General features: G+C 67.9%; 133 protein-coding genes and 3 pseudogenes. 65 read left to right on the top strand and 71 right to left on the bottom strand.

What is annotated here, in order from left to right:
- A partial coding sequence (locus BM252_RS21505; RefSeq protein WP_174900617.1) for an ATP-binding protein occupies positions 1-151 on the top strand: 151 nt, incomplete at its 5' end.
- Between the two features lie 534 nt (positions 152-685).
- On the opposite strand, the gene BM252_RS21500 is transcribed toward BM252_RS21505, so the two are convergent.
- From BM252_RS21500 to BM252_RS31795, 3 genes are read right to left on the bottom strand one after another with little or no spacing between them, the layout of a single operon-like run.
- A complete protein-coding gene (locus tag BM252_RS21500; protein WP_139236655.1) occupies positions 686-1051 on the bottom strand; it encodes a hypothetical protein in 366 nt (121 codons plus the stop codon).
- A gap of 12 nt (positions 1052-1063) precedes the next feature.
- Positions 1064-1711 carry a hypothetical protein gene (locus BM252_RS21495; RefSeq protein WP_093389710.1) on the bottom strand — a complete coding sequence of 216 codons (648 nt, stop codon included), beginning with the start codon at positions 1709-1711 and terminating at the stop codon, positions 1064-1066.
- Positions 1711-3366, bottom strand: a complete 1656-nt coding sequence (locus BM252_RS31795) for a hypothetical protein (RefSeq protein WP_093389709.1) — start codon at positions 3364-3366, stop codon at positions 1711-1713. Before BM252_RS31795 ends, BM252_RS21495 begins: the two co-directional genes overlap by 1 nt.
- On the opposite strand from BM252_RS31795, the pseudogene BM252_RS32250 reads away from it, so the two are divergent.
- A pseudogene (locus BM252_RS32250) lies at positions 3334-3399 on the top strand (hypothetical protein); the annotation flags it as partial. The gene BM252_RS31795 and the pseudogene BM252_RS32250 overlap by 33 nt on opposite strands.
- Positions 3400-3779: 380 nt before the next feature.
- On the opposite strand, the pseudogene BM252_RS21485 reads toward BM252_RS32250, so the two are convergent.
- Positions 3780-4170: pseudogene (locus BM252_RS21485) on the bottom strand (transposase); the annotation flags it as partial.
- Positions 4171-4685: 515 nt separating this feature from the next.
- Between BM252_RS21485 and BM252_RS21480 the strand changes: the two are divergent.
- The 3 genes from BM252_RS21480 (at position 4686) to BM252_RS30360 (ending at position 8413) form a co-directional block, all read left to right on the top strand.
- The gene (locus BM252_RS21480; RefSeq protein WP_245774372.1) at positions 4686-5501 is read left to right on the top strand and encodes a hypothetical protein; all 816 of its coding nucleotides are present in this window, start codon (positions 4686-4688) and stop codon (positions 5499-5501) included.
- Between the two features lie 71 nt (positions 5502-5572).
- Positions 5573-5779: a hypothetical protein gene (locus BM252_RS21475; RefSeq protein WP_093389707.1), complete on the top strand. Its 207-nt coding sequence runs from the start codon at positions 5573-5575 to the stop codon at positions 5777-5779.
- A 30-nt stretch (positions 5780-5809) separates the two neighbouring features.
- Complete coding sequence (locus BM252_RS30360) at positions 5810-8413, top strand: hypothetical protein (RefSeq protein ID WP_139236653.1); 2604 nt, start codon at positions 5810-5812, stop codon at positions 8411-8413.
- 79 nt (positions 8414-8492) lie between these two features.
- Here the strand turns inward: BM252_RS30360 and BM252_RS21465 are convergent, their stop codons facing one another.
- The gene (locus BM252_RS21465; RefSeq protein WP_093389705.1) at positions 8493-8801 is read right to left on the bottom strand and encodes a helix-turn-helix domain-containing protein; all 309 of its coding nucleotides are present in this window, start codon (positions 8799-8801) and stop codon (positions 8493-8495) included.
- Between the two features lie 229 nt (positions 8802-9030).
- Between BM252_RS21465 and BM252_RS31155 the strand changes: the two genes are divergently transcribed.
- Together BM252_RS31155 and BM252_RS21455 are read left to right on the top strand one after the other, a co-directional pair.
- The gene (locus tag BM252_RS31155) at positions 9031-9204 is read left to right on the top strand and encodes a hypothetical protein (RefSeq protein ID WP_174900616.1); all 174 of its coding nucleotides are present in this window, start codon (positions 9031-9033) and stop codon (positions 9202-9204) included.
- On the top strand, positions 9201-9404 hold the full coding sequence (locus BM252_RS21455; protein ID WP_093389703.1) for a hypothetical protein: 204 nt from the start codon (positions 9201-9203) through the stop codon (positions 9402-9404). The genes BM252_RS31155 and BM252_RS21455 overlap by 4 nt, the downstream gene beginning before the upstream one ends.
- On the opposite strand, the gene BM252_RS31150 is transcribed toward BM252_RS21455, so the two are convergent.
- The gene (locus tag BM252_RS31150) at positions 9401-9565 is read right to left on the bottom strand and encodes a hypothetical protein (RefSeq protein ID WP_174900615.1); all 165 of its coding nucleotides are present in this window, start codon (positions 9563-9565) and stop codon (positions 9401-9403) included. The two genes, BM252_RS21455 and BM252_RS31150, sit on opposite strands and share 4 nt — an antisense overlap.
- Positions 9566-9772: 207 nt before the next feature.
- Between BM252_RS31150 and BM252_RS21450 the strand changes: the two genes are divergently transcribed.
- The 8 genes from BM252_RS21450 to BM252_RS21415 all read left to right on the top strand — a co-directional run bounded on the left by BM252_RS21450 (position 9773) and on the right by BM252_RS21415 (position 16767).
- The gene (locus tag BM252_RS21450) at positions 9773-10087 is read left to right on the top strand and encodes a hypothetical protein (RefSeq protein ID WP_093389702.1); all 315 of its coding nucleotides are present in this window, start codon (positions 9773-9775) and stop codon (positions 10085-10087) included.
- Between the two features lie 539 nt (positions 10088-10626).
- Positions 10627-10839: a major coat protein gene (locus tag BM252_RS30355; protein ID WP_139236651.1), complete on the top strand. Its 213-nt coding sequence runs from the start codon at positions 10627-10629 to the stop codon at positions 10837-10839.
- Positions 10840-10961: 122 nt separating this feature from the next.
- Entirely contained in the window at positions 10962-12122 is a 1161-nt protein-coding gene (locus tag BM252_RS31145) for a hypothetical protein (RefSeq protein WP_174900614.1), read from the top strand.
- Positions 12123-12140: 18 nt separating this feature from the next.
- A complete protein-coding gene (locus BM252_RS21435) occupies positions 12141-12470 on the top strand; it encodes a DUF5455 family protein (RefSeq protein ID WP_093389700.1) in 330 nt (109 codons plus the stop codon).
- 141 nt (positions 12471-12611) lie between these two features.
- Positions 12612-13763 carry a zonular occludens toxin domain-containing protein gene (locus BM252_RS21430; RefSeq protein WP_093389699.1) on the top strand — a complete coding sequence of 384 codons (1152 nt, stop codon included), beginning with the start codon at positions 12612-12614 and terminating at the stop codon, positions 13761-13763.
- Entirely contained in the window at positions 13760-15019 is a 1260-nt protein-coding gene (locus BM252_RS21425; protein WP_093389698.1) for a type II secretion system protein GspD, read from the top strand. The genes BM252_RS21430 and BM252_RS21425 overlap by 4 nt, the downstream gene beginning before the upstream one ends.
- A 33-nt stretch (positions 15020-15052) precedes the next feature.
- Positions 15053-15322 carry a hypothetical protein gene (locus BM252_RS21420; protein WP_093389697.1) on the top strand — a complete coding sequence of 90 codons (270 nt, stop codon included), beginning with the start codon at positions 15053-15055 and terminating at the stop codon, positions 15320-15322.
- Between the two features lie 548 nt (positions 15323-15870).
- Positions 15871-16767, top strand: a complete 897-nt coding sequence (locus BM252_RS21415; RefSeq protein WP_245774371.1) for a rolling circle replication-associated protein — start codon at positions 15871-15873, stop codon at positions 16765-16767.
- Between the two features lie 451 nt (positions 16768-17218).
- Here the strand turns inward: BM252_RS21415 and BM252_RS21410 are convergent, their stop codons facing one another.
- Positions 17219-18385, bottom strand: coding sequence for a tyrosine-type recombinase/integrase (locus BM252_RS21410; RefSeq protein ID WP_093389696.1), 1167 nt, complete (start codon positions 18383-18385; stop codon positions 17219-17221).
- A 171-nt stretch (positions 18386-18556) separates the two neighbouring features.
- The gene (locus BM252_RS21405) at positions 18557-20128 is read right to left on the bottom strand and encodes a sensor domain-containing diguanylate cyclase (protein WP_093389695.1); all 1572 of its coding nucleotides are present in this window, start codon (positions 20126-20128) and stop codon (positions 18557-18559) included.
- Positions 20129-20401: 273 nt separating this feature from the next.
- Between BM252_RS21405 and BM252_RS21400 the strand changes: the two genes are divergently transcribed.
- The gene (locus BM252_RS21400; protein ID WP_093389694.1) at positions 20402-20830 is read left to right on the top strand and encodes a hemerythrin domain-containing protein; all 429 of its coding nucleotides are present in this window, start codon (positions 20402-20404) and stop codon (positions 20828-20830) included.
- A gap of 123 nt (positions 20831-20953) precedes the next feature.
- On the opposite strand, the gene arsH is transcribed toward BM252_RS21400, so the two are convergent.
- The 4 genes from arsH to BM252_RS21380 all read right to left on the bottom strand — a co-directional run bounded on the left by arsH (position 20954) and on the right by BM252_RS21380 (position 23977).
- Positions 20954-21691 carry an arsenical resistance protein ArsH gene (gene arsH, locus BM252_RS21395; RefSeq protein WP_093389693.1) on the bottom strand — a complete coding sequence of 246 codons (738 nt, stop codon included), beginning with the start codon at positions 21689-21691 and terminating at the stop codon, positions 20954-20956.
- 14 nt (positions 21692-21705) lie between these two features.
- Positions 21706-22992, bottom strand: coding sequence for an arsenic transporter (locus BM252_RS21390; RefSeq protein WP_093389692.1), 1287 nt, complete (start codon positions 22990-22992; stop codon positions 21706-21708).
- A 119-nt stretch (positions 22993-23111) separates the two neighbouring features.
- Positions 23112-23612 (bottom strand): arsenate reductase ArsC, encoded by a 501-nt coding sequence (locus tag BM252_RS21385; protein ID WP_093389691.1) that lies wholly within the window; start codon positions 23610-23612, stop codon positions 23112-23114.
- 38 nt (positions 23613-23650) lie between these two features.
- Entirely contained in the window at positions 23651-23977 is a 327-nt protein-coding gene (locus tag BM252_RS21380; RefSeq protein ID WP_093389730.1) for an ArsR/SmtB family transcription factor, read from the bottom strand.
- 171 nt (positions 23978-24148) lie between these two features.
- On the opposite strand from BM252_RS21380, the gene BM252_RS21375 reads away from it, so the two are divergent.
- Positions 24149-24580 (top strand): DUF1801 domain-containing protein, encoded by a 432-nt coding sequence (locus BM252_RS21375; protein WP_093389690.1) that lies wholly within the window; start codon positions 24149-24151, stop codon positions 24578-24580.
- 15 nt (positions 24581-24595) lie between these two features.
- On the opposite strand, the gene BM252_RS21370 is transcribed toward BM252_RS21375, so the two are convergent.
- The 4 genes from BM252_RS21370 to BM252_RS21355 form a co-directional block, all read right to left on the bottom strand.
- A complete protein-coding gene (locus tag BM252_RS21370) occupies positions 24596-24871 on the bottom strand; it encodes a type II toxin-antitoxin system RelE/ParE family toxin (RefSeq protein WP_093389689.1) in 276 nt (91 codons plus the stop codon).
- The gene (locus BM252_RS21365) at positions 24871-25146 is read right to left on the bottom strand and encodes a CopG family ribbon-helix-helix protein (protein ID WP_093389688.1); all 276 of its coding nucleotides are present in this window, start codon (positions 25144-25146) and stop codon (positions 24871-24873) included. The genes BM252_RS21370 and BM252_RS21365 overlap by 1 nt, the downstream gene beginning before the upstream one ends.
- A 75-nt stretch (positions 25147-25221) precedes the next feature.
- Complete coding sequence (locus BM252_RS21360) at positions 25222-26826, bottom strand: methyl-accepting chemotaxis protein (RefSeq protein WP_093389687.1); 1605 nt, start codon at positions 26824-26826, stop codon at positions 25222-25224.
- A gap of 259 nt (positions 26827-27085) precedes the next feature.
- Positions 27086-28501 (bottom strand): amidase, encoded by a 1416-nt coding sequence (locus BM252_RS21355; protein ID WP_093389686.1) that lies wholly within the window; start codon positions 28499-28501, stop codon positions 27086-27088.
- Between the two features lie 135 nt (positions 28502-28636).
- On the opposite strand from BM252_RS21355, the gene BM252_RS21350 reads away from it, so the two are divergent.
- Positions 28637-32074 (top strand): response regulator, encoded by a 3438-nt coding sequence (locus BM252_RS21350; RefSeq protein WP_093389685.1) that lies wholly within the window; start codon positions 28637-28639, stop codon positions 32072-32074.
- A 165-nt stretch (positions 32075-32239) separates the two neighbouring features.
- Here the strand turns inward: BM252_RS21350 and BM252_RS21345 are convergent, their stop codons facing one another.
- Complete coding sequence (locus tag BM252_RS21345; RefSeq protein WP_093389684.1) at positions 32240-33004, bottom strand: carbonic anhydrase; 765 nt, start codon at positions 33002-33004, stop codon at positions 32240-32242.
- Between the two features lie 366 nt (positions 33005-33370).
- Between BM252_RS21345 and BM252_RS21340 the strand changes: the two genes are divergently transcribed.
- The 5 genes from BM252_RS21340 (at position 33371) to BM252_RS21320 (ending at position 40758) form a co-directional block, all read left to right on the top strand.
- Complete coding sequence (locus tag BM252_RS21340; protein WP_093389683.1) at positions 33371-34441, top strand: ABC transporter substrate-binding protein; 1071 nt, start codon at positions 33371-33373, stop codon at positions 34439-34441.
- A gap of 92 nt (positions 34442-34533) precedes the next feature.
- Positions 34534-34893, top strand: a complete 360-nt coding sequence (locus BM252_RS21335) for a hypothetical protein (RefSeq protein WP_093389682.1) — start codon at positions 34534-34536, stop codon at positions 34891-34893.
- 112 nt (positions 34894-35005) lie between these two features.
- Positions 35006-36328 (top strand): TolC family protein, encoded by a 1323-nt coding sequence (locus tag BM252_RS21330; RefSeq protein ID WP_093389681.1) that lies wholly within the window; start codon positions 35006-35008, stop codon positions 36326-36328.
- On the top strand, positions 36325-37578 hold the full coding sequence (locus BM252_RS21325) for an efflux RND transporter periplasmic adaptor subunit (protein ID WP_093389680.1): 1254 nt from the start codon (positions 36325-36327) through the stop codon (positions 37576-37578). The genes BM252_RS21330 and BM252_RS21325 overlap by 4 nt, the downstream gene beginning before the upstream one ends.
- Before the next feature lie 12 nt (positions 37579-37590).
- Positions 37591-40758 (top strand): CusA/CzcA family heavy metal efflux RND transporter, encoded by a 3168-nt coding sequence (locus BM252_RS21320; protein WP_093389679.1) that lies wholly within the window; start codon positions 37591-37593, stop codon positions 40756-40758.
- Positions 40759-40773: 15 nt separating this feature from the next.
- Here the strand turns inward: BM252_RS21320 and BM252_RS21315 are convergent, their stop codons facing one another.
- From BM252_RS21315 to BM252_RS21235, 17 genes are all read right to left on the bottom strand, one after another.
- Positions 40774-41925: a nitroreductase family protein gene (locus BM252_RS21315; protein WP_093389678.1), complete on the bottom strand. Its 1152-nt coding sequence runs from the start codon at positions 41923-41925 to the stop codon at positions 40774-40776.
- 9 nt (positions 41926-41934) lie between these two features.
- Positions 41935-42681, bottom strand: a complete 747-nt coding sequence (locus tag BM252_RS21310; RefSeq protein ID WP_174900613.1) for a 4'-phosphopantetheinyl transferase family protein — start codon at positions 42679-42681, stop codon at positions 41935-41937.
- Positions 42678-42998, bottom strand: a complete 321-nt coding sequence (locus tag BM252_RS21305) for a RedY protein (protein WP_093389676.1) — start codon at positions 42996-42998, stop codon at positions 42678-42680. Before BM252_RS21305 ends, BM252_RS21310 begins: the two co-directional genes overlap by 4 nt.
- A 15-nt stretch (positions 42999-43013) precedes the next feature.
- A complete protein-coding gene (locus BM252_RS21300) occupies positions 43014-45743 on the bottom strand; it encodes a beta-ketoacyl [acyl carrier protein] synthase domain-containing protein (RefSeq protein WP_174900612.1) in 2730 nt (909 codons plus the stop codon).
- Positions 45736-47364 carry a D-alanine--poly(phosphoribitol) ligase gene (locus tag BM252_RS21295; protein WP_093389674.1) on the bottom strand — a complete coding sequence of 543 codons (1629 nt, stop codon included), beginning with the start codon at positions 47362-47364 and terminating at the stop codon, positions 45736-45738. Before BM252_RS21295 ends, BM252_RS21300 begins: the two co-directional genes overlap by 8 nt.
- Positions 47365-47519: 155 nt before the next feature.
- Complete coding sequence (locus tag BM252_RS21290) at positions 47520-49463, bottom strand: aminotransferase class I/II-fold pyridoxal phosphate-dependent enzyme (protein ID WP_217429943.1); 1944 nt, start codon at positions 49461-49463, stop codon at positions 47520-47522.
- Positions 49460-49738, bottom strand: a complete 279-nt coding sequence (locus BM252_RS21285; RefSeq protein ID WP_093389673.1) for an acyl carrier protein — start codon at positions 49736-49738, stop codon at positions 49460-49462. The genes BM252_RS21290 and BM252_RS21285 overlap by 4 nt, the downstream gene beginning before the upstream one ends.
- A 46-nt stretch (positions 49739-49784) precedes the next feature.
- On the bottom strand, positions 49785-50807 hold the full coding sequence (locus tag BM252_RS21280) for a methyltransferase (RefSeq protein ID WP_093389672.1): 1023 nt from the start codon (positions 50805-50807) through the stop codon (positions 49785-49787).
- 15 nt (positions 50808-50822) lie between these two features.
- Entirely contained in the window at positions 50823-53360 is a 2538-nt protein-coding gene (pigE, locus tag BM252_RS21275; RefSeq protein ID WP_217429942.1) for a prodigiosin MAP biosynthesis aminotransferase PigE, read from the bottom strand.
- Positions 53361-53449: 89 nt separating this feature from the next.
- Positions 53450-55891: a prodigiosin MAP biosynthesis protein PigD gene (gene pigD / locus BM252_RS21270; protein ID WP_139236649.1), complete on the bottom strand. Its 2442-nt coding sequence runs from the start codon at positions 55889-55891 to the stop codon at positions 53450-53452.
- Positions 55892-55943: 52 nt separating this feature from the next.
- Positions 55944-60320, bottom strand: a complete 4377-nt coding sequence (gene pigC, locus BM252_RS21265) for a prodigiosin ligase PigC (protein ID WP_093389669.1) — start codon at positions 60318-60320, stop codon at positions 55944-55946.
- Between the two features lie 128 nt (positions 60321-60448).
- Complete coding sequence (gene pigA, locus BM252_RS21260) at positions 60449-61597, bottom strand: prodigiosin MBC biosynthesis dehydrogenase PigA (protein ID WP_093389668.1); 1149 nt, start codon at positions 61595-61597, stop codon at positions 60449-60451.
- Between the two features lie 459 nt (positions 61598-62056).
- A complete protein-coding gene (locus BM252_RS21255; RefSeq protein ID WP_093389667.1) occupies positions 62057-65824 on the bottom strand; it encodes an EAL domain-containing protein in 3768 nt (1255 codons plus the stop codon).
- Positions 65825-66160: 336 nt separating this feature from the next.
- Positions 66161-68374 (bottom strand): nitric oxide reductase activation protein NorD, encoded by a 2214-nt coding sequence (locus tag BM252_RS21250; protein ID WP_093389666.1) that lies wholly within the window; start codon positions 68372-68374, stop codon positions 66161-66163.
- Between the two features lie 8 nt (positions 68375-68382).
- The gene (locus BM252_RS21245; RefSeq protein ID WP_093389665.1) at positions 68383-69285 is read right to left on the bottom strand and encodes a CbbQ/NirQ/NorQ/GpvN family protein; all 903 of its coding nucleotides are present in this window, start codon (positions 69283-69285) and stop codon (positions 68383-68385) included.
- On the bottom strand, positions 69285-70637 hold the full coding sequence (locus BM252_RS21240; protein ID WP_093389664.1) for a cbb3-type cytochrome c oxidase subunit I: 1353 nt from the start codon (positions 70635-70637) through the stop codon (positions 69285-69287). The genes BM252_RS21245 and BM252_RS21240 overlap by 1 nt, the downstream gene beginning before the upstream one ends.
- 110 nt (positions 70638-70747) lie before the next feature.
- Positions 70748-71584 (bottom strand): c-type cytochrome, encoded by an 837-nt coding sequence (locus BM252_RS21235; RefSeq protein ID WP_093389663.1) that lies wholly within the window; start codon positions 71582-71584, stop codon positions 70748-70750.
- Between the two features lie 455 nt (positions 71585-72039).
- On the opposite strand from BM252_RS21235, the gene BM252_RS21230 reads away from it, so the two are divergent.
- The 4 genes from BM252_RS21230 to BM252_RS21215 all read left to right on the top strand — a co-directional run bounded on the left by BM252_RS21230 (position 72040) and on the right by BM252_RS21215 (position 76237).
- On the top strand, positions 72040-73488 hold the full coding sequence (locus BM252_RS21230; RefSeq protein ID WP_093389662.1) for a circularly permuted type 2 ATP-grasp protein: 1449 nt from the start codon (positions 72040-72042) through the stop codon (positions 73486-73488).
- Positions 73482-74432 carry an alpha-E domain-containing protein gene (locus BM252_RS21225; protein WP_093389661.1) on the top strand — a complete coding sequence of 317 codons (951 nt, stop codon included), beginning with the start codon at positions 73482-73484 and terminating at the stop codon, positions 74430-74432. Before BM252_RS21230 ends, BM252_RS21225 begins: the two co-directional genes overlap by 7 nt.
- 16 nt (positions 74433-74448) lie before the next feature.
- A complete protein-coding gene (locus tag BM252_RS21220) occupies positions 74449-75252 on the top strand; it encodes a transglutaminase family protein (protein WP_093389660.1) in 804 nt (267 codons plus the stop codon).
- 109 nt (positions 75253-75361) lie between these two features.
- A complete protein-coding gene (locus BM252_RS21215; RefSeq protein WP_093389659.1) occupies positions 75362-76237 on the top strand; it encodes a proteasome-type protease in 876 nt (291 codons plus the stop codon).
- A gap of 29 nt (positions 76238-76266) precedes the next feature.
- Here the strand turns inward: BM252_RS21215 and BM252_RS21210 are convergent, their stop codons facing one another.
- On the bottom strand, positions 76267-77643 hold the full coding sequence (locus tag BM252_RS21210; RefSeq protein ID WP_245774370.1) for a GAF domain-containing sensor histidine kinase: 1377 nt from the start codon (positions 77641-77643) through the stop codon (positions 76267-76269).
- A 177-nt stretch (positions 77644-77820) separates the two neighbouring features.
- On the opposite strand from BM252_RS21210, the gene BM252_RS21205 reads away from it, so the two are divergent.
- The 6 genes from BM252_RS21205 (at position 77821) to BM252_RS21180 (ending at position 84642) form a co-directional block, all read left to right on the top strand.
- Positions 77821-78201 (top strand): Hpt domain-containing protein, encoded by a 381-nt coding sequence (locus tag BM252_RS21205; RefSeq protein ID WP_093389728.1) that lies wholly within the window; start codon positions 77821-77823, stop codon positions 78199-78201.
- A 376-nt stretch (positions 78202-78577) separates the two neighbouring features.
- Positions 78578-79009: an SEL1-like repeat protein gene (locus tag BM252_RS21200; RefSeq protein ID WP_093389657.1), complete on the top strand. Its 432-nt coding sequence runs from the start codon at positions 78578-78580 to the stop codon at positions 79007-79009.
- 29 nt (positions 79010-79038) lie between these two features.
- Complete coding sequence (locus BM252_RS21195) at positions 79039-79950, top strand: LysR family transcriptional regulator (RefSeq protein WP_093389656.1); 912 nt, start codon at positions 79039-79041, stop codon at positions 79948-79950.
- Positions 79951-80118: 168 nt separating this feature from the next.
- Positions 80119-82077 carry a serine protein kinase gene (locus tag BM252_RS21190; RefSeq protein WP_093389655.1) on the top strand — a complete coding sequence of 653 codons (1959 nt, stop codon included), beginning with the start codon at positions 80119-80121 and terminating at the stop codon, positions 82075-82077.
- Positions 82078-82090: 13 nt separating this feature from the next.
- Positions 82091-83254 (top strand): DUF444 family protein, encoded by a 1164-nt coding sequence (locus BM252_RS21185; protein ID WP_093389654.1) that lies wholly within the window; start codon positions 82091-82093, stop codon positions 83252-83254.
- Positions 83251-84642, top strand: coding sequence for a SpoVR family protein (locus BM252_RS21180; RefSeq protein ID WP_217429941.1), 1392 nt, complete (start codon positions 83251-83253; stop codon positions 84640-84642). The genes BM252_RS21185 and BM252_RS21180 overlap by 4 nt, the downstream gene beginning before the upstream one ends.
- 15 nt (positions 84643-84657) lie before the next feature.
- Here the strand turns inward: BM252_RS21180 and BM252_RS21175 are convergent, their stop codons facing one another.
- Positions 84658-85728: an SDR family oxidoreductase gene (locus BM252_RS21175; protein ID WP_093389653.1), complete on the bottom strand. Its 1071-nt coding sequence runs from the start codon at positions 85726-85728 to the stop codon at positions 84658-84660.
- Positions 85728-87008, bottom strand: a complete 1281-nt coding sequence (locus BM252_RS21170) for a nucleotide sugar dehydrogenase (RefSeq protein WP_093389652.1) — start codon at positions 87006-87008, stop codon at positions 85728-85730. The genes BM252_RS21175 and BM252_RS21170 overlap by 1 nt, the downstream gene beginning before the upstream one ends.
- Positions 87009-87222: 214 nt before the next feature.
- Between BM252_RS21170 and prsT the strand changes: the two genes are divergently transcribed.
- Both prsT and BM252_RS21160 read left to right on the top strand, forming a co-directional pair.
- Positions 87223-90078: an XrtA/PEP-CTERM system TPR-repeat protein PrsT gene (prsT, locus tag BM252_RS21165; protein ID WP_093389651.1), complete on the top strand. Its 2856-nt coding sequence runs from the start codon at positions 87223-87225 to the stop codon at positions 90076-90078.
- An 88-nt stretch (positions 90079-90166) separates the two neighbouring features.
- On the top strand, positions 90167-90919 hold the full coding sequence (locus BM252_RS21160; protein WP_093389650.1) for a S1 family peptidase: 753 nt from the start codon (positions 90167-90169) through the stop codon (positions 90917-90919).
- An 18-nt stretch (positions 90920-90937) separates the two neighbouring features.
- On the opposite strand, the gene BM252_RS21155 is transcribed toward BM252_RS21160, so the two are convergent.
- Together BM252_RS21155 and BM252_RS21150 are read right to left on the bottom strand one after the other, a co-directional pair.
- On the bottom strand, positions 90938-92608 hold the full coding sequence (locus tag BM252_RS21155; protein ID WP_093389649.1) for an FAD-binding oxidoreductase: 1671 nt from the start codon (positions 92606-92608) through the stop codon (positions 90938-90940).
- Positions 92609-92612: 4 nt separating this feature from the next.
- The gene (locus tag BM252_RS21150) at positions 92613-93356 is read right to left on the bottom strand and encodes an N-acyl amino acid synthase FeeM domain-containing protein (RefSeq protein ID WP_245774369.1); all 744 of its coding nucleotides are present in this window, start codon (positions 93354-93356) and stop codon (positions 92613-92615) included.
- A gap of 299 nt (positions 93357-93655) precedes the next feature.
- Between BM252_RS21150 and BM252_RS21145 the strand changes: the two genes are divergently transcribed.
- The gene (locus BM252_RS21145; RefSeq protein ID WP_174900611.1) at positions 93656-94594 is read left to right on the top strand and encodes an EDSAP-1 family PEP-CTERM protein; all 939 of its coding nucleotides are present in this window, start codon (positions 93656-93658) and stop codon (positions 94592-94594) included.
- A 52-nt stretch (positions 94595-94646) separates the two neighbouring features.
- Here the strand turns inward: BM252_RS21145 and BM252_RS21140 are convergent, their stop codons facing one another.
- Positions 94647-95276, bottom strand: a complete 630-nt coding sequence (locus BM252_RS21140; RefSeq protein WP_093389646.1) for an XrtA/PEP-CTERM system exopolysaccharide export protein — start codon at positions 95274-95276, stop codon at positions 94647-94649.
- A gap of 218 nt (positions 95277-95494) precedes the next feature.
- Here BM252_RS21140 and BM252_RS21135 point away from each other — a divergent pair, with 218 nt between their 5' ends.
- From BM252_RS21135 to BM252_RS21100, 8 genes are all read left to right on the top strand, one after another.
- Positions 95495-97021 (top strand): XrtA system polysaccharide chain length determinant, encoded by a 1527-nt coding sequence (locus BM252_RS21135; protein ID WP_093389726.1) that lies wholly within the window; start codon positions 95495-95497, stop codon positions 97019-97021.
- Between the two features lie 10 nt (positions 97022-97031).
- Positions 97032-97817 carry an XrtA-associated tyrosine autokinase gene (locus BM252_RS21130; protein WP_093389645.1) on the top strand — a complete coding sequence of 262 codons (786 nt, stop codon included), beginning with the start codon at positions 97032-97034 and terminating at the stop codon, positions 97815-97817.
- Positions 97801-99327 carry a TIGR03016 family PEP-CTERM system-associated outer membrane protein gene (locus BM252_RS21125; RefSeq protein ID WP_093389644.1) on the top strand — a complete coding sequence of 509 codons (1527 nt, stop codon included), beginning with the start codon at positions 97801-97803 and terminating at the stop codon, positions 99325-99327. Before BM252_RS21130 ends, BM252_RS21125 begins: the two co-directional genes overlap by 17 nt.
- A gap of 56 nt (positions 99328-99383) precedes the next feature.
- A complete protein-coding gene (wecB, locus tag BM252_RS21120; RefSeq protein WP_093389643.1) occupies positions 99384-100544 on the top strand; it encodes a non-hydrolyzing UDP-N-acetylglucosamine 2-epimerase in 1161 nt (386 codons plus the stop codon).
- A gap of 440 nt (positions 100545-100984) precedes the next feature.
- Positions 100985-102556, top strand: a complete 1572-nt coding sequence (gene xrtA, locus BM252_RS21115; RefSeq protein ID WP_093389642.1) for an exosortase A — start codon at positions 100985-100987, stop codon at positions 102554-102556.
- Positions 102543-103736 carry a TIGR03088 family PEP-CTERM/XrtA system glycosyltransferase gene (locus BM252_RS21110; protein WP_093389641.1) on the top strand — a complete coding sequence of 398 codons (1194 nt, stop codon included), beginning with the start codon at positions 102543-102545 and terminating at the stop codon, positions 103734-103736. Before xrtA ends, BM252_RS21110 begins: the two co-directional genes overlap by 14 nt.
- Before the next feature lie 52 nt (positions 103737-103788).
- Positions 103789-104787 carry a polysaccharide deacetylase family protein gene (locus tag BM252_RS21105; RefSeq protein ID WP_093389640.1) on the top strand — a complete coding sequence of 333 codons (999 nt, stop codon included), beginning with the start codon at positions 103789-103791 and terminating at the stop codon, positions 104785-104787.
- Between the two features lie 18 nt (positions 104788-104805).
- Positions 104806-105555, top strand: a complete 750-nt coding sequence (locus BM252_RS21100; protein WP_093389639.1) for a class I SAM-dependent methyltransferase — start codon at positions 104806-104808, stop codon at positions 105553-105555.
- Positions 105556-105582: 27 nt separating this feature from the next.
- Here BM252_RS21100 and BM252_RS21095 read toward each other — a convergent pair whose 3' ends face one another.
- The 5 genes from BM252_RS21095 to BM252_RS21075 are packed head-to-tail and all read right to left on the bottom strand — an operon-like array spanning position 105583 to position 112902.
- Complete coding sequence (locus BM252_RS21095; protein ID WP_174900610.1) at positions 105583-106788, bottom strand: hypothetical protein; 1206 nt, start codon at positions 106786-106788, stop codon at positions 105583-105585.
- A 2-nt stretch (positions 106789-106790) separates the two neighbouring features.
- Complete coding sequence (locus BM252_RS21090; protein ID WP_093389638.1) at positions 106791-108296, bottom strand: MBOAT family O-acyltransferase; 1506 nt, start codon at positions 108294-108296, stop codon at positions 106791-106793.
- Positions 108286-109359, bottom strand: coding sequence for a glycosyltransferase family 4 protein (locus BM252_RS21085; protein ID WP_093389725.1), 1074 nt, complete (start codon positions 109357-109359; stop codon positions 108286-108288). Before BM252_RS21085 ends, BM252_RS21090 begins: the two co-directional genes overlap by 11 nt.
- Before the next feature lie 12 nt (positions 109360-109371).
- Positions 109372-110814 (bottom strand): oligosaccharide flippase family protein, encoded by a 1443-nt coding sequence (locus tag BM252_RS21080; RefSeq protein WP_093389637.1) that lies wholly within the window; start codon positions 110812-110814, stop codon positions 109372-109374.
- 9 nt (positions 110815-110823) lie between these two features.
- Positions 110824-112902: a glycosyltransferase gene (locus BM252_RS21075; protein WP_245774368.1), complete on the bottom strand. Its 2079-nt coding sequence runs from the start codon at positions 112900-112902 to the stop codon at positions 110824-110826.
- Positions 112903-113000: 98 nt separating this feature from the next.
- On the opposite strand from BM252_RS21075, the gene BM252_RS21070 reads away from it, so the two are divergent.
- Positions 113001-114311 carry a putative O-glycosylation ligase, exosortase A system-associated gene (locus tag BM252_RS21070; protein ID WP_093389635.1) on the top strand — a complete coding sequence of 437 codons (1311 nt, stop codon included), beginning with the start codon at positions 113001-113003 and terminating at the stop codon, positions 114309-114311.
- A gap of 135 nt (positions 114312-114446) precedes the next feature.
- Here the strand turns inward: BM252_RS21070 and BM252_RS21065 are convergent, their stop codons facing one another.
- A complete protein-coding gene (locus tag BM252_RS21065; RefSeq protein WP_093389634.1) occupies positions 114447-115262 on the bottom strand; it encodes a class I SAM-dependent methyltransferase in 816 nt (271 codons plus the stop codon).
- Positions 115234-117129 carry an asparagine synthetase B family protein gene (locus tag BM252_RS21060; RefSeq protein WP_093389633.1) on the bottom strand — a complete coding sequence of 632 codons (1896 nt, stop codon included), beginning with the start codon at positions 117127-117129 and terminating at the stop codon, positions 115234-115236. Before BM252_RS21060 ends, BM252_RS21065 begins: the two co-directional genes overlap by 29 nt.
- Before the next feature lie 328 nt (positions 117130-117457).
- Here BM252_RS21060 and BM252_RS21055 point away from each other — a divergent pair, with 328 nt between their 5' ends.
- The 5 genes from BM252_RS21055 (at position 117458) to BM252_RS21035 (ending at position 121256) form a co-directional block, all read left to right on the top strand.
- The gene (locus tag BM252_RS21055; protein WP_174900609.1) at positions 117458-118195 is read left to right on the top strand and encodes a GNAT family N-acetyltransferase; all 738 of its coding nucleotides are present in this window, start codon (positions 117458-117460) and stop codon (positions 118193-118195) included.
- A complete protein-coding gene (locus tag BM252_RS21050; protein WP_093389632.1) occupies positions 118171-118413 on the top strand; it encodes an acyl carrier protein in 243 nt (80 codons plus the stop codon). Before BM252_RS21055 ends, BM252_RS21050 begins: the two co-directional genes overlap by 25 nt.
- On the top strand, positions 118410-119237 hold the full coding sequence (locus tag BM252_RS21045) for a hydrolase 1, exosortase A system-associated (RefSeq protein WP_093389631.1): 828 nt from the start codon (positions 118410-118412) through the stop codon (positions 119235-119237). Before BM252_RS21050 ends, BM252_RS21045 begins: the two co-directional genes overlap by 4 nt.
- A complete protein-coding gene (locus BM252_RS21040) occupies positions 119231-120517 on the top strand; it encodes a glycosyltransferase family protein (protein WP_217429940.1) in 1287 nt (428 codons plus the stop codon). Before BM252_RS21045 ends, BM252_RS21040 begins: the two co-directional genes overlap by 7 nt.
- Before the next feature lie 88 nt (positions 120518-120605).
- Complete coding sequence (locus tag BM252_RS21035) at positions 120606-121256, top strand: tetratricopeptide repeat protein (RefSeq protein ID WP_093389630.1); 651 nt, start codon at positions 120606-120608, stop codon at positions 121254-121256.
- Positions 121257-121365: 109 nt separating this feature from the next.
- On the opposite strand, the gene prsR is transcribed toward BM252_RS21035, so the two are convergent.
- From prsR to BM252_RS21020, 3 genes are read right to left on the bottom strand one after another with little or no spacing between them, the layout of a single operon-like run.
- Positions 121366-122712: a PEP-CTERM-box response regulator transcription factor gene (gene prsR, locus BM252_RS21030; protein ID WP_093389629.1), complete on the bottom strand. Its 1347-nt coding sequence runs from the start codon at positions 122710-122712 to the stop codon at positions 121366-121368.
- A 25-nt stretch (positions 122713-122737) separates the two neighbouring features.
- A complete protein-coding gene (gene prsK / locus BM252_RS21025; RefSeq protein WP_245774367.1) occupies positions 122738-124807 on the bottom strand; it encodes an XrtA/PEP-CTERM system histidine kinase PrsK in 2070 nt (689 codons plus the stop codon).
- Positions 124804-126189, bottom strand: coding sequence for a TIGR03013 family XrtA/PEP-CTERM system glycosyltransferase (locus tag BM252_RS21020; RefSeq protein WP_093389628.1), 1386 nt, complete (start codon positions 126187-126189; stop codon positions 124804-124806). Before BM252_RS21020 ends, prsK begins: the two co-directional genes overlap by 4 nt.
- A 184-nt stretch (positions 126190-126373) precedes the next feature.
- Here BM252_RS21020 and nadB point away from each other — a divergent pair, with 184 nt between their 5' ends.
- Positions 126374-128005, top strand: a complete 1632-nt coding sequence (gene nadB, locus BM252_RS21015) for an L-aspartate oxidase (RefSeq protein ID WP_093389627.1) — start codon at positions 126374-126376, stop codon at positions 128003-128005.
- Between the two features lie 8 nt (positions 128006-128013).
- Positions 128014-128937 (top strand): GNAT family N-acetyltransferase, encoded by a 924-nt coding sequence (locus tag BM252_RS21010; RefSeq protein ID WP_093389626.1) that lies wholly within the window; start codon positions 128014-128016, stop codon positions 128935-128937.
- 90 nt (positions 128938-129027) lie between these two features.
- On the opposite strand, the gene BM252_RS21005 is transcribed toward BM252_RS21010, so the two are convergent.
- The 5 genes from BM252_RS21005 to BM252_RS20985 all read right to left on the bottom strand — a co-directional run bounded on the left by BM252_RS21005 (position 129028) and on the right by BM252_RS20985 (position 134290).
- Positions 129028-129771 carry a substrate-binding periplasmic protein gene (locus tag BM252_RS21005; RefSeq protein WP_245774366.1) on the bottom strand — a complete coding sequence of 248 codons (744 nt, stop codon included), beginning with the start codon at positions 129769-129771 and terminating at the stop codon, positions 129028-129030.
- Between the two features lie 151 nt (positions 129772-129922).
- Positions 129923-130789 (bottom strand): carboxylating nicotinate-nucleotide diphosphorylase, encoded by an 867-nt coding sequence (gene nadC, locus BM252_RS21000; protein ID WP_093389625.1) that lies wholly within the window; start codon positions 130787-130789, stop codon positions 129923-129925.
- Positions 130786-131919 carry a quinolinate synthase NadA gene (gene nadA, locus BM252_RS20995; protein ID WP_093389624.1) on the bottom strand — a complete coding sequence of 378 codons (1134 nt, stop codon included), beginning with the start codon at positions 131917-131919 and terminating at the stop codon, positions 130786-130788. Before nadA ends, nadC begins: the two co-directional genes overlap by 4 nt.
- Before the next feature lie 127 nt (positions 131920-132046).
- Positions 132047-133645 (bottom strand): ABC-F family ATPase, encoded by a 1599-nt coding sequence (locus BM252_RS20990; RefSeq protein WP_093389623.1) that lies wholly within the window; start codon positions 133643-133645, stop codon positions 132047-132049.
- Positions 133646-133726: 81 nt separating this feature from the next.
- Positions 133727-134290 carry a TetR/AcrR family transcriptional regulator gene (locus BM252_RS20985; RefSeq protein ID WP_174900608.1) on the bottom strand — a complete coding sequence of 188 codons (564 nt, stop codon included), beginning with the start codon at positions 134288-134290 and terminating at the stop codon, positions 133727-133729.
- Between the two features lie 175 nt (positions 134291-134465).
- On the opposite strand from BM252_RS20985, the gene BM252_RS31140 reads away from it, so the two are divergent.
- A complete protein-coding gene (locus BM252_RS31140; protein ID WP_174900607.1) occupies positions 134466-134759 on the top strand; it encodes an antibiotic biosynthesis monooxygenase family protein in 294 nt (97 codons plus the stop codon).
- A 55-nt stretch (positions 134760-134814) separates the two neighbouring features.
- Here BM252_RS31140 and BM252_RS20975 read toward each other — a convergent pair whose 3' ends face one another.
- The 8 genes from BM252_RS20975 to queE form a co-directional block, all read right to left on the bottom strand.
- On the bottom strand, positions 134815-135414 hold the full coding sequence (locus tag BM252_RS20975; protein WP_093389621.1) for a hypothetical protein: 600 nt from the start codon (positions 135412-135414) through the stop codon (positions 134815-134817).
- Positions 135415-135701: 287 nt separating this feature from the next.
- The gene (locus BM252_RS20970; protein ID WP_093389620.1) at positions 135702-136979 is read right to left on the bottom strand and encodes an NAD(P)/FAD-dependent oxidoreductase; all 1278 of its coding nucleotides are present in this window, start codon (positions 136977-136979) and stop codon (positions 135702-135704) included.
- Positions 136972-137889 carry a muramoyltetrapeptide carboxypeptidase gene (gene ldcA, locus BM252_RS20965; RefSeq protein ID WP_093389720.1) on the bottom strand — a complete coding sequence of 306 codons (918 nt, stop codon included), beginning with the start codon at positions 137887-137889 and terminating at the stop codon, positions 136972-136974. The genes BM252_RS20970 and ldcA overlap by 8 nt, the downstream gene beginning before the upstream one ends.
- Positions 137890-137900: 11 nt before the next feature.
- Complete coding sequence (locus BM252_RS20960; RefSeq protein ID WP_093389619.1) at positions 137901-138851, bottom strand: alpha/beta fold hydrolase; 951 nt, start codon at positions 138849-138851, stop codon at positions 137901-137903.
- Positions 138852-138862: 11 nt separating this feature from the next.
- Complete coding sequence (locus BM252_RS20955) at positions 138863-139675, bottom strand: esterase/lipase family protein (RefSeq protein WP_093389618.1); 813 nt, start codon at positions 139673-139675, stop codon at positions 138863-138865.
- A gap of 74 nt (positions 139676-139749) precedes the next feature.
- Positions 139750-140388: a tRNA adenosine(34) deaminase TadA gene (gene tadA / locus BM252_RS20950; protein ID WP_093389719.1), complete on the bottom strand. Its 639-nt coding sequence runs from the start codon at positions 140386-140388 to the stop codon at positions 139750-139752.
- A gap of 7 nt (positions 140389-140395) precedes the next feature.
- A complete protein-coding gene (queD, locus tag BM252_RS20945) occupies positions 140396-140842 on the bottom strand; it encodes a 6-carboxytetrahydropterin synthase QueD (RefSeq protein ID WP_093389617.1) in 447 nt (148 codons plus the stop codon).
- Positions 140843-140844: 2 nt separating this feature from the next.
- On the bottom strand, positions 140845-141480 hold the full coding sequence (gene queE / locus BM252_RS20940) for a 7-carboxy-7-deazaguanine synthase (protein WP_093389616.1): 636 nt from the start codon (positions 141478-141480) through the stop codon (positions 140845-140847).
- 237 nt (positions 141481-141717) lie between these two features.
- On the opposite strand from queE, the gene BM252_RS20935 reads away from it, so the two are divergent.
- Both BM252_RS20935 and BM252_RS20930 read left to right on the top strand, forming a co-directional pair.
- Entirely contained in the window at positions 141718-142653 is a 936-nt protein-coding gene (locus BM252_RS20935) for a sensor histidine kinase (protein WP_093389615.1), read from the top strand.
- A gap of 36 nt (positions 142654-142689) precedes the next feature.
- Complete coding sequence (locus tag BM252_RS20930; protein ID WP_093389614.1) at positions 142690-143685, top strand: sensor domain-containing diguanylate cyclase; 996 nt, start codon at positions 142690-142692, stop codon at positions 143683-143685.
- A 5-nt stretch (positions 143686-143690) separates the two neighbouring features.
- On the opposite strand, the gene BM252_RS20925 is transcribed toward BM252_RS20930, so the two are convergent.
- Positions 143691-145412, bottom strand: a complete 1722-nt coding sequence (locus tag BM252_RS20925; RefSeq protein ID WP_093389718.1) for a DUF4214 domain-containing protein — start codon at positions 145410-145412, stop codon at positions 143691-143693.
- A 164-nt stretch (positions 145413-145576) separates the two neighbouring features.
- On the opposite strand from BM252_RS20925, the gene BM252_RS20920 reads away from it, so the two are divergent.
- The gene (locus BM252_RS20920; RefSeq protein ID WP_281249375.1) at positions 145577-146377 is read left to right on the top strand and encodes a M16 family metallopeptidase; all 801 of its coding nucleotides are present in this window, start codon (positions 145577-145579) and stop codon (positions 146375-146377) included.
- Between the two features lie 186 nt (positions 146378-146563).
- Here the strand turns inward: BM252_RS20920 and BM252_RS20915 are convergent, their stop codons facing one another.
- The gene (locus BM252_RS20915; RefSeq protein WP_093389613.1) at positions 146564-146812 is read right to left on the bottom strand and encodes a hypothetical protein; all 249 of its coding nucleotides are present in this window, start codon (positions 146810-146812) and stop codon (positions 146564-146566) included.
- A 12-nt stretch (positions 146813-146824) separates the two neighbouring features.
- Positions 146825-147601: a DNA/RNA non-specific endonuclease gene (locus tag BM252_RS20910; protein WP_093389612.1), complete on the bottom strand. Its 777-nt coding sequence runs from the start codon at positions 147599-147601 to the stop codon at positions 146825-146827.
- A 216-nt stretch (positions 147602-147817) separates the two neighbouring features.
- Between BM252_RS20910 and BM252_RS20905 the strand changes: the two genes are divergently transcribed.
- Together BM252_RS20905 and BM252_RS20900 are read left to right on the top strand one after the other, a co-directional pair.
- Complete coding sequence (locus tag BM252_RS20905) at positions 147818-149578, top strand: cation:proton antiporter domain-containing protein (RefSeq protein WP_093389611.1); 1761 nt, start codon at positions 147818-147820, stop codon at positions 149576-149578.
- Between the two features lie 197 nt (positions 149579-149775).
- The gene (locus BM252_RS20900) at positions 149776-152673 is read left to right on the top strand and encodes a two-component regulator propeller domain-containing protein (protein ID WP_139236647.1); all 2898 of its coding nucleotides are present in this window, start codon (positions 149776-149778) and stop codon (positions 152671-152673) included.
- Between the two features lie 52 nt (positions 152674-152725).
- On the opposite strand, the gene BM252_RS20895 is transcribed toward BM252_RS20900, so the two are convergent.
- Complete coding sequence (locus tag BM252_RS20895) at positions 152726-153487, bottom strand: hypothetical protein (protein ID WP_093389609.1); 762 nt, start codon at positions 153485-153487, stop codon at positions 152726-152728.
- Positions 153488-153879: 392 nt separating this feature from the next.
- Between BM252_RS20895 and BM252_RS20890 the strand changes: the two genes are divergently transcribed.
- Positions 153880-154275, top strand: coding sequence for a GNAT family N-acetyltransferase (locus BM252_RS20890; protein WP_245774364.1), 396 nt, complete (start codon positions 153880-153882; stop codon positions 154273-154275).
- On the opposite strand, the gene BM252_RS20885 is transcribed toward BM252_RS20890, so the two are convergent.
- Entirely contained in the window at positions 154272-155630 is a 1359-nt protein-coding gene (locus BM252_RS20885) for an MBL fold metallo-hydrolase (RefSeq protein WP_093389607.1), read from the bottom strand. The genes BM252_RS20890 and BM252_RS20885 overlap by 4 nt on opposite strands.
- Before the next feature lie 310 nt (positions 155631-155940).
- Between BM252_RS20885 and BM252_RS20880 the strand changes: the two genes are divergently transcribed.
- Together BM252_RS20880 and BM252_RS20875 are read left to right on the top strand one after the other, a co-directional pair.
- Positions 155941-158124, top strand: coding sequence for a TonB-dependent siderophore receptor (locus tag BM252_RS20880; RefSeq protein ID WP_245774363.1), 2184 nt, complete (start codon positions 155941-155943; stop codon positions 158122-158124).
- A gap of 19 nt (positions 158125-158143) precedes the next feature.
- Positions 158144-159328 carry a PepSY-associated TM helix domain-containing protein gene (locus BM252_RS20875; RefSeq protein ID WP_093389716.1) on the top strand — a complete coding sequence of 395 codons (1185 nt, stop codon included), beginning with the start codon at positions 158144-158146 and terminating at the stop codon, positions 159326-159328.
- A gap of 102 nt (positions 159329-159430) precedes the next feature.
- Here the strand turns inward: BM252_RS20875 and BM252_RS20870 are convergent, their stop codons facing one another.
- On the bottom strand, positions 159431-160357 hold the full coding sequence (locus BM252_RS20870) for an alpha/beta fold hydrolase (protein ID WP_174900606.1): 927 nt from the start codon (positions 160355-160357) through the stop codon (positions 159431-159433).
- A 181-nt stretch (positions 160358-160538) separates the two neighbouring features.
- On the opposite strand from BM252_RS20870, the gene BM252_RS20865 reads away from it, so the two are divergent.
- The gene (locus BM252_RS20865) at positions 160539-161969 is read left to right on the top strand and encodes an aldehyde dehydrogenase family protein (protein WP_093389605.1); all 1431 of its coding nucleotides are present in this window, start codon (positions 160539-160541) and stop codon (positions 161967-161969) included.
- Positions 161970-162146: 177 nt separating this feature from the next.
- Here BM252_RS20865 and BM252_RS20860 read toward each other — a convergent pair whose 3' ends face one another.
- Together BM252_RS20860 and BM252_RS20855 are read right to left on the bottom strand one after the other, a co-directional pair.
- Positions 162147-163505: an aminotransferase class V-fold PLP-dependent enzyme gene (locus BM252_RS20860; RefSeq protein ID WP_217429939.1), complete on the bottom strand. Its 1359-nt coding sequence runs from the start codon at positions 163503-163505 to the stop codon at positions 162147-162149.
- Positions 163502-165913 carry a TonB-dependent receptor plug domain-containing protein gene (locus tag BM252_RS20855; RefSeq protein ID WP_093389604.1) on the bottom strand — a complete coding sequence of 804 codons (2412 nt, stop codon included), beginning with the start codon at positions 165911-165913 and terminating at the stop codon, positions 163502-163504. Before BM252_RS20855 ends, BM252_RS20860 begins: the two co-directional genes overlap by 4 nt.
- Positions 165914-166340: 427 nt before the next feature.
- Here BM252_RS20855 and BM252_RS20850 point away from each other — a divergent pair, with 427 nt between their 5' ends.
- The 3 genes and pseudogenes from BM252_RS20850 to BM252_RS20840 form a co-directional block, all read left to right on the top strand.
- Complete coding sequence (locus tag BM252_RS20850) at positions 166341-168059, top strand: methyl-accepting chemotaxis protein (protein ID WP_093389714.1); 1719 nt, start codon at positions 166341-166343, stop codon at positions 168057-168059.
- A 1274-nt stretch (positions 168060-169333) separates the two neighbouring features.
- Positions 169334-169438, top strand: a pseudogene (locus BM252_RS32245) (PEP-CTERM sorting domain-containing protein); the annotation flags it as partial.
- A 115-nt stretch (positions 169439-169553) separates the two neighbouring features.
- Positions 169554-169787: transposase domain-containing protein (locus BM252_RS20840; protein ID WP_245774373.1), on the top strand; the 234-nt coding region annotated here is incomplete at its 3' end.

The following is a 169787-nucleotide window of genomic DNA, read 5'->3' as shown; positions in this document are numbered from 1 at the left end:
GATTGAGCATTGGCATGCCGCCATCGGCGACGCCACTCTGGCCGACGCCATCCTGGACCGCTTGGTCCACAACGCCCACCAGCTCAACTTGAAAGGCGATTCACTACGGAAAAAGCGGGCTAATTTGACAAGTTTGCCCCGTCCGGAGTAAAACCACATCTCAACCCCGCGCCGTTGCGCCCAAGGTGTCCAGTTTGGCTTGGAACAGGTGTCCAGTTTGGTTTGGAACGGGTGTCCAGTTTGCGCTGGAACGACTGTCCAGTTTGCGGCGGAACAGGTGTCCAGTTTGCGTGGAATACGCAGGGTAGATATAGCGTCGTAGCGAATTTGGCACCGGCGAGCCAATAGAAAGGCCAGGGGATCGCGAATCCATTGGCGCCGATTGGCTGGGTTTTCCGCCTGAAAAACCGATTAGCTTTGTTGGGATGAAGCCTTGTTCTGTGCTGCCTTCCGATCTACCTTCGCTTTCTCAGCCTCATCGTTGAGGTACTCGAACCCCCAGTCCCACAGGTTCTTCTGAATCAGGGCAAATGCCTCTGTGCGGATGGAACGCCTGATCCGCAGACGCTGCATGGTGGTGATCCGGTGCGTCGCGGCGACAAGCTGATCGCCACCAAAATGACCGCGCGAAGGCGTTTACATGTAGATGCGTCAGGCGTTAGCTGGGCGTACGTTTGCTCCAGCGTCAGTCCGCGCCGAGCTTTGTCCATTCGGACAGGAATTTGGTGGTCAGCGTAACCGCAGTTTGCGTTTTGGCGGTCACCGCTATCTTCGCGGCGAACGCGGTCGCAAGTGTTTTGGCGGTCGCCAGCGTGTCATCGCTGGGACCCTTCAGCGAGGTTTTGTTGAAACGGTCGATGGCCGCGGCATTGGCTGATTCCATCTGGGAGACCAGGCCCTTCAGCTGGAGCGCTGCCTGGAAAAACCTGATCTTGTCTTCTTCCAGGATCGACGATTTCGCCAGCCCTTCGAAGTAGTCGCGTTCTTGATCGGCCGCGAAGTAGGCCTGCGAAAATGCCAGCCAGTAACCATCCATGTTCGGATTTGCCATTTTGAACTCCTGTTATCTGGTCGTTGTCGTTGCGGTCGTTGTGACGGCGCTACTGCTGGCGTCGCTGTCGACGTCTGGCGGCGTCGCGGCGCGTGCTTCCTTCAGCTTCTGGCGGTTGACCTTGACCGTCTCTCTTACCGCCGAAATATAGCTCCGCACGTCGGTGTACTGGTCCTTCGCCGGGACTGCGGCACCAAGCGCAGCCAAGGTTTCCTGCGCTTCGGCGGTGGCTGCCTTGGTGCTTGGCAAGGGTGAAACCAGCGCGGTGTTCAGTTCGCTGTTGAGTCGGTCGAATTCCTCCAGCGCCGCGAGATCATCCTTCATCGTGTCCGCCAATAGCAGCAGTTTCTGCGTGGTAGCCTGGGCCTGCGAATCGCCCGCCAGTTCACGCGAGCGGCTGCTTTGTGCCAGCATGTTCATTGCCGATTTCGCCAGCGCATGCTGGGATTTTAGCGATACCTGCCTGGCCTTGGCGGACTCGGCTTCGGCTTGGCGAAACTCAGTAAGCGAGACTTCCATCTCGCCGATCACACCCACTCCGAAGTTTGCCGACTTGCGCGCGATCTGGTCGTTGGCGCAGCCGGTTAGAGTGGCGAACAGGAGACTGAGAGCAATGGCGGCCAGTGCGGTCACGGTACTGGTTGAGAGAGCGTGTTTCATCAGTTGACTCCTTTTCCGATCCAGAGGAGGATGGCGCTGTTCGCGAAATCCTTGATATCACTCGGCTTGATGCCGAGCGCGGCGGCGGAGGCGGACTGACCGACCACGGAATTGATCGTGGTGGTCCAGAGGGTCAGGCTGGATTCGGCCAGCGACAGCGACCTGTCGTGCGCCAGCGCATCAATCTGGTACTGTGGTTTCAAGGCTGCAGGCTGCAGGCGGCCAAGGTCATCCAGATAGTAGGCTGCGGCTTCCCATGTTCGCTGTTTGTTCAGGACAAGGGTATTCCAGGCGTCGGCTTCCCCTGGCTTGGCAGGTCTTGCACCCACCGGGGTGAAGGCCGCGCTAACGCTTTCTCCCAGCGCGACCGTCGCTGTCGCTTTCCTAATTACGGTGCCGTTATGTATTTCAGCAGGCTGCCCGGCCAGTAGTTCGTACGCCTTGCGTAGCCGCTGATAGCGTTCGGTTTGCACATCGACGCGGCTTTGGCAGAGTGCAAGTTCCAAGTTGCGCAGAGCGATTTCCCGGACTGCGGCGTCGGACCTGGCCTTGGCGAGATTCTTGGCCAGCAGCAGCGGAACCAGGTTGGGCGCGTCGGCGTCGGCCCATTTGGACTTCGCCTGCGCCGCAAATTCGGACAGCACTGCGAGCTGCTCGCCGCGCAGGCTGGCCTGGCTGGCCGATGTAGTGCCTTTCGCCGCAGGAGCCTCTGTACCGCTGCCAACAGCAGGTTCGCTGGCAGCAAAGGTCGCCAGGAACTGCATGATGGCGCTTTGTTCCGACTCCGCCAGCAGCGTGGTACCCAGAGCGCTGTCCAACGCCTTGCCAGCCTTATTGGCTTGGTCGATGCTGTTCTCAAGTTTCTGCCGCGCCGCCTGAAGTTTCTCGCCCAGGCCTTTGGCATTGGCTTCCTGCAACGAAGTGGCGTCCTGATAAGCCTTCAATGCCGCAGCAAATTCGTCCCGCTCAGGCCTGGTGTCCTGGTCGGCCTTGTAAATCAGTGTCTTAGCCTGGTCGCGTGCGCGATAAGCATCCGCAAGTAGGCCATCGCTATAGGCTGGTGGCGCGCCGAGCTTCTTCAGCGCCATGCACTTTATGCGATAGCTGAACTGAATCGGCGTCAGGCGCGCACCTTTGTCGGGATTGGCCCTCTTGATGTCGGCGATCAGGACATCGTTGTCCTCCAGGTCCGCGCAGGACTTCGGCGTCATGCCGTTGAGCTTGAAGTTCTGCACCACGAGGGCAAGTTCCCGGTCGGCATTTGCCTTGCTGTCCTGGTAGGCTAGCCACGCTGTCGCTTCTGCGGGCTTCAACACCAGGTCCCTGAGGCTGTCTTGCACCGGCGCCAGTAACAATTCCTGCACCGAGCCAGCACTGATAGCTAGCCTACGCGCCGCCAGCGCACGGTTTGCGAGCGCTAGTTCATCGGTGGCCTTGAGCTGATCTGCGAGCAGGGCGGCGTGATTTTTCCTTGCAAGCTTGATCTGCGTGCCGACATCGACCTTTTCCCAGGCGCCTTTGGCTGCCTGTCCCTGCTTGTCGCGCGTCTCGCTATAGAAGGCGGCGCAGCCCGTTAGCATCGTAAATAGCGCAATGACCGCACAGGCGCCGGCCAGCTTTCTGGTGGAGCGGCACAGCTCAACATAGGTATTCATTGCGCCATCCTTGGTTTTCTTTTGCCAGCGTAAAAAGATATCATCTTATTTACACTTATTGACAACATTCGTGAATGTATTTGTATATTTACAACAGGGGAGGTGCTTAACACCTATCTCGGCCGCATCCTCAGTACGCTCCAGGTATTGCGCGCCTGCGGCCAGCGTCACCAGTGCCACGGCGCTCAAGGCCAGCCAGGGCATAGACCCACTGCCCATGATCGACGAAGCCAGCTTGGTAGCTGCCCACGCCGAGAAGCTCTGCCTGCAATCCAAGCAAGGCCGCCCCCGCCGATCAGTGCACCAGCTCCTTTGCCAGCACGAGTGCGATCTGCCCGCAGCCAAAGCCGTGCAGCTTGCGCAGGACGATGTCGCGCGCCCTCCGCTGCACGATGTAATTGTCGCCACCAGATCAGGCCGGTGCTGTCGACCACGAGATGCAACGGTTCGCCGCTGCGCAGGGTCGGCAGCACGACGTCGCGATCCCGGGCGCGGCGACACAGCGTCGTGTAGTTGGGCACCGGCAGATCGGCGAAGGCAAGCTTGTTCATGCTCCCTGCGAAACCCTGCAGCGCGCAGCGGCAGGCGAAACACCTGTTTGAGCCCAAGCAGCATCTGGATGACCGCGTCAGCGTAGACCCGTGGTCGGCCACGCTTGACGGCCTCAGCGCCCCGTTGCCACAAGTCCCGCTCTATCCAGATCGTCACGTCACCTCTGGCGATCAGGCCGGCGTTGTAGGCCGGCCAGTTTTTTACCCGGTACTGCCCCTTGGGTTCCTGCCGCTGTTGTTCGTCCTTGCGCATCGTTTCAGGCAAAAGACCAGAATCTACCGGAGTTCGTCCAAAGTTAACAGCCCTGCGGCACCAGTTGTTGCGCGTAAACGTCAGCCCTGGTTGCTGCAGGATTTATGCAACAACGCCGCAGAGCCGGCATCGCATCTCATTTTCTTTTATCCGAATCACTACAAATTCAACCCGACAACTGAGTGGGCGGCGCCGGCAGAGCGGTTCGGCCTAGAGTTTTGGCCACATTGACGTCTATGCGAGTGTCGACCAGCAATGCCTGATCCCCTTGACCGTTACACGACCGTCTATAATGCTTGTGAGCAGGGTTGTGTTGGGCTATTCAGAAGGCTTCCGGCTAAACACCTGCACGCAGTACACGATGTAGTTCGCTCACTTGAGACGGACCAGCCACTTCGAATTGGGGGAATGAATTGTCGCGCTTAGGCATCGATATCGACACCGGACTTATCTATGAAGGCCGCGAAGGACCGACCCATCCAGTATGGCCGACACCGCCCGTGTGCAATGCGACCTTGATCGAAGAACCAGGTGATTTACAAAGAATTCCGCAAAGCTTCTTTCACCACCCATTCGGCTGGATCTTTCTCGAGACTTCCTTTGATTTCAGTGCGCGCATCCGCCGCGGCAAGCTCTACCAGAATTTTGGCAACGTCAACCGGGAGACCGTCCAGGTTGAAGCACACCCCGCTATGCATTCCGATCAGATCAAAGCGGCCAATAACGGGTGGCGGGTTCCCAAAAACCTTACCGTGTATTGTGAATGCACGGACCTACTCAGCCGACGTAATAGCGGGGAAGGGCTGAGGATGGTACTAGGGCAGGTCGACGCCGCTTCAACCTGGAAAATCGTTCAGGTCGAACGTTCGATCGGCTCGGACATCATTCTTACGCTACGCTCCGAGTCGGCACTTGGGGTGCTTCCTGAGCTCGACACTAGTCGGATTGATCTTGCCAATTTTGGAGGCGTGAAGTCGGCCTACGACCGGGCCTTAGATGCCGCCTACAGGGAATTGCCGACGTCAGTCGTCGACCAATGCAGAAATGCAGCTGTGATGTTTGTGTCTCGCTGGATGCAAGGCATCGTCAACGCCGAGTCGCCAACGGAGCAAGATCTCGGAGCGTGGATCAAAGCCATCAGAACTCATTTTGGTGAGCACGAAAAACTAGCATTCCGGTCTGCCCTGGAGATCATCAACAAACTGCATCCACGGGGTAAAGACAATGAGCGGCATAAAATGTCGTTGCGGACGGTGGATGAAGATGATGCCGCATTGGCGGTGCATGCACTTGGATTCATACTACGTGAAATTGGCTGGGCCAGACACTAGACGCATAAATGCTTTGCGTGAACGCCATGAAACAGGACCTTGAGGGATTTGTAGCCTAGCTGGTCAACTATATGCTGTCGGACGAGCCGTTGCATGCTGACTTGAAGTCTGGAGTATTTCTGTTGGCCGCCACAGCTGAGATTGCCGCAGACACCCTGCAAAAGTACTTGGACGAAGCCTTGCAATTCCGTGGCGCTGAGGTGGTGCGCATCATTGACATCAAGCTTTCGAGGTTGCTTGACAAGAATGCAGGTATCTCAAGTGAGCGATCAAGATAGAAAGCCAAGAACGCTAGAAAGGTAGACGCAATGCAGGTCATGGAAAACGGGCAAAATTCGGGGCGTGAATTAATTGGATGGGAAAAGGTGCGACCAGCGCGCGTCGCTTTTTTCGTCGACAAGTCCGAAAATGCGGATCTTATTCTTGACGCTATTTTTGCCGACTCCTATGGCCGCTGGGGTGGTCGATTCAGCCTGATCGTCCCCTGCAAAGAAGGTCGCATCATGGACGACTACTGGCCGTGGCTCGACGCATTTGATCCGGACATTGTCTATTCTTACGTTAAACAAGAGCCGGGAGCGGTGCTCGAGATTCACGAGCGCCTATCCCCTGGGGATTACATTCGACATGCGCCCGTAGCACGTGCGCAGCCTGACGCCGCAGACTTCCGTCCACACTACGACCAAGCGCTCCTGTCATCAATGTCGACCGTCTTCCGCCTAGCTCGACACAGTCCGTTAGGCCAAGGCCCGAAGGTGAAGGTTATTGACAGTTGGCATACGGAGAAAGCCAGTCGCCTGCTAATGGATAATCTGGGCAGCTGCCGCGCGAGCGGGGCTTCCGGGATTTATCCCAACGATGCGCAAGGCGCAGCCGGCCTGCTCACCATTGTTTCCGACGAATCTTTCCACGAGCGGAGGAACGCTGTGCCACAAACGCTGGATCGCATCCCGCATGAGTACCAGGCGTTCAAGCAATTCGCAAACGGCACGGCGACCGGCATGAGCTTGCTATCGGCCATGTACGCGCCCCGCATGGAGGTACAGGACCAACGGTGGAGCACGTCATTCAACCTCGTTGTAGGCGATTCGTTTGAAGATCGTCTCCTATTCTGGAATGCGAGACTATCGATTCCGTCATGGCTTGACGGGGACATATGCTGCTTCCGGGTAACCATGGAGGATCTCAACGACCTAGACTTCCCCAAGCTGCTTGCGCACCTGATCAATACGAGAAATCACGTCAATGGCGGGACGGGCGGGCAACCGCAGCTGCGCATAAGGTCAGCCACTCATGATGAAGACACCTTAAAAGCGGTACTCAATCAATTGCATGCAGAAAAATTGTGGAATGCATGTGCAACCGAAGTCGTTCCTGGTGGACACGCGATCCCTGCGCGAGATGCTTTGCGCCGTGCACGAGAGACCACGCACGGCCTGTCTAGTTTTCATAGGAGCGTGGAAGGCAAGGAGTTCCACTGGACGCCGCCGCTTGCGCGCCTGCCAGCCGCTGCCCCTGAGCATTTAAGAGACGCACCGCCAGGGCAAGCATTTACCCTCGGTTGTTGGGCGGTTGACCTACGACTTGAACACGGTGGCGAGAACCTTGAGCTACCTCGAGGCACTGGTATACAGAACGAATGGATACTGCCGAGGCGCTGGCGCATGGCAGGTGCATTCAAACCAAAATTTGAAATCCGGGGCATGAGCCAGCATTTGCATGTTCTGAACCGAAACAACCGAGACGGAAATTTGACTATATTCGCGGGCGTGAACCAAGTCTTGAAATCCGTCGAAGTGCCAACCGTACGCGAAGCCGTGCAGTTCGCGTTTTGCAGAGATGCAGCATTTCGCCGTGAGTTGCAAGGGGACCCTCCTTGGCCAAAGGCCAAAGCCCAGTGGATCGATCCCTCGAACGAAGCCAACTACCTGATCGGTGTACTTGGGTTGACCGGTGGCTTGGCGCGGGCGCGCGATCTACTGCTCCATCCGTTCTTGCAAGCGATGCTTGCGGATCTAGGAGGCACACCGAATGTCCAGGATAGCGATGTGCTGCGTACCGCAAACACACTGGCAAAACGTATTTCAAATCCGATGTTTAATCTTGGCGAGGAGAATGACAGAACAGCGCTGGCGGCCTTCATCGCCAAGGCCGCCCAAAGCATCAAAGCGCCTCGGATGTGGGTTGGGCTTGAGCAGTTGCGAAAACAATGGGACGCATACCGGGCAGCGTACTACGAGGCTCATCCGCAGGAAATTTCTGGCGACGAGGAATCGAATGAGCGGGAGAGAAGGGCGCTGGAGGAGACGCTTGGGGAAATGCGTACCAGTCGCATGCTCTTCCAAGGCTATTCCTGGAAGTGTGGAGCTTGCCAACATCGAAACTGGACGGATTTTCAATCACTCAAACCAACGTTGGCTTGCGATGTTTGCTCAACAGGGGAAGCATTGCCGATAGCCGTTTCGTGGCATTTTCGCGCCAACGAATTCCTCATCGAGAGTCTGCGATCGCATAGCGTTCTGTCGTTGGTATGGTTACTGGCGGTGCTTGGAGAGCGTGCCCGGAACTCGTTCCTGTACCTCGAGCCAACACGCTTCTATTATGGAAACGAGTACGAAAAGGCTGATGCCGAGGCTGACTTGGTGGCTGTTGTCGATGGCCAGACGGTCTTATGCGAGATCAAGTCCGCCTGGCGCAGTCTTCGAAAAAGCGATCTGGCCAGCTTTGTCACGCTCGCTGTAAGACTGCGGCCCGATCGCGCTATTCTGGCAGTAATGGAACCGCTACAGGAGAAGAAACTTGGGAGTGAAATCGAAGCGGCCGCGAACCAGCTACGCGATCAGGGAATCCAGTTTGAATTACTGACCCTAGACGCGTACAAGCCGCGAGGACAACCGTTTCTTCTCACTTAGTACAGCAGGGCGCGCCGAACGAAGCTCATGGATCAGTACATACCGTTCGTTGTCCCGGGCCTCCATCCAGTATCTAATTTTACATAATATAAACTGTAGCCATAAGCGATCCGCCTGCCATCAGGGCGAGTAGGGTAATTTGTACAAAACCCATTTGTAGCTTGAATGAGCGGGCCTTGTGGCTACGTTCCTCCGTAACGAGTACTTCGAATGCTTCGCCGGGTTCGACGCCTGCCTCCTTGGCAATCTTTAGGGCTGTCTCATAGTCGGGCATGGATTGCCCTTTGACGTAGCGGTCTAACGTTCTCTGTTGAAGACCCCATGCTTTTGCGAGAGAGTTGACTGAACGTCCCTTCATTGCCCTATCTATCATTTCCGCATAGTTCATAGCAATTTCCAATCACTGAGTTAGACAATTTCGGCTAATATGTTGTTTAAGACAAAGTTGTCTAGCGCTTTGCCAGCTTTGTCTAAGTAAACGATACCACAAGCGTGACATGTCACGCTAATTCTTGCTCTCTCGGTCTCCGGTATACGTGCCGCCCGTTAGCCCATTACTACGGTTTGGGAGGCAAATGTTAGCTGGGGAGTTCGCTTAGTTCTTGAGGAGTTTTGCCATGTGTAGATTGATGATTGCCCTAGAAAGTGAAGAAGTCTTTGCCTTGAAGGCTGCGTTGACCGATCAGATTGCGCGCTTCGAAAAGTGCATGGCTGCCGACCCTCAGCCCGAAGTGTGGGAATCGGCCCTGTCGGCTTCTCGCAACGTGCTGGCCCGGTTGTCGGTCGTATGAAAGTCCGCCAGCTCATGGCAATTTTGAGTAAGTGCGATCCGGAAGGCGTCGTTACGCTCTCCCTGCCGCTGTTTGACGATTCCAGTATGGGCTTGAAGCAAGTTGTCTCCCCAATCGTTACCCCTTTGTTCAGCGCTACCGCTCAGCAGCGCAAGGGGTTGCCCGACTGGGTAAGTATCGAAATTTTTAACTTGGCCTAGCTTTGGTCGTCTTTTTTATCCTTGTTCTTTTCCGCTGCACGGTTGCCGATCTTCGTGGCGATGTAGGCCAGGACTGCGAAGAGGGCTAGGCCGGGAAGTGCGTAGTGTGTGACTAGGTTTGTGAAAATTTCAACAATTGCTTTTGGATCGGTTGGGCTCATGGAATATGACTTTGTTTTGTTCGCTAAGGTTTGTGCCGCACTGGCGGTTCATTGCGCACTTCAATACTTCATCTTTCGGCAGCTGGACAAGATTTTTGGAGTGAGGCGCTAATGTTGCCTCATATTAACTTTATTTTGCGTGACATGTAACGCTAATTCGGCGTTTTTTTAATCGCTCTAGCGGGCGAAAACTTGAGAGGAAATACCATGAAAAGCATCATCCAAATTCTGAACGTCGTCAAAGTGGCCGGCCGTTCCAAAAAGACCGGTAACGATTACGACATGCGCATGGCTCAGTGCATCGTTCAGAAGGTCAACCCGGACACGGGCGTGATTGAGCCTTTGATTGGCGAACTCGTTTTGCCTGAGCGTTTCAAGGACACGCCGCCCGGTACTTACGATGTTGAGTTCGAAGTGTCCATTTCGCAGGACAAGCGCATTGGTGCCCAGGTCTATTCCATCGTGCCCGCTGGTGCGAACCGTCCGGCCCAGCCCGGTAAGGACATGAAGGCCGCCGCCTAATCGTGGCTTACTGCGCCTTCACCCAGCCCGCTACGCCGTCAACGAACACCGTTGTGCGTGTTGATACGAGCGTGCAGGTAACGACCGTGGTAAGCCCCTCTTGCGCGTTCCTGCTGCTGTCGCCGGCGGACTACCAGCGCCTTATCACCTACACCACTCCTACACCGGGGCCAGATGTGAACGTTACCTCAGACATGTTTTTCGGTGCCGTGCTTGTTGTGCTGTTCGCTGTGGGCTGGATCGCGGGGGCGCAACGATGATGGGCCTTCTCTCCAGCTTGTCGCCAATCCTGTTTTTACTGGCCTTGTTTGTTGGCTGCGTCTACCTCGCCAAGTACATCATCCATCGCCTCGTGAGCCACAAATGACGACCGCGCAAATCATCGCCTACTGTTTCACGGCCTTTGGCCTCGGCTTCGCCGCCGGGTCGATCCAGCGCATAACGCGCAGGGCCATTGAGACATTGGAATAGCTTTTGTTTCGCTGGGCATGTCGCCGCCTTGCCCTTCTACTTTTCGGCAAATTTTTCTGGAGTGTTTTATGAACAAAAATATCAAACGTGGTCTGGCCGCTGCTGCCTCCGCTCTGTCGGGTTCCGCAATGGCTGCTGGCGATCCGGGCGTCGATGCCATCACTGCACTGAGCGGCACCGCGCAAACCTACATCACTGCCGCCTTCGGCGTGGCGGTGCTGGTGGCCGGTGGCTTCTGGGGCATCCGCATGATGAAGAAAGCCTTCTCCAAGGCTGGCTAATCGGCTCTGCGCCGGTGTTGGGGGCGGCGTGGTCTGCCCCCATTTTTTTTGTTCCGCTGTACGGATTGAGTTTTTCCGTAAACGGTATAAATCGTTTAGTTAATATTGCAGTCTGGCCCATCATGACTCGCTTCTTCGCCTTCCTCTTCGCTTCTCTCTTTTTGTTGCCATTGCCGGCTTCTGCTTCTCGTGTCATTACTGCGTCTTGGTTGCAGGGCACTTCCGTTATTTCTTCCCCTTCTTGTAGTGCGTTTGCAGAGGCTTTTCATATGGTGGCATCCGATGTCACTTGTAGCGGGTCGTTTGAGCCATTGATCGTTGGTAGTAGTACTGGCGTTAGCATGTATTTTTCTAATCCTGCTAAGTTCAATCGGGATATGTCAGTTGGTTTTAGTGTTGGTGGTAGTGGTTGTAAGAGCGGCACTTCCGTTGGTATGTATACATTCCCAATGTGGTATGAGGATGCGAACGAAGTGGTTTTGTACCATATCAATTTAATCGCCAAGATTAAATTTTCGGTCAAGGGCTGTTTGGTTGTTTATGAATCGCTGATTACTTGCGGGGCGACGAGTCGTGGGCAACCCGCCAATTTAGTTAAATGCCAATTTACATTCAAGGAAACCGGCGAGCTTGGTGATTGGGCTGAACCAGATACTAATCCTCCTCCATATGTACCGCCCGGTACTGGTACGGGTGGTGGTGGCACTACTCCGGGTACTGGTGGCGGAACTGATCCGGGAACGGGTGGCGGTACTACTCCGGGCACTGGCGGGGGCGGCACTACTCCGGGCACTGGTGGCGGCACTACTCCGGGCACTGGTGGCGGCACTACTCCGGGCACTGGTGGTGGCACTACTCCGGGCACTGGTGGTGGTACTACTCCAGGCACAGGCGGTGGCAATGGCGATGGTGGCGCGAGGTGCGGCGCTCCGGGGCAACCGGCCTGCAGCATTGACGAGGGCAGGACGCCGACCGGAATTGGCGGGATGCTCGATGCGTTGAATAAGCTTGTTGACGGGATCGGATCGGGGCGAGATGAAGGGCTTCATTTGGCTACCGATGATGCCAACAAGGACACATCGCTTTCGTTTGGTCTGAGTCTGCCGGCTGGTGCCTGTACTGATCCTTCGGTGAGCCTTCCGGGCGGTGGTGGTAGCTGGCGTGTGGACATTTGCAGTTACGTGGCGATGATCGCGCCCATGTTTGAGTACCTGTGGACTTTCCTGTTTGTGTATGCGGTGATGGCTATGGTCTCCCGCGCGACAGCTAAGCCAATTGCATAATTTCTTCTAGGGGGCCGTATGCCGATTCTTGCAAATTTCCTGCTTAGTGTCTTCTCTGGTTTTGCCGCGTGGCTTGCCAAATACTTGACCCAAAAAGTTGCTGTCACCGTGGCTATCGTCGCTATCGCTACCGCGCTGTTTGTCGGCATGTACGTGACGGTGCGCACCGTCGTTGCGGCTGCGATAGGCGGGGCTTACTCGTTCTCGCCGATGTTCGGCGCCGGTATCGCCATGGTCATTTCGCCGCGCACTGCGGGCCTCCTTTCCAGCTACGTGCTGTTCTGGTCGGCGTGCGAGCTGTACAAGTGGAAGGTCAATCTTGTTCAACTGTGGACGAAAACGATATGAACATGCATCAGCGCGAAGTCATATTTCTGGCCCTCGTTTTCGTCTGCTTCATCTGGTTCGTGTGGGTGCATATTGCATCCAATTTGCCCGATGACTTCCTGTCTTCTGCTCGTTCAAAATCCACGTTGAAAGATCAAGCCGATGGCCGTCTACGCGATAACGGGTAAGCTCGGCAGCGGCAAGGGTAAGGCCGCAATTGACCAAATCCGGCGCTACCTTCGCCAGGGCAAAAGGGTCGCAACAAATTGTGACGTGTTCCTAGAGCATTTGATGCCTGAGCGTGACAGGTCGTCCGTGATCCGTATACCGGATAAGCCGTCTTCCGCCGATCTCTACATGGTCGGCAGCGGAAATCGCTTCATCGATTTTGAGCCCATTTTGCGCTCGGGGAAAAATGGATTTGAAGCGTCGGCGCCATCGCCTCGGCTGCTTCCCGGGTTCGATGAATCCCACAATGGCGCGCTGATTTTGGATGAGTGCGGCTCGTGGCTCAACACTCGAAATTTTCAAGACAAGGGCCGTGCCGAAATGCTGGAATGGGCGATTCATGCGCGCAAGTACGGCTGGGACGTGTTCTTCATCATGCAGAACATTGCTCAGGTAGATAAGCAGTTGCGGGATAGTCTGCTTGAATACGTTGTGCGGCTAAATCGTCTTGATCGTATGAAGGTTCCTGTCATTAGCGGCGCGCTCAAGCTGTTGACGGCCGGCGCTACCGAGGGGAATTTGCCGCGTGTCCATATCGGCGTTGTCCGCCTCGGTGCGATGCCCGATGCGTTGGTTGCGGATCGCTGGGTATTTCGTGGCGACGACCTAAACAACGCCTACAACACCACACAGGTGTTTTCTGAAAGCTACCCCCATGGCGTCCACTGTCTTTTGCCGGCATGGCACCTGTCCGCCAAGGTTGGCGTCCCTGCCGATTTTGTCGGCCCCGTTCTTCCCGGCCCGCTTGGTTTGTCGTTGCTGCGCGCCCGTGTTCTTCCACCAAAACCTGTGTCTAAGCACATGACTAAATTTCTCATTGGTTCGATGTTCGTCGGTGTCGTGTTGGGTCTCTTCGGCTCCCGCATTGTTGGGCAGAGATTGCCGGCTATCGGCGCTGCGGCGCAGCCTTCCGCTCGGGTCTTTTCTGACTCGCTTAAGGGGGTGGGCTATTTTCAAAATTCTGCGGGTAAGGCTTTCGTTACACTCTCGGACGGCAGCACTGTTGAGTCTCCGATGTTGGTCGTTCGCGCTAGTGGCTGGGAGGCTGAGACGGCCGAGCATATTTGGGTACGGGGCATCAAATGAAGAAGATACTTTTGATGCTTCTTTGCGGCCCGCTGGTGGCGTTCGCTGCGCCTGTGTCGTTCAATTTTTCTGACGTCCCGCTGGTCGCGTTCAGTCAGTCCATTTTCAAAAATCTTCTTCACGTCAACTACGTCATTTCGCCGGACGTGCTTGCCAATGATCGCAAGATGACGTTGAGCGTTTCGGGCATTGAGCCTGACAAGGTGCTTCCATTCGTCGAAGGGATTTTGCAGCAGCAGGGCGTTGCCTTGACCGTTCGTGACGGCGTGTATTACCTTGTGCCGGCTGGCCGCTCGCTTCCGTCGCCGCTCGCCACCGATGGCACTGCTGTTCCGGCTGCTCCCGTTGCCGTCGTCCAGTCGGCACCAAAGGCGATTGCGTTTTCCCAGGATGAATTGACGCCGGCGCCGCGCAAGGTTGATGATGAAAGCCGTGTCTACGTTCCGCAAAATAGGCCCGCTGAGTTTCTTGCCGGCGTTGTCGCTTCGTCGTTCGGTAAGGCGGCCGTCAATGCTGCCGGCGGCAATGTGGTGCTGACTGGATCGCCGGCCGCGCTGGATAAGATGCAAACCCTGATTGCCGCCGTCGATGCCTTGCCAAAGTTGGTGGACGTGTCCGCGTCTTGGGTCGAGGTGACAAACAATGTCGGCTCCGGTCGCGGCATATCGCTACTGGCCACCGTGCTTGGTGCGAAGCTCGGTGTGTCGCTTGGCTCCGTCAATTCCGGGTCGGCGATCAGTTTGAAGAGTGCGAGCTTCCAGTTGGTCGTGGACGCGCTCAACACTGACAGCCGGTTTAAGCAGGTGTCGAACAGCCGCATTGTCGGCGACGATTACGAGAACCTTGTGCTTACCGTTGGCGACGAGACGCCGACCATTTCCAGCACTGGCAAGGACAACGCCGGTAACACGGTGCAGAACGTCGTCTACCGGCCCTCTGGCGTGATTGTGGACGTGCTGCCAAAGGTTCTAGGCTCGGGCCGCATACAGCTGCTGGTGGACGGTCAGATCAGCAGCTTCAAGACTACCGCCACCGGGGTTGCCGGTTCGCCGACGCTTATCAAGCGCCAAGTCAAGACAAGGGTCACTGTTGCGAATGGCGAGGTGTTGTTGATCGGTGGCTTGAACGACACTCAGAAAACTGTTTCCACGTCGTCGCTGCCGTTCCTTCCCGCGTCGTGGTCTTCGAAGTCGGATAGCGCGGTTCAGACCGATCTAGTTTTGATCCTTAGCGCGAAGGTGGCGGGGTCGGAATAAACGCTACATGTCACGATAAATGGATGGCGCCAAATGAAGCAAGTTGAGGACGTTCATACGCTCGATATGCTCGGCCCGATTAAGCGCGGCCGCGGGCGTCCTGCTACCGGTTCGGCGATGACCGATGCGCAGCGGCAGAAGGCTCGGCGGCAACGGCTGAAGGAGGAAGGGAAGGGCGTTCTTACGGTCGAGGTGTCGCTTGATGTGATTGCCGCCCTCGATGCGTTCGTGCAGTTCAAGGACGAGGCCAAGGGGAGTGCGGTCGACCGGATTTTGCGTGATCGATTACTGCGCAAGCGCTGACCGAATTTAGTTTAGATGGCTGCGGTTCAGATGTCGTTGAATTTCATGCCGGCGTGAAATTTCAGGGAATGTTTGAATCCGGCACCGAACATTGTTTAGGCGGTCGGCGATCGGCAGAATTTTTCTCTTACCGGTTCGATGGGGGTTTCATCGAATCGGAAGCCCGGAAGGGCCTGTTGGCGGCGACTGGAAGCGGGGCGCGGCACCTCATGCACGGTAGGCCGGTTGGCGGGCGTGTGTGGGGTTATGGGGGTGTGTGAACCGCGCCCTCAAGTCAATTTTCCTCTGCTGAGGTTGTAGCAGTTTGCGGTGGCTCATGCCCAGGTTGCGGGGATGGCGACGCTGCAAGGGCGCAGCACTGGCAGCGGCGCGCAGCGCCGCTAAACTTGTATTAGGGACACTTAACGTACAGCACAGTAAATCGTAGTAGTTGGCGTCCTCAGGCAACAAATGATTTTCAGATTTTCAGTTCTTGATCGACCAAAGAAAAAGCCACCTAGAGCGCTAACTCTGGTGGCCCCGATTCACCTGCTACAACAGGAAAACCGATGTCCGAATTAGATAACACTTTCGATGCTCAGTCAATTGCACTTTCGCCACTATCTCTTGATAACGATGAACAGAAGCCGGAATACTGGACCGATGACGGCAACGGCTGGCAGGACGGCTATACGCTTCGCCAGCGCGTTTATCCGGATGGGCAGTGCGAGGTGTCGGTTTGCAAGGATAGACACTTTGTAGGGGCTGCAATGCCGCTCAAACCGCGTGCAAAGCGTGGCGAGTCGGATAAGCGCGAATCGAACGATGATGATGCCGGCCGCCGGGCAAAAAAGAAGGTGCGGGAGTGCTGCAAGACGATTGGAGCGGATCGGCTTGTTACGTTGACCTACAGGGAAAACATGGTTGATCGTGCTACGGCTTTGAAACACTTTGACGCCTTCCGCCGTCGTCTGGGCAAGGTCGCCGATTTCCATTATGTGGCGGTCATTGAGGAGCAGGAACGGGGCGCGCTTCACTTTCACATTGCCGTTCGTGGACGCCAAAACTATGTTTTGCTTCGCTCGATCTGGCAGCGCGTGCTTGGCCTTGGCCCGACTGGGGAACAAATGGGCCAAGTGAACGTGCGCGATCCTCATCGCTTCGGGTTCGGCCAGACCGGCGCCCACAAGCTCGCAAGCTACATCGCCAAGTATTGCTCGAAGCAGATGGACGCTAGGCAGCTGGATCAGAAGCGCTACTTTAGATCGCGGGGGATCGTCGTTCCTGACGTCTACACGATCAGGCTTCATTGCACTTCCATGCTTGGCGCTGTCCAGGCGGCTTTTACCGTGATTGCTCAGTATGGCCTTGAAGGTATTCAAACGTGGTGTAACAACGGCCTAGGGGTCGTTTGGTTGGCTTCTGCGCCTCGATCTAAAGGGCTTGATATGTCTTGTCCATTTTGATGCTGTAGGCGGTAGCTATTCATACTGTAGTAACAATTGTTGTATAGTGGAAATATGCCAATGTTCACTGACACATTACTTCAGGCTGTTGAGACCGAGTTTCGGCAGCAGTACTACATAATTCGCAATGCGAGAGAGACCAACTGGAGGGCTGTAAATCGTACAAGGGTGCTCGCACAAGTGATGTACCTTTACGGTATTCCACGGTGGGCGGTGCGGGAGGCGCGCTACTGTTTGAGGACGCGGGTGTGTAAGCGGTGTTTTGAACAAGAGCTAGCGTGTCACGCTATTTGCGGCAGGTTGAAGCGGGGGGATTTTAGGACGGAATGATGGGGTTGGGGGTTAGGCAAAATTACGGCGTCGGTTCGACAGGCTATTTAACATAATATAAATTATGCGAAGTCTTGTGTGCGGTAAATTGGCGCCTTCGCCCCAACCACAAGACGCCTGATCAAACGATATTGTTGCCATTCACCGAAGCCAAAATCTCGTCGTGCCGCTCGTTGTCGGTCTTGTGCAGGTACGCCGCCGTGGTGGCGATGCTGGCGTGGCCGGCGGTCTCCTGCAGCGTCTTGAGCTGCACGCCGTTGTTGGCGTGGTTGGTCAGCATGCTGTGGCGCAGCCAGTGCGTCGACGCCTGGCGCAGCGTGGCCGCCGTGTCGGCGTCGCCCAGCGCGGACGCGGCGCGCGCGGCGTCGTTGAACAGCGCCTTCAGCGCGTCGGACGCGGCCTCGTCGGAAACGCGCGCCGGCGCGCGGCTGCGGCTCGACAACACCAACGGCATGTCGTCGGCGCGCACGGTCTGCGGCAACAGTCCGTAGGCCTGGCGGTATTGTCGATAGGCGTCGAGCAGATCGTCCGGCACCGGCAGGCGCCGTGGCTTGCCGCCTTTGCCCATCACGTCGAGCCACCAGCGGCCGTTGCCTTCGGTGTACAGCGCGCCCATGTTGGCGCTGACGATCTCGTTGAGCCGGGCGCCGGTGTGCGTGTAGGCCAACAACAGGAAGCGGTCGCGGGCGCGCCGCCGCAAGGCTGCCGGCGTGCTGGCGGCGCGCGCGCCGACGGTGGCCAGCGCCAGGGCGATGGCCTGTTGCGTCAGGTAGCGCGTGACGCGGTTGGTGTGCGGCATTTTGACGTTTTTGACCAGGGCGCCGGGGTCGCGCCGCAAGTAGCCGGTTTGCTCGGCGAACGCCAGCAGGCCCTTGACGGCGATCATCGCCTGGCGCCGGCTGGCGTCCGACAGCGGTCCGCTGAACGGCCGGTAGCGCGGATCGGCACGCGGCCATTTGGTGGTGGAAATCCACTCGGCCGGCGGCTCCCTGAGGAAATCCTTGTAGGCGTTCAGGTCGGCCACGTTGAGCATGCGCAGCGTTTTGCCGGCCTCTTCGCGGCACCAGGTCAGGAAGCGGAACAGCTCTTTTTGCGTGTTGGTGACGGACTTGGGGCCGAGTTCGCCGTGGCCGATGAACTCGCGGGCGATTTCGCTGTCGGTCTGGGCGTCGGTGATGGCGTCGTCGGCGATGTCGCGCAGGCCGGCTAGGTAGCCCTTGCGCCGCTCGCCTTCCCCAAGGGTGGCGGCGGTGGCCGGCGCCAGGTCGATCAGTTCAAATTTTTTCATCGAGTTTTTGGAGGTGCCGCTGGCAAAACACTGTTCATTCAACCAGTGAATTATACAGTATTCCGTACAGTATTTTAACTCGACAATATGAGGAGTAATCTCGACTTGAATTGCTGGGGGAGAGGGCGCTTGCGTGCGCGAAACGGGCACAAAACATGGCCGGCCTCGTCGTCAGGCGCACTGCTCCAGCACCTCGCTGCGTGCACAGACCCGGTTCCTGCCCCCTGCCTTGGCTTGGTACAGCGCCTTGTCGGCGGCCTCGACCAGATCAAGCGGCCGCCTGTCCCTGGTCGCCGGAACGAAGGCCTCCACCCCCACGCTCACCGTGACCCGGCCGCCGGGACAGCCGGCGTGGGTCAACTCCAACAGTTCGATGGCGAGCCGGATGTTCTCGCCGACGGCCACCGCGCCCGCCACGTCGGTTCCCGGCAACAGCACCGCCAGCTCTTCCCCGCCGTAGCGGGCGGTCAGGTCGCCGGGCCGGTGCTTGCCCTGCGCCACCACCTTGCCGATTGCGCGCAGGCAGGCGTCGCCCGCCGCGTGGCCGTAGATGTCGTTGTACTGCTTGAAGCAATCGACGTCGATCATGATCAGGGCCAGCGGGCTGGCGTTGCGCACGGCGCGGCTGAACTCCTCCTGCAGCGCGGCGTCGAAATGGCGCCGGTTGGCCAGGCCGGTCAAGCCGTCCTGCATGGCCAGCGCGGCCAGCGTGCGGTTCAGGCTTTCCAGCGCGTGGCGCGCCGTCAACAACTCCCCTTCCGCCTCGGCGCGCAGGCGGATCTGCTTGAGCAGGCGCATGCCCAGCAAGGCCAGGCCCAGCGTCAGCGTGGCGACGGCGACGGCGTGCAGCCAGGCGTCGGCGCGCCAGCCGCTCAGCATTTCGCTTTGCGACAGCGCCGCCGACACCACCAGCGGGTACTGCTGCACCCGGCGGTAGCTGTTGATGCGGGTCACGCCGTCCTGGCCGGAGGTGAAGGTGCTGGTGCCGGCCGGCGCGCGCGGCAGGTAGTCGCGGAACAGCGGCAGGCGCGAGATGTCGCGCCCCAGCGACTTTTCCTCGAACGGCCGGCGCACCAGCATGACGCCGTTGTCGAGCGCGACGAAGATGGCGCCGGAGCGGCCGATGGCGAAACGTTGGTAATAGCGGCTGAAGTAGTGCATGTCGATACTGGCCATGACCACGCCGGCAAAACTGCCGTCGGGCCGGTCGAGCCGGCGCGACACCGTCACCACCCAGGCGCCGCTGACCCTGCCGAGGATGGGCGGGCCGATGTGCGCGCCACGGTCGCGGTGGTCGCGGTGGTACAGGTAGTATTCGCGGTCGGCGCTGTCCTGGCCGGCGGTCGAGTTGCTGCGCGAGTTCAGCAGCCAGCCGCCGTCCGGCCCGATGACGAACAGCGCGTGCATTTGCGGCAGCTCGTTGACATGGGAGATCAGCAACTGGCGCAGCCGCGTCGGGTCGTCGGTCGGCAAACCGTCCTTCTCCAGCCGCTCGACCAGGCCGACCAGGATGGTGTCGGCTTGCTTCAGGGTGTCGTAGGCGTGCTGGGCGACGGCGTGGGCCAGGTTGGTGGCCGAGGCTTCGGCCTCGGCCAGTTGGATGTCGCGCGTGCGCATCGCCTGCCACAGTTGCATGACGAGCATGGAGAGGCAGACCAAGACGATGAAGGTGGCGGCCAGCAAGGCGACACTGCGCCGTTGAGGTACGGACTGGGCCGGACTGGCGTCGGGCGACGGTGCCATTGGCGATCCTTTGCGGTGTGGTACTGCCCTTCCCCTTCGGGCGACGGAAGCCGTGCGGCGACCAAGCTTGCTACTTGCCCTCCAGTATGACCAAATCCCTGCGGCCTAATCTCTCGAATACTAACCTCGACGGCAGTGTTGAGCTGTCTCATGCCGCGCCGTGGCTATTTGGCCCATCAAGTTAAAGATGTATTTAGTTTGCTTGTTTGATTCGAGGGGTATAGAATTACCCTTAGCCAATTAAACATGCCAATCAGAAATAAGGACACCGCCATGAACATCGACAAATTCAAACACCAACACATCGACATCCTCAGCGCCATCGGCGCGTTGCGCAACCTGGTCCAGGGCGGCATCGGCAAGAACGCCGTCGACATCGCCGCCCGCGTCGTTGCCATGAGCGGCGTCATCAAGCTACACCTGGCGGTCGAGGACCGCGTGCTTTACCCGACGCTGGAGGCCAGCGGCAACGCCGAACTGGCCCGCCTGAGCCAGCACTACCGCAACGACATGACCGGCATCGCCGGCAGTTATTTGGCCTTCGCCGGCAAATGGAACACGCCGCGCCTGCTGCTCGACGAGCCGGAGACCTTCCGCGCCGAGGCCAACCAGGTGCTCAAGACCCTGTACGAGCGGATGAAGAGAGAGGACCGCGAGTTTTATCCCGCCATTGAGGCGGCGCTGATCGCGGTCGCCGCTTGAACGCGGCTCTGGGTATCACCCGGCGCAGGGCCAGGCTAGGGCAGCGGTGGTCCAGAGCTTGGCCATAACTCGGCCATAACTAGCTGATAACTTGGCAACATCGCGGCAGGAATACTGCCACTGTCAACGGTTCTCGTGGCCCATGGCGGCCGCAGCCAACTGCCGCACCTCGGCCGGCGCGGCCTCCTTGCGTTCGCTGTAGCGGCTGGTCAGATAGTCGCTGCGGTCGCGGATCAACAGGGTGAACTTGAACAACTCCTCCATCACGTCGGCCAGGCGGTCGTAGTAGGCCGACGGCTTCATCCGCCCCGCCTCGTCGAACTCCTGGTAGGCCTTGGCCACCGACGACTGGTTGGGAATGGTCACCATGCGCATCCAGCGGCCCAGCACGCGCAGACCGTTGACGGCGTTGAACGACTGCGAACCGCCGCACACCTGCATCACCGCCAAGGTCTTGCCCTGGGTCGGGCGCAGGCTGCCTATCTCCAGCGGCAGCCAGTCGATCTGCGACTTGAACACGCCGGTGACGGCGCCGTGGCGCTCCGGGCTGCACCACACCTGCCCTTCCGACCAGGCCGACAGTTCGCGCAACTCCTGCACCTTGGGGTGCTCGGGGCCGACGCTGTCGACCATCGGCAGGCCGTGCGGGTCGAACACCCGCGTTTCGGCGCCGAAATGGCGCAGCAGGCGCTCGGCCTCCAAGGTCAACAGTTTGCTGAACGAACGCTCGCGCAGCGAGCCGTACAGCAACAGGATGCGCGGCGCGTGGGTCGACACGGCAGGCGGTTGCAGCTTGTCCAGTGTCGGCAGGTCCAGGTGCGGGCCGCTGATGTTGGGCAGGTCGGAAGTTGTGTGGTCCATGCTTGGCGCTCCGTTCAAAGTGTGGTCAACCGCAATACCAGCGCGGCCAGCGTCAGCAGCAGCACCGGCAAGGTCAGCACGATGCCGACGCGGAAATAGTATCCCCAGGATATGTCGATCTTTTTGCTCGACAACACGTGCAGCCAGAGCAAGGTGGCCAGGCTGCCGATCGGGGTGATCTTCGGCCCCAGGTCGCTGCCGATGACGTTGGCGTAGATCATCGCCTCGCGCACCACACCCTGGGCGCTGCTGGCGTCGATCGACAAGGCGCCGATCAGCACGGTCGGCATATTGTTCATGATCGAGGACAGCAAGGCCGTCAGCAGGCCGGTGCCGAGCGCCGCGCCCCATACGCCGTGGGCGGCGAACTGGTTCAGCAGGCCGCTCAGGTGGCCGGTCAGGCCGGCGTTGCGCAGGCCGTAGACCACCAGATACATGCCGAGCGAGAAGACGACGATCTGCCAAGGCGCGCTGCGCAGCACCGCGCCGGTGGCGATGACGTGGCCGCGCGCCGCCACCAGTAGCAGCAGCGCCGCGCCGGCCGCCGCCACGGCGCTGATCGGCACGCCGAGCCGCTCCAGGCCGAAAAAGCCGACCAGCAGCATGGCCAGCACCAGCCAGCCGGCGAGGAAGGTGGCGCGGTCGCGGATGGCCTCGGCCGGCCGCTTCAGCTGCGCCAGGTCGTAGTCCTTGGGAATGTCCTTGCGGAAGAACAGGTAGAGCGCGGCCAAGGTGGCCAGCACGGACACCAGGTTGACCGGCGCCATCACCTGGGCGTAGCGGGCGAAGCCGATGTGGAAGAAGTCGGCCGAGACGATGTTGACCAGGTTGGAGACCACCAGCGGCAGGCTGGCCGTGTCGGCGATGAAGCCGGCCGCCATGACAAAGGCCAGGGTGGCGCGGGCGTCGAAGCGCAGGGCCAGCAGCATGGCGATGACGATGGGGGTGAGGATCAGCGCGGCGCCGTCGTTGGCGAACAGCGCGGCGACGGCGGCGCCGAGCAGGACCAGCAGGGCGAACAGCCGCCCTCCCCGGCCGCCGCCCCAGCGTGCCACGTGCAGCGCGGCCCACTCGAAGAAGCCGGCCTGGTCGAGCAGAAGGCTGATGATGATGACGGCGACGAAGGCGCCGGTGGCGTTCCAGACGATGTTCCAGACGACGGGAATGTCGGCCGGTTGGATGACGCCGGCCAGCATGGCCACGGCCGCGCCCATGGCGGCGCTCCAGCCGATGCCGAGGCCGCGAGGTTGCCAGATCACCAGGACCAGGGTGGCGAGAAAGATGAGAAACGCGGTCAGCACGGCGGAATTCCTTGTTGTGGATGAATGATATGGATGCGCGGCCGCATGCCGCCCGGCCGCTGGGCGGGACGGCAACGGCGCGCGGCGCCGGCTTGCGCCGGCCGGGCCTTTGCCCGGGTTTAGATCGCGCTTGCGCCGATCGCCTTGAGCTCGTGGTGGATGGCGTTCTTTTCGAGCATGTGCAGCGGCAGGCTGGCGAACACGTTGACGCGCGTCATGATCTGGCGGAACACCTTGTGGAAGGCGGCGCGCTTGTCCTCGTCGCTGCCGACCACCGCCGCCGGGTCCTCGAAGCCCCAGTGGGCCGACATCGGGTGGCCCGGCCAGTAGGGGCAGACCTCGCCGGCGGCGTTGTCGCAGACGGTGATGATGAAGTCCATCTGCGGCGCGTCGGCGGCGCCGAACTCGTCCCAGCTCTTGCTGCGCAGGTTCTCCAGCGGATAGCCGGTGCCCTGGATCTGCTCGACGGCGAAGGGATTGACCGCGCCGGCCGGCTGGCTGCCGGCGGAATAGCCCTTGAAACGGCCCTTGCCGATGGTCGTCACCAGGGCCTCGGCCATGATGCTGCGGGCGGAATTGCCGGTACACAGGAACAGCACGTTGTAGACTTTATCGCTCATCGGAAACTCCTTCGTTCGTTGGATGGAAAAATGGGTGTTCAGCAGCCTGGGCAGGCGTCGGACGGCGCCGGCGTACAGGGCACGCCGGCGCAGCAGTTTTCGGTCAGGAAGCCGAGCAGCGCGTTCATACTGCCGATGTTGGCGGCATAGATGACGAAGCGGCCGTCCTGGCGCGAGCCGATCAACTCGGCATGCGACAGCTCCTTCAAATGGAAGGACAGCGACGACGGCGGAATACCCAGATGCTCGCCGATCTTGCTGGCGGCCATGCCCTGCGGTCCGGCCTGCACCAGCAGGCGGAACACCGCCAGGCGCGACTCCTGCGCCAGCGCCGCCAGGGCGGACAGTACGTTCTTGGTTTCCACGGTCATTCCTCTCGATCTCACTTCCATAGTTCAATGATAGTGGAAATATCGAATAAATGCACAGGAAATTTTGCTTGTGAACTTTTTGACAGCGAATCGCCATCTGGCTATGATTTACCCGTGCCCGCCAGCGGTGGGCCTGTCACAAACCCCGCAATCTAGGACGAGAACATGAAAACATCGGGCGCGGACACGGACGCGGGCGCTGGCCCGTCGGCAACGGAGCTGATCTCGAAGAAGATCGCCGATCTGGGCGACTGGCGCGGCGCGACCCTGAGCAGAATGCGCCAGTGGGTCAAGGAGGCGGTGCCGGACGCGGTCGAGGAATGGAAGTGGATGGGCACGCCGGTGTGGTCGCACGACGGCATCATTTGCACCGGCGAGTCCTACAAGAGCGTGGTCAAGCTGACCTTCGCCAAGGGCGCGTCGTTGGCGGACCCGGCCGGCCTGTTCAATTCCAGCCTGGACGGCAACACGCGGCGCGCGATCGACATCCACGAGGGCGGGGAAGTCGACGAGGCCGCCTTCAAGGAGCTGGTTCGGCAGGCGGCCGGCCTCAACAGCGCCGCCAAGTCGAAACCGGCGCGCAAGGCCAAGCCCTAAGGGGTTCCTTCCAACTTACCGTTCCTCACGGGTGTGCCACAGCCGCAAAACGAAAATTGTTGATGCGTCGACCTCATACCGCAGCTCGTAATGGCCGACAAGAATACGCCGAATTTCGCGTGGATCGAACTCTTCTAGGCGTTCGCCGATACGTGGGTTTGCCACCAAGCTCGCGGCGCCCGCCGTCAACGATTGCACGACGCGGGCGGCGGCCGGCTTATTTGCCACTGCAAGAAATTCGTACAACCTTGCCAAATCGGACAGCGCTTTGCTGGTCCATTGCAAAACCATCAGCGCGCCACCGGCATGGGTAGCGGATGATCGCTGTCCAAGCTGTCGGCCCAGGCCTGCACCGCATGGTGATCGACGACGTGCCCAGTATCCACGTCATTCATCGCCTCGCGCGTGAGGCGGCTTCGTTCTTCTTCGAGGTCAACCCAGGCGCTGAGCGCCTGTTTGACGATCCAGCCGCGCGAGCGTTCGAGACGGGCAGCGATCTGGTCGACCCTGTCTGCGAGTAGCAGCGGCACATGTGCCGTAATCACTTTGGTTTCTGGATTTGCCATCAGTTTTCCTTGGGAATAGCCGTGCATTCAATGCATCGATTTTACCAAGTTCAAAACCATCGCTCTGGATGATAGCTAGCGACCGTTGCCTAAGCGCCGCGCGCCGCTTGGCGGCGCCGCCCTGTGCTCCTTGAGTTTGAACACGGCCAGCGCCTGCATCAGCTTGTTGGCCTGCAAGGCCAGGCCGGCCGTCGCGGCGGCGGCCTGTTCGACCAGCGCGGCGTTCTGCTGGGTCACGTCGTCGAGCTGGGTCACCGCTTGGTTGACTTGGGCGATGCCGGCGCCCTGCTCGGCCGAGGCGGTGGCGATCTCGCTCATGACCTGCTTGACGTCCTTGATCGAGGCAATGATGTCCTGCATGGTGCCGCCGGCGTTGTTGGCCATCTGCGTGCCGGCCTTGACCTTCTCGGCCGAAATGTCGATCAACTGCTTGATCTCGCGCGCCGCCGCCGCCGAGCGCTGCGCCAGGCTGCGCACCTCGGTGGCGACGACGGCGAAGCCACGGCCCTGCTCGCCGGCCCGAGCCGCCTCGACCGCCGCGTTCAGCGCCAAAATATTGGTCTGGAAGGCGATGCCGTCGATGATGCCGATGATGTCGGAAATCCTGCCCGACGAGGCGCTCATGTCGGCGATGGTTTCGATCACCTTGACGACGATCTGGCCGCCGTTCTCGGCGATCGAGGTGGCGTCGTTGGCCATGATGTTGGCCTGGGTGGCGTGGCTGGTGTTCTGTGTCACGGTCGAGGCGAGCTGTTCCATGCTCGAGGCGGTCTGCTCCAGCGCCGCGGCCTGCGCCTCGGTACGCGCCGACAGGTCCAGGTTGCCGGTGGCGATCTCGCGGGTGGCACTCTGCATCTGAACGAAGTTGCCGCGCACGTCGCCGATGATGCTGTGCAGGTTGACGCCGAGCTGGCGCAGCGAGCGCAGCAGTTGGCCGATCTCGTCGCTGCGCTCGGTGTGGATATCGGCGCGCAGGTCGCCGCCGGCCATCGCCTGGATGCTGTTCAGCGCCCCTTGCAAGGGTGCGACGATGCTCTGCACCAGGAAATACCAGAGCGCCAGCACGCCGAGCATGGCGGCGGCGGCCAGGCCGCCCAGCCAGCCGGCCGACGACGACGTGGCGGCAGCGCCGAGGATGGCCAGCGTGGCCAGCAACAGGGACATAGCCAGGCCGATGCGGCGACGCAGCGACAGTCCGGCCAGCGCGGCGAGGCCGGCGCGCCAACCGGTGGCGACGGCACGGCCCTGGCGGATCGCCAGGCGCTTGGGGTTGCCTGCGCGGATTTCGCGGTACAGCTGGTCGGCGGCGGCCACCTGCTCGCGGCTCGGCTTGGTGCGCACCGACATGTAGCCGACCGGGCGGCCGTGCTCCATGGTCGGGGTGACGTTCGCCATGACCCAGTAGAAGTCGCCGTTCTTGCAGCGGTTCTTCACCAGGCCGGTCCACGGCAGGCCGGACTTGATGGTGGCCCACAGGTCGGCGAAGGCCTCCTGCGGCATGTCCGGGTGGCGCAGGATGTTCTGCGGCGCGCCGAGCAACTCCTCCTCCGTGTAGCCGCTGACTTCGATGAAGTAGGGGTTGGCGTAGGTGATGTTGCCCTGCAGGTCGGTGGTCGAGACGATGGTCTGGCCATCGTCCAGCACGTACTCGTGGTTGCTAACCGGGTTGTTCAAACGCACTGGGTTCTTCCTCTCTGAGGCGCCAAATCAATACTCAAAGAAGATTAGGCGCCACGCATGCATTCCGGTGGAGAAAACGACATCTCAGTGTATTGTGGCAGGTATTATCGGGGCCGTCTTCTGCAGAGCGGCTATAGGGGGGAAATAGTATTTCCATTCGGCACTATTATACTTCATTTGCGAAATAGTTCCGTTTGGTTTTCGCTTTTGACGATACCAATAAACAATATAATTGCTCAGGGGAAATTCTCCCCATTCCCTAGTTCAGCGCGGCCTCGACGGCGGCGGCGGCGTCGAACAGATGGCCCTCGGCGCCGGGCGCGCAGGCCAGCATCACGCTGGGTGCCAGCCCGCTGGCCGGGTCGGCGTGGCGCCAGGCGGGCACGGCAATGGCCGGCAGGTCGCAGTAGTTGCAGAAGGTGATGGGCGTCATCAAGCCGTTCGGGCCGGGCCGCAGGGTCTTGCGGTTCATGCCGCCATGTTTGGGCGCCAGCAGGCCCAGCGTGGGCAGCAGCAGGATGCCGTCGGCACCGAGCAGGCCGCGATAGTGCGCCCGCGCCGCCTCGAAGGTGGCGACCAGGCGGGCCAGCTGGGCGGCGCCGCGCGGCTTGATGAACTGGCCCAAGGTGGCGCCCTGCAACATCCACATGAACAGGCCGGGGTCGATGCTGGCGCGGCCGGTGAGCTGGCGCAGCGCCTCGCCCCAGACGTTGAAGCGGCCCGCCTGCGATGTGCTGAGCAGCGCCTGCCAGGATGGCGCGGCGTCGTGCAAGATCATCGACGGCATGCGGAAGAACAGTTTGCCGACGTCGCCGAAGGACGCCGCCTCGGGCCGCATGCCGGCCAGGCCCAGCGCGCTCTGCGCCGCCGCCAGGGCGGCATCGATGCAGGGGCTGTCGTTTTTGTACGGAAAGCTCGCCGGGCCGATCAGGCGCAGGCCGGCCAGCGGCGCGGGCGGCGCCGGCGCGCGCTCGGCGATCACCTGGTAGACCATTCTGGCGTCGCGCACGCTGCGGGTGATCGGACCGATGCCCAGCCAGCTGGCGCTGTGGCCGTCGATTTGCGGCCAGGTGCCGGCGCCGTCGACGGCGCCCGAGGCCGGTTTGAAGCCGACCAGGCCGCAGAAGGCCGCCGGGATGCGGATCGAACCGAGGATGTCCGAACCGAGGCCGAAGGCGCTGGCGCCGGAGCCGACCAGCACGCCCTCGCCGCCGCTCGAGCCGCCGGCCACGCGGCTGGGGTCGAGCGGGTTGTTGCTGCGGCCGTAGCGCGGGTTGCTGGTCTCGCCGGTCATGGCGAACTCGGGCACGTTGCTGCGCGCCATGACGATGGCGCCGGCGCCGCGCAGCTTGGCGACCACGGCGGCGTCGACCGCCTGCGGCTGCGGCGTCATGCGGCGCGAGCCGGCGGTGATGCTGTGGCCGGCGATGCCGAAGGTTTCCTTGACCGAGCACGGCAGACCGGCCAGCGGCCCCGGCCGGGCTTGCCGCAGCGCCTCGGCGGCCTCCTCGCGCAACACCTGGGTGGCGCCGTTGAGCGCGCCCTGGGTGGCGTCGAGCCGGGCCAGATGCTGGCGCAACAACTCGGCGGCGCTGCGCTCGCCCCGCTCCAACAGCTGTTTCAGGGCGGTGGCGTCGGGTATGGCGGGGCGCTGCGGGATGGGGGGCGGCGTCATCGATTCTTGTCCAGATGAAAGATTAAAGGTGCAACAAGTATATGCCAAGCGTGTGGCGGCGCCGCCAAAACAAGGGATTACAAATCCTTCCAGCAATGTTAATGTGTACCTCACCCCCCCCCACTGCCCTCGAACATGACCGTCGACACCTTGCGCAAGTTAAGCAAACTGTTCGCCCTGCTGGTGGCCGCCGTCCTCGCCGTGCTGGTGTTGGTGAGCGCCTTCGTGCTGCACAATCTGTACCAGAGCCAGCAGCGCTACCAGGGCAACGCCGAGGATACCTCGCGCAACCTGGCCATTTCGCTGGAAAACTTCCTACATTCGCACTTCCAGGAGGTGGACCTGGCGATGCGCCGCGCCGCCAGCGAGTTCCGCACCCTGCACAGCGAGCGGCGCTTCGACGACGCCACCTTCAGCGCCTTCCTGCGCGGCCTGAAGGAGCGCCTGCCGCAGGCCGACGCGGTGCGCGGCTCGGACCGCGACGGCCGCGTCATCTACGGCGAGAAGATCGACCTGGCCAATCCGCAAAACCTGTCGATCCGCGAGTTCTACCAACGCAGCAAGACCGAGCGCGAGCTGGTGTTCGGCGTGCCGGTCAAGTCGCGCATCTCGGGCGAGTGGGTGTTCCCGCTGATGTACGCGTTGACACTGCCGGACGGCGGCTTCGGCGGCACCGCCTATGTCAACCTGAACAATTCGCGCATCACCGAGCTGTTCTCCTCGCTCAACGTGGGCGAGCACGGCGTCATCATCCTGATCGACCAACAGCGCCGCGTGCTGCACCGCTATCCCGAGTCCAGCGCGATGCAGACCGGCAGCCAGGTGGCGCTGTCGGCCGAGACCGGCGGCATCCTGGCGAGCGGCCAGCGGCGCGCCACCTACAGCGCGGTCAGCGTGCGCGACGGCCGCGAGCGCGTGGTCAGCGTCGAGCGCATCGGCGGCTACCCGATCTTCGTGGTGGTGGGCCTGGCCAACCAGGACTTCCTGACGCCCTGGCGCAAGGAGGCGCGCGACGACGCCATCTTCCTGGCCGCCCTGTACGTGCTGGCCGGCGGCCTGCTGCTGGGGGTGCGCGCCGCACTGCGCCGGCAGGGCCAGGCCTTGCAGCAGTTGCTGCAGAAGGACCAGGCGCTGCAGGGTTCGCTGGCGGCGCTGACCCAGTCGGAGCAGCGCTGGCGCTCGCTCACCGAGGGCCTGCCGCAGATGGTCTGGACGCTGACGCCGCAACGCCGCTTCGAGTTCCTCAGCCACCACTGGCAGGACTTCACCGGCATCGACACGGTCACGCTGCTGGCCGGCGCCGCCTGGTTCGACATCCTGCACGCCGACGACCGCGGCCGCATCGACGCCGCCTGGGCCGCCGCCCTGGCGGCCGGCGGCGAGTTCCGCTGCGACTGCCGGCTGCGCCGCGCCGACGGCGCCTGGCGCGTGTTCGACCACCACGCGCTGCCGCAGCGCGACCCGGCCGGACGGCTGCTGTGCTGGGTCGGCAGCAGCACCGACATCACGGCGGCGCGCGAGGCGCACGTCCAGCTGTCGCAGGCCAAGGACGCGGCGCTGGCGGCCGGCCGCGCCAAGAGCGAGTTCGTGGCCAACATGAGCCACGAGATCCGCACGCCGATGAACGCCGTGCTGGGCATGCTGCAACTGCTGCAACAGACCGCGCTGGCGCCGCGCCAGCAGGACTACGCGGTGAAGGCCGAGGCGGCGGCGCGTTCGCTGCTCAGCCTGCTCAACGACATCCTCGACTTCTCCAAGGTCGAGGCCGGCAAGCTGACGCTCGACTGCCACCCGTTCAGCGTCGACAAGCTGCTGCGCGACCTGTCGGTGATCCTCTCGGCCAACATCGGCGACAAGGACGTCGAGGTGCTGTTCCAGATCGACCCGGCGCTGCCCAAGTGGGTCAGCGGCGACGCGCTGCGGCTGCAACAGATCCTGCTCAACCTGAGCGGCAACGCCATCAAGTTCACCGCCCACGGCGAGGTGCTGCTGTCGGTGCGCCTGCTGGCGCGCGACGAGGCCGGCCTGCGGCTGGCCTTCAGCATCCGCGACACCGGCATCGGCATCTCGGCCGAGCAGTGCGAGCGCATCTTCGAGGGCTTCTCGCAGGCCGAGGCCTCGACCGCGCGGCGCTACGGCGGCAGCGGCCTGGGCCTGGCCATCAGCCAGCGCCTGGTGCGCCTGATGGGCGGCGAGCTCAGCGTGGACAGCACGCCCGGCCTGGGCAGCGTGTTCGAGTTCGTCGTGGTGCTGCAGCCGGCCGCCACGCCGGCCGCGCTGCTGGCCGATCCGACCCTGCTGCAGCAGCTAGACTGCCTGGTGGTCGACGACAACCCGAGCGCGCGCCAGGTGCTGGCCGAGATGGCGCAGTCCTTCGGCTGGCTGGTCGAGACCGCCGCCGACGGCGCCGCCGCGCTGGCCGCGCTGGCGCGGCGCGGCCCGGCGCGGCCCTACGACGTGATCTTCGTCGACTGGCGCATGCCGCAGCTCGACGGCTGGGACACCGCCGTGCGGCTGCGCCAAATGCTGCCGGCCGGCGCCGGCCCGCTGATCATCATGGTGACCGCCTACGACCGCGAGATGCTGGCGCAAAAACAACACGATCAACCCGTCCAGCATGAAGCGGCCGGCGCCACGCTGGACGGCGTGCTGGTCAAGCCGGTGACCGCCTCGATGCTGTTCGACGCCGTGGCCGACGCCAAACTGGGCCAACGCCGCAGCGCGCCGGCCGCCACCGCGGCGGCCCAGCCGGCGCCTTCCCGGCGCCGCCTGGACGGCCTGCGCCTGCTGCTGGTCGAGGACAACCCGGCCAACCAGCAGGTGGCGCGCGAACTGCTCGGCTACGAGGGCGCCGAGGTGGCGCTGGCCAACTGCGGCCAGGCCGCCATCGACGCGGTGCGCGACGGCGCGCCGCCCGACCTGATCCTGATGGACATCCAGATGCCGGACATGGACGGCTACCACGCCACCCGCGCCATCCGCGCCCTGCTGGGCTGGCGCACCCCGCCCATCGTCGCCATGACGGCCAACGCCCTGGCCAGCGACCGCGCCGCCGCGCTGGCCGCCGGCATGGTCGACCATGTCGGCAAGCCCTTCGACCTGGACCAACTGGTCGCCGTCATCCTGGCCCACGGACCGGACGGCGCCGGTGGCGGCGACGCTAGCGGCGCAGGCGGCAGCGACGCCGCCGGCGGACCGGCCGCGCCGAGGGAGGTCGCCGTGCTGAACGGCGGCGCCGCGTTGAAGCGCATGGGCGGCCTGAGCCAGCTGTATCTGTTGGCCCTGCGCGACTTCGCCGGCGAGGCCGGCCGCATCGGCGCGCTGCTGCTCGGCGCCATCGAGCGGCAGGACCTGGCGGCGGCGCGGCCGCTGCTGCACGTGCTCAAGGGTCTGGCCGGCACGGTCGGCGCCGAACAGTTGGCCGGCTTGGCGGCGGCGGCCGAAACGGCCGCCGTGCCGGACGGCTGGGTCGCGCTGGGCTCGGTGTTGGCGGCGATACCGCCCGCGCTGGGGGCGATCGAGCAGTTGGCCGCCGAGCTCGAGGGCGCCGCCGCGTCCGGCGCGGCGGGCTAGCAGCGCCCTGGCCAAGCACCTGCGCTCCGCCCTGGAGCTGGAACGGGACGACTGGACCTCGTTCAAGCTGGAATTCCACAACGAGGTGCAGCTGTCATGAATGCAGTCGGGCGGGGCGCCCCGCACGCGCCTGGGCGGCGCGGGCGCGGGCGTCGATCGGCTGGCCTACTGGCTCTGCTGCAGGCTGCGCCCGTTGAGCGCCTGCACCGGCCGCGCGTTCATCGGATACAGCTTGCGGAAGGCGGCCAGCTGGCCCTTGGACATCTGCACCGGCTGCTTCATCACCTGCCAGCGCACGCCCTCGCTGCACGGCGGCGTGGTCAGCGAGCCCATGAAGGCGTAGTAGCCCTGCGCCGGCGGCAGCAGGTCGGCCGGGTTGAGCGGCTCGGCCAGCTCGGCCTTGGCGTCGGCCTGCTTGGGCATGCTGGCGAAGACCTTCTTCAGCACCGGGTTCTCCCTGCCCTCGCTAAACAGCACGGCCACCACGGCCAGCTGGCCCTCGGCGTTCTTGTGCACCATGTGGGCCACCAGCGGATAGGCCTTGCCGTTGACCTTTTCCTCGCTCGGCGTGTGGAAGTGGAATTGCAGCAGCTTGTAGTCGGAACCGCCCAGCTTGGCGCTGTTGCCGTCGCCGACGTTGACCTGGATGGTGTGGCCGTTGTTGACCACCTCGGCGCGGCCGGCGGCGTAGCTGAAGCCCAGCGCCGGCAGCTCGGCCTTGGCGGCGTCGCGGATGTCGATCGGCGACTGCTCCCTGCCCAGCTTGCAGGAGGCGAAGTCCGGCTGCAGCTCGCTCCAGTGGGCCGGGTCGGCGTGGCCGCTGTAGCTCCAGTGGGCTGGCTTGCCCTCGTGCTTGTCGGCGCTCAGGGCAGGAGTGGCGTAGGCGCATGCGAACAGGGCGAGCGCGGCGGGAATGACGAGTTTTTTCATGGCTATCTCCTGGCGTTTCTGTAGGATTTTTCTGCGGGGTGCGCGGCCGTTTCCGAGGCGGCCAGCCATGGTAGCAAAGCGGCGACTGGCGATTCTCACCAAATCCCACATCGGCCGGCAATGCCGCCCGTTTTGTGGCGGAAATGACGCACCGCCGCCAAGCAGCACCGCAGCCGCGCCGCCGCGCCCGGCGGGACGGCGCCGGCTTGGCCCGCCAGACGTGCCGATTGGCTCGCCAGGGCTAGTCGCACCTTGCCTTAGTTGCATGTTTGTCTGGTCTAATCAACACAACGGCCGCCGGCGCGCTCCACCAAGGCGACGCCGCGTCCGGCCTCCCGCCCACCGCTTAGAACAACTCGGACAACCATGCAAAAAATCGCCGCAATCTGCACATTGGCGTTCGCCGCCCTCCCCGCCCTGGCCTTCGAACCGCTGGCCGCCGACACGATGGAGGACACCCGTACCTTCAAGATCGAGGTGCTGCAGGTGACCGACATCGAGCCCTTTCAGGAATCGCTGGACGGCTTCCTGGCCGCGCTGCGCAGCAACGAACTGATCGAGGGCAAGAACCTGAGCGTGCACCGCGTCAAGATCGATTTCGACATGGAAAAAGGCGGCTTTTGGAGCCGGCTCGGCGTGCTGCTGCGCATACGCAACGAGGCGGCCCGCATCGTCGAGGCCAAGCCCGACCTGGTGCTGACCATCGGCACGCCGGCCACCAAATACGCCCGTGGCATCGTCGAGGACGCGCACATTCCGCTGGTGTTTACCGCCGTGGCCAATCCGCAGGACGCCGGCTGCGTCTCGCTGAGCGACGCCGGCCCGGGCGTGACCGGCTCCACGCTGTACAGCAACATGGCCGAGTCGGTGAAGGTGGTGCAGCAGTTGTTCCCCGAGGTGAGGCGGATCGGCATGGTGCACACCGACGACGAGAACGGTGTCGCCCACGTCGCCGCCGCCGTCAGCAGCGCCGGCCAGGCCGGCATGGCGGTGAGTTCGCGCCTGGTCAGCAAGAACGACAGCATCGTGCCGACGCTCAAGTCGCTGTACAACCAGGGCCAGGGCGTGCAGATGTTCGCCGTGCCGCTGGACACCTATTACGGCCTGCACCGCTACGAGGCGGCCACCGACCTGGGCGACTTCGGCGCCGCCCACCAGTTGCCGGTGGTCACCTTGGCCATGGTGCGGGTGCCGGGCGCGGTGCTGTATGTCGGCTCCGACTTCACGCAGGTGGGCAATCTTGCCGGCATCCAGGCCAGCAAGATCCTCAAGCGCCGCACCAAGCCGGACGTGCTGCCTATCCTGCGGCAGGAGACGCCGACCGTGCTGATCGACCCGGAGCGCGCCGCCGCGCTGCACATCGCCCTGCCCTCGGCCTTCCTGGCGCACAAGAGCGTGGGCAAGAACGGCTTTTGGCAAATCGATTTGGCCAAGTAAGGCGGCCAGCGCCGACTTAGGATGGCCTTAAGCGCGGCGCCGACCGGTCGGCAACGTGGCGCGGCGGCGACAATGCGGCTACAATCTCGCCCATGCGCCGTTTCCTGATCATTTTGCTGTTGCTGATCCTACCGTGCCAGGTCACCCTGGCGGCGGTGGACCTGTGCTGCGGCTTCGATCGGACCACGCGCCACCAGCCCTGCTCCGTCGAGGCGCAGGAACAATTGGACCTGAGCCTGGACCTGTCCAAACAGCACAGCAGCGTCAATTCGCCGATCGACGCCCATTGCGCCTTGTGCTTCCTGGGCAGCATTTGCATCATGTCCGCCCCGGCCGTGCGCAAGCTGGCGCAGCAGCCGGAAGACAGCGCCGCCGTCGCCTCGGCGCGCGTCCATTTCGCCTCCCACGCCTCGCCGCGCCCCGAACGGCCGCAATGGCAGCCTGCCGTCTGACCCGGCAAGCGGCCCCACCTCCCTGATGTTGTTACTGTCGCCACAGCTGTAGAGCCGTGCGCGCACGGTCCGCTGTGCCGGATTCCCTCGTCTGTCATACACGGAGAATTCGATGCAAACAGTATTCTGGCCCCTGGGCTTGGCGACCATGCTCGCCTTGCCGGCGGCCGCACAGGGCGCCAACGCGCCCACCCCAACTTCGCCGCCGACGCTGCTGTCGGCGCCCCCAAACACCGCCCCGGCCGCGCCGCCGGCCACGGCCGGCAGCGTGCTCGGCCTGGCCGACGCCTTGGCGCTGGCCTTGCGCGCCAGCCCCGAGCTGGCCGCAGCCGCGCATGAGCTCGGCGCCGCCGACGGCGCGCTGCGCCAGGCCGGCGCGGCGCGCAACCCCGAGCTGTCGCTGTTGGTCGAGGACCAGCAGGCGGCCACCCGCAGCACCACGCTGCAATGGAGCCAGCCGCTGGAACTGGGCGGCAAGCGCGCCGCCCGTGTCGCCGTCGCCGCGCTGGGCCGCGACGGCGCCGACGCCGCCCTGGCCGCCCGTCGTGCCAACGTGGCCGGCGCCGTCATGGCCGACTTCGCCCAGGTACAACTGGCGCAGGAGCGCTCGCGCCTGGCTCTGGCGACGCTGGAACTGGCGCGCCAGGCCAGCGCGGCCGCCGCCAAGCGTGTCGCCGCCGGCAAAATTTCGCCGGTGGAGGAAAGCAAGGCCCGCGTGGCCGAGGCCGGCGTCCGCCTGGAGCTGAGCCAAGCCAAGGCCGAGCTGCTGCGGGCGCGCGGCAAGCTGGCCGCCAACTGGGGCGCGACGACAGCGCCGTTCGCCAGCGTCGAGACGGCCATGGCGGAACCGGCGCCGCTGCCCACGCTGGCGCAGTTGACGGCGCGGCTGGAACGGGCGCCGCAAATGGCGCGGGCGCGCAGCGAGTTGGCGCGCAGCCAGGCCGAGCTGCGCCTGGAAAAGGCGCGCCGCACGCCGGACGTGACGCTGCTGCTGGGCGCCAAGCGCAATGCCGAGCTGGGCCGCAACCAGGCGATATTCGGCCTGTCCGTGCCGCTGCCGCTGTTCGACAGCAACCAAGGCAATGTGCAGGCCGCCGCCAGCCGCAGCGAACAGGCGCGCAGCGAACTGGACGCCACCGCCGTGCGCCTGCACGGCCAGTTGCAGGCGGCGCACGGCAGTTGGAGCGGCGCCACCGAACAGGCGCAGCTATACCGCGACGAGATCCTGCCCGGCGCCAGCAGCGCCTATGCCGCCGCCGTCAAGGGCTTCGAGTTCGGCAAGTTCAGCTTCCTCGAAGTGCTGGACGCCCAGCGCACCCTGTTCGACGCCCAGAGCGGCTACCTGCGCGCCCTGACCGACATCCGCCTGGCCTACGCCGACCTGCATGGTCTGCTGGGCGGCGCCCCCGATACCCCGACTGCGGAGCAGCCATGAAATTCTCACCATCAATCAACAAGAAACAAACCACGGCCATCGCCGCCATTGCCGCCGCCACCGTCGTACTGGGCAGTTTGATTTTGTGGGGCGGCAAGTCCGCGCCCGCCGCCGGGCTGGAGCACGACGACCACCAGGCCGAGGCCGCCGCGCCGCAACTGGTGGGCGGCAAGGTCGCGCTGAGCGAGGCGCAGATCAAGGCGGCCGGCATCACGCTGGCCAGCGCCGCACCGGCCAGCATCGTCGCCAGCGTGCAGCTGCAGGGCGAGGTGCGCATGAACGAGGAGCGCAGCGCGCACATCGTGCCGCGCGTGGCCGGCATGGTCGAGAGCGTGGCCGTCAGCCTGGGCCAGCAGGTCAAGCGCGGCCAGGTGCTGGCCGTCATCAACAGCGGCACGGTGGCCGATTTGCGCGGCGACAGCCTGACGGCGCAGCGCCGTTTGGAGTTGGCGCGCAGCACCCTGGCCCGCGAGCAGCAGTTGTGGGAGCAAAAGATTTCGGCCGAGCAGGACTACTTGCAGGCGCGCCAAGCGCTACGCGAGGCCGAGATCAACGCCCTGAGCAGCCGGCAAAAGCTGGCCGCGCTGGGCGTCGACGAGGCGGCCGGCGCCGCTGGCGGGCTGAACCGCTACAGCGTGCGCGCGCCCTTCGACGCCACCGTGGTCGAGCGCCGGCTCAGCGCCGGCGTGCCGGTCAAGGAGGACGCCGACGTGCTGACCCTGTCCGACCTGGGCACGCTGTGGTTGGACGTCGCCGTGCCGGCGCGCGACTTGGCGACGGTGAAGCCGGGCGCGACGGTCGAGGTGGCCCTGCCGGCCGCCACCACCGCCAGCTCCACCGCGCCGGGCCGCGCCGCCGAAGGCGCCGACGCCGCCACCGTGGCGCACGGCAAGGTGGCCTACGTCAGCGCCCTGCTCGGCGAGCAGACGCGCACGGCGACCGCGCGTATCCTGCTGGCCAATCCGCAGGGCCGTTGGCGCCCTGGACAGTTCGCCACGGTGACGGTGAACGCCGCGCCGGTGGCGGCGCCGGTGGCGGTGGCGCTGAGCGCGCTGCAAACCGTCGAGAACCGCCAGGTGGTGTTCGTGCGCACGGCCGAGGGCTTCGTCGCCCAGCCGGTGGTGACGGGCGCCAGCGACGGCAAGCTGATCCACATTGTTTCCGGCCTGTCGGCGGGCGCCAAGTACGCGGCGGTCGGCAGCTTCCTCATCAAGTCGGAGCAAGGCAAATCCGACGAAGCCGGCCATTGAGAGGAATGATCCATGTTTGAACGCATAATTGACTTTTCCATCGCCCGGCGCTGGCTGGTGCTGCTGCTGGTGCTGGTCATGGCCGCCGCCGGCGTCTACAACTACCAGCGCCTGCCGATCGACGCCGTGCCCGACATCACCAACGTGCAGGTGCAGATCAACAGCGCCGCGCCCGGCTACTCGCCGCTCGAGGCCGAGCAGCGCATCACGCTGCCGATCGAGACGGCGATGGCCGGCCTGCCCCATTTGGAACAGACCCGCTCGCTGTCGCGCTACGGCCTGTCGCAGGTGACGGTGATCTTCAAGGACGGCACCGACCTGTACTTCGCCCGCCAGCTGGTCAACGAGCGGCTGCAACAGGCGCGCAACGCGCTGCCGGCCGGCGTGTCGCCGACGCTGGCGCCGGTCTCGACCGGCCTGGGCGAGATCTACTTCTGGACCGTGGAGGCGCGCGACGGCGCCCGCAAGGCCGACGGCACGCCGTACAGCCCGACCGACCTGCGCGAGATCCAGGACTGGATCATCAAGCCGCAGCTGCGCAACGTGCCCGGCGTGACCGAGATCAACACCATCGGCGGCTACGCCAAGGAGTACCAGATCGCCCCGCTGCCGGAACGGCTGGCGGCGCACGGCCTGGCGCTGGCCGACCTGCTGGCGGCGGTCGAGCGCAACAACGGCACGGTCGGCGCCGGCTACATCGAGAAGCGCGGCGAGCAATTGCTGGTGCGCGCGCCGGGACAGCTGAGCTCGCTTGAGGAGCTGCGCAACGTGGTGGTCGGCAACAACGACGGCGCGGTGCTGCGCCTGCGCGACGTGGCCGAAGTGACGCTGGGGCGCGAGCTGCGTAGCGGCGCCGCCACCGAGAACGGCCGCGAGGTGGTGCTGGGCACCGTCTTCATGCTGCTTGGCGAGAACAGCCGCACCGTCTCGTCCGCCGTGGACAAGAAGATGGTGGAAATCAACCGCAGCCTGCCGCCGGGCGTCTACGCGCCCACCGTGTACAACCGCACGGTGCTGGTCGACAAGGCCATCGCCACCGTGCGCAACAACCTGCTGGAGGGCGCGGTGCTGGTGGTGGCCGTGCTGTTCCTGTTCCTCGGCAACATGCGCGCGGCGCTGATCACCGCGCTGGTGATCCCGCTGGCGATGCTGTTCACCTTCAGCGGCATGGTCGGCAACCACGTCAGCGCCAACCTGATGAGCCTGGGCGCGCTGGACTTCGGCATCATCATCGACGGCGCCGTCGTCATCGTCGAGAACTGCGTGCGCCGCCTGGCCCACGCGCAGGAAAAGCTGGGGCGGCCGCTGACCTTGGCCGAGCGCCTCGACGAGGTGCGCGGCGCCGCCCGCGAGGCCCGCCGGCCGCTGCTGTTCGGCCAGTTCATCATCATGATCGTCTATCTGCCGATGTTCGCGCTGAGCGGGGTCGAGGGGCGCATGTTCCAGCCGATGGCCTACACCGTGGTGATCGCCCTGGTCGGCGCGATGATTTTGTCGCTGACCTTCGTGCCGGCCGCCGTCGCCCTGTTCATCGGCGAACGCGTGGCGGAGAAGGAGAACGGCCTGATGCGCCGCGCCCGCCGCCTGTACGCGCCGGTGCTCGAGGCCATGCTGGCCAATCCGGCGGTGGTGCTGAGCGGCGCCGCCGCCACGGTGCTGCTGTCGGCGCTGCTGGTGACGCGGCTGGGCAGCGAGTTCGTGCCCAGCCTGAACGAGGGCGACTTGGCGGTGATGACGCTGCGCGTGCCCGGCACCAGCCTGAGCCAGTCGGTCGCCATGCAGCAGCAGTTGGAGCAGACGCTGGTGCGCCAGTTCCCCGAGATCGACCGCATGTTCGCCCGCATCGGCACGGCCGAGGTGGCCACCGACCCGATGCCGCCCAACGCCGCCGACAGCTACATCATGCTCAAACCACAGTCGCAATGGCCCGAGCCACGGCGCACGCGCGACGAGCTGATCGCAGCCATCGAGGAGGCCGCCAACAAGCTGCCGGGCAACAGCTACGAGTTCTCGCAGCCGATCCAGCTGCGCTTCAACGAGCTGATCTCCGGCGTGCGCAGCGATGTCGCGCTCAAGCTGTACGGCGACGACCTGGAGCAGCTGCAGCAGACCGCCGGCAAGATGGCCGCCGTGTTGCAGGACATTCCCGGCGCCGCCGAGGTGAAGGTCGAGCAGACCAGCGGCCTGCCGATGCTGACCATGCGGGTCGACCGCGAACGCGCCGCCCGCTACGGCCTGGCCATGGCCGAGGTGCAACAACTGCTGGCGGTGGCGGTGGGCGGGCGCGAGGCCGGCGTGGTGTTCGAGGGCGACCGTCGCTTCAACATCGTGGTGCGCCTTCCGGAAAACCTGCGCAACGACATCGACGCCTTGAAGCGCCTGCCGTTGCCGCTGCCGCCGGGCGCCGACGGCGTGCGCCGCAGCATCCCGCTGGCCGAGGTGGCCGAGTTCGACCTGGCGCCGCAGCCGAACCAGGTGAGCCGTGAGAACGGCAAGCGCCGCGTGGTCGTTTCGGCCAACGTGCGCGGCCGCGACATGGGCTCCTTCGTCGCCGAGGCGCAGCGCCTGGTGGCGCAGAAGGTGCCGGCGCCGCCCGGCTACTGGACCGAATGGGGCGGCCAGTTCGACAACCTGCAGTCAGCCGCCAGCCGCCTGCAGCTGGTGGTGCCGGCCGCGCTGTTGCTGGTGCTGCTGCTGTTGTTCGCCATGTTCAACAATGTGCGCGACGGCCTGCTGGTGTTCACCGGCATCCCCTTCGCGCTGACCGGCGGCCTGGCGGCGCTGTGGCTGCGCGGCCTGCCGCTGTCGATCTCGGCGGCGGTCGGCTTCATCGCCCTGTCCGGCGTGGCGGTGCTCAACGGCCTGGTGCTGATCGCCATCATCCGCGGCCTGCGCGAGCAGGGCCGCACGCTCGACCAAGCGATCCGCGAGGGCGCCCTGACCCGCCTGCGGCCGGTGCTGATGACGGCGCTGGTGGCGGCGCTGGGCTTCGTGCCGATGGCCGTGGCGCTGGGCACCGGCGCCGAGGTGCAGCGGCCGCTGGCGACGGTGGTGATCGGCGGCATCCTGTCGTCGACGCTGCTGACGCTGCTGGTGTTGCCGGTGCTGTACCGCTTGGCGCACGCAAGGATGGCGGCGGCCCAGCCGGCAGCGGCGCCGCTGCGGGCCGGTCCGGCCTAACTTGTGGCTGGAGGATCAGACTGTCTCGCCGTGGGTTTCAATGATGGCGGCGAGCGGCCTACGCAGGCATTCGCCGTGCCGCTGCCTGATCGCGCCGAGGCGCGCGAAGAAAACGATGCGCCGGTCGCCGCCGGCCAGGCGCTGCAATTCGCCGCGCGCCCGGTCGTGCTGCAGCATCACGCTGAGCGGGTGCAGCGCAAGTCCGAGCCGCTGCGCGTTCAGCCACACTTCCATCAGGCGCGCGCCGGCCTGGACCATCACCGTCGATGCAACGTCGTCCGACGGCAGGCTACACAACAGCAGTTGCGCTGAGTCCTCAACCAGCGCCGCCAGTTGCGCCGCCATGTTGTGCGGCACGCGCACGATGCGCAGCACTTGCATGACCTCCGGCGCCAGCACACATTGCATGATGCGCGTACGCAACGGCGACATCGGTCCCATCAGGCTATGCAGATAAAAACCGTCCTCGGCCGGCTTGCGCGGATCGAAATGCAGGTAGCGGTAGGTTTCCTTCCATGCGCGGTAGCTGGAGAAGTCCAGCGCCGCGAACTGCCGTACCAAACCGGCGGCACGGGCAATGAAGGCCGGGCTGCGTTCCACCCGGATATGCAGTTGGTCCCCGGTCAGCTGTTCCGGCCAGTTCCGTTCCAGCAATTGCGCGAGCACCATGTCACTGCAACTGCCCTCGGCAAACGGCGCGCGATGAGTACGGCGCTGCCGGACGCTGTCTTGCAACCCGGCGAATGCCGTGGCATCTGGAACGTGCTGCGGCCGCAGAGCAAGCAACACCAGGCCCCGGCAGCCATACCGTTGTTCCAGCGATTGCAAGAACGGCATGGCTGCCGGGGCCTGCGTATCCAGCATATCCAGCCAGTGCCAGTTGCAGTGAAAGCCCAGCGCATCGAAGGCCGCGCTCAACAAGCCGAGGAACATGCCGCAACTGAGCTGCATTTCCAGCGTAAGACTGGGTAGTGCTCTCAACGTACGCTGGCGATCGATGCCCAGCAGCAGCAACTGCTCGTGCTCCGGCCAAGCATGTGCCGGCAACAGTTGCGCCCGCATCCGCCTGTCTTCGATGTGCACCAGCTTCCATGGCTGGCAGTTGTGCGAAGACGGCGCCTGGCGCGCAATGTCGACTGCTTGTAGCAGGTTTTCTTCAAATTCCATAGACGTCCCTTAGCCGTGCCCGTGTGACACGCACTGTCCTACCAGCGCCAGTGCGTAATCATCGATCAGCCCGCCGTAGCCGCTAAGCTGCGATCCTTGCCTGCTCGGCAACTGTGCCACTAGGCGCGGCGACAGGCGCCATGACAAGTGGCCGTCGCAGCCGATTGCTTCCAGCTCGATGTCGGCAAACCAGCCGAATATGCTTTTCCCGTGTGCCTTCATGAAGGCTTCCTTGAAGGCCCAGACCGCAGTACAGACGCCATCGCCGCCGGCGGCGCTGAAGCGCAGTTCATGCGCCGTAAATGCCATCTCGCGTGCTGCATCCGGAAACGGCCTCACACGCTCTATATCAATGCCGACCGGATAAGCACTGGCCGCAGCCACCGCATATCCTTGCGAATGGCTGATGCTGACATGGAAACCGGCAGCCTCCGGCTGGCCGCGATTGTGTTCGGCACTGCTGTTGCCGATGACCAGCCCATGCAACGGCGATTCGGCACCGGCCTGCGCATGCAGATGCTGCAATGCGGCCTTAGCGGCGACGCGCCCGGCCATCCATTCGCGGCGCCGCTTGGCCAGCCGCAATCCGTGCAGCCGCTCGCGCTCGGTATTGCCAAACATGCGTGCGAGGTAAACATGATCATTTTCGCGCCGCGCTACCGCTTCGACCGACACTGCGCTGACAACGCAGTCACCGATGCCCACTGTGCAAGGCGTTTCCGTCTGAGGCAACATGATTGCGGCAATGCCGCTCATGCAGGCGCCCGGTAACCGGCGCCGAGCTGCGTGCCGGCGACTTCCTCCACCACTTCCGCCATCGTGGAAAAGCATTCCACCAGCCGCGCGAAGCTCGCGCTGCCCATGTCGCGCTTGAATGCCTCGTTGCTGCTCACCTTGATTACCTCGATATAGTGGAACGGCGCATCATGCGCGCTACTGACGCGGCACACGTCGAAACTGCGCACACTCGGCAACTCCGGACAGGTCGCATAGTCGGTGTCCAGTACCCAGTTTTCGAAAGCCTGCGCATGGCCGATGTCAAGCAGGCGGATTTTATGGACGATCGATTGCATGTGAGACTCCCGTGGTTAGTGAACGCCGCCATCTGCTTGCAGCAGCAGGTGGTAATTGATGCCGCCGGTGCCGAAGGAACTGACCGCCGCGCGCCGGCGGCCGTCGAGCGCATCCCAGCGCGTGTTGGCGGTCACCAGTTCGGCCGGGATGCCCGCCAGCGGCAACTGCGGATCGATACGGCGGCGCAGCAAGGTGGCCGGCAGCGCATGCCGCTGCAAGGCGAGCACCGTTTTCAGCAAGCCGGCGGCGCCAGCGGCGGCGAAGGTATGACCGATGTTGGATTTGACCGAACCGATGCGCAGCGGCACTGCGCGCGCGCCGCCGTACACGCTGCCGATCGACGTCAGTTCCGCCAGATCGCCCAGGCGCGTGCCGGTGCCGTGCGCTTCGACGTACTGCACGCTGGCTGGCGCATAGCCGGCCTGCGCGAAGGCGCGGCGCATCGCCAGCGCCTGCCCGTCTGGATCGGGCGCGGTCATCGACACTGCATCGGCGGAGCCGCCAACGCCGGTGATCGTCGCATGAATACGGTCGCCGTCGCGCAGCGCATCGCTGAGCCGCTTGAGCACGAACAGCGCCGCGCCATCGCCCGGCGAGAAGCCGTCGGCATGCTCGGAAAACGGCGCTATCCTTTGTTGCGACAGCATCATTTGCGACGAACAGAGCACCAGATCGCGCAGGTTGGCCGGCAATTCGACGCCGCCGGCCAGCACCAGGTCGTAGCGATGCCGACGCAAGGCCAGCACCGCGTTGTTGAACACTGCCAGTGACGACGCGCAGGCCGCTTCCACCGCGACCGGCATCGCGGCAAGGCCGAAGCAGGCCGACACCAGTGCCGCACTGCCGCTGGCAAGGTAGCCGTCCAGCGTGAAATGATCGATGCCGTGGTCCGCCGTAGCGGCATCGGGCACGCTTCCCAAGGTGCGCAACAGTTCAGGCGCGTGCAGCCGGCACGCCAGTTCGCGCTCGCGGCCCAGGCTGAGATTGGAGGCGACGATCACCGCGGTGCGGCCGAGCTTGCCGCGCTTCTGCGCCAAGCCGAAATCGACCAGTGCTTCGGCGGCGACATGCAGGGTCAGCTTTTGCGCGATATCCAGCCCGGCAGCGCGCTTGGGGAATATTTTATATGCGGCAAGACCGGCATCGTAATGCTCGCGCTGCTTGAGGTCAGCGCCGTATTGCGCATAGCTGGACAGCACAGCGGCCTCGCCTTCGCCAAAATAGGCGGAGCGCGGCAGCACGTTCTCCGGCAGCGGCTGCACTGCATCAAGGCCGTCGAACAGGCCCTGCGCGAAGTCGGCGCTGTTGCTGCAGGGACCGAAGGCACCGCCGATGCCGACGATCGCAATCGGTTCCTGCTGTTCTTGCGCAGGCGACATATCGGACGACAATGCATGACTGGCACTTTCGGGTGCCGACAGCAGCAGATGCCATTGCACGCCGGTCAGGCTACTGCCAAAGACGCCGGCAAGTTGCGGCGCGTCGCCAGGCCAAGGAATAGCGGCATCGGGATACGCGATACCGGCACGCGCATGCAGCGCTGCCGAACTCCGCATCTGCGGCAAGGTCTTTTCGTGCAACGCCAGGCTGCTGCCTGCTACCGCGGCGAGTGCCGCATTGGCAAAGGTATGACCGAATGTGGCGACACTGGCGCCAACTTGCAGCGGCCGATGCTTGCCTTCCGCACAGGCATCGCTCAAGACGCTGAACAACTGCGGCGCCTGGCTGCCGACGCCGGGCAGCACGCAGTCGATATACTGTTGCGCCGCCGCCGTCACTTCCGCCTGTGCACAAGCGTCATTGATCACATGGAACGCCGCCGTGCCATCAACTGCATAAGCCAATGCCCCCGGCACGTCCTGCCTTGCCGCACCCATGCCGCGCAGCACGCTGTAGATGCGGTCGTTGTCGCGTCGCGCATCGGACAAGCGTTTGAGCAGCAGCGCGGTGGCGCCTTCGCCCATGGGCGTGCCTGCCCCGTCCAGCGCAAAAGGGTGGCCGCCGCAGGCGCCAGTAAAACCCTTTCTTGCCAGTGCCAACGGCGTCAGAAGGCTCTCGATGCGTTGTCCGCTGGCGACGATTACTGCCCTGCTCTGGCCGCTGTGAAGCGACAGGCTGGCCGCCTCCAGCAGCGCGTAGCCGGTCGCATCCGCGCATTCCATTGCCTGCACCGGACCACGGAGCGACAGGATGGATGCAATGCGCGCCGGAATGCTGCTGGCCATTTCGCCGACCCGGTCATGCGAGGAGGAACCGAAGCGCTCGCGCAATGTCTCCTTCAGGAGCGCAAATTCCTCGGCGCTGCCAGCAAGTTCATGCGCCAGCCGCACGCCATCCACCTTCAATGCGTTGGCGATGGTGCTGTCGAAGCCGAAGCAGGTGCCGCACATAACGGCCACTTCATCGCGCGGCAGATCGCGCTTGTCATACCCGGCATCGCGCACGCACTCGTCCGCCACCTGCAACAGCATCAACATCATTTGCGATACCGATTTGCGGTAGATCGGCGGAATGCGGAAGCGCTTGAAATCGAATTCCATCTCGTCGAAAAAGGCGCCGTGCCATCCCCGCAACTGTTCGCGCACCTTGCCGTCAGTGTCCCAGTAACGTGCCAGCGGCAGCGGCGCAAAGTGAGACTCCCCCGCCTGCAGCTGCCGCCAGAACGCATCCTTGCCGCGCGCCTGTGGATACAGGCAACCGATGCCGATGATCGCGATCGGCTCGAAAACCGGCGGCTTATGCATCGGCGGTGACGATTTCGTTGCGGTCGTCCGCATGCGGCATGGCTGCGGTGTCGCTGGTGCTGCGAGTCAGTTGCTCCAGCGCGCGGTAGTCGATCTTGCCATTCGCATTCTTCGGCAATTCTTCCAGTTGCCGGGCAAGCCTGGGGATCATATAGCGCGGAAGCCGGGCGCTGCAGTAGCTCTTGATATCGAGCACACCAAGTCTTTCGCCGGCATGACGCAGCGTGTAATAGGCAACGATGTGTTGCGTATCCCCCGCGCACTCCGCCACGACCGCGACTTCTGCGATACCCGGCATCGCGCCCAGCACCGCTTCGATTTCGCCCAGCTCGATACGGTTGCCGTTGAGCTTGAGCATGCGGTCCTTGCGGCCGTGGTAGTACAGGAAGCCGTTCTCGATGCCGACCAAGTCGCCTGTGGCATGCCGCCCGTGCAGGTGGTTGACGTAATTGGCCGGTTCCTGCCGGCGCCAGTAGCCAGGCGTCACGCACGCGCCAGAAACGACCAGTTCGCCGATCGCACGTTCGCCGCTGACCGGCTGCCCGTCCGCGTCGAGAATTTCCGCAATCACGCCGGGCAGCGTGTTGCCGATATAGACTGGCTTATCGCGGGCCATGTCGTCTTCGCGCACGTGGTAGTACAAGCAGACGTTGGTCTCGGTCGGGCCGTACAGGTTATACAGCGCGCATGCCGCAGGCAGGCAGGATTTCAATGCCTGCAGTTGCCGTATCGGGAATACCTCGCCAGCGAACAGCACATGGCGCAACGATGCAGTAACCTCGGATGTCAGCTCGCCGCTTCCAGCCAGCAGCGCGAGTGCCGACGGCACGCTGTACCAGACGCTGACCTTGTGTCGCCGGATGCCGGCGATCAGCGCCGCAAGATCGCGCTGCTCGTCCTCGCGCACGATCCATACCGCAGCGCCGACTGCAGCAGCGGCGAAGTAATCGAAGGTGCTGAGGTCGAAATGAAAACCGGCATGGTTGGCGAACACGTCCTGCGGCGTCATCTTGAATTCCGCCAGTGCCCAAGCGATGAAACTGTGCAGGTTGCCGTAGCTGATCTGCACGCCTTTCGGCACGCCTGTGGAGCCGGACGTAAACAGGATGGCGGCGAGATCGTCCACACCGGCGGCGAATGGTGGCGGCAGTTCGACCGACGGCTGGAGTGCGGCAAGCTTCATGATCGCAGTGTTACCAACCGGCGCATAATCGCAAGGCACATCATCCACGATCAGCACCAGTTTCAGCGTATCGCGCTGCCATCCGTCCAGCGCACGGAAATGTGCGGCATCCGTGACCAGCACCGTCGGTTCGGCGCTGTCCAGGATTTTCCTTGCGCGTTCCGCCGGCTGGGTGCCGTCCAGTGGCACATAGACGGCGCCGATTTCCATCGCCGCATATAGCGACAACGCATAGTCCTGGCATTTCGGCAGCCAGATGGCGACGCGGTCGCCATGCTGTGTTCCATGGCGGGCAAAATGTGCAGCGCGCTGGCGCACGGCCTGGTAGAACTGGCTATAACTGATGTCGTCGGGAGCAACGAACGCAAGGCGATCGGGATGTTCCTGCGCGGAGGTGCGCAGGTACTCAATGACTGGGGTGAAGGTTGGAGTGCTCATGTTCTTCTGTCAATTAGATTGAGGTGCTTCACTTCTTTGAAAAAAAGAGGGTAACCGGTCCATTGCCGTTCCCTTGCGCGCACATTGCTATCCGGGATGGGGCAGCTTCCCCCTTACAGAGGGGGAGGAACCGTAAGTCCTTCACCTGCGGAAACCTATCCCCGCACCGCCACCCCCACCTCCTTGGCCGCATCCACCAGTATCTGCGCCGCCGCATCCAGATCATCCACCGTGTGCTCGCTGCTCACGCTGATGCGCAAACGCGCATCGCCGACAGCGACGCCGGGGAACACCACGGTCTGGCAGTACATGCCGCGCGCACGCGCCGCGCGTCCAAATTCCAGCGTCTTGCGATCATCGCCGACCAGCACCGGGATGATCGCGCTGGCGGAATGCTCAAGGTCGAACCCGGCTTCCAGCAAATGGCCGCGCAAGTGATGGACGTTGCGCCACAGCTTGCTGATGCGCTGCGGCTCGCGCTCCATCACGTCGATCGCGGCGATCAGGCCGGCCGCGACCGCCGCCGGGATAGTGGCTGCAAACACATAGGAATGCGAATAGAAACGCAGGTAGTCGACCACCTCCTCGTCGCCGCAAACGAAGCCGCCGACGCCAGCCAAGGTCTTGCTCATGGTGCCGACTTCCAGGTCCACCGCGCCCTTCATGCCGAAATGCTCGGTGGTGCCCGAACCGGTGCGGCCGAGCACGCCGGTGGAATGCGCATCGTCAACCAAGACCCGCGCACCGTGTTGCTTCGCCAGCGCGACCAGGCGCGGCAAGTCGACCACATCGCCGTGCATGCTGAACACGCCGTCGGTGACGATCAGCTTGCCGCCGTCGTGGCCGGCATGTTTCTGTAGAATTTTTTCCAGTCCGTCCAGGTCGTGCGGATAAATCTTGCGCGCTGCGCCGGCCAGCTTGCAGCCGTCCTGGATGCTCATGTGGTTCAGCGCATCGGTAAAGATCAGATCGTTCTGCCCGGCCAGCGCGGAAATGCAACCCAGGTTGGCGGAATAGCCGGACGGGTAGACGATACATGCCTGCCTGCCCTTCAGCTTCGCCAGCCGCCGCTCCAGTTCCATGTGCAGCACATTGGTGCCGCCGATCAGGCGGCAGCCGGTATTAGTGGCACCGTATTCGCGCACGCCCTTGACGATCGCCTCGATCACTTCCGGATGATTCGCCAGGCCCAGGTAATTGTTCGACGCAAACATCAGGAATTCCCGGCGCTTGCCGCTGACCTCGTCGTAGATCACCGCACGGTTGCTGCAGCGCGATTCCAGCGGCATGCCGTACCAGTACAACTGTTCTTGCTGCTTGCGCTGATAGAACGTATTGAACTCGCGGGCCTTATGGAACAGGTCGCGATGCGGGATGTTGACGAAATCCCTCATCGTACGAGCGTCGTCCGCCGTCGACTCTGCCGCCACGGAAAGAGCGCTGGCGTCAGCATGGCCGAGCTTGTCGATGAACTCTGAGTACTGCTTTTCTTCCGTCGCCGGCGGCATTGCAATTGCCGGAGCTGCCGGTTGCAGCATTTCCAGGTGCACGAGAGGCCGCAGATGCGCGATGACCTGTGCAATGCTGGTCAACCCTGTGGGAAAGGTGACGGCGGCAATCCCAAGCAACTTGGGAAGCTCGGACAACACGGCTGCCTGAGTAACGGAGTCGATGCCGAGATCACTCTCGAGCTCGGCATCGAGCACCAGGTCGCTCGGCTGGTAACCGGTGTGCCGGCTGTAGGCGGCGATTAGCGCCGTCGTCAGCGCATCGGCTGCGTGCTCCGGCACGCAGGGTCGCTGCGGCAGGGCAGGCGTCTTTCCGTCCTGTTCCAGGCATTGCCCGATATGCGCCAGCACGAGCGCAATCGTGCTTGTGTGTTGCGGATTTTGCCGGCTGGACAGGCCGAGCGCCTTGTAAAGCTCCGCAAGGGTTGTGGCCAGCGTCACCGAGTCGATGCCGAGATCGCTCTCGAAATCGGCATCCGGCACGAGGTCGGCGCGTGCGTAGCCGGTGTGGGTTTGGAACATGTCCAGCACATACGCCTGCAGTCCTGCGTCCGGCGTTGCGATGTGGTCGATTACCTGTACGTTCATCATGCTACCCCCGCTGCCTGTGCCAGTGCCGGCCGGCTTTCGCTTTGCAGGCGCTCGACCAGATCGAGCATGTGCTGCACCGATTTGAAATTGGTCGGGACGACCGCCTTCAGCGGCACCGTCACGCCGGCTTCCCGCCGCAGCAGGTCGACCAGATCGAACAACGCACTGGAATCGATGATGTTCAGTTCCAGCAAGGGCGTGTCCAACGCAAACTGCTGGCACTCGCCGCCGAGGTAGTTCTCCGCGATGTACGCGAGAAGTTTGTTTCCTAACATAGTGTCCTCTGCTTAGATGATGTTTTCAGGTTTCTGACAGCCGCGCTCATTTCCGCTTTTCGCCGATGAACAAGGTGCGCGGCCCCGGTATCGCCAACACCCTTGCATTGACGAAGCCCGCTTCTGTGAAGCGTTGCAGGTATTGCGCGCAGGTCGATTCGATGCCGCCGTCGGTGGACACCAGCATGTTGATCGACAGCAGCGACGTGAACAGTGGGCCGCTTTCGTCATCGGCCAACGGTGTCTCGCTGGCGATGAAGGTGCCGCCCGGCGGCAGCGCCTCGTGGATGTGACGCAGGATCTGCATCTGGATGTCCGGCGCATAGTCGTGCAGCATCCAGCCGAGATGAATCAGGTCGTGTTCCCCCTTGGGGATGGTGCCGCTGATGACGTCGCCCGCCACGATCTTGATGCGGTCGGCATAGCCGTTCTCGGCGATCTTGTCGCGCACGAAACTAGTCGCCTGCGGCAGTTCGCAGACGCTAAGGCCAAGCTGTGGATAGCGCGCAGCGACAGCCATCGGCAAGGTGCCGATGCCGCTGCCGATATCCATGAATTTCCTGTAGCCGGAAAAATCGAATCCCTGCAGCATGCCCTCGATAAAGGGTTGCGCGAAAATGCCGAGGAATTCCTGGAAATCAACTACATCCTGCGGGTTCTGGTACAGGATGCTGAACCAGCTGCGGTCATCACCGAAAGCGGCCTGGCGCTGATCCTTGTCGTCACGCACCCCTTGCGCCGTATGTGACCACAGCGGATACAGGAAGGTATCGATATGGCGACCGAGCCAGCCCAGCCATTGCGCTGAACCACTCACCATGTATTCGCGCGCAGCCTTAGTGAGGGAGAAATGATCCTCCTGCTTCGCCAGCAGGCCGATGGCGGTCAACGCGATCAGCAGGCGCTTGCCGGATTGCAGCGGAATGTTGCGCTGCTCGCAAATGGCTTCCGCCGTTGCCGGGCCTTGCTCCAGCGCGTCGAAGAGTTTAAGTTCCAGGGCGGAAGTAATCGCCTTGGTCTTGAAAAATCCCATCATCAAGTCAACGATCTGCTCTTTGTTCATTTCCATGTGTTGCGGTTCCCATTAATTTAAGAAGGTGGACATTTCTTCGCAGACGGTCGCGAACGAACGCACGAAGTGATCGATTTCTTCCCGGCTGATCACCAGCGGCGGCTGGATGCGGATCACGGTCGAACTATTGGCCGTGACGAAGGTGAGGATGCCGTGGTCATTGCTGAGCTTGGTGACGAAGCGCATGCAGAACATCTCGGCCAGCGACTCTTCCATCTTGCTCATCGCATCGGCCAGGTGCTGCTTCACTTCATCGGGGAAGAAACGGTAGGTCAGGTGCCAGTCGCCCGGCAGGCGCGTGCCGAATTCGCGTGCGCAGGCTTCCACCGCGCCCGCGAAATCGTTGTCGAGCTGGATGCCGAGCATCAGGCCGCGCCCGCGCACTTCGGCGATGAACGGATAGTGTTCGGTGGCTTTTTCCAGCTCCGCCTTGAAGTAGGTGCCGAGTTCGTCCGCGCGTTCGGCCAGACCCTGCTGCTGCAGGCCGTCGAGCGCGGCCAGGCCGGCGACCGCGGCGATGTTGCAGCCACCGAAGGTGGATGTGTGCAGCAGGAAACGGCCCATGGTGCCGTAGGCGGCATCCCATACCTGCGCGGTGCTGAGCGTGGCGCCGATCGGGATCAAGCCGCCCGACAGCGATTTCGCCAGCACCATGATGTCCGGCTCAAGTCCTTCCCACTCGCTGGCGAACATGCGGCCGGTGCGTCCCAGCCCGGTCTGGATCTCGTCGACGATCAACAGCGTGCCGGTCTGGCGGCAGATCTCCTGCGCCGCCGCCAGGTAACCGGCCGGCGGCATCTTGACGCCACCCTCGCCCTGGATCGGTTCGACAATGTAGGCCGCCACCTCTTCGGAGATCAATTCGCTGCGCAATGCCTCGAGATCGCCGAAAGCCACTCCGACACAGCCCGGCACCAGCGGCCGGAAATGCTTCTTGTGCTTTTCGCGGCCGGTCACCGACAACGCGCCCAGCGTCTTGCCGTGGTAACTGTTTTCCGCGTACACGAAGCGTGTGCGGCCGGTGGCGGCACGCGCCAGTTTCAGCGCCGCCTCCACCGCTTCGGTGCCGGAGTTGCTGAAGAACACACGCTCGAATTCGCCGGGCGCGATCGCGCACAAGCGCTCGGCCAGCTTTGCGGTCTCCTGCGGCAACGACACGTATTGCACGAAGTTGGGCGTCGAATCGGTCAGGAACTTCCGGATCGCATCGGTCACGATGCGCGGATTGTGGCCGAGGTTCAGGCAACCGTAACCGGACACCATGTCGAGGAATTGTCGGCCTTCGGTATCGGTAAGCGTGCATTGCTCGGCGCGATCGAACACATGATCGCAGCGCTGCATGCCGAGGAAGTCGGCCAGCATTGGATTGATGTGGCTGCGGTAGCGCTGCAGCGTCTGTGTACGACGCTGTTCGCCGCTATCCGCTTGTGCCGGAGCGGACTCCTGCCGCCGGTGGTAACGACGCAGGCCGCTGATGATTTTCTCATTGATGCGCTCACCCCAGGACGCCAGCGGGAATGCGTAAAAGCCGTGGCGCTCGGCCAGCGCACCGATCTCCAGCACCTTTTCCGGCTCCAGCGTGCGCCCGATGGAAAAGCACTCGGCGCGCCCTTCCAAGGCCAGCACCATGGTCTCGGTCAGGCAGCCGTTGATCTGCTGCTTGATCGCCATGTTCAATGATTCCCCGCCCAGCTTCACCTGCGGCGACGCGGTCATGCAGCCGCCGTCGATCACCAGCGTGTCGGTACGTGGCGGCGTGCTGCGGAGCGCATCGCGCGGCAACGCAATATCGACCACGATCGAACCCGGCAGCAGGCGCGCCTCGTCGATCACGTCGCCGGACGAGGTAGCCGATGCGAAGATGCGGTTGTTCACATAGCAGTCGTCGATGCTGTCGCGCAGCGTCACCTGCCCATGCCATTTCGCCGGCAGGTGTTCCAGCAATTCTTCCGGACTGGCGCTGCCGCTGCGGTACAACAGGTCGAGGCGACAGCCTTGCGCCAGCAGCAGTTTCGCCAGCGACAGGCAGATCGAGCCGGGGTAACCGACAATCGCCACCCGTGCCTCCTGCGGGCGCAGTTGCAGCCATTCGAACACCTGCAGCAGGGCCTTGTAAGCGGCATAGGTAGTGAGCGAATTGCCGCTGGTGACCGGCAGGCTGGCGCGCTCGGCGGTGACCAAGCCGCGCTTGCCGATGATGGACGTGAAGCCGCCGAGGCCGACTAGCTGTGCGCCCTGTTTGCCCAGCGTATCGATGCCTTCGAAGATGCGTTCCTGCACCTCGCGCGCCGACGCCAGCATTTCATCAGCGGTCAGCGGCAGGTAGTGCACGATGCCTTCGCAGGTGGCGCCGGCGGCGGAACGGATCTGGCCGAAGTCGACGAAGGGAACCATGTTTTCGCGGCGCCACAAGTCACGTTGGTAGCCGCTTTGCAGGTCTTTCGATTGACGCTGCAGCAGGTCGAGCATCTTCACGTAACGCTTGAGTCCGACCGACGTCGGATGTGCGATGAATCCAAATTTCATTGTTTTTCCTGATGCTTGTTTCATATGGGGATCATTAAAGTTAGCCGCCGTCACTACTTATCCGCTCCTCCTGGCAGGGGAAAGGAGCCCGTCCGCGCACGAGTTATCTGTCGTCACACGATCAACGGCACAGCGTCCGCCACGGCAGCCGGCTCGATCTGCATCTCATCCCGCTGCCATCCCGTCGCCGTCGCCAAGCTGATCCCGTCGCCTTCGTTGTTGTGCCCAACCACCACCGAGAACAGATTGACGCGCCCCGGCTTTTGCAGCGCCTCGGCCAGCATGTCGGCGTCGAAGCTGTCGAGCGTGCGTGCGCAGACCTGCAGACCGCAGATGTCTTCTTCCCAGTCGGCGGACATCAGGTTCACCAGACGCATCTGGCGCGAGGTGCGGTTGAACAGGATGCGCTCCTGGTAGGTGTTGATCACCGAGTGGCCGCCGTTCATAAAGTAGAAGACGGTGAAGTTCTTGCGCATGCGGTCCGGATAATTCAGCGCGTTCTCGATAAAGCTCGGCAGAATTTCGGGCACGAGGCCCTTGGCGCCGTCGCCGATGAAGGCGACAACGTTGGTGCCGCTGGTGTACGCGACGCTCAGCGTGGCCTGCAGCGCATCACCCATCAGCGCCCGTCCGTACCAACCGGAAAAGCCGCGCCGGGTGCGCGCGACATTGCGGATCGCCGACATGCCGCAGCGGCCGACGTCGTACAGGCCGGTGTAGTCGTAGGCGCGCTCGACGATCAGCTTTTCCACCAGTTGATTCAGGCGCGCGAAAAAATAGTTCGGGCTCATCGGTGTCGCCGGCAGTTTGCTTTTCACATCCGACGGCGTGTCCGGCACCGACGCCATCAGTCGGCAGCGGCGTTCGCGCAAGGCCGGCGACACGTCGAGGTGGCGCTCCACATGGCGCAGGAAGCTAAGGTAGTCCATCACCAGCCCATGGTCGGTAAAGGGTGAAATGTGTGCGGCGTTGCGGGTCAGTTGCACGATTCTCAGCATGCGCTTCAGCCGGCCTTCCGAAAACGGCGTACTGACCTGCCCAAGCTTGCTTTTCATGAGGAACAGGCATTGCTGCGACTGCGGATTGAGCTTGTCCCTGGTATGCAAGTAGTTGTACACGCGCGGACTGTAGCCGTACACTGCCAGCGTGCCGAGGTAATTTGGAATGCGCTTGCCGTCGCGGTACTTCGGCACCGAACCGGGATGGGTGAGGGAGTCGGTCAGCGCGATGCCGGCACGCTCCGCGATCGACAAGGTCAAGGCCAGTTCTTCCTCATCCATCGGCCCGCATTGCCACAGCAGCCGTTCCGGCCCTTGGTTGATGATCCGCATCACGTCCTGCAAAACTTCCTGCGCCGCCTCGTCGGGCGCTGCCGTGCACTCGTTGACCGCGGGTGCGAACAGAGCCGGATCCGGTTCGTCGCCGGCGTCGAGCACTGCCTGCGTCGCCAACAGCACCACCGGCCCCTGCCCTGCGTCGTACAGCGCCACCGCGCGTCGAAGGTCTTCAGCGATTTTGTCGGTGTCTTCCATGTACACATAAGGAATGCCGCGCGCCTGCAGCACCGCACGCGTATCCTCGTCGCGAGAAATCGTGCCCTGGAACGCGAACCACTGGCTGGCACGGTTTTCCGCGCATACGATGAAGCCCTTGGCGCGCGCCTCGCGCAGGTTGGCGAGCGTACCCCGGAATTCGTCGATCATGCCGCTGGTAACGATCACTGCGAACGGCTTCTTGTAAAGCTGCCAGTTGGCCATCGCGCCGCAAGCCAGGCTGTGTTCGCTCGGTCCACGTAGCACCAGCGCGCCAAGCCGGTTCGCTTCCAGTTCAAAACAACTGATCAGATTGGACACCAGCGAACCGGTGAAGTAAAAACCGAGCCAGTCACTGCTGGCGCGCCCGGACAGGAAACCGGTCAGGAAGCCGGCCAGCGTGTTCCTGCGCGGGCCGCGTGTGTCGGTCTTGGCGCGGCGATTGACATAACTGAGTTCGAGGAAATCCATCCACAGGCAGAGCAACTCCGTCTGCAGCACCGCCCTTTCGGGCGGCAGGATGCATTCGATGTATTCCATCGGCTGGTAGCGGATGCGGTTCGCGTGCGGCGAGGTGAACACCGCCGTCGAAAACGAAGAGCAGAACGCCGGCACCGCCGCCTCCTGCAGGCGCGCGTGGAAGCTAGCAAGCTGCTCGTCGATTTCTTGCGGGCTGATGCCATCGTACAGCGGATCGGCGTAATCGATGAACAGCATGCCAACCTGGAAGCCGCCCTGCGTGGGCGCGGCGGTAATTTTGTCGAACGCCGCCTCCAGACTGTCGGCTTGGATCACCTTGATCGCCAAGCGTTCCTGGCGCGCGGCGAGGAAGCGCACCGCCTTGTCGCACGCCTCGCGATATACCGGGTTCGACACCGACGGTGCTGGTGCATAGTCGATGTCGGCATCAATTTCCACGTGCTGGAATACTTCGCCGCGCACATCGTTCAACACACTGAAACCGGTTTCAAAGAACTCGCGGCGGCGCGTGACAACAACCACGCCTATAGCCGTCATATCCATATTTTCGTCCTTTAGTGGAAAAATGAAATCTGCGGAGACAACTACCGAATGTTTATGCGATCGCTCTCTGCTCGACCAGCGCTTCGTCGGTATCGGCAACGCGTTCCTCGATGCGCACCACGCCGCCGTCACCGTCGAGGTAGATCAGGTCGCCGGTGCGTATGGTCTGCGTCGCCTGCTTCGCATTGACGACCGCCGGAATACCGAACTCCCGCGACACGATGGAGCTGTGCGACAAGGCCGAGCCGATGTCTGCGACCACCCCGGCCGCCAGCACGAACAGCGGCGTCCACGATGCATCGGTAAAGCGTGCCACCAGAATTTCGCCCTGGCGGAATTCGCCCGCCTGGCGGTTGAGGTCGGTGATCACGCGGGCGCGCCCCACCGCCACGCCGGGGCTGGCGCCGAGGCCATGCAGCAGGTCGCCCTGCGCCGCGTCCAGCAACACCCGATCGTCGCGCTGCGGCACATGGCCGCCGATCAGCGCCATTGGCGGTTCCTTCAGGCGCTCGTTGAGCAGATGCTGCCGACGGTTGCGCGCAATCAGTTGCGGAGCAAATGCCTGCTGCGCCGTTTTGCGCCCGGCCACGTAATCGCGCAATTCGTTGAAATCGATGTACGGCAGGTCCTGTATGCCAGACACACCCTCCGCCGCGACGCGGCGCAGCACCTCGACGATGATTTTGCGGTAGAACCAGGTCTCGGCGATGAAGGTCGGACGCGTCGCTTCGCGCCGTTCCGCCATCTTCGCGTAGGCGGCGATCACGAAGCGGAATGTCATCCTTGCCTTGAGCGGCAGTTTTTCCAGCAACTGCCGCGTGTCTTCTTTGCGCGCCTTGTCTATCGTCGCCAGACGCGATTCAAGCTGCACATCGCTGGTCAGGTACAGACGGATGATTTGCAGCAGATAGGTCGGATCGTCGTTCCAGCGCGGAATGCTGAGTTCGAATTCCTGGCGACCACGCGAACCGAAGTCGGCGAGGAAGGCGCCAAAATTCTCGTTCCAGAAACGGCGGCCCTCCGCATGCTGCTGCAGGTTATCCGCCAACTGCTCCAGCGGCGTCTCCAGGAACAGTGTGCGCAGCACCGGCGAGCGGTCGACGCGCGCCGCTAGTTCGCACACGCCACGCGTCACCTCGATGGTACGCAGGTTGTTCATCGACGCCTTGATGCGGTTCTGCAGCCCTTTTCCTTCGTTCCCCAGCCACTTCTCGCACAGCTCCGCCAGCGCATCGTACAGCGCGAAGGATTGCAGGAAGAACGGCATGTAGGCAGCACAGGATTCGAGGAAGTAGCGGTCGATGCGCTGCAGTTCGGCATCGAGCTGCGGCAGGCTCATCTTCTCGAGGTCCAGCTTGCGGAAGCGCTCGGCTTCGCGCTGGCGCAAGGCGATCATCTTGTTCACCGTGGCGCCAGCGGTCGCCATATTCTGCACCTGGCATACCAGCCAGTAGAGGCTGCTCTTGAAGAACTGGAACCCAGACACCGGTTCGCCGTAGGGATTTTTGTAATGCGTGAAGTCGACGTCGGGGGTCGCGTAGCGCCGCGTGAACTTCATCGGCTCGTGCGTGGGAGGGCATTGCGTCAGCAGCCGCGCCGATGCGGAGATGTTCAGGTACACATGACCCTGCAGGTAGCCGACGTAATACTGCGAACTGCCGATGTCGAGCAAGCCCATGGTCTTCACTGCCGGGCCGTGCACGTGGTGCTGGTAGAAGCGGGTGAAGGACAGTCCGAGCGGCGTCATCAGCCCGGTCAGGATTTCGCCGGTGTCCATGCGCGAAAACATGGTGTTGTCGCGCACCTGCTGATTGGTTTCCTGCTCGTCGCCGTACAGCTTACCGGCGATGGAAGCAGTCACCGTGATCGGCCGTGCCTGCAGTATCCAGATACTGTCATCCTTCAGTGCCCATTCAATATCCAGTTCGCAGCCGTAATGGCGGCGAATGCGTGCGGCACAGGCCGCCAGTTCGGATGCCTGCATATCGCTCAGGCTCGGCTGATCAACGAATTGCGGCTGTACCTCCTGCATCGCGACGCCATCTGCAGTGCGCGTACACATCACCGGCTTCGCCCGGACAATACGTTCCATCAGCGCATGACTGTCGCTGTCCACCACATAGGTATCGGTGCTCGCCTGGCCCGACACCACGCCCTCGCCCAATCCCCAGCAAGATTCGATCACCGTGCGTCCGGCATCGCCGCTGATCGGGTCGGCGGTGAACAACACGCCGGCAGCATCGGCAACGATCATCTGCTGGATCACCACCGCGATGCCGCCGTCGGCCCGGTTGCGCCCCTGGTAGGCATGCGCGCGTTCGTTCCACAGCGACGCCCAGCAACGCTTCACGCAATCGAGCAGCGCGCTCTCGCCCTCCACGTGCAGGAAGGTGTCGTACTGCCCTGCAAATGATTGTGCATCGCCGTCTTCATTGACGGCGGAGGATCGCACCGCGACCGGGCCGCTACCGAGTTCGCGATAGGCAGCGACGATCGCATCCTGCAGCGCGGGCGGCAACGGCGCTTGCGCAATGCGTGCGCGGATGTCGGCGCAGGTGTCGCGGTCGACCTTGTCCATGCCGTCGATCCAGGCCGCCAATCCGGATGCCTGCAAAAATGCATGACAGGCATCGACCGTCACGCAATATGCGCGTGGCACCGGGAAGCCGGCGCCGATCAATGTGTTGAGCGAGTTAGCCTTGCCGCCGAAACGCTGCACGCCGGTCGCAGGGTTGCCGGCAATTTCCATCACATGCAGGCCGGAACGCAGTGCCTGCACCACCATCGTATCGGCCGCCGTGCGCTGCAGGTATGCCTGCGCCTGTTGTGCCGCATCGAACCCTGCGCTCACTGCGCTCTCCAGGTTGCCGATGCCGACGCTGTCCTGGTTCGCAAAGAAAACCCCACCCACCGGCTGCGACGCCCGCACAAACAAGTCGGCTTTCATTTGCCCGCGCGTAGCGACCACCAACGCACGCGGCCAACGCCAGATCCGGATGTCTTCCACCTCGTCAATGGATAGTCCCTTCGCCTGCAGCATTTCCGACACTTCTTGCAAGGTCACCTGCTGCAGCTGCGCAAAATCTGTCTTGCCGAGTTTGCCCTGGTTGAGCCGTTCCGCCACCGGCTTCAGCAAGGTCAGCACACCGGCTTTCTTACCGTTGTCGCGGTCCAGCCAGTTGGCGACCACGCACACGCTGCTGCGGCACCAAGCCAGCGGCGCAGCGGCGGCGGTATCTCCTTCGATCACATAGCCGCCGAAGTATTCAGTCCATGCAGCGTTGCGCAGGTAGACGTTGGCGATGCAGTAGTCGCGGTGCTGGATCTGATGTATCGCATGCTGCTGCTGCGCCGGCAAACCGGAGACCGCATCCAGTGCTGCATGCTTGGGCGCGGCCCACACCACCGCGCCGGCGCTGACCTCGCTCTGCACGCCGTGACGTTCAAAGGTGATGCGGTAACGTTCGCCATCACGCGCAACCGTCTGCACGCGCGCACCGATTGCAATACGGCAGTTGCCACGCTCGCGCAACGCCGCCTGCAGACGTTCGCTGAGATAGCCGTTCCCGCCGGGGAAGGTCACCAGCGTGCCATACAAGTAGCCGACCAGGAAGTGCAGCCCGACATAGGCGGACACATCCGCCAGCGACAGACATTCCACTTTCAGGGTCGTCTCGACCGCATCGCGCACCAGCGGGCCGAACTTCGCATCCGGCACCAGCGCCGTTGGCAGCCGCGAACGCACTTTCTCATCGAACAATAGTTCGGCCAGCGAAATCGAGTCGAACTGTTCCATCTCCTCGCGCGTCCAGCCGCAGCCGGCTTGCCACGGTACCGCCGGATACTTGTCGCCATCCTTGCGGAAGCGCTGCAGGTAGGCATATAGTTCCGCAAACACCGGATCGCCCAGCTTCTTCGGCGCCGCGATGAATTTCTTGCCGCGCAATGCGGCGCCGAGCAGATTGCATGTCAGTCCATACATCGCCGGGTTCAGCAACTCCTTCGGCTGCTTCAGCAGCCCCAGCGTGACCTCCCCCAGACCGCGCAGCAGATGGCGTGTGTTGAACAGCACGAATTGACTGTTGCCGGTGGAGCGCCATGCGTTGGACAAGCCGAGCGCGCTCAGCAATTGCGCCGTGTCCGAACCGGGCACCGGCTCCTGGAAGCAGCTGCCTGCTGTGGCGAAGCGTAGTTCACCGCGCAGCCCGCTGCGCGCCGCGCCGCCCACCGTGGTCTCCCGCTCCAACACCAGCACGCTATGGCCGGCAAGCTTCCAGGCTGCCACCAGGCCGGACAGCCCGCCGCCGACCACCACCACGTCGCAAGCGCCGAGCGCTTCGCCTTCCGGTCCACCGCTCTCGTCCGCAACGGGGATTGCCGCTGCACCTTTTTCATAATCCTTGCTGGGGAACTTTTTCTGCGTTGCCATTTTCTGTCTCTACCTTTTCCTGGGTTGAACAACTACCTTCAAAAAGCCAGCTTTGCAGGACCGTTGGATTACAACTAGCCACGGACAAGCTATGTGTCCGGCGCGTATGCGAAACCGAATGATTCGGGCTAACGCAGCCCCATGTGCCGTGCGATGAACTCGCGCTGTATTTCATTGGTGCCGGAGAAGATGCGCGCCGGCAGTGCATCCAGCAGCAAGCGATCGATGCCGGTCTCGCTGCAGACACCGGCGCCACCAAAGATCTGTACCGCGTCCAGCCCACATTGCACCGCGCACTCGGACACCCACAGCTTACTTTGTGCGATCGCCTCTTCATGCGGCAGGCCCTGATCATAGAGCCAGCCGGCGCGGTACAGCAGCAGGCGCGATGTTTCCAGGCGCAGCTTGAAGTCGACCAGCCGGTCCGACACCGCCTGGTTGTGTCCTATCGGACGGCCGAACTGCTTGCGTTCGCGCGCATGCGTGACGCATTGCTGAAGCACGCGCTCCATCGCGCCGACATAGGCGGCAAACAGGCAGCCGCGCTCCCAGATCATGGAGTCATGGAAGATGGTCGCGCCCGCGCCTTCGTCGCCCACGCGCGCCCATACGGGTACTCTGCAGTCGTCCAAATGGACGCTGCCCCAGGGCGAGGTGCACAGGCCCGACTTGCGCTCACCGGTAGTCACTGTGAGGCCATGGGTTCCGCGCGGGATCAAAAAGGCGCTGATGCCGAAATAGGATTGGTGCGCATCGGTCTTCGCATACAGCAGGAAGACATCGGCCACCGGCGCATTGGTGACGAAACATTTTTCGCCGTTGAGGATGTAGTGCTCGCCGTCGCGCCGCGCGCTGCTGCGCATTGCGAATGCGTCGGAACCGGAGCCGGGCTCGGTGATCGCATTGGCGGCAATCAGGCTGCCTTTCGCCATACCAGACAGGTAGCGCTCGTGCAGCTCGGGCGAACCATGGCGCCACAGCGGCACAGCGCAAGCGAACATGTGTGCACACAAGGAGAACACCAGGCCCATGTCGACGCAACCCTGGCCGAGCGCCTCCACCGCGAGCATGGTATCGAGCGCACCAGAGCCGGAACCGCCCCACTCTTCAGGCAACGGCAAACCGGCCAGGCCGAACTCTGACGCCTGCGTCCACATGTTGCGGTCGAAATGGGCAGACGCGATGCGTTCACTGGCCGAGGCGGACAACACTTCGCGGGCAAAACGCTGGATGTGTGATATAGCTTCTTGCTGCTCGCTACTGAGACGAAAATCCATGCACCTACCCTATGTTTGGTGCAGCGGCAATAGCGGCTGCACATGTATTTATTGGAAGCTCCGTTTGTGGTAGCAGACCGGGCCACACAAACGAGGCGCAACGCCGTAGCGCGCCCATCAGGTGCGTCAAAATCGGGAAGTGAATGCCGACCCTATCCTAAGCACTTTAGTGCCATAACAACATTGACTAGAATGACAACATTGCGCAGCGCTATGTTGATAAATATCAAACTAAATGAAAATACAACGAAATTGGGCGTGCTTCAAAAAAGCTCATTTTTAGGTAGCAGATGCCGAGCGTGTTCCTTCCACTTAAGCAATGGAATTTCAGCATTCCGGAAGTGAGTCTAGGAGGCGAGAGGCCTCCGGTTGTCGAAGGCGGCATGGGGCGTGGTTCAAAAAAACGCGCCACTCATCGCCATCGTGGCCTGAGCGCGCCACCCGGGCGCGGCGCCGCGCCTACTGCAGGTGGCGCTGGCGCGCGAAGGCGTCGCGGATGTGCTGGCGCAGGGCGTCGTCGTCCCAGGGCTTGGAGAGGAACTTGTAGACGGCGCCCTGGTTGATGGCGTCGGTCACCGCCGCCAGGTCGGCGTGGCCGGACAGGATCATGCGCACCGTCTGCGGATACAGGCCTTTGACCAGGCCGAGGAAGGCGGCGCCGCTCATGCCGGGCATGCACTGGTCGGACACGATCACCTGCGCCGGCTCGAGCGCCAGCAGCTCGAGCGCCTCGGCGCCGCCGGCCGCCGTCAACACCCGGTAGCCCTCCTTGCGCAGCAGGCGGCGCAGCGCCGCCAGGTTGTCCGGCTCGTCGTCGACCAGCAGCAGGGTGTCGCGCCCGTCGGCGGACTCGGCCGGCGGCGCCAGGCACTTGCCGTCGCGCAGCATGGCGCCGAACTCGTCGGCCGGCACCGGCGGACTGAAGTAGTAGCCCTGCATCTCGTCGCAGCGCTGGCGGCGCAGGAACTGCAACTGGCCCTCGGTCTCGACGCCCTCGGCCACCACGCGCAGGCCCAGGCTGTGCGACATGGCGATGACGGCGGTGGCGATGGCGGCATCCTCGGCGCTGTTGGTCAGGTCGCTGACGAAGGAGCGGTCGATCTTGACGAAGTCGAAGGGGAAGCGCTTCAGGTAGGCCAGCGAGGAGTAGCCGGTGCCGAAGTCGTCGAGCGAGAGCTTGACGCCGAGCGCCTTGAGCTCGCGCAGGTGGCCTGCGGCGGCCTGCGGGTCGTCCATCACCATCGACTCGGTCAACTCGAACTCGATGTCGCGCGGCGCCAGGCCGTGGCCGGCGATGGCGGCGGCGATGGTGTGCTGCACCTGGCCGCCGGTGAACTGCACCGCCGACAGGTTGATCGCCACCGGCACGATGTCGACGCCGGCGCCGCGCCAGGCGGCCTGCTGGGCGCAGACGGCGTCGATGATCCAGTCGCCCAGGGCGACGATCAGGCCGGTCTGCTCGGCCAGCGGGATGAACTCGACCGGGCCGACCAGGCCGCGCTCGGGGTGGCGCCAGCGCACCAGCGCCTCGGCGCTGACGATGTGGCCGCCCTGCAGGTCGACGCGCGGCTGGTAGAACATGCAGAACTGGCCCTGCTCGAGGGCCTGGCGCAGCGCCGCCTCGAGGGCGATGCGGGCGCCGATCGCCTGGTTCATGCGCGGCGCGTAGAACACCCAGCGCTGCGGCGAGGACTTGGCCTGCTTGAGCGCCAGCTCGGCGCGCTTGAGCAGGGTCTCGGCGTCGGCGCCGTCGTCCGGGTAGAGGGCGACGCCGGCGCGCGCCGCCACCGCCAACTGCAGCGCGCCCACCGTCAGCGGCCGCGCCAGGCACTGCATCACCTGCTGCTCGAGCGCGGCAACGGCGTCGGCGCCGCCCTGCAGGGCGCCGAGGGCGACGGCGAAGGTGTCGCCGCCGATGCGCGCCACCGTGAACGGCTCGCGCAGCTCGCCACCGAGGCGGGCGGCGACGCGCTGCAGCACCTGGTCGCCGACGTGGCGGCCAAACTCGTCGTTGAGCTGGGCGAAGCCCTTCAGGTTGAGGGCGACGACGGCGGCGCCCTCGCCGCCGGCGCAGCCGTGCAGCAGCTGCACGGTGCGGTCGTGGAACAGCATGCTGTTGGGCAGGCCGGTGAGCGCGTCGTAGTAGGCGAGGTAACGCAGGCGCTCCTCGCGGTCGATGTACTGCAGGCCGAAGGACAGGTCGCCGGCCAGCTCGTCGAGCAGCAACAGGCGGCCCTCCTTGGCGAAGAAGCCGGTCTCGTTGGCGAACAGAACGAACACGGCGCAGCAGCGCTGGTCGAGCAGGATCGGCAGCGCCGCCAGGGCGCGCACCCCGCGCGCGGCCAGCTCGGCGCGCAGCGGCGCCAGCGAGGCGTCGAGGTCGATGTCGTCGCACACCACGCGGCGCAGCTGGCGCGCCGCCACGCTGGCCGGACGCGCCGCGCCGGGGCCGGCCGGGTCGGCGCCGAACTTGATCAGCTCGGCATAGCCGTCCGGCGCGCCGGCCGAGGCGACCACCCGGCCGGCCAGGGTGTGCGGGTCGATCACGCCGGCCCAGGCCATGCTGAAGGCGCCGTGGCCGACGGCGACGCGGCAGGCCTCCTGCAGCAACTCGTCGCGGTCGCGCAGGCGGACGATGGCCGAGTTGATGCCGCTGAGCACGGCGTACAACTGGCCGAGGCGGCCGACCCGCTCCTGCTGGGCGGCGGCCTCGCTGACGTCGGCGGCCAGGCCGGCGACGCGGTAGACCAGGCCGTGCGCGTCGCGGATGGGAAAGCCGCGGTCGTGGATGTGGCGCAGCGCGCCGTCCGGGCGGACGATGCGGTAGCGGTAGTCGTAACCGTCGCGGTGGCCGGGCACTTGCTGCCAGGCGCGCTCTCGGCGCTCGACCTCGGCCAGGTCGTCCGGGTGGATCGCCGCCTTCCACGACGCCGGCGCGGCGTACCGGCTGGCGCAGCTGCGCCCCCAGATGGCCTGGTAGGCCGGGCTGATGTAGAGCACCCGGCCGGTGCCGATGTCGACCAGGTAGAAGATATCGCCGATGTTCTCGGCCAGTTGGCGGAAGCGCGCCTCGCTGTCGCGCAGGCGCTCGGTGAGCTCGCGGCGGGCGCGCAGCTCGGCCTCGAGCTGGGCGACGTTGGCGTTGATCTCGTCGACCAGCAGCAGGTTTTCGTAGGCCACCGCCAGCTGGGTGGCGACGGTGGCGACGGCGCGCTCGTCGATTTCGCTGAACTCGTCGGCGCCGAGCTTGTCGGCCAGGTAGATCCAGCCGTAGTCGCGCCCGCCGGCGCGGATCGGCACGGCCAGGAAGGAGCGCCGCGGCCGGCCGGCGCCGTCCAGGCCGGCGCGGGCCGGTGCCCGGTCGAGGTCGCGCAGGCGCTGCGGCTCGCGCTGGCCGAGCAGGAAGCCGAGCAGGCCGGCGTCCGGCGCCAAGGCGGCCAGCGCCGCCTGCTCGGCGGGGTCCAGGCCATGGCAGGCGAAGTGGCGCGCCGCCGCGCCGCCGGGCTCGACGATGCCGACCGCGCAGTAGCGCGCCACGCCGATCTGCCGCGCCACCTTGGCGGCGTAGTCGCACAGGTCCTGGGGCTGGCGCAGGGCGGCGATCTCGATGCCCATGTCGATCAGCGCGGACAGGCGCAGGCCCACCGTCTGCAGCTCGGCCAGCGAACTCGACAGACGCTGCGTGGTGTCCTGCATGTCGCGCTGCAGCGGCGCGTCGGCCGGCGCGCGGGCGGCCATGTCGGACATCTGCTGGTTGCTGTCCTCGGCGCGCCGCAGGCAGACCGCCAGTTGCTGGTCGAGCGCGGCCAGGCGTGCCGGCGGCGGCGCCGGCACTGCCGGCTCGGCCGGCGCCGCCAGGCCCAGCGCCTCGTCGACGGCGCGCAGGATGGCGTCCGGCGTGGCCGGCTTTTGCAGCACCCAGTCGACGCCGCAGCGCTTGGCCATCTGGCGCGCCTCGCGCAGGTTGAAGGTGGAGGTGTAGAAGATCACCGGCACGGCGGCGAGCGCGGCGTCGGCGTCGGCGCGCACGGCCAGCACGAACTCGTAGCCGTTCATCACCGGCATCATCAGGTCGGTGATGATCAGGTCGGGCCTGGCGTTGCGCGCCAACAGCAGGCCCTCCTGGCCGTCGGCCGCCGCCAGCAGCTGGTGTTGGCCGAAGCTGAGCAAGGCGCTGAGGAACTGCCGGTTCAGCACATGGTCGTCGACGATCAGGATGGTGGCCAAGTCGCCTCCTGGCGGCTGGCGCTGACCATGCCGCCGCCGGCTTCATCAAGGACTAAACGGTCAGAATCTATCGCCATGTGCCGCCACCGGTTCGGTGGAACCATTTCCACCGTTGTGCTGTGAATCGCCCCGCCACCGCGCGCGCCGGCCGCCGCCGGGACGCGGGCGCGCCGCCGTTCGGCGGACGTCGATCGATGTTTGAGTATAGAGCGGAGTTTTGCGATTCCACAAGCAATGGATAAATTGTGCCCGCCGGATATGTCGCATTGTTGCGTGACCTGCCATTTTAGTGTCTCAATGACAAGCCAGGCGGATGCCCGCCGCGCGCCGCCCCGGCTAGCGCGCCACCAGCTTGCGCAGCCAGTCGAGCAGCACCGCCGGCAGCAGCTCGGGGCGCGGCAACAAGGCGTAGTGGTGGGCGCCGAACACCCGGGCCAGGTAGCCGGCGCCGTGGCGGTCGACGGTGAGGCAGAACGGCGCGATGCCGCCGCGCCTGGCCTCGGCGACGGCCTGGCGCAGGTCTTCGAGGCCGTAGCGGCCGTCGTACTGGTCAACGTCGTTGGGCTTGCCGTCGGACAGCAGCAACAGCAGGCGGTGCGCCGCCGTCTCGGCCATCAGTCCGGCGCTGGCGTCGCGCACGGCGGCGCCGGCGCGGGTGTAGTGCTCCGGCTCCAGGCCGGCGATGCGCAGCGCCACCTCGGGGCCGTAGCGTTCGTCGAAGCGTTTGACGTCGCGCACCACCACGCCCTGCGCGCCCTCGCCCGAGAAGGCTTGCACGCTGAAACGTTCGGCCAGGCCGTCAAGGGCGACGCAGACCAGCAGCAGCGCCTCGCGCTCGACGTCGATGACGCGCCGGCCCGGCGCGATCCAGCCGTCGGTCGAGCCGCTGACGTCGACCAGCAGGGTGATGGCCAGGTCGCGCCGGGCACGCCGTTGTTGGCTGTACAGGCGCGGTTCGAGCGGCAGGCCGGCGCGGCGCTCGGCCTGGCAGTCGAGCCAGGCCTGCAGGTCGATGCTGTCGCCGTCGAGCTGCTGGCGCAGGCGCAGCGGCTCGGCGCGCAGCAGCTCGAAACGGCGGCGGATGGCCTGCAGCATGCCGGCGTGGCGGGCCAGGGTCTGCTCCAGCCACTGCGCCGAGCCGGCCGGCGCCGGCAGCGCCAGCACGGTGGCGCCGGCCTGGTTGTAGTCGTCCAGGCGGTAGTCCCATTCCGGGTGGCGGCGGCGCGGCGGCGCGGCGCCGTGGCCGGCGGTGGCCGATGGCGGCGGCGCGGCGCCGCGCGGCGTGGGCGTATCGTCCGACAGCAGCACCTCGCGCGGCCGGCCGGGGCGGCTGACCAGGCGCGCCGCCGCCAGCTCGGACAGGGCGTCGGCGTAGTCGTCGGCGGCGTCGGTGTCGGCGCGGTCGGTCGGGCGTTGAAGGCCAAACGGGTCCTCGGCCTGCTCCTGCGGCTGGGCGGTCTGCACCATCAACATGCCCGGGCGCCGCGCCTCGTCCTCGCCTTCGGCGGCTTGGCGCACCTCTGGCCGGCGCGCCAGGCGGGCGCTGCGTGTCGGGCCGCGCGCGGCGCCCTCCTCTTCTTCCCCGGCGGCGGCGGCACGGGTGGCGGCGCCGGCGGCCGGCGGCAGCAGCGCCCCGCTCCACCAATCGTCCCACAGCAGGCGGCCGCGCGGCGCCACACCGGCGTGCTCCAGCTGCGCCGTCCAGGCCTCGGCGCGGACGCGGACCTCGGCCGGGCCGGCCGGCGGTGTACGGTGATCGGGCGCGGCTGCGGTGGCGGTGGCGGATAGCACGGATGGCGGCGAATCGGCGCGGCGCGCCGGGACGCCAGCCTGCCGGTCGCTGGCGCGCGGCTGCGCGCCTGCCTGCGGCATGCCGGCGGGCGCGACGGTGTCGTAGGAGGCGGGGTCCGGGCTTTCGACTTCCTGGGCCGGGAAAGCAGCGTCCTCGGCGAGCAGTTGGCGCGCCAGCAGCTCCAGCGGGCGCAGCGCCGGCGCGAAGGACGTCAACGGCGGACGCCGCGCCAGCGCCTCGGCACGCAGCGCGCGCAGCGGCGCCGCCATGCCGGGCAGCAGGCGGGCCAGCGCGTCGTCGGCGGCGCGCGCCTCGAGCACGAGATAGACTGCGGCGGCCAGTGTTTGCTGCGGCGGAGGAGCGCAGGCGGCGCTGCCGCGCACCGCGCGCATGGCCTGTTGCAGCGTCAGCACCCGGTAGCGCGCGGTGGCCGCCGCCGCGCTGTCGCCGGGGCCGAAGCTGGCCGGCAGCCAGATGTCCCGGCCGTCGGTGGCGGGCAGCGCGATGCCGTGGGCGGGCGCCTGGCCGGGATGGAACATCTGGCCGAGCCAGGTCGGCGGCGCCGCCGGCTGGGCCACGCGCAGGCGGAAGTCGCGCTGGAAGACGGCGCCGGCGAGCAGCGACAGGCGCGGCGCCAGTTCGCTCAGTTGCAGCGGCGCCGGTGTGCGCGACGGCGGCCGGTGGCGGCGCCACCAGGCCATGGCGTAGCCGCTGGCGCGGCGCGCCACGTCGGTGATGACGTCTTCCGCTTCGGCCATCGCGGCGCCTACACGAAGCTGGCGTCGACCAGGTCGCGCATGGCGGCCAGCAGCACCGGTTCGTCCGACAGGGGCGCGACGATGGCGGCGTGGCAGGCCTGCTGCGGTGCGATGCCGCTGGCGATCAGACGGGCGGCGGCCACCAGCAGGCGCGTGCTGGGCACCTCGGCCAGGCCACGGTCGTGCAGGCCGCGCAGGCGCTGGGCCAGGGCGACCAGGGCGCGCGCCTGGCTGTGCGCGACGCCGCCCTCGCGCTCGACGATGGCGCTCTCGCGCTCGGGCGGCGGAAAGGTGAAGTCGAGCGCGACGAAGCGCTGGCGCGTGCTCGGCTTGAGGTCCTTGAGCATGCGCTGGTAGCCGGGGTTGTAGGAGACCACCAGCTGGAAGCCGGGCGCCGCCACCACGGTCTCGCCGGTCTTGTCGATCGGCAGGATGCGGCGGTGGTCGCTCAGCGGGTGCAGCACCACCACCGTGTCCTGGCGCGCCTCGACCACCTCGTCGAGGTAGCACAGGGCGCCCTGGCGGGCGGCGCGGGTGAGCGGGCCGTCCTGCCAGACGGTGCCGTCGGGGCCGAGCAGGAAGCGGCCGACCAGGTCGCTGGCGCTGAGCTCGTCGTGGCAGGAGATCGTCACCAGCGGCCGGCGCAGCCGCCAGGCCATGTACTCGACGAAGCGGGTCTTGCCGCAGCCGGTAGGGCCTTTGATCATGACGGCCAATTGGCGGGCGTGGCATTGCTCGAACAACGCCACCTCGCCGCCGGCCGGCAGGTAGTAGGGTTCGTCGCCGCGCGCGACGTCGGCAGCGTCGCGGGTGCCGGGGTCGGCCGCGACGGGCGCGTTGGCGTCGGTCCCGGCATGCGCCGCCACGCCGTCCGCCAACAGCCCTGCCCTGCCCGCTTCGGCGGCGCCCATCAGGCCCCGGCCGGCAAGGGCGCCGCCTGAGTGTCGAGCTCGGTGTGCGGCGCGAAGCGGAAGAAGTCGATGATGAACAGGGCCACGCCGAGCGCGAAGATGGCGCCGGTGATGATCAACATGACGAAGTGGATCTGGATCTTCAGCTGGGTGTCGAGGAAGCCGAGGCCCATGATGCGCTCCAGGTAGACCTGGCCGATGCCGGCGGTGGCGAACGACAGGGTCATGCCGAACATGCCGCCCAGTTGCAGCCAGAACGACCAGTAACCCATCGCCGTGCCCTCCTCCGGCCGCCGGGTCAGCGAGGGCGCGGCGAAGCTGATGATGGCCATGACGATCATGGCGTAGGCGCCATAGAAGGCGGCGTGGCCGTGCATGGCGGTGATCAGGGTGCCGTGGGTCCACTTGTTGACCGACGGGAAGGTGTGCGCCAGGCCCAGCAGGCCGGCGCCGAACAGGGTGAAGACGGCGCTGCCGACGGTCCAGTGCAGGGCCAGCTTGTTGGGGTGGGCCATGCCGGAGCGGCGGATGGTGGAGTAGGCGTAGATGGCCATGCCGACCAGGGCGACCGGTTCGAGCGCGCTGAACAGGCCGCCGATGGGCAGCCAGTAGGACGGCACGCCGACCCAGTAGTAGTGGTGGGCGGTGCCGAGGATGCCGGCGATGAAAACCAGGCCGACGATGACGTAGAGCCATTTCTCCATCACCTCGCGGTCGGCGCCGGACAGGCGGATCAGCAAATAGGCCAGGATGCCGCCCTGGATCATTTCCCACACGCCCTCGACCCACAGGTGGATGGTCCACCAGCGGTAGTAGATGGAGACGGTGTAGTTGTCGAACTGCAGCAGCGCCGGCAGGTAGAGCAAGGCGCCCAGGCCCAGGCCTGCGATCAGCACGCCCTCGGTGGTGGTGAGGCGGCCGGACTTCTTGATGGTCATGCCTATGTTGTAGAGGAACATCAGCATCACCACGACGATGACGATCTTGTGCGGCAGCGGCTGCTCGAGCAGCTTGTTGCCGGTGCCGAAGCGGAACAGGTAGCCGACGATGGCGGTGACGCCCATCAGCACCCACAGCACCAGCTGGACGTAGGCCAGCTTGACGCTGTGCAGCTCGACGCGCGACTCGTCCGGCACCACCCAGTAGGTGGCGCCCATGAAGCCGCACAGCACCCAGACGATCAACAGGTTGGTGTGAATGACCTTGGTGACGTCGAAGGGCAGGATGTAGAGCAATGGATCGGGGCCGAGGTATTTGGTGGCCGACAGCAGGCCGAACACCAGTTGCAGCCCGAACAGGGCGACGGCGACGGCAAAGTACCAGTAGGCGACCGCTTGCGATTTATATCTCATGGCGAAACTCCGGCGTGACGGACGGTGGGGTGGCGGCGGGCAGCGCTGGCGGACTCGGCGGAGTCGGCGCGGCGGCGCCGCGGTGCGGGGCGTGGCGGGCCGGCATGGCGCTATTTCAAGGAGGACAGGTAGGCGACCAGCTGCTCGATCTGCGCCGGCGTCAGGTCCTTGCCGTAGCCGGGCGGCATGAAGGAGGCGCCGCCGGCCGAGTACATGGCGCCCGGCACCAGGTGGGCGCTGGGCGCGGTGACCGACTCGCGGATGTAGCCGGCCAGGTCGCTGGCCTTGCCGTGGTAGGCGCCGGACTTGAGCAGCGCGGCGCTGCGCGCCGCCAGCCCGGCCAGCGACGGCCCGGCAAGGTTGACGCCGGGGGCGATCGAGTGGCAGGCAACGCAGGCCGGTGCGGCGTTGCGGAACACGTGCTCGCCGAGCGCGATCGGGTCGTAGCCGCTGGCCACCGGCCGCCCGCCCGGCGCGACCGCCTGGCCGGGCGCGGCGTCGCTGCCGGGGAAGGTGGCGCCGGACACCAGCAGCGGACGCGGCGGCCAGTTCTGGTTGTCGACGTTGCTGACCCAGTCGAGGAAGGCGATCAGGTCGCCGATGTCGCGCTCGCTCAGGTCCTGCTTGGGCATCAGGCGGCGGTGCCGCGTTTCGTCGTAGAAGCGCGACGGGTCGCGCAGGTAGGCGGTGAGGTAGGTGGCGCCGCGCAGCTTGGTGATCTTGGTCAGGTCGGGCGCGTAGTAGGCGCCCTCGCCGAACACGGTGTGGCAGTTGATGCAGTTGTTCTTGTGCCAGACGTCCTTGCCGCGCTTGACCTCGGCGGTGATCTTGTCGGCGTGGGTGAGTTGGTCGAACTGGCGGTGGCTGTCGAGCGTGAGGCCGAGAAAGGCGGCGCTGGCGACCACGGTGGCGCCGATGGCGAAGTGGCGGGCTTGTCGCTTGTTCATGCCGCCTCCTAGACGCTGATGGCCGGCCAGTACTTCAGCGCCGTGTAGCCGGCGTAGCCGACGGCGGCGGCCATCAGCACGATGACCAGGTAGGCGAACAGGCGAACGGGAACGATCCAAGCTTGCATACGACCTCCGTGAGAGGAACAGCAGGATGGCGGGCGCCAAGGCGGCGCGCGGCGTCGGGCAAATGTAAAAAATTTGACATTTCGTTTCCGTGGCCCGGACCCACGGACACCAGAGTAAGCCGATCCGCACCATTGTGGCAAGGCAAATCTTGCAAATATTCTATCGTGCAAGGCACAAGATTGGCCGGACTTGGCGCCCCGCCTTGGCGCGCCGCCTTGGCGCGCCGCCTTGGCGCACCGGCGTGGTGCGCCAGCGCTGGCATGGTTCTTGATTGTCACAGACGGTAAGAAGGCTAATTGAAGGCTACAACAGGGGGAAGGCGAACCATGAACAAATTCTTCAACGAAATGACCTGTGACGGCCTGGATCTGCGCGCCAGCGCCGATATCCGCGAGCACTACCGCGAATTCTGCGGCTGGTTGCAGCGGCAGAGTCCGGAAACCATCGCCCGCAAGCGCGCCGAGGCCGATTTGAGCTTCCGCCGCGTCGGCATCACCTTCGCCGTGTATGGCGACGGCGCCGGCACCGAGCGGCTGATTCCCTTCGACACGATTCCGCGCATCATCCCGGCGCCGGAGTGGGCGCAGTTGCAGCGCGGCCTGGTGCAGCGCGTCAAGGCGCTCAACATGTTCATCCACGACATCTACCACGAGCAGAACATCATCAAGGCCGGCATCATCCCGGCCGAGCAGATCTACCGCAACGCCCAGTACCGGCCGGAGATGCAGGGCATATCCGTGGCCTCGGACATCTACGCCCACATCGCCGGGGTCGACATCGTGCGCGCCGGCGCCGGCGAGTTCTACGTGCTGGAGGACAATTTGCGCGTGCCCTCGGGCGTCTCCTACATGCTGGAGGACCGCAAGATGATGATGCGGCTGTTCCCCGAGCTGTTCGCGCGCAACAAGATCGCCCCGGTCGACCACTACCCCGACCTGTTGCTCGACAACCTGCGCTCGGTGGCGCCGATGGGCGTCGACGACCCGACGGTGGTGGTGATGACGCCGGGCATGTACAACTCGGCCTACTTCGAGCACGCCTTCCTGGCCCAGCAGATGGGCGTCGAGCTGGTCGAGGGCAAGGACTTGTTCGTCAGCGACAACCACGTCTACATGCGCACCACCCACGGCCCGAAGCGGGTCGACGTGATCTACCGCCGCCTCGACGACGACTTCCTCGATCCGCTGGCCTTCCGGCCCGACTCCTCGCTCGGCGTGCCGGGCCTGCTGTCGGTCTACCGCGCCGGCCGCGTCACGCTGGCCAACGCCATCGGCACCGGCGTCGCCGACGACAAGTCGATCTACCCCTTCGTGCCGGACATGATCAAGTTCTACCTGAGCGAGGAGCCGGTGCTCAACAACGTGCCGACCTACCAGTGCCGCAAGGCCGAGGACCTGGCCTACACCCTGGCCCACCTGCCGGAGCTGGTGGTCAAGGAGGTGCACGGCGCCGGCGGCTACGGCATGCTGGTCGGCCCGGCCGCCAGCCGCGCCCAGATCGAGGACTTCCGCGCCCGCCTGATCGCCAAGCCGGACGGCTACATCGCCCAGCCGACCCTGGCGCTGTCGGCCTGCCCCACCTATGTCGAGAGCGGCATCGCGCCGCGGCATATCGACCTGCGCCCGTTCGTGCTGTCGGGCAAAACCATTTCGATGGTGCCGGGCGGGCTGACCCGCGTCGCCCTGGAGGAAGGCTCGCTGGTGGTCAACTCCTCGCAGGGCGGCGGCACCAAGGACACCTGGATACTCGAAGCCACGGAGGACGCACCATGCTGAGCCGCACCGCCGACCACCTGTTCTGGATGGCGCGCTACACCGAGCGCGCCGAAAACACCGCGCGTATGCTCGACGTCAACGTGCAAACCTCGATGCTGCCGCAGTCCGAGCAGGACGCCGCGCGCGGCTGGCGCGCCCTGCTCGGCATCTCCGAGCTGCAGGAGGCCTTCGACCGCAAGTACGCCGCGCCGCTGGCGCGCGAGGTGATCGACTTCATGGTGCGCGACCCGGACAACCCCTCCTCGATCGCCGCCTGCCTGACCGAGGCGCGCGAGAACGCCCGCGCCGTGCGCGGCACCCTGACCACCGAGGTGTGGGAGACGCAGAACCAGACCTGGCTGGACCTGAACAAGCGGCTGGCCGACGGCGTGCTGCAACACGACCCCAGCCAGTTCTTCGAATGGGTCAAGTACCGCTCGCATTTGTCGCGCGGCGTCACCCTGGGCACCATGCTGCGCGACGAGGCGGTGCATTTCATCCGCCTGGGCACCTTTTTGGAGCGCGCCGACAACACCGCGCGCATCCTCGACGTGAAGTTCCACGGCGCCAAGCGGAGCGCGCCGGGCGAGGAGATGTCGCAGCGCGACTTCTACTACTGGGCGGCGCTGCTGCGCTCGGTGTCCGGCTTCGAGATCTACCGCAAGGTCTACCGCGACGTGATCACGCCGGGCCGCATCGCCGAGCTGCTGATGCTGCGCGCCGACATGCCGCGCTCGCTGTTGGCCTGCATGGACGAGGTGCTCAACAACCTGCGCATGGTGCGCAACGACCTGTCGGCCGACACCGAGCGCTGCGCCGGCAAGCTGCACGCCGAGCTACAGTTCGGCAACATCGACGACATCCTCAAGGCCGGCCTGCACGACACGCTGACCGCCTTCCTGCAGAACATCTACGAACTGGGCAACCGCGTCAGCCGCGATTTCCTGGTGCCGCTTGCGGCTTGACGACAAAGGCCACGCGATGCGACTTTCTATCCGCCATGAGACCCGGTATGCCTACAGCACGCCGCTGGCCTACACCATCCAACAGCTGCACCTGACGCCGCGCGTCGAGGCGCAGCAGCACGTGCTGTCGTGGAGCCTGGGCACGCCGGGCCACGTGCAGGCCTACGCCGACGCCTATGCCAACCAGTCGCACATGCTGACCCTGACCCAGCCGCACCAGTCGCTGGCCATCGTCGCCCACGGCCTGGTGGAGACCAGTTGTCCGCCGCAGGGGCGGATGGGCGGCGCCGAGGCGCTGTCGCCGCTGGTGTTCACGGTGGCCACCCATTTGACGGCGGCGACGCCGGCGATCCTCGAGCTGGCCGCCGCCTGCCTGCCGGACGGCAAGGCGCAGACCCGCCACCTGATGCTGCTGGCCGAGCACATTTTTGGTGCGGTGCGCTACCAAAGCGGTGCGACCGCCGTCACCAGCACGGCCAGCGAGGCGCTGGCGCTGGGCCAGGGCGTGTGCCAGGACCACGCCCACCTGTTCCTGGCCTGCTGCCACGCCCACGGCATTCCGGCGCGCTACGTGTCCGGCTACATCGACCCGGAGACCAGCGACCACGCCGCCAGCCACGCCTGGGTCGACGCCTGGGCCGAGGACCGCGACTATGCCGGCTGGGTCAGCATCGACGTGACCCACGCGCGCTTGATGACGGACGCCTATTGCCGCCTGGCGGTGGGCCGCGACTACGACTCGGCGGCGCCGATCCGCGGCGTGCGCCGGGGCGGCGGCACCGAGTCGCTCAGCGTCGACGTGCAGATCGTGCAGCAGTGAGGCCGCGGCGGCGCGCCGGCCGGGCACAGGCAGCGGCGCGGCCGGGGTTTCGCCCGGCGGCGGACGGCGCTGCGGTAGAATCACCTTTTTACCTTTTCAAGTTTCCACCATGACTTATTGTGTAGGCATGCGCCTCGACGCCGGGCTGGTGTTTCTGTCCGATTCGCGCACCAACGCCGGGGTCGACCAGGTCGGCACCTTCCGCAAGCTGAACGTGTTCGAGCAGCCGGGCGAGCGGATGATGGTCATGATGACCGCCGGCAACCTGTCGATTTCGCAGTCGATCCGCCAACTGGTGGCCGAGCACGTCGGCGCCGACGGCGTCAGCGTGTGGAACGCGGCGAACATGTACGAGGCGGCCCGCATCGTCGGCGAGGCGGTGCGCACGGTGCACGCGCGCGACGCCAAGGCGCTGGCCGAGTTCGGCATCGAGTTCAACGTCGGCATCCTCTTCGGCGGCCAGGTCAAGGGCGAGCGCTGCCGGCTGTTCCAGATCTATTCGGCCGGCAACTTCATCGAGTCGCAGAACGAGAACACCTATTTCCAGATCGGCGAGGCGAAGTATGGCAAGCCCATCCTCGACCGCGTGGTGACGCCGGCCACCTCGCTCGACGAGGCGGCCAAGTGCGCGCTGATCTCGATGGACTCGACCTTGCGCTCGAACGTCTCGGTCGGCCTGCCGCTGGACCTGCTGGTGTACGAGAACGACACGCTGGCGGTGACCCGCTTCGCCACCATCGACGAACGCAACCAGTATTTCCAAATGATCCGCAGCAGCTGGGGCCAGCAGCTCAAGCACGTCTTCGAGGGGCTAGCCGATCCGGTCTGGAACGCCGCCGCCGACGCCACCAGCAACGTGCTGTCGTCGGCCAAACTGGGCAGCGCGCCGGTGCGGCTGGCGCCGCCCGGCCAGGCGCCGTCCAGCGGCCAGGCCGGCGCGCCGCTGCAAACGCTGGCGCAACAGTTCGGCGCCGGCCAGCCGTAGCCGGCGCGCCGGCCGCGCCCGGACGGCGCTCAGGCGGCGCTGTCGACGGCGGCGTTGCCGCCCGGCGCCAGGGTCAGCTGCGGCAGGGTCAGGGTGAAGCAGGCGCCCAGGCCGGGCGCGCTGCTGACTTCGATGCTGCCGCGCAGCGCCGTGGTCACCAGGTTGTAGGCGATGTGCAGGCCCAGGCCGCTGCCGCCGTGCCCCAGGCGGGTGGTGAAGAAGGGGTCGAAGACACGGCCCAGGTCGGCTTGCGGGATGCCGACGCCGTCGTCGCTGACGCGCAACACCACGCCCTGCCCCGTGTCCGGCTCGGCGGCGATGCTGATGCAGCCGCTGGCGCCGTCGACGAAGGCGTGTTGCAGGGCGTTGTCGAGCAGGTTGCTGAGGACGTGGCCGAGGGCGCCGGGGCAGCTGTCGAGCACGATGTCGGGCGCGATCGTGCTGCGCACCTGCTGGCCGCTGTCGCGGATGGCCGGCGCCAGCGCGGCCAGGATGGCGTCGACGGTGGCGGCCAGGTTGAAGCTGCGCCGGCTCATGCTGGCCTGGTCGACGGCGACCTGCTTGAAGCTGCCGACCAGCTTGGCGGCCTGGCCCAGGCTGCGCATCAGGATGTCGCTGCCTTGGTGGACGGTCTGGACGAACTCGCGCATCTGGCCGCGGGTGAGGCCCTGCTCCATCTGGCCGGCGAACTCCTCGACGTGGAACTGCAGCGTGCTGGCCGCCATCAGGCTGTTGCCGATCGGCGTGTTGAGCTCGTGCGAGACGCCGGCCACCAGCGAGCCGAGCGCGGCGTTCTTCTCCGAGCGCAGCAGCTCGGCCTGCATGCGGGTCAGCGTGCTCAGCGCCAGGTTCAGTTGCTCGTTGCTCTGTTGTAGCTTGGCGGCGTCGCTCTTCTGTTGCGCGATGGCGGCGAGCAGTTCGGCGTTGGAGGCCAGCAGGCGCTCCTGCTGCTCGATCAACTTGAAGTCGCTTTCGATGCTTTTTTTGATCTCCCACAACAATTCGACGTATTTATCGCGGAAATTGCGGGTCTTGTTGTCCAACACGCAGATCGTGCCGAACACCTCGTCGTCCGGCCAGAGCAGCGGCAAGCCGAGGTAGGACACCATGTTCAGGGCGACGTCGGGATTGTTTTCCCAGTGGGGGTCGTGCAGTGCGTTGGGGACGTGCAACAAGGCGCGGCTGGCCATCACGGTTTCGCAGTACAGGCCGGTGTTCAGCTTGGCCTTCTCGTCCGCCTCGTAGGGGTTGCCCGGCTTGTGGGCCGAGACCAGCACCTCGATCTGGCTGGGCAGCACCCGCATGATCAAGCCGGCGGGAACGTCGAAGATGTCGGCCATGACGTTGGTGGTGTCCTGCCATTTCGCCAGAAAGTTCTCTGGTATCTCGTGGGATTGGTAAGCCACTGGCTGTCCTTCGCATCAGCAAGCGGGGCCGGGGCGCCGCTCTGGATTGGGCCGCCGCCGCAGGCCAGCCACCGGGCCATTATACGCCGCCAAGCCGCGCCGCCCGCCGGGACGGCGCGGCGGCACGGTAAAATGCTGTTCTATTATGCAATTTTGCAACTCTTCTTGGAGCACGCCATGCCAGATCCACTCGCCGCTGCCGCCGGCGCCGCGGTTTTCAACGTCGACACGCTGCTCAACTACATGGGCGGCGACGCCAAGGGCCGCGCCACCGTGGCCAAGATCGTCGGCGACGCCTGCGCCGACGGCGACGCGCCGCTGCTGGCCGCCGCCGCCGCACTGGCCGAGCAACGCTACGCGGCGGCCGGCAAGATCCTGCACAGCCTGCGCGGCTCGCTCGGTTCGCTCGGCGCCAAACGCTTCGTCGTCAGCGCGCTGGCGCTCGAGCAGGCGCTCAACGAAGGCCGCCTGGACGAGCTCGACCGCTTGTTCGGCGAGGTTTCCGCCGAGTACCACTTGTTACTCGGTGCCGCCGCCGGCTGGCTGGCGGCGGCCTAGTGCCCGGGCTATCACCGAATACTTGATCTACCGCGTGAAAACGGGTGGGATATTCAGCTTTTATGAATTAAACTGGATGTTGCAGTGCGGGAATTCATCCACTGTCTCGGCGCCGATACAGCGTTAACGAATGGTTACACTTGTTACAGCGAAACGGGCGTCCGTCCACGGTGTGCCGATTTGTTCATGCTAAGATCGCCACCGTTATGGCCGAAACGGCCGCCGCGCCCGGCGCCGGCGCCGGCTCGAACCGGAGGCAAGATTGCGTATTTTGCAATTTTCCATACTGCAAGTATAATGGTGCGCCGCGTCGCGGCCGAACCGTCCGCCACACGCGATGCGGCACGCTCTGGTGTCAACTAAAGGTTACAAGTACATGGAATTATTCAACAAGTCGGGTTTGCTGGTGTCGTCGCTGCTGGTGGCGGTGGGCGCCCTGATCGCCTGCCAGGCGCATGAGGACGCCATGCCGCCGGCCAACGTGATCGAGGCCGCCGCGCTGCACATCGGCCCGGTCGGCCAGAGCGCCGCCGAGCGCCGTCTGCGCGAATGGGCCGAGCAGGGCTCGCCGGTGGCCCAGCGCGAACTGGCGCTGCGCTACCAGGCCGACCCGTCCAAGCACGGCGAGGCCGTGCGCCTGCTCGAGCGCGCCGCCCGCGCCGGCGACAGCCGGGCCGCCGTCAATCTGGAAACCATGTATCGCCAGGCCAGCGCGCTGAACAGCCCGGCCACCGCCAACGAATTGAGCGCCAGCCGCATGCTCAAGGAAGTCATCGCCCCGCCCAGCGTCGGCCTGAGCCGCTACTAGGCGCCCCGCGCCGTCGCCGAGCGAACGCCATGGACCGATTGCGCGCCTTGGAAGTGTTCGTCGAAGTGGTCCGCAAGGACGGCTTCGCCCGCGCCGCCGAGGCGCTCGCCACCTCGCCGGCCAACGTCACCCGCTATATCGGCGAACTCGAAGCCCACCTGCAGACCCGCCTGCTCAACCGCAGTTCGCGCAAGATGTCGCTGACGCCCAGCGGCGAGGCGCTGTTCGAGCGCGCCAAGGGCATCCTCGACGACGTCGCCGAGGCCGAGGCGGCGGTCTGCTCGGCGACGCTGCGGCCGCGCGGCCTGCTGCGCCTGAACGCGCCGCTCAGCTTCGGCGTGTTGCAGCTGGCGCCGCTGTGGGCCAAGTTCATGCGCCTGTATCCCGAAATCGAGCTCGACGTATCGCTGGGCGACCGCGTGGTCGACCTGGTCGAGGACGGCTACGACCTGGCGGTGCGCATCTCGCGCGCCGGCGCCAGCAGCAACGTGGCGCGCCGGCTGGCCACCTCGCGCAACATCGTCTGCGCCGCGCCGGCCTACCTGGCCGAGCACGGCGCGCCGGCCACCCCGGCCGCGCTGCTCGGCCACCGCTGCATCGGCTACCGCTACGCCGCCAGCGTCGACGAGTGGCAGTTCAGCGACGCCGCCGGCCGGCCCCATCCGGTCACGGTGCGCTGCGTGATGCACACCAACAACGGCGACACCGCCCGCGCCGCCGCCCTCGACGGCCTGGGGGTGATCTGGCAACCCAGCTTCCTGGTCGGCGCCGACGTGCGCGCCGGCCGCCTGGTGCCACTGCTGCCCGACTACCGTCTGCCCGACATCGACGTGCTGGCGGTGTATCCGAGCCGGCGCCAGCTGGGCGCCAAGGTCAGGGTGATGATCGATTTCCTGGTCGCCGAGTTCGCCGGCGTGCCGCCCTGGGAGCGGGCCGACTGAGGCGGGCCGGGGGCCGGCGCGCGCCGCGCGCCGCCGTCCTTAGAGTGCCGCTCCGCGGCCTTGTATCCGTCCGCCCGATTGATCGAGGTCATGCCCACCGTGGCGGGCAAGACCGATACTGAACTTCGCCCTCGCCCGCAGCGGCTTTGTTCAGGAGGAAACGTGACGATGAATCGAGCCGAAGCGCCGGCCGGGCCGGCGCCCCGCCAAGCGCAGTTTCTCGACAGCCTGGCCGCCTTCACGCAGCAGCACCGGGTCGGCAACTGGACCGGCAGCTTCGCCGATTTCATGGCGCAGGTCCTGCCGCGCGCGCCGCTGCTGCTGGCGCGCAACTCGCACCAATACATCTGGGACATGCTGCGCTGGACCGGCGACGCCGCGCCCGGCGGCGGCGCGCCCGGCCGCCTGTTCGCCGACCAGTTGTTCGGCGTCGACGAGGCGATCGCCCGCGTCGCCGACTACTTCAAGGCGGCGGCCGCCGGCTCCGAGGTGGGGCGGCGCCTGCTGTTGCTGCTGGGGCCGCCGTCGGGCGGCAAGTCGACGCTGGTGATCCTGCTCAAGCGCGGCCTCGAGGAGTACAGCTACACCGAGGCCGGCGCGCTGTACGCCATCGCCGGCTGCCCGCTGCACGAGTCGCCGCTGCACCTGGTGCCGCACACCCTGCGCGGCCAACTGCGCGACAGCTACGGCGTCGAGGTGCGCGGCGAGCTGTGTCCGCACTGCCGCGTCGGCCTCGAGCAGCAGCACGCCGGCGACTTCCTGCGCATGCCGGTCGAGCGCGTCTACCTGGCCGAGGCCGGCCGCTGCGGCATCGGCACCTACGCGCCGCACGACCCGACCACCGCCGACCTGGCCGACCTGGTCGGCTCGGTCGACCTGTCCAAGGTGGCCCAGTACGGCGACGAGGGCGACCCGCGCGCCTGGTCGTGGTCGGGCGCCGTCTACGCCGCCAGCCGCGGCGTGCTGGAGATGATCGAGATCCTCAAGGTCAAGCGCGAGTTCCTCTACCTGCTGCTCACCCTGACGCAGGAGAACAACGTCAAGGTCTCGCGCTTCCCGCTGATCTACCTCGACGAGACCATCCTGGCGCACACCAACCTGGCCGAGTTCCGCAAGTTCCTGCAGGAGAGCGAGAACGAGGCCCTGCTCGACCGCATGGTCATCGTCCAGGTGCCCTACACGCTGGACTACCGCGAGGAGGCGCGCATCTACCGCAAGCTGATCCTGTCGGCGGCGCCGGCCTTCCGCCAGGTGCACCTGGACCCGCACGTGCTGCACGCGGCGGCCGTGTTCGCCATCCTCAGCCGGCTGCGCGAGGGCGACGACAAGGACGCCGAACTGGTCAAGAAGGTGCGCCTGCACGCCGGCGAGGAGCTCGAGGGGGGCAACCAGGCCGAGGCCAGGCGCCTGCGCGAGCGCGAGCTGGCGCCCGACGAGGGCCTGTCGGGCGTCTCGCCGCGCTTCGTCATCAACGCCCTGTCGAACGCCATCATCCAGTCGGCGCAAAACAGCCTGAGCACGATGGACCTGCTGCTGGCGCTCAAGGACGGCATCGAGAACGACGCCCGCATCGAGCCCAAGCGCAAGCGCCGCTGGGTCGACTTCCTGGTGCTCACGCGCAAGGACTTCTACAACCGCTGGGTCAAGGAGGACGTCCACAAGGCGCTGTTCGTCTCCTTCGAGCAGGAGGCCCAGGAGCTGCTCGGCAAGTATCTCGACGAGGTCGAGGCGATGCTCGACAACCGCCAGGTCAAGGACCCCATCACCAGCGAGGAGCGGCGGCCCGACGAGCGCTTCCTCCGCGCCGTCGAGGAGAAGATCCACATCTCCGACTCGGGCAAGCAGTCGTTCCGCCAGGAGGTGGTGCGCAAGGCGATGGGCGCCTTCAAGCGCGGCGAGCGCTTCGGCCTGGGCAGCCACGCCCCGCTCAACGACGCCGTCCAGCAATACCTGTTCGAGCAGCGGCGCGACGTGCTGCGCCTGGTCAGCTCGGCCAAGCGGCCCGACGACGAGGTGCGCAGCAAGGTCTCGGCGGTCGAGCGGCGCCTGGTCGAGGAGTACGGCTACGACGCGCACAGCGCCCGCGAGGCGCTCAACTACGTGACCACCCTGCTGGCGCAGGAATGAGCGGGGTGGCGCGATGGCCGAACCGTCCTCCCCCGCCAGCGACTGGTACCAGCTGTTCTCGCGCGGCGCGCGCGACTGGCTGCGCCACAACGACAAGGTGCGCGAGGCGGTGCGCGGCCACCTGCCCGAGCTGATCGCCGGCCCCGAGCTGATGACGGGCGGCGCCGAGCGCACCGTGCAGGTGCCGGTGCGCCTGCTCGAGCACGCCCGCTTCCGCCTGGCCGAGGCGCGCCACGCCGCCGGCGCCGGCCAGGGCGACGGCCAGCCGGGCGACCTGCTGCGCCCGGCGCGCGAGCCGGCCGACGGCGCCGGCGGCGAGTCCGGCGGCGGCGCCGCCGAGGGCGCCGTGCGCCTGCTGCTCGAATTCTCCGTCGACGACATCGTCGACTGGCTGTGGGACGAGCTCAAGCTGCCCCGGCTGGAACCGCGCCAGGGCGGCCCGCTGAGCGAACCGGAGCTGGTGCGCGAGGGCTGGGACAAGCGCGGCGCCCGCTCGCGGCTGGACCGGCGCCGCACCGTCAAGGAGGCCATCAAGCGCCGCGCCGTGCAGGACGACCCCCTGCCCTTCGTCAACGAGGACCTGCGCTTCCGCCAGTTGACGGCGCGCAAGCGGCCGAGCACCAGCGCCGTCGTCTTCTTCGTGCTCGACGCCTCGGCCAGCATGGGCGAGGCCGAGCGCACCCTGGCCAAGACCTTCTTCTTCTTCGCCCTGCAGGGCCTGCGGCGGGCCTACCGCCAGGTCGAGACGCGCTTCCTGGCGCACACCACCCAGGCCTGGGAGTTCGCCGAGGCCGATTTCTTCCAGGTCAGCGGCAGCGGCGGCACCATCGCCTCGTCGGCCTTCCGCCTGGCCCTGGCCCTGCTGCGCGAGCGGTACGCCGCCAGCCGCTACAACAGCTACCTGTTCTACGCCTCCGACGGCGAGAACTTCACCGAGGACCGGGCGGCGGCCGGCCAGGGCCTGGGCGAGCTGGCGCGCCGGCTCAACTACCTGGCCTACGCCGAGACGGTGCCGGGCGCCGGGCGCGGCGTGGACACCGAGATGCACCGCCTGTGCGCCGAGCTGGTCCGCCGCGGCCTGCCGGTCGGCAGCAGCGTGCTGGCCAGCGGCGCGGACGTCTGGCCGGCGCTGCGCAGCTTCCTCGGCCACGCGGCGCGGGCGGAGGACGGGCCATGATGCCGGCGCCGCTGGACGGCTACGCCGAGCGCATCGCCGCGCTGGCGCGGGCGCTGGGGCTGGACTTCTACCCGGTCGACTTCGAGCTGGTGCCGGCCAACTTCATGCTGGAGGTGGCCGTCTACGGCCTGCCGGTGCGCATGCGCCACTGGTCCTTCGGCGTGCGCTACATCCACCAGCTGGTGCAGCAGCACATGGGCCATTCGCGCATCTTCGAGGTGATGTTCCCGGGCGATCCCTGCCGCGCCTACATGATGGACGCCAACAGCCTGGCCGAGAACACCCTGGTCGCCGCCCACGTGCTGGGCCACGCCGACTTCGCCCGCAACAACGCCCTGTTCACCCGCTTCATGCAGATGGCCGGCGGCGACATCCTCGCGCGCAGCGCGGCCCGGGCGCGGCGCATCGAGGCGGCGCTGGCGCGCCACGGCCAGCAGCGGGTGGAGGCGGTGCTCGACGCCGCGCTGGCGCTCGAGCCGCACATCGACGTCAACGCCGCGCTGCACCGGCCCGACTATCCGGCGGCGCCGGAAGGCGCCGTCGAGCGCGCCGCCGGCCCCTTCGAGCGCCGTTTCCAGGCCCTGCCCGGCGCCGCCGCGCCGCCGCCGGCGCGGGCGGAGGCGCCGGCGCTGCCGCCGTGGCCCGAGTCGGACCTGTTGTGGTTCATCGCCCGCCACGCGCCCGAGCTCGACGACTGGGAGCGCGACATCTTCCTCGCCGTGCGCGAGGAGGCCTACTATTTCTATCCGGTGTACGCCTGCCAGATCATGAACGAGGGCTGGGCCTCGTACTGGCACGCCCGCCTGCTGCGCGAGGCCCACTTCCTGCCGCCCGCGCTGTACCTGGAGGCGATCAAGTCGCACTCGGACGTGGTGCGCCCCTACGGCGGCGAGCGCCAGTTGGCGCTGGCGCTGAACCCCTACCACCTGGGCTTTTCGATGTGGGAGCACATCGTCGAGCAGCGCGGCATGGCCGAGGCGCGCCGCATCTGCCGCGACGAGGACGACTTCGGCTTCGTGCGCAACTACCTGGACGAGGCGCTGGCGCAGCGGCTCGGGCTGTTCGTCTACGAGACCCGGGTCGACGGCGAGACGCGGGTCGCCAGCCGCGACCTGGCGGCCGTGCGCGAGGCCATCCTGGCGCCGCGCTACCACTACGGCGCGCCGTCGATCGCCGTCAAGCGCCTGCACGCCGACGGCAGCCTGCTGCTGGCGCACGACCACCTGGCCGACGGCCGCGGCCTCGACCTGGCCCAGGCCGAGCGGGTGCTCGACTATGTGGCGCGGGTGTGGCGCCGGCCCGTCGCGCTCGACACGGTGGATTTCCGCGGCGGCGGCCGCCGCGTCGAGGCCGGCGGCGGCAAGCAGCCGCCCCGGTCCGCCGGCTAGGGCGGCAAGGGCGCGCTAGCGCGGCGGGCCCAGGTTGCCGACATACCAGTGGATCGCCTGGCGCAGGCCGCGCGCCACGTCGTGCGTGGGCGCGTAGCCCAGCAGCGCCGCCGCCTTGCCGATGTCGGCCTGCGAATGGCGCACGTCGCCGGCGCGGAAGTCGGCATAGTCGGGGCGGTAGTCGCGCAGATGGGGGAAGCGCTCGACCAGCAGGCCGTGCAGCATCAGGTAGAGCTCGTTGAGCGAGGTGCGCGCGCCGACGGCGACGTTGTAGACCTGGTTGGGCGCCGCCGGGTTGTCGCTCAGCGCCGCCAGCAGGTTGGCCTGCACCACGTTGCCGACGAAGCAGAAGTCGCGGCTGCTTTCGCCGTCGCCGTGGATCAGCAGGCGGCGGTCGTGGATCAGCGCGGCGATCCAGCGCGGGATCACCGCCGCGTAGTCGCCCTCGGGGTCCTGGCGCGGGCCGAACACGTTGAAGTAGCGCAGGCCGATCGCCTGCCCGCCGTAGCAGCGGGCGAACACCTCGGCGTACAGTTCGTTGACCGACTTGCTCAGGGCGTAGGGCGAGAGCGGCCGGCCGCTGCGCCCCTCTTGCTTGGGCAGCGCCGCGTCGTCGCCGTAGCTGGCGCTCGAGGCGGCGTAGACCAGGCGGGCCACGCCGGCGTCGCGGGCGGCCAACAGCAGCTTGAGGAAGCCGCCGACGTTGATGTCGTTGCACAGCAGCGGCTCGGCGATCGAGCGCGGCACCGAGCCCAGCGCGGCCTGGTGCAGCACGTAGTCGACGCCGGCGCAGGCCTGGCGGCACTGGCCGAGGTCGCGGATGTCGCCGTCGATCAGGCAGAAGCGCTCCCAGGCGCGCGGCCCGACCGCCGCGCGCACCTGCTCCAGGTTGTGCCGGTGGCCGGTGAGGAAGTTGTCCAGGCCGGTGACGCGCTGGCCCAGTTCGAGCAGGGCCTCGAGCAGGTTCGAGCCGATGAAGCCGGCCACGCCGGTGACCAGCCAGTGGTGGCGGCGCTGGCCGAGCTGTTCGCGGGCGCGCTGGTAGGCCGACTCGGCCGGCGCGCCGTTGCCGTAGTCGGCCGCCATCACAGCCGCCACAGGCGCAGCCCGGCCTCGCGCAGGGCCAGCGGGTCGAAGCGCGACTTGACGTCGATGAAGCAGCCCTGCGGCTTGACCTTGGCCAGCAAGTCGGCCAGCGGCCGCGCCAGCAGGGCGCGGTGCGACACGGCGCAGACCAGGGCGTCGGCGGCCGGCAGCTCGTCCCACGGGCACAGCGCGATGGCGTATTCGCGCTCGGCCTCGGCGGGGTCGGCCAGCGGATCGTGCACCCGCACGCGCAGGCCGTAGGACTCGAGTTCGCGCACCAGGTCGGCGACCTTGGAGTTGCGCAGGTCGGCGCAGTTCTCCTTGAAGGTCAGGCCCAGCACGTTGACGCAACAGTCGCGCAGGCGCAGGCCGGCGCGCACCATCTCCTTGACGGTCTGCTCGGCGACGTACTTGGCCATGCCGTCGTTGATGCGGCGCCCGGCCAGGATCACCTGCGGGTGGTAGCCGAGCATCTCGGCCTTGTGGGTCAGGTAGTAGGGGTCGACGCCGATGCAGTGGCCGCCCACCAGGCCCGGGCTGAAGGGCAGGAAGTTCCACTTGGTGCCGGCCGCCTGCAGCACCTCCTGGGTGTCGATGCCGAGCTTGTCGAAGATGATCGCCAGCTCGTTCATCAGCGCGATGTTCAGGTCGCGCTGGGTGTTTTCGATCACCTTGGCCGCCTCGGCCACGCGGATGCTCGAGGCGCGGTGCACGCCGGCCGCCACCACCCCCTCGTACAGGGCGGCGACGCGCTCGAGCGTGGCGTCGTCGTCGGCGGCGACGATCTTGCGGATCGACGCCAGCGTGTGCTCGCGGTCGCCCGGGTTGATGCGCTCGGGCGAGAAGCCGACGTGGAAGTCGCGCCGCCACTGCAGGCCGGAGTGGCGCTCGAGCAGGGGGATGCAGACCTCCTCGGTGGCGCCGGGATAGACGGTCGACTCGTAGACGACGACGGCGCCGCGCTTCATGTGGCGGCCGACCGCCTCGCTGGCGCCGGCCAGCGCGGAGAAGTCGGGGTTGTGGGCGGCGTCGACCGGCGTCGGCACGGCCACCACGATGCAGTCGGCGGCGGCCAGCTCGGCCGGATCGCAGCCCATGCTGAGCCATTTGGCGGCGGCGAAGCGGGCGGCGTCGACCTCGCCGGCCGGGTCGATGCCGCGCCGGTAGCTGGCCACCTTGCGCGCCGACAGGTCGACGCCGATGGTGCGCTGGCGCGCGCCGAAGGCCACCGCCAGCGACAAACCGACATATCCCAAACCCACTACCGCCACGACGTCCATATCGTCCCCCCGCGTTCCAGATGGTTGGCCAGCGCGGCGCCCGCCCGTGCGGGGCGAGCGCCTGAGGCGATTCTACGGGGCCGCCGCCGGCCCCGCTTGAGGCGGCACAAGGGCGCGCCGCTTGGGCCGCAATTCGAGCTTGTTTGTGCCGGATCAACGAGCGCTGCCGGCCTTCTTCCTACCCTAGTGCTTACAGTCCGAGCGGGAGAAAACCATGGTCAAGTTGTCCGCCGCGTCCGGTGCCGCACCCTTGCCACCGGGCGCCGCCTGCGCGCCGCCCGCCCGCCGGGCCGGGCCGCCGGGCCGCCCGCGCCGGCCGCTGCGCTGTTGGCCACTGGCCGTGTTGGCCGCCGCGCTGGCGCTGTCCGGCTGCGCCCGCCACGACGGCGCCGCCCAGATGGCGCAGGCGCGCCAGTATCAACAGCAGGGCAAGACGCGCGCCGCCATCATCGAGATGAAGAACGTGCTGCAGCAGGAGTCCGGCAACGGCGCGGCGCGGCTGTTGCTCGGCGAGCTGTATCTGGACACGGGCGACGTGTTGTCGGCCGACAAGGAGTTGCGCCGCGCGCTGGCGCTGGGCGCGCCCAAGCCCCAGGTGCTGCCGGCGCTGGGCCGCGCGCTGTTGCAGCAAGGCCAGTTCGAGCAGCTCGACGCCTTGCTCGCCGACACCGAAGCCCAGCCCGTCTATCTGGTGTTGCGCGGCAACGCGGCGCTCGGCCGCAACCAGATCGAGCCGGCCGCCAAGCTGTTCGAGCAGGCGCTGCGGGGGCAGCCGGGCCACGCCGGCGCCCTGCTCGGCCAGGCCCGCCTGGCCTTGGCGCGGCGCCAGCCGCAGGCGGCACTGCTGCTGGTCGAACAGGCGCTGCAGGGCAATCCGGACGAGCCGGACCATCTGCGCCTGAAGGGCGATCTGCTGCGCTTGCAGGGCGACAGCGCCGGCGCCCTGCTGGCCTATCAACGGATCGTCCGTCTGCGCCCGGAGCAGGCCCAGGCCCAGGTCGACATCGCCAACCTGCATCTGCAGGCCGGCCGGATCGAGCAGGCCAAGGCGGCCCTTGCGCTGGCGCGCAAGGCCGGACCCGGCCAGTTGCTGGTGGTCTACACCCAGGCCTTGATCGACTTCCGCGAGGGCCGCCTGGCCGCCTCGCTCGACCAGTTGCAGCAGGTGCTGCGGGTGGCGCCCGAACACATGCCCAGCGTGCTGTTGTGCGGCGCCGTGCAACTGGGCCTGGGCGCCTATCAACAGGCCGAGCAACAGCTGGCCAGGTTTCTGGCCGCCAATCCCGGCCAGGTCTACGCCAGCAAGCTGATGGCCACCGTCGCCCTGAAGAACGGCGCGCCGGAGCAGGCCCTCCAGCTGCTCGAGCCTCTGCTCGAGCCGGCCGGCGGGGCGCGCCAGGGCGACGTCGAACTGCTGACGCTGGCCGGCGAGGCCTACATGCAGGGCCGCAAGTTCGACAAGGCCGCCGCCGCCTTCGAACAGGCCAGCGCGCTGGCGCCGCAGGCGGCCATGCTGCACGCCGCCCTCGGCGTGAGCCGCATCGGCATGGGCGAGAGCGGCCGCGCCATCGCCGAGCTCGAGCGCGCCGCCAGCCTGGAGCCGAAGGGCGGCCGCGCCGGCGTGTTGCTGGTGCTGACCCATTTGCGCGCCAAGGACTACCCCAAGGCGCTGGCGGCGGTCAAGCAGATGGAGCGACAACAGGGCGGCAACCCGCTGGTGCACAACCTGAAGGGCGGCGTGCTGCTGGCCAGCCGCGACGTCGCCGGCGCGCGCGCCAGCTTCGAGCACGCGCTGACCCTCGACCCACTCTATTTGCCGGCGCTGGAGAACCTGGCCCAGCTCGACACCCTGGAAAAGCACCCCGAGCTGGCCCGCCAACGCTACGAGGCGGCGCTGCGGCGCGCGCCGAAGAACGCCGCCATCCTCGGCGCGCTGGCCAAGCTGGCCACCGCCCAGGGCAAGCCGGCCGAGGCCCGCGTCTGGCTCGAGCGCGCCGCCCGGGACAATCCCGAGGCGCTGGCGCCGGCCATGCTGCTGGCCCACTTCTACCTGCGCAGCGGCGAGCAGCAAAAAGCGCTGGTGCAGGCGCAAAAGCTGCAGGCCAGCAACCCCGGCAACGCCGACGCGCTGGCCCTGCTGGCCGAGGCGCAGACCGCCACCGGCCAGCTCGAGCCGGCGGCCGACAGCATGGCCAAGCTGGCCCTGCTGCAACCGGCCTCGGCCGCCGTGCAGATGCGCCTGTCGACCGCCCAGCTGAGCGCCGGCGACATCGCCGGCGCCGTGCGCAGCCTGCGCAAGGCGCTGGCGCTGCAGCCCGACTTGCCGCAGGCGCAGGCGGCGCTGGTGCAGCTGCTGACCGCCCAGGCCGGCTATGCGCCGGCGCTGGCGCTGGCGCGCGAGGTGCAGCGCGGCCACGCCGAGGCGCCGCTCGGCTACAAGCTCGAGGGCGACGTGCTGCTGGCCCAGAAGCGGCCGGAGGCGGCGCTGGCGCTGTACCAGCGCGCCTTCGGCCTGGCGCCGTCGGGTCCGCTGTTGATCCCGCTGCACGGCGCCCTGAAGGCGATGGGCCGGACGGCGCAGGGCAACGCCCGGCTGCGCGACTGGCTGGCCCAGCACCCGGCCGACCAGCCGACCCGCCTGCACCTGGCCAGCAGCCTGCTGGCCGACAAGGACTATCCGGCCGCGCGCGAGCAGTTCGAGCGCATCCTGCGCGACGACCCGGCCAACGTGATCGCCCTCAACGACCTGGCCTGGTTGTACCAGCAGCAAAACGACGGGCGCGCCGTCGCGCTGGCCGAGCGCGCCTACAAGCTGGCGCCGGCCACGCCCGCCGTGCTCGACACGCTGGGCTGGATACTGGCCGAGCGCGGCGAGCACGCCCGCGCCCTGCCGCTGCTGCGCCTGGCCAGCGAGCGGGCGCCGGAGGCGGGCGAGATCCGCTACCATCTCGGCATGAGCCTGCTCAAATCGGGCGACCGGCGCGGCGCGCGCAGCGAACTCGAGAAGGTGCTGGCCGGCAAGGACTTCGGCCGCCGCGACGAGGTCAAGGAGGTGCTGACGCGGCTCTAGGCGCGGCGCCGCCGCGGCGCCCGCCGCGTTCGCCGGCCGTGTGCTACTGTGCCTGCTTGTCCCCGCCCCCACCACCACGGATACGTCCATGCGCTATTGTCTGATCGCCCTTCTGCTGTTCTGGCCGGCCCGCCACGCCGGCGCCGCCGACCTGCCGCGCGCCATCGAGGCGGCCAAGCGCTCGGTGGTGGGCATCGGCAGCTTCCAGAAGCTGCGCAGCCCGGCGATCAACTTCGTCGGCACCGGCTTCGTCGTCGGCGACGGCCTCAGCGTCATCACCGCCGCCCACGTGATCCAGGACCTGCAGAACGCCGAGCGGAACGAGACGCTCGGCGTGCTGATCCCGATGGGCGAGAGCGCGCAGTTCCGCGCCGCCAGCGTGGTCGCCATCGACCGCGAGCACGACCTGGCGCAGTTGCGCATCGCCGGCGCGCCGCTGCCGGCGATGCAGTTGGGCGACTCGGCGGCCGTCGCCGAGGGGCGCGCGCTGGCCTTCACCGGCTTCCCGCTGGGCATGCTGCTGGGCCTGCACCACGTCACCCACCGCGGCATGGTCTCGTCGATCACCCCGGTGGCGATGCCGTCGAGCAGTTCGCGCAAGCTCGACGTCAAGCTGGTGGGCCAGTTGCAGCGCTCGCCCTATGCCGTGTTCCAGCTCGACGGCACCGCCTACCCGGGCAACAGCGGCAGCCCGCTGTACGATCCGGACAGCGGCCAGGTCTACGGTGTCATCAACATGGTCTACGTCAAGGGCTTGAAGGAGGCGGCCATCGCCACCCCCAGCGGCATCACCTACGCGATCCCGTCGAACTTCATCCGCGAGCTGCTGCGGCCGCGTTGAGGCGGCCGCGGCAGCCCGCTAGCGCGCCCCGCCGCCGCCCTGGTAGCGGCCCGGCGCCAGGATGCAGGCCGGGTCCAGCGCCGCCTTGATGCGCGCCACGGCGCGCCAGTAGGGGTCGGCGCCGTTGTCGAGCCGGTCCATCGACTGCAGGCCGACCCGGTAGGGGATGTAGCCGGCCGCCATGACGGCGTCGAACAACTGCAGGTAGCAGGCCTTGGCGCGGGCCACCTCGTCGGCGTCGTCCTTGTCGTAGGCCACCGTCAACACGCCGCCCAGCGCGCGCTCGGTGATCATGCTGAAGGTGGCGAACAGGTCGAAGCGGTGGCGCGCGAAGATGGGCTCGGCCAGCGCGTGGACGGCGAGCAAGGCCTCGCCGCGCAGCGGCAGCACCGGCGAGACCCACAGCAGGCCGCAGTTGTCGAGCGCCGGATTGGCGCCGAGCGGAAAACCGGCCGGCAGGCCGCCGCGCCGGCGCCAGTAGGCGCCGGCCAGGAAGCGGCCGTTCGGCACGCCGCGGTTCATCTCGAACAGCGCCTCGCCCAGCGCGACCTTGGCGCGCAGGCGGCGCCCCGCCGCGCCGCCGAGCAGGCGCGCCAGCCAGGCGCCCAGCGCCAGTTTGCGCTGGTCGAGGAACTGGACCCGCTGGCCGGCCGCCGCCAGCGCCCGCCGCAGCGCGCCGCGCGCCGCCGCCACCTGGGCGCGGCTGCCGTACAGGGCGCCCGAGACGGTCCAGGCGCCGATGCCGTCGGCGCGGCGCAGCGCCAGGCGGACCTCGGCCGGCAGCGGCGTGCGCCCGCCGGCCAGCTCGGCGGGAAACACCCGGCCGCCGGAGATCACCCGCAGGTCGTTGCCGATGTGGACCACGCTGCGCAGCGTGCCGTCGAGCCGCAGCGGGCGCAGCGCGTCGACCACGGCGCCGATTCGGCCGTGCTGTTCGACGCGGCAGATGAAGTGTTCGACGCAGGCCGTCTGCGGCATCAGCCACAGCCCCATCTGCGTGACGATGCCCAGGTTCGACTGGGTGAACAGGCCGTCCAGGTGCGGCCCCAGGCCGTAGGGGAACAGGCGGGTGGCGCGGGCGCCGGGATAGTGGCCGAAACCGGTCTCGACGATGTCGCCGTCGGCCAGCACCACCTGCATGCCGGCCACGCTGGCGTAGCGGTTGCCGTAGGGCGAGTGGCCGAAGCCGCGCTCGAGGACGTTGCCGACCAGGCTGGTGTCCGGCCCGGCGCCGGTGCAGTCCATCCACAGCGGCAGGCCGTGCTCGACCAGGTGGCGCGACAACTGCTGCTGCGTCACGCCCGGCTCGATCACCGCGTAGGCCAGCTCGGCGTCGACCTCGACGATGCGGTTCATCAGGCCCAGGTCGACGATGACCTGGCCGTCGGCGACGGCGCAGGCGTCGCCGTAGCCCCAGTTGCGCCCGGTGCTCAGCGGATACAGCGGCAGGCCGTGGCGGCCGGCGACGCGCACCACGGCGGCCACCTCGGCGGCCGTGGCCGGGCGCAGCACGGCCAGCGGCCGCGTGCCGCAGGAGCCGGTGCTGCTGGCGTAGCGCTCCAGCGTGGCGGCGTCGCGCCGCACCCTGGCGGCGCCCAACAGGCCGTCCCAAGCGGCCAGCGCGGCCGCCAGCGCCTCGCCGGGGGGGGCGCCCGCCGCCGCGGCGGCGCTGCCGGGTGGCGCCGCCATGGCGCTAACCGCGCCCCTGCATCAGGCGCGAGGTGATGCCCGGCTCGTCCCAGGTGGGGAAGAAGTAGGGATAGAACGAGCGTTCGCTCGCCTGCTGCTCCATCAGCCCGCCGAACTTGCGGATCTGCTCGCCCATGTAGTCGAGCTCGAGCCGCAACAGCACGGCCGGCGCGCCGACCCGCGTGCAGGGGCGCTCGCCGCCGAAGTCGCGGAAGCCCAGCATGCGCTTGTAGAACATCACATGGCGCGGGTTGACCTCGATGATGTAGTCGGTGTAGCGGTGGATGTTGTGGGCGTAGATGTAGGAGATGTGGATCAGCGCGGCGAACACCCGCTTCGAGACGCCCTTGTCGATCGCCAGGCGCGACGGCTCGCACAGGCGGCGGCGCTGTTCGCGCAGTTCGTCGAGCTTGTCGCGGAAGTTCTCGTCGGCCGGCAGGCCGACCAAGGCGTTGTCCAGGCACAGCGACATGGTGCCCACCGTCGTGCCGCCGGTCTCGGCGAACAGCGTGATCTTGTTGAGCGGGTGGGCGCTGACCGGGTCGACGGCGTAGCCGCGCCAGCCGTACATTTTCTTCAACAGCATGCTGGCCGCCTCGCGCCGGCCGGTCGAGTTGGCCATCCGGATGTGGAAGGTCTGCTGGTCGATCTGGTGGTCCAGCGCCGGGTCGGCGCCGCCCTCGCCGACCACGAGATCGCGCAGACCCGCCGCCGCCTCGAAGGAAATGATGGTGTCGTCTTGTTGCACGGTGGCTCCCTCTATCATCTGTCGGCCAGCCGCGCGAGCGGCGAACTGGGCTCATGCTCTTGAGACCCGCCATGCAAATGAAAAGTTCCCCTCCGGCGCGATTTTTTTCAGGGCCGGCGGCCGCTGTCGGCGGATTTTCCATCCACCCCGCCGCGCCCTCGCGCCGCGCCGAAACTGTTCGCCAAGCCCTTGTTTTCAAACGCTTTATCGATCCGGGCACGGATCCTGCTGCATCGCTGTCACCGGCACCGCACAGCGGCCGTGAACATCGAAGCCACCACCTTAAGGAGCAACACACCATGAACGCCATCAAGAAAAGCATGCTGGCCGCCGGACTGGTCGCCAGCCTCGGCCTGGCCGGCGCCGCGCAGGCCAGCACCTTCGCCTCGGCCATCCTCGACATCAACAACTTCCGCCTGCTGCACTCGAACGGCACGGCCTACAGCACCGCCGACTTCTCCGTGCTGACCGGCACCAACGACGCCCACGCCACCGGCTCGCTCAACGGCGTGTTCGCCAACGGCGCCCAGTCCTTCGGCATCCTCAGCGGCACCACACCGAACGTGGCGCACCAGTGCGTCGGCGCGCCCTGCCCGGCCCTGGCCGAGAACAACTTCGCCCCCTTCCCCTTCCCGCCACCGGTGCCCGGCACCTTCGGCTACGCCGACCAGAACCTGACCGGCTCGTCGATCACCATCGGCGCCACGCCGGCCGGGGCGCACGCCCAGACCCGCGCCGACGCCTCGCTGGGCAGCAACGGCGTGGCCTCGGGCAATTCCGACGTCGGCACCTCGACCACCTTCAACTTCACCCTGGGCACGGCCGACAGCATGACCATCTCGTTCGACGCGACGCCGTTCTCGCAGGCCTACGTGTCGCTCGGCTCGGGGCCGACGGCCAACGCCAACGCGCGCATCTCCTGGTCGATCAACATCCGCGACCTGAGCACCGGCGGCAACACCGTCTTCGACTTCACGCCGTCCGAGCTCAACGGCCAGTCCGCCGTCAGCCGCACCGACGGCCTGCCCGGCCTGACCACCTACAACGCGGCGCTGGCCAGCTTCGCGCTGTCGTCGACCAGCGGCCTGCTCAACGCCACCGACACCTACCAGATCACCATCCAGCACAACACCCTGGCCAACGCGCTGCAGCAGCAGGTGCCGGAGCCGGCCACGCTGGCGGTGTTCGCGGCGGGCCTGCTGGGCATGTCGCTGGTGAGCCGGCGCCGCAGGCAGTGAGCGGGCCGGGCGGCGCCGTCGGAAAACCTGACAGCGCCGCCCGCCGCCGCGGCTAGAACCAGCTCTCCGGGATCACCAGCACGTCGCCCGGGCGCATGGCGACATTGGCCGAGATGTCGCCGTCGCGCAACAGGTCCTGCAGCCGCACGGCCAGTTGCACCTGGCGCCCGTCGACGCTGCGCACGATGCGCGCCTTGTTGCCGGCGGCGAAGTCGGTGACGCCGCCGACGGCGATCAGCACGTCCATCAGCGACATGCCCTGGCGGTAGGCCAGCGCCTGCGGCCGCGCCGCCTGGCCGATCACGCGGATCTGCTCGCCGTAGGGGCCGACGAAGCCGGTGACGATCACCGTCACCACCGGTTGCTGGATGTACTTCTCCAAGGCCTTCTCGATGTCGCGCGCCAGCGCGGTGGAGGTCTTGCCGGCCGCCTGCAGGTCCTCCACCAGCGGCGTGGTGATCTTGCCGTCGGGCCGCACCGGCAGGCTCTGCGACACCTCCGGGTTGCGCCAGACGTTGATGTTGATCGTGTCGCCCGGGCCGATCAAATAGTCGCCCAGCGGCGGCGCGCTCTGCGCCGGCGCCGGCGCGCCGCCGGCGCAGCCGCCCAGCGGGGCGCCGGCCAGGACGGCGGCCAGGGCGGCGGCGCCGCGTTGCAGGAGTCGACGGCGGATCAGGTTCATGGCGGGCCTCTCGGGTCGCGGTGGATGAAGGGGCGCGGCCGCGCCGCGCCCGCCACCTATGATTCAGAAAAGCCGCCGGGGCGGCCTTGACACGGCTCAAGCACGAGCCCGGTTCAAGCGAAACGGCCGCCGCGCCGCCCTATACTTGCCAGCATGGCCCGCCCCGGCGTGCCGCGCCGCGCCGCGCCCGTCGCCACCCCACCTTGGAGAACCTGGACATGGAGGAGACCATCAGCCAGTTGCTGTCCAGCTTGAAGGGGATCTGGAAATACCGCTGGCACGGCCTGGCCGTGATGTGGCTGGTGGCCGCCGCCGGCTGGACCAAGGTGGCGCTGCTGCCGGACGACTACCAGACCACCGCCCGCGTCTTCGTCGACACGCAGAGCATCCTCAAACCGCTGCTGTCGGGCATGACCAGCGTGCCCAACGTCGAGCAGCAGGTGTCGATCATGAGCCGCACCCTGCTGAGCCGGCCCAACGTCGAGCGCGTCATGCGCATGGTCGACCTCGACATCGGCGCCAACACGCCGCGCGAGCGCGAGCTGCTGCTCGACGAACTGATGGGCCGCATCAAGATCGGCGGCACCAGCAGCTACGACATCTACACCATCAGCTACAACAACCGCGACCCCAAGCTGGTGCGCGACGTCGTGCAGTCGCTGCTGACCATTTTCGTCGAGGGCAGCTTCAAGGGGAAAAAGGGCGATTCGCAGAAGGCCGTGCAGTTCATCGACGACCAGATCCGCAGCTACGAGGAGAGGCTGCTGGCGGCCGAGAACAACGTCAAGGAGTTCAAGCTGAAGAACAACTTCCTGCTGCCGCGCCAGGGCATCGACTACGGCGCCCAGCTGCTGATGTCGGCCGACGCCCTCAACGCCGCCCGCCTCGAGCTGGTCGAGGCCGAGCAGGGCCGCAACGCCATCCAGGGCCAGATCGCCGGCGACGAGCCCATCCTCGGCGCCGACCTGAGCCCGGCGGCGATCGACAACCCCGAGCTCGACGGCCGCATCTCCGCCCTCAACAAGAACCTCGACGCGCTGCGCATGCAGTACACCGAGCTGCACCCCGACATCATCGCCGGCAAGCGCCTGGTGGCCCAGCTGGAGGCGAAGAAGGTGGAGGACAGCAAGCTCAAGAGCGCCAACGCCGACCCCGGCAAGAACTACAGCCCGATGCTGCAGCAGCTCAAGGTGGCGCTGGCCGAGGCCGACGCCCGCGTCGCCTCGATCAAGGCACGGGTGCAGGAGTTCACCGCGCGCAACGCCCGCCTGCTGGCGCAGAGCAACGCCGTGCCCGAGGTCGAGTCGCAACTGGCCCAGCTCAACCGCGACTACCTGATCAACAAGGACAACTACGAGAAGCTGATCGGCCGGCGCGAGGCGGCCAAGCTGTCGGGCGACCTGAGCTCGACCACCGAGATGATGAGCTTCAAGATCATCGACCCGCCGACCGTGCCGATGACCCCGGTCGGGCCCAAGCGGCCGCTGCTGTATTCCGCCGTGCTGGCCGGCGCCCTGCTGGTCGGCGCCGCCACCGCCCTGCTGATCAGCCAGGTTCGCCCCACCTACCTCAGCCCGGCGCAGCTGCGCGAGGCGACCGGCCTGCCGGTGCTCGGCACGGTGTCGATGAACTGGACCCGCGCCGAGCTGGTCAAGCGGCGCCGCGGCCGCTACGGCTTCGCCGCCGCGCTGCTCGGCCTGTTCCTGACCTACGGCGGCGTGCTGGCCGCCGCCGTGCTCAAATAGGAGGACCGCGATGCCCCCCAACGATGCGCTACCCGAGCAGTCCGGCGCGGCGCGCCTGCCGGCCGCCGCGCCGGCGCCGCGCCACGTCGAGATCGACCTGGACCGGCTGCGCCAGCTGGGCATGGTCACCCACGACGGCGGGCGCACGCCGGCCGCCGAGGACTTCCGCCTGATCAAGCGGCCGCTGCTGCGGCGCGCCCGCGGCGAGGACGGCGCGGCCATCCCGCAGGGCAACCTGATCGTCGTCACCAGCGCCCTGCCCGGCGAGGGCAAGACCTACTGCGCCGTCAACCTGGCCATGAGCATCGCCATGGAGCGCGACATCACGGTGCTGCTGGTCGACGCCGACGTGGCCCGGCCGTCGGTGCTGAAGGTGCTCGGCCTGGGCGCCGAGCCGGGCCTGATGGACATCCTGCTCAACGACCAGCTGGCGCTGGCCGACGTGATCCTGCGCACCAACGTCGCCACCCTCAGCGTGCTGCCGGCCGGCCGCGCCAACAAGCACGCCACCGAGCTGCTGGCCAGCCGCAGCATGCGCCGCCTGCTCAAGGAGATCGCCGAGCGCTACGCCGACCGGGTCGTCATCTTCGACTCGCCGCCGCTGCTGATCACCACCGAGGCCAGCGTGCTGGCGGCGCAGATGGGCCAGGTGGTGCTGGTGGTCGAGGCCGAGACCACCACGCAGCACGCGGTGCGCGAGGCGCTGCGCCAGCTCGACCCCTGCGCCCACGTCAACCTGATCTACAACAAGATCCGCGCCTTCCCCGGCAGCGACTACTATGGCTACTACGACTAGCCGGCCGGCGCCGCCGCTGGCCGCGCTGGCCGCGCTGGCGGCGGCCTGCTGCTGGCCGGCCGCCGCCGCCGACTGGCGCGTCACGCCGACCTTGCGGCTGCGCCAGGCCTATTCGGACAACATGGCGCTGAGTGCGCCGGCCCAGGCCCGCGCCGAGTTCAGCAGCGAGATCGCGCCCGGCGTCGCCGTCCAGGCGCGCGGCCCGCGCCTGACGCTGGCGCTCGACTACGCGCTGCAGCGGCTGGCCTACAGCCGCTCGCCGAGCCGGCTCAAGCACCAGCTCGACGCCGCCGGCCACGCCGAGGCGCTGGCCGACTGGCTGTATGTCGACGGCCAGGCCAGCGTCAGCCAGCGGAACATCTCCGCCTTCGGCCCGCAGCAGAGCGACCCCGCCCAGCTCGGCGGCAACAGCGGCACGGTGCGCAGCGCCAGCCTGAGCCCCTATTTGAAGCACCATTTCCGCGGCCTGGCCGAGGCCGAGCTGCGCTACACCTACCAGGCCAGCAGCAGCGGCGCCCTGCTGCGCGCCCACAGCCAGCAGGCCGGCCTGCGGCTGGTCGGCGACAACCGCGCCGGCGGCTGGAACTGGGAGGCCGCCGTCGGGCAACGGCGCGACAGCGACGCCGCGCTGGCGCAAGTGACCCGGCGCGACGCCACGCTGACGCTGCGCGTGCCGCTGCGGCCGCGCCTGTCGTGGTTCGCCAGCGCCGGCCGCGAGAGCAACGACTACCAGGCGCCGGGCGGCGCGCCGGGCGGACGCCACTGGTCCAGCGGACTGAGCTGGTCGCCGTCGCCGCGCAGCAGCGTCGCCGCCAGCGTCGGCCGCCGCTATTTCGGCAACACCTACAGCCTCGACGCGCGCCACCAGATGCGCCACCTGGTGCTCGGCCTGAGCTACGGCGAGGACATCACCAGCAGCCAGGAACAGCTGCAGCGCCTGCCGCCGGCCGACCTGGGCAACTTCCTCTACCAGTTGTGGGCCGGCCGCATCCCCGATCCGCTGCTGCGCATCCAGGTCATCAACGCCTTCCTGCGCTACAGCCAGTTGCAGGGGCCGAACGCCGGCAACGTCAACTATCTCAGCCACAACTATTTCCTGCAGAAGCAGTGGAACCTGTCGGCGCTGTACTCGACGCCGAAGAGCACGCTGGCGCTGGGCCTGGGCGGCAGCCGGCGCAGCGCCCAGACCAGCAGCGCCATCGACAGCCCGCTGCTCGGCCCGGCCGAGCTGGCGCAGCAGGAGCACACCCGGCAGACCAGCCTGCACGCCGGCTGGTCCTGGCGCATGTCGGCGCGCAACAACCTGAACGTCAACGCCAACTACGCCGTCGCCGCCGCGCCCGACATCGGCCGGCGCGACCGCAACGCCACCCTGGCGCTGGGCCTGAGCCGCCAGCTGCGGCCCAAGCTGAGCGCCAGCGTCGACCTGCGCCACAGCTGGCACGCCAGCAGCGCCGGCGGCGGCTACCGCGAGAACGGCGCCGCCGCCACCCTGTCCGTGCTGTTCTGAGCCGCGCCCCAGCCGCCCCGTCCATCCCTGCCGTTCCAACCCGCCCGGAGCCCGCCATGCCCGACACCGTCCCGCCGCACCGCGCCCACCTCCTCTGCGTCGTCGCGGCGCGCCCCAACCTGATGAAGATGGCGCCCATCCTGGCCGCGCTGGGGCGGCTGCGGCCGGCCGTCGACGTCAGCCTGGTGCACACCGGCCAGCACGACGACGCGGCGATGGACGCCCGCCAGTTCGCCGCGCTCGGCCTGGCGCCGCCGCAGCTCGACCTGGCCGTCGGCCAGTCCAGCCACGCCCAGCAGACCGCCGAGGTGATGCGCCGCTTCGAACCGGCGCTGCGCCGCCTGGCGCCGCAGGCCGTGCTGCTGGTCGGCGACGTCAACTCGACGCTGGCCTGCGCGCTGGTGGCCGCCAAGCTGGGCGTGCCGGTGCTGCACGTCGAGGCCGGCCTGCGCAGCTACGACCGCCGCATGCCCGAGGAGATCAACCGGGTGCTCACCGACCAGTTGTCCGAGCTGCTGTTCACCAGCGAGCCGGCGGCGCTGAACAACCTGCTGCTCGAGGGCGTCGCCGCCGCCCGCATCCACCACGTCGGCAACGTCATGATCGACTCGCTGCTGGCGCAACTGCCGCGCGCGGTGCCGACCGCCACCGTGCTGGCCAGGGCCGGCCGGCGCGACCTGCTGGCGGCGGGCCAGCGCTACGCCGTGCTGACGCTGCAGCGGCCGGCCAACGTCGACCATCCGGCGCGCCTGCGCAAGCTGATGGCGGCGGTGCGCAAGATCAGCCAGCAGTTGCCGGTGATCTTCCCGCTCGACCCGCACACCCGCGCCCGCCTGGGCGAGGGCGGCCTGCTGCCGCCGCCCGACGCGCCCGGCGTGGCCTGCCTGCCGCCGGCCGACTACCTCGAGATGCTCGGCCTGATGAAGGACGCCAGCGTGGTGCTGACCGACTCCGGCGGCGTGCAGGAGGAGACCACCGCGCTCGGCGTGCCCTGCCTGACGCTGCGCGAGAACACCGAGCGGCCGATCACCGTCAGCGAGGGCAGCAACACGGTGGCCGGCCACGACCCGGCGGTGATCCTGGCGCTGTGCGAGGACATCCTGCGGCACGGCGGCAAGACCGGGCGCCGGCCGGCGCTGTGGGACGGCCAGGCGGCCGGCCGCATCGCCGGCGTGGTCGACGCCTGGCTGCAACGGCGCGGCGCGCACGCCCGCTGACGGCGGCCGGCGCCGACGCCACCACCAGCATCCCGGGCGGTAAGGCGCGCGTCCCCGGACCAGGGCAGCCGGGCGGCGCCGGGCCGGCGCAACGCCGCCGATCGGGGGCGGCGGACGGAGCGATGGCGGACGCGGGCATCGGCGCGCCGGTCCTTGCGCGGTCTCAACCCGACTGGCCGCAGGGCTGGCATATTCTAACTGCACGCCCGGCGCGACGGCGCCGCTAGGCGGTGTCGACGCGCCACTTCCGCCTCGGCGCCGCCCCACGGGCCGCGCCGGCGCGGCGCAAACCGAGGCGCTGCGCCGGCCGGCGCGGCCGCCGCCCTAAGCGATCAAGCAAGCCTTTCTTGGGAGCGCAAGATGCAGCCTGGACCGAGCGACGCCGCCGCCGCGCTGCCGAGCATAGCCGCCGCCTGCGCGCGCGCGGCGGGGCGGCGGCCATGAGCGCGCCCGGCGCGGCGCTGGCCGCCGCCCGGCCCTGCGCCCTGGCCGGGCGGGCCGGCCGGCGCGACCTGCTGCTGTTGCTCGCCGTGTTGGCGGCGCTGTTGCTGCTGTACTGGCAGACGGCGGCGGCGATGGTGGCCCTATGGCTGCGCTCGGAAACCTTCACGCACGGCTTCGCCATCCTGCCCATCAGCGCCTGGCTGGTCTGGCGCCAACGCGCGGCGCTGGCCGCCCTGCCGCGCCGGCCCGCCGGCGCCGGCCTGGCCGCGCTGGTCCTGCTGGGCGCCGCCTGGCTGCTGGCCACGCTGGCCAACGTCCAAGTGCTGCAGCAATACCTGTTCGTGGCGATGCTGCCGGCCGCCGTGTTGGCCCTGTCCGGTCCGGTCCTGACCCGGGCGCTCGCCTTCCCGCTCGGCTACCTGCTGCTGGCCGTGCCCTTCGGCGAGATCTTCGTGCCGCCGCTGATGGATTTCACCGCCCGCTTCACCGCCGCCGCGCTGCGCCTGAGCGCGATACCGGTGTTCCTGGAGAACAACTACCTGAGCCTGCCCAGCGGCAACTGGTCGGTGGTCGAGGCCTGCAGCGGCCTGCGCTACGTCATCGCCTCGGTCGCGCTGGGCGCCCTGTACGCCCACCTGAACTACCGCAGCCGGCGCCGCCGCCTGGCCTTCATGGCGGTGGCCCTGCTGCTGCCGGTGCTGGCCAACGGCGTGCGCGCCTACCTGATCGTGCTGGTCGGCCACTTCAGCGACATGCGCCTGGCCGTCGGCATCGACCACCTGGTCTACGGCTGGATCTTCTTCGGCCTGGTCTCCCTGCTGCTGTTCTGGAGCGGCGCCAGGTGGCGCCAGGCGCCCGCCGCCGCCCGCCCGGCGCCGCCGGCCCCGGCCGCGCCGCGCCACGGCGCCGCCACGGCGCGCGCGGCCGCCGCCTGCGTGCTGCTGGCCGCGCTCTGGCCGCCGCTGGCCGCGCACCTGCTGGCGCGCCCGGCGCCGGCCGCCGGCGCCGCCGTCTCCTTGTCGCCGGCCCCCTTGCCGCTGGCGCCGCCGCCGCCCTGGCGCGCCAGCCCGCTGGCGCCGGACGACTGGCACGTGCTGCACGCCGGCCAGCCACGCCGCTACGCCGCCAGGCTCAACGACGGCGCCACCAGCGCCACGCTGCAGCTGACCTGGTACGCCAGCCAGGCCAAGGGCGCGGAACTGCTGACGCCGGTGCGGCGCAAGGTCGAGACCGGACTGCCGCAATGGCACGAGCTGGCCACCAGCGTGCGCCCGCTGCGCCTGGGCGGGCGCACGCTGCGCGTGCGCGCCACCATCGTCCAGGCCGCCGAACGGCGCCTGCTGGTCTGGCGCTGGTACCGCCAGACCGGGGTCGAGCTCAGCAGCCCCCAGCTGTTGAAGCTGATGCTGGCCAAGAACAAGCTGTTCGGCGAGGCCGAACACGGCGCCGAGATCGCCGTCGCCGCGCCTTTCGACGAGCGGCCCGAGCAGGCCGAACCGGCCCTGCGCGCCCTGCTCGAGGCGCTGCTGCCGAGCATAGACGAGAGCCTGCGCCATGCCGCCCGATAGCAAGGGCCTGGAGCGCGACGAACGGCGCGCCGCGCCGCTGGTGCTGCACCTGGTGCAGCAGCTCGGCGCCGGCCTGGAAAACGACCTGGTGCATCTGATCAACCACATGCCGCCCGAGCGCTACCGCCACGCCATCGTCTGCATGAAGGAGGCCGGCACCTTGGCCGAGGCGCTGCGCCGGCCCGGGGTCGAGGTCATCAGCCTGCACAAGCGCGAGGGCAAGGACTGGGGCCACTATCTGCGCCTGTTCCATGTGCTGCGCCGGCTGCGGCCCGACCTGATCCACACCCGCAACCTGGCCGGCATCGAGGGCCAGCTGCTGGCCGCCGCCGCCGGCATCCGCCTGCGCGTGCACGGCGAGCACGCCGCCGCGACGCCCGAGCTGCACGGCCGCGGCCGCCGCTACCGGCTGTTGCGGCGCCTGCTGCGCCCCCTGGTCGGCCAGTTCGTCGCCGTCAGCCGCGAGCTCGAACGCTGGCTGGTCGACAGCATCGGCGCCCGCCCGGCCCGGGTCAGCCGCATCGGCGACGGCGTCGACAGCCTGCGCTTCCACCCCCGCCTCGGCCCGGCGGCGGCGGTCGGCCCGGCCGGCTTCCTGTGCGAGGGCGCCTTCGTCGTCGGCGCCGTCGGCGCCCTGGTCGACACGCGCGACTGCGCCGGCCTGGTGCGCGCCTTCCTGTTGCTGCTGGCCGAGGAGGAGTCGCCGCGCGCCCGGCTGCGCCTGCTCGTCGTCGGCGACGGCCCCTGCCGCGCCGCCTGCCTCGAGCTGCTCGAGCGGGCCGGCGTGGCCGAGCTGGCCTGGCTGCCGGGCGCCCGCGACGACGTCGCCCAGCTGATGCGGGCCATGGACCTGTTCGTCCAGCCGGCGCTGGTCGAGGGCGGCCGCGACGCCATCCTCGAGGCGATGGCCAGCGGCCTGCCGGTGGTGGCCACGGCGGTCGGCGGCAACGCCGAGCTGGTGCAGCCCGGCCGCACCGGCACGCTGGTGCCGCCGGGCGCGCCGCAACTGCTGGCCGACGCCATCGCCGACTACTACCGCAACCCCGGCCTGACCCAGCGCCACGGCGCCCGCGCCCGCCGCCTGGTGCTGGCCGAGCACAGCCTGCTGGCCATGGCCGGCGCCTATCTGGCCGTGTACGACGCCTTGGCCGCCCGGCCCGGCGCCGGGCGCCGGCCATGAGGCGCGCCGGCATGGCGCGCGCCCGCGCGGCGCGCGGCCACGGGAGGCGGGCATGAGCGCCGAGCACGTGCTGCGGGTCTTCCTGACCGTCGACACCGAGCTGTGGCCCACGGTGCCCGACTGGCCGAGCCGTCCGCTGCCGGCCGACAAGGCCGACTTCGCCGACGAGATCGCCGCCGACATCCACGGCCAGACCGGCGCCGGCGCCTTCGGCCTGCCCTTCCAGATCGCCGGCTTGAACCGCCACGGCCTGCGCGCCAGCTATTTCGTCGAGGCCCTGTTCGCCGCCCGCGCCGGCCCGGCGCCGCTGGCCCACATCGCCGCGCTGGTGCAGTCCGGCGGCCACGAGGTGCAGCTGCACCTGCACACCGAATGGCTCGGCGAACTGGACGACCCGGAGCTGCCGCCCTCCCATTGCCAGTACCTGAGCGAGCTGCCGCTGGAGCAGCAGACCGTGCTCATCCGCAAAGGCCTGGCCAACCTGGCGGCGGCCGGCGTGCCGCGGGTGCAGGCCTTCCGCGCCGGCAGCTACGGCGGCAACCTCGACACGCTGCGCGCGCTGGCGCGCAACGGCATCGCCATCGACAGCAGCTACAACGCCGCCTTCGTCAACGGCGACTGGGGCGGGCGCCGGCTGGCCCAGCCGCAGGCCATCGACGGCGTCTGGGAGTTCCCCATCGCCTCCTTCGGCGATTTTCCCGGCCACGCCCGCCACGCCCAGTTGTGCGCCTGCTCCTTCGGCGAGATGCGCGACGCCCTGCAGGGCGCCTGGCGCGCCGGCTGGTACGCCTTCGTCATCGTGCTGCACAGCTTCGAGCTGGTCAAGAAGCGCGGCGCCGGCCGCCCGCCCACCCCGCACCGCCTGAACATCCGCCGCTTCGAGCAGCTCTGCGCCTTCCTCGGCCAACACCGCGAGCGCTTCCGCACCAGCCTGTTCTCCGAGCTGCCGCTCGACGCGATGCCGGCCATCCCGCCGCAACAAGCGGTGCGGGCCATGTGGTTCAACTCGCTGCGCCGCGTCGCCGAACAGGGTTGGAGCCGCTTCCGCTAACACCAGAAAGGAGTCGCCATGCCGTCCTACGCCCAGGCGCTGTTGAGCGCCGCCATTCTTCTGCTGTGCCTGGTCGGGCTGCACAAGTTGCGCCGCGTCCACCTGCTGTTGTACGAGTCGCGCGACCAGTCGCGCCACGACACGGCCGCGCTGTTCCGCCAGATCGAGGCGCTGCAGGCCCTGTACGTCGACCTCGACCTGCGCCACGGCCTGCCCGGCACGCGCGGCTGGGCCGCCTCGCCCGACTTCCTGCTCGAGCTGGCGCGCCACGCCCTGGCCGAGCGGCCCGGCGTCGTCGTCGAGTGCAGCAGCGGCACCTCGACGCTGGTGCTGGCGCGCTGCATGCAGCTCAACGGCGGCGGCAAGGTCTACAGCCTGGAGCACAAGCCGCGCTACGCCGAGCAAACGCGCCAGCAGTTGCGCCGCCACGGCCTGGCCGACTGGGCCGAGGTGCTCGACGCCGAGCTGCTGCCGCAGCCCTTGGCCGGGCAGAGCTGGCCGTGGTACGCCACCGCCGGCCTGCCGGCCGGGCCGGCCATCGCCATGCTGGTGATCGACGGGCCGCCGCAGGCCACCGCGCCGCTGGCGCGCTATCCGGCCGGGCCGCTGCTGTTCCCGCGCCTGGCGCCGCGCGCCGCCGTCTTCCTCGACGACGCCGGCCGGCCCGACGAGCAGGCCATCCTGCGCCGCTGGGGCGCCGAATTCCCCGAGCTGCAGCAAAGCAGCCGCCCCTGCGAGAAGGGTTGCGCCGTGTTGCGCCGGGATTGAGCCGGGTTCGAGCCGGGTTGGCCCCGCTCAGCGCGCCGCGCGCTTGCGCTCGGCCACCACGCCCCTGGCCAGCGCCGTCTCGGCGGCGTGCTCGCGGTGGTAGCGCTCGCGCCCGGCGCGCAGCGCGGCCAGGTGCGGCTCCATCGTCGCCGGCAGCAACTCGACGCCGAAGTCGTCCGGCGGCGCCACGTCGGCGGCGCCGAAGATGCGGCCCAGGATCATGCGGCCGACATGGCTGCGGTAGTGCGAGGTTTCCCAGTAGTGCTGCATCATGTTGCGCCGGCTCACCTGGGGCAGCGTCTCGGTGGTGATGCTGTTGTAGCCGGAGAAGTCATAGACCCGCACGTCGCAGCCGCGCCCGCGCTGGCGCCCGGCCAGCGCCGCCAGGCCGCGCTGCCAGGCCTCCAGCGGCGCCCACTTGCCGGCCCAGTACAGCGCGTCGAGCATCATCGCGTGGGTCGGGTTGATGTACAGGCGCACCTTGGCGCCGTCGCCGCACAGCGCGTCGACGCTGGCCTCGAAGGCGCTGAAGGCCTCGGCGGTGGGGCCGGAGGCGCGGATGAATTCGCGCGTGCGCGGCAGGATCGCCGCCTCGGTGCCAGCCCAGCCGCCGACGGGCAGGTCGAGGCAGCCGTCGTCGCGCGTGCCGTGGAACACCAGGCTGGAGTGGCAGACCGCGTCGAAGGCGCCGCGCAACAGGCGGATCGAGTCCTGCGTCATGTCGAGCGCCAGCGCCCGGCGCAGATTGAGCAGGCCGCGCCGCCACAGGTAGTGGGGGCCGCCGGCGATCAACTCCCGGTCCAGCTCGGTGTTGCCCTCCTCCATCGAGAACGAGGGCGCATCGATGCCCCACACCACCACGTCGAGCCGGCTGACCCGCCTGGCGTGCTCGGCCAGCGCGATGGCGTCGCCGATCGAGGCGCCCGACAGCGCGCTGTTGAACACGTCCCTGCCGGCGAACACGGGGACCCGCGTCGGCAGGCCCAGCTCGGTGCGCGAGTTGCCCAGGTAGACCACGGCCGGGCGGAACCTGGCCATCGCGTAGGTCTTGCTCCAGGCGCTGAGCTTCTCGCGCGGGGGGCGCAGGCGCTGCACCTGCGGCGTGTCCCACTGGTGGGTCAAGTACGGGTCGACCACGTAGTTGAGGGTGGTCACCGCGCCGGCCACCAGCGCGCTGGCGGCGCAGAAGGTGGCCACATAGGTGCGCCATTGGGGGCTGTCGGAAGCATGCATGGCTAGAATTGGAAGTAGAGGAACTCGGTGACCTTGTTCATGCTGACCAGGCAGCAGACGAACAGCGCCGCCATGCCCAGGCTCCAGGCCGTGGCGGGATGCCAGGCAAAGGCGGGCCAGCGCAGGCGTTGAAATATTCTTTCAATCGAGGGCTCATATTGAAAGAATATTTCTTGGGTGTTGGGGGCCAGAAAGGCCAGCGCGGCCGCCAGCGCCAAGGTCGGCACGCCGGGCGCGCCGAAATCGATCCAGCGGATGCCGTCGAAGGCCGGATGCAGGCCCAGCCGGGCGAAGGCCGGCGCCCAGCCGGCCAAGCCGTGCGGCAGGCCGATGCCGTTGGCGCCGGCCAGCGCCGCCAGGATGTTGCCGGCCGTGTGCAGGTCGGGCGCGCGGAACACCACCCAGGCCAACAGCACCGCCAGGAAGGTCAAGGCGGCGCCGCCCCGGCCCGGCGGCCGCGCGCCGGCCAGCCGGCGCCAACCCTGGTGCAGCACCAGATAGACGCCGTGCAGGCCGCCCCAGACGACGAAGGTCCAGCCGGCGCCGTGCCACAGGCCGCCCAGCAGCATGGTCAGCATCAGGTTGCGGCAACGCCGCGCCGCGCCGCCCCGGTTGCCGCCCAGCGCAATGTACAGGTAGTCGCGCAGGAAGCGCGACAGGGTCATATGCCAGCGGCGCCAGAACTCGGCGATGTTGGCGGCCCGGTAGGGCGAGTTGAAGTTCAGCGGCAGCTTGACGCCGAACAGGCGCGACAGGCCGATCGCCATGTCGGAGTAGCCGGAGAAGTCGAAGTACAGCTGGAAGGTGTAGGCCAGCGCGCCTATCCAGGCCTCCAGCAACGGCGGCTCGGCGCCGGCGGCGAACACCGGTCCGACCAGCGGCGACAGGTTGTCGGCGATCAGGATCTTCTTGGCCAGGCCGAGCACGAAGATCGACAGGCCGACGGCGAAGTTGCCGGCCTGCGGCCGCGCCGCCCGCGGGTCGGCGAACTGCGGCATCATCTCCTTGTGGTGCAGCACCGGTCCGGCGATCAGGTGGGGGAAATAGCTGACGAACAGGACGTAGTGGACCGGGCGGAACTCGCGCACCTGGCCGTGGTAGCAGTCGACCAGGAAGGCGATCTGCGTGAAGGTGAAGAAGGAGATGCCGATCGGCAGCACGATGCTCCAGGCCGGCCAGTCGGCGCCCAGGGCGCGCGCCGTGTCGACGAAGAAGTTGGCGTACTTGTAGTAGGCCAGCAACAGCAGGTTGGCGGCGACGGCGGCGGCCAGGCGGCGCTTGCGGCCGGCGCCCGCCGCGCCGGCGATGGCGCGCGCGGCGCCGAAGTTGACGCCGATCGAGGCCAGCAGCAAAGGCAGGTAGCGCCAGTCCCAACACCCGTAGAACAACAGCGAGGCCAGCGCCAGCCAGGCGGCCGACCAGCGCGCGCCCAACCGCCCCAGCAGGAAATAGCCGGCCAGCACCGCCGGCAGGTAGAACAGCAGGAAGCTGAAGGAGTTAAACAGCACAATCGACGCCCTCCGGCAGCGCCAGCAGCTCGACATAGCAGCGCGCGATCGCCGCCGCCACCCGCGGCCAGCTGTATTCGGCCACCAGGGCGCGCACGGCGGCCCGCTCCGGCGGCGCGTCGGCCAGCGCGCAGACGGCGCGGCGCTGGCCGGCGCCGTCGTTCCAGCCGATCTGGCGCAGCGCGAAGCCGGCCCCGGGCAGTTCCAGCGCGCTCTGGTCGGTCATCACCACCGGCGTGCCGCTGGCCAGCGCCTCGAGCACCGTCAACGGCAGCACCTCGCCCTGGCTGGGCAGCGCCAGCACCGAGGCGGCCGCGTAGGCGCTGGCCAGCAGCGGATCGTCGTGCTCGACCTGGCCCAGCCAGCGCACCCCCGGCGTGTGCAGCAGCGACTGCAGATAACCCTGGTCGGCGCGCTGGGCGCTGCCGATCAGCACCACCGGCAGGCCGGCGCCGGCCAGCGCGCGCACCAGGCCGAGCTGGTTCTTGTAGGGCGAGATGGCGCCGACCATCAGCACGAAGGGGCCCGCCAAGCCGCTGCGGTGGCGGAACAGCGCGCCGTCGGCGTGGAAGAAATGCGGGCTGATGCCGTTGGGCAGCACGCGGATCTTCGCCTCGTCGATCAGGAAGCCGGCGCGGATGGCGTCGCGCTCGGGCCGGCCGAGGGCGATCACCAGCCGCGCCAGCTGCAGCGCCCGCTTCGACTGGGCGTAGCTGGTCTGCACGTTCCAGTCGGTCAGGCGGCCGGCCAGGCGGTCGGCCAGGCGGGCGCGCCAGCCGGCGGCGCGGTTCCAGACCGGCGACAGCAGGGGCGACAGCACCACCGGCACGCCGGCGTCGCAGGCCGACTCGACGATGCGGTGGTTGCCGTTGATGGCCGAGAAGACATGGATCAGGTCGTAGCTGGCCAGCCGGTCGCGGTTGGGGTCGACCAGCTCGACGCGCATGCGCGGCAGCGCCTCGTCGCGCAGCCGGTTGAGCGCGGCGATGGTTTCGCGCACCTGGATCTGCAGGCCGCCCTCGCGCTGGAACAGCATCGGATACGACAATATGCCGATACGCATCACCGCCCTCCCTCACTTGACCAGCAGCGCCCAGGCGCGGCGCCGGGCCAGCGCGAACTCGGCCGCCAGCGGATGGCGCAGCAGGCCGATGCCCAACAACCACAGCAGCAAGGCCGCCGCGCCGGCCAGCGCCAGCCGCGCCGGCCCGTCCGGCAGCGCCGGCCAGTGCCGCGCCAGCGCCGCGCCGGCGCAGCTGAGCGCGGCGAGCGGCGCGCTGCGCGCCACCGCCAGCAGCAGCTCGCCGCAGCGCAGTCCGGCCAGGCGGGCCAGGCAGCGGTAGGTCAACCAGCCGCGGTACAGGGCGCCCAGCACCACCGCCCAGGCCACCCAGTACAGGCCGAAGGGCGCCGCCAGCAGCAGCGCCGCCACCCGCAAGGGCACCGCCGTCGCGTCCAGCCCGGCCTGCGCCTTGACCTGGCCCAGCGCCACCAACAGATAGCGGGCCATGCTGAACATGCTATAGAAGGCCGACGAAAAACACATGACCCGTATCAAGGGCGCGGCCGCCCGCCATTGCGGCCCGTACAACAGGTCCAACAAAGCCTCGGCCATCACGCCGACGAAGCCGAAGAACGGCCAGGCCAGCGCGGTGATGTAGGCGACGGTGGTCAAATAGGCCTGCTTGGCGTCGAGGCCGCCGCGCGCGCGCGCCGCGTACAGCGGGAACACCACCGGCGAGACGGCGCTGGTGACGGCCTGGTTGAACAGTCCCAGCAGGCCGTTGGCCTTGCCGAAGATGCCCACCTCGGCCACGCCGATCACGCGGCCGATGATCAGTTCCGGCGCCGCCACGCCGGCCTCGTCGACCAGGCCGCCGGCGGTCGAATAGGCGCCGAAGCGCAGCACGGCCGCGATGCCGCGCCGGCCCGGCCACAGCGGCGCGCCGGCCGGACGGCAGCACAGGCTGGCGCAGGTCGCCGCCAGCGTGCCGGCCAGCGCGCCGCAGGCCAGGCTCAGGGCGCCGAAGCCGAGCAGCGCCAGCGCCACCGAGCAGCCCAGCTGCGCCAGGCTGTGCGTCAGGTTGATCGAAAAGATCGCGGCGAAGCGCATCTGCCGCCGCAGCAGCGGCAGCGCGACGGCGCTGCACGGCACCAGCGCGACGTTGAGCGCCAGCAGTTGCAGCACCGCGCGCAGGGCGGGCTGGTGGTAGAAGCCGGCCAGCGCCGGCGCCAGCAGCACCAACAGCGCCGCCAGCGGCCAGGCCACCAGCAGGCTGGCGCCGAGGGCGGCGCGCAGCTTGTCCGGCGTCAACTCCTTCTCCTGGATCAGGTACTGGCCGACGCCGAAGTCGCGCACCACCTGGGCCATACCGACCAGCACCGCCGCCACCGAGTAGACGCCGATCTCGGCCGGCGTGAGCGCCCTGGCCAGCACCATCGAGCCGAGCGTGGCCAGCAGCAGCATCAGGTACTTCTCGGCGAAGGAGAACAGCAGCGACCGCCGCAGCGCGCTCACCGGGCCGCCTCACAGCAGGCCGCGGTAGAAGGCGGCGATGCGCTCGCCCACCAGCGCCTGGGCGTACTTGGCCTGCACCTCGGCGCGCGCCAGCCGCCCCATGCGGGCGCGCCGCGGCGCGTCGGCCAGCAGCGCGGCGACCGCCGCCGCCGTCGCCGCCGGGTCGTCGGCCGGCACCAGCAGGCCGCCGGCGCTGCCGCGCAGCACGTCGGCCGTGCCCGGCACCTCGCTGCCCACCACCGGCACGCCGCAGGCCATCGCCTCGATGGTGGCGATGCCGAAGCCCTCGGTGCTGCTGAGCAGCAGGTGCAGGTCCAGCGCCGGCAGCCATTGCTCGACGTCGCGCTGGAAGCCGGCGAACAGCACGCGCCCGGCCAGGCCGTCGCGCTCGGCCCGGGCGCGCAGCTCGGCCTCGAGCGGGCCGTCGCCGATCAGCACCAGATAGAGGTGGGGAAAGCGCGGCAGCAGGGCCGCCAGCAGCGCCAGCAGCAGTTGCGGCCGCTTCTGCCGGGCCAGCCGGGCGGCGCTGCCCAGCAGCAGCGCGCCGGACGGCAGGCCGAGGCGCAGCCGCGCCTCGGCCCGCCGCGCCGCCGAGGGCCGGAAGCGCGCCGTGTCGACGCAGTTGGGGATCACCGCCAGCCGCGCCGTGGCCGGCAGATAGTCGCGGTACAGGGCGAGGAAGTGCTGCATGGCCGAGTCCGACACGGCGTAGACCCCGCGCACGCCGGCGAAGGCCTGGCGCAGCAGCGGCCGGTGCCAGTCGCCGACCTGGACCGGCGGAAAGGCGTTGTGCACGCTGACCACCGCCGCCAGGCCGCAGCGCCGCGCCAGCCACAGCGCCGAGGCGCCGTAGTGGGTCCAGCAGAAGGCGACGTGGACCAGGTCGGCGCGGCGCCGGCGCAGCGCCAGCCAGCTCCAGCAGCGCGCCCGCCACAGGTTCAGCCGGCGCCAGCGCCATTGCTCGAAGAAGCACGGCGGCGCGAACGCCGACACCTCGAGGCCCTCGCGGCGCAGCCCGCCGGCCCAGGCCTCGAAGCCGGCGAAGCGCGGCAGCGCCAGCGCGCTGCGGTAGCCGGCCGCCGCCAGGAAGCGGCACTCCTGCGCCATGCGCAGCTCCATGCCGCCCAGCCCGCCGGAATAGCTGGTGAGCAGCACCTTCTTGCCGCCCCGCGGCGGGCCGAGCCAGGCCTCGCGCGCGTAGCCGCCCAGATAGGCCAGCTCCCAGCGGTGGCCGAAGCGGCGCCCGGCGTCGCCGCGCGCGCCCAGCCAGCCGAGCGCCTCGAGCAGCGCGCGCTTGTACATCCAGCGCGGCAGGCCCAGCAGTTCCGGGAAGACGCCGGGCGCGTCCTGGCGGAACTTGCCGCGGCCGAAGCGCCAGGCGCGCCGCAGGATGTCGGCCGCGCCCAGCTGGGCCGGGCGGATGTGGTGGGCCACCACCGCCGCCGGCACGAACCAGCTGCGTTGGCCGGCCGCGTGCAGGCGCCGGGTCAGCTCCGTCTCGCTGCCCATGGCGTAGGAGGCGCCGTTCGGCCCGACCGTCTCGTCGAAGCGGTGGCCGGCCTCGAACACGGCGCGGCGCACCGCCATGTTGGCGCCCCACACCAGGCCCGGGCACACCGGCCCGGCGGCCCGGCCCGGCGCGGTCAGGCCGTAGGTCAGCCCGAGCGGCACCCGGCGCAACACCCAGTCGGGCGGCGCCGCGCCCCAGTCGGCGACGATGGCGCCGCCGAACACGGCGAAACCGGCTTGGGCGGCGGCCGCCTCGCTCAGCCGCAGCAACCAGTCCGGCCGCGGCGCGGCGTCGTCGTCGCTGAACACCAGCAGCTCGGCGCCGTCGCCGGGCGCGGCCAGCGCCGCCGCCAGGCCGGTGTTGAGCGCCGCGTTCTTGCCGCGCCTGGCCTCGCGCAGCACCTGCAGCGGCAGCCGCCCGGCGTAGCCGGCCGCCAGCGCGGCGGTGGCGTCGTCGCTGTCGTTGTCGACCAGCAACAGACGCCAGCCGCCGGCCGGCGCGCTGAGCCGGCAATACGCGTCCAGCACGGCGGGCAGGGTCGCGGCGCCGTTGTGGCTGGCCATGAGAACGGTCAACAAGCGCGCTACTCCTCTGTCATAAGATGGTTGGGCGGCCGAGAGTCCAGTGTACTGAGCGGCGCCCCCACTCCGTTGAGCAACATCAACAAGATCCCCCCATGCGCGACGTCCTGGTCACCCTCATCGTCTTCGGCAGCCTGCCGCTGATCCTGCGCGCGCCGGCCGTCGGCGTCCTGATGTGGGTGTGGATCAGCGTGATGAACCCGCACACCCAGGGCTGGGGCTTTGCCCAAACCTTCCCCTTCGCCTACGTGATCGGCGTCGCCACCCTGCTCAGCCTGGTCGTCGCCCGCGGCCCCAAGGGCCTGCCCGCGCTGCCCTGCACCTGGCTCCTGCTCGCCTTCATCGCCTGGATGAACGTCACCACCCTGTTCGCCCTGTTCCCGGCGGCCGCCTACGGGCAGTGGAACAAGGTGATGAAGATCATGCTGATGAGCCTGGTGACGATGATGGCCATCCGCAGCCGCCAGGACGTGCACCGGCTGATCTGGGTGCTGGTCGTCTCGCTCGGCTACTACGGCGTCAAGGGCGGCGTGTTCACCGTGCGCAGCGGCGGCACCGAGCGCGTCTGGGGGCCGGAGGGCAGCTTCATCGGCGACAACAACGCCATCGCCCTGGCCCTGATCATGACCATTCCGCTGATGTACTACCTGCACCAGAACACGCCGCGGCGCTGGCTGCGCCACGCCCTGACCGGCGCCATGCTGCTGTCGGCGCTGGCCGCGCTGGGTTCCTATTCGCGCGGCGGCCTGCTGGCCATCGCCGCGATGGTGCTGTTCATGTGGTTCAAGAGCGGGCGCAAGCTGATGCTCGGCAGCATCGTCTCGCTGGCCGTGCCGCTGCTGCTGGTGTTCATGCCGGCGCGCTGGAGCAGCCGCATGGACAGCATCGGCGACTACCAGGTCGACGACTCGGCCCAGGGCCGCATCAACGCCTGGCGCATGGCCTACAACCTGGCGCGCGACCGCTTCTTCGGCGGCGGCTTCGAGATCTCCGAGCCGTCCACCTTCCTGCGCTACGCGCCCAACCCGACCGACGTGCACGCCGCCCACAGCATCTACTTCCAGGTGCTCGGCGAGCACGGCTTCGTCGGCCTGGCCCTGTACCTGCTGCTCGGCGTGCTGACCTGGCGCATGGCGGCGGCCATCGCCCGCCTGGGCGCCGGCCGCGACGAGTGGCGCTGGGCGGCCAGCCTGGCGACGATGGTGCAAGCGAGCCTGATCGGCTTCGCCGTCGGCGGCGCCTTCCTCAGCCTGGTCTACTACGACGTGCCCTATTATATGATGGCGGCGCTGGCGGCCGTGCGCGTGCTGATGCGCGACGCGCGGCCGGCGCCGGTGCCGCCGGTCGGCGCCCGCGCCGCCAAGAGCCGGACGGCGCGCGGGACGGCGCGCTCAATGGGCGACTGAGCTGCCGGGCGGGCGGGGGCGGCCGACGGTGCGCGCCGTGGCGGCTGGCCCCGGCGCAGCGGCACGGCGGGCCGCGGCGGCATACGGACGGACGGACGGACGGCCCCGGCGACGCCGCGCCGCGCCGGCCCCGGCTCAGGCGCCGTTTTTGACGCCGAGCACCACCGTGTACGGCGTCGCCACGTGGCCGAGGAAGCGCAGCGGCGGCAGCCGCCGCAGCAGGCGGATCGCCGCGCCCGCCAGGCGGCCGTGCTGGCCCAGGTCCATCATGTCGAAGCGGTCCATGCTGCGCACGCCGAGCCGCGCCAGGTGGCGGCGCAGGCCGTAGTAGGTGAACCAGTTGACCGCCGGATAGGTCGCGTAGCCGGCCAGGTCGGGCCGGGTGGTGCGCGCCAGATGCTCGAAGCGGTGCTTCAGCACGGCCGGATACCAGGAATACAGCGGCAGGGCGAACTCCTCCTGGCGCGGGCACAGGCGGTTGCTGGTGCTGACGAACAGCGCGCCGCCGGGGCGCAGCACGCGCACCATCTCGGCCAGGCAGGCGCTCCAGTCGGCCACGTGCTCGAGCAGCTCGGGGGCGATGCACAGGTCCATCGAGGCGTCGGCCCAGGGCAAGGCGGTGGCCGAGGCGACGCTGAACTCGATCGCCAGGCCGGACTGCTCGGCGCGCCGGCGCGCCAGGCCGACCAGCGCCTCGTTGATGTCGGCGCCGCGCACGCGGTGGCCCTTGTCGGCCCACAGCCGGGCCTGGGTGCCGGCGCCGCAGCCGATGTCGGCCACGTCGAGCGGCCCGGCCGGCGCGCCCAGCGCGCGCAACAGCGTGCTCTGGATGGTCAGGAAGCGTTGCCGCGCCAGCGCGCCGCCGCTCTGCTTCTCGTAGTAGCTGTAGAAATCCTCGTGCCCGCCGGTGTTCCAGGCCGCTTCATCCTTGGCGAATTTCGAGCTCATCATGGGCCTCCTCGGGGGGGTGAACGGCCGTCTCGCGTTGCCCGAACCACTGTTCGAGCATCATCAGCACCCAGACCATGGTGCCGTGGTGGCCGGGATGGCGCGGCAGATGCCGCCCCAGCAGCGTGTCGATGAAGTCGGCGCGCACGATGCGGCGCGCCTTCAGGTCGCTCAGGCTGTCGTAGGCCAGCGCCTGCAGGCCGGCGTGGCGCCGCAGCCAGTGGCCCACCGGCAGGCCGAAGCCGTGCTTGCGCTTGCGCAGCGCGGTGCCAGGCAACACCCCGCGCAGCGCCTGCTTGAAGAACGGCCGCAGCCGGACGCCGTCCAGCTTGTGCCGGGGCGCCAGCCGCGCGGCGAACGCCACCAGGGCGTCGTCGAGCAGCGGATAGCCGACCTCGACGCCGGCCAGCTCGCAGGCCTTGTTGACCTTGGGCAGGTCGTTGTCGGCCAACGTGAAGCGCAGGTCGAGCGCCAGCAGGCGGTTGATTTGGCTCAGCCCGTGGCTCTGCGAGTAGGCCTCGGCCAGCTGGCCCAGCGGCGCGCCGGCGTCGACCTCGGCGAGGAAGTCGCGCTCCAGCACCCGGCCCGGACCGTAGCCCTGCAGCAGGTTGTGGCTCTCCAGCCGGGCCGGCATGGTCAGCACCGCCTGCTCGATGTAGCGGCGCGCCTTGCGCAGCAGCGCCGGCCGTTCGCCCGTCAGCAGACGGAACAGCAGCGGTTCGAGCAGCGCCTGGCGCAGCACCGCCGGCAGCCGCTCGTAGCGCGCCAACACCGCCTGGCGGGCGTAGCGTTCATTGCCGCCGAACAACTCGGCGCCGCCGTCGCCGCCCAGCAGGCGGTGCACGCCGTCGGCCCGCGCCATCTGGGCGCAGTAGAAGGCCGGCACCGCCGCGGCGTCGCCGAACGGCTGGTCGAAGACGGCGGCGAGGCGCGGCACGGCGGCGACCACCTCGTCGGCCGTCACGCGGTGCTCGTGGTGGACGCTGCCGACGTGGCGCGCGGCCAGCCGGGCGTAGTCCGGCTCGTCGTAGCCGGGCACGTCGAAGCCGATCGAATAGGTGCGCGCCGGCGCGCCGCCGACCCGGCCCAGCATGGCGGCCAGGGTCGAGCTGTCGGTGCCGCCGCCGAGGAAGGCGCCGACCGCGTGGGCGCCGGCGGCGCGCCGCACGGCCGCCTCGAGCAGGCCGATCAACTCGTCGCGCTGCGGCGCGAACGGGCGCGCCGCCGCCTCGTCGTAGTCGATCTGCCAATAGCGGCCGCGCCGCGCCGCGCCACGGCGGAAGTGCAGATACTCGCCGGGCAGCAGGCGGCGGCAGTCCTGGTGCACGGTGGCCGGCCCCGGCACCGTGTGGAAGTACAAATAGTTGTAGAGCGACTGGGGGTCGAGCTCGCGCCGCGCCTGCGGATGGGCCTGCAGGGCGTTGAGCGAGGAGGCGAACAGCAGGTCGCCGTCGCGGCACTGGTACTGCAGCGCGTGGCAGCCGGCGCGGTCGACCGCCAGCAGCGCCTGGCCGTTGACGCTGTCGAGCAGGCACAGGGCGAACGGGCCGGACAGCGCGGCGCACACCTCCAGGCCGCGCTCCTGCCAGCGCTGGGCCACGGCGGTGGCGACGTCGCCGCCGGCGCCGGCCAGCTGCGGGCGGCCCCACAGCGCCACCAGCAGGCCGTCGCGGCTGTGCAGGTGGGCGCTGCCGGCGTGGGCGGCGACGGCCAGCGCGCCGCCGTCGGCCAGCAGGGTCTGCAGCGGCGCGCCGTCGAAGCGGTGCAGCTCGCGCGCCATGCGCAGCAGGCGCATCGACGGCGCGCCGGCCGGCGTGCCCATGCCGGCGCGGCGCCGGCCGGCGCCCAGCCAGCCGCAGACGCCGCTCATGCCGGCACCTCCGGCGCCGGCGGCGGGGCGCGGCGCGGCGCCGCAACGGCGGGCCGCCGCGGGGGGCCGCCGGAGTTGCTCGCGGGCTGGGGCTGGGGGGACTGCGCCATGGGCCTATCCTTTATGGGTGCCGGATTGAAAGTCGACGCGTCCGCCGGCCGGGCGCCGAGCCGGCGCGGCGAAGTCCGCTAGCACCTATGATTGGGACAAAACGCCGGCACGACCTTGATGTTAATCAAGCAACACAGCGTCTTGAGTTCGCTCAAGCCCGCCGCCGCCGCCCCGGTGTCTAATCGAGGCGTCGATACTCCCTGCCACCGCGACCGCCATGTCGATCACCGCCCGCCTCCACCGCAGCGTCGTGCAACTCGGCTGGCGCGACGCCGCCTGGTACGCGCTGGAGCGCCTGCTGGCCCTGCTGTCGGGCGGCCGCTGGGCGCTGTTCCGCTACCATATCGTCGCCCAGGCCGTCGCCGCCGCCCCGCTGTGCCCGGGGCGCGGCGCCGACATCGAGGTGCGCCTGCTGACCGGCCTCGGCCAGGTCCCGCCCGGCTATCCGCGCCCGGCCGAGGTGTTGCGCCAACGCTACCAGCAGGGCGCGCAGAGCCTGGCGGCCTACCGCCGGGGCGAGCTGGTCGGCTTCCTCTGGTTCCTCGCCGGCGCCTACCAGGAGGACGAGGTGCGCGCCCGCTACCTGCTGCCGGCCGCCTGCGCCTGGGACTTCGACGTCTACGTGCGCCCGGACGAGCGGCTCGGCTGGGCCTTCCGCCGCCTGTGGGACGAGGCCCAGCGCCTGCTGCGCGCGCGCGGCGTGCGCTGCAGCTGCAGCCGCATCTCCGCCTTCAACGCCGCCTCGCTGCGCGCCCACGCCCGCCTCGGCGCGCGCCGCCTGGGCAGCGCCACCTTCCTGCGCTGCGGCCGCTGGCAGTGGATGCTGGCCAGCCTGGCGCCCTACGTCCACCTGTCGCGCCGCGACAGTTCGTTTCCACTACTGCGGCTCGACGCCGGCATCCCCGCCGACGGCCGCCCCCAGGAGCCGCCATGCCAATCGAACAAGTCCGTCTGATCCTCGGCGACGCGCTGGGCTTGGGCCAGTTGCGCCTGGACGAGCACGCGCCGCTGCTGGGCGCCGTGCCCGAGCTCGACTCGATGGCGGTGGCCGGCGTGATCGCCGCCCTCGAGCAGCACTTCGGCATCGAGGTGCACGACGACGAGATCAGCGCGCGGCACTTCGCCACCCTCGGCAGCCTGAGCGCCTTCGTGCGCGGCAAGCTCTCGCCATGAACCCGCAGGCCCGCGCCGAACGCTTCCTGTGCCACGGCTGCTGGCTGGTCGGCGTCGTCCACCTGCCGCCGCGTCCCGCCGCGCGCGGCCTGCTGATGGTCACCGGCGGGCCGCAATACCGCGCCGGCAGCCACCGCCAGTTCGTCCTGCTGGCGCGCCAGCTGGCCGCCGCCGGCATCGCCGTGATGCGCTTCGACTACCGTGGCATGGGCGACAGCGAGGGCGCGCCGCGCGACTTCGAACGCATCGACGACGACCTGGCGGCGGCGGTGCTGCATTTCTGCCGCGTGGTGCCGGCGCTGCGCGAGCTGGTGCTGTGGGGCCTGTGCGACGGCGCCAGCGCGGCCGCCTTCTACGCCCCGGCCGACCCGCGCGTGAGCGGCCTGGTGCTGCTCAACCCCTGGGTGCGCACCGCCCAGGGCATGGCCCGCGCCACGCTGCGCCACTACTATCTGGAGCGCCTGGCCGAGGGCGAGTTCTGGCGCAAGCTGGCCGCCGGCCGGCTCGGCCTGCGCGCCAGCCTGGCCTCGCTGCGCGAGCTGGCGCGCCAGGCCGCCGGCGCGCGCGCCGAGGCCGGCCTGCCCGAGCGCCTGCGCCTGGCGCTCGAACGCTTCCCCGGCCGCGTCCTGTTCATCCTCGGCGGCGCCGACCTGGGCGCGCGCGAATTCTCCGCCCTGCCCGACAGCGACCCGGGCTGGCGCGCCCTGCTCGCCTCGCCGCGCGTGCGCCAGGTCTGCGTGGCCGGCGCCAACCACACCTTCGCGCGCGCCGACTGGCGCGCCGCCGTCGCCAACCACAGCCACGACTGGATCACATCATGGTGAAACGCGTGTTGATGGTCGCCTTCCAGTTGCCGCCGATGCGCGGCGACGCCGGCGTGCAGCGCACGCTCAACTTCGCCCGCCACCTGCCGGCGCAGGGCTGGCAGGCACAGTTGCTGAGCGCCGGCGTGCGCGCCTATCCACAGCGCGACCCGGCGCCGCCGGCCGCCGCCGAGCCCGACGCCGGCCCGGCCCTGTCGGTGCGCCGCAGCCTGGCGCTCGACGCCGCGCGCCACCTCGCGCTGGGCGGGCGCCACCCGGACTGGCTGGCCCAGCCCGACCGCTGGGTCTCCTGGTGGCTGAGCGCCGTGCCGGCCGGCCTGCGCCTGATCCAGCGCCAGCGCCCGCAGCTGATCTGGTCCTGCCATCCGATCGCCAGCGCCCACCTGATCGCCCTGACGCTGCACCGCCTGACCGGCATCCCCTGGGTGGCCGACCAGCGTGTCGCCCTGGGCGGCGACACCGAAGCGCCGGCCGAGCGCACCCGCCGCATCCACCATTGGCTCGAGCAAAAACTGGCGCGCCACTGCGCCGCCATCGTCTGCAGCGCGCCCGGCGCCGTGCGCGAGCACCAGCGCCGCCTGCCCGAACTGGCCGCCGAGCGCCTGGCGCTGATCCAGGACGGCTACGACGAGGCCGACTTCGCCGCCGCCCAGGCCCCGCGCCCGGCCGGCGGCGGCGCCATCTTCCGCCTGCTGCACAGCGGCCGCATCTATCCGCACGGGCGCGATCCGCGCCACCTGTTCGCCGCCCTCGAACGCCTGCGGGCCGACGGCGAGATCGGCGCCGCCAACTTCCGCCTGGTGCTGCGCGGCAGCGACGCCGACGACTACCTGCGCCCCCTGCTGGCCCGCTTCGGCATCGAGCCGCTGGTCGAGCTGGCCCCGCCCCTGCCGCACCGCGAGGCGCTGGCCGAGATGCTCGCCGCCGACGGCCTGCTGCTGCTGCAGGCCTCCGCCTGGAACGGGCGGATTCCCGCCAAGCTGTACGAATACCTGCGCGCGGCGCGGCCGGTGCTGGCGCTGACCGACCCGGCCGGCGACACCGCAGCCACGCTGCGCCAGGCCGGCATCGACACCATCGGCGTGCTCGACAGCTCGGCCGACATCGCCTCCTCGCTGCTGCGCTTCCTGCGCCTGGCGCGCCAGGGCCAGGCGCCGTCGGCCCGCCCGGCCCTGGTGGCGCGCCACACGCGCGCCGCCCGCGCGCAGGAGCTGGCCGCGCTGTTCGACCGCCTGCTGCTGGAGGCCGACCGGCAGGCGGCGCCGGCGGCGGCGAAATGAGCCGGCCGCGCCGCGCCGGCGCCAGGCCGGCCGCCGGCGCGCCGAGGCGAAACCGGGGCCGGACCAAGGCGGCCATGAGGAGAACGGCATGACATCCATCCGCAGCGCCGCGCGCGGCGCCGCCATTCTGCTGTGCCTGGCCGCCGCCGACGCGGCCGGCGCCCCGCCGGCGCGCGACTGCGGCCAGCTGATCCGCCGCGAGCCGGGCGGCGACTACACCGACCCCACCGACCGCCAGGGCCTGCCGCTGGTCGAGCAGTTCCACTTCACCGCCGATGTCGAGCGCCTGGTGCGCGGCGCCTCCGACACCATCGGCGCCGACCTCGGCTACACGCTCGAGCACTACCCCAACCACCACCGCGCGCTGGCCGCGATGGCGCGCCTGGCGCTGCGCGGCAAGAACAGCCGGCCGCTGGGCGCGCGCTACACGGTCGAGTGCTATTTCGACCGCGCGCTGCGCCTCAAGCCGGACGACGCCAAGGTCCACGCGCTGTTCGGCGGCTACCTGCTGGCGCTCGGCCAGGAACCGGCCGCGCTGGAGCAGTTGCGCGAGGCGGCCCGGATCGAGCCGGAGAACGCCACCGCCCAATACAACCTCGGCCTGCTCCACCTCAAGCAAAAGGACTACGCCGCCGCCCGCGCCTCGGCCGAGCGCGCCTACGCGCTGGGCTTTCCGCTGCTCGGCCTGAAAAACAAGCTGAGCGCCCTCGGCCACTGGCAGGAGCCGGCCCGCCCCTAGCCGGCCCCCAGGCCGGCCCACGCTAGCCCGCGCCCCTCGCCGGGGTCGGTTCGAAGGCCGCCGCCGAGGGCTTGCCCGCGCGCGCGCCCGCGCCGTGGCGCCGGTCGCGCTACTTCAGGCCGTGGTGGCCCATCAGGTCGTACAGCGTGGGCCGGCTCACGCCCAGCAACTCGGCCGCCTTGACGATGTTGCCGTCGGCCCGGGCCAGCGCCCGCACCATGACGCGGTACTCGGCCGCGTCGCGCGCCTGGCGCAGGTTGACGCTCTCCTCGCCGGCCGGCAGGTCCGGCAGGCCCAGGTCGTCGACGCCGATCAGCGGCCCGTCGGCCATGATCACGGCGCGCTTGATGCAGTTCTCCATCTCGCGCACATTGCCCGGCCAGTGGTGGGCCTCGACGGCGGCCAGCGCGTCCGGGCTGAAATGCAGGTGGCCGCGCGCCTCGCTGGCGCAGAACTTGTTGCGGAAGTGGTGCGCCAGCAGGGCGGCGTCGCCGACCCGCTGGCGCAGCGGCGGTATGTTCAGCACGATCTCGCTGAGGCGGTAGAACAGGTCCTCGCGGAAGCGTCCGGCCTCGGCCAGGGCCTTCAGGTTCTGGTGGGTGGCGCAGACGATGCGCACGTCGACGCCGATCTCGCTGCGCCCGCCGACCCGCTCGATGACCCGCTCCTGCAGGAAGCGCAGCAGCTTGGCCTGCAGGCCCGGCGCCATGTCGCCGACCTCGTCGAGGAAGAAGGTGCCGCCGTGGGCCAGCTCGATCTTGCCCAGCGTCTGCCGCGCGGCGCCGGTGAAGGCGCCCTTCTCGTAGCCGAACAGTTCGCTTTCGAGCAGCTGCTCGGGGATCGCCGCGCAGTTGATGGCGACGAAGCGCTTGTCGTGGCGGTTGCTCAGCTTGTGCAGGCCGCGCGCGATCAACTCCTTGCCGCTGCCCGAGTCGCCCAGCAGCATCACGCTGGCCGACGACGGCGCCACCTTCTCGACGCTGCGGCACAGCTTGAGCATGGCCGGGTCGCGGCTGACGATGCCGCCCAGCGGCGAGTCGGCCTCGATCTGCAGCATGCGCCGGTTCTCCTGCTGCATGGCGTGCAGGAAGAAGGCGCGCTCGACGACCAGGCCGAGCAGGTCGGCGTCGACCGGCTTCTGGTGGAAGTCGTAGGCGCCCATGGCCACCGCCTTGAGCGCGTTGGCGCGCTCCTGGTTGCCCGACAGGATGATCACCTTGGTGTCCGGCGCCGCCGCCAGCATCTGCTGCAGCAGCGCCAGGCCCTCGCCGGCGCCGTCCGGCTCGGGCGGCAGGCCCAGGTCCATCGTCACCACCGCCGGCTGGTGCCGGCGCAACTGGGCCAGCGCCGTCTCGCGCCGGTCCGCCAGCACCACCTCGTAGGCGTCGAAGCTCCAGCGCAGCTGGGTTTGCAGGCCGAGGTCGTCCTCGACCACCAACAGTTTCTTCTTCGTCATCGCTGGTCTCCCCCGCGCCCGCCGCTCAGGCCGCCGCCGCCGCCGCCACATGCAGCGGCAGCAGCACGCGGAAGGTGGTGCCCCGCCCCGCCTCGCTGCTCACCGCCAACTCGCCGCCGACCTCGCGGATGTACTCGCGGCTCTCGAACACGCCGATGCCCATGCCGGCCGCCTTGGTCGACTCGAAGGGCTTGAACAGGCGCTCGCGGATGAATTGCTCGCTCATGCCCTGGCCGGTGTCGCTCAGCTCGATCAGCGCCGACTCGCCGGCGCGCAGCAGGCGCACCGCCACGCTGCCGTGGCGCGGCGTCGCCTCGACGGCGTTCTGGATCAGGTGGCCCAGCACCCGCTCCAGCCGCGCCCAGTTGGCCAGCACGCACAGCCCCGGCGCGGCCACCTCCAGCGTCGGTTGCGGCTCCTGCCCGGCGCGCGTGCGCACCGCCTGCGCCAGCAGCTGGTCGAGCGCCAGCGGCGCCGGCAGCTCCTGCGACTCGCTGCGCCTGAGCTTGCGCAGCAGCAGGTTCATCTTGTCGACCGAATGGCCCAGCGTGGCCAGCATGTCGCGCTGGAACTCCGGCTTGGCCTGGTGCTTCTCGGCGTTGCTCAGCAACAGCGACAACTGGGCCACCAGGTTCTTCAAGTCGTGCACGATGAAGGTCGACATGCGGTTGAAGGATTCGAACTGGCGCGCCACCGCCAGCGAGTCGGCCGACTCGCGGTGGGCCAGGTAGCTGGCCGCCTGGCTGGCGGCGATCTTCAGCACGTCGCTGACCTCCCAGTCGAGCGCGATGCGGGTGCGCGGCCGCGCCAGCGCGATGAAGCCGAACAGGCGGCCGTGCAGCATCATCGGCACCAGCAGCCACAGCTGTGCGGCCGCGTCCAGCCAGGCCGGCAGCTCGAGCCGGCCGTGCCGACCCGGCTCGGCGCGGCAGGCGGCCAACTCCAACACCCACTGGCGCGCCTCGAGGAAGCGGCACAGGGCGCCGGCCAGCGGCTCGCGCGCCGTCTGCGGCGCCATGTTCCAGCTGGCCGCCGGCGCGCAACAGCCGTCCCCGTCGCGCCGCAGCCACAGCGCGCCGGCCGGACTCTCGACCAGCGCCGCCACCGCCTGGATGCTGCGCTCGGCCAGCGCCGGGCCGTCCTCGGCCAGCGCGCGGGTGATGCGCAGCCACTCCTGGCGGTAGTCGTAGCTGCCCTGGTAGAAATGCTTGCTGATGAGCACCTTCAAGGTGGCCCGCACGGCGCCCGAGAACAGCACGCCGGCCAGCAGCATGGCGGCGCCGAACAGCGAGGCCAGTTGCATCAGCGGCCCCCAGGCGCCGCCCACGTAGCGCAGGTAGTAGGCGCTCGAGGCCATCGCCAGCAGGTACAGGGCCGCCCCCACCAGCGCCGCCGAGCCGAAGACCACCTGGCGCGACAGGGCCAGGCCGGTGGTCCAGGCCGGATTGCGCGCCGCCGACAGCGCCAGCAGGGGCACGCTCAGGGCGTCGACGACGCCGCGCGCCGCCCAGATTTCCGGGTTCAGCCGGCGGAACAGCAAGGCGTCGCTGTACAGGTAGAAATCATAGGCCGACAAGGCGCCTATGCCCAGGCAGGCGAACTTGGTGCTCCAGCGTTCGCGCGACTCGGTGTTGCGGTACAGCTGCTCGACCAGCAACATGCCCAGCACCGCCAGCAGCAGGCGGGCGCCGATGGCGCCCTGCAGCCAGGCCCGCGGGTGCGCCGGCCACGGCGGCAGCTGGCCGGCGGCCAACTGCGCGGCGGACAAGGCGGCGATCAAGCCCAGCCAGACGCGCAGGCGCAGGCCGCCGCAGCCCTGCAGGCGCAGCAGCAGCAACAACCAGCCCACCGAGCGCAGCAGCTCGGGCAGCACCTGCAGCGGCGCGCCCGGCGGCGCCGCCATGCCGCCGGCCGCCGTCGCGGCGGCCCACAGCAGGGTCAGGGCGCAGGCGGCGCCGAGCGCGCCGGCGTGGCGCCGCGCCCGCCAATGGCTCAGCAGCGCGGCGGCCAGCGCCAGGAAGGCGGCGGCGGCGACGCCATGGCTGAGCGCGGCGATGCGCTCGGCCGGCCAATCGGCCAGCAGCGCCACCATCATCTGCCACCCTTGCCGAACAACACCACCTGCACCGTGTCGACCAGGATCAGCAGGTCGAGGAACAGGCTGTTGTTTTTCACGTAGTACAAGTCGTATTGCAGCTTGCGCACGGCGTCGTCGACCGAGGCGCCGTACTGGTAGCGCACCTGGGCCAGGCCGGTGATGCCCGGCTTGATGCTGTGCCGCACGTTGTAGTACGCCACGTCGCGGCACAGCTGCTCGACGAAAAAGCCGCGTTCGGGGCGCGGCCCGACGAAGCTCATCTCGCCCTTGAACACGTTGAGCATCTGCGGCAACTCGTCGATGCGCAGCTTGCGTATCCAGTGGCCGACACGGGTAGCGCGCGGATCGTCGGCGGCGGCCCAGGCCGGCTTGCCGTCGCCCTCGGCGTCGACCCGCATGCTGCGGAACTTCAACACCCGGAAGACGCGCCCGTGCAGGCCGACGCGCTCCTGCTGGTAAAACACCGGGCCGCCGTCCTCGGCGCGGACGCACAACGCCGCCAGCAGCATCACGGGCAGGCTCAGCAGGCAAATGGCGCCGCTGGCCAGCAGGTCGAAGGCGCGCTTGACGCCGGCGCGCAGGAAGCTCTGGTCGAAGCCGCCGCCGAAGATCAAATAGCTCGGTTGCAGCGAATCGATGCGGATCTGGCAGGCCTCGCGCTCGAAGAAGGCGGCCGCGTCGGTCACCGCCACGCCGCCCAGCGCGCACTCGAGCAGCTGGCGCACCGGGAAGGTGCCGTTGCGCCGGTCGGCCACCGTCACCACGATCTCGCGCGCCTCGTGCTGGCGCGCCAGCGACAGCAGCGACTGCCCGGCCGGCAACAACAGGCCCGGCGCCACGCAGCGCGGCTCGCCGGCCACCGCCACGCAGCCGACCACGTTGAACCGGTGCAGGCCGAGCCGCTCGGCGGCCAGCTCGACGCACTCGCGCGCGATGGCGCCGTCGCCCACCAGGATCAGCCGCTCCTCCAGCATGCCCGACCGCGCCGAGGTGTACACCACCAGCCGCGCCAGCAGCACGCCGAGCGCGCCCAGGCCGAACACCAGGCTGCCGGCGCGGCCGAAATGGATCGCCGGCACCAGTTGCACCAGCACGCTGAGCAGGGCGAAGCCGAGGGCGAACGAGGGCATGATGCGGACCAGGTTGTGGCGCAGGTCGCCGCGCGGGTGGTGCTGGTACATGCCCAGCGTGCTCATGCTGAACAGCAGCACCAGGGCGAAGGCCAGCGCCGACAGCCAGGGGTTGCCGGCCGCCCCGCCGCGGTGGCCGTCGAGCCACATCAACGAGGCGCCGCTGGCCGCGCTGAGCAGGATCAACAGCTCCAGCAACAGCAGGGTGAACGCCATCCTCGACACGTAATGGTGGAAAATCCTGATCACGACCGCCTCCCCACCCCCGCCGGCCGGGGGTGCCTCCATCATGGCGGACTGATGCCGCCGGCGCCTTGAGGCGCCACAATGGCCACAACGCGCCAGATCAATACGCTGGCAAATCGCTCCTTGCATGACAGGCGCATGACAAATGGTCTATAGTCATGGATCTTTACAGACTTCATCCCACACCATGAAATTTGATGTTGCTATTGTCGGCAGCGGACTGGCCGGCCTGTCGGTCGCCCTGCACCTGGCCGAAACGCGCACGGTCGCGATCATTTCCAAGCGTGCCCTGCAGGACGGCGCCAGCAACTGGGCCCAGGGCGGCATCGCCGCCGTGCTCGACTCGGGCGACAGCCACGGCCAGCACATCGACGACACCCTGGTGGCCGGCGGCGGCCTGTGCGACGAGGGCGCCACCCGCTACATCGTCGAGGGCGGCCGCGAGGCGATCGAATGGCTGATCGCCCAGGGCGTGCCGTTCACCCGCGACGACACCGCCGAGCTCGGCTTCCACCTGACCCGCGAGGGCGGCCACAGCCAGCGCCGCATCATCCACGCCGCCGACGCCACCGGCCACGCCGTGCAGATGACGCTCGAGGAGAAGGTGCGCGCCCATCCGAACATCAGCCTGTTCGAGCACCACTGCGCGATCGACCTGATCACCTCCGACAAGCTGCAACTGTCCAAGGACGGCCGCCACACCCAGCCCAAGTGCCACGGCCTCTACGTGCAGGACGAGCAGAGCGGCCAGGTGCTCACCTTCGCCGCCGAGCACACCGTGCTGTGCACCGGCGGCGCCGGCAAGGTCTACCTGTACACCACCAACCCCGACACCGCCAGCGGCGACGGCATCGCCATGGCCTGGCGCGCCGGCTGCCGCGTCTCGAACATGGAGTTCATCCAGTTCCACCCGACCTGTTTGTACCACCCCTACGCCAAGTCCTTCCTGATCACCGAGGCGATCCGCGGCGAGGGCGGCCTGCTCAAGCTGCCGCCCGAGGCCGGCGCCGCCGCCGGCACCCGCTTCATGCTGGCCCACGACGAACGCGCCGAGCTGGCGCCGCGCGACGTGGTGGCGCGCGCCATCGACTTCGAGATCAAGAAGCGCGGCCTCGACTACGTCCACCTCGACATCAGCCACAAGCCGGCCGCCTTCCTGATCGAGCATTTCCCCACCATCTACGCCCGCTGCCTCGAACTGGGCATCGACATCACCAAGCAGCCGATCCCGATCGTGCCGGCCGCCCACTACACCTGCGGCGGCGTGGTCACCGACCTGGCCGGGCGCACCGACCTGCCCGGCCTGTACGCCGTCGGCGAGACCGCCTGCACCGGCCTGCACGGCGCCAACCGGCTGGCCAGCAACTCGCTGCTCGAATGCCTGGTGATCGGCCGCGCCTGCGCCACCGACATCGTCGCCAAGGAGAAGGCCGAGGTGCCCTACCTGCCCGACTGGGACGAGAGCCGCGTCACCGACGCCGACGAGGAGGTGGTCATCTCGCACAACTGGGACGAGCTGCGCCGCTTCATGTGGAACTACGTCGGCATCGTGCGCACCACCAAGCGGCTCGAGCGGGCCCAGCACCGCATCGCCCTGCTCAAGGAGGAGATCGACGAGTACTACCAGAACTTCCGCATCACCCACGACCTGCTCGAGCTGCGCAACCTGGTCGACGTCGCCTCGCTGATCGTCAACAGCGCGCTGCAGCGGCGCGAAAGCCGCGGCCTGCACTTCAGCCGCGACTATCCGGACACGCTGCCGAAGGCGCTGCCCAGCGTGCTGACGCCGAAGCGTCCGCCGCGCGCCGGCAAGCACTAGGGCGCCCGATGACGGCCCCGGTCAAGGCGCGGCTGCAGCCGCCAACGCTGGTGCAGGCCCAGCTCGACGCCTTCAACGCCCACGACGTCGACGCCCTGCTGGCCATCTACGCCGCCGACGCCAGCCTGTTCCAGCATCCCGACGAGCTGCTGGCCCGGGGCGCCGAGCAGATCGGCGCGCGCTTCCGCGCCCGCTTCGCCGCCGCCCGGCCGCGGGCGCGCCTGCTGCACCGCATCGCCATCGGCAACCACGTGATCGACCAGGAGATCGTCGACGCCTGGAGCGACGACGGCTGGAGCAGCACCGAGCTGGTCGCCAACTACGAGGTGCGCGACGGCCGCATCGCCCGCGCCTGGTTCATCAGCGGCTCGAGCACCACGCTGCGGCCGGCGCGGCGCGCCGACATTCCGCGCCTGGAGGCGCTGATCCGCCGTTCCGCCCTGGCCCTCAGCGCCGGCTACTACAGCGCCGCCCAGGCCGCGGCGGTGACCGAGCACGTGTTCGGCGTCGACACCCAGTTGATCGACGACCAAAGCTACTTCATCGTCGAACGCGACGGCGCCGCCGTCGCCTGCGGCGGCTGGAGCCGGCGCCGCACCCTGTTCGGCGCCGACCGCAGCAAGACCGGCCCCGATCCCCTGCTCGACCCGGAGCACGAGGCGGCCCGCATCCGCGCCTTCTTCGTCGCCCCCGAGGCCGCCCGCCAGGGCTTGGGCCGGCGCCTGCTCGCGCACTGCGAGCAGCAGGCCGGCGCCGCCGGTTTCCACGCGCTCGAGCTGGCCGGCACCATGCCCGGCGTGCCGCTCTACCTGGCCTGCGGCTTCGCCATGGTGGAGGAGTTCGAGATCGCCCTGCCCGGCGACATCCGCGTGCCGCTGGCGCGCATGCGCAAGGCCATCGCGCCGCACGCCCCGCACATCCCCGCCGCCTGAGGCCAGAGGCCCGCGCGCCGCAACGCAAGCCCGCTACAAGGGCAGGCGCCAGCCGCGCCGCCTGCCCTTGCACGGCCGGCCGGATGCGCGCTACGGCGTGTTGACGTCGAGCCGCTGGCCGAGCTTTTTCAGCGTGCCGGCGTCGACCATGGCGTTGAAGGCGGCGTCGAAGCCGGCGCGCAGCGCCGCGTGGCCGGCATCGCGCGGAAAGGCGAAGTAGCCGTCCTGTACTTCGATCGCCGGCAGCATCGGGCTGACCCGGTCCGCCAGACCCAGCGCGGCCACCACCGGCTCGGCGTTGCGGCGGTTGGTGGCGAACAAGTCGACCCGGTGTAGGCTGAGCATCTTCAGGCCGCTCTCGACCGAGTTGGCCACGCTGACCCGCAGTCCGCCGCGCGCCGCGCCAAAGCGCTCGCCGTAGGCCCAGCCGTTGAGGATGACGATGCGACGGTCCTTCAGCGCGCGGTAGTCGCCGTGCCATTCGACCTCGTTCTCGTTATGGTGGTAGAACACCATCTGGTCCCGGTAGAAGGGGCGCTGCGAGAACGCCATCGCGACCAGCCGTTCGGGTGTCTTGTAGGGGCCGACGAGGATGTCGGCCTGGCCCTGGCTGACCATGGCCTGGGCGCGCGGCCAGGGATAGATCTCGAAGCGCACCGTATCGTTGAGCTGGCGCGCCACCAGCCGCACCAGCTCGGCGCCGATACCGCTGAATTGGCCGTTGGCGCCGCGCTCGTAGACGCGCTCGAAATGCGCCCCCACCACCAGCCACTCGCGCGCCACGGCCGGCGCGCAAGCCATCGTCCAGGCCGCCAGCGCGATGCCTGCGCGCAAACAGAAACGGCTGTGCCGGCGCGCCGGCAATCGAGCAGAATTCAAGGTCACCCCAGGGATGGTGTTGCCAACAGGAACGTACTACCGATGCGCCATGATAAGCCTATCGGCGCCCCGGCGCGACGGCGGCCGGCCGCGTCCGCCGTCAGCCTCAGCCGACGATGCGCAGCGAGTAGTCGGTGGCGCGGACGTCCTTGGTCAGGCTGCCGATCGAGATGCGGTCGACGCCGGTCTCGGCGATCGCCCGCACGGTGTCGAAGTTGATCCCGCCGGAAGCCTCCAGCAAGGCGCGGCCGGCGTTCAGCTTGACCGCCGCGCGCATCTGCTCGGTGCTGAAGTTGTCCAGCAGGATGGAGGTGGCGTCGGCCGCCAGCGCCTCCTCCAGCTCGGCCAAGGTTTCCACCTCGACCTGGATGGTCACGCCCGCCTCCAGCCGCTTGGCGGCGAGCACCGCCGCCGTCACGCCGCCGGCCGCCGCGATGTGGTTCTCCTTGATCAGGATGCCGTCGTACAGCGCCAGGCGCTGGTTCTGTCCGCCGCCGACCCGCACCGCGTACTTCTGCGCCAAGCGCAGGCCGGGCAAGGTCTTGCGCGTGTCCAGGATCGCCGCCGAGGTGCCCTCGACCACGTCGACATAGCGCCGCGTCGCCGTCGCCACGCCCGACAGCAGCTGCAGGAAGTTCAGCGCGCTGCGCTCGGCCGTCAACAGCGCGCGCGCCGGACCCTCGATGGTGCAGACCAGGCTGTCGGCGGCCATGCGCTCGCCCTCGGCGTAGTGCCAATCGATGCCGATGCTGGCGTCCAGGCAGTGCATCACGCCCTCGAACCAGGGCGCGCCGCACAACACGGCGTCCTCGCGCACGATGACGCGGGCTTGCGCCCGGCCGCCGGCCGGCACCAGCTTGCCGGTCAGGTCGCCGTTGCCGACATCCTCCAGCAGCGCCGCCAGCAGATTGGCCTGGAAGGCGGAGGTCAGCGCCGCGTCGAACGGCGCGAATGCGTTGCGCAGGGTACTCATGCTGGACCTATTCCCGAAAACAGTTTAGCTTCTTGCGCCAGGTCGGCGCCCGGTTGTACTTTGGCCTTCTTGGCGGCGGCGAAATCGAGCATGCGCTTGATCGAACGCACCGCCAGTTGCCCGACCCGGGGATCGACCTGGATCTCGTTGTTCATGTTCTGCAGCACGTCGGCCAGGTTCTGCAGGCCGTTCATCGCCATCCACGGGCAATGCGCGCAGCTCTTGCAGGTGGCGCTGTTGCCGGCGGTGGGCGCCTCGATGAAGCGCTTGCCCGGCGCGGCGGCGCGCATCTTGTGCAGGATGCCGTTGTCGGTGGCGACGATGAAGGTGTCGGCGTCCATTTCGACGGCGGCGGCAATCATCTGCGAGGTCGAGCCGACCATGTCGGCCTGCGCCACCACGTTGGCCGGCGACTCCGGATGCACCAGCACCTTGGCGTTCGGATACTCGGCCTTCAGCAGGTCCAGTTCGACGCCCTTGAACTCGTCGTGCACCAGGCAGGAACCCTGCCACAGCAGCATGTCGGCGCCGGTCTGCTGCTGGATGTAGGAGCCCAGGTGCTTGTCCGGTGCCCAGAGGATTTTTTTGCCCTGCGCGTGCAGGTGGGCCACGATGTCCAGGCCGATCGACGAGGTCACCATCCAGTCGGCGCGCGCCTTCACGGCCGCGCTGGTGTTGGCGTATACCACCACCGTGCGGTCCGGATGGGCGTCGCAGAAGGCGGTGAACTCGTCGGCCGGGCAACCCAGGTCGAGCGAGCAGGTGGCGTCCAGGTCGGGCATCAGGATGCGCTTTTCCGGACTCAGGATCTTGGCGGTCTCGCCCATGAAGCGCACGCCGGCCACCACCAGGGTCTTGGCGGCGTGGTCGCGGCCGAAGCGGGCCATTTCCAGCGAGTCGGAGACGCAGCCGCCGGTTTCCTCGGCCAGGTCCTGCAGGTCGGCGTCGACATAGTAGTGGGCCACCAAAACGGCCTCGCGCTCCTTGAGCAGGCGCTTGATGCGTTCCTTGAGGGCGGTTTTTTCGGCGGGCGAAGGTGTCGCCGGCGTGCGCGCCCAGGCGTGGGCGGTGCAGCTGGCGCCGTCTTGAGGATGTTCGTACTCGACGGACTTGATCGGTAAAGTTTGCATGGTGTTCGGTAACGTGTTGGCGACGTACAGAGGACCTACACTATCGCACATTGCGGCGGTTTCCGCCCGCGCCGGCGCCAAGCGGCAGGTGCTGCCGCCGGCGCCGGCGCGGACTGGGCGGCGCGACTTAGTCGATGCCCTGGCTGGTCAGGTAGTCTTCGTAGTTGCCACGGAAATCGATGATCTCGTTTTCCTTGATCTCGATGATGCGGTTGGCCAGCGAGGAGACGAATTCGCGGTCGTGCGAGACGAAGATCAGGGTGCCGGCATATTTTTCCAGCGCCACGTTGAGCGACTCGATCGATTCCATGTCCATGTGGTTGGTCGGCTCGTCGAGCATCAGCACGTTGTGGCGGCCCAGCATCAGCTTGCCGTACATCATGCGGCCCTTCTCGCCGCCGGACAAGACCTTGACCGATTTCTTCACCTCGTCGCCGCCGAACAGCAGGCGGCCCAAGATCGAGCGCACGGCCTGGTCGTCGTCGCCCTCCTTGGTCCACTGGCCGATCCAGTCGGTCAGGATGGCGCCGTCGGCGAACTCCTCGGTCGGGTCCTGCGGCATGTAGCCGACGTTGGCGTTCTCGGCCCACTTGACGCGGCCCTGGTCCGGCTGCAGCTTGGCGGCGTCGCCGGCGATGCAGCGCAGCATGGTGGTCTTGCCGACGCCGTTGGCGCCGATGATGGCGATGCGTTCGCCGGCCTCGACCATGATGCTGAAGTTCTTGAACAGCTGGCGGTCGTAGGCCTTCGAAATGTTCTCGACCTCAACGGCCAAACGGTGCAGCTTCTTCTCGCCCTCGAAGCGGACGAAGGGGTAGGCGCGCGACGACGGCTTGATGTCGTCGACCTTGATCTTCTCGATCTGCTTGGCGCGCGAGGTGGCCTGGCGGGCCTTGGACTTGTTGGCGGCGAAGCGGCGCACGAAGTCCTGCAGCTCGGCAACCTTCTCCTTGGCCTTGGCGTTGTTCGACAGCAGCTGGTTGCGCGCCTGGGTCGAGGCGAACATGTACTCGTCGTAGTTGCCCGGGTAGATCTTCAAGGTGCCGTAGTCCATGTCGGCGACGTGGGTGCAGACCTGGTTGAGGAAGTGGCGATCGTGCGAAATGATGATCATGGTGGAGTTGCGCTCGTTGAGCACGTCCTCCAGCCAGCGAATCGTGTTGATGTCCAGATTGTTGGTCGGCTCGTCGAGCAGCAGGATGTCCGGGTTGGAGAACAGCGCCTGGGCCAGCAGCACGCGCAGCTTCCAACCGGGCGAGACGTTGCTCATCGGACCCTGGTGCAGGTCGATGGCCACGCCGGCGCCCAGCAGCAGCTCGCCGGCGCGCGATTCGGCCGTGTAGCCGTCGTACTCGGCCACTTTGCCCTCGAGGTCGGCGGCGGCCATGTAGTCGTCGTCGGTCGCCTCGGGGTTGGCGTAGATGGCGTCGCGCTGTTGCATCGCCGCCCACATCTCGGTGTGGCCCATCATCACCACGTCGAGCACGCGCATCTCTTCGAAGGCGAACTGGTCCTGGCGCAGCTTGCCCAGGCGCTCGTTGGTGTCCAACATCACGTTGCCGCCCGACGGATCCAGATCGCCACCGAGGATCTTCATGAAGGTGGACTTGCCGCAGCCGTTGGCGCCGATCAGGCCGTAGCGGTTGCCATCGCCGAACTTGACGGAGATGTTTTCGAACAGCGGCTTGGCGCCGAACTGCATAGTGATGTTGGCTGTAGAGAGCATTGTTGTACTTTACCGAATGAAATCATGCTGTTAAGCGGAAAGGCGACATTATACAGCACCGCCCACCCCTCCACAGAGGAATCAGGGACGCAGCAACAGCCGTTCGACGGCGGCGATCTGCGCTTCAGTATAGGCTTGTTGGCGCGGATCGCGGGTCAACAACTCGCCCATCGCCCAGGCGTAGGTCATGCGCGCGCGCAGCGCCGCCTCGTCCGCCGCGAAACCCAGGGCGACCAGCAGCTCGGCCAGAAAGCCCAGGCGCCGCTCGTGCACGCGGCGCAGCACGCCGGTCAGCTCGGGCAGGCGCGCCTCCAGGCTGTGGATGGCCTCGTACAGCCGCACGTCCAGCTCGCCCACCTTGCGCAGCAGAAAGCGCAATTTCTCCGCCGCCCCGCCGGCGCATTGCTGCACCGCCAGGATGACCTGCTCGGTGGCGCGCGCCTCCCAGCGCTCCACCACCGCCAGCATGAACGCGCCGGCGCTGTCGAAGTGCCAGTAGAAGCTGCCCCGGCTGACACCCAGGCGCTTGCACAGCGGCTCGGCCTTCAGGGCCTGCGGCCCCTCTTCGCGCAGCACGGTCAGGCCGAAGTCGAGCCAATCCTCGCGCGACAGACGTTGTTTCCCGGCAGGGACCTGGGCTTGCATGGCGACTCCAAAGACAAGGAAGGGATTCGGGCCGGGAATTATAGCCGATGCCTTAGCTGTTGCAAGCCAGGCAAGTAGCACGTATAGTAAACCATACATACTGTACGGAAGAGTGTTCAGGATGCCCGTGCCGGCGCACCGCCGGCACGGTTCAATAGCCACAATGGAGAAGTCTATGTTCGCACGCGTCACCCACGTCCAAGCCAAGCCGGGCAAACTCGATGAAGTTGTCGCCCTGTATCAGGAATCCGTCATTCCCCTGCTCGCGCAGCAGGACGGCTTCCACAGCACCTTCCTGCTGACCGACCCGGCCAGCGGCAAGGGCATGTCGATCACCCTGTGGAACTCGGACGCCGCCCGCCTGGCCGGCGACAGCAACGGTTTCCTGCTGCAACAAGTGATGAAGGTGGTGCCCCTGCTGGCGGCGCCGCCGATTCCAGAAGGCTATGTCGCCCTTGGCGCGGCCTAAGACTTCAATTGTTGCACGCGGCACACGAAACCAACCGGGCTGGGCGCGCGCCGCCTCAGTCCTCCATGCAGGCGTCGATCATGTGGTCGTCATGGCGTCGATGCTTGGGCTGGCGCCGGTTGAACTGCTGCGCGGTCTGGTGGTTGGCCTGCTCGACCAGCAGCAAGGCGCTTTTCAAGGTGTCGCTCATGCATCGTGCGGCGGCCGTCATCGCCTCCATCGGCGAATTGGGCTTGGCCGCCAGACGGCGCCGCTGCTCGTTGCGCAGTTCGGTGGCCGGCCGCCAGTGCTGGTCGGCGGGGCGCTTCACCCATAGATCGCGCCAGGCGTTGCGGCCCTTGCCGCCGACCTCCAAGGCCATTTGATGGGGCGACACGCTGTAGCCCCGATAGAACAGCTCGTCATCGCGCACGCTGGCGTATTCCCAGGCATCCTGGTAGAACATGCGCAATTGGCTGCCGTGTGGCAAGAACAGGCATTTCCACTGATAGCCGCGCGGCGGCTCGCTGGCTTTCTGCTGCGTGTCCATCCACAGCTTGAGCGCGTGCACCACCGCCTCGGTCGGCGACAGCGTGCTGCCGCAGTGGCGCAGAAAACTGCTCAACTCCGCGAGCGCGGCGTTGGGGATGGCCGCACAGACCTCTCGCTCTTCCATGCTCTTTCTCCTGTTGGATTTGTCTCTTTTTGTCTCTTCCTGTCTGTTAGACCGGGCGCTCGCCGCCGAGTTCAAAAAAGACGAAAAAAGACAGGAAGAGTAGGGCGAAAGAGTACGAAAGAGCGAGAGGACTGGGAGCGACATCGGCACCACCTATTCGGCGGCGCCGCAGTAATTTTCTCAGCGGAATTGAGGCGTGGCAAAGGGGGCCATTTTCCCGCACTCCGCAGTGGCTTTTCCGTTGACGCGGCGACGTCCACGCCCGCCTATCGCGGCCAGCCCGCTTACTACTGCCGCATCCAGTCGCGCAGCTCGTAGTACCAATAAGTGAGCTGGGCGGCCAGCAGGCCGGCCGGGCCGCCAGTACTGGGCAGGCCCCACTGCGCGAACTGCGCCAGCGGCGCGCCGTCGCCCAGGATGGCGCGCGCCAGCACCTCGCCCGACAAGGTGGTCGGCGCCACGCCGTGGCCGCCGAAGCCCATGCCGTACCAGATACCCTCCGGTAGACGGCCCAGCTGCGGCATCTTGTGGCGGCCGTAGCTCATCATGCCGCTCCAGGCGTAGTCGACCCGCGCGCCGGCCAGTTGCGGATACACCTTCAGCATGTCGCCATACAGCAGGCGCGCCACCTCCGGCGCCGAGCGCTCGCGGATCGAAATGCGGCCGCCCCACAGCAGCCGCGTGTCGTTCAAGGGGCGGTAGTAGTCGAAGGCGAAGCGGGTGTCGTAGATCGCCGCCTGGGTCGCCATCGCCGTCGGCAGGCGCTGGCCCAGCGGCTCGGTCACCATCACATAGGTGGCGATCGGCAGGATCGCCCCGGCCAGCTTGGGATACAGCTTCTCGATGTAGCCGCCGCAGCACACCACCACCTCGCGCGCCCTCACCTCGCCCTGCGCCGTGGCGACGCGCCAGCCGGCGCCGTCGCGCTCGATGCTGGTGGCGCGGCTGTCCTCGCGCACGCGCGCGCCGCCGTCCACCAGCGCGCGCGCCAGGCCCTGGGCATACTTGAGCGGATGGAAATGGAAGGCGTTGGCTTCGAACAGCGCGCCGAAATAGCGCTCGCTGCGCGCCAACTCGGCGAAGTCGGCGCGGCCCACATGCTGCCACTCGACGCCCAGTTGCTCCGCCATGAAGCGGCGCTGCTGGTCCAAAATGCGGTCGTCGTCGAACCAGTTGGCCAGATAGATGCCGGCGTTGGTCGCCTCGCAGGCTATGGCGTAGCGCTCGATACGCCGGCGTATCAGCTCCACCGCGTCCAGCGTCAACCGGTATAGCTGCTTGCCGCCGGCCGCGCCAGCCGCCGCCAGCAGCCCTTGCTCGCCGAGCGAAAAGCCGCCGAAGACAAAGCCGCCGTTGCGCCCGGAGGCGCCGTGGCCCACCGTTCGCGCCTCCAGCAGCAGCACATTGCGCTCGCCGCGTTCCAGCAAGGCGAGCGCCGTGGACAGGCCGGCGAAGCCGCCGCCGATCACGCAGATCGCCGCCTCCTCCGTGCCGGACAAGGCCGTGTACCGCGCGCCACCGGCGGTGGCGCGGTAGTAGCTTTGCTCCGGCGCGGAATCAGCCATGCGCCAGCGTGGGATAGTCGCTGATGCGCAGGTCGAAGCCCTCGGTGTCGGACACCAAGTGCCCCATGCCGCCATACGGCAGCGTGGCGCGCTCCTTGATGTGGCCGAACGGCAGTCCGCTCAGCACCGGGATCGGCAGGCGTTCGCGCAGATAGGCCAGCATGGCGTCGAAGTCGTAGCCGTTGTCGGCCGGCGTCAAACGGTAGTTGGAGATGTCGCCCAACAGCAGCGCCTGTTGGCCGTCCAGCGCGCCGGCGTACAGCAGTTGCAGCACCATGCGCTCGATGCGGTAGGGATGCTCGTTGATGTCCTCGACGAAGACGATGCCGCCCTCGATGGGCGCGAAGTACGGCGTGCCGAGCAGGTGCACCAGCATCGACAGGTTGCCGCCCCACAGCTTGCCGCGCACCTCGACCAGCGGATTGCCGGCCGCCGTGCCGCGCACCTGGTGCTGCGGCCCGCGCAGGCAGTCCCAGAACTGCTTCAAGGTGTACTCGACCGGCTCCTCGCGGATGAAGTCGTCGCACATCATCGGACCGGCGAAGCTGACGCGGCCGGTCTCCTTCATCAGGCCCATGTGGAAGGCGGTGAAGTCGCTGTAGCCGACGAACAGCTTGCCGCTGTCGGCCATGGCGCGGAAGTCGATCTGCGGCAGGATGCGGCTGATGCCGTACTGGCCGCGCAGCGCGATGACGATCTGCGCCTGCGGGTCGGCGGCGGCGGCGTTCAACTGCGCCAGCCGGCCGGCGTCGCTGCCGGCGAAGCGTTGGAATTTCTCTGCGGGGTCGTAGTAGTTGTGGACCCGGAAGCCCTGCGCCTCAAGGCGGCCGATGCCCATCTCCAGTGCCGCCTGGTCCTGCGCGTAGCCGCCCGGTGCGGCGATGGCGATGCCGATGTTGGATGTGCTCAAAAATGTCTCGATCAAAGGTGGATGTCGCGTCCTCCGGTGGGCGCCTGCGCCGCCGGGGTTCTGGCCTGCGGCTCCATCTTACCGTGCAGGTGGCCGTCGATCAAGGCGAGCAGGCGCTCGATCAACTGCGGCGGCAGGTCGTGGCCCATGCCCTCGATGATGTGCAGGCGGGCGCCGGCGATGGCCTGCGCGGTGTCGACGCCGCAGGCCACCGGCACCAGCGGATCGGCGGCGCCGTGGATCACCAGCGCCGGGCAGGCGATGCGCCGCAGCAGCGGCGTGCGGTCGCCGTCGGCGACGATGGCCACCATCTGCCGCGCCACGCCGGCCGGATACACGCTGCGCTCGAGCGAACGCTCGATCAGCGCGCGCAGCTGGCGCTGCGGCGTCGGAAAGGCCGGGCTGCCGATGACGCGGAACACCGCCGCCATGTGCTCGATCACCTGTTCGCGCCCGGCCGGGCTGGCCGGCCGGCGCAGCATCGCCGCGCGCGCCGCGCCGCTCGGCCCGGGCAGGCCGCGCCGGCCGCTGCTCGACATGATCGAGGTCAGGCTCAAGGTGCGCTCGGCGAAGCGGGCGGCGAAGATCTGCGCGATCATGCCGCCCATCGAGGCGCCGACCACGTGCGCCCGCGCCACGCCGAGCGCGTCGAGCAGGCCGCGCGCGTCGTGCGCCATGTCGGCCAGCGTATAGGCCGGCCGCTGCGGCCAGCCGACCAGCTTCTTCAAATAGGCCAGCGGCAGATTGGGCGGCTTGAACTGGTCGAACTTGCCCGACAGGCCGCTGTCGCGGTTGTCGAAGCGGATCACGAAGCAGCCCTGTTCGACCAGGCCGTCGACAAAGTCGTCCGGCCACGAGGTCAACTGCATGCCCAGTCCCATGACCAGCAACACCGGCGTGTCGCGCGGATCGCCGCTGGTCTCGTAGACGATGCGGATGCCGTTTGCCTGCACGCTTGCCATTGCCGCCCTCCTCAATACCAGCCGAACAGCGCGCCCGGCGCGGACGCCCGCTGCGGATCGCGGAACAGCAGCCTCTTGATGCCTTCCTGCGGCGCCTGGTGGAAGCGGCGCCAGGCGCCCTCCGGCTGGGCCAGGCGGTCGGCCACGGCGTACAGCGCGACGGGATTGGCGCCCATGCCGAAATGGCTGGCGTGCACCTCGATGTTCTCCGACAGCGCCGTCTCCTCCTCCAGGCTGCACTGCCAGGCCACCACGCCGTCGCTGCGGCTGAAGATCGAGGTGGTCGGCACGGCGGGACGCTGGCGCAGGGCGGCGAAGCGGGCGGCGTCCAGGTCGCGGTCGCCGGAGATCAGCTGGTAGACGCGCCAGGCGTTGGTGCCGCCCGGGCCGGCGCCGAAGGGGGCGCCCAGCGTGACCACGCTGCGCGTGTCGTCGGGCAGCATCTTGGCGATCTCGCGGGCGTACACGCCGCCCAGGCTCCAGCCGACCAGGCTGACCTTGCGGCCGCTGTCGGCGCGCAGCCGGCGCACCCGCTCGACGCAGGCCTCCAGCACGCCGGGCCGGGGGCCGACGTTCAGGCCCTGCTCCCAGGCGTGCACGGCGAAGCCCTGCGCCGCCAGGAAGCGGCGCAATGGCAGCGTGCTCAGGTCGCCTGCGGCCAGGCCGGGGAACACCAGCACCGGATGGCCGTCGCCGCGCGGCGCCTTGCGCATCAAGGGATAGCCGGCCAAGCCGGCGGCCAGCTCCCACGGCGCGCGCAGCTCCAGCGCCATGCGCAGCGGGCCGGGCGCGGCCGGCGTGTTCAACTCATTGGTATCGCTCATTTTGGGTGCCATCGACGCTCCTGAACAGTGGTGTCGAGCATACCATTTTTGCCGCGCGCTCGGCGGCCGTCGGGCTAGACCGCCGCGCTGTCGTCGTTTGGGGTTGCGGCGGCGTCCAAGGCGTCGACCGGGTTGACCGCGCCAACCGCCTTGGTGGCATTGGCCACGCGGCGCGCCTCGGCGGCGGCGGCGCGGCGCGCCGCGAAGAAGCTCTTCAGCATGGCGCCGCACTCGTCGGCCAGCACGCCGCCGACCGCCTCGGCGTGGTGGTTCAGTTGGCTCGGCTCGAACAGGTTGAGCACCGAGCCGCACACGCCGGTCTTCGGATCGCTGGCGCCGAACACCACCCGCGCCAGGCGCGCGTGCATCATCGCGCCCGAGCACATCAGGCAGGGCTCCAGCGTCACATACAACTCGCAGCCGGGCAGGCGGTAGTTGCCCAGCGCCTCGGCGGCGGCGCGCAGCGCGACGATCTCGGCGTGCGCCGTCGGGTCGTGCTTGTCGATCGGCTGGTTGTAGCCGCGCGCGATGACCACGCCATCCTTGACCACCACCGCGCCGACCGGCACCTCGCCCAGCTTCCACGCGTGCCGCGCCTGCTCGAGCGCCTCGCGCATGAAGGCCTGCTCCCGCGGCGTGGCCCGGTAGGGTTCGAGCGCACTGGTCGCCAACGGCGCCGCCGGCTCGGCGGCGGACGCCGCCGCCACGCGCATCTCCATCTCAGGCATCGGTGATCTCGGCCCAGCAGTTCGGCGTCTCGTGCAGCACCAGCTTATGCAGGTGCAAGCCGGTGCCGAAGCGGTCCTTGTAGGCCGCCTTGAGGATGTCGAAGGCGATCCGCGCCAGGTTTTCCACCGTCGGGATGCGGTCGATGGTGACCGTCTTGTGGCCCGGCAGCGTGGCCAGGAAGTCGCGCACCACGGCGTCCTTCTCGTAGACCAGGAAGGCGTGGTCCCAGACGTCGACCAGGTGCTCCTTGGCCAGCGCCTTGATGTCGGAGAAGTCCATGATCATGCCGTTGTCGGAGTTGCCCTCGACCGAGATGACCTCGCCGGTCAGCGTGATCTCCAGCGTGTAGCGGTGGCCGTGCAGGTTGCGGCACTGGCTCTTGTGGTCGGGGATCCGGTGGCCGGCGTCGAATTCAAGCTTGCGTGTGATGGTCAGCATGGTTAGGGTATCTGTAATAGTTTGTGGGTTTGCAGGCTCAGTTTCCAGGTCGGATTGCGCTTGCAGGTCTCGATCGCCAGGGTGGTGTTGAACGCGGCCAGCGGCCCGTCCATCGGCTGCACGAAGAAATGCTCGAAGCGCAGGCCCTCGTAGGCCGCCAGGTCCTGTCCCGCCTGCGGCACCACGACCTTGATCTCGTCGCCCTGGCGCACCACCAGGGTGGCGCCCATCTTCGGGCTGACGCAGACCCAGTCGACGCCGGGCGGCACCGGCAGCGTGCCGTTGGTCTCGATGGCGATCTCGAAGCCGGCCGCGTGCAGCGCCGCGATCAGCGCCGCGTCCAGTTGCAGCAGCGGCTCGCCGCCGGTGAAGACGACATATTTGTTGGCCGGATAGGCGGCCGGCCACAGCCCGTCGATGCGCGCGGCCAGCGCCGCCGGCGTGGCGAACTTGCCGCCGCCGTCGCCGTCGGTGCCGACGAAGTCGGTGTCGCAGAACTGGCAGACGGCCGTGGCGCGGTCGCTTTCGCGGCCGCTCCACAGGTTGCAGCCGGAAAAGCGGCAGAACACGGCCGGCCGCCCGGCGTGGGCGCCCTCGCCCTGCAGCGTGTAGAAACTCTCTTTGATGCTATAAGTCACGGTGATTCCTGGTAGCGGGTCGGCCCGCGCGAACACGCAAAAGCCGATTGACAACCCTCTATTATAAGCTGCGCCGGCCGGCGGCAGGGAAGCGGCGCATTTTCACCACAGCCGGGGCCGCCAAACGGCGCGCCCGCCGGCGTGTTTGATTTCGCGCAATGCTGCCAAAAAGCAATCACGCTATGGTCACACAGAGGACGGCGCTCCGTCCCCGCGCCCACACCGGGAGATGCCATCATGACAGCCATCGCGCACGCGACAGTTCCGGCCCGCGCCGCCGCCCTCCTCGCCGCCGCCAGCCACGCCGCCCAGGCCGCCCAGGCCGCCGCGCCGGCGGCGCCGGCCGGCGCGCCGCCGGCGCTCGGCGCCCTGCTGCTGGGCGCCGCCGGCGCCCTGCTGGTGGCCGCCCTGGCCCTGCTGTGGCGCCGGCGCCGCGACGACGGCCGGCTGGCGGCGCTGCGCGCCAAGCTGGCCCACGAGCTGCACTGCCGCGCCGTCGCCGAGCAGGCCCTGCGCGCCGCCCACAGCCAGCGGCGCCAGCAGGCCGCGCTGCCCGAGCGCATCCGGGACGGCGAACGGCGGCGCATCGCCCGCGACATCCACGACGACCTCGGCCAGAACCTGCTGACGCTCAAGCTCGAGCTGTCCGCGCTGCGCCAGGCCTGCGCCGGCCAGGCGCCGTTGCTGGCCCAGCTCGAGCGCATCGAGCGCCACCTCGAGCTGAGCATCCAGTCGATGCGCGCCATCGTCGACGAGCTCAGCCCGCTGGGCCTGGAGGCCGGCCTGGCGACGGCGCTGCGGCGCCAGGTGAGCGAGTTCAGCCGCCTGAGCGGCATCGACTGCCAGCTGCAGGCCGACGCGGCGGCGCTCGAGGCGGCGCCCGACGACCAGCGCGACGCCATGCTCTACCGCGTGCTGCAGGAGTCGCTGTCGAACATCGTGCGCCACGCCCGCGCCACCCAGGTGCACATCGCGCTGGGCCGCCAGGCGCGCAGCCTGACCATGACGGTCAGCGACAACGGCACCGGCATGCCCGGCGCGCCGGCCCGCGGCCTGCTCGGCATGCAACAGCGCGTCACCCAGGCCGGCGGCCAGTTCAACATCGCCAGCCGGCCCGGCCAGGGCACCGCGCTGTCGCTGTCGCTGCCGCTGGCCGAGGCGGGCGCCCACTGAGCCGGGCCGGCGGCCCGCCCACCACGAGGATCGAGAATGAACAACAGCCAGAAGGCCCAGCACCTGATGCCGCCCGCGCCGGCCGAGCAGCCGCACGGCTTCGCCCTGAAGCTGATGGAGCTGCTGGTGGTGCCGACCTTCGTCATCGACACCGACTGCCGCGTGCTGATCTGGAACCGCGCCTGCGAGCGCCTGACCGGGGTGCCGGCCGCCGAGGTGCTGGGCACGCGCGAACACTGGCGCAGCTTCTACCAGGAGCGCCGGCCGACCCTGGCCGACCTGGTGGCGCAGGGCCGCAGCGGCGAGATCCACAGCAGGTACGACCGCCAGGCCCACCGCAGCGAGGGCGGCGACAACCTGTGCGCCGAGACCTGGTGCGACATGCCGCGCATCGGCCGGCGCCGCTACCTGGCGGTCGACGCCAGCCCGATCTTCGGCGCCGACGGCAAGCTGATGGCCGTCGTCGAGACGCTGCGCGACATGACCGACGAGAAGACCGCCCAGGTGGCGCTGCAGCACCTGGCCACGCGCGACGGCCTGACCGGCCTGGCCAACCGGCGCTGCTTCGACGAGACCCTGCTGGCCGAGTGGCAGCGCGCCACCCGCCAGCGCCAGCCGCTGTCGCTGCTGATGGTCGACGTCGACAACTTCAAACAGTACAACGACGCCTACGGCCACCTGGGCGGCGACCAGTGCCTGCAGCGCATCGCCGGCGCGGTGGCCGGCGAGATGCGCGCCAACGACCTGGTGGCGCGCTACGGCGGCGAGGAGTTCGCCGTGATCCTGCCCAACCAGTCGCTGAAGGGCGCCGCCATCGTCGCCGAGCGGGTGCGCCAGCGCGTCGAGCAGCTGCACCTGCCCAACCTGGGCAGCGCGCAGCACGTGGTGACGGTGAGCATAGGCGCGGCCACCGCGCTGGCGGCGCCCGACACCGAGCCCTGCCAGCTGGTGGCCACCGCCGACGCCGCCCTGTACCGCGCCAAGCACATGGGGCGCAACCGCATCAGCCTGCCCGTGATGGCGGGCCGCTGAGCGCCCTAGCCGTGGTAGGGCTGGAAGAAGAAGCCGTTGTTGATCGTGCCGATCAAGGCCGCCTGGTTCTCCGGCGACTCGGAGAAGTCGCGCAGCACCTCGGCCTGCGTGGCGCCGCGGTTCAATCCGTCCACATAGAACTTCAGGCCGCCGTCGTCGGGCAGGCGGTGCAGCACGTTGGCGTAGACCTGCTTGACGAAACCGGTGTTGTCGAGCTTGCCGTAGGTGGTTTGGAACTCCGGGCTCTCGACGAAGGCGCGCGCCACCCCGGTCAGGTCGGCGCCCTTGTCGAGCTGGGCCAGCCAGAAGCCCAGGCCGCCCGGGTCGGGCGCCCGGTTGAAGGCCGCCTGGTACAGCCGGTAGGCCTGGCCGCCGGTGCCGCCGCTGTCGAGCGCCACCGCGCCGTCCTGGAACTCGAGGCGCTCGACGCCGTACAGGGTGTCGCTGCCGCCGGCGCCGCTCTTGTCGACGACGCGGAAGCCGCTGCCGACCCGGCTCACCGCGACGCCGTCGTGCGCGCCGCCGTAGCGGGCCGTGTCGCGGCCGGCGCCGCCGACGATGGTGTCGTCGCCGGCCCGGGCGGCCAGCGTGTCGCTGAGCGCGCCGCCGGCCACCACCGTGGCCAGTTCGATACTGGCATCCAGGAAATCGACAACCTCGACACTGACCAGATAATCGCTGCCGTCGCCATCGACCTGCCAGTTGGTGCCCTTCTGAATGAAGATGTAGTCGGCCACATCGTCGTAGAACACCACATGGTCCCGGCCGGCGCCGCCATTGAAGTGATCGTTGCCGTAGCCGCCGTAGATGAAGTCGTTGCCGCCCCCCGCGCTGATGTAGTTGCCATCCTCGTTGGTGTAGATCGCGTCGTCGTCGGCGCTGCCGATGGCGTCGTTGATGTTGACGCCGTAGGCGATCGACACGTTGTTCAATTCGTTGTTGGTGGAACTGAACTTGCCGGGCCTCAGGTCGATAGTCGAGCCGCCATGGCAGGCGGAGAAGTCGAAGGTGTTGTTACCGCCGGCGTCGTAGACGCAGTGCGCGGCGGCGTCGTCGACGAACTTGTATTTATCGTCCAAGCGCCCGGTGGCGGTATTGGCGCCGTACAGGTACTGGATCGCCTGGATGTCGTACAGCATCGGCGTGCTGGCGTACTTGCCGGTCACGGCGGCGCTGTCGCCGTCGGTGTACGACATGATGGTGTAGTCGGTGTTGTCGGTGCTGGTCGGCAGGTAGACGTGGCCGGGTTCGGTGTTGCCCAGCACGTCGTAGTTGCCCGGATGGGTCAGGCCCAGGTTGTGGCCGATCTCGTGGATCAAGGTCATCGCGCCGTAGGAGCCGGTGGAGAAGTCGTTGTTGCTGGCCGAATGGTTGTTCAGGTACAGCGACAAGGTCGGCGTGCGCGACCCATGCGGCATATAGGCGTAGGCGCCGCTCTTGAGCGCGGTCTGGTCGTTGGTGCCGAACAGCAGGTCGGTGGCGCTCGATTCGCCCGTCTCCATGAAGTGCACATTGGCCACCGCCGACCAGGTCGCCAGCGCGACGCGCACGGCGGCCTGTTGCGCCGCGTTCATCGGCACGAAACCGTTGGCGTCGGTCGCGTCGGCCGAATCCGGCAACTTGGTCATGAAGCTGTAGAACAAAGTCGCCGAACTGTGCGCCGAATTGTTCCAGCTGTTGTAGACCAGGGCGTCGATCGAATTGATTCCAGTAGTAGGCAGCGTCATGACGGCATCCATAAATGAAGTTTCCACATGGTAACATATATTGCATGAAACCAGTGGTCAGTGTTGGCAAATACATCAACAAATCGGCGCCGGGAGTTCGCTAGGAATTATGCACCAGATAACCTGTTCTTGCGCCGTGCCCGCCAACGCGCCGGCGCACCTCCATTCAACAGTGCGAGGTCGAGCCGGGCAAGTCCGGCTTCGTCCACTTCTTCGAGCACATGATGTTCCGCGGCACCAGGGACTACCCGCCCGGGAAGTACCAGGCCGTCATCACCAAGGCCGGCGCGCGGCAGAACGCCCACACCAGCGACGACCTGACCAACTACCACACCACCTTCGCCAAGCAGGACCTGGAGGCCGTGCTCAAGGTCGAGGCCGACCGCGTCCAGCACCCGTCCTACGGCGAGGACGCCTTCAAGACCGAAGCGCGCGCCGTGCTCGGCGAATACAACAAGAATAGCGCGAATCCACAGTCCACGCTGTTCGAGGCGATGCGCGACGCCGCCTTCGGCCGCACCTCGCCGCGGTACAAACGACTCGTGCAGGACGAGCAAAAAGTGGACCAGCTCTACGACTACACTCCGGGAAGGGTCGATCCGACCCTGGCCACCATCGGTGCCCGTGTAAAGAAAATCGACGACGCGGTGTATGTCCGCGACGCCATCCTGCGCACCGTCGCCCAACTGCGCAGCAGCCCGGTCGGCGCGCAGAACCTGGCCGACGCCAAGTCGGCGCTCAAATACGGCCCGATCCGCTCGCTCGACAACACCGGGCAGATCGCCATCTCCTTCGGCCTGCCGCTCAGCGTGCCCCGCCGCCACCCGGACTTCCCGGCCCTGTGGCTGGCCAAGACCTGGCTGGGCGAGCACCGCGCCTCCAGCGCCCACCTATACCAGCGCATGCGCGAGCTGCGCGGCATGAGCTACGGCGACTACGCCTACATCGAGGCCTTCGCCGAGTAGGTCCAGCCGAGATCGCAGCTGCTTTGACAGAACCCACAGGCGCAAGCCTGGGGTCAGACCCCTCGGGGTCTGACCCCGGCTCCACGCCCTGGGGTGGTTCTATAGCCGCCAGCACCTTGGCACAGCGGCATCATAGCCAGTCCCATGGTCGGCGTTTTCCTTTCAGCACCTCGGTGTTACGGTTTTTCAATCGAAGGGATTGGCGACCGTGCTCACGGCCGGCGGCGCCAGCTTGGCCGGCAACTCGGTCTGCTCCAGCTTGGCCAGCACATCGCCCAGCAAGCGGTGCAGGGCGCGGGCGTGGGCCAGGCCCGCCTGGTCCATCGTCAAGTCCACGTCGCCGCTCAGGGTGACGCGGTCGACGCGGTTTTCCACCATCAACTTGCCGATGTTGAGCACATCGGCCTCGTTGGCATACGGTACGAATTGATGCATGCTGCCCTCCCCTTAGCGCTTGGCCTTGCGTTGCCGAATATTCGGCAGGCGCAACACGGTGTCCTTCTGCTGCGCAGACAAGGACGGTAACAGATTGATGCCGATCTTGCTTTCCAGTTCGGCGATGCTCAGCACCTGGTAGTCGGTGGTCGACTTGTTCTCGATGAAGAAGGCGGCGCCGGCGCGCTGGCGCGGGCTGTACACCACCTTGTACAAATGGCTGGGCACCAACACCTTGCCGATCTTTTGCAGCTTGCCGCCGATGAAGGCCGGCCCGGTGATCACGTACAGGTCGCCCTCCTTGAGCGCCATCTTGCGCACCGCGCCCTCGATGCCGGCCCAGATGTGGCGGTTGTTGTCGCCGTCCTGCGGCACCATGTTGGCCAGCGTGAAACTCTGGTGCTGGCTGGCGCGGTCCGGCATGTCGCCGTTGGGCGCCATGTGGCCCCGGTCGAAGCCGCTGCGGGCGTAGTCCGACAACTCGGCGCGCTGGCCGGCCGGCAACTGCGGCTCGGCGTGGAAGGAGTTCTCCCGCGATAGGTCCTGCGCGGCGGCAAGGTTGTCCGCCGTCAAATGCTCGGCCGACCACAGCGGCGTGCGCGTCAGGCCCGAATGCATGACGCCGAACACGCCGTAGCACAGCTCGGTCGTGGCGGCGGCCATCTTTTGGTTGTGGATCTCGGGCAGGCGGCCGCCGACGTAGTGGGCCGGGCAGTCGCCGGCGGCGGCCAAGCCGGCCGCCAGCAGGCCGCACGCCAACAAGGCGGCGGCGATGGTTTTTTGCATCATAAGTCCCTGGATGTCGCGTTGATGGTGGGCGCGGCCTGTTGATTCAGGCCAACGCAGCGGCATTCTAAGGGACACTAGTCATTTGCAACAAACCCCGCGCGATTGAATCGGCCGCCGCGCCGGCCCCGGTTTCGCCACGAGCGGTCCGAATAGTGGATGTTCCCGCGCCGCGGTTACCGTACAATACAGCTCGCCGGTATCCAACGAGGGCAATCCATGCAAGAGCAACACAGCGCCATGCCCTACCTCAGGGAGATCCTGCTGTTCCTGACGCTCGCCGGGGTGCTGATCCCCCTGCTGCAGCGCTGGAGGATCAACCAGGTGCTGGCCTTCCTGGCCGTCGGCGCCGTGCTCGGCCCCTTCGGCCTGGCCTTGTGGTTGACGGAAATGCCCTGGCTCGGCTACCTCACCTTCCCCCGCCTGGAGGGTGTGGTCGCGCTGGCCGATTTGGGCGTGCTCTTCCTCATGTTCATGATCGGCCTGGAGTTGTCGGCCGAGCGCCTGTGGTCCCTGCGGCGCTGGGTCTTCGGGCTCGGCACCGCGCAGGTGCTGGCCAGCGCCTCGATCATCGGCGCCATCGCCTACCTGTTCGGCAACACCGTCCAGGCCGCCGTGGTGCTCGGCTTCGTCCTGTCGCTGTCGTCCACCGCCGTCGTCGTGCAATTGCTCAACGAGCGCCGCTCGATGGCCAGCCCGCTCGGCCAGGCCAGCTTCTCCATCCTGATGCTGCAGGATCTGGCCGTGGTGCCGCTGCTGATCCTGATCGGCGTGCTGGCGCACGGCCAGACCGAGGGCCTGGCCTGGCTGGTGTCGCTGACCCTGCTCAAGTCGATCGGCGCCATCGTCCTGATCTACCTGCTCGGCCGGCGCCTGGTGCGCCCGCTGTTCCGCGCCATGGTCAAGCAGGGCCAACCGGATGTGTTCATGGCGCTCACCCTGCTCAGCACGCTCGGCATCGCCGGCCTGACCGCGCTGGCCGGCCTGTCGATGGCGCTGGGCGCCCTGCTGGCCGGCCTGCTGCTGGCCGAAACCGAGTTCAAGCACGAGGTCGAGATCACCATCGAGCCGTTCAAGGGACTGCTGATGGGGCTGTTCTTCATGTCGGTCGGCATGTCGATCGATGTCCGCGAGGTGCTCCATTCGCCGCTGTGGATCCCCGCCTCGGTGCTCGGGCTGTTCGCCATCAAGGCGCTGGTGGTGGCGCTGCTGTTCCGCCTCGGCGGCCTGAACTGGGGCCGCTCAATGGAAGGCGGGCTGCTGCTCGGCCAGGGCGGCGAGTTCGCCTTCATCGTCGTCGGCTATGCCACGGCGAGCAAGCTGCTCGACGCCGAGCTCGGCCAGTTCATCCTGCTGGTGGTCGGCCTAAGCCTGTGCGTGACGCCGCTGGCGGCGAAGATCGGCGGGCTGATCGGCGACAAATGGGACCTGCGCCAGCAGTTGGCGCAACATGGGGCGGCGCTCGACGCCGGCGCGCTGGCGGCGGCGCGCGGCGGCGTCATCATCGCCGGCTTCGGCCGGGTCGGCCAGTTGTTGGCGCAGATGTTGACCACACAACAGATCGGCTACATCGCCTTCGAGCACGACGCCGCGCTGGTGACGCGGCTGCACTCGGCCGGCCTGCCGGTCCATTTCGGCGACGCCGCCCGCGCCGAACTGCTGCGCAAGGCGCACGCCGACCAGGCCGCCGCCATCGTGCTCACCATGGACCACCCGGCCGCCACCCTCAACGCGGTGCGCGGCATCCGCCGCGAGCTGCCCTCGATTCCCATCTTCGCCCGCTCCCGCGATGAACAGCACGCGCTCGCCCTGATGCGGGCCGGCGCCACCACCGTCATCCCGGAAACGCTGGAGGCCAGCCTGCAGCTGTCGGCCTTCGTGCTGCAAACGATGGGCGTGGCCGACGCCACGGCGGCGCAAGCGATGCAGCGCGAGCGCGACCGCCACCTCGCCGCCCTGGAACAAGGTCGGGCCGGCTGACGCCGCCCGTGCCGGGGCCGCCGGGCGTCGCGCGCGGCCGACATATTTGCCGTTTTCGTCCGACTTTGCCTTGCACGCTCTTGCCGTCCGGTATGATGTGTTATTCATAAAAAATTCTGGGGCATGGTTTGCGTTTTCCCGTCGTCAGGCAACAAGTCAAACCGGCCCTGCCGTTCATCGCCAGGTGTTGGCGGACCTTGCTGACATTGCTGTTATTTAGCCAATGTTGCGGCGCCTTCGCGGCGGCGGCGGGACCGGAGAAGGCGCTCAGCCAGTACAAGCTGGACGGATGGCAAACCGAGCAGGGTTTGCCGCAGAACGCCGTCTCGGCGCTGCAACAGACCAGCGACGGCTACCTCTGGGTCGGCACCCTGGGCGGCCTGGCCCGCTTCGACGGCGTCCGTTTCACCACCTTCGACCCCGCCGAGTTCGCCGACATCGCCTCGCTGCCGGTGATGGGCTTGATGCAGGACGCCCAGGGCACGCTGTGGATCGGCCACAACAAGGGCGCGGCGCGCTACCGCGACGGCAAGTTCGAGCGCGCCTTCGCCGCCCCGGCCAAGGCCGACCAGCGCGTCTGGTCCTTCGCCCAGGACCGCGCCGGGGTGGTCTGGGCCGCCACCAACCACGGCCTGGCGCGCTGGGAAAACGGCCGCGCCACCTTCTACGGCAAGGCCGCCGGCCTGCCCACCGAACGCCTGCGCGCGCTCGCCTTCGACCGCGACGGCGTGCTGTGGATCGGCACCTCGGGCGGCGGACTGGTGTCCTACTCCGCCGGGCAGTTCCGCGTCTTCAACCCGGCCAACGGCTTCCCCCACCTGCAGGTGCGCGCCGTGCTGGCCGACCCGGCCGGCGGCGTCTGGGCCGCCACCGCCGGCGGCGGGCTGGTGCGCGTGCGCCAGGGCCAGTTCAAAACCTACACCGTGGCCGACGGCCTGCCCACCGACCAGTTGACCGCGCTGGCGCGCGACGCCCGGGGCCAGTTGTGGATCGGCACCTGGGGCGGCGGCGTCAGCCGCATGGTCGGCGAGCGCTTCAGCTCCCTCGCCAGCGCCAACGGGCTGGCCGGCGACCATGTCTGGTCGCTCCAGGCCGACGCCCACGGCGAAGTCTGGATCGGCACCTGGGTCAGCGGCCTGGTGCGCCTGCACGAGCGGCCGTTCGACTGGCTGGGCGTGCCGGAGGGCCTGTCCAACGACAATATCCGTTCCGTGCTGCACGCCCGCGACGGCGTGACCTGGCTGGCGACGGCCGGCGGCGGCCTCAACCGCATCGAGGGAAACACCGTCACCACCTTGGGCAAAAAACAGGGCCTGCCGTCGGACGAAATCTCCAGCCTGCTCGAAACGCGCGACGGCGCCCTCTGGGTCGGCAGCTACACCGCCGGCGCCGCCCGGCTGGCGCAGGGCCGCGTCGCCGTCTACGGCAGCGCGCAGGGCCTGCCCAGCGCCGAGGTGCGCGTGCTGTTCCAGGACCGCCAAGGGACCATCTGGGCCGGCACCCAGTCCGGCCTGGCCCGCTTCACCGGCGCCGGCTTCGTGCCGCTGCGCGAGGCCGGCGCCCCCACCGGCAGCGTGGCCGCCATCGCCGAGGAGCGCGACGGCACGCTCTGGTTCGGCACCGCCGGCGAAGGCCTGGCACGCTACCGCGGCGGCGTGTTCAAGACCCTGGGCACGGCCGACGGCCTGCTGTCGAATTGGATCATGTCGCTGCACCTGGACAGCGCCGGCAGCTTGTGGATAGGCAGCAACGGCGACGGCCTGAACCGCCTGCGCGACGGTCGCCTGAGCAGCATCCGCCCGGCCGACGGCCTGTGGGACGGCACCTGCCTGGGCATCCTCGAGGACGGCGCCGGCCAGCTGTGGGTGACCAGCAACCGGGGCTTCTTCCGCGCCGCGCTCAGCGAACTCAACGCCTTCGCCGACGGCCGCGCCGGCAAGGTCGCCAGCACCGGCTACGGTCCCGGCGACGCCATGCGCAGCACCACCTTCGCCGGCGGCCTGCAGCCGGCCGGCGCGCTCGACCAGGCCGGCCGCCTGCTGCTGCCGTCCACCAAGGGGCTGGTGATCGTCGACCCGCGCCGCCTACCGCCGGCCGAGCGGCCGCCCGGCACGCGCCTGGAGCGGGTGCTGGTGAACGGCGGCGGCAGCGGCCGGCCGGCGACGGCCGGCCTGACGCTGCCGCCCGGCGCGGCCACGCTGGCCATCCAATACAGCGCGGTGACCCTGCTCGACGCCGAGCGGGTGCGCTTCCGCTACCAGATGGAGGGCTTGACGCGCGACTGGATCGACGCCGGCATGAACCGCGAGGTGTCCTTCCCCGCCCTGTCGCACGGCGTCTATCGTTTCCGCCTGCGCGCCTCGCTGGACGGCAAGCGGTGGAGCGAGCCGGGGCCGGCGCTGGCCATCGTCATCCAGCCCTTCTTCTACCAGACCACCTGGTTCGCCGTGCTGCTGACCGGCGCCACGCTGGCCGTGCTGCTCGGCCTGTTCCGCCTGCGGCTGCACCGGCTGCGCCTGCGCCAGGTGCACATGGAGCGGCTGGTGGCGCAAAAAACCGAGGCGCTGCGGCAGGCCAACGAGCACCTGTCGCGCCTGTCCTTCCTCGACGGCCTGACCGGCCTGGCCAACCGCCGCCGCTTCGACCAGGTGCTGCGCGAGGAATGGAGCCGCGCCTGCCGCGCCGGCACGCCGCTGGCCCTGATCATCGCCGACATCGACTATTTCAAGCGCTACAACGACGCGCTCGGCCATCCCGAGGGCGACCGCTGCCTGGCCGCCGTCGCCGGCGTGCTGATCAGCCATGCCCGCCGCGCCGCCGACCTCGCCGCCCGCTACGGCGGCGAGGAGTTCGTCATGCTGATTCCCGGCGTCGACCAGGCCGCCGCCCTGCTGGTCGCCGAGTCCCTGCGCGCCGCCTGCGAGGCGCTGGCGATCGCCCATCCCGATTCGCCGGTGGCGCCGGTGGTCACGCTCAGCCTGGGCGTGGCGGTGTGCATCCCGTCGAACGAGGCGGCGATGCCGTCCCTGTTGCGCGACGCCGACACGGCGCTCTACCGCGCCAAGCACGAGGGCCGCAATCGGGTCCGCGGCTAGGCGCCGCGCTGGCGCCGCCTGGCCGCCGGAACCGTACAGCGCCGGGCCGCTGTCAACCCGGCAGCAGATGCCTGAAGGTCGGCTCGATGTTTTTCGCGTGCAGGAACCGCACGATATCCTCCAGCGTGGCGTCCTTCAACAACAAGCCGTCCGGCGCCACGGCGCGTTGCGCCACCGCCACCGCCGCAGGCCTCGTCTCGACGCCGGGCGCCGCACCTTGCGCCCGCCGCAGCGCCTCCATGGCGTGCAGGAACTGCGCCGTGGCGATGCTGTGCAAGCCCTCCAGGAAGGCGCTCTGCGCGGCGAACGGCGGCGCCATCTCCAGCCCCGACTCGTCGGCGAAGGAGGCGCCCAGGCCCGGATGGATGAACGCCGCCCACCTGCCGCTGGCCTGGTGCAGACAGGGCGGCAACTCGACCGGCGCGGCGGCCGCGTCGGGCCGCAGCGGCATGTCCGGGAAGTAGGCGTTGTGCAACAGCTCGAGGAACTGTTGTATCTGAGCCACGGGCGCCGGCGTCTCCAGCGACAGCCACAGCGCGTAGCCGTTGGCGCCGGAAATGCTCACCGCCGGCGCCGGCAGGCCAAGCTGGGCCTGCAAGGCTTGCGCCACTTCGCACAAGCGGCGCCAATGCTCGCCGTCCTCCCGCTCGGCCATTCTATCGAAGGGGATGACGATGGCGCGCGCCAGGCCGTTGTCGCCGCTCAGGCTGACGGCCTGGCTGCTCAGCCCCTGCACGTTTTGCGCCAGCAATTGCGGCGACAGCGCGCCCGCCGGCAGGTATAGCCGGGTCAATTCCGAAATCAATTTTTGCATCTATTTCCTCAAAGTCACACCAGGCGGGGCCGCCTGCCGTCCGCGCGGCACCACAATTCCCCGGTCGATCCCGGCATTCTGACACATGCGGAATCGCCACAGGATGGCCGGCCCTGCGGCAGCGCCATCATTGCCGCCGCCGCGCGGCGGAATGCAGCCGGAAAAGTGCTGCCACCAGGACATTGTTCTTACCGAATTGATAAATCGGCCGTTGGTGCCAGAAACAATTGATACAAATCGACGCTTGTTGTGCGCGCCGCCGCCGTCTAGGCTGATCGAGGCGTCGCTCCCCGGCCACGCCCGGGCATTACTATTCCTTAGCGAAAACACCAGGCATGTTGCATCCAAATCTACGGTTCGAAGCCTTGTCCAATCCACCCAGCAACAAGGCCTTGCAGGCCTGGCGCAAGGATGCCGGCTGGACCGTCCCGGCTGGCCCCACGGGGCCACAACATCCCATGGGCCGGGTGCAATGGGTCAGCGTGCTGCTTGGAAAACAACAGGCCGGCATCGCCATGCTGGAGCTGGCGCCGCCGGAGTTTTGTTATGTCGCCGATATGATCATCGCCAGCCGATTCAGACGGCGCGGCATCGGCAGCTGGTTCCTTGCCGCGATCGAGCAATACGCCCTCGGCCACGGCAGCAAGCGCCTGCTGTTGCAGGCGGTGGCGGGCACCGAGGCGTTCTACGCCGCCAGACAATTCGTCAGCGACCCATACGTGCCCATCTTCCTGAAAAAGGACTTGCCCATACTCCAGCGCAAAGTGTTCAGCGCCGGACCCGGCTAGCCGGCGGGCCGCCCGCGCTGCTTCAAGCGGCGCAGCTGCGCCGCCTGGTAGGCGGCGAAGCCGTCGTTGAACAGGCAACGGATCAAGGGATCGTCGAGCACGTCGGCCGCCGCGAGTTGCGCCTCGATCTCGGCGCCGAACACCACGTCGTTGATGCGCATGTACATCGAGGTGAGCGACTCGCCCAACGCCAGCCCGGCATACAGTTTCGCCAACGGGATCTCGGTGGTCCAGGCCAGCGGCTCGGCGGCCTGTTCCAGGCGTTCGATGGCGTCGCCCTCCAAGCGGTAGTGGAAATGCCGGCCCGCGCCCGCGTGGTCGTAGACCGACAGGCGCCACAGGCGGGGCGATTCGAAATAGCTGTCTTCCGGCAATTCCATCTCGCGGTACTTGTCCAGCAGGCCGGCCTGGCAATACGCCAGCACCAGCTCGGTTTGTGCCGCCGTCAAGGCCGGAAAGCGGCAGGCGATGGACGCCGTGCTCGGCGCCGCCAGGTCCGCCCGGTACTGGTAGTCGACGTCCTGCTCGCCGACCGGCAACACCCAGCCCAGCGGCGCGGCCGGCCGGATGCTGTCGCGGTCCAGCAACATCGACACCGACGGGTTCAGCCTGACCACCCGCGCCTTCGGCAGCGCCGCCTCGACCTCGCGCTGGAACTGGCGGTAGGTGATCGGGAAGAAGGCTTGGTTGTACCAGGACCAGGGCTCCTGCACGAATTGGCAGGAACTCGGCACCACATAGCGCGGATCGAGTACCGCCAACTCCTCCAGCCAGTCCTCCGGCAGGGTCGGCGCCGCCGGCTCGGCCCGCGACGGCGACAGCACGGCGATCTCGCGCATGGTTTGGAACGGCCACAGCACCATGTCCCACGGCGCGAACTTGGCCAGCTCGGTCAAGGCGTCGGGCGAAATCCAGGAATCGACGACGTTGAGCACGTTCAAGCCGGCCGCCCTGACCTGGAACATCGAATCGACGTCCGCGTCGAGCGCCTCGCGCGGAATCACCTCGAACGGCCCGACCCGCACCGGCTGGTTGACCCGCAGCGGCTGGACGTTGACGAAGCCCAGCTCGCGCAGCATCGCGAACAACTCGTCGAACAGGCAGTAGAGATAGATCGGCGTCCCGCGGTACAGCAAATCCAGGCTCTCCAGCGAGCAATGGTCGTCGTGGAAGTGCGAGATGAACACGGCCGCCAGTTTCAGCTCGCGGATCTGCGCGTGGTCGAAGCGCACGTCGGGGAAGGCGTGGCAGTTGCGGCTGAAGGGATTCTCGAAAATCGTGTCGAAGGCGATCAGCGTCTGCTCGCATTCGAAAACGTAGCCGGCGTGGAGGATGCGGGATATTTTTAATGTCATGGGTTCGGCTGTGTTGGGGGCGGTTCGCGGCGGCGGCGCGCGCGCCGACAAGAGCCAAAGGGCAAATTATGACCGCTCCGCGTCTTTCCGCACAGCCAAAGCGCCAGACCGGGCCGAATCCGTGCAACCTCGAGCGAACGCGCGCCGCACCGGCGCCGGATGTGCATTGCAACATGCACGGCGACTAGCTATAATGAGAATAATTCGCATTCCCATATGAATGCCTCCCGTATCCGTTTGCCAGCCAGGTCGCAATCTCCCAGCCAGTGACGCCTCATCCTTAGACGCCACCCCACGCCAGGAGTTTTGCATGCCGCGCCGTATCCGCTCGTCCGCTTCCGCCCCATCCGCCGCCCCGTCCGCCGCCCCGTCCGCCGTCTCCCGCCGCCGCTCGCTGCGCCTGCAACCGCTCAGCCTGGCCGTCTCGCTGGCGCTGGCCCAGGCCGGCGGCCACGCCGCCGCCGCCGAAGCGGACGCCGCGCCGGAGGCGGCCATGCCGATGGTCACCGTCAGCGGCAGCAACGGCGACGGCGCCCGCTACGCCGCCAGCGGCGCCTCGGCCAGCAAGCTCGACATCTCCCTGCGCGAGACGCCGCAGTCGATCTCGCAGATCAGCCGCGCGCGGATGGACGACTTCAAGCTCAACAGCGTCAACGACGTGCTCGCCGCCACCACCGGCGTGACGGTCGAAAAGGTCGAGACCGACCGCACCTACTACACCGCGCGCGGCTTCGACATCGTCAACTTCCAATACGACGGCGTCGGCATCCCCTTCGTCTTCGGCAACGTCATGGGCGACCTCGACACCGCCGTCTACGAGCGCATCGACGTGGTGCGCGGCGCCAACGGCCTGAGCGCCTCGACCGGCAACCCCTCGGCCACCGTCAACTACCTGCGCAAGCGGCCCACGGCGCAGCTGCAGGCCAGCGCCGAGCTGAGCGCCGGCAGCCGGGGCAAGCGCCGCGCCGAGGCCGACATCTCGGCGCCGCTCAACGCCAGCGGCAGCGTCAAGGGCCGCGCCGTGCTGGTGCAACAGCAGGCCGACTCCCACCTCGACCGCTACCACAGCGAGAAGACGGTCGGCTACGCCATCGTCGAGGCCAAGCTGGCCGCCGAGACCGTGCTCAACATCGGCCACATCAGCCAGGACAACAAGACCAAGGGCGGCATGTGGGGCGCCCTGCCGCTGTATTACACCGACGGCAGCCGCACCGACTACGCCGTCGGCACCAACACCTCGGCCGACTGGTCGCGCTGGGACACCCGCAACAACACCAGCTTCGTCGAGCTGAACCAGGGCCTGGGTGGCGACTGGCTGCTCAAGTCCACGCTCAGCCACAGCAACCTGGCCTCGCGCGGCAAGATGTTCTACGTCTACGGCGTGCCCGACAAGGCCAGCGGCACCGGCCTGTTCTCCTACCCCTCGATCTACCGCGCCGACAACCGCCAGACCGTGCTCGACGTCAACGCCAGCGGCAAGCTCGCGTTGGGCGGCCGCCAGCACGAGGTGTCCGTCGGCGCCAGCTGGTCGCGCTCGCGCCTGAACGACCTCTCGCTCTACGGTCGCGGCCGCAATACCCCGCTGAGCACGGCCGACGACTTCACCGGCGCCTATCCGGAGCCGCTGTTCGACGACGGCAGCGACGGCAGCCGGTACGAGGACAAGCGCAAGACCGTCTACGCGGCCGTGCGCCTGAACCTGGCCGACCAGCTCAAGCTGCTGGCCGGCTTCAACTCCACCAAGGCCGACTCCAGCGGCACCGCCTACGGTGTCAGCGCCTACAAGAAGGCCAGCAAGACCACGCCCTACCTGGGCGCCGTCTACGACCTAGCGCCGAACCTGAGCGGCTATGCCAGCTACACCAAGATCTTCAATCCGCAGAGCGAAGTCGACAGCCGGGGCCAGCCGCTCGACCCGGTGATGGGAAGCAACGCCGAGCTGGGCCTGAAGGCCGACCTGCTCGAGCACAAACTGTCGGCCACGGCCGCCGTGTTCCGCGTCAAGCAAAACAACACCGCCGAGCAGGCCGGCACGATCAACGGCCGCAACTACTACCGCGGCATCAACGCCGAGTCCACCGGGGTCGAGCTGGAACTGTCCGGTCAACTGGCCAGGGGCTGGACCGCCAGCGCCGGCATGACCCGCTTGTCGATCAAGGACGGCGCCGGCCAGGCCACCCGCGTCTACGTGCCGCGCACCTTGCTGCGCAGCAGCACCAGCTACCGCCTGGCCTCGCTGCCGGCGCTGAAAATTGGCGCCAGCCTGAACTGGCAAAGCGAGGCCAAGCGCGCGCCGGAGGACGGCTTCGTCGCCCGCCAGCCGGCCTACGCCGTGCTCGGCCTGATGGCAAACTACGAGATCGGCAACAACGTCAGCGTCGCGCTCAACCTCGACAACGTCACCGACAAGAAGTACCTGAGCAGCCTGTACTGGAACCAGGCCTACTACGCCGCGCCGCGCAGCGCCAGCGCCAGCGTGAAGTGGACCTACTAAGGTGACGGCGATGAGATCCCTGCGTCCCGCCCTGGTCGTCGTGCACCGCTGGTTCGGCCTGGCGGCGGCGCTGTTCCTGTTCATCGCCGGCGCCACCGGCGCGCTGATCTCCTGGGACCACGAGCTCGACGCCCTGCTCAACCCGCAGTTGTTCAGCGCTAACAGCGGCAACGCCGGCCTGGCGCAGATCCCCGGCGCCGAGCTGGCCAGCCGGCTGGAGGCGGCCGAGCCGCGCCTGCGCGTCGGCTACCTGCTCACCGAGGTCGAACCGGGCCACACCTCGCTGCTGTCGGTCGAGGGCCGCGTCGACCCGGCCAGCGGCAAACCCTACGAGCTGGGCTACAACCAGGTCGCCGTCGATCCCGTCACCGGCCAGGTGCAGGGCCGGCGCGAATGGGGCCAGGTCTCGCTGAGCCGCGAGAACCTGCTGCCCTTCCTCTACAAATTGCACTACACCATGCACATCCCGCCCGGCTGGGGCATCGAGTTCGGCGTTTGGCTGATGGGCCTGATCGCCATCGTCTGGGTGCTCGACTGCTTCATCGCCCTCTGGCTGTCCTTCCCCAATTGGCGCAGCTGGCGCAAGTCCTTCGCCTTCCGCTGGGGCCAGGGCGGCCACAAGCTCAACTTCGACCTGCACCGCTCCGGCGCCGTGTGGATCTGGGCGCTGCTGCTGATGGTGGCGATCACCTCGGTGTCGATGAACCTGAACGGCCAGGTGGTGCGGCCGCTGGTGTCGGCCGTCTCCACCCTGAGCGCCAGCGCCTTCGACAGCCGCCAACCGCAGCCGCCGGAGAAACCCATCGAGGCCGTGCTCAAGCGCGAGCAGATCATGGCCCTGGCCAAGGCCGAGGCGCGCAAGCGCGGCTGGACCGAGCCGGCCGGCGGACTCTTCTACTCGTCGGCCTACGGCGTCTACGGGGTGGGCTTCTTCGCGCCCGGCAACGACCACGGCGACAGCGGCCTGGGCAACCCCTGGCTCTACTTCGACGGCAAGGACGGCAGCCCGGCCGGCGACAGCGTGCCCGGCAGCGGCAGCGCCGGCGACATCTTCATGCAGGCCCAGTTCCCGCTGCATTCGGGCCGCATCATCGGCCTGCCCGGGCGCATCATCATGTCCACCCTGGGCCTGCTGGTGGCGATGCTCAGCGTAACCGGCCTCATCATCTGGCTGCGCAAGCGGCGCGCCCGCGCGCCGCGCTGACGGACCTGGCCGCCGCGCGGGCGTTGAGGGTCAGACCCTAGGGTCTGACCCTGAACTGACGCACGCGCTGATGCTACTGTTTGGGCCTTGTAAGCGGTGGCGTCACAAAGCGGCGCGGAAGCGCAGATAGTCGTCGGCGCTCTGCTGCGGCCGCTCTATCATCGGCAGGTGGCCGACGCCGGGCATGACGATCAGCTGCGAGCGCGGCAGCAGTTTCTGCAGCACGGCGCCGCTGTCGACGTGGATCACCCGGTCCTGATCGCCCCAGACGATCAGCGTCGGCGTGGCCAGGCCCTTGACCCGGCCCTCCAGCGAGTCGGCGGTGAACTGCTTGAAGATCTTCTCGGCCAGCGCCGCGTTGCGGATCGGCTCCTGCGCCATGGCCTTGACGATGGGGCCGGGCACGAAGGGCGGATCGCTCATCACGAAGGCGATGGTCTCGGCGAACTCGGCCTCGTTGTGGGCCACCAGCGGATTGCGCCCGGTGGTCACGTAGATGTCGCCCAGCTCGCTGCGCGGCGCGCTCCACACGCCGGCCGGATCGAGCAGCCACAGGCTGGCCACCTCGTCCGGATGCAGCACCGCGTAGCTCATGGCGATCTGGCCGCCCATCGAACTGCCGCCCAGGTGCAGGCGGCGCAGGCCCAGCGCCTGCGCCAGCGCGCGCACCCGCTCGGCCTGCGCCGCCGGCATGTAGTCGGCCCCGTCCGGACGGGACGACTCGCCGAAGCCGGTCAAGTCCGGCACGATGACGCGGTAGTGCGGCGTCAACTGGCGCGCCACGCGCAGGAAGTTGTCCTTGTTGGCGCCGAAACCGTGCAACAGTATCAAGGGCTCGCCCTGGCCACCCTCCAAATAGGCGCTGTGCAGGCCGCCCGGCAGGTCGACCTCCTTGCGCACCAGGCCGGCGCGCTGGCGCTCCGCCTGGATGGCCAAACGGGCCGCCTGTTCCGGCATCGCGTAGACGAAACCGGTGCCAGCCACCACCACGGCGACCACGCCGCCCAACAACCATTTCAATGCGCGCATTCCTTCTCCCGAGTCAATAAGCTGTCAAAACTGTAACATACTTCAATCTTCAAGTGAAATCCGTCACCATCCCGCCACAGCCGCGCCGGCCTGACTGTTTTCGCAAGGTTTCATATCGCAAAATCCGGCAAAACGTGGATAATGCCGACACCCCCACTTCCTTCAAGAAAAGCGGACAACCATGAAACAGAACTACATCAACGGCGCCTGGATCGACGGCGCCACCTCGGCAGCCAACATCAACCCCTCCAACACGGACGACGTCATCGGCCACTACGCCCAGGCCGACGCGCAGCAGGCCGAGCTGGCCATTGCCGCCGCCGCCGCCGCCGCGCCCGGCTGGGCACTGTCGAACGTGCAAATGCGCGCCGACGCCCTCGACAAGATCGGCAGCGAGATTCTGGCCCGCAAGGAGGAACTGGGCATCCTGTTGTCCCGCGAGGAAGGCAAGACCAAGCCCGAAGGCATAGGCGAAGCGGCCCGCGCCGGCGCCATCTTCAAATTCTTCGCCCAGGAATGCCTGCGCCTGCGCGGCGACAAGCTGCCCTCCGTGCGGCCCAACCTGGACGTGGAGATCACCCGCGAGCCGGTCGGCGTGGTCGGCATCATCGCGCCGTGGAACTTCCCCATCGCCATCCCGGCCTGGAAGATCGCCCCCGCCCTGGCCTACGGCAACTGCGTGCTGATCAAACCGGCCGAACTGGTGCCCGCCAGCGCCTGGGCGCTGGCCGAGATCATCAGCCGCGCCGGCCTGCCGCCGGGCGTGTTCAACCTGGTCATGGGCCGTGGCAGCGTGGTCGGCCAGGCCCTGCTCAACGACCGCCGCGTCAACGCCATCAGCTTCACGGGCTCGGCCGCCACCGGCGCCAAGGTGGCCCAGGCCGCCATCGGCCGCATGGCCAAGGTGCAGATCGAAATGGGCGGCAAGAACCCGATGATCGTGCTCAACGACGCCGACCTGGCCAACGCCGTCAACTGCGCCGTGCAAGGCTCCTTCTTCTCCACCGGCCAGCGCTGCACCGCCTCGAGCCGGCTGATCGTCGAAAAAGGCATCTACCCGGCCTTCGTCGCCGCCGTCAAAGAGAAGCTGGCGACGCTGACCATCGGCGACGCGCTCGCCGCCGGGGTCGACATCGGCCCGGTGGTCGACGCCAGCCAGCTCGAGCAGGACATGGAATACATCCGCATCGGCCGCGACGAGGGCGCCACGCTGGCCTTCGGCGGCGAGCGGGTCGCCTGCGCCACTCCCGGCTTCTTCCTGCGCCCGGCCCTGTTCACCGACTGCAGCAACGACATGCGCATCAGCCGCGAAGAGATCTTCGGCCCGGTCGCCAGCGTGATCCCGGCCGACAGCTACGAGCACGCCCTGGCCCTGGCCAACGACACCGAGTTCGGCCTGTCGAGCGGCATCTGCACGACGTCGCTGAAGCACGCCAGCCACTTCAAGCGCCACGCCCAGGCCGGCATGGTGATGGTCAACGTGGCCACCGCCGGCGTCGACTACCACGTGCCGTTCGGCGGCACCAAGGGCTCCAGCTTCGGCTCGCGCGAGCAGGGCACGTACGCCGCCGAGTTCTTCACCACCGTCAAAACCGCCTACTGCGGCGTGTGAAGTAGACGCAGCAACCGCAACCGCGCAACCGGGGTCAGCAACCGGGGTCAGTGCCGACATTCGGACACAGCCTCGGCAGTAAAGATGTCTGGCTGTGGTTGAGCTCGTGTCCGAATGTCGGCACTGACCCCGCCGTGCGCGGTGCACCATGCTGCGGTCGGACGGTCTGCTGGGCCCTTAGCCCTGCTTGGCGACTTTATGTAACGCCGCCACTAGGCGGTCGACCTGCGCCTCGGAGGTGAACAGCGACGGCGTCACGCGCACGCAGGCGCCCGAGGCCAGGCCTTCACGGTGGATGGTGAACACGCCGTGCTCCACCACCAGCCGCTTCATCAAGGCTTGGTTCTGCGCCGCCGTCGCCTGCCCCTTCAGACGGAAGGCGGCGATCGCGCTGCTCAAACGCGGGTCGGCCGAGGCCAGCAGCTCGATGCCGGCGATGCCGCGCGCGGCGTCGACCCAGCGGTTGCGCAGCCGCTGCAGCCGCGCCTGCTTGTTGGCCACGCCGATGCGCTGGTGCACCTCGAACGCCAGCGGCAGCGCCAGGAAGGCGGCGAAGTTGGCCGTGCCGGTGTGCACGCGCGTGCGCACGTCGTCGCCGTCCTGCTCGCCCATGTAGGGATCGATGTCGCGCACCCGGCCGCGCTTGATGTAGACGGCGCCCACGCCGACCGGCGCGCCGATCCACTTGTGCAGGTTGATGCCGGCGAAGTCGGCCTGCAGGTCGGGAATGCGCATGTCCAGTTGGCCGAAGCCGTGCGCGGTGTCGACGATCACGTCGACGCCGCGCTGGCGCGCCATGCGGCTGATCTCGGCGACCGGCAGTTGCATGCCGTTGCGGTGGTTGACGTGGGTGAGCAGCATCATCTTCAGGCGCGGATGGCGCGCCATCGCCTTGGCGTAGCAGTCGATCACGCCTTCGTAGCTAAACGGCTCGGGCAGATTAATCGACACCACCTCGACGCCACGGCGCTGCTTGAGCCAGCGCATGGCGGCGATCATGGCGTCGTAGTCGACGTCGGCGCACAGCACGGTGTCGCCCGGCGCCAGCCGGTTGTAGCCGCCGATCAGCGCCTGCAGCGCCTCGGTGGCGCCACGGGTCAGCACGATCTCGTCCAGCCCGACGCCCAGCGCGGCGGCGGCGCTGGCCCGCACCGCCTCGAACTCGGCCGGGAAGTCCTTGCGGGCGTACCACGCATTGTCGTGGTTCACCTTCGCCGTCAGCCCCTGGTAGGCTTGCAGCACGGGCCGCGCCATCGCGCCCCAGTAGCCGTTCTCCAACTGCACGACGCGCTCGGTGACGTCGTACTGCGCGGCCACCTCGGACCAGTAGCCTTGGTCGGCCGCCAGCGCGGCCGGCGTCACGCCGGCCGGCGCGCGCGGCACGGCGGCCGCCAACTGGGCCGCCGAGGCGCCCGCCTCGAACGCTGGCGCCGCCGGAGTGACCGGCGTGACCGGCGCGGCGCCCGCCAAGGCCGGCGCCAAGGGCATCAGCGCCCCGGCGCACAGCCAGTGGCGGCGTTGCTGATCGACGCTCAAAATTTCACCTTGTATTCGACGTATAAATTGCGCCCGTCCGTATCGTAGGGCGCGTTGCGCGAGTAGATCAGGCCACGGCTGGCCTGGAAGGTGGCCTCGTCGGGGTATTTGTTGAGCACGTTGTCGATGCCGAAGCGCAGTGTGTGCATGGCCTTCACCTTGAAGCTGGCCGCCAGGTCGAGGAACTGGATCGCGCCGAAGCGCTGGAAGATGTCGCCGCTGGCGTTGCCGGTGCTGTCGGTCCAGGCTCCATAGTGTCGCACCCGGCCCAGCAGATTCCACTGCGCGAGGTCATAGGTGGCGCTGAAGGTGGCCTTTTGCCGTGGCAGGCGCTGCTCGAAGATGGTGCGCTGGGCGGCGTTGGTGGCCAGGCTGGTCGAGCCGCTGTCGACCTTGGTGGTGTTGTAGTTGTAGGCCGCCGTCAGGTTCAGCTTGCCGTCGCCCAGCCGGCTCAGGTGGCTGCCGACCAGGTCGACGCCACGGGTGGTGGTGTCGAAGTCGTTGGTGAAGTAGCTGACCGAGCTGTAGCGCAGCGGGTTGGGCGTGCCGGCCGGCACGGCGAAAGCGGCCGAGGTGCTGAAGCGGTCGCTCAGTTTGATGTGGTAGAAGTCCAGGGAGCCGGAGAAACCGGCCGCGCCCTTCCACGTCAGGCCGGCCGAGAAGTTCTTCGACTGCTCGGGCTTGAGCGGCTTGGCGCCCAGCAGCACCGCCAGCGGGTCGCCGGCGGCCAGGCGGCCGGAGGTGAAGATCTGCAGCGTCTTGGTGTCCAGGCCCTGGCCGGTGCTGTTGGTGTTGAGCTGGCCCGGCGTCGGCGCGCGGAAGCCGGTCGAGTAGGAGCCGCGCACGGCGAGGTCCGGCGTGACCGTGTAGCGCGCCGACAGCTTGCCGTCGGTGGTGCTGCCGAAGGCGGCGAAGTGTTCGTAGCGGGCCGCCGCGCCAACGTTCAAGCGCGCGCTCAGCGGCAGCTCGACGTCCAGATAGGCGGCGTAGCTGTCCTGGCCCCAGCGGCCGGCCTGGCGCTCGCTGAAGCCGGGCGCGCCGTTGGCGTTGGCCTCCAGCCCGGCGGCGGCGCCCGGCCCCACCGCGTAGGCGGCCGCGTCGCCGGCCTTGACGCGGTAGGTCTCGTTGCGGAACTCGGCGCCGAAGCCGACGTTGACCGGCCGCGCCAGCGCCGCCACGCTCCACTCGTAGTTGAAGTTGGCGTTGGCGATCTTCTCTTCCTGCGCCAGCTGGCCCAGGTAGAACGCGGTCGGGCTGGCCGAGCCGAGCGAGGCGTTGATCGAGTTGGCCAGATGGTAATCGATGCGGTTGCGGCCATAGGAGGCGCTCAGGTCCCAGTTGAAGTTGTCGCTGAACTGGCCGCGCAGGCCGGCCACCAGTTGCAGGTCGTCCTGTTCGTTGCGGTACTGCGGGCTGAAGCCGGTCGGGTAGATGCTGCGCAGGTCCCAGCCGGGGAACACGCTGGTGGTCTTGAAGGCGCCGCTGGTGGTGTCCGGGTTGCGCCAGTTGAAGTCGGAGGTGCCGTCGCTGGCGCCGAACAGGCCGTGGCCGTACAACACCGTCTCGCCGCCCAGCGGCACGCTGCCGTTGAAGCCGGCGCGCTTGCTGTCGAGCTCGGGCTGGCCCCAGCGCTGCACCGGGTTCGGCACGTTCAAGCTCGGATGGGCGGCCTGGAAGGCGATGGCGTCGGCGCGCTGGCGCGTGCGCGAGGTGGGCTCCGACTTGCCCAGCTCGGCGAACAGCATCACGCGGCCGCCGTCGCCGATGGCGAAGCCGGTCTTGGCGTTGAACTCGTAGCCGGCGCCGTCGCCCTCCGAATAGCGCGAATGGCGCAGCGCCAGCTCGCTGCCGAGCGAGTCGTCGAGGATGATGTTGATGACGCCGGCGATGGCGTCCGAGCCGTACTGGGCCGAGGCGCCGTCGCGCAGCACCTCGATGCGCTTGATCGCGCTGGTGGGAATTTGCGCCAGGTCGGGCGCCTGCGCGCCGCGCGCGCCGAGCAAGGCGCTGCGGTGGAAGCGGCGGCCGTTGACCAGCACCAGGGTCTGGTCGGGCGACAGGCCGCGCAGCGTGGCCGGCCGCACGAAGACCTGGCCGTCGGCCATCGGCAGGCGCTGCACCACATAGGACGGCACCAGCTGGGCCAGGATGTCGTTCAGGTCGGACGACTCGACGGCGCCGATGTCCTCGCGGCTGAACACGTCGACCGGCGCCATGGTGTCGAACTGGGTGCGGTTGGCGCCGCGCGTGCCGGTGACGATCACCGCCGCCGGCGTGTCGGCCTGGCCGTCGCGCGCCACGGCGCCGGCCGGCGCCGCGTCGGCCGCCTGGGCCTGGTGCGCGCACAGCAGCGCGTTGAGGGTGAGCAGCGCGGCGGCGCTGGCGAGCTGGGTACGTTGGAAGGTCATTGCGCTATTCTTTGCTGTAGACATAAAGGAAACCCGGGGGTTCTGCGAGGGACGGTGGCCGCTGGCATCCATCAAGTGGTGAGGCCACCGGCATGGTATGCAATCCGTGTTTCAACAGTATGACTTGCAAGCGAATAGCATGTGGAAATTTTGACAATTCATTCACATCGGCGGGACGCCGTGCGGCGCACCCGGCCAGCGCATGCCGGTCTAGCCGGGGCGCGCTGATGATACGTTTCAGTAAATCTTGCTTCCGTCAAGAACTGCAATTAGTGTTGTTACTCTACAAAGAAATATTGCTAGATCTGCAAAGCGCTCGCTGCTACACTTGCTCGGCCCGGAGGAGACGCCGGGTTGCACAAGGAACGCCAATCAGCGGCCCGAGCCGGCGATGGCGACGACAATGGACAACAACAATAAGCGCCCAATGAATATCGCAAACATCAAGATCGGCTACCGGCTGACCATCGCTTTTTCCCTGACAACACTGATGCTGGCCGTGGTGGTGGGCATGGGCGCGGCCGGCCTGCGCCGCACCGGCGCCGAGATCGAACAGACGGTGCACCTGCGCTATGACCAGATCAGTCTGCTCAACCAGTTGAAGGACGCGCTGGAAAGCCAGGCGGCCGGACTGCGCGACCTGCTGCTGGCCGGCGACTCCGAGCAGGCCGAGCAACTGGCCCGCATCGAGCACAGCGGCAAGGCGGTCGAGCAGCTGCTGGCCCGCTACGACGCCCTGCCGGCCGTGGCCGCGCCGCATACGGCGCAGGCCAACGGCGCAACGCCGCAGGCGGCGCTGCGGGACGCCCGCGCCCGCTACCTGCCGGGCCGCGATAAGCTGCTGGCCATGGTGCGCGGCGGCGAACGCGACCGCGCCGTCGCCCAGCTCTACCAGCAGGCCGGCCCGGCCCACGCCGCCGCCAAGGCCGCGCTCGACCAGCTGATCGCCGTGCAGGTGGCGCAGATGCGCGCCGGCGGCGCCGAGGCCTCGCAGCAGGCGCGCACCTTCGCCACGGCGATGATCGCGCTGGGCGTGGCCGGCGGCCTGCTCAGCCTGTTCACGGCCTGGTATATCACGCGCGGCATCGTGCGCCCGATCAAGCACGCCGTGCGGGTGGCGCGCACCGTCGCCGGCGGCGACCTCAGCTCGCAGATCGAGGTGCGCTCGCGCGACGAGATCGGCCAGTTGTCGCAGGCGCTGCGCGAGATGAACGCCAGCCTGGTCGGCATTGTCGGCGAGGTGCGCGGCGGCACCGACACCATCGCCACCGCCTCGGCCGAGATCGCCGCCGGCAACCTCGACCTGTCGGCCCGCACCGAGCGCCAGGCCGGCGAGCTGGCGGAGACCGCCTCGTCGATGGAGCAACTCACCGCCACCGTCAAGCAAAACGCCGCCAACGCCGAGCAGGCCGACGCGCTGGCCCGCTCGGCCTCGGCGGTGGCCGGCCGGGGCGGCGCCGTGGTCAGCCAGGTGGTCGGCACCATGGCCAACATCAACACCGCTTCGCGCAAGATCGTCGACATCATCGGCGTCATCGACGGCATCGCCTTCCGCACCAACATTCTGGCGCTCAACGCGGCGGTCGAGGCGGCGCGCGCCGGCGAACAGGGCCGTGGCTTCGCCGTGGTCGCCAACGAGGTGCGCGTGCTGGCCCAGCGCTCGGCCGCCGCCGCCCACGAGATCAAGGCGCTGATCGGCGACTCGGTGGCCCAGGTCGACGCCGGCGCCCGCCTGGTCGACCAGGCCGGCAGCACCATGGACGAGATCGTCGCCAGCGTGGCGCGGGTCACCGGCATCATGGGCGAGATCGCCGCCGCCAGCCGCGAGCAGCTGTCCGGCATCGAGCACGTCAACCAGGCCATCGCCTCGATGGACCAGACCACGCAGCAGAACGCGGCGCTGGTCGAACAGGCCACGGCGGCCGCCTCGACCATGCAACAGCAGGCCGCCCACCTGCTCGGCGCGGTCGGCGTGTTCAAGCTGGGCGCGGCGGCGGCGGCAACACCAGCCGGCGCCGACGGACGCGGCGCCACCGGCCCGCGCGGCGTCGCCAGCGTGACGACGCTGCAAAGCCAGCGCGGCCGTCAGCGCCTGCTGCCGGCGCCGGCCGTCGCGCCACGCCAGCGCGCCGGCGGCGTCGAATAAAAATTGCATCGACTCAATAGTTGCTTTTTGTTGAGCATTTCCATGGTGGCAATTTTAAAACATGGCACGATCGACTCTCCCGCCACCACCGGAGATCGCCATGTCTTCCACCGAGTTCCCGCCCTCGCCGCCCCGGCAACCTGCGGTCCCGCGTGAAAATGCACAAAAGGCAAGAAAATGGATTTATCTTGGCAAATATTTAAGCGTACTCAAGTGACAATCGATATAATATTGGCAATTCCAGCCGCCGCCCCAAGGCGCCGGCGCCGGCCGACATTCATTCATTCACCACGGAGAACCGCATGCGCACCAGCAAAACCGAGTCCAAACACCCCTTCAGCGCCGCCCGCCTGAGCTGCCTGGCCATCGGCGCCGCGCTGAGCTGCCTCAGCCCGGCCGCCCTGGCCCAGGTCAGCTCGATGGTCGCCAACGGCAACTACTCCTACGACGGCAACGCCAGCACCGCGCTGGTCGACAGCTTCCCGGCCAACAGCAGCGGCAGCGTCGACGTGCTCAACTTCAGCAACGGCGCCGGCCGCAGCGAGACCGGCCTGCACAGCTACGGCGACGTCAACGGCAGCTTCGGCAGCCGCGCCTCCGGCGCCGGCATCTACGCGGTCAATGGCGGCTTCAAGATCGTCCAGTCGTTCACCAACACCAGCGCCGTCGCCCAGCTCGGCAGCTTCCACTTCCAGATCACCCCCGGCGCGCTGCACAACAGCATCGGCAGCGCGCTGACCGGCAACCAGTACGTCGAGGCCGGCCTGAGCTTCAACTTGCAGCGCGGCTCCAATTCGGTGTGGAACAGCGCCGCCTGGCTGCGCAGCGACGCCGGCGGCACCAGCTTCACCAGCATCGGCGACGCCTCGCTGTACACCGGCGGCGACACCTTGTACACCGTGAACGGCCTGTCGCGCGACGTCGACCTGGGCGTCATCAACGCCGGCGAGACCATCCAGCTGACCTACACCCTCAGCACCGCCGCCAACGGCAACACCGTCGCCGGCCCGGACCGCTGGGTGCCGCCGGGCGACTTCGTGGTGCCCGAGGGCTGGAGCAGCTGGGACGGCTGCACCCGCGGCATGGCCGCCGCCTCGATGTCGACCGGCGGCTGCGGCCTCGAGCCGGGCGACGTCATCCACACCGACGGCCACTGGGTGGCGGGCGACGTCAGCGGCTCGCACGCCAGCTCGGGCGATCCGTTCCGCCTCCAGCTGGCGGACTACGGCATCGGCTTCAACGTCGACAGCGGCGGCAACACCCTGGGCGAAGTCAGCCTGTCGCCGGTGCCGGAACCGACCACCTACGCCATGCTGTTGGGCGGCATGGGCCTGATGGGCCTGATGGCCGCGCGCCGCCGCCGCCGCGACGGCCGCTGAGCGTCGCCTTTAGCTGGCCGCAGGGTCAGACCCTCGGGTCTGACCCTAATGCCGTTGACTTAAGCAATCGATAGCGGTTGTAAACGCGTTTTCGTTGTGTTAACTTCTCGGCATGATGCTATCCGATGCCATACTGTTCGCCAATGAAGTGCCTGATCCGTTCGACTGGAACCGATTCGGCGAGCATTTACCTTACGAAATGATTGAAGCCGCACTGGCCGAACATGGCAAGGCCAGCATTCGCCGCCGCCGTCTGCCGGCCCAGCAAGTTGTTTGGCTGGTTATTGCGCTGGCGCTGTATCGACATCGCTCCATCGCTGAGGTGCTGGGGGAGCTGGATTTGGCGTTG

The organism is Rugamonas rubra, from assembly GCF_900114705.1.
Taxonomy (GTDB): domain Bacteria; phylum Pseudomonadota; class Gammaproteobacteria; order Burkholderiales; family Burkholderiaceae_D; genus Rugamonas; species Rugamonas rubra.
Note: the sequence above shows the minus strand (reverse complement) of the source record. Positions and strands in the feature narration are given on the sequence as shown.

Bases quoted from the DNA above. Each gene is read 5' to 3' on its own strand.
- BM252_RS21500 (WP_139236655.1), bottom strand. From the start codon at position 1,051: ATGGCAAATCCGAACATGGATGGTTACTGGCTGGCATTTTCGCAGGCC.
- BM252_RS21495 (WP_093389710.1), bottom strand. From the start codon at position 1,711: ATGAAACACGCTCTCTCAACCAGTACCGTGACCGCACTGGCCGCCATT.
- BM252_RS31795 (WP_093389709.1), bottom strand. From the start codon at position 3,366: ATGAATACCTATGTTGAGCTGTGCCGCTCCACCAGAAAGCTGGCCGGC.
- BM252_RS21475 (WP_093389707.1), top strand. From the start codon at position 5,573: ATGCTGTCGGACGAGCCGTTGCATGCTGACTTGAAGTCTGGAGTATTT.
- BM252_RS30360 (WP_139236653.1), top strand. From the start codon at position 5,810: ATGCAGGTCATGGAAAACGGGCAAAATTCGGGGCGTGAATTAATTGGA.
- BM252_RS21465 (WP_093389705.1), bottom strand. From the start codon at position 8,801: ATGAACTATGCGGAAATGATAGATAGGGCAATGAAGGGACGTTCAGTC.
- BM252_RS31155 (WP_174900616.1), top strand. From the start codon at position 9,031: ATGTGTAGATTGATGATTGCCCTAGAAAGTGAAGAAGTCTTTGCCTTG.
- BM252_RS21455 (WP_093389703.1), top strand. From the start codon at position 9,201: ATGAAAGTCCGCCAGCTCATGGCAATTTTGAGTAAGTGCGATCCGGAA.
- BM252_RS31150 (WP_174900615.1), bottom strand. From the start codon at position 9,565: ATGAGCCCAACCGATCCAAAAGCAATTGTTGAAATTTTCACAAACCTA.
- BM252_RS21450 (WP_093389702.1), top strand. From the start codon at position 9,773: ATGAAAAGCATCATCCAAATTCTGAACGTCGTCAAAGTGGCCGGCCGT.
- BM252_RS30355 (WP_139236651.1), top strand. From the start codon at position 10,627: ATGAACAAAAATATCAAACGTGGTCTGGCCGCTGCTGCCTCCGCTCTG.
- BM252_RS31145 (WP_174900614.1), top strand. From the start codon at position 10,962: ATGACTCGCTTCTTCGCCTTCCTCTTCGCTTCTCTCTTTTTGTTGCCA.
- BM252_RS21435 (WP_093389700.1), top strand. From the start codon at position 12,141: ATGCCGATTCTTGCAAATTTCCTGCTTAGTGTCTTCTCTGGTTTTGCC.
- BM252_RS21430 (WP_093389699.1), top strand. From the start codon at position 12,612: ATGGCCGTCTACGCGATAACGGGTAAGCTCGGCAGCGGCAAGGGTAAG.
- BM252_RS21425 (WP_093389698.1), top strand. From the start codon at position 13,760: ATGAAGAAGATACTTTTGATGCTTCTTTGCGGCCCGCTGGTGGCGTTC.
- BM252_RS21420 (WP_093389697.1), top strand. From the start codon at position 15,053: ATGAAGCAAGTTGAGGACGTTCATACGCTCGATATGCTCGGCCCGATT.
- BM252_RS21415 (WP_245774371.1), top strand. From the start codon at position 15,871: ATGTCCGAATTAGATAACACTTTCGATGCTCAGTCAATTGCACTTTCG.
- BM252_RS21410 (WP_093389696.1), bottom strand. From the start codon at position 18,385: ATGAAAAAATTTGAACTGATCGACCTGGCGCCGGCCACCGCCGCCACC.
- BM252_RS21405 (WP_093389695.1), bottom strand. From the start codon at position 20,128: ATGGCACCGTCGCCCGACGCCAGTCCGGCCCAGTCCGTACCTCAACGG.
- BM252_RS21400 (WP_093389694.1), top strand. From the start codon at position 20,402: ATGAACATCGACAAATTCAAACACCAACACATCGACATCCTCAGCGCC.
- arsH (WP_093389693.1), bottom strand. From the start codon at position 21,691: ATGGACCACACAACTTCCGACCTGCCCAACATCAGCGGCCCGCACCTG.
- BM252_RS21385 (WP_093389691.1), bottom strand. From the start codon at position 23,612: ATGAGCGATAAAGTCTACAACGTGCTGTTCCTGTGTACCGGCAATTCC.
- BM252_RS21375 (WP_093389690.1), top strand. From the start codon at position 24,149: ATGAAAACATCGGGCGCGGACACGGACGCGGGCGCTGGCCCGTCGGCA.
- BM252_RS21370 (WP_093389689.1), bottom strand. From the start codon at position 24,871: ATGGTTTTGCAATGGACCAGCAAAGCGCTGTCCGATTTGGCAAGGTTG.
- BM252_RS21365 (WP_093389688.1), bottom strand. From the start codon at position 25,146: ATGGCAAATCCAGAAACCAAAGTGATTACGGCACATGTGCCGCTGCTA.
- BM252_RS21355 (WP_093389686.1), bottom strand. From the start codon at position 28,501: ATGACGCCGCCCCCCATCCCGCAGCGCCCCGCCATACCCGACGCCACC.
- BM252_RS21350 (WP_093389685.1), top strand. From the start codon at position 28,637: ATGACCGTCGACACCTTGCGCAAGTTAAGCAAACTGTTCGCCCTGCTG.
- BM252_RS21345 (WP_093389684.1), bottom strand. From the start codon at position 33,004: ATGAAAAAACTCGTCATTCCCGCCGCGCTCGCCCTGTTCGCATGCGCC.
- BM252_RS21340 (WP_093389683.1), top strand. From the start codon at position 33,371: ATGCAAAAAATCGCCGCAATCTGCACATTGGCGTTCGCCGCCCTCCCC.
- BM252_RS21335 (WP_093389682.1), top strand. From the start codon at position 34,534: ATGCGCCGTTTCCTGATCATTTTGCTGTTGCTGATCCTACCGTGCCAG.
- BM252_RS21330 (WP_093389681.1), top strand. From the start codon at position 35,006: ATGCAAACAGTATTCTGGCCCCTGGGCTTGGCGACCATGCTCGCCTTG.
- BM252_RS21325 (WP_093389680.1), top strand. From the start codon at position 36,325: ATGAAATTCTCACCATCAATCAACAAGAAACAAACCACGGCCATCGCC.
- BM252_RS21320 (WP_093389679.1), top strand. From the start codon at position 37,591: ATGTTTGAACGCATAATTGACTTTTCCATCGCCCGGCGCTGGCTGGTG.
- BM252_RS21315 (WP_093389678.1), bottom strand. From the start codon at position 41,925: ATGGAATTTGAAGAAAACCTGCTACAAGCAGTCGACATTGCGCGCCAG.
- BM252_RS21310 (WP_174900613.1), bottom strand. From the start codon at position 42,681: ATGAGCGGCATTGCCGCAATCATGTTGCCTCAGACGGAAACGCCTTGC.
- BM252_RS21305 (WP_093389676.1), bottom strand. From the start codon at position 42,998: ATGCAATCGATCGTCCATAAAATCCGCCTGCTTGACATCGGCCATGCG.
- BM252_RS21300 (WP_174900612.1), bottom strand. From the start codon at position 45,743: ATGCATAAGCCGCCGGTTTTCGAGCCGATCGCGATCATCGGCATCGGT.
- BM252_RS21295 (WP_093389674.1), bottom strand. From the start codon at position 47,364: ATGAGCACTCCAACCTTCACCCCAGTCATTGAGTACCTGCGCACCTCC.
- BM252_RS21290 (WP_217429943.1), bottom strand. From the start codon at position 49,463: ATGATGAACGTACAGGTAATCGACCACATCGCAACGCCGGACGCAGGA.
- BM252_RS21285 (WP_093389673.1), bottom strand. From the start codon at position 49,738: ATGTTAGGAAACAAACTTCTCGCGTACATCGCGGAGAACTACCTCGGC.
- BM252_RS21280 (WP_093389672.1), bottom strand. From the start codon at position 50,807: ATGGAAATGAACAAAGAGCAGATCGTTGACTTGATGATGGGATTTTTC.
- pigE (WP_217429942.1), bottom strand. From the start codon at position 53,360: ATGAAACAAGCATCAGGAAAAACAATGAAATTTGGATTCATCGCACAT.
- pigD (WP_139236649.1), bottom strand. From the start codon at position 55,891: ATGGATATGACGGCTATAGGCGTGGTTGTTGTCACGCGCCGCCGCGAG.
- pigC (WP_093389669.1), bottom strand. From the start codon at position 60,320: ATGGCAACGCAGAAAAAGTTCCCCAGCAAGGATTATGAAAAAGGTGCA.
- pigA (WP_093389668.1), bottom strand. From the start codon at position 61,597: ATGGATTTTCGTCTCAGTAGCGAGCAGCAAGAAGCTATATCACACATC.
- BM252_RS21250 (WP_093389666.1), bottom strand. From the start codon at position 68,374: ATGGCCGAAGCGGAAGACGTCATCACCGACGTGGCGCGCCGCGCCAGC.
- BM252_RS21245 (WP_093389665.1), bottom strand. From the start codon at position 69,285: ATGGGCGCCGCCGAAGCGGGCAGGGCAGGGCTGTTGGCGGACGGCGTG.
- BM252_RS21240 (WP_093389664.1), bottom strand. From the start codon at position 70,637: ATGAGATATAAATCGCAAGCGGTCGCCTACTGGTACTTTGCCGTCGCC.
- BM252_RS21235 (WP_093389663.1), bottom strand. From the start codon at position 71,584: ATGAACAAGCGACAAGCCCGCCACTTCGCCATCGGCGCCACCGTGGTC.
- BM252_RS21230 (WP_093389662.1), top strand. From the start codon at position 72,040: ATGAACAAATTCTTCAACGAAATGACCTGTGACGGCCTGGATCTGCGC.
- BM252_RS21225 (WP_093389661.1), top strand. From the start codon at position 73,482: ATGCTGAGCCGCACCGCCGACCACCTGTTCTGGATGGCGCGCTACACC.
- BM252_RS21220 (WP_093389660.1), top strand. From the start codon at position 74,449: ATGCGACTTTCTATCCGCCATGAGACCCGGTATGCCTACAGCACGCCG.
- BM252_RS21215 (WP_093389659.1), top strand. From the start codon at position 75,362: ATGACTTATTGTGTAGGCATGCGCCTCGACGCCGGGCTGGTGTTTCTG.
- BM252_RS21205 (WP_093389728.1), top strand. From the start codon at position 77,821: ATGCCAGATCCACTCGCCGCTGCCGCCGGCGCCGCGGTTTTCAACGTC.
- BM252_RS21200 (WP_093389657.1), top strand. From the start codon at position 78,578: ATGGAATTATTCAACAAGTCGGGTTTGCTGGTGTCGTCGCTGCTGGTG.
- BM252_RS21195 (WP_093389656.1), top strand. From the start codon at position 79,039: ATGGACCGATTGCGCGCCTTGGAAGTGTTCGTCGAAGTGGTCCGCAAG.
- BM252_RS21190 (WP_093389655.1), top strand. From the start codon at position 80,119: ATGAATCGAGCCGAAGCGCCGGCCGGGCCGGCGCCCCGCCAAGCGCAG.
- BM252_RS21185 (WP_093389654.1), top strand. From the start codon at position 82,091: ATGGCCGAACCGTCCTCCCCCGCCAGCGACTGGTACCAGCTGTTCTCG.
- BM252_RS21180 (WP_217429941.1), top strand. From the start codon at position 83,251: ATGATGCCGGCGCCGCTGGACGGCTACGCCGAGCGCATCGCCGCGCTG.
- BM252_RS21175 (WP_093389653.1), bottom strand. From the start codon at position 85,728: ATGGCGGCCGACTACGGCAACGGCGCGCCGGCCGAGTCGGCCTACCAG.
- BM252_RS21170 (WP_093389652.1), bottom strand. From the start codon at position 87,008: ATGGACGTCGTGGCGGTAGTGGGTTTGGGATATGTCGGTTTGTCGCTG.
- prsT (WP_093389651.1), top strand. From the start codon at position 87,223: ATGGTCAAGTTGTCCGCCGCGTCCGGTGCCGCACCCTTGCCACCGGGC.
- BM252_RS21160 (WP_093389650.1), top strand. From the start codon at position 90,167: ATGCGCTATTGTCTGATCGCCCTTCTGCTGTTCTGGCCGGCCCGCCAC.
- BM252_RS21155 (WP_093389649.1), bottom strand. From the start codon at position 92,608: ATGGCGGCGCCACCCGGCAGCGCCGCCGCGGCGGCGGGCGCCCCCCCC.
- BM252_RS21145 (WP_174900611.1), top strand. From the start codon at position 93,656: ATGAACGCCATCAAGAAAAGCATGCTGGCCGCCGGACTGGTCGCCAGC.
- BM252_RS21140 (WP_093389646.1), bottom strand. From the start codon at position 95,276: ATGAACCTGATCCGCCGTCGACTCCTGCAACGCGGCGCCGCCGCCCTG.
- BM252_RS21135 (WP_093389726.1), top strand. From the start codon at position 95,495: ATGGAGGAGACCATCAGCCAGTTGCTGTCCAGCTTGAAGGGGATCTGG.
- BM252_RS21130 (WP_093389645.1), top strand. From the start codon at position 97,032: ATGCCCCCCAACGATGCGCTACCCGAGCAGTCCGGCGCGGCGCGCCTG.
- BM252_RS21125 (WP_093389644.1), top strand. From the start codon at position 97,801: ATGGCTACTACGACTAGCCGGCCGGCGCCGCCGCTGGCCGCGCTGGCC.
- wecB (WP_093389643.1), top strand. From the start codon at position 99,384: ATGCCCGACACCGTCCCGCCGCACCGCGCCCACCTCCTCTGCGTCGTC.
- xrtA (WP_093389642.1), top strand. From the start codon at position 100,985: ATGAGCGCGCCCGGCGCGGCGCTGGCCGCCGCCCGGCCCTGCGCCCTG.
- BM252_RS21110 (WP_093389641.1), top strand. From the start codon at position 102,543: ATGCCGCCCGATAGCAAGGGCCTGGAGCGCGACGAACGGCGCGCCGCG.
- BM252_RS21105 (WP_093389640.1), top strand. From the start codon at position 103,789: ATGAGCGCCGAGCACGTGCTGCGGGTCTTCCTGACCGTCGACACCGAG.
- BM252_RS21100 (WP_093389639.1), top strand. From the start codon at position 104,806: ATGCCGTCCTACGCCCAGGCGCTGTTGAGCGCCGCCATTCTTCTGCTG.
- BM252_RS21095 (WP_174900610.1), bottom strand. From the start codon at position 106,788: ATGCATGCTTCCGACAGCCCCCAATGGCGCACCTATGTGGCCACCTTC.
- BM252_RS21085 (WP_093389725.1), bottom strand. From the start codon at position 109,359: ATGCGTATCGGCATATTGTCGTATCCGATGCTGTTCCAGCGCGAGGGC.
- BM252_RS21070 (WP_093389635.1), top strand. From the start codon at position 113,001: ATGCGCGACGTCCTGGTCACCCTCATCGTCTTCGGCAGCCTGCCGCTG.
- BM252_RS21065 (WP_093389634.1), bottom strand. From the start codon at position 115,262: ATGATGAGCTCGAAATTCGCCAAGGATGAAGCGGCCTGGAACACCGGC.
- BM252_RS21060 (WP_093389633.1), bottom strand. From the start codon at position 117,129: ATGAGCGGCGTCTGCGGCTGGCTGGGCGCCGGCCGGCGCCGCGCCGGC.
- BM252_RS21055 (WP_174900609.1), top strand. From the start codon at position 117,458: ATGTCGATCACCGCCCGCCTCCACCGCAGCGTCGTGCAACTCGGCTGG.
- BM252_RS21050 (WP_093389632.1), top strand. From the start codon at position 118,171: ATGCCAATCGAACAAGTCCGTCTGATCCTCGGCGACGCGCTGGGCTTG.
- BM252_RS21045 (WP_093389631.1), top strand. From the start codon at position 118,410: ATGAACCCGCAGGCCCGCGCCGAACGCTTCCTGTGCCACGGCTGCTGG.
- BM252_RS21040 (WP_217429940.1), top strand. From the start codon at position 119,231: ATGGTGAAACGCGTGTTGATGGTCGCCTTCCAGTTGCCGCCGATGCGC.
- BM252_RS21035 (WP_093389630.1), top strand. From the start codon at position 120,606: ATGACATCCATCCGCAGCGCCGCGCGCGGCGCCGCCATTCTGCTGTGC.
- prsR (WP_093389629.1), bottom strand. From the start codon at position 122,712: ATGACGAAGAAGAAACTGTTGGTGGTCGAGGACGACCTCGGCCTGCAA.
- prsK (WP_245774367.1), bottom strand. From the start codon at position 124,807: ATGATGGTGGCGCTGCTGGCCGATTGGCCGGCCGAGCGCATCGCCGCG.
- nadB (WP_093389627.1), top strand. From the start codon at position 126,374: ATGAAATTTGATGTTGCTATTGTCGGCAGCGGACTGGCCGGCCTGTCG.
- BM252_RS21010 (WP_093389626.1), top strand. From the start codon at position 128,014: ATGACGGCCCCGGTCAAGGCGCGGCTGCAGCCGCCAACGCTGGTGCAG.
- nadC (WP_093389625.1), bottom strand. From the start codon at position 130,789: ATGAGTACCCTGCGCAACGCATTCGCGCCGTTCGACGCGGCGCTGACC.
- nadA (WP_093389624.1), bottom strand. From the start codon at position 131,919: ATGCAAACTTTACCGATCAAGTCCGTCGAGTACGAACATCCTCAAGAC.
- BM252_RS20990 (WP_093389623.1), bottom strand. From the start codon at position 133,645: ATGCTCTCTACAGCCAACATCACTATGCAGTTCGGCGCCAAGCCGCTG.
- BM252_RS20985 (WP_174900608.1), bottom strand. From the start codon at position 134,290: ATGCAAGCCCAGGTCCCTGCCGGGAAACAACGTCTGTCGCGCGAGGAT.
- BM252_RS31140 (WP_174900607.1), top strand. From the start codon at position 134,466: ATGTTCGCACGCGTCACCCACGTCCAAGCCAAGCCGGGCAAACTCGAT.
- BM252_RS20975 (WP_093389621.1), bottom strand. From the start codon at position 135,414: ATGGAAGAGCGAGAGGTCTGTGCGGCCATCCCCAACGCCGCGCTCGCG.
- BM252_RS20970 (WP_093389620.1), bottom strand. From the start codon at position 136,979: ATGGCTGATTCCGCGCCGGAGCAAAGCTACTACCGCGCCACCGCCGGT.
- BM252_RS20960 (WP_093389619.1), bottom strand. From the start codon at position 138,851: ATGGCAAGCGTGCAGGCAAACGGCATCCGCATCGTCTACGAGACCAGC.
- BM252_RS20955 (WP_093389618.1), bottom strand. From the start codon at position 139,675: ATGAGCGATACCAATGAGTTGAACACGCCGGCCGCGCCCGGCCCGCTG.
- tadA (WP_093389719.1), bottom strand. From the start codon at position 140,388: ATGCGCGTGGCGGCGGCGTCCGCCGCCGAGCCGGCGGCGCCGTTGGCG.
- queD (WP_093389617.1), bottom strand. From the start codon at position 140,842: ATGCTGACCATCACACGCAAGCTTGAATTCGACGCCGGCCACCGGATC.
- BM252_RS20935 (WP_093389615.1), top strand. From the start codon at position 141,718: ATGACAGCCATCGCGCACGCGACAGTTCCGGCCCGCGCCGCCGCCCTC.
- BM252_RS20930 (WP_093389614.1), top strand. From the start codon at position 142,690: ATGAACAACAGCCAGAAGGCCCAGCACCTGATGCCGCCCGCGCCGGCC.
- BM252_RS20925 (WP_093389718.1), bottom strand. From the start codon at position 145,412: ATGACGCTGCCTACTACTGGAATCAATTCGATCGACGCCCTGGTCTAC.
- BM252_RS20915 (WP_093389613.1), bottom strand. From the start codon at position 146,812: ATGCATCAATTCGTACCGTATGCCAACGAGGCCGATGTGCTCAACATC.
- BM252_RS20910 (WP_093389612.1), bottom strand. From the start codon at position 147,601: ATGATGCAAAAAACCATCGCCGCCGCCTTGTTGGCGTGCGGCCTGCTG.
- BM252_RS20905 (WP_093389611.1), top strand. From the start codon at position 147,818: ATGCAAGAGCAACACAGCGCCATGCCCTACCTCAGGGAGATCCTGCTG.
- BM252_RS20895 (WP_093389609.1), bottom strand. From the start codon at position 153,487: ATGCAAAAATTGATTTCGGAATTGACCCGGCTATACCTGCCGGCGGGC.
- BM252_RS20885 (WP_093389607.1), bottom strand. From the start codon at position 155,630: ATGACATTAAAAATATCCCGCATCCTCCACGCCGGCTACGTTTTCGAA.
- BM252_RS20880 (WP_245774363.1), top strand. From the start codon at position 155,941: ATGCCGCGCCGTATCCGCTCGTCCGCTTCCGCCCCATCCGCCGCCCCG.
- BM252_RS20870 (WP_174900606.1), bottom strand. From the start codon at position 160,357: ATGCGCGCATTGAAATGGTTGTTGGGCGGCGTGGTCGCCGTGGTGGTG.
- BM252_RS20865 (WP_093389605.1), top strand. From the start codon at position 160,539: ATGAAACAGAACTACATCAACGGCGCCTGGATCGACGGCGCCACCTCG.
- BM252_RS20855 (WP_093389604.1), bottom strand. From the start codon at position 165,913: ATGACCTTCCAACGTACCCAGCTCGCCAGCGCCGCCGCGCTGCTCACC.
- BM252_RS20850 (WP_093389714.1), top strand. From the start codon at position 166,341: ATGAATATCGCAAACATCAAGATCGGCTACCGGCTGACCATCGCTTTT.